This is a genomic window from Zhongshania borealis (assembly GCF_039539625.1).
In the GTDB taxonomy this organism is placed as follows: domain Bacteria; phylum Pseudomonadota; class Gammaproteobacteria; order Pseudomonadales; family Spongiibacteraceae; genus Spongiibacter; species Spongiibacter borealis.
In genome coordinates, this window is the sequence record NZ_BAABDM010000001.1 from 1 (window position 1) to 230,686 (window position 230,686).

217 protein-coding genes, 1 tRNA gene and 3 pseudogenes (1 of these 221 cut by a window edge) are annotated in these 230,686 nt (G+C 50.3%); 169 read left to right on the top strand and 52 right to left on the bottom strand.

All coding sequences use genetic code 11. The annotated features are described in order from the left end of the window. Window positions 1-129: 129 nt before the first annotated feature. Window positions 130-2,118 carry an SDR family oxidoreductase gene (locus tag ABD836_RS00005; RefSeq protein ID WP_344931505.1) on the bottom strand — a complete coding sequence of 663 codons (1,989 nt, stop codon included), beginning with the start codon at window positions 2,116-2,118 and terminating at the stop codon, window positions 130-132. Between the two features lie 45 nt (window positions 2,119-2,163). Continuing rightward, window positions 2,164-3,573 (bottom strand): wax ester/triacylglycerol synthase family O-acyltransferase, encoded by a 1,410-nt coding sequence (locus ABD836_RS00010; protein ID WP_344931507.1) that lies wholly within the window; start codon window positions 3,571-3,573, stop codon window positions 2,164-2,166. Between the two features lie 263 nt (window positions 3,574-3,836). On the opposite strand from ABD836_RS00010, the gene ABD836_RS00015 reads away from it, so the two are divergent. From ABD836_RS00015 to ABD836_RS00045, 7 genes are all read left to right on the top strand, one after another. Then, window positions 3,837-4,682, top strand: coding sequence for a peroxiredoxin family protein (locus tag ABD836_RS00015; protein ID WP_344931509.1), 846 nt, complete (start codon window positions 3,837-3,839; stop codon window positions 4,680-4,682). Between the two features lie 6 nt (window positions 4,683-4,688). After that, window positions 4,689-5,363: an NUDIX hydrolase gene (locus ABD836_RS00020; RefSeq protein ID WP_344931511.1), complete on the top strand. Its 675-nt coding sequence runs from the start codon at window positions 4,689-4,691 to the stop codon at window positions 5,361-5,363. Between the two features lie 269 nt (window positions 5,364-5,632). Then, window positions 5,633-6,058 carry an EF-hand domain-containing protein gene (locus tag ABD836_RS00025; RefSeq protein WP_344931513.1) on the top strand — a complete coding sequence of 142 codons (426 nt, stop codon included), beginning with the start codon at window positions 5,633-5,635 and terminating at the stop codon, window positions 6,056-6,058. Window positions 6,059-6,098: 40 nt separating this feature from the next. Beyond that, window positions 6,099-6,668: an RNA polymerase sigma factor gene (locus ABD836_RS00030; protein WP_344931515.1), complete on the top strand. Its 570-nt coding sequence runs from the start codon at window positions 6,099-6,101 to the stop codon at window positions 6,666-6,668. Beyond that, window positions 6,665-7,138 (top strand): hypothetical protein, encoded by a 474-nt coding sequence (locus ABD836_RS00035; RefSeq protein ID WP_344931518.1) that lies wholly within the window; start codon window positions 6,665-6,667, stop codon window positions 7,136-7,138. The genes ABD836_RS00030 and ABD836_RS00035 overlap by 4 nt, the downstream gene beginning before the upstream one ends. Continuing rightward, entirely contained in the window at window positions 7,135-7,632 is a 498-nt protein-coding gene (locus ABD836_RS00040; RefSeq protein ID WP_344931520.1) for a periplasmic heavy metal sensor, read from the top strand. Before ABD836_RS00035 ends, ABD836_RS00040 begins: the two co-directional genes overlap by 4 nt. Before the next feature lie 97 nt (window positions 7,633-7,729). Further along, a complete protein-coding gene (locus ABD836_RS00045) occupies window positions 7,730-8,146 on the top strand; it encodes a BLUF domain-containing protein (protein ID WP_344931523.1) in 417 nt (138 codons plus the stop codon). Between the two features lie 35 nt (window positions 8,147-8,181). Here ABD836_RS00045 and ABD836_RS00050 read toward each other — a convergent pair whose 3' ends face one another. The 4 genes from ABD836_RS00050 to ABD836_RS00065 form a co-directional block, all read right to left on the bottom strand. Continuing rightward, window positions 8,182-8,520, bottom strand: coding sequence for a YnfA family protein (locus ABD836_RS00050; RefSeq protein ID WP_344931525.1), 339 nt, complete (start codon window positions 8,518-8,520; stop codon window positions 8,182-8,184). Window positions 8,521-8,589: 69 nt separating this feature from the next. Then, window positions 8,590-8,991 carry a GNAT family N-acetyltransferase gene (locus ABD836_RS00055; RefSeq protein ID WP_344931527.1) on the bottom strand — a complete coding sequence of 134 codons (402 nt, stop codon included), beginning with the start codon at window positions 8,989-8,991 and terminating at the stop codon, window positions 8,590-8,592. A gap of 13 nt (window positions 8,992-9,004) precedes the next feature. Next, window positions 9,005-9,601, bottom strand: coding sequence for a transglycosylase SLT domain-containing protein (locus ABD836_RS00060; protein WP_344931529.1), 597 nt, complete (start codon window positions 9,599-9,601; stop codon window positions 9,005-9,007). Window position 9,602: 1 nt separating this feature from the next. Further along, a complete protein-coding gene (locus tag ABD836_RS00065) occupies window positions 9,603-11,327 on the bottom strand; it encodes a proline--tRNA ligase (RefSeq protein WP_344931531.1) in 1,725 nt (574 codons plus the stop codon). An 80-nt stretch (window positions 11,328-11,407) separates the two neighbouring features. On the opposite strand from ABD836_RS00065, the gene ABD836_RS00070 reads away from it, so the two are divergent. The 18 genes from ABD836_RS00070 to ABD836_RS00155 all read left to right on the top strand — a co-directional run bounded on the left by ABD836_RS00070 (window position 11,408) and on the right by ABD836_RS00155 (window position 24,633). Beyond that, on the top strand, window positions 11,408-11,830 hold the full coding sequence (locus tag ABD836_RS00070; RefSeq protein ID WP_344931533.1) for an HIT domain-containing protein: 423 nt from the start codon (window positions 11,408-11,410) through the stop codon (window positions 11,828-11,830). A 239-nt stretch (window positions 11,831-12,069) separates the two neighbouring features. After that, window positions 12,070-12,459 carry an HU family DNA-binding protein gene (locus tag ABD836_RS00075; protein WP_344931535.1) on the top strand — a complete coding sequence of 130 codons (390 nt, stop codon included), beginning with the start codon at window positions 12,070-12,072 and terminating at the stop codon, window positions 12,457-12,459. A 192-nt stretch (window positions 12,460-12,651) separates the two neighbouring features. Next, a complete protein-coding gene (locus ABD836_RS00080) occupies window positions 12,652-12,906 on the top strand; it encodes an FmdB family zinc ribbon protein (protein WP_344931537.1) in 255 nt (84 codons plus the stop codon). 46 nt (window positions 12,907-12,952) lie between these two features. Further along, window positions 12,953-14,728: an aspartate--tRNA ligase gene (aspS, locus tag ABD836_RS00085; protein WP_344931539.1), complete on the top strand. Its 1,776-nt coding sequence runs from the start codon at window positions 12,953-12,955 to the stop codon at window positions 14,726-14,728. A 73-nt stretch (window positions 14,729-14,801) separates the two neighbouring features. Beyond that, entirely contained in the window at window positions 14,802-15,548 is a 747-nt protein-coding gene (locus ABD836_RS00090) for a YebC/PmpR family DNA-binding transcriptional regulator (protein ID WP_344931542.1), read from the top strand. A 155-nt stretch (window positions 15,549-15,703) separates the two neighbouring features. Further along, entirely contained in the window at window positions 15,704-16,231 is a 528-nt protein-coding gene (gene ruvC, locus ABD836_RS00095; protein WP_344931545.1) for a crossover junction endodeoxyribonuclease RuvC, read from the top strand. A 13-nt stretch (window positions 16,232-16,244) separates the two neighbouring features. After that, window positions 16,245-16,844 carry a Holliday junction branch migration protein RuvA gene (ruvA, locus tag ABD836_RS00100; protein WP_344931547.1) on the top strand — a complete coding sequence of 200 codons (600 nt, stop codon included), beginning with the start codon at window positions 16,245-16,247 and terminating at the stop codon, window positions 16,842-16,844. A 13-nt stretch (window positions 16,845-16,857) separates the two neighbouring features. Then, window positions 16,858-17,898 carry a Holliday junction branch migration DNA helicase RuvB gene (ruvB, locus tag ABD836_RS00105; RefSeq protein WP_344931549.1) on the top strand — a complete coding sequence of 347 codons (1,041 nt, stop codon included), beginning with the start codon at window positions 16,858-16,860 and terminating at the stop codon, window positions 17,896-17,898. Then, window positions 17,898-18,290: a tol-pal system-associated acyl-CoA thioesterase gene (ybgC, locus tag ABD836_RS00110; protein WP_344931551.1), complete on the top strand. Its 393-nt coding sequence runs from the start codon at window positions 17,898-17,900 to the stop codon at window positions 18,288-18,290. Before ruvB ends, ybgC begins: the two co-directional genes overlap by 1 nt. Window positions 18,291-18,313: 23 nt before the next feature. Next, entirely contained in the window at window positions 18,314-18,988 is a 675-nt protein-coding gene (gene tolQ / locus ABD836_RS00115; RefSeq protein ID WP_344931553.1) for a protein TolQ, read from the top strand. 11 nt (window positions 18,989-18,999) lie between these two features. Further along, the gene (gene tolR / locus ABD836_RS00120; protein ID WP_344931555.1) at window positions 19,000-19,443 is read left to right on the top strand and encodes a protein TolR; all 444 of its coding nucleotides are present in this window, start codon (window positions 19,000-19,002) and stop codon (window positions 19,441-19,443) included. 5 nt (window positions 19,444-19,448) lie between these two features. Continuing rightward, complete coding sequence (locus ABD836_RS00125; protein WP_344931557.1) at window positions 19,449-20,228, top strand: energy transducer TonB; 780 nt, start codon at window positions 19,449-19,451, stop codon at window positions 20,226-20,228. Then, window positions 20,228-21,520, top strand: a complete 1,293-nt coding sequence (gene tolB / locus ABD836_RS00130; RefSeq protein WP_344931559.1) for a Tol-Pal system beta propeller repeat protein TolB — start codon at window positions 20,228-20,230, stop codon at window positions 21,518-21,520. The genes ABD836_RS00125 and tolB overlap by 1 nt, the downstream gene beginning before the upstream one ends. 85 nt (window positions 21,521-21,605) lie before the next feature. Then, window positions 21,606-22,100, top strand: coding sequence for an OmpA family protein (locus tag ABD836_RS00135; protein ID WP_344931561.1), 495 nt, complete (start codon window positions 21,606-21,608; stop codon window positions 22,098-22,100). Between the two features lie 15 nt (window positions 22,101-22,115). Continuing rightward, complete coding sequence (ybgF, locus tag ABD836_RS00140; RefSeq protein WP_344931563.1) at window positions 22,116-22,946, top strand: tol-pal system protein YbgF; 831 nt, start codon at window positions 22,116-22,118, stop codon at window positions 22,944-22,946. Between the two features lie 68 nt (window positions 22,947-23,014). After that, the gene (queE, locus tag ABD836_RS00145; protein ID WP_344931565.1) at window positions 23,015-23,665 is read left to right on the top strand and encodes a 7-carboxy-7-deazaguanine synthase QueE; all 651 of its coding nucleotides are present in this window, start codon (window positions 23,015-23,017) and stop codon (window positions 23,663-23,665) included. A 15-nt stretch (window positions 23,666-23,680) separates the two neighbouring features. After that, window positions 23,681-24,358 carry a 7-cyano-7-deazaguanine synthase QueC gene (gene queC / locus ABD836_RS00150; RefSeq protein WP_344931567.1) on the top strand — a complete coding sequence of 226 codons (678 nt, stop codon included), beginning with the start codon at window positions 23,681-23,683 and terminating at the stop codon, window positions 24,356-24,358. A 200-nt stretch (window positions 24,359-24,558) separates the two neighbouring features. Further along, window positions 24,559-24,633 (top strand) — tRNA-Lys (locus ABD836_RS00155). A 146-nt stretch (window positions 24,634-24,779) separates the two neighbouring features. Here the strand turns inward: ABD836_RS00155 and ABD836_RS00160 are convergent. Beyond that, window positions 24,780-25,022 carry a helix-turn-helix domain-containing protein gene (locus tag ABD836_RS00160; RefSeq protein ID WP_344931569.1) on the bottom strand — a complete coding sequence of 81 codons (243 nt, stop codon included), beginning with the start codon at window positions 25,020-25,022 and terminating at the stop codon, window positions 24,780-24,782. Between the two features lie 123 nt (window positions 25,023-25,145). Here ABD836_RS00160 and ABD836_RS00165 point away from each other — a divergent pair, with 123 nt between their 5' ends. The 4 genes from ABD836_RS00165 (at window position 25,146) to ABD836_RS00180 (ending at window position 27,645) form a co-directional block, all read left to right on the top strand. Then, entirely contained in the window at window positions 25,146-25,382 is a 237-nt protein-coding gene (locus ABD836_RS00165) for a hypothetical protein (protein WP_344931571.1), read from the top strand. Further along, window positions 25,375-26,607 carry a tyrosine-type recombinase/integrase gene (locus ABD836_RS00170; RefSeq protein WP_344931573.1) on the top strand — a complete coding sequence of 411 codons (1,233 nt, stop codon included), beginning with the start codon at window positions 25,375-25,377 and terminating at the stop codon, window positions 26,605-26,607. The genes ABD836_RS00165 and ABD836_RS00170 overlap by 8 nt, the downstream gene beginning before the upstream one ends. Continuing rightward, window positions 26,604-27,152 carry a hypothetical protein gene (locus ABD836_RS00175; RefSeq protein ID WP_344931575.1) on the top strand — a complete coding sequence of 183 codons (549 nt, stop codon included), beginning with the start codon at window positions 26,604-26,606 and terminating at the stop codon, window positions 27,150-27,152. Before ABD836_RS00170 ends, ABD836_RS00175 begins: the two co-directional genes overlap by 4 nt. Window positions 27,153-27,249: 97 nt before the next feature. Next, window positions 27,250-27,645: a hypothetical protein gene (locus ABD836_RS00180; protein ID WP_344931578.1), complete on the top strand. Its 396-nt coding sequence runs from the start codon at window positions 27,250-27,252 to the stop codon at window positions 27,643-27,645. A gap of 449 nt (window positions 27,646-28,094) precedes the next feature. Here the strand turns inward: ABD836_RS00180 and ABD836_RS00185 are convergent. Continuing rightward, a protein-coding gene (locus ABD836_RS00185) for an IS3 family transposase (protein ID WP_344931580.1) occupies window positions 28,095-29,251 on the bottom strand; the annotation gives its coding sequence in 2 pieces (ribosomal slippage) (window positions 28,095-28,993 and window positions 28,993-29,251; 1,158 coding nt in all). A gap of 567 nt (window positions 29,252-29,818) precedes the next feature. Between ABD836_RS00185 and ABD836_RS00190 the strand changes: the two genes are divergently transcribed. Next, window positions 29,819-34,060, top strand: coding sequence for a tetratricopeptide repeat protein (locus tag ABD836_RS00190; protein WP_344931582.1), 4,242 nt, complete (start codon window positions 29,819-29,821; stop codon window positions 34,058-34,060). Between the two features lie 100 nt (window positions 34,061-34,160). Further along, on the top strand, window positions 34,161-35,915 hold the full coding sequence (locus ABD836_RS00195) for a hypothetical protein (RefSeq protein WP_344931584.1): 1,755 nt from the start codon (window positions 34,161-34,163) through the stop codon (window positions 35,913-35,915). Window positions 35,916-35,989: 74 nt separating this feature from the next. Here ABD836_RS00195 and ABD836_RS00200 read toward each other — a convergent pair whose 3' ends face one another. Further along, window positions 35,990-36,724, bottom strand: coding sequence for an NUDIX hydrolase (locus tag ABD836_RS00200; protein WP_344931586.1), 735 nt, complete (start codon window positions 36,722-36,724; stop codon window positions 35,990-35,992). A 404-nt stretch (window positions 36,725-37,128) separates the two neighbouring features. Between ABD836_RS00200 and ABD836_RS00205 the strand changes: the two genes are divergently transcribed. The 8 genes and pseudogenes from ABD836_RS00205 to ABD836_RS19450 all read left to right on the top strand — a co-directional run. After that, on the top strand, window positions 37,129-38,160 hold the full coding sequence (locus ABD836_RS00205) for an AAA family ATPase (RefSeq protein WP_344931588.1): 1,032 nt from the start codon (window positions 37,129-37,131) through the stop codon (window positions 38,158-38,160). Window positions 38,161-38,395: 235 nt separating this feature from the next. After that, complete coding sequence (locus tag ABD836_RS00210) at window positions 38,396-38,707, top strand: DUF6694 family lipoprotein (RefSeq protein WP_344931590.1); 312 nt, start codon at window positions 38,396-38,398, stop codon at window positions 38,705-38,707. A gap of 566 nt (window positions 38,708-39,273) precedes the next feature. Then, on the top strand, window positions 39,274-40,344 hold the full coding sequence (locus tag ABD836_RS00215) for an AAA family ATPase (protein ID WP_344931592.1): 1,071 nt from the start codon (window positions 39,274-39,276) through the stop codon (window positions 40,342-40,344). After that, window positions 40,337-40,819, top strand: coding sequence for a 3'-5' exonuclease (locus ABD836_RS00220; protein ID WP_344931594.1), 483 nt, complete (start codon window positions 40,337-40,339; stop codon window positions 40,817-40,819). Before ABD836_RS00215 ends, ABD836_RS00220 begins: the two co-directional genes overlap by 8 nt. After that, window positions 40,812-41,594, top strand: coding sequence for an ADP-ribosylglycohydrolase family protein (locus tag ABD836_RS00225; protein WP_344931596.1), 783 nt, complete (start codon window positions 40,812-40,814; stop codon window positions 41,592-41,594). Before ABD836_RS00220 ends, ABD836_RS00225 begins: the two co-directional genes overlap by 8 nt. Then, entirely contained in the window at window positions 41,572-42,159 is a 588-nt protein-coding gene (locus ABD836_RS00230) for a 3'-5' exonuclease (protein WP_344931598.1), read from the top strand. Before ABD836_RS00225 ends, ABD836_RS00230 begins: the two co-directional genes overlap by 23 nt. A gap of 292 nt (window positions 42,160-42,451) precedes the next feature. Continuing rightward, a complete protein-coding gene (locus ABD836_RS00235) occupies window positions 42,452-46,342 on the top strand; it encodes a tetratricopeptide repeat protein (protein ID WP_344931600.1) in 3,891 nt (1,296 codons plus the stop codon). Between the two features lie 476 nt (window positions 46,343-46,818). After that, window positions 46,819-47,067: pseudogene (locus ABD836_RS19450) on the top strand (DUF4345 family protein); the annotation flags it as partial. A 375-nt stretch (window positions 47,068-47,442) separates the two neighbouring features. Here ABD836_RS19450 and ABD836_RS00245 read toward each other — a convergent pair. Genes ABD836_RS00245 through atpD form a run of 9 tightly spaced genes read right to left on the bottom strand, consistent with a single transcriptional unit; the run spans window position 47,443 to window position 54,284 of the window. Further along, the gene (locus ABD836_RS00245; RefSeq protein ID WP_344933544.1) at window positions 47,443-48,333 is read right to left on the bottom strand and encodes a F0F1 ATP synthase subunit gamma; all 891 of its coding nucleotides are present in this window, start codon (window positions 48,331-48,333) and stop codon (window positions 47,443-47,445) included. Window positions 48,334-48,350: 17 nt separating this feature from the next. Next, a complete protein-coding gene (locus ABD836_RS00250) occupies window positions 48,351-49,961 on the bottom strand; it encodes an alternate F1F0 ATPase, F1 subunit alpha (protein WP_344931604.1) in 1,611 nt (536 codons plus the stop codon). Window positions 49,962-49,972: 11 nt separating this feature from the next. Continuing rightward, complete coding sequence (locus ABD836_RS00255) at window positions 49,973-50,836, bottom strand: F0F1 ATP synthase subunit delta (RefSeq protein WP_344931607.1); 864 nt, start codon at window positions 50,834-50,836, stop codon at window positions 49,973-49,975. Between the two features lie 3 nt (window positions 50,837-50,839). Beyond that, on the bottom strand, window positions 50,840-51,103 hold the full coding sequence (locus ABD836_RS00260; RefSeq protein ID WP_344931609.1) for a F0F1 ATP synthase subunit C: 264 nt from the start codon (window positions 51,101-51,103) through the stop codon (window positions 50,840-50,842). A gap of 9 nt (window positions 51,104-51,112) precedes the next feature. After that, complete coding sequence (locus ABD836_RS00265; RefSeq protein ID WP_344931611.1) at window positions 51,113-51,802, bottom strand: F0F1 ATP synthase subunit A; 690 nt, start codon at window positions 51,800-51,802, stop codon at window positions 51,113-51,115. After that, on the bottom strand, window positions 51,792-52,109 hold the full coding sequence (locus ABD836_RS00270; protein WP_344931613.1) for an N-ATPase subunit AtpR: 318 nt from the start codon (window positions 52,107-52,109) through the stop codon (window positions 51,792-51,794). The genes ABD836_RS00265 and ABD836_RS00270 overlap by 11 nt, the downstream gene beginning before the upstream one ends. Further along, window positions 52,102-52,455, bottom strand: coding sequence for an AtpZ/AtpI family protein (locus ABD836_RS00275; RefSeq protein ID WP_344931615.1), 354 nt, complete (start codon window positions 52,453-52,455; stop codon window positions 52,102-52,104). Before ABD836_RS00275 ends, ABD836_RS00270 begins: the two co-directional genes overlap by 8 nt. Next, window positions 52,445-52,840 (bottom strand): F0F1 ATP synthase subunit epsilon, encoded by a 396-nt coding sequence (locus tag ABD836_RS00280; RefSeq protein WP_344931617.1) that lies wholly within the window; start codon window positions 52,838-52,840, stop codon window positions 52,445-52,447. Before ABD836_RS00280 ends, ABD836_RS00275 begins: the two co-directional genes overlap by 11 nt. After that, entirely contained in the window at window positions 52,827-54,284 is a 1,458-nt protein-coding gene (gene atpD, locus ABD836_RS00285; protein ID WP_344931619.1) for a F0F1 ATP synthase subunit beta, read from the bottom strand. Before atpD ends, ABD836_RS00280 begins: the two co-directional genes overlap by 14 nt. 311 nt (window positions 54,285-54,595) lie before the next feature. Between atpD and ABD836_RS00290 the strand changes: the two genes are divergently transcribed. The 7 genes from ABD836_RS00290 to ABD836_RS00320 all read left to right on the top strand — a co-directional run bounded on the left by ABD836_RS00290 (window position 54,596) and on the right by ABD836_RS00320 (window position 60,625). Continuing rightward, the gene (locus ABD836_RS00290) at window positions 54,596-54,799 is read left to right on the top strand and encodes a hypothetical protein (RefSeq protein WP_344931621.1); all 204 of its coding nucleotides are present in this window, start codon (window positions 54,596-54,598) and stop codon (window positions 54,797-54,799) included. A 433-nt stretch (window positions 54,800-55,232) separates the two neighbouring features. After that, entirely contained in the window at window positions 55,233-55,595 is a 363-nt protein-coding gene (locus ABD836_RS00295) for a SpoIIAA family protein (protein ID WP_344931623.1), read from the top strand. A gap of 76 nt (window positions 55,596-55,671) precedes the next feature. After that, the gene (locus ABD836_RS00300) at window positions 55,672-56,454 is read left to right on the top strand and encodes a phosphohexomutase domain-containing protein (protein WP_344931625.1); all 783 of its coding nucleotides are present in this window, start codon (window positions 55,672-55,674) and stop codon (window positions 56,452-56,454) included. 18 nt (window positions 56,455-56,472) lie between these two features. Further along, window positions 56,473-57,630 carry a magnesium/cobalt transporter CorA gene (gene corA / locus ABD836_RS00305; protein WP_344931627.1) on the top strand — a complete coding sequence of 386 codons (1,158 nt, stop codon included), beginning with the start codon at window positions 56,473-56,475 and terminating at the stop codon, window positions 57,628-57,630. 42 nt (window positions 57,631-57,672) lie between these two features. Next, on the top strand, window positions 57,673-58,362 hold the full coding sequence (locus tag ABD836_RS00310) for a VIT1/CCC1 transporter family protein (RefSeq protein WP_344931630.1): 690 nt from the start codon (window positions 57,673-57,675) through the stop codon (window positions 58,360-58,362). A 49-nt stretch (window positions 58,363-58,411) separates the two neighbouring features. After that, complete coding sequence (locus ABD836_RS00315) at window positions 58,412-59,626, top strand: acetate/propionate family kinase (RefSeq protein ID WP_344931633.1); 1,215 nt, start codon at window positions 58,412-58,414, stop codon at window positions 59,624-59,626. Window positions 59,627-59,851: 225 nt separating this feature from the next. Continuing rightward, window positions 59,852-60,625: a Crp/Fnr family transcriptional regulator gene (locus ABD836_RS00320; protein ID WP_344931636.1), complete on the top strand. Its 774-nt coding sequence runs from the start codon at window positions 59,852-59,854 to the stop codon at window positions 60,623-60,625. Window positions 60,626-61,038: 413 nt separating this feature from the next. Here the strand turns inward: ABD836_RS00320 and ABD836_RS00325 are convergent, their stop codons facing one another. Further along, window positions 61,039-61,551 carry a GNAT family N-acetyltransferase gene (locus tag ABD836_RS00325; RefSeq protein WP_344931640.1) on the bottom strand — a complete coding sequence of 171 codons (513 nt, stop codon included), beginning with the start codon at window positions 61,549-61,551 and terminating at the stop codon, window positions 61,039-61,041. Window positions 61,552-61,958: 407 nt separating this feature from the next. On the opposite strand from ABD836_RS00325, the gene ABD836_RS00330 reads away from it, so the two are divergent. The 30 genes from ABD836_RS00330 to ABD836_RS00470 all read left to right on the top strand — a co-directional run bounded on the left by ABD836_RS00330 (window position 61,959) and on the right by ABD836_RS00470 (window position 88,942). Further along, window positions 61,959-62,702 (top strand): TorF family putative porin, encoded by a 744-nt coding sequence (locus tag ABD836_RS00330; protein WP_344931642.1) that lies wholly within the window; start codon window positions 61,959-61,961, stop codon window positions 62,700-62,702. Next, complete coding sequence (locus ABD836_RS00335) at window positions 62,695-62,862, top strand: hypothetical protein (protein ID WP_344931644.1); 168 nt, start codon at window positions 62,695-62,697, stop codon at window positions 62,860-62,862. The genes ABD836_RS00330 and ABD836_RS00335 overlap by 8 nt, the downstream gene beginning before the upstream one ends. Beyond that, a complete protein-coding gene (eutS, locus tag ABD836_RS00340; protein WP_344931646.1) occupies window positions 62,849-63,211 on the top strand; it encodes an ethanolamine utilization microcompartment protein EutS in 363 nt (120 codons plus the stop codon). Before ABD836_RS00335 ends, eutS begins: the two co-directional genes overlap by 14 nt. Further along, window positions 63,208-63,795, top strand: coding sequence for a EutP/PduV family microcompartment system protein (locus tag ABD836_RS00345; RefSeq protein ID WP_344931648.1), 588 nt, complete (start codon window positions 63,208-63,210; stop codon window positions 63,793-63,795). The genes eutS and ABD836_RS00345 overlap by 4 nt, the downstream gene beginning before the upstream one ends. 9 nt (window positions 63,796-63,804) lie before the next feature. Continuing rightward, complete coding sequence (gene eutQ, locus ABD836_RS00350; protein ID WP_344931650.1) at window positions 63,805-64,476, top strand: ethanolamine utilization acetate kinase EutQ; 672 nt, start codon at window positions 63,805-63,807, stop codon at window positions 64,474-64,476. Continuing rightward, complete coding sequence (eutT, locus tag ABD836_RS00355; protein ID WP_344931652.1) at window positions 64,473-65,306, top strand: ethanolamine utilization cob(I)yrinic acid a,c-diamide adenosyltransferase EutT; 834 nt, start codon at window positions 64,473-64,475, stop codon at window positions 65,304-65,306. The genes eutQ and eutT overlap by 4 nt, the downstream gene beginning before the upstream one ends. Next, window positions 65,303-66,280 carry a phosphate acetyltransferase gene (locus tag ABD836_RS00360; RefSeq protein WP_344931655.1) on the top strand — a complete coding sequence of 326 codons (978 nt, stop codon included), beginning with the start codon at window positions 65,303-65,305 and terminating at the stop codon, window positions 66,278-66,280. The genes eutT and ABD836_RS00360 overlap by 4 nt, the downstream gene beginning before the upstream one ends. A gap of 31 nt (window positions 66,281-66,311) precedes the next feature. Further along, window positions 66,312-66,611: an ethanolamine utilization microcompartment protein EutM gene (gene eutM, locus ABD836_RS00365; protein WP_344931657.1), complete on the top strand. Its 300-nt coding sequence runs from the start codon at window positions 66,312-66,314 to the stop codon at window positions 66,609-66,611. Between the two features lie 48 nt (window positions 66,612-66,659). Continuing rightward, window positions 66,660-67,010 (top strand): ethanolamine utilization microcompartment protein EutM, encoded by a 351-nt coding sequence (gene eutM, locus ABD836_RS00370; RefSeq protein ID WP_344931659.1) that lies wholly within the window; start codon window positions 66,660-66,662, stop codon window positions 67,008-67,010. Window positions 67,011-67,047: 37 nt separating this feature from the next. Beyond that, complete coding sequence (locus ABD836_RS00375) at window positions 67,048-67,350, top strand: EutN/CcmL family microcompartment protein (RefSeq protein WP_344931661.1); 303 nt, start codon at window positions 67,048-67,050, stop codon at window positions 67,348-67,350. 13 nt (window positions 67,351-67,363) lie between these two features. Continuing rightward, window positions 67,364-68,770 carry an aldehyde dehydrogenase family protein gene (locus ABD836_RS00380; protein WP_344931663.1) on the top strand — a complete coding sequence of 469 codons (1,407 nt, stop codon included), beginning with the start codon at window positions 67,364-67,366 and terminating at the stop codon, window positions 68,768-68,770. A 10-nt stretch (window positions 68,771-68,780) separates the two neighbouring features. Beyond that, window positions 68,781-69,626, top strand: coding sequence for an ethanolamine utilization protein EutJ (eutJ, locus tag ABD836_RS00385; protein ID WP_344931666.1), 846 nt, complete (start codon window positions 68,781-68,783; stop codon window positions 69,624-69,626). Window position 69,627: 1 nt separating this feature from the next. Then, a complete protein-coding gene (locus tag ABD836_RS00390) occupies window positions 69,628-70,863 on the top strand; it encodes an iron-containing alcohol dehydrogenase (RefSeq protein WP_344931668.1) in 1,236 nt (411 codons plus the stop codon). A gap of 24 nt (window positions 70,864-70,887) precedes the next feature. After that, window positions 70,888-72,195 carry an ethanolamine utilization protein EutH gene (eutH, locus tag ABD836_RS00395; protein ID WP_344931670.1) on the top strand — a complete coding sequence of 436 codons (1,308 nt, stop codon included), beginning with the start codon at window positions 70,888-70,890 and terminating at the stop codon, window positions 72,193-72,195. Further along, a complete protein-coding gene (locus ABD836_RS00400) occupies window positions 72,185-73,615 on the top strand; it encodes an ethanolamine ammonia-lyase reactivating factor EutA (protein ID WP_344931673.1) in 1,431 nt (476 codons plus the stop codon). The genes eutH and ABD836_RS00400 overlap by 11 nt, the downstream gene beginning before the upstream one ends. 38 nt (window positions 73,616-73,653) lie before the next feature. Further along, window positions 73,654-75,015: an ethanolamine ammonia-lyase subunit EutB gene (locus tag ABD836_RS00405; RefSeq protein ID WP_344931677.1), complete on the top strand. Its 1,362-nt coding sequence runs from the start codon at window positions 73,654-73,656 to the stop codon at window positions 75,013-75,015. Window positions 75,016-75,030: 15 nt separating this feature from the next. Next, window positions 75,031-75,957, top strand: a complete 927-nt coding sequence (eutC, locus tag ABD836_RS00410; RefSeq protein ID WP_344931679.1) for an ethanolamine ammonia-lyase subunit EutC — start codon at window positions 75,031-75,033, stop codon at window positions 75,955-75,957. A gap of 32 nt (window positions 75,958-75,989) precedes the next feature. Continuing rightward, complete coding sequence (eutL, locus tag ABD836_RS00415; protein ID WP_344931681.1) at window positions 75,990-76,646, top strand: ethanolamine utilization microcompartment protein EutL; 657 nt, start codon at window positions 75,990-75,992, stop codon at window positions 76,644-76,646. Between the two features lie 14 nt (window positions 76,647-76,660). Continuing rightward, complete coding sequence (locus ABD836_RS00420; RefSeq protein ID WP_344931683.1) at window positions 76,661-78,031, top strand: 4Fe-4S dicluster domain-containing protein; 1,371 nt, start codon at window positions 76,661-76,663, stop codon at window positions 78,029-78,031. Window positions 78,032-78,033: 2 nt separating this feature from the next. Further along, window positions 78,034-78,588, top strand: a complete 555-nt coding sequence (locus ABD836_RS00425; protein ID WP_344931686.1) for a BMC domain-containing protein — start codon at window positions 78,034-78,036, stop codon at window positions 78,586-78,588. 149 nt (window positions 78,589-78,737) lie between these two features. Further along, entirely contained in the window at window positions 78,738-79,793 is a 1,056-nt protein-coding gene (locus tag ABD836_RS00430) for an NAD(P)-dependent alcohol dehydrogenase (protein WP_344931688.1), read from the top strand. Window positions 79,794-79,974: 181 nt separating this feature from the next. Continuing rightward, window positions 79,975-80,226 carry a hypothetical protein gene (locus ABD836_RS00435; protein ID WP_344931690.1) on the top strand — a complete coding sequence of 84 codons (252 nt, stop codon included), beginning with the start codon at window positions 79,975-79,977 and terminating at the stop codon, window positions 80,224-80,226. Further along, window positions 80,202-80,951, top strand: a complete 750-nt coding sequence (locus ABD836_RS00440; RefSeq protein WP_344931692.1) for a permease — start codon at window positions 80,202-80,204, stop codon at window positions 80,949-80,951. The genes ABD836_RS00435 and ABD836_RS00440 overlap by 25 nt, the downstream gene beginning before the upstream one ends. 15 nt (window positions 80,952-80,966) lie before the next feature. Then, window positions 80,967-81,200 carry a thioredoxin family protein gene (locus ABD836_RS00445; protein ID WP_344931694.1) on the top strand — a complete coding sequence of 78 codons (234 nt, stop codon included), beginning with the start codon at window positions 80,967-80,969 and terminating at the stop codon, window positions 81,198-81,200. Between the two features lie 207 nt (window positions 81,201-81,407). After that, window positions 81,408-83,756: a PAS domain S-box protein gene (locus ABD836_RS00450; RefSeq protein ID WP_344931697.1), complete on the top strand. Its 2,349-nt coding sequence runs from the start codon at window positions 81,408-81,410 to the stop codon at window positions 83,754-83,756. Continuing rightward, a complete protein-coding gene (locus ABD836_RS00455; RefSeq protein ID WP_344931700.1) occupies window positions 83,749-84,354 on the top strand; it encodes a response regulator transcription factor in 606 nt (201 codons plus the stop codon). Before ABD836_RS00450 ends, ABD836_RS00455 begins: the two co-directional genes overlap by 8 nt. A 133-nt stretch (window positions 84,355-84,487) precedes the next feature. Next, window positions 84,488-84,868, top strand: a complete 381-nt coding sequence (locus ABD836_RS00460; protein WP_344931702.1) for a response regulator — start codon at window positions 84,488-84,490, stop codon at window positions 84,866-84,868. A gap of 222 nt (window positions 84,869-85,090) precedes the next feature. After that, entirely contained in the window at window positions 85,091-85,234 is a 144-nt protein-coding gene (locus ABD836_RS19455; RefSeq protein ID WP_425583012.1) for an antitoxin Xre/MbcA/ParS toxin-binding domain-containing protein, read from the top strand. Between the two features lie 483 nt (window positions 85,235-85,717). After that, on the top strand, window positions 85,718-86,395 hold the full coding sequence (locus tag ABD836_RS00465) for an IS6 family transposase (protein ID WP_344931704.1): 678 nt from the start codon (window positions 85,718-85,720) through the stop codon (window positions 86,393-86,395). Between the two features lie 171 nt (window positions 86,396-86,566). Next, a complete protein-coding gene (locus ABD836_RS00470; protein WP_344931706.1) occupies window positions 86,567-88,942 on the top strand; it encodes a neutral/alkaline non-lysosomal ceramidase N-terminal domain-containing protein in 2,376 nt (791 codons plus the stop codon). 282 nt (window positions 88,943-89,224) lie between these two features. On the opposite strand, the gene ABD836_RS00475 is transcribed toward ABD836_RS00470, so the two are convergent. After that, window positions 89,225-91,597: a TonB-dependent receptor gene (locus ABD836_RS00475; RefSeq protein WP_344931708.1), complete on the bottom strand. Its 2,373-nt coding sequence runs from the start codon at window positions 91,595-91,597 to the stop codon at window positions 89,225-89,227. A 117-nt stretch (window positions 91,598-91,714) separates the two neighbouring features. Beyond that, window positions 91,715-93,229 carry a cellulase family glycosylhydrolase gene (locus tag ABD836_RS00480; RefSeq protein WP_344931710.1) on the bottom strand — a complete coding sequence of 505 codons (1,515 nt, stop codon included), beginning with the start codon at window positions 93,227-93,229 and terminating at the stop codon, window positions 91,715-91,717. A 356-nt stretch (window positions 93,230-93,585) separates the two neighbouring features. Here ABD836_RS00480 and ABD836_RS00485 point away from each other — a divergent pair, with 356 nt between their 5' ends. Genes ABD836_RS00485 through ABD836_RS00495 form a run of 3 tightly spaced genes read left to right on the top strand, consistent with a single transcriptional unit; the run spans window position 93,586 to window position 97,623 of the window. Beyond that, complete coding sequence (locus ABD836_RS00485; RefSeq protein WP_344931712.1) at window positions 93,586-94,674, top strand: AraC family transcriptional regulator; 1,089 nt, start codon at window positions 93,586-93,588, stop codon at window positions 94,672-94,674. A gap of 52 nt (window positions 94,675-94,726) precedes the next feature. Next, window positions 94,727-96,241 (top strand): glycoside hydrolase family 5 protein, encoded by a 1,515-nt coding sequence (locus ABD836_RS00490; RefSeq protein WP_344931714.1) that lies wholly within the window; start codon window positions 94,727-94,729, stop codon window positions 96,239-96,241. 38 nt (window positions 96,242-96,279) lie between these two features. Continuing rightward, window positions 96,280-97,623, top strand: a complete 1,344-nt coding sequence (locus tag ABD836_RS00495) for a protoporphyrinogen/coproporphyrinogen oxidase (RefSeq protein WP_344931716.1) — start codon at window positions 96,280-96,282, stop codon at window positions 97,621-97,623. Between the two features lie 183 nt (window positions 97,624-97,806). On the opposite strand, the gene ABD836_RS00500 is transcribed toward ABD836_RS00495, so the two are convergent. The 11 genes from ABD836_RS00500 to ABD836_RS00550 all read right to left on the bottom strand — a co-directional run bounded on the left by ABD836_RS00500 (window position 97,807) and on the right by ABD836_RS00550 (window position 110,288). Beyond that, window positions 97,807-99,537: a potassium/proton antiporter gene (locus tag ABD836_RS00500; protein WP_344931718.1), complete on the bottom strand. Its 1,731-nt coding sequence runs from the start codon at window positions 99,535-99,537 to the stop codon at window positions 97,807-97,809. Between the two features lie 180 nt (window positions 99,538-99,717). Next, a complete protein-coding gene (locus ABD836_RS00505) occupies window positions 99,718-99,999 on the bottom strand; it encodes a helix-turn-helix domain-containing protein (RefSeq protein ID WP_344931720.1) in 282 nt (93 codons plus the stop codon). Between the two features lie 82 nt (window positions 100,000-100,081). Then, window positions 100,082-102,415: an ATP-dependent DNA helicase gene (locus tag ABD836_RS00510; protein WP_344931722.1), complete on the bottom strand. Its 2,334-nt coding sequence runs from the start codon at window positions 102,413-102,415 to the stop codon at window positions 100,082-100,084. Then, the gene (locus ABD836_RS00515) at window positions 102,397-104,085 is read right to left on the bottom strand and encodes a VRR-NUC domain-containing protein (protein WP_344931724.1); all 1,689 of its coding nucleotides are present in this window, start codon (window positions 104,083-104,085) and stop codon (window positions 102,397-102,399) included. Before ABD836_RS00515 ends, ABD836_RS00510 begins: the two co-directional genes overlap by 19 nt. A 277-nt stretch (window positions 104,086-104,362) precedes the next feature. After that, a complete protein-coding gene (locus tag ABD836_RS00520) occupies window positions 104,363-105,616 on the bottom strand; it encodes an MSMEG_0569 family flavin-dependent oxidoreductase (RefSeq protein ID WP_344931726.1) in 1,254 nt (417 codons plus the stop codon). Window positions 105,617-105,655: 39 nt separating this feature from the next. Continuing rightward, the gene (locus ABD836_RS00525; protein WP_344931729.1) at window positions 105,656-105,943 is read right to left on the bottom strand and encodes an MSMEG_0570 family nitrogen starvation response protein; all 288 of its coding nucleotides are present in this window, start codon (window positions 105,941-105,943) and stop codon (window positions 105,656-105,658) included. Next, window positions 105,919-106,968 (bottom strand): sll0787 family AIR synthase-like protein, encoded by a 1,050-nt coding sequence (locus ABD836_RS00530; protein WP_344931731.1) that lies wholly within the window; start codon window positions 106,966-106,968, stop codon window positions 105,919-105,921. Before ABD836_RS00530 ends, ABD836_RS00525 begins: the two co-directional genes overlap by 25 nt. Further along, complete coding sequence (locus tag ABD836_RS00535) at window positions 106,965-107,543, bottom strand: MSMEG_0567/Sll0786 family nitrogen starvation N-acetyltransferase (protein ID WP_344931733.1); 579 nt, start codon at window positions 107,541-107,543, stop codon at window positions 106,965-106,967. Before ABD836_RS00535 ends, ABD836_RS00530 begins: the two co-directional genes overlap by 4 nt. After that, on the bottom strand, window positions 107,536-108,705 hold the full coding sequence (locus tag ABD836_RS00540; RefSeq protein WP_344931735.1) for an MSMEG_0568 family radical SAM protein: 1,170 nt from the start codon (window positions 108,703-108,705) through the stop codon (window positions 107,536-107,538). Before ABD836_RS00540 ends, ABD836_RS00535 begins: the two co-directional genes overlap by 8 nt. A 12-nt stretch (window positions 108,706-108,717) precedes the next feature. Further along, on the bottom strand, window positions 108,718-109,719 hold the full coding sequence (locus ABD836_RS00545; RefSeq protein WP_344931737.1) for a Nit6803 family nitrilase: 1,002 nt from the start codon (window positions 109,717-109,719) through the stop codon (window positions 108,718-108,720). Window positions 109,720-109,805: 86 nt separating this feature from the next. Continuing rightward, on the bottom strand, window positions 109,806-110,288 hold the full coding sequence (locus tag ABD836_RS00550; protein ID WP_344931740.1) for an MSMEG_0572/Sll0783 family nitrogen starvation response protein: 483 nt from the start codon (window positions 110,286-110,288) through the stop codon (window positions 109,806-109,808). 318 nt (window positions 110,289-110,606) lie between these two features. On the opposite strand from ABD836_RS00550, the gene ABD836_RS00555 reads away from it, so the two are divergent. From ABD836_RS00555 to ABD836_RS00600, 11 genes are all read left to right on the top strand, one after another. Further along, window positions 110,607-112,517 carry a sigma 54-interacting transcriptional regulator gene (locus ABD836_RS00555; protein WP_344931742.1) on the top strand — a complete coding sequence of 637 codons (1,911 nt, stop codon included), beginning with the start codon at window positions 110,607-110,609 and terminating at the stop codon, window positions 112,515-112,517. A 213-nt stretch (window positions 112,518-112,730) separates the two neighbouring features. Next, on the top strand, window positions 112,731-114,083 hold the full coding sequence (locus ABD836_RS00560) for a wax ester/triacylglycerol synthase family O-acyltransferase (RefSeq protein WP_344931745.1): 1,353 nt from the start codon (window positions 112,731-112,733) through the stop codon (window positions 114,081-114,083). Next, complete coding sequence (locus tag ABD836_RS00565; RefSeq protein WP_344931748.1) at window positions 114,080-115,246, top strand: alpha/beta fold hydrolase; 1,167 nt, start codon at window positions 114,080-114,082, stop codon at window positions 115,244-115,246. Before ABD836_RS00560 ends, ABD836_RS00565 begins: the two co-directional genes overlap by 4 nt. 89 nt (window positions 115,247-115,335) lie before the next feature. Next, entirely contained in the window at window positions 115,336-115,908 is a 573-nt protein-coding gene (locus ABD836_RS00570; protein WP_344931750.1) for a cytochrome c oxidase subunit 3 family protein, read from the top strand. A 1-nt stretch (window position 115,909) separates the two neighbouring features. Next, complete coding sequence (locus tag ABD836_RS00575; protein WP_344931752.1) at window positions 115,910-116,161, top strand: cytochrome C oxidase subunit IV family protein; 252 nt, start codon at window positions 115,910-115,912, stop codon at window positions 116,159-116,161. A 244-nt stretch (window positions 116,162-116,405) separates the two neighbouring features. Further along, entirely contained in the window at window positions 116,406-117,131 is a 726-nt protein-coding gene (locus ABD836_RS00580; RefSeq protein ID WP_344931754.1) for an NAD(P)-dependent oxidoreductase, read from the top strand. A 76-nt stretch (window positions 117,132-117,207) separates the two neighbouring features. Beyond that, a complete protein-coding gene (locus ABD836_RS00585) occupies window positions 117,208-117,783 on the top strand; it encodes a YdeI/OmpD-associated family protein (RefSeq protein WP_344931756.1) in 576 nt (191 codons plus the stop codon). A 221-nt stretch (window positions 117,784-118,004) separates the two neighbouring features. Further along, on the top strand, window positions 118,005-118,196 hold the full coding sequence (locus tag ABD836_RS19460; RefSeq protein ID WP_425582997.1) for a glyoxalase superfamily protein: 192 nt from the start codon (window positions 118,005-118,007) through the stop codon (window positions 118,194-118,196). A gap of 159 nt (window positions 118,197-118,355) precedes the next feature. Further along, entirely contained in the window at window positions 118,356-119,162 is an 807-nt protein-coding gene (locus ABD836_RS00590; protein ID WP_344931758.1) for an enoyl-CoA hydratase-related protein, read from the top strand. A gap of 319 nt (window positions 119,163-119,481) precedes the next feature. Beyond that, entirely contained in the window at window positions 119,482-122,964 is a 3,483-nt protein-coding gene (locus ABD836_RS00595) for an indolepyruvate ferredoxin oxidoreductase family protein (protein WP_344931760.1), read from the top strand. A 51-nt stretch (window positions 122,965-123,015) separates the two neighbouring features. Then, on the top strand, window positions 123,016-124,071 hold the full coding sequence (locus ABD836_RS00600) for a Glu/Leu/Phe/Val family dehydrogenase (protein WP_344931762.1): 1,056 nt from the start codon (window positions 123,016-123,018) through the stop codon (window positions 124,069-124,071). 24 nt (window positions 124,072-124,095) lie between these two features. Here ABD836_RS00600 and ABD836_RS00605 read toward each other — a convergent pair whose 3' ends face one another. After that, a complete protein-coding gene (locus ABD836_RS00605; RefSeq protein WP_344931763.1) occupies window positions 124,096-125,073 on the bottom strand; it encodes an NAD(P)H-dependent flavin oxidoreductase in 978 nt (325 codons plus the stop codon). A gap of 134 nt (window positions 125,074-125,207) precedes the next feature. Between ABD836_RS00605 and ABD836_RS00610 the strand changes: the two genes are divergently transcribed. The 4 genes from ABD836_RS00610 to ABD836_RS00625 all read left to right on the top strand — a co-directional run bounded on the left by ABD836_RS00610 (window position 125,208) and on the right by ABD836_RS00625 (window position 129,295). Then, the gene (locus ABD836_RS00610; protein WP_344931764.1) at window positions 125,208-126,203 is read left to right on the top strand and encodes a GlxA family transcriptional regulator; all 996 of its coding nucleotides are present in this window, start codon (window positions 125,208-125,210) and stop codon (window positions 126,201-126,203) included. Window positions 126,204-126,323: 120 nt separating this feature from the next. Then, window positions 126,324-126,944 (top strand): TetR/AcrR family transcriptional regulator, encoded by a 621-nt coding sequence (locus ABD836_RS00615; RefSeq protein WP_344931765.1) that lies wholly within the window; start codon window positions 126,324-126,326, stop codon window positions 126,942-126,944. Window positions 126,945-126,981: 37 nt separating this feature from the next. Further along, window positions 126,982-128,502, top strand: a complete 1,521-nt coding sequence (locus ABD836_RS00620; protein WP_344931766.1) for a WS/DGAT/MGAT family O-acyltransferase — start codon at window positions 126,982-126,984, stop codon at window positions 128,500-128,502. After that, entirely contained in the window at window positions 128,486-129,295 is an 810-nt protein-coding gene (locus ABD836_RS00625; protein WP_344931767.1) for a lipase family alpha/beta hydrolase, read from the top strand. Before ABD836_RS00620 ends, ABD836_RS00625 begins: the two co-directional genes overlap by 17 nt. Window positions 129,296-129,361: 66 nt before the next feature. Here the strand turns inward: ABD836_RS00625 and ABD836_RS00630 are convergent, their stop codons facing one another. Continuing rightward, on the bottom strand, window positions 129,362-129,952 hold the full coding sequence (locus ABD836_RS00630; RefSeq protein WP_344931768.1) for a tRNA-uridine aminocarboxypropyltransferase: 591 nt from the start codon (window positions 129,950-129,952) through the stop codon (window positions 129,362-129,364). A 9-nt stretch (window positions 129,953-129,961) separates the two neighbouring features. Further along, on the bottom strand, window positions 129,962-130,429 hold the full coding sequence (locus ABD836_RS00635) for an acyl-CoA thioesterase (protein WP_344931769.1): 468 nt from the start codon (window positions 130,427-130,429) through the stop codon (window positions 129,962-129,964). A gap of 211 nt (window positions 130,430-130,640) precedes the next feature. On the opposite strand from ABD836_RS00635, the gene ABD836_RS00640 reads away from it, so the two are divergent. From ABD836_RS00640 to eda, 4 genes are all read left to right on the top strand, one after another. Beyond that, on the top strand, window positions 130,641-131,564 hold the full coding sequence (locus tag ABD836_RS00640; protein WP_344931770.1) for an HlyD family secretion protein: 924 nt from the start codon (window positions 130,641-130,643) through the stop codon (window positions 131,562-131,564). Next, window positions 131,561-132,490 (top strand): ABC transporter ATP-binding protein, encoded by a 930-nt coding sequence (locus ABD836_RS00645; protein WP_344931771.1) that lies wholly within the window; start codon window positions 131,561-131,563, stop codon window positions 132,488-132,490. Before ABD836_RS00640 ends, ABD836_RS00645 begins: the two co-directional genes overlap by 4 nt. Then, a complete protein-coding gene (locus ABD836_RS00650; RefSeq protein WP_344931772.1) occupies window positions 132,487-133,626 on the top strand; it encodes an ABC transporter permease in 1,140 nt (379 codons plus the stop codon). The genes ABD836_RS00645 and ABD836_RS00650 overlap by 4 nt, the downstream gene beginning before the upstream one ends. 79 nt (window positions 133,627-133,705) lie before the next feature. Further along, entirely contained in the window at window positions 133,706-134,332 is a 627-nt protein-coding gene (gene eda, locus ABD836_RS00655; protein ID WP_344931773.1) for a bifunctional 4-hydroxy-2-oxoglutarate aldolase/2-dehydro-3-deoxy-phosphogluconate aldolase, read from the top strand. A 31-nt stretch (window positions 134,333-134,363) separates the two neighbouring features. Here eda and zwf read toward each other — a convergent pair whose 3' ends face one another. After that, a complete protein-coding gene (gene zwf, locus ABD836_RS00660) occupies window positions 134,364-135,824 on the bottom strand; it encodes a glucose-6-phosphate dehydrogenase (protein WP_344931774.1) in 1,461 nt (486 codons plus the stop codon). Between the two features lie 225 nt (window positions 135,825-136,049). Here zwf and ABD836_RS00665 point away from each other — a divergent pair, with 225 nt between their 5' ends. After that, complete coding sequence (locus ABD836_RS00665) at window positions 136,050-136,655, top strand: GNAT family N-acetyltransferase (protein ID WP_344931775.1); 606 nt, start codon at window positions 136,050-136,052, stop codon at window positions 136,653-136,655. 15 nt (window positions 136,656-136,670) lie between these two features. On the opposite strand, the gene ABD836_RS00670 is transcribed toward ABD836_RS00665, so the two are convergent. The 3 genes from ABD836_RS00670 to flgA form a co-directional block, all read right to left on the bottom strand. Continuing rightward, complete coding sequence (locus ABD836_RS00670; protein WP_344931776.1) at window positions 136,671-137,087, bottom strand: flagella synthesis protein FlgN; 417 nt, start codon at window positions 137,085-137,087, stop codon at window positions 136,671-136,673. 1 nt (window position 137,088) lies between these two features. Beyond that, on the bottom strand, window positions 137,089-137,388 hold the full coding sequence (flgM, locus tag ABD836_RS00675; RefSeq protein ID WP_344931777.1) for a flagellar biosynthesis anti-sigma factor FlgM: 300 nt from the start codon (window positions 137,386-137,388) through the stop codon (window positions 137,089-137,091). 104 nt (window positions 137,389-137,492) lie between these two features. After that, a complete protein-coding gene (gene flgA, locus ABD836_RS00680; RefSeq protein WP_344931778.1) occupies window positions 137,493-138,221 on the bottom strand; it encodes a flagellar basal body P-ring formation chaperone FlgA in 729 nt (242 codons plus the stop codon). Window positions 138,222-138,548: 327 nt separating this feature from the next. Between flgA and flgB the strand changes: the two genes are divergently transcribed. The 28 genes and pseudogenes from flgB to ABD836_RS00810 all read left to right on the top strand — a co-directional run bounded on the left by flgB (window position 138,549) and on the right by ABD836_RS00810 (window position 163,858). After that, on the top strand, window positions 138,549-138,965 hold the full coding sequence (gene flgB, locus ABD836_RS00685) for a flagellar basal body rod protein FlgB (RefSeq protein WP_344931779.1): 417 nt from the start codon (window positions 138,549-138,551) through the stop codon (window positions 138,963-138,965). A gap of 3 nt (window positions 138,966-138,968) precedes the next feature. Continuing rightward, complete coding sequence (flgC, locus tag ABD836_RS00690) at window positions 138,969-139,370, top strand: flagellar basal body rod protein FlgC (protein ID WP_344931780.1); 402 nt, start codon at window positions 138,969-138,971, stop codon at window positions 139,368-139,370. Window positions 139,371-139,381: 11 nt separating this feature from the next. Further along, window positions 139,382-140,047: a flagellar hook assembly protein FlgD gene (locus tag ABD836_RS00695; RefSeq protein WP_344931781.1), complete on the top strand. Its 666-nt coding sequence runs from the start codon at window positions 139,382-139,384 to the stop codon at window positions 140,045-140,047. Between the two features lie 57 nt (window positions 140,048-140,104). Next, window positions 140,105-141,322: a flagellar hook protein FlgE gene (gene flgE, locus ABD836_RS00700; protein WP_344931782.1), complete on the top strand. Its 1,218-nt coding sequence runs from the start codon at window positions 140,105-140,107 to the stop codon at window positions 141,320-141,322. A 38-nt stretch (window positions 141,323-141,360) separates the two neighbouring features. Further along, window positions 141,361-142,104, top strand: a complete 744-nt coding sequence (locus tag ABD836_RS00705) for a flagellar basal body rod protein FlgF (RefSeq protein ID WP_344931783.1) — start codon at window positions 141,361-141,363, stop codon at window positions 142,102-142,104. 13 nt (window positions 142,105-142,117) lie between these two features. Further along, window positions 142,118-142,903 (top strand): flagellar basal-body rod protein FlgG, encoded by a 786-nt coding sequence (gene flgG / locus ABD836_RS00710; RefSeq protein ID WP_344931784.1) that lies wholly within the window; start codon window positions 142,118-142,120, stop codon window positions 142,901-142,903. Between the two features lie 26 nt (window positions 142,904-142,929). Beyond that, on the top strand, window positions 142,930-143,634 hold the full coding sequence (flgH, locus tag ABD836_RS00715; RefSeq protein WP_344931785.1) for a flagellar basal body L-ring protein FlgH: 705 nt from the start codon (window positions 142,930-142,932) through the stop codon (window positions 143,632-143,634). An 11-nt stretch (window positions 143,635-143,645) separates the two neighbouring features. After that, the gene (locus ABD836_RS00720; RefSeq protein ID WP_344931786.1) at window positions 143,646-144,773 is read left to right on the top strand and encodes a flagellar basal body P-ring protein FlgI; all 1,128 of its coding nucleotides are present in this window, start codon (window positions 143,646-143,648) and stop codon (window positions 144,771-144,773) included. 12 nt (window positions 144,774-144,785) lie between these two features. Beyond that, on the top strand, window positions 144,786-145,223 hold the full coding sequence (locus tag ABD836_RS00725) for a rod-binding protein (protein WP_344931787.1): 438 nt from the start codon (window positions 144,786-144,788) through the stop codon (window positions 145,221-145,223). An 18-nt stretch (window positions 145,224-145,241) separates the two neighbouring features. Then, entirely contained in the window at window positions 145,242-147,131 is a 1,890-nt protein-coding gene (gene flgK, locus ABD836_RS00730; protein WP_344931788.1) for a flagellar hook-associated protein FlgK, read from the top strand. Between the two features lie 103 nt (window positions 147,132-147,234). After that, the gene (gene flgL / locus ABD836_RS00735; protein ID WP_344931789.1) at window positions 147,235-148,428 is read left to right on the top strand and encodes a flagellar hook-associated protein FlgL; all 1,194 of its coding nucleotides are present in this window, start codon (window positions 147,235-147,237) and stop codon (window positions 148,426-148,428) included. A 578-nt stretch (window positions 148,429-149,006) separates the two neighbouring features. Then, on the top strand, window positions 149,007-150,503 hold the full coding sequence (locus tag ABD836_RS00740; protein WP_344931790.1) for a flagellin: 1,497 nt from the start codon (window positions 149,007-149,009) through the stop codon (window positions 150,501-150,503). Between the two features lie 141 nt (window positions 150,504-150,644). After that, entirely contained in the window at window positions 150,645-151,184 is a 540-nt protein-coding gene (locus tag ABD836_RS00745) for a flagellar protein FlaG (protein ID WP_344931791.1), read from the top strand. Between the two features lie 144 nt (window positions 151,185-151,328). After that, window positions 151,329-152,720 carry a flagellar filament capping protein FliD gene (gene fliD / locus ABD836_RS00750; RefSeq protein ID WP_344931792.1) on the top strand — a complete coding sequence of 464 codons (1,392 nt, stop codon included), beginning with the start codon at window positions 151,329-151,331 and terminating at the stop codon, window positions 152,718-152,720. A gap of 119 nt (window positions 152,721-152,839) precedes the next feature. Further along, window positions 152,840-153,274 (top strand): flagellar export chaperone FliS, encoded by a 435-nt coding sequence (fliS, locus tag ABD836_RS00755; RefSeq protein ID WP_344931793.1) that lies wholly within the window; start codon window positions 152,840-152,842, stop codon window positions 153,272-153,274. 84 nt (window positions 153,275-153,358) lie between these two features. Continuing rightward, window positions 153,359-153,709, top strand: coding sequence for a flagellar protein FliT (locus ABD836_RS00760; RefSeq protein WP_344931794.1), 351 nt, complete (start codon window positions 153,359-153,361; stop codon window positions 153,707-153,709). Between the two features lie 277 nt (window positions 153,710-153,986). Then, a complete protein-coding gene (locus tag ABD836_RS00765) occupies window positions 153,987-155,093 on the top strand; it encodes a sigma-54 interaction domain-containing protein (RefSeq protein ID WP_344931795.1) in 1,107 nt (368 codons plus the stop codon). Window positions 155,094-155,635: 542 nt separating this feature from the next. Continuing rightward, the gene (locus ABD836_RS00770) at window positions 155,636-155,818 is read left to right on the top strand and encodes a hypothetical protein (protein WP_344931796.1); all 183 of its coding nucleotides are present in this window, start codon (window positions 155,636-155,638) and stop codon (window positions 155,816-155,818) included. Between the two features lie 40 nt (window positions 155,819-155,858). Next, window positions 155,859-156,275: pseudogene (locus ABD836_RS19465) on the top strand (sigma-54 factor interaction domain-containing protein); the annotation flags it as partial. Continuing rightward, window positions 156,276-156,528 (top strand): annotated as a pseudogene (locus tag ABD836_RS19545) (AAA-type ATPase lid domain-containing protein); the annotation flags it as partial. Further along, window positions 156,507-156,806, top strand: coding sequence for a helix-turn-helix domain-containing protein (locus ABD836_RS19550; protein WP_486389709.1), 300 nt, complete (start codon window positions 156,507-156,509; stop codon window positions 156,804-156,806). The pseudogene ABD836_RS19545 and the gene ABD836_RS19550, both read left to right, overlap by 22 nt. Before the next feature lie 11 nt (window positions 156,807-156,817). Next, entirely contained in the window at window positions 156,818-157,159 is a 342-nt protein-coding gene (fliE, locus tag ABD836_RS00780; RefSeq protein WP_344931799.1) for a flagellar hook-basal body complex protein FliE, read from the top strand. Between the two features lie 63 nt (window positions 157,160-157,222). Continuing rightward, window positions 157,223-158,881 (top strand): flagellar basal-body MS-ring/collar protein FliF, encoded by a 1,659-nt coding sequence (gene fliF / locus ABD836_RS00785; RefSeq protein WP_344931800.1) that lies wholly within the window; start codon window positions 157,223-157,225, stop codon window positions 158,879-158,881. 1 nt (window position 158,882) lies between these two features. Then, entirely contained in the window at window positions 158,883-159,890 is a 1,008-nt protein-coding gene (fliG, locus tag ABD836_RS00790; protein WP_344931801.1) for a flagellar motor switch protein FliG, read from the top strand. A gap of 46 nt (window positions 159,891-159,936) precedes the next feature. After that, on the top strand, window positions 159,937-160,710 hold the full coding sequence (locus ABD836_RS00795; RefSeq protein WP_344931802.1) for a FliH/SctL family protein: 774 nt from the start codon (window positions 159,937-159,939) through the stop codon (window positions 160,708-160,710). A gap of 2 nt (window positions 160,711-160,712) precedes the next feature. After that, window positions 160,713-162,056, top strand: a complete 1,344-nt coding sequence (fliI, locus tag ABD836_RS00800; protein ID WP_344931803.1) for a flagellar protein export ATPase FliI — start codon at window positions 160,713-160,715, stop codon at window positions 162,054-162,056. A 16-nt stretch (window positions 162,057-162,072) separates the two neighbouring features. Then, entirely contained in the window at window positions 162,073-162,534 is a 462-nt protein-coding gene (fliJ, locus tag ABD836_RS00805) for a flagellar export protein FliJ (protein ID WP_344931804.1), read from the top strand. A 79-nt stretch (window positions 162,535-162,613) separates the two neighbouring features. Next, window positions 162,614-163,858, top strand: coding sequence for a flagellar hook-length control protein FliK (locus ABD836_RS00810; RefSeq protein ID WP_344931805.1), 1,245 nt, complete (start codon window positions 162,614-162,616; stop codon window positions 163,856-163,858). Window positions 163,859-163,929: 71 nt separating this feature from the next. Here the strand turns inward: ABD836_RS00810 and ABD836_RS00815 are convergent, their stop codons facing one another. Then, entirely contained in the window at window positions 163,930-165,072 is a 1,143-nt protein-coding gene (locus ABD836_RS00815; protein WP_344933545.1) for an acyl-CoA dehydrogenase family protein, read from the bottom strand. Between the two features lie 148 nt (window positions 165,073-165,220). On the opposite strand from ABD836_RS00815, the gene ABD836_RS00820 reads away from it, so the two are divergent. From ABD836_RS00820 to ABD836_RS00835, 4 genes are all read left to right on the top strand, one after another. Then, window positions 165,221-165,640: a hotdog fold thioesterase gene (locus tag ABD836_RS00820; protein WP_344931806.1), complete on the top strand. Its 420-nt coding sequence runs from the start codon at window positions 165,221-165,223 to the stop codon at window positions 165,638-165,640. A 136-nt stretch (window positions 165,641-165,776) separates the two neighbouring features. After that, window positions 165,777-166,472: a tRNA (guanosine(18)-2'-O)-methyltransferase TrmH gene (gene trmH / locus ABD836_RS00825; protein WP_344931807.1), complete on the top strand. Its 696-nt coding sequence runs from the start codon at window positions 165,777-165,779 to the stop codon at window positions 166,470-166,472. 316 nt (window positions 166,473-166,788) lie between these two features. Continuing rightward, window positions 166,789-167,913 (top strand): DUF1214 domain-containing protein, encoded by a 1,125-nt coding sequence (locus ABD836_RS00830; protein ID WP_344931808.1) that lies wholly within the window; start codon window positions 166,789-166,791, stop codon window positions 167,911-167,913. Window positions 167,914-167,946: 33 nt separating this feature from the next. Continuing rightward, window positions 167,947-169,140 carry a sulfotransferase family protein gene (locus ABD836_RS00835; RefSeq protein ID WP_344931809.1) on the top strand — a complete coding sequence of 398 codons (1,194 nt, stop codon included), beginning with the start codon at window positions 167,947-167,949 and terminating at the stop codon, window positions 169,138-169,140. A 26-nt stretch (window positions 169,141-169,166) separates the two neighbouring features. Here ABD836_RS00835 and ABD836_RS00840 read toward each other — a convergent pair whose 3' ends face one another. Then, on the bottom strand, window positions 169,167-170,051 hold the full coding sequence (locus tag ABD836_RS00840) for a LysR family transcriptional regulator (protein WP_344931810.1): 885 nt from the start codon (window positions 170,049-170,051) through the stop codon (window positions 169,167-169,169). Window positions 170,052-170,251: 200 nt separating this feature from the next. On the opposite strand from ABD836_RS00840, the gene cysC reads away from it, so the two are divergent. Together cysC and sat are read left to right on the top strand one after the other, a co-directional pair. Continuing rightward, window positions 170,252-170,863, top strand: a complete 612-nt coding sequence (gene cysC / locus ABD836_RS00845; protein WP_344931811.1) for an adenylyl-sulfate kinase — start codon at window positions 170,252-170,254, stop codon at window positions 170,861-170,863. Between the two features lie 100 nt (window positions 170,864-170,963). Next, entirely contained in the window at window positions 170,964-172,160 is a 1,197-nt protein-coding gene (gene sat / locus ABD836_RS00850) for a sulfate adenylyltransferase (RefSeq protein ID WP_344931812.1), read from the top strand. A gap of 66 nt (window positions 172,161-172,226) precedes the next feature. Here the strand turns inward: sat and ABD836_RS00855 are convergent, their stop codons facing one another. Continuing rightward, window positions 172,227-173,204: an AraC family transcriptional regulator ligand-binding domain-containing protein gene (locus ABD836_RS00855; protein ID WP_344931813.1), complete on the bottom strand. Its 978-nt coding sequence runs from the start codon at window positions 173,202-173,204 to the stop codon at window positions 172,227-172,229. Between the two features lie 262 nt (window positions 173,205-173,466). Here ABD836_RS00855 and ABD836_RS00860 point away from each other — a divergent pair, with 262 nt between their 5' ends. After that, window positions 173,467-175,626: a molybdopterin oxidoreductase family protein gene (locus ABD836_RS00860; protein ID WP_344931814.1), complete on the top strand. Its 2,160-nt coding sequence runs from the start codon at window positions 173,467-173,469 to the stop codon at window positions 175,624-175,626. A 136-nt stretch (window positions 175,627-175,762) separates the two neighbouring features. Here ABD836_RS00860 and ABD836_RS00865 read toward each other — a convergent pair whose 3' ends face one another. The 3 genes from ABD836_RS00865 to ABD836_RS00875 all read right to left on the bottom strand — a co-directional run bounded on the left by ABD836_RS00865 (window position 175,763) and on the right by ABD836_RS00875 (window position 177,858). Further along, window positions 175,763-176,032, bottom strand: coding sequence for a VF530 family protein (locus ABD836_RS00865; RefSeq protein ID WP_344931815.1), 270 nt, complete (start codon window positions 176,030-176,032; stop codon window positions 175,763-175,765). Continuing rightward, window positions 176,025-176,330: an RNA recognition motif domain-containing protein gene (locus tag ABD836_RS00870; RefSeq protein WP_344931816.1), complete on the bottom strand. Its 306-nt coding sequence runs from the start codon at window positions 176,328-176,330 to the stop codon at window positions 176,025-176,027. Before ABD836_RS00870 ends, ABD836_RS00865 begins: the two co-directional genes overlap by 8 nt. A gap of 94 nt (window positions 176,331-176,424) precedes the next feature. Beyond that, entirely contained in the window at window positions 176,425-177,858 is a 1,434-nt protein-coding gene (locus tag ABD836_RS00875; RefSeq protein ID WP_344931817.1) for a M48 family metalloprotease, read from the bottom strand. 156 nt (window positions 177,859-178,014) lie between these two features. On the opposite strand from ABD836_RS00875, the gene ABD836_RS00880 reads away from it, so the two are divergent. The 16 genes from ABD836_RS00880 (at window position 178,015) to ABD836_RS00955 (ending at window position 200,314) form a co-directional block, all read left to right on the top strand. Then, window positions 178,015-178,245, top strand: a complete 231-nt coding sequence (locus tag ABD836_RS00880; protein WP_344931818.1) for a sulfurtransferase TusA family protein — start codon at window positions 178,015-178,017, stop codon at window positions 178,243-178,245. A gap of 39 nt (window positions 178,246-178,284) precedes the next feature. Next, window positions 178,285-179,367: an AI-2E family transporter gene (locus ABD836_RS00885; RefSeq protein WP_344931819.1), complete on the top strand. Its 1,083-nt coding sequence runs from the start codon at window positions 178,285-178,287 to the stop codon at window positions 179,365-179,367. Window positions 179,368-179,411: 44 nt separating this feature from the next. After that, window positions 179,412-182,267, top strand: a complete 2,856-nt coding sequence (locus ABD836_RS00890) for an insulinase family protein (RefSeq protein ID WP_344931820.1) — start codon at window positions 179,412-179,414, stop codon at window positions 182,265-182,267. 352 nt (window positions 182,268-182,619) lie between these two features. Beyond that, on the top strand, window positions 182,620-185,265 hold the full coding sequence (gene aceE, locus ABD836_RS00895; RefSeq protein ID WP_344933547.1) for a pyruvate dehydrogenase (acetyl-transferring), homodimeric type: 2,646 nt from the start codon (window positions 182,620-182,622) through the stop codon (window positions 185,263-185,265). A gap of 22 nt (window positions 185,266-185,287) precedes the next feature. Continuing rightward, complete coding sequence (aceF, locus tag ABD836_RS00900; protein ID WP_344931821.1) at window positions 185,288-186,916, top strand: dihydrolipoyllysine-residue acetyltransferase; 1,629 nt, start codon at window positions 185,288-185,290, stop codon at window positions 186,914-186,916. A 312-nt stretch (window positions 186,917-187,228) separates the two neighbouring features. Continuing rightward, on the top strand, window positions 187,229-188,716 hold the full coding sequence (locus ABD836_RS00905) for a circularly permuted type 2 ATP-grasp protein (RefSeq protein WP_344931822.1): 1,488 nt from the start codon (window positions 187,229-187,231) through the stop codon (window positions 188,714-188,716). Then, complete coding sequence (locus ABD836_RS00910) at window positions 188,713-189,645, top strand: alpha-E domain-containing protein (protein ID WP_344931823.1); 933 nt, start codon at window positions 188,713-188,715, stop codon at window positions 189,643-189,645. Before ABD836_RS00905 ends, ABD836_RS00910 begins: the two co-directional genes overlap by 4 nt. A 223-nt stretch (window positions 189,646-189,868) precedes the next feature. Beyond that, window positions 189,869-192,400: a circularly permuted type 2 ATP-grasp protein gene (locus tag ABD836_RS00915; RefSeq protein WP_344931824.1), complete on the top strand. Its 2,532-nt coding sequence runs from the start codon at window positions 189,869-189,871 to the stop codon at window positions 192,398-192,400. Next, window positions 192,397-193,473, top strand: coding sequence for a transglutaminase family protein (locus tag ABD836_RS00920; protein WP_344931825.1), 1,077 nt, complete (start codon window positions 192,397-192,399; stop codon window positions 193,471-193,473). The genes ABD836_RS00915 and ABD836_RS00920 overlap by 4 nt, the downstream gene beginning before the upstream one ends. A 161-nt stretch (window positions 193,474-193,634) precedes the next feature. After that, window positions 193,635-194,498: an SDR family NAD(P)-dependent oxidoreductase gene (locus ABD836_RS00925; RefSeq protein ID WP_344931826.1), complete on the top strand. Its 864-nt coding sequence runs from the start codon at window positions 193,635-193,637 to the stop codon at window positions 194,496-194,498. 127 nt (window positions 194,499-194,625) lie between these two features. Next, entirely contained in the window at window positions 194,626-195,459 is an 834-nt protein-coding gene (locus tag ABD836_RS00930; RefSeq protein WP_344931827.1) for an alpha/beta fold hydrolase, read from the top strand. A 1-nt stretch (window position 195,460) separates the two neighbouring features. After that, window positions 195,461-196,249: a fumarylacetoacetate hydrolase family protein gene (locus ABD836_RS00935; protein ID WP_344931828.1), complete on the top strand. Its 789-nt coding sequence runs from the start codon at window positions 195,461-195,463 to the stop codon at window positions 196,247-196,249. 46 nt (window positions 196,250-196,295) lie between these two features. Next, entirely contained in the window at window positions 196,296-197,210 is a 915-nt protein-coding gene (locus ABD836_RS00940) for an acetaldehyde dehydrogenase (acetylating) (RefSeq protein WP_344931829.1), read from the top strand. A 12-nt stretch (window positions 197,211-197,222) separates the two neighbouring features. Further along, window positions 197,223-198,251: a 4-hydroxy-2-oxovalerate aldolase gene (gene dmpG / locus ABD836_RS00945; protein WP_344931830.1), complete on the top strand. Its 1,029-nt coding sequence runs from the start codon at window positions 197,223-197,225 to the stop codon at window positions 198,249-198,251. Window positions 198,252-198,387: 136 nt separating this feature from the next. Continuing rightward, on the top strand, window positions 198,388-199,509 hold the full coding sequence (locus ABD836_RS00950; RefSeq protein ID WP_344931831.1) for a helix-turn-helix transcriptional regulator: 1,122 nt from the start codon (window positions 198,388-198,390) through the stop codon (window positions 199,507-199,509). Window positions 199,510-199,558: 49 nt separating this feature from the next. Beyond that, complete coding sequence (locus ABD836_RS00955) at window positions 199,559-200,314, top strand: SDR family NAD(P)-dependent oxidoreductase (protein WP_344931832.1); 756 nt, start codon at window positions 199,559-199,561, stop codon at window positions 200,312-200,314. Window positions 200,315-200,317: 3 nt separating this feature from the next. Here the strand turns inward: ABD836_RS00955 and ABD836_RS00960 are convergent, their stop codons facing one another. Further along, a complete protein-coding gene (locus ABD836_RS00960; RefSeq protein WP_344931833.1) occupies window positions 200,318-200,794 on the bottom strand; it encodes an Lrp/AsnC family transcriptional regulator in 477 nt (158 codons plus the stop codon). Window positions 200,795-200,998: 204 nt separating this feature from the next. On the opposite strand from ABD836_RS00960, the gene earP reads away from it, so the two are divergent. Next, window positions 200,999-202,129: an elongation factor P maturation arginine rhamnosyltransferase EarP gene (gene earP, locus ABD836_RS00965; RefSeq protein ID WP_344931834.1), complete on the top strand. Its 1,131-nt coding sequence runs from the start codon at window positions 200,999-201,001 to the stop codon at window positions 202,127-202,129. A 50-nt stretch (window positions 202,130-202,179) separates the two neighbouring features. Further along, window positions 202,180-202,752: an elongation factor P gene (gene efp, locus ABD836_RS00970; RefSeq protein WP_344931835.1), complete on the top strand. Its 573-nt coding sequence runs from the start codon at window positions 202,180-202,182 to the stop codon at window positions 202,750-202,752. Between the two features lie 58 nt (window positions 202,753-202,810). Here efp and ABD836_RS00975 read toward each other — a convergent pair whose 3' ends face one another. Further along, entirely contained in the window at window positions 202,811-203,731 is a 921-nt protein-coding gene (locus tag ABD836_RS00975) for a glutaminase (RefSeq protein ID WP_344931836.1), read from the bottom strand. Window positions 203,732-204,489: 758 nt separating this feature from the next. On the opposite strand from ABD836_RS00975, the gene ABD836_RS00980 reads away from it, so the two are divergent. From ABD836_RS00980 to ABD836_RS00995, 4 genes are all read left to right on the top strand, one after another. Next, the gene (locus ABD836_RS00980) at window positions 204,490-204,909 is read left to right on the top strand and encodes a DUF3010 family protein (protein WP_344931837.1); all 420 of its coding nucleotides are present in this window, start codon (window positions 204,490-204,492) and stop codon (window positions 204,907-204,909) included. A gap of 82 nt (window positions 204,910-204,991) precedes the next feature. After that, complete coding sequence (locus tag ABD836_RS00985; RefSeq protein ID WP_344931838.1) at window positions 204,992-205,705, top strand: YebC/PmpR family DNA-binding transcriptional regulator; 714 nt, start codon at window positions 204,992-204,994, stop codon at window positions 205,703-205,705. Between the two features lie 584 nt (window positions 205,706-206,289). Then, window positions 206,290-207,606: a glycosyltransferase family 2 protein gene (locus ABD836_RS00990; RefSeq protein WP_344931839.1), complete on the top strand. Its 1,317-nt coding sequence runs from the start codon at window positions 206,290-206,292 to the stop codon at window positions 207,604-207,606. A gap of 4 nt (window positions 207,607-207,610) precedes the next feature. Continuing rightward, window positions 207,611-208,543 carry a hypothetical protein gene (locus ABD836_RS00995; protein WP_344931840.1) on the top strand — a complete coding sequence of 311 codons (933 nt, stop codon included), beginning with the start codon at window positions 207,611-207,613 and terminating at the stop codon, window positions 208,541-208,543. 290 nt (window positions 208,544-208,833) lie between these two features. On the opposite strand, the gene recQ is transcribed toward ABD836_RS00995, so the two are convergent. Both recQ and ABD836_RS01005 read right to left on the bottom strand, forming a co-directional pair. Next, entirely contained in the window at window positions 208,834-210,984 is a 2,151-nt protein-coding gene (gene recQ / locus ABD836_RS01000) for a DNA helicase RecQ (protein WP_344931841.1), read from the bottom strand. A gap of 147 nt (window positions 210,985-211,131) precedes the next feature. Then, window positions 211,132-211,674, bottom strand: coding sequence for a DUF2058 domain-containing protein (locus tag ABD836_RS01005; RefSeq protein WP_344931843.1), 543 nt, complete (start codon window positions 211,672-211,674; stop codon window positions 211,132-211,134). A 511-nt stretch (window positions 211,675-212,185) separates the two neighbouring features. On the opposite strand from ABD836_RS01005, the gene ABD836_RS01010 reads away from it, so the two are divergent. Next, entirely contained in the window at window positions 212,186-212,647 is a 462-nt protein-coding gene (locus tag ABD836_RS01010; protein ID WP_344931844.1) for a hypothetical protein, read from the top strand. A gap of 37 nt (window positions 212,648-212,684) precedes the next feature. After that, complete coding sequence (locus ABD836_RS01015) at window positions 212,685-213,605, top strand: alpha/beta hydrolase (RefSeq protein WP_344931845.1); 921 nt, start codon at window positions 212,685-212,687, stop codon at window positions 213,603-213,605. A 37-nt stretch (window positions 213,606-213,642) separates the two neighbouring features. Here the strand turns inward: ABD836_RS01015 and ABD836_RS01020 are convergent, their stop codons facing one another. Beyond that, complete coding sequence (locus ABD836_RS01020; protein WP_344931846.1) at window positions 213,643-215,205, bottom strand: long-chain-fatty-acid--CoA ligase; 1,563 nt, start codon at window positions 215,203-215,205, stop codon at window positions 213,643-213,645. Between the two features lie 346 nt (window positions 215,206-215,551). On the opposite strand from ABD836_RS01020, the gene ABD836_RS01025 reads away from it, so the two are divergent. The 5 genes from ABD836_RS01025 (at window position 215,552) to ABD836_RS01045 (ending at window position 221,446) form a co-directional block, all read left to right on the top strand. Continuing rightward, window positions 215,552-216,760: an acetyl-CoA C-acetyltransferase gene (locus ABD836_RS01025; RefSeq protein ID WP_344931847.1), complete on the top strand. Its 1,209-nt coding sequence runs from the start codon at window positions 215,552-215,554 to the stop codon at window positions 216,758-216,760. A 108-nt stretch (window positions 216,761-216,868) separates the two neighbouring features. Beyond that, window positions 216,869-219,016: a 3-hydroxyacyl-CoA dehydrogenase NAD-binding domain-containing protein gene (locus ABD836_RS01030; protein ID WP_344931848.1), complete on the top strand. Its 2,148-nt coding sequence runs from the start codon at window positions 216,869-216,871 to the stop codon at window positions 219,014-219,016. A 283-nt stretch (window positions 219,017-219,299) separates the two neighbouring features. Next, on the top strand, window positions 219,300-219,713 hold the full coding sequence (locus tag ABD836_RS01035) for an acyl-CoA thioesterase (RefSeq protein WP_344931849.1): 414 nt from the start codon (window positions 219,300-219,302) through the stop codon (window positions 219,711-219,713). Between the two features lie 274 nt (window positions 219,714-219,987). Beyond that, the gene (locus tag ABD836_RS01040; protein WP_344931851.1) at window positions 219,988-221,004 is read left to right on the top strand and encodes an AraC family transcriptional regulator ligand-binding domain-containing protein; all 1,017 of its coding nucleotides are present in this window, start codon (window positions 219,988-219,990) and stop codon (window positions 221,002-221,004) included. A 190-nt stretch (window positions 221,005-221,194) separates the two neighbouring features. Next, entirely contained in the window at window positions 221,195-221,446 is a 252-nt protein-coding gene (locus ABD836_RS01045) for a hypothetical protein (protein ID WP_344931852.1), read from the top strand. Between the two features lies 1 nt (window position 221,447). Here ABD836_RS01045 and ABD836_RS01050 read toward each other — a convergent pair whose 3' ends face one another. After that, window positions 221,448-222,344 (bottom strand): LysR family transcriptional regulator, encoded by an 897-nt coding sequence (locus tag ABD836_RS01050; protein WP_344931853.1) that lies wholly within the window; start codon window positions 222,342-222,344, stop codon window positions 221,448-221,450. 111 nt (window positions 222,345-222,455) lie between these two features. Here ABD836_RS01050 and ABD836_RS01055 point away from each other — a divergent pair, with 111 nt between their 5' ends. The 5 genes from ABD836_RS01055 to ABD836_RS01075 all read left to right on the top strand — a co-directional run bounded on the left by ABD836_RS01055 (window position 222,456) and on the right by ABD836_RS01075 (window position 227,884). After that, window positions 222,456-223,133: a histidine phosphatase family protein gene (locus ABD836_RS01055; RefSeq protein ID WP_344931854.1), complete on the top strand. Its 678-nt coding sequence runs from the start codon at window positions 222,456-222,458 to the stop codon at window positions 223,131-223,133. A gap of 32 nt (window positions 223,134-223,165) precedes the next feature. Beyond that, window positions 223,166-224,389, top strand: a complete 1,224-nt coding sequence (locus ABD836_RS01060) for an acyl-CoA dehydrogenase family protein (protein WP_344931855.1) — start codon at window positions 223,166-223,168, stop codon at window positions 224,387-224,389. 10 nt (window positions 224,390-224,399) lie between these two features. Then, the gene (locus ABD836_RS01065) at window positions 224,400-225,428 is read left to right on the top strand and encodes a phosphotransferase (protein WP_344931856.1); all 1,029 of its coding nucleotides are present in this window, start codon (window positions 224,400-224,402) and stop codon (window positions 225,426-225,428) included. A gap of 12 nt (window positions 225,429-225,440) precedes the next feature. Further along, the gene (locus tag ABD836_RS01070; protein ID WP_344931857.1) at window positions 225,441-226,220 is read left to right on the top strand and encodes an SDR family NAD(P)-dependent oxidoreductase; all 780 of its coding nucleotides are present in this window, start codon (window positions 225,441-225,443) and stop codon (window positions 226,218-226,220) included. Between the two features lie 128 nt (window positions 226,221-226,348). Continuing rightward, window positions 226,349-227,884, top strand: a complete 1,536-nt coding sequence (locus ABD836_RS01075; protein WP_344931858.1) for a hypothetical protein — start codon at window positions 226,349-226,351, stop codon at window positions 227,882-227,884. A 17-nt stretch (window positions 227,885-227,901) separates the two neighbouring features. Here the strand turns inward: ABD836_RS01075 and ABD836_RS01080 are convergent, their stop codons facing one another. Beyond that, window positions 227,902-228,921: an AraC family transcriptional regulator gene (locus tag ABD836_RS01080; RefSeq protein ID WP_344931859.1), complete on the bottom strand. Its 1,020-nt coding sequence runs from the start codon at window positions 228,919-228,921 to the stop codon at window positions 227,902-227,904. Between the two features lie 240 nt (window positions 228,922-229,161). On the opposite strand from ABD836_RS01080, the gene ABD836_RS01085 reads away from it, so the two are divergent. Continuing rightward, on the top strand, window positions 229,162-230,686 hold the 5' portion of the coding sequence (locus ABD836_RS01085) for a TOL_0244 family TonB-dependent receptor (RefSeq protein ID WP_344931860.1). Its footprint extends 440 nt past the window's final position; only the first 1,525 of its 1,965 coding nucleotides appear in the window; it begins with the start codon at window positions 229,162-229,164; its stop codon lies off the right edge, out of view.

Consider the following 230,686-nt stretch of genomic DNA (forward strand, 5'->3'; position numbering starts at 1 on the left):
TATTCTGAAGTTAAAAGCGACGGGGCTCGTCGTTTCTGCTCATGGAGGCCTGCGTAAGACCGGCACAGTGTCGGCAGCGGCCTAAGAAGTGAGAAGCCTCACCCTAGCGAAGCGTAGGGTGGGGAGACGTCACACGTGAACTCCTTTCAATACTGCCGCCAGTGCCATTTGTTCAGTCGATACTTCTGGTGCTGCTGCATCGCCATCACCTTTAGCCGCAGAGGAGTCTGGGAAGGTGCGGAATACCGTATTCATGGTAATTTCTACAGCTTTCGGCATGATCGCGTTGAGCACTTGCGCAGTTATGCCTAAGCCCGTTGCGATACGCTTGGGACGGCGGATAATGGCTGTGCAAATCATGTCTGCCGCTTCCTCTGGAGACAAGGTGGGCACCGAGTTGTAGATCGAAGTCGGCCCGATCATTGGTGTTCTTACCAGTGGCATATTAATTGTGGTAAAGGCAATGTTGCGATCCGAGAATTCGGCCGCTGCAGCGCGGGAGAAGGCATCAAGTGCCGACTTCGATGCCGCGTAGGCTGAGAAGCGCGGTGAGGTACCAACGATTACCGCAATTGATGAGATGTTTATCACATGGCCAGCTTTACGTTCCAGCATTGATGGCGCCAAACCCATGATCAGGCGAATAGCACCGAAATAATTGAGCTGCATGGTACGCTCAAAATCGTGGAATCGGTCAAAGGTCAGTTCAAGAGATCGGCGAATTGAGCGGCCGGCATTGTTCACTAGTACGTCAACTTGGCCGTGATTTTCTATCAGGGTCGCTACCAACTTATCGCAGGATTGAAGATCCGATACGTCACAACTATAGGTAAAGCTCGTCCCACCTTTTTCAGCAATCTCTTTTTGGGTCTCTTCGAGTTTTTCAACCGAACGTGCGACCAAAATAACCTTGGCGCCAGCAGCGGCCAATTTCAGTGATGCGGCTTTACCAATCCCTGATGAGGCACCGGTAATAACAATGATCTTGTCTTTGACATTGCCGCGCAGTGAACGGTCTTTAAATAAATCAGGATCGAGGTTGCGCTCCCAGTAGTCCCAAATTTTAGCTGCGTAATCCTCTAACGCTGGCGGTGTGATGCCGCTGCCCTTGAGTGCCTTTAGGGTGTCGCGGGTTTCAAAGCGCGTGGGCATATTCATGAAGCTGACGGCGTCACGAGGAATGCCATAGTCGGCTAATACGGCGTTGATAATGCGCCGCACCGGCGGCAAGCCTTTTACTAGGTTCAGAATAGAGGCCGGAATAAAGGCAAACATCCGCATATCAATGCGCATGGCAAAGCGCGGTGCGTGGGCGGCCTTAGAGAATATGTTAAGTACTTCGCCGACTTGCTGAGACTCGGGGTTAACCAAATGAAAGCAGCGTCCGTCCATGCCAGCTTTGTGTGACAGAAAGTCCATGGCGTCGGCAACATAGTCAACCGGCACAATGTTCATTTGACCACCTTCAATACCGATCAGAGGTAACCACTGAGGCAGGCGATTTCTGAGTTTTTGCAGGAGCTTGAAAAAGTAGTATGGGCCGTCGATCTTATCGATTTCCCCAGTTTTTGAGTCACCAACCACCATCGCAGGGCGATAGATGCGGTAGGGAATCTTACATTCGCTGCGGACCAATCCTTCTGAAACGTGCTTGGTGCGGAAATAGGCGTGGTCCAAACCTCGCGCTTCTTCAAACATATCTTCGCGGAATACGCCGCGATACATGCCGGCAGCGGCGATTGAACTGGCTAGGTGAAAGCATTTAGCCGACATGGCTTCTGCTGCTGCAATCGCGTTTTTGGTGCCCTGTATATTGGCAACTTCCTGACTTTCGGCGTCAGCCTTCAGGTCGTAGATCGCCGCTAGATGGTAGAACTGTTTTACTGAGCCGGTGAGGGTGGCCATGTCTTTGGCGCTAATACCTAACTTGGGTTTAGATAAATCGCCGTTGATGGCGACTAGGCGGTCGCTACTCAAGCCAGTTTTTTGCAATAGGTCTTTGTACTTTTGCTTTGAGCTCCGGCGCACCAAAATATAAATGGTGCCTTTGCGCTTGGCGAGACGTTCAATAAGAAAGCGGCCAATAAAACCGGTTCCGCCGGTAACGAAATAACTCATAGGTAAATCTCCAGGTCTTTTAAAATCGGTACTGCATAAAAGCTATTATTTTTGCTCTACCTTGCTGCGGTTTGGTGATACCGCGTCTTCGAGATCGTCAAATGCATCGTGAATGTAATCACTGAGAATATCAAGGTTTGGCATAGCTTGGCTGGCTACTAAGCCAAATTGTAGGCGGCCGTCATAACTGTATAGCGTAATATTTAGGTGATTGCTGGGAGTAAGGGCGCTAAGCGGGTACATTTCTTCAAGTTTGGCGCCTTTTAGGTACAAAGGCTTAGCTGGGCCAGGCACGTTCGACACTAAGGTATTACCCAATGGCGGTAGCACGTCGCCTAATTTCAGGGCTTCGCCGACCAGCGACAAGCTTCCCAGTAAAACGGTATAAGCCATTACTGATGCAGGCGGTACGCCGTCAATTTGGTAGCGGACATTACGAAGGGTAAAACCGATTTCACGCAGGCGTTCGTAGGGGTCAGTGGTTTTACTGGCGAGTTCAACAAGAACAATACCTATTTTATTCCCTAGGCTGTCATCGCCGCGCCGGCGCAAATTGACCGGCATTTGGATGGTGATCGGCTCGTCGATGTCGCATTCGCAATCCTGTAAATACCGATGCAGCGCACCGTCGATGCAGGTCAGCGCGATATGATTGAGGGTTGATCTGGTTTGCTTGCGCAGTCGGGTAACCCGGTCCATGTCTACTGCCGCAGTGGCAATTTGGCGGCCTGCGCTGACCTGTCCGGTTAGAGGCGTATTTGGATTGGCCTTAAAGGGCACGGCAACCGCGTTTTTGGTAAGGTGCAGCGACTCTAGTGCCAGTTGGGTGCTGAGCTTTGATAAACCGGCGAATGCGCGAAAATAGTCACCGTAGCGGCCGCCAAGCTGAGTTAGGACCTTCATGATCGAGATGCTGTCGGCAGTATTTTGCAAACGCTTCTGTGGCAAAACTGACCAGATAGGGGTTACTGATTTTGTGCGGGCCGACTTACTTAAACTATTGACCAGCCATGAGGACATGGTAACGCCGTCGGCGTAGGCGTGGTGGAGCTTGGTATAAATCGCAAAGCGTTGGTCGTCGATGCCTTGAAATACATGCATTTCCCACATGGGGCGGGATTTATCGAGGCGAGTGCTGTGTAGCTCGCTGACTTCGGCATATAAGCTTTCACGGAAGTCGTGGCCTGCAAGGGTGTGGAAAAAAACGTGGTTTTCAATATTGAACTGACTATCCACTTGCCATTGTGGCGCGCTAAAGCGGCTGAACTTGATGATCTGGTTAAAGGGTGCGCGCATTTCGTTAATATTGCCTGCATACTCGGCAACAACTTGTTCAACATAGCCAGCGTCAGCTTTAGTCGGCTTGCGAAACATGAGTAGCCCGCCGACATGCTTGGGGCTCGCATCGGTTTCGGTTAGGAAAAAAGCGAGATCCATGATTGAAAGTTTTGCCATAACTATATCCACACCCTGTGTTTGCAAGAAATTGATCGTTTATTGCTTTAAATTGTAGCCTTAACGTATTGCACTAGCTGCTAATTAATTTGAATACGCTACAAGTCTATGTCCTAATGTTTTTCTTAGCTATTGCCGTTTTAATCTAGGTGAAAAATTTTAGGTCAATGCACGTTTGCCATGATTTTCTAAAGCTAACCCACAATTCCTTTATTTAATAGCGTGAGTTGAGGTGTTTGGGTACAAAATGGGAATAATAAAAAATGATCAAGGCCCTGTTCGGCCAATTTAAGCGTTGGTATGCCATTCCATACGTGTTGATGTGCATATTCGTGACACTGCAGAGTGCGTCATATCATTTGAGTAGCAACTCGTTCAGCTTGTCCTGGTTAGGAGTAAGTATTGCGATTGGGCCCTTAGTGGTCTTTATGGCGGTGATCTATTTTTTGCCTTGGTCGGGGATCGCTAATTATATTGCAGTGCCTTTTGTGGCGGCATTTGTCGGCACGGTATTAGCGGTTATTGAGATGCGGCCGCTGCCGACGTTCTATAGCTTGTTTTTGGGCTTGGGCGGGGTGCTAGTTTATATTTTTTGGTATTCGGATCTGGATCGTAGAGATAACCCGTTATTAAAAATCGGGAGCAAGCTGCCTGACTTTACCGTCAAGTCTATCGAAGACAAGGAATTACAGTCCTCAGCTTTTCTTGGGCGAAAAACGCTTTTTATATTTTATCGCGGTAATTGGTGCCCCGTTTGCCAGTCTCAGCTGCAGGAATTGGCTGAGCAATATCAAGAGATTCAGCGCCGCGGGGTTGCGGTGGTCTTGATAAGTCCCCAATCCGCGGACCGCAGCGCTGAATTGGCGCGGCGATTAGATGTTGAGATGCAAATCTGTGTTGACGAGGGCAACCGGGCAGCCAAGCGCTTAGGTATTGTTCATCACTATGGCGTGCCGCTAGGCATTTTGGGCTACGGTAGCGATACGGTGTTGCCGACAGCGTTGATCGTTGATGAAAGCGGCAGCATTGTCTATGCCGATTTAACGGATAATTTTAGAATAATTCCAAGAGTACAAACCTTAATTAGCGCCCTCGATGGTGTTTGGTAGTTAGCTATGAACTCAGAAATAAGCGCGGCGGCGACCGCTGTGATCATTCGTGATGGTGAAAAAGGCATCGAAACTTTACTGCTGCGCCGACATCGCCAGCTGAAGGTGGGCGGTGGTCACTGGGTATTTCCTGGCGGCAGGGTTGATCCTGAAGATTATCAAGCTGCTGACGATGATGAACACGCGGCACGCATTGCGGGGGTTCGTGAAACCCAGGAGGAATCCGGTTTGGTGCTGGACATCGAATCGCTGTTATTTTTGTCGCACTGGACCACACCGCCAAACATGGGCCGACGCTTCGCAACGTGGTTTTATCTTGCTGCGGTGAATAACGACGTGGCTGAGGTGCTAGTTGATGGCGAAGAGATGGACGATTTTTGCTGGGCACGTCCGGTCGAGTTCTTAGAGCAGCATCGGCAGGGCGAGCTCGCTTTATTGCCACCCACCGTTGTGACACTAGATGAATTGCACCGTTGCGGCGATGTTGCGACCGCTCAGCAGTTCTACAGAGAGCGGCCGGTGCCCTTTATAGCGCCATTGATCACCAAGCACAAAGACACGGTGTGTATGCTCTACGCCGGCGATGCTGGCTATGAAAAGAGCGATCCCGATACGCGTGGCGCTAAGAATCGCTGTTATTTAGAGTCGGGTGCATGGCGGTACGAGTTTACCCTCGCGTAGCTTGGTAAGCTGGTGCTGAATATTGAAGGGGTAAGCAATTGCAGGGCTTAACAATTGCATTGTGGCCGAGTGGAATTGAATTTTACCGCTGGCCCTGCACTATCAAACTTCTTTCGATTCATCCTTGAAATTTGGCCCTTCAGCGGCCAGTGGGTGGAGTCATGACGATTTCTGAATATTAGCAGTGTTCCTTGCGAGGGGTTTCTTGGATTGCGGTGTTTAATCAATACGGCCGTAGCAATCCACTTAATTCTTTTGGAGTACCAAATATGAATACTAAAATGATTCTTTCTGCAGTTTTGTTGAGCTCCGTAGCCATGATGGCACACGCTGGTGAAGGCAAAAAACATCGTCACAACCCTGATCTGAATGGCGACGGCGTAGTTACAACTGCCGAAATGCTCGAGCAGCGCCAGACCAAATTCGCGAAAATGGACTTAAATGGTGATGGCTACGTAACGCAAGCTGAAACAGCTGAACTAAAGGCCAAAATGGACGCAAAACGCGAGAAAATGCGTAGTGAAAAAGCCAAGGCGCATTTTGCCAAGGCCGACACCAATGGCGACGGTATGATCTCTGTTGAGGAATTTGCGAGCCAGTCTGAGGCGCGGATAAAAAAGATGGATGCCGATGATAATGGTGAAATCAGTCGTGAAGAAATGCGTGCCGCCATGCATGGTATGCGTAAAGGTTAGTCGGCGATAAGGCGATAAAGTAATGGAAGACACTGCCTGAATGGTAGATGACAGTGAGTTGATGTGCCGTGTTGCTAAGGGAGATCAGCAAGCTTTTACAAGCTTGCTGAACCGACATAGCAAGTTAGTGCTCAATGTGGCCTATCGCATAGTATTATCTCGCGACGATGCTGAAGATCTATGTCAGGAGGTCTTTGAGCGGCTTTGGGTGCATGCGCCTGAGTGGCGCGACGACGCTAAGTTAACGACTTGGCTATATCGGGTAGCAAATAACTTGGCAATAAATTTTCGTCAACGGGTGCAGCAACGTTATGTGCTCGATGAAGTATTGGTAACGACAGAGACTGACGCGAAAATAGCCGGTGAAAATGCCGATTTGGAACTGGCAATGCAGGAACATTCCTACTTGAGCGATATCACGGATCGCGCCTTGATACAGGCTTTAGGCAGCTTGCCAGTAAACTACCGTGCACTTTTGGCGTTTCGGTTTTATCGCGATTTACCCGTAAAAGAAATCGCAGAAATTATGGGCTTATCCGCTAAAGCCGTTGAATCGCAATTGGGGCGAGCCAAAGCCCAATTAAAACAGAATTTGGGAGGTGGCGCGTGAATATAACGCAAAAACTCTTGGCAGAAACCGTACGGCGTTTTGGCAGTAAACGTGGTGAGTGGCCATTGTGGCGGCGGTTTTTTCTAAGTCTATTTATTGCTTTTAATCATTCCTGTAGGCAGGACTGGCTGGCTGTGCAGCGTGAGGTAAATCCGGCAGATACAGAATTTTTGCAACGCTACTCAGGTGGTTTGGAAGAGATTGCTGTTAGCGATGGCCTTCAGCGCCGCCTGCAAGCAATCGCCGCGCGGCCTCAGCAGGGCGTTACACAATCGCGACTACCGTTAGAAGCGACTAAGCATATCCCGTTTTGGCAGCTTAGCTTTGCCTCCGCTATGGCGTCGGCCATATTGGGGGTAGCTATTGGCGCGGGTGGTTATGTAGATGAATTTAGTGATCCCGATGTTAGCTACATGGAAATATCAATGGCATACGATGTAAGTGACTGGTTAGCGGAGGGCAGCCAATGACATCAAGAAAGGGGCTTCTACTCGCCCTGTTAATCTCGTTGATTGTGAATGGCGCAGTGATAGGCCTATTTATTGGGGACCGTATCGAAGGCGAGGATCGACGGGCAATGCACGGTATGACTCGGCAGATGTTACGTGATGAACCGAGTGAGTTCGCCGAACCTATGCGACTTGCGCTGGAGGCGCATCGCGGCGAAATGCGTAGCGCATACCGCGAAATGCGTCGCGCTCGGCATGATATGGTTAAAGTATTGAAAGTCCCAATGACGAGTATTGCGGATATAAATAATAGCTTCGCTCGTATTCGTGATGCTGAAATTGCCTTAAAAAAAGTGAGTCACCAAGTACTCGCAGAGGTATTGGTTCAATTGCCCCTTGAGCAGCGTTTACACTTTGCAAAGTCAGAAATAATACGTCGAAGTGGCGGAAAATCCCACAGCGGTGAAAGACCCGAAAAAGGGAGTGAGCCCTTAATTAAAAATGGTGTGCAGTAAGGTAGGCTAAGCGCGCTGGTAAAATTCCCAACTTCTTTTGTGCGGAGGGTCTATACTATACCAGTGAATAAAGGAAAGTTACCCAAAGGATGGGCCGATGATTTTCTATCTGATTTATATCAGTTCTGCTGTAAAGCTCATGACCGAATATGAGCTGCTTCTGCTTTTACGCCAGTCCCAAAAAAAGAACGCTGAACTCGCGATCACCGGCATGCTGTTATACAAGGGCGGCAACTTTATGCAAATGCTGGAGGGCGATGAAAAATCCGTCCGCGAACTCTACACAGCAATCAGAAAAGATAACCGCCATAAAGGCGTATTAACCATCATTACTGGCAATATTGAGAAACGGAATTTTAACGACTGGTCAATGGGCTTTCACAATATGGATAAGGTCGCTGATCTCCCTCGCTATGAAAACTATATTAAGGAGCATCTGACACTGCATTCTTTTCAGCATGACGTCGAGCAGGCTTTTGAATTCATTACTAGCTTTGAGGTGGGCAATCGCTAGGGTCTATAGTCCCAAGTTCCATTGTCGCTGTTTTTTTAAGTAGAGCGCGGCGCGAACATAATAATAGCCATGCCAAACAATGCTACAGCTGAGCCGATTAGATCCCATGTGCTTGGGCGAATACCTTCAATGGCCCACAGCCACAAAATTGCCATAACAATATATACGCCGCCATAGGCTGCATAGACTCTGCCTGCCGATGCGGCGGATGGGTGTAAAGAAAGCAACCATGCAAATAGCGCCAAACTCAGTGCGGCGGGTAAAAGGAGTAGAATAGATTTCCCTTCGCGCAGCCATAGATAGGGTAGATAGCAGCCAATAATTTCAGCGAGGGCGGTGATAATGAATAGGCCGGTAGTTTTCAATTCGGGCAATGAATTTCACCTTTTAAGTGGTGCGAATAAATTCGCGTAGAATGCTACAAATTTTAAAAGCGCTCGTTTTTAGTCTATATGTTTGAAAAAATATAGCTCGTCTGCACCGCTAAGATTGGCATTCGCTATTTGGCCCGACATTTTATAGCCTTCTTTTTTAAGTAGACTCAACATCGCGGTATTTGTCGCCTCAGTTGAAATAAATAAGTTGTTAGCTGTGTGTTTTGCTTCAACGGCCTTGATGAGCTTTGCGGCGTGCCCTTTTCTTCGGTAATGATGAGATATTGCTAGATACTCGATATAGGGACGCCCAAGTAGTCCCTTGAGTGATTCGACAATGAAGCCGACGACATTGCCGTTTTCCTCCAAGACTGTTAGTCGGCCGTCCTTTATTTCAGTACTGCGGCAGCCAGCAAAGCCATCAAATGCTGTGATTTGATCCAAGTCGTGATGCCCGCCTTGTCTTATCATTCATATGGCCTAATTAGTTAAAGCTCAATTCCCCGTTATACCAGTGCTTACGCCAGCGGGTGAATACGCGCTCGGGGTACCAGCTTTTGCCGAGGCTGCCGTTGTAGCGGGCGAGGGCGCGGTGCAGATTGCCTTTTTCTTTATCTAGGTAGAATTTTAGTATGTGGCAGCCGTAACGCAGATTGGTGTCTGGCTGGGTGAGATTGTCTTCGGGGCGGCCAATTTCCTTTTTCCAGAAGGGCATTACTTGCATTAGGCCTTGGGCGCCAACACGGGAAACCGCGTAGCGGTCAAAATAGCTTTCTACCTCGATTAGCGCAAGGACGAGTTCGGGGCTTAAGTCAGCTGCGCTCGCTTCACGGTGGACGCTGCGCAAAAAGGTCAGCCGCTCCTCTGGGTCTTTTATAAACCTGCTCATGCGACTAGACATGTCAAATAGCCAGACTTCAGCGTCGAAACGGTCTTCAAAACTGTCGGCTTTGGCGATGGCTAATTGCAGATACTGGCGCAGTTCATCTCTGTCTTGCTGATCATCGCCAGTTGCCGCCCACAGGGGAGCAGCAAACAGGCAGATCGCCAATAAGGCGGAAGTTAGCTTGCGCCTCATCATTTTAGCGCGGCAGTTGTTGTTGAATAAAATCGACAATGTCGTCAATGGCAATATCTTCATTGTCACTGGCGCGGCGGTTTTTGTACTCGAGCATGCCGTTGTCTAGACCGCGGTCGCCAATGACGATGCGGTGAGGAATGCCGATTAGCTCCATGTCGGCAAACTTCACGCCGGGGCGCTCGTTGCGGTCATCAAGCAGTACATCGTAGCCCAGGCCGCGAAGGGTGTTGTAGAGGTTTTCTGCCTGCTCGCGAACCCGCTCAGACTTCTGCATGTTCAGCGGCACAATGGCGACTTCAAAGGGCGCGATGCTGGCAGGCCAGAGTATGCCTTTGGCGTCGTTGTTTTGCTCAATGGCTGAGGCAACCACACGGGTCACACCAATACCGTAGCAGCCCATTGTCATGACTTGATCTTTGCCGTTCTCATTGAGCACGCTCGCCTTGAGCGCCTCCGAGTATTTGGTGCCAAGCTGGAAAATGTGTCCCACTTCAATACCGCGTTTAATGAGCAAGCTGCCTTGACCATCTGGGCTTGGGTCGCCTTCAACGACATTGCGAATATCTGCCGTTTCGGTGAATTTTGCGTCGCGATCCCAGTTGCCGCCAGTAAGATGGAAACCATCTTCATTGGCACCGCAAGCAAAGTCGGCGCAGTGAGCGGCGCTGCGGTCGGCAATAACGCGAATGCTTAAATCGGCGGGGCCAATAGAGCCAGGCTTGCAGCCAAGTACTGCGACAATGTCTTCTTCCGATGCAAAGGTGAGCGGTGAGGCAACGCCGGCTATTTTCTCGGCCTTGATTTCGTTGAGTTGGTGATCTCCACGCAGAACCAGTGCGATTAAGTCTTGTTTGCCGTTTTCATCTTCCTCACCGTAAATGATAAGGGTTTTTAATACTTGTTCGGCGTTAAGTTTGAGTAGCGCACTGACGTCGTCGATGGTGTGGGTGTTTGGCGTGGCGACTTTTTCCAGTGTTTGGCTGGACGCTGGACGCTCGCCGGCTGGACTTACGGCTTCAGCCATTTCTACGTTGGCGGCATAGTCTGAGGTGTCAGAGAAGGCAATGTCGTCTTCGCCAGAGGAGGCCAATACATGAAATTCGTGGGAGCCACTGCCGCCAATCGAACCGGTGTCGGCAATGACGGGACGGAAATCCAAGCCTAAACGCGTAAATATGCGTGAGTACGCCGCGTGCATTACGTCGTAAGTGGCCTGCAGTGATTCTTGGCCATTATGAAAGGAATAGGCGTCTTTCATAATAAACTCGCGAGAGCGCATAACGCCAAAGCGGGGACGAATCTCGTCGCGGAATTTAGTTTGCACTTGGTAAAAGGTGGCCGGCAGCTGTTTATAGCTTTTAATCTCATTGCGAATAAGGTCGGTTATGACTTCTTCGTGAGTAGGCCCTAGACAGAAGTCGCGGCCGTGCCGGTCGTTAAAACGCAGTAATTCGGCGCCATATTGTTCCCAACGGCCTGACTCCTGCCATAATTCCGCGGGTTGGGCGACGGGCATGAGCACTTCCATTGCGCCGCTATTGTTCATTTCTTCGCGAATGATGGCTTCAACTTTGCGCAAGACCCGCAAACCCATGGGTAACCATGTGTAGAGGCCAGTGGCGAGCTTGCGTATCATACCGGCTCGCAACATGAGTTGGTGGCTGATGACTTCCGCATCGGCTGGGGTTTCTTTAATGGTTGCAATTAGAAATTGGCTAGCGCGCATGATTTGATTCTGGCCTTGTTTATCAGTGTGTGCGCATTTTACGATTGATCGGCAGCGCGGTACAGCCGCTAGGAGTAGTGATGTTCGAATTACATGAGGCTTTGGCCAGAGATTGTGCATTTGTGGGTGATTTAGCCCTTTGTCGCCTGCTTTTAATGAACGATTGTCAGTATCCTTGGTTGATTTTGGTCCCGCGCCGTCCTGATATGCGCGAGATTAGTGATTTAAATGCAGAAGATCAGCTGCAATATTTACAGGAGTCCAATCTTTGCTGCGCAATTTTACAAAGTGAGTTTGGTGCTGAAAAACTTAATGTTGCGGCTCTGGGCAATATGGTGCCTCAGTTACATATTCACCATATCGCTCGGTTTAGTGCCGATGCGGCATGGCCGAAACCGGTGTGGGGACAATTGCCAGCGCAGCCCTATTCAGATCAAAATCTGCGGGGTCGGGTGCTGCAAATACGGCAATTAATTCAAACAAAAACGGACCTGGCGTACTAGGTTCTGTCTGGCTATTTTGATTTTTTATATGCCTTCGATGGAGTAATGTCTAAGCGAATATTTAAGGTGATTTTTTCGGTAAAACGCCTTTTTTATAGTGTTTTTCGCTAAAAACCACTCGTATTTCTTGTATTGCGTAAAACAATCGACTATAGGTAGTCGCAGGTACTTTTTAGTCGTGGGTGCCAATGATTTAATCAGGCAAGAACAATCCAATTAGTGACACAGGAATAATCATAATGGCGATAAAAAAAGCTGCTCCCAAAAAAGCTGCCGCTAAGGCGAAAGTTAGCGCGGCACCTAAGCGTAAGACCACCGCAATCAGCGAGAAGATGACCAAGACACAAATTCTGACAGAAATTGCTGAAAACACCGGTTTGAACCGTAAACAGGTCGGCGATGTTATGGCTGAACTGGAAATCTTGATTGAGCGTAGCATTAAGAAACGCGCGTTAGGCGAGTTCACCATTCCCGGTTTGATGAAAATCACCACCGTGAAAAAGCCAGCTACCAAAGCACGTAAGGGGATTAATCCGTTTACTGGCGAAGAGACCATGTTCAAAGCCAAGCCAGCCAGTGTGGCGGTGAAGGTTCGTCCACTGAAGAAACTCAAAGATTTCGCTGTATAAGTTGATATCTTGCCCCCCAAAATGGCATTTTGGCCATTTTGGGGTCTAAACCACCCCGCTTTATCGTTTATTTCCCCCTCAAACCGGCTCTTGCATTTATTGCAGTCGATGCTTTGCGTTATAATCCCGCTCCTTTTGAGCCGCTTGGCCCTTAATGATGTCATTTGTGTGTTTTGTTTGGGGAAGATTGATATGCCTATTTACGAATACGCGTGCCGGGCGTGCGAGCATGAGTTTGAAGCCTTGCAGAAAATGAGTGATCCGGCGCTGACCGAATGCCCAGAGTGCAAAGCGAACGAGCTGTTTAAAAAGATCTCTGCGGCGGGATTTCGCCTAAAAGGCGGCGGTTGGTATGAAACCGACTTTAAATCCGGCGGTAAGAAGAAAAATTTGGCGGGCGATGGTGGTGCTTCTGGCACGCCAGCCGCGTCTTCCTCCTCCGATTAAAACTCGGATTGTGACTCAATAAACTCGATATAGCGGGACAGAATACATGCGCAGTCATTATTGCGGCAGTTTAAACAGTGAACATATTGATCAAGAAGTGACCCTGTGCGGATGGGTAGACCGTCGACGAGATCACGGTGGCGTTATTTTCCTCGACATGCGCGACCGCGAAGGTATTGTTCAGGTAGTGTTTGATCCTGATACCGAAGAGCACTTCCGCACTGCTGACCGAGTTCGCGGTGAATATGTATTGCGTATTCGCGGTCGCGTTCGCGCTCGGGCTGGGGCGACGGTTAACGCCAATATGAAAACCGGCGAAATTGAAGTGCTGGGCAAAGAGCTGGAGATTCTGAATGAATCCGAGACGCCGCCGTTCCAGTTGGACGATCACACCAATGTTGGCGAAGACGTTCGTCTGCGCTATCGCTACTTAGATCTGCGCCGTCCGCAAATTGCCGATAAGCTGCGCCTGCGTGCGCAGATCACTTCGGTGTTGCGTCGCTACCTAGACAAGCAAAACTTTCTGGATATCGAGACCCCAATTCTGACTCGTGCTACCCCAGAAGGTGCTCGGGACTACTTGGTGCCTAGTCGTACTCACGCGGGTAAGTTCTTTGCACTGCCGCAGTCACCCCAGCTTTTTAAGCAGTTGCTGATGGTGTCGGGTTTTGACCGCTATTATCAAATTGCAAAATGTTTCCGCGACGAAGATTTGCGCGCAGACCGTCAGCCAGAATTCACCCAGATCGATATTGAAACCTCTTTTATGGACGACAAGCAGATCATGGCTGTCACAGAGGGCATGATTAGTGATCTGTTTAAAGAGGTGATGAATATTGACCTAGGCAGCTTCCCAACGATGAAGTACGCCGAGGCCATGTCACGTTTTGGTAGTGACAAACCCGATTTGCGGATTCCGCTAGAGATGGTGGATGTTGGCGATCTGATGCAAGACGTGGAATTTAAAGTCTTCTCTGGTCCAGCCAAAAGCCCAGAAGGCCGCGTAGCGGCCCTGAAAGTGCCGGGTGGCAATGAGGCGTTGACCCGTAAGCAAATTGACGAATACACCAAATTTGTTGGCATTTACGGCGCCAAAGGCTTGGCGTATATAAAGGTTAACGATAAGTCTGATCTTGAGAATGGCTTGCAGTCGCCGATTGTTAAGTTCTTGCCTGAGCCTGTGCGTGCGGCAATATTGGCGCGCTTGGAGGCCGAAAACGGTGACTTAATTTTCTTTGGTGCAGACAGTGCCAAAATTGTAAACGAAGCCCTCGGCGCGCTGCGCTGCAAATTGGGTGAAGATCTTAAACTCTACACTTGTGAGTGGGCGCCACTGTGGGTTGTCGACTTCCCAATGTTTGAGAAAGACGGTAGTGGTAACTGGACCTCATTGCATCACCCTTTCACGGCACCGTCGTGCAGTCCGGAAGAGCTTGAAAAAGCCCCAGGCGAGGCGTTGTCTATTGCCTACGATATGGTGCTTAACGGTACTGAACTTGGTGGCGGTTCGGTTCGTATCCACCGTTCAGACATGCAGCAGGCGGTATTCCGGGTCTTGGGTATTGGTCCAGAAGAAGCTGACGAAAAGTTTGGTTTCTTGCTAGATGCCTTGAAATACGGTGCGCCACCGCACGGTGGCTTGGCTTTTGGTCTGGATCGCTTGGTCATGTTAATGACCGGTGCTAAGTCGATTCGTGACGTTATTGCCTTCCCTAAAACCCAAAGTGCGGCCTGTGTTATGACCGATGCACCGGGGACAGTTGAGGTTAAGCAATTAACCGAGCTGAATATTCGTTTGCGCAAGTTAGAAGAAAAACAATAGTCGTACATAAAAATACGATTATTTGATCAAAGTGAGCCTCGCTATGCGGGGCTCACTGCTATCAGGAGGCTGTATGGCGGGTCACAGTAAGTGGGCCAATATCAAGCATCGCAAAGCTGGGCAAGATGCCAAGCGCGGCAAAATATTTACCAAGTTTATTCGCGAAATTGTGGTTGCTGCTAAAGCCGGTGGACCTGCGCCCGAAGATAATCCGCGCTTGCGTGCGGTGGTCGATAAGGCGCTAACCGCAAATATGAAGCGCGACACTATCGACAAAGCAATTGCTCGCGGCGCGGGCAATGCCGACAGCGATAATTATGATGAAGTGAGCTACGAAGGCTATGGCGCCGGTGGGGTTGCGATCTTAGTCGAGTGCATGACCGATAATCGCAACCGTACTGTGGCGGACGTGCGGCACGCATTTAATAAGCGCGGTGGCAATCTTGGCACCGACGGTTCAGTGGCTTATTTGTTTAGTCGCAAGGGCCAGCTGGTTTATGCGCCGAGTGTGGATGCCGACGCCGTGTTGGAGGCCGCATTAGAGGCCGGTGCAGAAGATGTTGTAAATCATGACGACGGCTCGGTTGAAGTGCTGACGGAGTTCGGCGATTTCATGGCAGTGAAAGAGGCCATGTCGGCCGCAGGTTTTGTTCATGAAGCAGCGGATACGGTGATGTTGGCGTCATTGAATATTGATCTAGATGCAGCCGGTGCCGATGCGCTACTGGGGCTTGTTGATATGCTTGAAGATCTGGACGATGTTCAGCAGGTTCATACCAATGCTCAAATTTCACAAGCGGTGCTAGACCAGCTGTCTTAATCCGCAGCTAGACTGCAATCTGCAGGCCTAGAGCATGTCAATCTCTAGGCAAACCTGTGCATAATAAACCCTTGATCTGCGCTCCCCGAGCGGGAATTGGCGCGAAACTGAAAATTGCGCTCAGCGCTCATACAAAGAACAACAAAGCGGCTGCAATGACGATTATTTTGGGTGTGGACCCCGGTTCACAAAAAACCGGGTTTGGATTGATAGAAGTCACCGCAAATCGCCACCGCTACATTACTAGCGGCGTGATTCGCTTGCCTACTGGCGCGCTTCCGGCGCGTTTGGATATTATTTTTAAGAGTTTAAGTAGCATTATTGCTGAATATTCCCCAGCAGAGGCCGCTGTGGAAGAAGTCTTCATGGCAAAAAGCGCGGGCTCGGCGCTAAAGCTAGGGCAGGCGCGTGGTGCCGCTGTGGTTGCCTGTGTGAGTAATGGTCTAATTGTGGCTGAATATACCGCGCGGCAGATTAAAAAAGCCGTGGTCGGCACCGGTGCGGCAAATAAAGATCAAGTTCAGCACATGGTTAAAATTCTGCTCAAGTTGCCGGCGGCGCCTCAAGAAGATGCTGCCGATGCATTGGCAGCGGCAATCTGTCACGCCAACTCTCGACAGGGCTTACTCACAATGGCTGCGCCGAGCGGCGCAACGCGGATGCGCCGCGGTCGACTTACTTAGTTTTGGAGCGGTAATGATAGGACGTTTACGTGGCATGCTTATTGAAAAAAACGCCCCTGAAATTGTAATAGATGTACAGGGTGTGGGTTATGAGGTGTTAGTCCCCATGACGACGCTGTATGAATTGCCCGCCCTTGGCCAGGAAGTGGCGCTTTACACGCAGTTTATTGTTCGCGAAGATGCTCAGCAGTTGTATGGTTTTAGTGATGTTCGCGCGCGGCGCTTATTTAGAGATCTCATTAAGGTTAATGGCGTTGGTCCAAAAATGGCGCTGGCCATTATGTCTGGCATCGATAGCGATGAATTTGTGCGTTGTGTGCAAGATGGCAATACTGCCGCGCTTTGTCGCTTGCCGGGGGTGGGTAAAAAGACGGCAGAGAGGCTGGTCATTGAGATGCGTGATCGCCTCAAAGACTGGGCGACAGAATCCGGCGGTATGAGTGCGCCTACCCCGCAAGCGCTAGGTCGGGCGAATATTGCTGAAGCTGAGGCGGCACTGGTGGCTCTTGGTTATAAGCCTCAAGAAGCGAGTAAGGCGATTAGCGCGCTTAAATTGGACGACGCCAGTAGCGAAGAATTGATTCGGGCTGCCTTAAAAAACATGATTAAGTAATGAGTAAAACTCAGTGATTGAAATTGACCGTCTTGTGGCGCCAGAACTTGGTGAGCCTGCCGAAGAGCGCTTTGATCGCGCGATCAGGCCTAAAACCTTAACGGATTATATCGGCCAGCCCGCCGTGCGTGAGCAGATGGAGATTTTTGTCAGTGCGGCGCGAATGCGTAACGAACCGCTGGATCACACCCTGATTTTTGGGCCGCCGGGCTTGGGTAAAACCACCTTGGCGAATATTTTGGCTAATGAAATGGGCGTGTCGCTCAAAACCACCTCAGGGCCAGTTTTAGAAAAAGCCGGGGACCTTGCGGCGTTATTGACTAATCTTGATGCTGGCGACGTATTGTTTATAGATGAAATTCATCGACTCAGTCCCAATATCGAAGAAATTCTTTACCCTGCAATGGAAGATTATCAGCTGGATATTATGATTGGCGAGGGCCCGGCTGCTCGGTCGATTAAGCTTGATTTGCCGCCTTTCACCTTAGTGGGCGCAACCACACGGGCGGGCTTGTTAACCTCGCCGCTGCGAGATCGCTTTGGCATTGTTCAGCGCTTGGAGTTTTACGGGGTGAAGGATCTCACCACAATCGTGAGCCGAAGTGCGGGGATTCTTGGTATGGAGCTCGATGATGCCGGTGCCCATGAAATAGCGCTGCGCTCTAGGGGCACGCCGCGTATTGCAAACCGCTTATTGCGGCGGGTACGGGATTACGCCGAGGTGAAGGCCGACGGATTTGTTACTGCCAAAATAGCAGATCAGGCATTAAATATGCTTAACGTCGATAGCAGCGGGTTTGATCATCAGGATCGGCGGCTGCTTTTGGCGATGATTGAGCGCTTTGATGGCGGTCCCGTAGGGGTCGATAGCCTTGCGGCGGCCATTAGCGAAGAGCGCGGGACCATTGAAGATGTGCTTGAGCCGTATTTAATACAACAAGGCTATATTATGCGAACGCCACGTGGTCGGGTTGTTACCAATCAGGCGTACCGACATTTTGGTTTAGAAATGCCCAAAAGTGGGGATATTACCGAAAGCGGTGGTGCACCCTAATGGAATTCAGATTGCCACTGCGAGTCTACATTGAGGACACGGATGCTGGTGGCATCGTCTACTATGTGAATTATCTAAAATATATGGAGCGGGCGCGCACAGAATACATGCGCGACCAGGGGTTTTCAAAAGCGGCAATCATGAATGATGCGCTAATGTTTGTTGTTAGCGCTCTGCAAACAAAATATTTACGTCCTGCACGATTAGATGAGCAACTTATTGTAACCGCCAGAGTCATAGCGGCGGCTCGGGTAAGCTTGCGCTTTGAACAGCGAGTTTACCGAGGCGAAGAATTGTTGTGCGAGGCCGAAGTGACGGTGGCCTGCGTTGATAGCAGCACACTAAGACCAAAACGAATACCAACGGAGCTGCTCGCAGCGCTGAAGCATTAATACATAAATATCAGGAGTTAACTGTGGGACAAGAGCTTTCCATTTGGCAATTAGTGAGTCAGGCCAGCCTATTTGTGCAGCTGATAATGATGGTTCTGTTGCTCGCATCAGTGGTGTCTTGGTATCAGATCGCCCACCGGGTAATGTATTTCAATCGGGCGCAGATCGAAATGAAGCGCTTTGAATCACGGTTTTGGTCTGGCACCGACCTGCACACCCTTTATAAAGAGGGTGAAGAGAAACGAATGGTGTTCGGTATGGAAAGCGTATTCCGGGCTGGCTACAAAGAGTTTACGCGTCTTGCCAAAAAACGTCTGGACTCTGATGCCATGATGGAAGCCTGTCAGCGTTCGATGCGCGTAGCGCTTTCGCGTGAAGAAGAGGCAATGGAGCACAGTCTGCCATTTTTAGCGACGGTGGGGTCTACCAGTCCTTATGTCGGTCTGCTCGGCACCGTTTGGGGAATCATGGGTTCCTTCCACGGCTTGGGTCAAGTTCAGCAAGCGACGCTAGCAACAGTGGCACCGGGCATTTCTGAGGCGTTGGTGGCTACCGCAATGGGTCTGATCGCTGCAATTCCGGCGGTCGTTTCCTATAACCGCTTTTCTTCTAAGGTTGATTCTTTAGCGGGCAAATACGACACCTTCTCTGAAGAGTTCTCCAGTATTTTACACCGCCAGATTTATGTGCGGGATTAAGGGGAACGGCTATGTCGCGGCGAAATAAGCGTAAGCCAATGTCGGATATCAATGTAGTTCCCTACATTGACGTTATGTTGGTGCTATTAATTGTATTTATGGTGACAGCACCGATGCTGGTGCAAGGGGTGCAAGTCGAGTTGCCTCAGGCTTCAACAGAACCCGTACCGCCCACTGACGATGACCCTATTGTGGTATCGGTTGATAAGCAGGGTAAGTATTACGTGACACTCGGCGATCCAAGTAAGCAGGGTGAGCCAGCGGAATTGGCTGATATTGGTGACAAAATTAGTAAGATTTTGCGTAACAAGCCTCAAACCCCGGTGATGGTGAAGGGGGATGGCGCGGTCGATTACTCGGCAGTCGTTGCTGCAATGGCCGTTCTTCAGGGTGCAGGTGCAACATCAATAGGTTTGATTACCGAAGAACCTCAATCGCGCAGCGGAGCGAAGTAAGCGCGATGGCGAATATTAAACTGCTACCTGCAGCGGTTACTATCAGCTTACACACAGGAATAATTGCCTTGCTGCTGTTTGGTATTCCGACTATGCAGGACGCTAAGCCCTTGGAGGCGCGGCCGTTGGCTATACAGGCAAAACTGGTTATTGAAAAACCAGTAAGTAGACCGGCGCCCGCTAAACCGGTTGCGAAACCAACGCCCAAGCCCGTGGTCAAACCGGCACCTAAGCCAGAGCCGGTAAAAAAGCCGGAGCCAAAGCCGACGCCGCCACCACCAAAACCGAAGCCGGTGCCTCAGGTGAAAAAGCCGGAGCCAAAAGGTCCGACACCGGAAGAAATTCGTAAGCAAAAAGAGCAGGAGAAAGCGCGGGAGGCGGCTAAGCAGCGCGCCTTGGAAGAAGAAATTCGTCGCGAGCAGCAAAAAGAATTGGCTGATGCCTTAGCGTCAGAAGATGATGTAGTGGAAGACGGCGAATTAGCGTCGACTTATGCAGATTTGATTACAACCTTAATTTCAAATAATTGGACGCGGCCGTTGTCTGCCAGAAATGGCATGCAGACTACCATCCAGATAATGACTACACCTACGGGTGAGATTGTTGGCCACACCATTACCAGCGGCAGTGGGGATAGTGCTTTTGATTTATCGGTAACCCGAGCGGTAACCCGCTTGGGAAAAATAGACGAGCTGGCAGAGCTGGCTCGTAAAGATCCGTCGGCATATGAGAAAAACTTCCGGCGATTTACTATTAATTTCTCACCCCAAGATTTGAGGCGATAATGTTTAAACAGATTGTTACAGTGTTAGCCTTGGTACTTGCCTGCAATTTTGCGGCGGCAGATCTCACCATTGAGATTAATAAAGGCAAGGATGACCCGGTTCCTATCGCGATTGTGCCATTTGGTTGGCAGCCCGGTGTGGCAGTGTCTGAGGATATTGCGTCTATTGTAGAGATGGACCTGCACCGCAGTGGTCAATTTGCCCCGCTGAGTCGTGGCGACATGCTTGGGCGACCCCGCAATGCTGGTGAGGTTTACTACCGAGACTGGAAAAGCCTTGGTGTTGACTATGTTGTCGTGGGTTCGCTCAGCCAAGATGGCCCGAACGCATTAACGGCTAGCTTTGAATTATTAGACGTGAATACTCAGCGGGTAATCCTTTCGGGTACCGAATCGGTGAGTGCCGATAAGCCTCGCTACCTCGCGCATACGGTTAGCGACAAAATATATGAAAAACTCACAAATATTCGCGGTGCATTTCGCACGCAACTGCTTTATGTTTCCGCTGTTCGCGAAGGGGGCACTCGTACCCGCTTCCGGTTACTGAAAAGTGACATCGATGGAGCCAATGAATCAGTACTTTTTGACAGTCGAGAGCCAATTATGGCACCGACGTGGTCTCCCGACGGTAAGACGATAGCTTACGTATCCTTTGAAAGTAGCAGGCCTGCCATTTATACGCAGAACCTGCTGACGGGTGTGCGCAAGCAATTAACTGCGTTTAGAGGATTGAATAGTTCGCCAGCGTTTTCGCCAGATGGAACGCAAATGGCAATGGTCTTGTCGAAGGACGGCAGCCCCGATGTGTATGTAATGGATTTGGCTAGCGGCAGTTTGCAGCGGGTAACCAACCATTTTGCCATCGATACTGAACCGGCCTGGATGCCTGACGGAAAATCGTTAATATTCACGTCCGACCGAGGCGGTAAACCGCAGATTTATAAGGTCCAACTGGGCAGTGGAGCGGTAGAAAGAATGACATACATAGGTGACTACAATGCGCGGGCGCGAGTTTTGCCCGACGGTCTGGGCTTGGTGTTAGTGCATAGAAACAGCGGTAACTTTCATATTGCAGTACAGGATTTGAAACGTAACCGTGTTGAAATTCTCACTACGACCAATTTGGATGAGTCACCTAGTGTAGCGCCAAATGCCAGTATGCTATTGTATGCAACGCAGTACGATGGTAAAGGTGTTTTGGCGGCAGTATCGATCGACGGTGGAGTGAAGTATCGCTTGCCGTCGCGATTCGGGGATGTGCGCGAACCGGCTTGGTCGCCTTTTCTTCAATGATGTAGTAGCCGGGAAAGAAAGACCGGGCAGACAATATTCGTTGTGTGTCCGAAAGTGTGTAATCAAAATTTGACGGGAAAATGCCATGAAATACCAAGCAAAAAATATGTTTTTGGGTGTAGCTTTCTTCAGCGTGCTGTTGGCTGGTTGTGCATCAACTGATACCGATAGCAGTGGCCAAGAAGGTGCTGATACTGTTAGCACTTACACTGAGTCTGCTGACGCGAATAGCTCAGCGTACGATGCCCAGGACATGACGAATCTCGAAACGGTTTTCCATTTCGAATTCGACCAAGCCACTTTGACTGCTAAAGCCCGTGCTGCTCTGGACGCGCAAATTGTTCGTCTGAAGAAAACCACTGGTCCTGTGCGTCTGGAAGGCCATGCTGATGAACGCGGCACCCGTGAATACAACATCGCGTTGGGCGAGCGTCGTGCAAATGCAGTTGCTGATTACATGGCAATTAACGGCATTCCGCGCTACCGTATAGAGTCTGTTAGCTATGGCGAAGAGCGTCCTGTTGCATTCGGTCAGTCTGAATCAACTTACTCTCAGAACCGTCGCGTTGAACTGAAGTAATTTAAAGGCGTACTGATGCAGTTTACAAAACCACTGTTCTTGCTGCTGCCGGCAGCGTGTTTGTCGGCACAGCTATGGGCGCAAGCCCCGGTTGTTGATATGAACTCCCCGCGAATGGGTGCTGAATCCAGTCGTAATAGTATGCAGGGTGAGATCTATATGCAGCTGCAGCAACTTCGTCAGGAAATGATGGCGTTGCGCGGAATAGTGGAGGAGCAAGAGCATCAAATAAGTCAGCTAAAACAGCAGGGCCTAGATCGTTATATCGATTTAGACCGCCGTTTGGGCTCGCTAACCACTGGCGCCGCTGGCGCGGTGGTTGGCAGCTCTTCAGCGGCAGCTGGTGTAGCAATTGATGACAATAGCAGTGAATTACCAATCGACGGTACGGCTAGTGCAGCGACTACCGCAAGTGTAGCGAGCCCTGTTGTCGTTCGACCCACTGTTGTGCCAAGTAGTGGTAACGACTCGTCTGATTACACTGACGCATACGCCTTGGTGAAAACAGGCAATTACGATCAAGCCATTACGGCTTTTTTGGCTTATGTTGAACGATACCCCTCAGGCCGTTATACACCTAATGCGTGGTATTGGTTGGGTGAGCTCTATGTCGCCAATAAACCCCAGAATTTAAAAGCAGCTACTGAAGCCTTTCAGTATTTGTTGAGTAAATATCCGGATCACGACAAAGTACCCGCCGCCATGTACAAGCTAGGCACGGTTTACTTCCTGACCGGTAATAAGCAAAAATCTCAAGAATTGCTAACGCATGTTATAGATCGCTATGGCAGTACTGGTAACTCTGCAGTAAACAAATCGCGGGAGTTTCTCCGCAAGAACTTTTAATTGTTCGCGGAGCAAGGCTTGCGCGGCTGGACTCCGGAAACAATCCCCGTATCCGGTAGCCAGTAACAATGAAAGCGAACACCCTTCGTATAACTGAAATATTCTACTCCTTGCAGGGCGAATCACGCACCTTGGGTTTGCCCACTGTGTTTGTGCGTCTTACCGGCTGCCCTCTGCGCTGCGTATATTGCGACACCGAATACGCATTTCACGGCGGCGAGCGCCGAGAGCTTGACGACATACTCGCCGAAGTGGCCAGTTACCAACCTCGTTATGTCTGCGTTACTGGTGGCGAGCCCTTGGCTCAACCGGAATGCCTCAGCTTGTTAACCGCGCTTTGTGATGTTGGCTATGAGGTATCATTAGAGACGAGCGGCGCAATCGCGATAGACAAAGTTGATGCACGTGTATCTCGGGTAATGGACCTAAAAACCCCCGCGTCGGGTGAAATGCATCGTAATCTTATTGATAATATCCCCTTTCTTACCGCCCATGACCAAGTTAAATTTGTGCTCTGTAATCGCGAAGATTATGACTGGGCTAGGTTTCAGCTAGACAGTCAGCAGCTACATAAACGTGCTGGTGAAGTCCTGTTTTCACCTAGCTTTGGTCAGCTTAATGCGAGTGACTTAGCTAACTGGATAGTGGCGGACAACCTCCCTGTGCGTTTTCAAATGCAATTACATAAATTATTGTGGAATGACGCTGCAGGGCATTAGTAACGAGGACGTGTTTTGCAAAAGAAAGCAGTCGTACTGGTTTCCGGTGGCTTAGATAGCGCTACGGTATTGGCCCAAGCAACGGCGGCAGGCTATGAGTGCTATGCCCTGGCATTTGACTACGGCCAGCGTCATCGCGCCGAATTAGTCGCTGCCAAGCGTGTTGCGCAAAGCAATGGTGCTAAAGAGTTTAAAACTATCACGCTGGATTTAAGTAGCATTGGCGGCTCTGCCCTGACGGATATGAACATCGATGTACCGGATGCGGGCGCAATTGGGATTCCAGTTACCTATGTGCCGGCACGCAACACCGTATTTTTGTCGATAGCACTGGGTTGGGCAGAAGTGCTCGATGCCGACGATATCTTCATTGGCGTCAATGCTGTGGATTACTCGGGCTACCCGGATTGTCGTCCAGCGTTTATCGAAGCCTTCGAAACCTTAGCGAACGTCGCCACTAAAGCTGGAGTAGAGGGCCATGGTATGCAGATCCACACCCCTTTAATGAAGCTCAGCAAGGCAGATATCATAAAACTAGGTGTTAGCTTGGGCGTAGATTACGGGCAAACGGTGTCGTGTTACAAGGCGAATAACGATGGTGAAGCCTGCGGGCGCTGCGATAGCTGTCACCTGCGTCGCGAAGGTTTTGAACAAGCAGGCGTTGGCGATCCCACGCGATACCACAAACTGTAATAAAACTGCTTTTTTTAACGCACTGCGGTTGTTTTTTCTTTTAAAATCCGTATTATAGGCGCCTCTTTCGGGGTCACTGAAAAGACGCAATTTTCGCGAATAATCAGTGATTTAGCTCTAGTAAATAATACTGGATTCATTCGGAAGATCGTTTTACAATGCGGCCCCCGGAACCCGCGGGTAGCACAGAAAGAGAATATGGGCCGTTAGCTCAGTGGTAGAGCAGTTGGCTTTTAACCAATTGGTCGATGGTTCGAATCCATCACGGCCCACCATTTTCTCTAAAGAATTCAAAGCGTTGCATACATGCAGCGCTTTTTTTTCGTCTGGACTTTCTCTTGTGACCAATCTGTGACAAATCCGTGCCAAATCTGTGGCAGAACCCAGCTCATTTCATCACTTGAGAAAGTCTATTTTTGACCTATTGGTCGCTACTTGTCACGCTGTTGGCAGAGCGTACTAACAGGTCGCTAATCTCGCAGTCAAAGTACTCGCAAAGACGGTCAATAATGTCGAGTGTTGGATTGTAACCGCGGTTTTTACCAATTTTCGAAAGCGTTGCTCTGTGAATTCCTGTTGCCTCGGATACGTCTACCATGGTGGCAGACTTACCTTCGCGGAATTCTTTGTCCGCAAGCATTTCTTTTAAGCGTACTCTTATCATGTTAATAAATTGGCCTATAAGCTAATTAATCTGTTGACATGCATATTAGTGTGCGTATATCCTGCAAATAAGTTGGCGTATAGGCTAACTTCTAACTGGATAGGCAACTTAGAGGAAATATACATGAGTTATACGTACCTTACTACAGACGCGCTAGCTGCTCGTATTCATTACGAACCCACCACTATCCGATCCTGCCTGAAGGATTCGGTTTTGCTCGAAGGGACACATTATATCCGTCCGTTCGGTGGTCGAAAAATTTTGTACCTTTGGGAGAATATTGAGCGAGATATGCTTAGTGATATGGCTGAAGACCGCATTTCAATTCCCCTTGCTAGCGGGGGTGTTTGTAATGGCTAAGATAAGTGTCAGAAAGGAAACTAGCACTCTATTGTTTGATTTTAACTACCTAGGTAAACGCTGTCGCGAACAAACTACTCTCCGCGACACCACGGCGAATCGTCGCAAGATGGAAAAAGTCCTTGAGCGTATTGAACGGGAAATCGTAGCGGCCACGTTCGATTACGCCAAGTTCTTCCCAGGCAGTAATCGCGCTGCGGAGTTTGGTAGCAAGCCAGCTTTATTGCCGACCCCAGTCCGTCGTAGCGCTGTAGTTGGGTTTGCTGCACAGCCCGCCATTGCAGAGCGCACAACCCCGACATTCGGTGAGTTCACGGCAATCTGGCTTAGTGAAAACACCGCCGTCTGGCGTCGGAACACGCTTAAGGCAACGCTGGTGCAAGTTAATGGCTACCTTCTGCCACGGTTTGCAGAGATGCAAATGCACCAGATACTTAAGGCAGATTGCTTAGCCTTTCGGGCCGATATTGCGAAGCCCGGCGGCAGTATGAAGAAGAGAACCCTGGCTGCGAAAACAGTGAATGAAATCATGCAGATTCTCGGTGCAATCATCGCGGAGGGCGCAGACCGCTATGAATTCCCAAACCCAATGCAAAACGTGAAACGCCTCAAAGCACCTAAGGTGCATATAGAGCCGCTTTCGTTTGATGAAGTGGAAAAATTCATCGCTAAGGTCCGTGAGGATTATAAACAGTATTTCATTGTGCGCTTTTTTACGGGGCTGCGAACAGGGGAGGTTCATGGCCTTCATTGGAAACATATTGATTTTGAACGGCGTGAAATTCTGGTTCGGGAAACCTACGGTGATTTAGGGCGTGAATACACCAAAAATGAGAGCTCTCAACGTGAGGTCCACATGTCGGAGCCTGTCTATCAGGCTTTGAAAGTACAGTACGAAGCGTCTGGTCATCTCAGTGAATACGTGTTCTGTTCGCGGACGGGAACGCCTATCGATCCGCTAAATGTGAACAAACGCGTCTGGAAGCCAACCTTGAAACTGCTTGGCATGAAAGACCGCCGTTTTTACCAAACGCGCCATACCGCGGCAACGCTTTGGTTGGCCTCCGGTGAGGCGCCAGAGTGGATTGCCAAGCAGATGGGCCATACCAGTACCGAGATGCTGTTTAAAGTCTACTCACGCTACGTTCCTAACCTAACCCGACAAGATGGGTCAGCCTTTGAGCGATTGTTATTACAGCGTCTGGGTGGAGGTGAGCAGCAATGAAGGCATTCACAAAAGAAACAGCCCGTTCATTGGCAATGGTACTTAATGGCCGGTTGTCGACATGTTATAGCGATGACTTGGTGGCCATACTTGGTGTTGGGCGTGAGTCAGATAATGAAGGTGCCATCCAGTCTTGGCTGCTGTCTCGTTTTGGAGATACCGACATTGCTTGCGGTGAGGTATTAATGGAGCGTGCATCAGAAAGACTGATTCAGCACCTCAATGATCTGCGTATGGATGTGGCAACTGGGCTCATGACAGACTTTGCTTCACGGCCGATCTTTGTTCAGCAGAAAATACTCACGGATCGAGAGCTTCGTTGCATTGCACGTGCAATTTACCTGCTAGTGTTAGGGGAGGGTACGAGGCTCTATCTCGATTCGTTGATCGAATTGGTGTTCGAGGGCGAAGGCAATGCCATTGATCGAATTGCAGGATGGATCTCCTCGCAAGCAATGGCTTATAACTATTTCCCGAGTGAGCTAACACTCCCACTCGCGCAGCGCTTGATGAAAGTTCTCAAGCGAGTAGGTGAGTTATATTGAACTGGTGCGCTACTAGGCAATTCGGTGGTTAACAGCAGCACTGTTGTGGTTTGAATGCATTAACCCTCGGTTGCCATCTAAATAAGGAGGATGTTGGATGTCAGATGACCTTGTTTTTGTATTGCCCTTGGCGGTACTAAGGATGTTGAATTATCAGTTGCCAAGTACTGAGGCGGCCACTAGCTATGCCGATCATATAGTGTATAGCCGCGAAAACGCTTTGAAGCTATCAAGGTTGCTACTGTCAAAATGGCAGCTTCCGCAAAGTGAGGTAGATGCTTTTTTCAAAGAGCCAGGTCCATCCAATGAAGTCCTTGGACATCTACTTGCCACAAAGCTTTTGCTACGCCCGTTGGTGGGGCTAGAGCAATGTGGCGAATACTTCAATGCACCACATAAGCAATTCGACGGACGTTCACTCTGGCAGCAGATGCAAATGGGGACTGAGGCATCTACGCAGGTGAAGGAGTATCTTATGGAATGTATTGGTTGATAAGGTGTTTGAAGCGGTGGCGCAAAATCGTAAGGTATTCGAAATACGAATTTCAATGCCCATTCGAGTATTCGATTCTATTTTGTGGTATTCGTAGCTGCCTTAAAGTGTTGTTTCAATAACTGAGTTGCTAATTCCGCAATTAGTCCTCAGCGTCACAATAGCAGTCAGTCGCTGAAGCTGCCAAACTCGTATTCAACAGCATTGCGCTCACTAATCCCGATATGGTTCTCTTAAGTAATTGATTTTTATTTAGAAGTGATTATGATCAGAGCCAAGGGATTCCATATCAAATGCAGGATGCACACAAATGAAAAAGCCATCTCAAGATTACTATCGTCCTGATTTAAAAAGAATTTTCCTACTTAATCACCTCGACGCTTAGACTCGCTATGTGCGCGAGTTATAAAGCGGAACGCATGTAGTGGTCAAGTAAAACTGGCCACGGTTTAGTGGCTAATCCAATACTGCCCCTCGGCTGCATTTGGACTTAAACCACGGTTATGTTGATGTGGTCTTGTTTGGCTGTAATAACCAACAAGGTATTCCGTAATCGATTGCTGGGCGTCGGTAAAATTTCGATAGCCCAGCGTTGGAACCCATTCTGTTTTCAAGCTCCTAAAGAATCGCTCCATCGGCGCATTATCCCAGCAGTTACCCCGACGACTCATGCTTTGCTCAATTTGATAGCGCCACAAATGTTGCCGGAATTTCCGGCTGGAATAATGGCTACCTTGATCCGAGTGAAACATAACTCCTTTGGGTCTTCCCCTCGCTTCAAAAGCCATACTCAATGCCTGGCCGGTAAGCACGCTATCGGGTGATAACGACATCGCCCAGCCTATTGGCTTGCGTGCATATAAATCTATCACCACCGCCAGATAAGCCCAGCGCTGTCCCGACCAAATATACGTTACGTCGCCGCACCATACCTGATTCGGCTGGCTAACTGAAAATTCTCGATCAAGCTTGTTAGGTACGGCAATATGCTCCTGATTAGCTTTCCTGTAGCGATGACTCGGTAATTGACAGCTGACTAGCTCCAGCTCTTTCATTAATCGCGTCGCGCGATACCGACTGAGCTGGATCCCCCTGTCGGTTACGATGGTTGCAATCGTTCGTGCACCGGCGGAGCCATTGCTATCTTTGTGCGCAGACCGAACTTCACTGAGCAGCTTGATTCGCTTTAAGCTCGGCATGCTGGGCCGCTTAACCCAGTACTTATAGCTGCTGCGATTAACCCCAAACACATCGCAAATTAACGCCACCGCATGGCTCTCTTTGAGCTTCTCGATTAACGAGAATTGTTCAGGGAGTCTGACATCAAGAGAGCGGTAGCCTTTTTTAGAATTTCCTTTTCTTCCTCAACTCGCCGGAGTCGTTTCTCAAGTTCACGGATTCTTAGCTGATCGGGCGTCATCGGCGTGGCTTGCGGTGAAATACCGTTGCGCTCGGCCCTAAGCTGACGAACCCATTTATCCATGGTGGATTTACCCACCCCCATGGCTTCTGCAGCATCTCGAATAGAGCGCCCCTGATTAACAACCAGCTGGGCTGCTTCCAATCGAAATTCTGGGCTAAAAGTCGGTCTTGTACGGTTGCTCATTGATCACCTGTATCGTTATAGAGGTGATCATATCACCTCTAATCAGGTGGCCAAATTCACTATGCCACTACACCCGTATGTACGCGGATATTAAAGGAAATGATTGTTCAGCACATATATATGTTTCCTGTCGGATATCAAGATAAGCAGAAGCTGTCAAGCATACTTGGAATTTCCGTGAAAGGACAAAGACAAATGGATCTACGAAAGATAGGCAAAGGTTAGAAAATCTATGATTTTTTGAAAGTGTTAACTTATATTGACATAGCTAATTAAAAATCTGGGCGGAGCTAATAAGCTATATAAACACCGGCCGGAAAATCGTGGGCTGGATTCACGTGCGCTCGCCTTATGTTGCAGCGATAAGGTCGCAGATAGATCTACGACTTTCATCGTATTACGTATTTTTGACTGGCTTGGCTTTTAAAGTGTAATTTTTTCTTGCAATCATTCCCGAGGCAACTTAGTATCATATGGGTACTAAGTTGCCTCGGGAATGATTGCATAGCGCTTTAGTAATAAATACTTTGTGTTTAATTGGATATGGAAACAAAAGGAATTGAGTTTGTGAGTGATTTTAAAGGTAACGACACGCAGCGTGAGATACGGGTATTTCTGTCATCGACGTTCAAGGATATGAATAAGGAACGGAATTATCTTGTTCAACATGTGTTTCCGGAAGTTCGGCAGAAGTGCATCGAACGTGGAGTGGGTTTTACTGAAATCGACTTGCGATGGGGCATTACCGAAGAAGCCACAAAAAATGGTGAAACTACCGCAATCTGTTTGCGAGAGATTGATCGGTGCCGCGACTTCCCGCCCTTTTTTATCGGATTTTTGGGTGAGCGCTATGGTTGGATTCCGCACGAAAGCGATCTGGCCAAGTATCTGTTGGCGCGAGAAGATGATGAACACTATCGCGTTATTAAAGATGGTCTCGATCAAGGTATTTCAGTCACGGAGCTCGAGATACAGCATGGTGTGCTCAACAATGATGCCCAGGGGATATTTTATTTCAGGGATCGTGCCTTAACGGAAGCAATATTCCAAGACGCTAAGAAAAAAGCCAAAAAAGAATTCATTGAGGGCCGCTTAGCGATATTAAAGTCAAAGTTTCGACGTCCAGGCTCTGTTAATCTTGGCGACTATACATATTACAAGGACGATAGGGCTAACGTTTTTAAATATTTTTTTGATCCGGCGGCTGATCACTTAGAAGATTTAAAGCAAACGATCCGAGGCTCACGCTCTGGCAAGCTTAAACTAGACGGGTACACATCGGTTGAAGAATTCGGCAATGACGTCAAGCAGGAATTACTGAGCGCACTAGACGAACGGTATCCGAAAGAAAATCTGAGCCCGCTGGAACTTCTTCTTTTGCAACAGCAAAATTTTGCTGCCAGCCGCCTGCAAGCTTATGTCCCTTTACTGCCTGCAAGGCAGGCCATTTTGGATTACTACGACCTTTATCAATCGGGCGAAGAAAAGCGCAATCTGCTCATTACTGGTGAATCAGGACTGGGTAAGTCGGCCTTCATGGCCGACTTCGCTCGTTTTTTTCCCCAAGAGTTGGGTAGTGATAACGTCAGGGTAGTTGACCTTTATGCTGGTATTGAAGGGTGTTCTTCGTTGGCGCAGTGGCGAGACAACGTGCTGAGTGTGTTAGGTTTATCCGACGGTGAGCCGAAAGCCAAGCTGGCAATGGGAGTTGAGAAGTCGGGCGAAGACCAGCGCTGGGATCAGTTTACTGAGCAACTTCAATCGTGGTGTTCAGATCATACCGGGCAGACGTTGGTACTATTGCTGGATGCTGCGAATCAATTGCTTGACAGCAATAGCGCCTTACAACGGCTCCAAGGGCTTCGTTGGCCGCGGGGTTGCGTATGCATTGTTAGTTCAACGCCGCAGGAGTACGCGTCGCCATTGTGGTATGAGCATTCGCTTCAGACGTTGACTGACGAACAACGCGAAACACTAATAAACGATTATTTTAGCAAATACAGTAAAGAGTTGCCGTCAGGTCAGGTACATATGCTGGCAACACATGAGGCCTGCCAAAGCCCCCTGTATCTCAAAGTTGTTCTTGAGCAGATGCGCACCTATTTCACGAGTCACTCGTTAGAGAAGGATATTCCGCGTTGGCTGGGTTGCAGTGATTTAGTTACTTTGTTTACTGAAGTGATAGTGCAGCTCAACGACGCGATGAGCGATGAAGCGCACCCGAATCTTGTTAGTGATCTTTGCGGATATCTTGCCGTCTCGCGCGCAGGGTTTGACGAACATCAGTTGTCAATTTTGCTGGCTGCGGAGAGTGATTCTCGTGACGCCGGCAGGATTGCGCGACTTGCGCCATTAAAGCTTGCACCTGTTTTAGCTGTGTTAAGCCCTTTGATGATGCGCAGTCAGGGGCGTGAGAGCTTGATGCATACAAGTTTTGTTGAAGCCGCGCTTAAAAATACGGATGAAGAGCGAGTGCGCCTAAGAATTATTAACTGTTTTGGCGGTGAGTTCGCACAGGCATTGAGTGAGCGTTGTTACCAATACACTCAGTTGGCCAAGATGAGCCCTACCGCGGATGAGTACAAAAAAGAGCTGGTGCAGCTCTTGGGTTCAATTCGAGATACATCAAAAGTCTTGAGTGTTGATAAAGGCGTACTCGCGGAGTCTCTGTTGCTTTTGGGGGCGCGACAAGAGAGTATCTGGGTGCGTGATCTGTTGACGCTGTGGGATGCTGTTCCGGTGGAAGATGTTGTATCAGAATTAGAGAAACTAATAGATTTTTGTGCCGAGGAATACTTCCCGATGGTGGGGGTATTTCTCCAGGAATCTCTCGTAGCCTTCTTAAGGAAAAATAACGAGCTGGCAGAGATCACAACACTCGCTGTTCATTTGAACAACCTCGCTAGCCTATATTGCCAGCAAAACAAGCCCGACAAGGCGCTGCCTTTGTTCACAGAGGCGCTGACAATCTATCGAGCGAGCCTGTCAGCCGGTCACCCGGCTATTGCGGGCAGTCTCAACAACCTTGCTAACCTTTACCAGCTGCAAAACGAGTCGGACAAGGCGCTGCGGCTGTATACCGAGGCGCTGGAAAGTAATCGAGCGAGCCTACCTGTCGGTCACATGGACATTGCGACGAGCCTGAGTAACCTTGCTAACTTTTATGCGGACAAAAACGAGCCGGGCAAGGCGCTGCGGTTGTATACGGAGGCGCTGGAAATCCGTCAAGCAAGTCTGCCCCTAGGTCACCCTACTATAGCGGACAGCCTGAACAACCTTGCTACTCTTTATCAGCAGCAAGGCCACACGGACAAGGTGCTGTCGTTGTATACAGAGGCACTGTCAATCTATAGAGCGAGCCTGCCTGCCGGTCACCCGGATATTGCGATGAGCCTAGGTAACCTTGCCACCTTTTATGCCGACCAAAACCAGCCGGACAAGGCGCTGCGGCTGTATACGGAGGCGCTGGAAATCCGTCGAGCGAGCCTGCCAGCTGGTCACCCTGATATTGCGCGCAGCCTGAATAATCTTGCTAACCTTTATTATCAGCAAAACGAAGCGGACAAAGCGCTGCAACTGTATAACGAGGCGCTGGAAATCTGTCGAGCAAGCCTGCCTTTCGATCACCCGGATATTGCGGGCAGCCTGAACAATCTTGCTAACATTTATTTTAGTCGAAACCAGCCTGACGAGGCGCTACCGCTGTATACGGAGGCGCTGACAATCTTTCGAACGAACTGGCCGGCCGGTCATCTAGCTATTGCAGGTAGTCTGGGCAACCTTGCTAGCATATATGGCAGTCAAGGGGAGCCAGACAAGGCGCTGCCGCTGTATACGGAAGCGCTCGCAGTTTATCGAGCTAGCCTGCCCGGCGATCACCCGAAGCTTGCGAAGATCTTGAGCAAACTTGCGAGCTTTTATAGTACACAAAACCAGCCGGACAAGGCGTTGCCGCTGTTCAAGGAGGCGCTGGCAATCCGTCGAGCGAGTCTGCCCGCCGGTCACTCGGCTATTGCAGGCAGTCTGGCTAAACTTGCTAGCGTTTATGACAGTCAAAGCCAGCCAGACATGGCGCTGCCGCTGTACGCGGAGGCGCTGCAAATTCGTGTGGAGAGCCTGCCGGCCGGTCACCTAGAAATTGGGAATAGCCTGAACGACCTTGGTCGCTTTTATGCCAACCAAAATCTTCTTGACAAGGCGCTGTTGTTGTATCGGGAGGCGCTTGCTATTCATCGAGCGAGCCTGCCGGCCGGTCACCGGGCTATTGCGGACAGTCTGAACAACCTTGCTAACGTTTATGACGAGCAAGGCCAGCTGGACAAGGCGCTGCCTCTGTTAACGGAGGCGCTGAAAATCCGTGTAGCAAGTCTACCCGCCGGTCACCTAGATATTGCGAGTAGCCTGAATAAACTTGCCTTCCTTTATGACAGGATTAACCAGCCAGATAAAGCACTTCCGCTGTATAGGGAGGGGTTGAAAATCTATCGAGCGAGTTTACCCGTCGGCCACCCGAAAATTGCGATTAACTTAAGCAACCTTGCTGGCATTTATGCCAACCAAAATCAGTTGGACGAGGCGCAGCCACTGTATGCGGAGGCGCTGGAAATCGAGCGAGCGTGTCTGCCCGCAGGTGACCCTGATATGGCGATCAGCCTGTATAATCTCGCTTGCGTGTTTGCCTGCCAAGGCGACCGTGATAAGGCGCTGCCGTTGTTTACGGAGGTGTTAGAAATTTATCGAGTGAGCCTGCCTTCAGGTCATCCGAAAATTTCGATGATCGAGAAAAGTATTGCTAATATTTGTACCTAAGGGGCGATATAAATTACCCAAAATAGAGATATAGCGTGCTGCTAATTGATCAGCAGTTTATGTGATTCAATAAAATTTGTATTTTTGAAAAGGAGTATTTATGGGGACAGGAAAATATACACGCTCCTTTGTAATTGGATTTACCGGTCATCGAGATGCGTCAAATTTTGATGTGGGTGAAGTGGAGCGGATTATTTTAAAGATTAATTTAGAATTATCTGACGCGCATATCTATGTTTTGACAGGTTTGGCTGAAGGCGCCGACAAGGATGTAGCGAGGGTTTGCATGTCGTTAAGGGATCGATCGGTTCCTATTATTCCTGTTGCCGTTCTTCCGATGGGGCGGGCAGAGTATGAAAAGGACTTTACTACGAAAGCAGCCAGTGAGGAGCATGCTGAAATGCTTCGATACTTTGATGATCAGAAGTTGCCAGTTATTTCCCTTGATACCGCGGACATTCGTGATGACTCTTACGGAAATCTCGCGGATTTTATTGTTGAAAAGTCGGATATGCTAGTCGCTGCTTGGGACGGTCTTGATCCAAATAAATCTGGCGGGACTGCAGATGTGATAAAAAGGTTTAGTACGGAAGGCGCTGTCAATTTAAAATCGCTAGACGGGCAAGTGATAGATTTTGCAAACTATCTTCACAATAGTGAAAGTAAGCCTGTGTACGTAATACAAACATTGAGAGATTCCGTTGAGTACGAAGACGAATCCGTTTTAAATAATGGATTTTTTAGTTGGGTGCCGAAGTGGAATTCGTCCCTGAAAATTGGTGATGGGGTGGTTAGCCAGTCTTATCCAAAGCGTCTAATAGAAAAATTTGAATTCATTAATCAGGTAGGTGTAGATTCCGAAACATTTCTTCGTAATGATAGTATTGCGAACTACCCTGGGCCACCTGAGCTAATCGAGAGTTTCCCTGGGGGAGGGGGGCGCGTAAGTTATTTGCTAAAGCAGTACTCTTTGTATGATCGGTTAGCTTCCGCAATACAAAAGCCAGTACATCGGCATCATCGCCATGTAAGTGTATTCACTATTGTTATCGCTCTTTCGTTCCTCGTCTACGCTAAAATTGCTCCACATGTGGGGTTTCTTATCGCTTATGTTGTTTTGTTCGGCGCGGCGTATGCGAGGCATAAGATCCTCGACCCAAATAGGTTAAAAACGCGTTATACATTGTATAGAGCTATCGCCGAAGCATTAAGGGTTGAATATTTTTTGACTGTTTCGGGGGTTGTAGACGACAAAGGTAAGGATTCGTTATCAAAGAGTTTAATGACCAAAGGGAAGGTGGCGGGTAATATAGTGCGCAGTGTGTTGCAGCCCGCATTTTTGTTTCCTGCTGAGGGGAAAACCTTGATGCCCATTGGCTACCTTAATTTGAGGGCTGCTTGGATAGATGATCAACAGCGCTACTATAAGGGAAAAAGTCGTGATTACCATAGCCAGTTGCATAATGCTGAACGATTTATTACAGCCAGTATTTATATTCCAATAGCGCTTGCTGCCGCACTTGCCGTTATGTACGCAATGCATAGTAGTTTGATGTACATAGAAATATTTGCGGTACCTCTAAAAAATTACATGGCCTTCGCTGTAGGGTTTTTGCCAGTTATTGGCGCAGTACTTGAGATCTATACTAATGCTATGGCAAAGAAAGAGTTGGCCAGCCAGTACGGTATACAGTTCTCTTACCTTAAGAGGCTCATAGAGTTTTTGGGTGATAGCCCACCTGAAAAGCAGTGGCATGACGCTGTTAAGTACGTTGGTGAGAGTCTGTCGGCTGAGCACATGCTCTGGTTAAAGACATTGGAAGAAAAGCACATTGAAGTTGCGCATGGCGGTTGAACAGCGTTAGTTGAGCGGCGAACTGATATTAGGCGTAGGCAAGATCGTGCCTACAGTTAGTTAGTTTCGCCGACTCACTCCTCAATGTTACGAATAAAATTAAACTCTTTGGCCCACGGTTTCATCTGATATATGGCGGTGGGGCGTCCGGCATCAAGTTTTTTACTTCCTGTGTGTTCTAAAATATCAACTTGCTCGATGCGCCGTCGGAACGACGCTTTACCCAGTTTTTTGCCAATAATAATTTCATATAACTGCTGCAATTCCGTAAGGCTGAACTCCTTTGGTAGCGCATAGCCCGGCACAACTGAATACAGCGCCTTTTGTCTTATTCTTTCACGAGCAGTTGTAATTATCTCGTAATGGTCAAACGCCAGATCTACTTTGTCGAGATTTTCAACTGGAAACCAGGCTGCGTCGGAAACCGATGTGATCCCGGGCGTGCAGTCTTGGTAAGCAATCAGCGAAAAGTAGCAAATGGAGATGGACCAGTTTCGAGGATCTCTTTTATTATTACCTACACTGTAAAGTTGTTCCATGTAGGGCGGCGTAACATTGGTTTTTTCTTTTAGTTTACGAATTGCACATTGTTCCAATGTGTTGTCGGCAGCGGGATCGATAAATCCCCCTGGAAGGCCCCAGTGGCCACGCTGTACTGGGCTGTCACGTTTCGCTAGGAGTACTTGAAGTGTGTTTTTGTGGCAGGTGAAAAGAACACTGTCCACTGACACGTTTGGCCGTTGGTAGCGGGTTGCATCATAATCTTTTAGGTAGGCCTCTTCCTCACTAATTTGGGTTGTTTTTGTCACATGGACTCTCCCTGCATTGCTCTGCAGTTAATTGAATAGACGCTCGTCAAGGCTTCGGCGATAGCAAAAATGCAACCTTTCTAGCTATATCTTAGTTGAATATTGTGGCTGGTAAAGCTCATTCACTTGTAACCCTAAGGGTAGTCATGCTATCAGTTTAGCATAACTGAGGTTTCTATAAGGAACTAAAGTGTTAGTTAGTCGGTAGGAGGCCATTAGTATCACAGCATTAAGATATTTCACTGTTAGGTTAATATTAGCTTTACTTAGTATTAGTACGGTACTAATATTATATAAAGATTAAGCACTCCTAAAGCATGCGGGGCGTTGATATCTTTTTGAAGGTAAGGCCCCCGCTGGACATTGCTGTTCTGGGTTTAGGTTATGCGTACATGGAGAGTGCAATGGAGCATGTGATTCAGAGAACGATTGATTTTAGGCCGGTACTTGAGGGAAGTTTTTTGAAAATTTCGCCAAGAGATCTGGCTGATGCTGAAGACGAGCAGTGGCCAGATAAAGCATTTGGTATCGATTTTATACAGAAATTGGGTGCGTCTCGACCGCGCTGGTTGCCAACGTCTGAAGCGATTAATAGAGTCGCTTCGCTACTTGAGGATATGCCGCATATGTTCGAGTTTTTCGATGAGGTGCTGACTACTATGCGGTTGTGCGAGCGGTTCGAAGCTAATCGATTCACGATGCCTCCGATGATTATTAATGGTCCGCCAGGCGTGGGTAAGTCACATGCAATATTTGCGCTATCTGAGGCATTAGGGATATCGACGTCCACGATACCGATGGCAACTGTAACGGCGAGGTTCGCATTGACTGGAATGGAGCGTGGATGGAAGGATCCGCAGCCCGGGTTGCTGGCCAAGGCCGCTAAAAATAGCGATCACATAAATCCAATTTTTGTCCTTGATGAGTTTGAAAAAGCGGATTTTAGGTCATTAGGAAATACGGGAGGTTTAGAGACAGTATTTCTTGAAATCCTTGAGAGGGATAGCTCAAGGCGATTCCATGAGGTGTACTTAGAAAAAGAGCTAGATCTTTCAGAAATTAGCTTCATTGGTGCTTCTAATGAGATAGATAGGGTTCCGGCGGCGCTCCGCTCACGCGTAAAGCAAATAAATGTTGGATATCCCGAGCCGGAATCGCTAGTGAAGATGGTAAAGAGCATTCTTTCTAAGGCCCTTAGAGACGACTACGGCATCGATTGTATTACTGTTGACGCATCTGAAGATGTAGTAGAGGTATTTTGCGGAGATTTTAGCCCTAGAACATTAAGAAATAACGCTGGTCGAATTTTGTCTCCTTTCGTAATGAAGGCTGAGGCGGGTGACTGTATACAGGTTTCAAGTAAAGATTTACTAGGGCGCTGCGATTCTACTGACAGTGTCGAAAACCGCGGTATAGGGTTCATGGCAAAGTTTTAGCTACCTGATAAATCCTTATTCGCGAAGTGTTCGGCGGTTAGCAGGTGATGAGTTTTGGTGATGTGTACTTAAAAAGTTCCATTTAGAAACAGATCGAGTGAATTGTAGCGGTGTAATTCAAGGAGTAGAGATCAATGGTAAACAAAATCTGATGTGAGCAAGGAGGTTTAACGGCAATCAACGTAATACACGATTAGATTAAAAATCTTATACTTATTATTAAGGGAATTTGACCATGAAAATCAGAACTAAAATGAAATTGGTAGCTATTGGTGCGGCGTTACTACTTCTTGTTGCTTGTGGTTCACCAACACTTGATACATCGTCAGCCGGAGCATTCGAAAAATCCTCGGCGGCAATAGTTGCTGATCTTAACGAAGAGGAGCAGTCAGTGTTCGCGGCCGCATTCACACGCTACGGCATGAAAGCGATGATGAACCGATCGTCTGCGGATATAATGCGCTTAGGCGCCAACCCCCACGAAGCATACGCAGGGTTGGACGGGTTAACTGCTGATGAGATTATTGAGAAGGCTAACAAGGATTAAGGTAGCGACTGTGAGAGGGCGAAAGGCCCTTTTACTTGATTGCTGCTGCCTGGCCGGATCTCCTAGGGCGGAGCCTAAAAGACCTAGTAGAAGCTGTGTCTGATCTTGGGTCGCGCGATATCCAAGATCAGCCGCTGGCAGAGGCGATTGGTGCTTGGGGTGTAGGTGAAAAGCTCTATTACCAACTAATTTGTTGGCTTTCCAAGCTGTCATAAGCACTTGGCGCGCAGAGTTGTTTGCTTTGCTGGGGGGGTTAAATCGTTGGATGTATTTTTTAATACACAAAATATTGAATATTGCAAGTATTTATTGACATTTTTATCAGGGGTCGTTATAGTATGTAACTCTGGACCCTTAGTCTAACTCTGTAAAAAAAGTGCTTTTCAGAGATTACTTTCACAACTATAAACCGCCGCAAAATAATAGTAAGTGCCTCCGCGCTCGCTAGGGCGTAGCTACTTTTCGATTTGACCTAAAAAATAATTGTCCTCGGGCAAGGGGATTCTGCTGCCCGAATTTTAGGCGGTGCGTGCTTTTTTTGTTTTTCTTTCTACTGAGGGATGTATATGGAAATTAAAAGTTCTGACGGTATCGAGCCTGCAGATACTCGCGATGAATTTGTCGATGAAATTTATATGGACGGATTTGGTAGGACTGTAAAAAATGGAAGCGACATCAGAAAACGAATTCAGGGCGAAAAGGAAGATTCGCATGTCATCCAGTTGCTTCGCGATCTTTACAAGGTCAAACCACGCGATTTGCCAAACAAGTACAAAGACAAATCGTTGGAGGCGATTAAAACTAGGTTTCCGAACTTTTCGGAGCCTATTGTTCGCTTTGAGCTTCAGTTGAGGCTCTGCAGTGTTCGAGGTGCAAAGCGATTTACAGCGCCTAATATGCTCCTTGTTGGCCCGCCTGGTATTGGTAAAACGTATTTCATGAAAGAGTTGTGTGCCGCGCTAGGCGTTTCTTTTCAATCAATCTCTATGAGTCTGGCCAGCGAGGGTTTCTACCTGACAGGATTGCAGCGTGGATACGGAACATCCACACCCGGACAGCTTGCAAAGGCCATGGCCAAGAGCAAGAGTATCAATCCTTTCATCTTGCTGGATGAGATTGAGAAGTCATGCTGGAAGGGGAGTGACGGCCGAAAAGGCGTGGAAAATCCGATACTGCAAATGTTTGAACGCGGTAGTGCGGGTGAGGTACAGGATTTGTGTCTGGAGACATCACTTGATTTAAGCGAGGTGACATATATCTGTACTGCTAACTCCATTGATGGAATCCCAGAGCCAATTCTGTCGCGCATGACAATCTTCAACATTCCTCGTGCAGAAGGAAGCATGCTGCAAAGGATTGCCGAGTCAGTATTGAACGAGGCTGTGGTCGAGGATCTGGGCATTACCGGAGTTAGGGTGTTCGCAACACCTGATGTGGCTGAGGTGTTCAATGACGTTGTGTCCCCTAGGACTATTCGTAATGCCGCGGCATCGATTATGGCACCACAACTGATTGCGTTCCCAGGGAGGGATGAGATTCACATTTGCGCGGACGATATCATTCCGCATATGCCTTCTATGCCTTTGCCCGAAGTCGTTGCCGAGGGTCGGTCAATTGGGTTCCATGCTAATGTCTAGTGTACAGGGGGTGGTGATCGATATTGAGTCCTCGGGCTTGGACGTAGAGAGCTACCCCATCCAGATAGGGTGGGCAGCTCTTGATTTGTCTACCTCAGGCAGTTTCTTAATTCGACCGGCTGATGGCTGGATATATTGGGATGAACGATCTGAGGCAGTTCATGGATTGGACCGCAAGGATCTCGATGCAGGGCTATCAGTTTCACAGGCTTGCCAGAAGCTACTTATTGCTGTTGTCGGTAGTCAGCTTTACTGTGATGCGCCACCGTATGACCAGTTCTGGCTTGATCGGTTGTTCGCTGCCGGTGGGTGGACTGAGCGTCAGCTTCATCTTGCCCATATCAATACCCGCATCCCTGACGAACATAATGACGCGTTTATGGACGAGCTTGAGGCTAGGGCGCGTAGTCATGATGCATTAAATGATGCTCGGTTAATCGCTGCGGTGGCTATGAGGCCGAAATACTATGGATGAGCAGATGATTGAATTGCTGGGGGGGCTGTTAGCAGGGGATTTGATCGGTAGTGCTTATGAGGGGATGGCGGGCGAAGGGGGCAGGCAATTCGTCATATCTGACAGCCGCTTAACCGATGACAGCGTAATGGCCATGGTTACCGCTAGATTAGTGCTAGCAGAGTCCAGCGACCTGACGGCCGCTGACTTTGCCGATGGTTATCGCGAATGCATTACTGCTAGCGCTGATAAGTGCTCCGGATTCAGTCCAGATATGCTTATGTGGGCAACTGGCTCTGTCGAGGGCGGTTGCATGGAAGGTAACGGCGCCGGAGTCAGGGCTGCGGCCATAGCGTTGGTAGCGTCCACCCCTAATGATATCGACCGTCTAGTGGATATGGCTGTTAGACCAACTCATTCAATTGAGACCATGGGAATGGCTTTGATACTGGCAAATGTGATTTCTGAACTGCGATTGGGTGTTCCGGCAATTGAAGTCCGTACTGCTCTGAGCGTGCAATTGCCAATGATTGATCTCTACGAACCAGAATTGTTCCGGTCTCAGTCAATGGATACGACGCTCTGGTGGACGCTACCTGCAGCCCTACATATCGGGCTGACAGCGAGTTCCTACCGCGCGCTTTTTAAAGAGGTATTGTTCATTGGTGGAGATACAGATTCGATAGGGGCCATGGCCGGTGCAGTGGGTCATGCTCGATGGGGTTTGCGGACTATGCCGCGAACCGTGTTTGGTTATTTGAAAGGGGAGTGTAATGGGCCATTTGCTTGTAGTTGATTTGGAGGCCACATGCTGGGGTAAGGCAGGCGGTCCCCAGACGGTAGACCTCATGGAAGTCATCGAGTTTGGTTGTGTGGTTAGTACTTGGGAGGGTGATATTGTCGAGTCATTCTCACAACTTGTACGTCCGTTAGAGAGGCCTTTATTGACTGATTTCTGTATTAAGGAGATTCCTATCACCCAGAGCATGGTAAACGGCGCTCCACTATATGCCGACGCAGTCGCCCGCGTGAATGAAAGGCTCAGGGGCTTTGATTTTGACTGTTGGCTAAGCTGGGGGAAGTATGATCGTCAGCAGTTAGCATCACATCTAGAGCGAAGTAGTATTGCCCCGACATTCCTTTCTCTTCCTCATATTAACTTCCGGGATGTTTATAAGCGGCATAAAGGAAGTGGGCAGGAGGCTCATGCACATGGTGCATTGGCAGCGTGCGGAATGTCGTGGGAAGGTTTGCAGCATAGAGCGGAAGCGGATGCGTTTAACTACGCGCGGTTAATTAAACATATGTCCGGATCAATCAATGAAATCCTCATGAGTGGAGTTACCGCTCCAGATAAATAGTTAAGGGAGTAGTGATTCGGATCCATCCGCCTAGGCAGGCGATAATGTTGTGATTGCTCCGGCAATACTTAGCTGGGGTGGGGCAGATTTGGGCAGCGCTAACTGGCAGTAATCCAGACGGCAGCTACAAACGACTTTAAAATAAATAATCTCGGGGATATCAATGGGAAAAACATTATGGAGTGCCTAGCGAGCTTTGGGGCATATAAAAACATGTCTTGCCTTACATAGTTTCTTTTGGGTACTATTGTGTTGGGTGCATATATTAATAATTAAATAATTAAGGCTATTTATGTCGGCTTGGATCAGTGGTGATGATAGTAAGTATCTGCAACGAGAGATCAGGGTGTTTCTGTCGTCAACTTTCAAGGACATGAACAAAGAGCGGAATTATCTTGTAAAGCATGTTTTTCCAGAGGTTCGGCAGAAGTGTGCAGAGCGGGGTGTGGGTTTTACTGAAATTGATTTGCGCTGGGGCATAACAGAAGAAGCAGCAAAAAGTGGTGAGACCACTGCGATCTGTTTGCGCGAAATTGACCGCTGTCGAGATTTTCCGCCCTTTTTTATCGGGTTTTTGGGTGAGCGTTACGGCTGGATTCCGAAAGAAAAAGATATGATTAAGTATCTAGGGAGTAGACAGGATGATGAGTACTATCGCGCAATAGCTGACGGACTCCATCAGGGGATTTCAGTTACGGAGTTAGAGATTCAGCACGGAGTGCTCAGCAGTGATGCGGAGGGAATATTCTACTTCAGAGATCCTGCCTTAACGGAAGAGATTTACAGTATCTCTGCTGTTAAAGACAAGAAAGATTTCTATGACGCTCCGGGCGAACTTCTAGAAAGATTAAAGGAGGAGATTCGACGGTCTGAATCTGGAAAGCTCAAATTAGACGGATATACATCGGTTGAACAATTTGGGGATGACGTCAAGGCTGAGTTGCTGAGCGCGCTGGATATGCGCTACCCCGAAGGGGACCTGAGTCCCCTTGAACAGCTTCTTCTGCCGCAGAAAATCTTTGCGAGAAGCCGCCTGCAGGCCTATATACCGCTGCATTCTGGACGAAAAGAGCTTCTAGAATACTGCCAGCGACGTCAGTCGGGCGAAGAAAAGCGAAACCTACTCTTAACCGCCGAGTCTGGGCAGGGTAAATCGGCATTCATGGCCGATCTAGCGCGCTTTGTCCCCCAGGAACTCGGTGGCGATAGTGTGAAGGTTGTTGACCTCTATGCGGGAGTTGAAGGCTGCTCTTCTCTAACGCAGTGGCGAGGCACGGTTCAGAGCATATTGGGTTTATCCAGCGATGGACAAAGCGGTGTGCCGACTCTTGATATGGATGCAGTGGATGAGGACCGTCAATGGATTCAGTTTGCTGAGATGCTTCAATCTTGGTGTTCGGATCATCCAGGCCAGACACTGGTGTTATTGCTAGACGCGGTTAACCAGCTGGTCGATGGTGATAGTGCACTGCAGAGGCTTCAGGGTCTCAGTTGGCCGAAGGATTGTCTATGCGTTGCTAGTGCGACACCGCAGAAAAACGTCTCCTCCTTGTGGTGTGCTTATGCACTTCAGTCATTGACTGAAGTGCAACGCGGAATGCTCATCAACGATTACTGTGATGAATACAGCAAAAAATTGCCGCAAGAGAATGTGCAAGCCTTGGCTACGCATGAAGCCTGCCAAAATCCGCTGTATCTCAAAGTGGTACTAGAGCAGTTGCGGACCTACTTCACGAGCCACTCACTGGAAAATGATATTGAGAAATGGCTGAGTTGTGGTGATTTGATCACCTTGTTCACCGAAGTGATCGTGCAACTAAACGACGAGATGAGCGATGACGATCACCCGAATCTCATTAGTGACCTCTGCGGCTATCTTGCGGCCTCTCGCGCCGGGTTCGACGAAAATCAGTTATCAGTCCTGCTGGCGGCAGAGAGTGATTTTTGCGATGAGGATGGCATCGGGAGGCTATCTCGATTAAAGCTTTCTTCCATTCTGGGTGTATTGAACCCACTGATTTTACGAAGCCAGGGACGCGAAAGTTTGATGCACGCAAGTTTTGTTCAAGCTGCGCTTAAAAACAGTGATGAAAAGTGTGTGCGCCAAAAAATTGTTAAATTTTTTGGCGGTGACTTTGCGCAGGCAGTGAGCGAGCGCTGTTATCAGTATACGCAATTGGCCAAGTTGATCCCGGGTGCGGATGAGTACAAAGAAGAGCTGGTGCAGCTTCTGGGGTCAATTCGAGATGCATCTAAAGTATTGGGTGTTGATAAAGGAGTACTTCAGGAGTCTCTGTTGCTATTGGGGGCGCGGCAAGAGGGTCTCTGGACTCGTAATCTTATACAGCGATGGGGGGCTGTTCCGGACGTAGATTTTAAATCGGAGGGAGAAAGGCTAATTGGTTTTTTTCGCGATCAATACTTCCCGATTTTGGCTATCTTTCTTCAGGGCACTCTTGTTGCACTTTTGAGGCAAAATTCCAAGCGGGTGGAGATCACAACTCTCGGGTATCATTTGAACAGCCTTGCTCTTCTTTATCAGCAGCAAAACCAGCCGGACAAGTCGCTGCCGCTGTTAATGGAGGCTCTGGAAATCCATCGAGCGAGCCTGCCTGTCGGTCACTCGAATATTGCGATCGGCCTGAGCAACCTTGCTTCCCTTTATGACGATCAAAACCAGCCGGACAAGTCGCTGCCGCTGTATGTGGAGGCGCTGGAAATCCTTCGAGCAAGCCTGCCTGCCGGTCACCCGACTATTGCGATCGGCCTGAGCAACCTTGCTGTCCTTTATCAGCAGCAAAACCAGCCGGACAAGGCGCTGCCGCTGTTAACGGAGGCGCTGGAAGTCTATAGAGCGAGCCTGCCTGCCGGTCACCCGACTATTGCCAACGGCTTGAGCAACCTTGCTCTTCTTTATGAGCAACAAAACCAGCCGGACAAGGCGCTGCTGCTGTCTACGGAGGCACTGGAAGTCTTTCGAGCGAGCCTGCCTGCCGGTCACCCGACTATTGCGATCGGCCTGAACAACCTTGCTCTTCTTTATCGGCAGCAAAACCAGCCGGACAAGACGCTGCCGCTGTTTACGGAGGCGCTGGAAATCCATCGAGCGAGCCTGCCTGCCGGTCACCCGACTATTGCGATCGGTCTGAACAACCTTGCTATCATTTATAACGATCAAAATCAGCCGGACAAGGCACTGCCGCTGTATACGGAGGCGCTGGAAATCCGTCGTGCTAGCCTGCCTGCCGGTCATCCGGATATTGCGATCAGTCTGAACAACCTTGCTCAGTTTTATCAGCAGCAAAACGAGCCGGACAAGGCGCTGCCGCTGTGTGTGGAGGCACTGGAAATCCGTCGAGCGAGCCTGCCTGCCGGTCACCCGGGTATTGCGGGCAGCTTGAACAGCCTTGCTCTTCTTTATAAGCAGCAAAACCAGCCGGACAAGGCGCTGCCGCTGTTAATGGAGGCGCTAGAAATCTATCGAGCAAGCCTGCCTGCCGGTCACCCGACTATTGCGATCAGTTTGAACAACCTTGCTGTCTTTTATGACGATCAAAATAAGCCGGACAAAGCACTGCCATTGTATGTGGAGGCACTGAAAATCCGTCGAGCGAGCCTGCCTGCCGGTCACCCGAGTATTGCCATCGGCCTGAACAACCTTGCTCTTTTTTATCAGCAGCAAAACCAGCCGGACAAGGCGCTGCCGCTGTGTGTGGAGGCGCTAGAAATCTATCGAGCGAGCCTGCCTGCCGGTCACCCGAGTATTGCCAGCGGCCTGAACAACCTTGCTTTTCTTTATCAGCAGCAAAACCAGCCGGACAAGGCGGTGCCGCTGTTTACGGAGGCGCTGGAAATCCGTCGCGCGAGCCTGCCTGCCGGTCACCCGACTATTGCGATCAGTCTGAACAACCTTGCTGCCCTTTATCAGCAGCAAAACCAGCCGGACAAGGCGGTGCCGCTGTTTGTGGAGGCGCTTGAAATCCGTCGTGCTAGCCTGCCTGCCGGTCACCCGGATATTGCGGCGAGTTTGAACAGCCTTGCTTTTCTTTATCAGCAGCAAAACCAGCCGGACCGGGCGCTGCCGCTGTTTGTGGAGGCGCTGGAAATCTATCGAGCGAGCCTGCCAGCCGATCACCCCGAGATAGCGATGATTGTGAAAAAAATCGCTAATATTCATAGGTAAGAGGCGCTATAAGTCACTCAAAATAGAAATATAGCGTGTTATTCCTAGGTGGGCAGTTTACTGAAATTCAATGACCATTCGTTGGGAGGAACGAGTAGTTATTCTTTTGATGATAAAAATTCGGGGGCGAAAGCTCCTCACTTGTTGTCATGCGGTACTACTCGGTTTTACGGGCCAGACGTTTTGGTTCAGGCATTCCCGCCAGAAAATGCGTCTAAGGCCCTACTTCAATGACAATTAAATATCTACCTGTTGATTTGCACTGAAGTTTGAGCCAAATATCGCAATAATTTGCAGGGTGAGGTAACCCAATTCAAGAGTCAAAAATGGCAGTGCGTTCAATGAGTTATGGTTGTAATGGTGGGGCATCTTTTCGTGCAATTGGTGGGGCAATATAGGATGAAAATCTACAGGTTTCCGCGCTCTTTAGCCCCAAATTCGTCGTTTCCTTCGTAAAATTTACCCCTGAAACTACCGACGCACGAAATGAAGTAAGAGCGGTTTACGGGGGGTTTGGCGTTGCGGTATCTATATTACTGATATACGCCGCATATTCTCCCTCGTTGAAAAATGGAATATTGCTATCGGTTGCTGTGTCGTTACTGGGAATGGCGGCAGGGAGAATAGTTAGTTCGCTAATTGAGCGACCCGGCCACTGGCCAATTATTTTCATTTTTATGGAAAGCGCCCTTGCGACGTTATTGCTGTTCAATATTAAGTGGTAAAAAAGCGCCATATGCAGGTCGATTATTCACAGCTCCCCTTTTTAATTATTGGCGCCATCCACCTTACCCCTATTGTCGGATTTTTTTCGGCCGAATATCTTGAGGCATAAGTAGGCATTCCAAGCTGGAAGGTGTCTGGTCACCTTTGGGAAGTCCGCTTTACATGCGCAGTGTGGCTCTAGGGTCACAATGAATAGCCCCCAAAACTTTAGACCACTCCGTTATTCAATTTGAATCGTACCCAAACGCTGCGCAGTTAAATTATTCGGTGCGACGCCGAACATATATTAAACCTGACAGTATCTATTCTGAATTAAAGAATTTGAGGTGGCAGACCCATTGAATATGTATTTCTAATTAAAATTTCAAACCGTTCTAAACTCCACTCCCTGCAATGACATCAAACATCTCAGCATCAATTCCGGCTTGCCGTAAGCGGTGATAATTTCTTTGGAGTTCGGTCAGCAATTCGCCGATATTTTTATCAGCTCTTTGCATGGCAGCGAGGCGGCTGGCGTTCTCGCTGGACAGGGATTCTGCGCTGGCGCGAAAAAGGGAGACAAATAAATATTCACGGATAAATGCACCTAATGTACGGGTGTTATCGCCTAGCAATTCAGGAACATTGGTGGTGGGCCACGCACGGTTTGCGAGTTCTTCGCACCACTGTTGGTTGAGGGGTAAGAGGCGCTGGGTGACGGGGGCGTAGACGGAGCCACCGGTCGGTCGGTTATAAAATAATTTCACATCACTTTGTGCGCTGAGTGGTTGCTGGGTTTCTATATTTAGTAGAATTTCGCCAATAAGTGGTGTAATCGACTTAACCGAGTTAGGTACATCGAAGTGAGCTTGGCTGCGTATACCAGCGTCCGTCAGGCGTTCGTTTAAGCGTTCTCCTACTACCCAAATCAAGGGAGGTTTTGCGGGCCTTGAGTTGGCGATTGAGACTGTTGATGTCAGCGAGGTTTTGGCAAATTCTGCGATGCGGTCGTTGAATTGCCCTACTAAGCCTTGATCGGTGCCGAATAGAATAATGCAAGGTGCTTGTTGCGTGGTAGACGACGACCTTTTTACCGGATATAAACCCGCTTGGCGGAAGCTGACGCTTAGCCCACGCTCTACGGTTTGGTAGTAATCAGCCAACGCGGCGACCGCGCGTTCGTAGTCGCCAATGCTCGACGCTGCAACCGCTTTCATTGTGCGGACAACAGATTGCAGGCTACCCGCACTGGCAATTTTGTGCTGTAAACTTGCGGTGGTATCGATGAGTTTGGCTCCTGATTTTAGCCTGTTTCTTCGTTGTTTTCTGGTTTAGGACTGGTTTTGGTTTCAGCGCTGATAAAGCGCTCCAGTGCCGCCTTCGCAAGGTTGAGTAGGGTTTGGTTGTCGTCGTCGTCGCTAATACCTTTTACTGACTCTATGTTATCGCGTATTTCTTGGGGAATATCTTTCGCTGTGTTGAGCAAGTAGGTTTCTGCTTTGGGCATTAGGTCTAGCGATATCGCGTCAAAAAGCCCTTCCTTTACCGCTAGGAGGAGCAGAATTTGCTCTTCGACCGAGACCGGTGAGCATTCTGCTTGTTTAAGACTCATTCGCACGCGCTGGCCGTGGTCGATAATTTTTTGGCTGGCGGTGTCTACCCTGGCGCCAAACCGTGAGAAATTTTCCAGTTCTTCAAATTGGGCGTAGGTCAGTTTTAAATTACTGGCTACAGCGCGATAGGCCTTGCGCTGCGCCTTGCCGCCAACCCGCGAGACCGATCTGCCCACATCAACTGCGGGTAAAGTACCCAACTCAAAAAATGAGGGTGAAAGGTAAATTTGGCCGTCGGTGATGGAAATGAGATTAGTTGGAATATAGGCAGAAATATCCTGTGCTTCGGTTTCGATAATCGGTAGCGCGGTTAGCGAACCGCCGCCGTGCTCGTCATTTAAATGGGTGGCACGTTCCAGCAGGCGCGAATGAAGATAGAAAATATCACCGGGGAAGGCTTCGCGGCCAGGCGGACGTTTGAGTAGTAATGATAACTCGCGGTAGGCGCGAGCGTGCTGGGTTAAGTCGTCATATACGATCAGCACATCGCGTCCGGCTTCCATAAATGCTTCCGCGATACTGGTTGCCGCGTAGGGCGCAATATAGCTGAGTCCTGGAGGCGAGCTGCCTTCGGCGACGACCACCACGGTATATTTCATGGCGTCGTGTTGACGCAGAGTGGCAATCACCTTGGCGACCGATGCGCCGCGTTGGCCTATCGCGCAGTACACGCACAGCACGTTTTTGCCGCGCTGATTAACGATGGTATCAATGGCCAGTGCAGTTTTTCCGGTTTGGCGGTCGCCGAGAATAAGTTCACGCTGACCACGGCCGACGGGAATCAGGGCATCGATCACTTTTATGCCGGTTTGTAGCGGTGTCGTTACCGGGGCGCGATCCATAATGGGAGTGGCGGGGCGCTCAATGGCTAAACGGCTTTCGGTGTTGATTGGGCCAGCATTATCTAATGGCTCGCCAAGCGGGTTGATGACTCTCCCCAAGAGGGCGTCGCCGACGGGGACGTCCATTACCCGGCCACTGCGCTGCACTTCGTCACCGGCTTTTAGCTTCCAGTAATCGCCTAGCAAGACGACGCCGACTTCATCTTCATCGATATTAAATGCGATACCTAGCAGACCATCGCGAAACCGAATTAGCTCTTCATAGCCGACCTTGGGTAGGCCAGATACGGTGGCGACACCATTGGCGTTGTGAATGATATTGCCGACTTCCCTCGACCTAAGCGCCATTCGAAAATCCTTACTGAGCTGTCCGAGGCTAGCAAAGGTGTGTTCCAACACATTTGCTAAATCGTCGGGTGTCGCGCTATTTTGCATACTGTCGCGCTTAGCTGAAGTCATACTGGAACACATCACGATGTGCTCTCCGATGTTTTAATGTCAGTCTTTGGCGTCGGCTCGTTGAGTGTGGCCGCGTTGATGTGGGTACTCATCGTTTCTGTTAAGGCGTCTTCTAGAGTGTGGAGATATTCGGCAATGCTCCAGCCAATTTTGAAACCATTCGCTGAAAGCTCGATACCACCAATCAGATCCGGGGATTGTTCAAACTGCAGCTTACTGCTCTCGCCCAAGAATTCATCGAGCGCAGCGGTGATGGCCTTTTCTTGTTCCGGCGACAGGGGGTTACTCGATAGCACGGTGATCTTTGTCGGTGAGCGGGGCGTGTTGTCGCTGTCCGAGTCGCTCGCTATAGGGTTTGCAAAACCTGCCTGCAATGCGGTTTTTTGTTCATCGCTCATGTTCTGCAATTGCTGAGTAAATACCGCTAGCATCTGTGATTCAATATCGACTGCGGCGAGATCACGAAGGGCATTCTTTGCCACGCTAAACAGTTCTTTTTGTGCGGTGGTGCGAATGGAATTTTGCAGCGACTGCATTTTGTCTTGCAGAGCTTGCTGTTGCTTCGCCTCAAAGTCGGCCGTCGTTTGGTGTGCGTCTTCCATAAGCCGTTGACGTTCAGCATTAGCCGCGTCGCTGGCGTCTGTCATTAATTGATTGCGCTGTTGTTCAAACTCGCGATTTTTAGTGTCAAAGCTGGTTTTGGCCGCGCTGGCCTCTTCGCTAAGTTTGTCGGCGCGAGCGAGTTCATCGGCAATGCGTTTTTCGCGTGAATCAATCGCATTGAGTATGGGTTGATAGAGGAAGCGTTTCATCAACCAAATCAAAATAACGAAGTTGAGCACTTGCGCGCCAACAGTGAACCAATCGATCAACATAGTCTATTGTCCTGCGGTCCAAAAAGGATTGGCGAACAGCAAAATCATCGTGACAACAAAGCAATAAATGGCGGTGGATTCGATCATCGCCAAACCTACAAATAAAGTTCGGGTGATGGTGGCAGAGGCATCCGGTTGTTGGGCGAGGGCGGCGAGGGCGCTAGCCACCGCTTTACCTTCACCCAAGGCAGGGCCCATCGTGCCAAACCCCGTGGTTAAGCCTGCCATGATGATTGAAACTACTGCAATAATGGTCATGCTATCCATAGTAAATCCTCAGTTTGAAATTGGGCTTGGGCGTGTTGCCGTGCGCGCAGCAGCGGCGATATAGACCGCAGCCAAAACGCTAAAAATGTAGGCTTGAACCATGCCGGTAAGTAGGCCAAGTAGCGTCATGACAATCGGGAAAATAAAGGGTGTGATGGTCAGTAAAATGGCGAGAATCATGGCGCCACTCATCATGTTGCCGAACAGGCGCACGGCTAGCGCCAGTGTGCGCGACAACTCGCTGATCAGATTAAAGGGCAGCATAATAAAGGTGGGCTTGGTGTAAGACGCTAAATAGCTGCCAAGCCCTTGCTCTTGAATGCCAAAAAATGGCACCACTACAAAGACGCATATCGCCAAGGCCGTGGTAGTGGATAGTGATCCGGTTGGGGGTTCAAAACCGGGGATGATTGTGCACAGGGCCGCCGAGGCGACAAATAAAAACAAGGTGCCTAAAAATCCTAGGTAGTACCTCGGCTTGGGTAGTCCCACCTCTTCAATTTGGGTCACTATATTGCTAACAATAATTTCCAATAGGTTTTGCCAGCGACTGCGTTCGTGATTTGTCGATAAGCGTCTAGTAATCAGCAGCGAGCCAACCGTTAAGGCGAACATCAATATCCAAGTAAATAGGATGGTGGCATTTAGCTTGAACCAGCCGAGCTGCCAAAAGATAATTTCGTCTGGGCTAAGGTGCATGGTGTGTGCTCCCGCTTATATCGGTTTTGTCGGCAGCGGCGGGGACTTTTTTCCACATCGGAAATACCAAGCCTACGATCATAAAACCAGCCAAGCAGCTAACTATGCTCGGCCAACCACCATCATTAATAAAATAGAACCCACTTATTACTACCGCAACGCGCAACACGAAACTTGCGAAAAACCACAGTGCCGGGCGCGCGGAATTAAGTCCGCGGCTAACGGTAAGGTAAAGGCCGCCATAAAAAAATAATCCCAGAACACCGCCCGCCAGCGCTGCAAATACTAATGCTAAGATATTACTCATGTCGCTTGATGTCCTTATCTGCTGCGGTCGAATTTTCTTCGTCATGCATTTCCCGTTGTTCCTTTCCGACCCAGTGCCAAGCGTTAAAACAACCGATGCATAAACCTGCGGTGAGTAGCGCTAAGGTATAGGTGTGCCCGCCGGGGTAGTGTCGGTCTAACCAAGCACCGAGCGTGGCGCCCAACAGCGTGGGAACCGCTACCGACCAACCAATCAAGCCCATCATGCCCAGACCAAACCAAATGCCGGGGGTATCGGCTTTTTGCGCCCGAAGTTTCCGCGCCGCCTTGTTGCCAACGGCGTCGGAGAAGGGTGTTTGTTTATCGTGCTTTTTGTCAGCTGTCATGATTGAAGGCCGATAATCGCCGGATAAAATCACTTTCCATTTTTTGATAGACCGAGTGCACTTTTTTGTCTTGCTCACTTTGCTGACTAAATTCTTGCTCCACGGTTTGATGCAATTGTTCAAGGTCGTTGCCGCTAACCGCATGTCGTACCGAGATGGAAACGTCTGCCCCGGTTTTTACTAGCACACCCTCATCGACGGCAATGTAGATGTCGTCTTCGCCACGACGCTGATAAGTTAAAATGCCGGGGACAATGGCGGCGACGCAATCAAGCCGATGTGGCAATAGGCCGAAGCTTCCTTTATCGGTTTCCACAGTGATACGTTCGACTTCATCGAGTTCTTTAAATATCTCGAAGGGTAGCAGCACCTTAAGATTCATCATGTGCGGCTGTGCCCTTTTCGGTTTTGGCTTCAGGTACTTCTGTTGATTTGCTTTCTTCGGCGTTCAGCTTGGCCTCGTCAATGGTGCCAATCATGTAGAGCGCCTGTTCGGGCGCATCGCTGAATTCATCGCGCAAAATACGCTCACAGCCGGTCAGTGCATCTTCTAGTGCGACTAACTTTCCTGACATACCGGTAAATTGTTCGGTGGTGAAAAAGGGTTGGGTGAAGAAGCGTTCCAGACGTCTGGCGCGGGCAACAACCTTGCGGTCTTCTGTCGATAATTGCTCTAAGCCGAGCATGGCAATGATGTCTTTTAATTCAGCGTACTGCGCCAAGGTGCGCCGAATATCCTGGGCCAAATTGTAGTGCCGTTCTCCCAGAATACCGGGTGTCGCCATTTTGGAATTTGATAGTAGGGGGTCGATAGCCGGGTAGAGGCCCTCGCTGGCGCGTTTGCGCGATAAAACGATGGAGGCGGAAAGGTGAGAAAAGGTATGCACGGCGGCGGGGTCGGTAAAATCGTCGGCGGGTACATACACGGCTTGAATCGAGGTAATGGCGCCAGCCTCAGTATTGGCGATGCGTTCTTCCATACTCGCCAACTCCGTTGCCAAGGTGGGTTGGTAACCAAGGCGAGAGGGCATTTGCCCCATTAAACCGGAGATTTCTGCGCCGGCTTGAATAAAGCGAAATATATTGTCGACCAGCAGTAATACATCGCGGTGCTCTTGGTCGCGAAAGTACTCCGCCATGGTGAGCGCGACATGGCCAACCCGAAAGCGACTACCCGGTGGTTCGTTCATTTGACCGAACACCATCACCATATTCGGCAGCACGCCAGCGTCACTCATTTCTCGGTGAAGTTCCTCACCTTCGCGGGAGCGCTCGCCAATGCCACAGAAGATGCTCACCCCATCATGGTGGCCGACCATATTGTGGATCATTTCCGCCAATAGCACGGTTTTACCCACACCTGCGCCGCCAAATAAACCTGCTTTGCCGCCGCGTTCCAATGGCGCTAGCACGTCGATCACCTTAATACCGGTTAGAAAAATTTCTGCTTGGGTTGATCGGTTTACTAGCTTAGGTGGGGCATTGTGTACTGACTGCCATTTGACGTCCTCCAGCTCCGGACCACTGTCTATTGTGTTGCCGAACACATCAAACATACGGGAGAGAATGGATTTACCGACAGGTGCCAATAGCGGCCCGCCGCTGTCATCGACTGTCATGCCGCGTGCCAAACCTTGGGTCGGAGTTAGGGAAATGCCGCGAATGGTGTGGGCGTTAAGGTGGGTTCGAACTTCAATGCGAATGCGTGCATCGTCGGCGTGTAGTAGAGAAAAAATGGGCGGCAATTGTTGAGTAAAGCGTATGTCCACCACGCTGCCGCGGACTGAAACTACGGTGCCTTGATTTAGCGTGATGACATTTGCATTCATGCGCGAATTCCTTTGCCTGTGTACTTTGCGCCGTATACTCCATACCTAGCGAGTAATAGATTGGCATACTCACGGCGTTCGTTGGCGCTGCGGTATACCCGGCCGTGGTTGAGAGTGCAGCTGCGCGGAGAGCGGAGCACAATAACGGCGGGTTTATAGCCTAGCACTGGCTCTCCTGTAGATATGTACGCTAGCAGACGGACTACGGGGCTTGAGCCAGATAGCCTGTAACTCATGGGACGAGGTGCGCAGGATATCGATCTTTGATGACACTTTATTCTGATCTTTTCCAATTCAGGGTGCCTTGCGGTATGAACAGCATTGCTGATGTGGTGTTTTCGCTCAATGCAGACAATACCTTACTAGATACTGATAGTTTTCTACTTGATCTACATCATGACTTTAGGCGTGAGCGAAGCCTAAACTGTGTGCAGCAGTATTGGGCTATTGTCGACGCCGAGCGCGCAGACCTTGGCTGCGTCGACTATTTGGGCGCCCTGCAGAGACTTCGGTAGGACAACCTTGACGAGTCGCGCTTGCTTCAGATCGCGTTAATTTTTATAGACTATCCCAACGCAGACCGATTTTTCCCAAAAGCACTGGCGGTGTTTGAGCATTTGGGGCTATTGGGGTAAACGGCGATTTTGTCGGATGGCGATGCCGTGTTGCAGCCACGAAAAATTCTACGAGCGGGGTTGTGGAGTGCGGTTGATGGCCGTGTGTTGGTCTATATTCATAAAGAGCAGATTTTAGCGGCGATGAAAGCTATTTGGGGTGATCGCCTAGTACTGTCTTCCCACGTCAGGGGCATTACGCTCATGACTCTAATCACACATTGCCGTATCCACCAGCTGATTTGACGATTGAAAGTATAGCTGGGCTGCTAAATTTAGAGTTTCCGCTCGGAAGCAATGTGATTGCGACGCAAACTAAACTCTAGGAGTTACTATGATTAATCAAATATTTGATCTTCCCCCACAGATTATCGGGTTTGTTGCATCTGGAAAAGTGACCGCAAGTGACTATGAATCCATACTAATCCCCGCCATTGAAGAGAAATTAAAAGGCCACGACAACGTACGTATTCTCTACCACCTCGGGCCTACTTTTACGGGTTTTAGTGCAGGTGCAATGTGGGATGATGCTAAATTAGGCTTCGCGCATTTTAAGGCTTGGGAAAAAATCGCGATTGTAACGGATGTAGAATGGCTAAAATCAACAATTGGCTTTTTAAAATTTGCCATACCCTGTCCCCTAAAAATATTCGCTAACGAGCATTACGAAGAGGCAGAAAAGTGGCTAGTAAGTTAAGCGACGTGAAGGAGATTTTTTCAACGCAAATAGCGACTTTTATTAAGTTGTGCTATCTGCTCAAGACACTAGATCTATGATGATTGATCCCCTTGCTGGCATAATTAGTATTGCCTGTGATGCCGATCACGACCGCCACGGTATTGTTACCCACGGCGCCCCGAATCACTACTTGGCGGTGGCGATAGACTATCTGTTTCGGCATCGCGCTGATTGGCTACACTCGGCGGCGGTTGGCAAAACTCTGGTAAGCAGTCAGCTGATCGATCGGGTAAGCGCTAGCTTAAAGCGTGAAGTGTTTGATGTGCCGATAAGGTTTAAATGGTTTGCCTCGGGTCTGTTCGAGGGAACATTAGGTGTTGCTGATGAAGAAAGTGCCGGCGCGACGTTTTTACGCCGCGATGGCCGCGCCTGGACTACTGATAAAGATGGCTTTGTTCCGTCTTTGCTGTCTGCGGAAATACCGGCTCGCGCAGGGCGTGATCCGGTGGCGCTTTACAGTGATTTGACTCGTGAAATCGCCGAGCCAGTAGCGAAAATCATCCAAGCTTTGGCGCCACCCGCACAAAAGCGACCACTGGCGAAGCTATCGCCCGATTACGTGGAATCCGTTAATTTGGTCGGAGATAAAATTCAAGTGGTGCATAACCGCGCACCGGCTAATGTTGCCGATATTGACGGGATTAAAGTAGAAACGTACAGGGCGTGGTTTGCGGCTCGACCATCCGGCTTCGAAGATATTTATAATATGTATGCGGAGAGTTTTCGTGGCACAGATCACCTCGCACTTGTTTTGGAAGAACCTCAAGTGATTGCCGATAAGGCATTAGCAATGGCGGCAGTGCGTCAAGGTGGTTAATTGCGTGGTTGACAACTCATGAATAAAAAAAATCGTTTTCGAGATTCGGCGCTTAGATTGTCTGGGATTAGCCGCCTTAGCAAGCATGGTCACCGCGTTAAACCGGGTGAATTACCGGGGATAGAACATATTGCCGCGGCGTTGACCGCCCCAGAAGCTGGCAGTGTTGCTATTAGCTATATCGACTACAGTGCAAGCCATATCGAAACCGGTGACATCACTAACCTTGATGCCTTTCTTGATAAACCGTTGCCGAGCTGGGCCGCTGTTCGGTGGATCAATGTCAGTAATATGCACCCCTATGTCATCAATCAATTTCGCCAGCATTTCGAGTTCCACACGCTCACGGCTGAAGATGTCTTGCATGTTACCCAGCGTCCCCGGGTCGAAAACTTTGATGATCATCTTTTTGTGGTGTTGCGAATGCTGAAATTAGTTCAGCATGACGCGGAAGGCGTGGCGACGGATAGCTTGCTTGATACTGAGCAGGTCAGTATTTTTCTGTATGACAAAGTATTAATTACCTTTCAAGAAAAGCCGGGGGATGTCTGGCAACCGATTCGCGAGCGCCTGCAAACTGAAGGCATGCGGATTCGAAAGAATGGTCCGGGCTATTTGTTATACGCCATGCTTGATGCGGTGGTGGATCATTGCTTTCCGGTACTTGAACACTATGGCGACCTGCTTGAAGATCTAGAGATCATCACCTTGGAAAATCCTTCACCAGATGTGTTGCGGCGTATTCACTGCGTTAAACGCGAATTAGCGTTGCTAAGGCGCATTGTGTGGCCCATGCGGGAATTGGTCGACCATGTGTATCGTGAAGAAGAGGGTAGAATTAACGAATCGACCCGACCCTATTTGCGCGATGTGTATGAGCACACGATTCAAATTGTTGAAATTATCGAGTCTTACCGCGAGATAGCCAGTGGTCTTACCGACCTCTATATGTCAGCGGTTTCCAATCGCATGAACGAGATTATGAAAGTGCTTACGATAATGTCTTCAGTGTTTATTCCCTTGACCTTCATTGCCGGGGTTTATGGAATGAACTTTAAATTTATGCCGGAGCTTTCTTTGCGTTGGGGGTATCCGGTGGTGTGGGGAATGTTTGTAGTACTCACTTTAGGTATGGTGTTATTTTTCAAGCGAAAAGGGTGGATTGATAGACGTTAGACGCTAAGCACTCGTAGTTATGTAAGAACGGAAAAATAAGCTATGCCACACCAGGAACGCCATCGACAACACCGAGTTACATGGATACGAGCAGCCGTGCTCGGCGCTAACGACGGAATTGTATCTACAGCGAGTTTAATCATCGGGGTCGCGGCGGCAAATTCGGATCATGGTGCTATTATTGTCGCCGGTACGGCGGGCTTAGTTGCCGGCGCTATTTCAATGGCTGCGGGTGAGTACGTTTCTGTTTCTTCGCAAGCGGATATTGAAAATTCAGATCTACAATTAGAACGAGATGCGCTCTCGAATGATTATGAGGGCGAACTTGTCGAACTGTCTGAAATTTATCAGCAGCGGGGTCTCGACGCCGATCTGTCGTTAGTAGTTGCCAAGCAATTGATGGTACATGACGCATTGGGAGCACACTCTCGTGATGAAATTGGCATTCCTGAGTTTAGCCAAGCCCAACCCATAGTGGCAGCGATTTCTTCTGCGCTCAGTTTTAGTATTGGCGCTGCCTTACCTTTACTGACGGCGTTATTATATCCGGCTTCGAATGTTGCGCTGTTAGTTGCCATACTCTCTTTGTTTTTTCTCGCTAGTTTGGGCGCGGTATCTGCTTATTTGAGTGGCGCAAAAATCACTACTGGCGTAGTGAGAGTGACTTTATGGGGGACATTGGCGATGGTTGTGACTGCGCTTGTTGGTGTTGCTTTTGATGTTGTTGTGTAGGTGATTAATGTAGCGAGTTTGTTAAATTAAAGTGGTGGGTTAAGAATTAATGACAAAACTAACGCTAACAAGCAGGCCAGGTATTCTAATTATAAACGGTGGCTCCTCGAGTATTCGCTTTGCAGCATATTCCTTAGATAAAAGGCCAATCGTGATTTTAACAGGGAAAATAGACCGCATCGGGCTGAGCGATACCCGCTTGAATGCCAAAGAAATATTGAGCGGAAAAAACCATAGCTGTGATATTGATGGTACAGATCACGCTAGGGTAGCTGCGCAGCTATTGAAGTGGCTAAACACTCAGGCGCGCTTTTGCTTAATTCAGGCGGTTGGCCATCGCTTGGTGCACGGGATGAACTTAAGTGATGCGACACTGATAACACCATCGTTGCTTGCTGAATTAAAAGAAGCGGCTCCCTACGACCCGGAACATCTTCCCCTAGAAATTGCGTTAATCGAAGCCTGTATTGAGCACTACCCAAGCTTGCAGCAGGTGGCTTGCTTTGATTCAGTGTTTCATCACGGCATGCCTAGAGTGGCTAGCCAGTTGCCACTACCGCGCCACTATGAAGAGCAAGGTTTGCGGCGCTACGGCTATCACGGTTTGTCCTGTGAATATCTCATGCAGGAATTACATAGACTTGGTGACCCAGCCGCGGTTAGTGGTCGCGTCATACTTGCGCACCTTGGCAATGGCGCAAGTATGACGGCGGTACTCGCGGGCCAGAGTGTTGACACTAGTATGGGGTTTACACCGTCTAGCGGAATGATGATGGGAACGCGAAGCGGAGATATGGACCCCGGTGTGGCGGTATTTTTATCGCGTAGCGGCCAGTTAGATAGTGAACAGTTTTATACCATGGTAAATCACGAATCAGGCCTGCTCGGTGTTTCTGGGCGGAGTTCAGATGTGCGTGAATTGCTAGCTATAGAAGCGGATGACGTGCCTGCCGCGGAAGCTATTGCGCTATTTTGCTATCAAGCAGCAAAATTGATTGGCGCCTACTCTGCCGCGTTAGGAGGATTAGACACGCTGGTATTTGCGGGTGGCATAGGCGAAAACTCACCGCAAATTCGCAAGCGAATTTGCGGAAATCTTGGATTTTTAGGTATCACCCTGAATAGAACGCGCAATCTGGAAGCGACGCCGATCATTTCCGCCGACTGCGCCACTGTTAAAGTTCGCGTTATTGCTACCAACGAAGAGATAATAATGGTGCATTCTGTGAAGCGTGTTCTTAAGCTCGACGTTATTCAGTATTGAACGTATAGGAAATTCAAATTTTACGATTTCACACACTAAAGCATCGAACAAATAGACTTTGTAAAAGCTAACTGAGTGAAATAATACCCCCGTTTTGATTATAGTGTACGATGGCGTGCAGAAGAACGTGCATTCAGAGTAATGACGTTACGCACCTTACGTAGACTTCGGAGCCACCCAAGCGCGGTCTTCTTTTTACCCCCATGCTTTTACTGGTGAGACCGTATGCTAGATTCTATCGGCACGCATCCGCGTATGGGTGCTGTGCCTAGTTCTGAGAAAAATTTTCTAATAACCGGATTGCCGGCAGATGTGCAGCAGCGCTTACTTCCAAACTTAGAGAGGGTACACCTGCCCTTGGGAACGGTTTTATACGAATCTGGTGATACCCTAAGGTATGTCTATTTTCCAACAGATTGCATAATATCTTTGCTATACGTAATGATAGATGGCGCCTCAGCAGAAATCTCCGTTGTCGGTAATGAAGGCATATTGGGGACCTCACTTTTCTTAGGGGGAGAAAGCACCTCAAGTCGTGCCATTGTGCAGAGTGCGGGTTATGCCTATCGCATGGACGCCCATCACTTCAAAACAGAATTTAGTCGCCACTCCGAAATGTTACTTTTGTTACTGCGTTACACTCAGGCGCTAATTACGCAAATGTCGCAAACCGCTGCGTGCAATCGCCACCACAGCATAGATCAGCAGCTTTGTCGCTGGTTGTTATTGTCGCTGGATCGACTGCCTAATAGCAACTTAGTAATGACTCAGGAACTGATTGCGAATATGTTGGGTGTGCGCCGTGAGAGTGTGACGGAGGCAGCGGGAAAATTGCAAAAACTGGGTATCATTTCTTATCATCGCGGGCATATTAATGTGCTGGATCGGGCACGTCTTGAACAGTTGTGTTGTGAATGTTACGCGGTGGTTAAAAAAGAAACAGAACGATTGCTACCCATTGACGACGTGAATGCAATGACAAGCCCCAGTCAATCCTAATAATAGTAATCAATCGTAAAGTATGGGAGAGCGCTGCAGGCCGTGAACATGATATGTTCCAGCGGCGATTACTACTCACCTTGCGCTAGCTGTTCGATTATTCGTATAAAATGCGAAGCACGACACGCGATTATATAGCTAGTAAAAGATCAATTGCGCCACTGATACCAATCGCTTGCCAAGACGTTCCATGAGCGTAATTATTGGAAAATTCAACTGCTTTCTTAGTCTGACTCCTAAGGTCTTCGCTCATATTTATTCATGTCACTGTGGCTGCCTTACAAGCTAAGTACAAATTTTAAGATTTATTATTTGGCGTTATCGATGACTTGATTTCTATAATTATCGAGTTGCTACACCGGCACCAATTACAGCTCGGCGGAATCGGATAATTGAGTTGAGGGCTGCGGGCACTAAAGCGTAAGCGAGTAAATAACTTGCTTCGCATCATCCTTGTCTGTCGTAGCTGTCATGCCTAGCTCTCGCGCCAGGTCGTGCATCGCCTGGTTGTCGGCGAGCTCCACTGAGTAGAGTTTTTTAACACCATGGTCCTTAGCGAATTCGAACAATTTTTCGCACAACAGCTTACCCAAACCCTGTTTCTGCCAACTGTCTGCTATCGTCAGCGCCATTTCACGGACGTCTTCTTTATTGTTAGGTGCGAATCGGCTGACGCCAATTTGGGTTTCTTGTCCTTCTTCTTGAAGGGTCGCGATAAATGCCATGGAATGATTTCCATCCACGTCGCAAAATGACTTAGCGGCTCGTGGTGAAAGCTCCCGGATGCCGCTAAAGAATCGATAGTGCCTGGATAGTGGCGATAGTCGTCGTACGAACTCAGCTTCTATTGCTTGGTCGCTGATACGAATAGGTCGAATTGTTACGCTTCTTCCAGAGATATGCAGTTGCAAATTCGTAGTGTTCATGACTAACGCCTCACTAGAGTTTTAAGGTACATCGATTATGAGCGTCTCTGGGTACAACAGCTATTGTGGGTAGCCACAAATATCTTGGTAGAGCAGCCGAGGAGGTCACCCGCTCATTGGTGTACGGTGATTTTGGTCTGCTGACCATCATTTATGGCAAGTAGATATTGAAGGCCAGACTCAATGTTGAAATTAACCGCTTTATCGTCCCTGGCACCTATAACCCGTCCATAGTCATAAGTCTTACAGACAATTCGCAGAATCTATACCACGCCTAAAGCTGCAAAGTATATTCACACTAAGTACTAGCCCATGTGGTCTACGGGGACTTCCGCGTATCAATAGTGCGAATAAAACCAGAAACTACATTCGCTCTATTATTTACTGTATCGGTGGGAATTATTCTAATGTTTGAAAAAACACTTTTTATGTTCAGCCTATGCACTACGGCTTTGCTGATTCCGCTGACTTCTAGTGCACATGAGGATACTGACACCCAGAAAAGCGTTGAATTTACAGCCACCGCTACTATCGCAACAGATTATATGTTTCGCGGTATTTCCCAAACCTTGAATGATCCCGCTGTACACGCCGCCTTCGACGTTTCACACACTAGCGGGTTATCTGCTGGGGTGTGGAGTTCAAATGTTGATTCGCAGGATCGTGGGCCATTCGACGACCAGTCCGATCAGGAAATCGATATTTATATTGGCTATGGCACTAGCCTCAACGAGTACTGGATGGTTGATGCGACCGCTATTCGCTATATCTTCCCGGGTACTGCCAGCGATACGGATCTCGATTGGAACGAACTATTAATCGGTGTGCATTTTCGTGAGTACGTCAGCCTATTAATAGGCTATTCCAACAAAGTATTTAATCTTGATGATCCGGGTATTTATTACGGCCTGTCCGGTAACTTGCCACTGTCACATAACACCCGCCTAACGGCATCGCTCGGTTACTACGACCTCGACGATGCTTTGAACGACAGCTACATGGATTGGAGTGCAGGCGCCGAGGCTGATATGGGAATGTTCACAGCGCGGCTTGCTTATATCGAGGCTGATAATCATGCCGACACATTATTTGGCCTCGACAAAGCCGATGGTCGTATTTTGTTTAGCTTAATGGCGGCATTCGGTGAATAAACTTTTCGGCGCCCTAGTAGAACGTGGCCAAGATCCGCGTCACCAAGAACAACGAAGCCAAGAATTAGGTGCCGTTTTACACCGTGGTAAGTTGTTGATAACGGTAGCCGAGCATATGAAACAACTACCGGATAGGACATTGTTTAATGAGCGAGTTTAGTCACGGCGACACACCCGAGATCGAACGGATAATTCAGGAATACGTTCCGGGCAAGCAGGTCACGCTGGCTCATTTGTTGGCCAATCCCACAGAGGAGTTGTGCAAGAAAGTTGGCGTAGAGCACGCGGAAGCGATTGGCATATTGACGCTCACCCCAGGAGAGACGGCGATTATTGCCGGCGATGTAGCAACCAAGTTTGCGTCGGTGGAAATTGGTTTTCTCGATCGTTTTTCAGGTGCATTAGTGGTAACCGGCTCTATCGGTGCCGTTGAAGAGGCATTGAACGCCGTGCTGAATACCTTACAAACCATTTTAGGCTACAGCGTATGTCCAGCAACCCGCACATGACAAATACAGCGCAGCCGGCACTAGTAGACTTTGTGTTAGTGGGTGCGGTGCGGTGTGGCAAGACCGCTTTAATGCAGGCATTACTGGGTGATAAGGGCGAGGTACTTAAAACCCAGGCGGCGGTATTTCACGACGGTCATGTGATTGACACACCGGGTGAATTTATTGGCCGGCGTAGTTATTACGGCGCCTTGCTTTCGACCATCGTCGACGTTTCCACCATCGTTTATCTACAACCTGCCAATAGCGTTATTTTCGCTCTGCCCGTTGGTTTATTGCATGTCTACCCTGACAAACGTGTTGTCGGCGTGATCAGCAAAATAGATCTACCCGATGCCGATGTCGCAGCGGTAAGCCGCCTGCTATCAGACAACGCCATTCCCGCGCCGCATTTCGCTACATCGGTAGTGACCGGCAGCGGTGTCGCCGAATTGCGCAACTACCTGATCAGTTTGCAGGGTAAACCCATAGATGCCGCCGCGCCGCCTTCACGAAGCGAAAAAGAACACAAGCACAGCGACAAAGACAAGAAGCGTAGTGGCAACGAAAAAGGAGTGCAGCATGAATCCACTATCAGCCAATAAGGCGAAACTATGAAAAGCTTGGTGACAGCCGAGGATATCAAACAGCTTCACCGAGACGGCAAAGCCTCGCTGGATATAGTGCCAAGTTGCACGATTATCACACCCGAAGCGCGCGACGTTGCTAAAAAGCTTGGGGTAAAAATGCTCGAGGCCGATACCAGTACAAGTAATAAGCCCGCCGTCGAGGCGAACGCAAGACAAGCGATCAAGCAGGCCGTCGAGGCGAAACTGCCAGCGGGTAAACATGCTCCAGCTTTGCTTGAACAGCTGATCGAAAAAGCCATGCGCGAATTGAATGCGCCTGTGCCGTATTGCGATCGTGAAGTGGCTGCTAACGGTGTGATACTGGTGCGTGGTGGTTCGGTTAAATTTGGCCGTTTTGACGGCGTACCTGACCAGGTTGTTGGTTTGACCGATGTGATCACTGCGGCGGATAACAGTTCGATCGCCGCGGGGTTTATGCAATGGGAAAAATGCAATTTCCCCTGGACCCTGACCTATGACGAAATCGATGTTGTACTCGAAGGGGAGTTACACATCACCTGCAACGGAAAGACCCATATCGGCAAACCTGGCGATGTATTTCTTATTCCAAAGGGAGCTGCTATCGAGTTTGGCACACCAACTAAGGTTCGTTTCGTTTACGTGACCTATCCCGCTGATTGGTCGATTAGCAAATGAACATGCCGTCCTTCATTACTGAAACCTGGTTACGGCAAACGTTTGGTCTGGCGCATGGCAGCGAGGTAGCTTTGCCGAATGGTTGCAAGTTCACCCCCTCGGCTAGTCAGCTGCTGTCAGAACGAAAAATTCGCATCCAATACACTACCGACGAAAACCGTGTATTTGCCGAGCAAGAAGCCGCGGAGGAAATAGACGCCGCCGTGCTACGCGTAAATCCGCTTACGGGAGGGAATAGGCGGCCTCTCAACAACTGCGTACTTTGCAACAACCATGTCGAGCAAAAGACTGAATTGCTGACGCTGTTGGACGACAAACAATTGGTGCCCAAAACGCACCCGCGGATCGGTCTGCGTGGCAAGCTCGATACGCTAATTGCCCACACAATCGTGGTGCAAACGCAGTTTGAACCGGAAAAAAAACACCCACTGTTACACCAGTCGCTGGCGGATTTGCGCTCATATATGGGTAAAGTATTGCGTAGTGAGGTGACTGAAGAGCCACTGCTACCAATCAGTATGGGCGAAATGGACGCCGAGACATTACATGCGGTGTCTCATCAGCCGCTTAAATACCTAGGCCACGACCATCTCGTGCCGGAATTAAGCCACGGTAAAAACGTGGCGCTGATAAATCTGCTCAGGGCAGTGGTGCGCGAAGCCGAATTAGACGCTGTCCGCACTTTTGTAAATGACAGTTATCTACTGACCCGCGGCGATATTGTGCAAGGTTTGAATCGCCTGAGTAGTGCTTTGTATGTGCTGATGTTGATGACGTTCGTGAGCGAATCAACGACCAGTAAGTCCAAAGACAAGGTGCGGCTGCTATGAAGTTAATGCAGCAATGGCGCACTCAATGTCTGGCCGCACCCAAGAAAATCGTGTTTGCCGATGCGCTGGACACCCGCGTATTGCATGCGGCCAATGAATTGAAAAAGCAAGGTTTGGCCGACCCCATTCTGCTCGGCAACCCTTTTGAGCTGCGCGATTATGCCTATCGCAGCGGTGTAATAACGCCCTGCCTCGCGATTGTAGACCCGCAACAATCTGGCTATTTCGATGAGTTCTCTAAAGCGTATCAGGAGGGGGGGAAACCATCGCTGTGTGCTGAAGATGCCCAGCAGGCAATGAGAAACCCGCTGTTTTACGCGGCGATGATGGTACAGCGTGGCCAAGCTGATATTTGTATTGCCGGCAATCTGTCCACCACCGGCGATGTATTACGCGCAGCCCTAAAGGTTATCGGCGTGGCCGAGCAGCACCGAACGGTGTCTTCGTTTTTTATGATGTCATCGCCAGATGGCAAAGATCTGCGCTTATTTGCTGATGCAGGGGTGGTACCGGAACCCAGCGTCGAGCAACTGGCCGATATCACCATCGACGCCGCGCAAAATTTTGAAAAGTTGACCGGTGAACCAGCGCGGGTGGCGATGCTGTCCTTCTCCACCAAGGGCAGCTCCGACCATCCTGCGGCGTGCCGGGTACGCGAAGCGTTTGAGTTGGTTCGTCGTAGGGTGCCAGACCTGATAGTTGACGGTGAGTTACAGGTCGATGCAGCGATTGTGCCGGCGGTAGCAGAGAAAAAAGCACCGGCCAGCCCGCTGCACGGCAATGCCAATGTACTGATATTCCCATCGCTAGATGCTGGCAATATTGCTTACAAAATAGCCGAGCGTTTGTGTCACTACCAGGCGCTGGGACCAATATTACAAGGTTTAAACAAACCAATGCATGACTTGTCGAGGGGCTGCAGTGTCGACGATATCGTCAATATCTCAGTGCTCGCGTCATGTCTGGCTCAATGAAAAGTAGTTCTAACCCGTAGGAGTAATAACGATGAATGAAGCACTGGGAATTATTGAAACAAAGGGCCTAACCGCGTTGATCGAAGCGTCGGATGCCATGGTGAAAGCCGCCCGGGTGGAGCTGGTGGGCTATAAGCAGATTGGCAGTGGGCTGGTCACGGCAATGGTTCGTGGTGATGTGGCGGCCTGTAAGGCGGCGACCGATGCAGGGGCTGCCGCCGCGCAACGGCTTGGCGAACTGGTAGCGGTGCATGTCATTCCGCGCCCACATGGCGATCTGGAAGCTATTTTTGGGATCACCGCCACGGGTAAACCAGCTGCTGATGTCTAGCGGGCAGGGCTTGCATGACAAACTGTTATCGATAGCGAGGACCGCAGCATGAAGGAAGCATTAGGCATTATAGAAACGAAAGGGCTGACGGCGCTGATCGAGGCAGCCGATGCCATGGTAAAGGCGGCCCGGGTGGAGCTGGTCGGCTATGAGCAGATTGGCCATGGTTATGTTACTGCACTGGTTAGGGGCGATGTCGCCGCCTGCAAAGCGGCAACTGACGCCGGAGCTGCCGCTGCACAGCGGCTAGGTGAGCTGGTCGCCGTGCATGTGATTCCGCGGCCGCATGAGGATTTGGAGTCCATCTTTCCGATCACCCGGAAAGTAACGGCAGACAACAAAACACCAGCTGAGAAGAAGCCTACTGGAAGGCCAGTTGCAAAGAATGTGGCTGGCTAACGTGAATTAAAGCAAGCAGTAATTAAAAGGCAGGATTATGAGACTCGCAAAAGTGATCGGTCAGGTCGTTGCCACTATTCGCAGCGACCGCTTAGGCGCGGATAAGCTGGCATTGATTGCATTTATTGATCTGTCAGGCCAGGAAGAAACTGCTGTTGCGGTGGCTGTGGATAGGCTCGGCGCAGGCGAAGGTGAATGGGTGTTGGTGGTTGGTGGTAGTTCCGCGCGCATGTCGGTTGACAGTACTGGACAGTCGCCAGTCGATTTGAGCGTGGTGGGTATTGTCGACGCAGTCACTAGCAACAAATCCACTTGGTTTCAGAAAAATCAGCAACGTTAAAAGAGAGTCGGTCATGGTGCAAACACATATCGATCCGCAACAACTTGAAACGATTGTGCGGCGGGTCATAGAGCAAATGCATGCGCCCCAACTCGACGGTGAGCGCTACGGTGTATTCACGTCACTGGACGACGCGGTGGCCGCAGCAGGTCGCGCGCAACCTTATCTTCGTAATTTGGCGCAGCGTAATGCTGTTATTGCTGCCATTCGTGCACTGGCCAGCGAACATCTACAAGAACTGTGTGAGCTCGCTGTGAGCGAGACCGGCTTTGGCCGAGTCGCCGATAAAGTGCGCAAGAACCGCTTGGTGATCGACAAAACACCGGGCTCTGAAGCCCTCATTACAACCGCGATGACTGGCGACCACGGTTTGTCATTGCTAGAAAATGCACCATGGGGAGTGATCGCTTCAATAACCCCTTCTACTAACCCTTCGGCCACCATATTAAACAACGCCATCAGCATGATCGCAGGCGGAAATTCGGTGGTGTTCTCACCGCATCCGGCCGCGAAAGCCGTTTCGCAGCGCACTATTCAATTGATTAATCAGGCGTCGGTCAGTGTTGGTGGCCCTGCCAGTATCGTTAGCTGTGTAGAGTCGCCCACGATTGAATCGGCAAACCAGCTGTTTATTTATCCCGGCATTCATTTATTGACCATTACCGGTGGTGACGCCGTGGTTGCGGCTGCGCGCAAAGTCAGTGACAAACGCCTGATAGCAGCAGGACCTGGTAACCCGCCAGTGGTGGTGGACGAAACCGCCGACATTGAACGCGCCGCCATCAGTATTGTGCAGGGTGCATCATTCGACAACAACATCGTCTGCGTCGACGAAAAAGAGATCATTGCTGTTGATTCGATCGCTGATGCGCTTATGAAAGCTATGTGTCGCCACGGTGCCGTTCAAATAACGGCCGAGCAGGGTGAAGCGGTAGCGCAATTAGTGCTCGCTGATTACCCCGGTGCTAAGGCTCATTCAAAGGTTGAGTGGATAGGTCGCGACGCCGCAAAAATTGCCGCCGCCGCGGGTTTCACCGTGCCCGCCGATACCCGTTTACTGGTGATGGAAGCGCCCCGTGATCATGTTTTCGCCACCACTGAATTGATGCTGCCAGTGATCGCCATGATTCGCGCCAAAGATGCAGACCAGGCGATTGATTGGGCTATCGACTTGGAGCAAGGCAACCTGCACTCCGCCGCCATGCACTCGCGCAATATCGACAATCTGTCGCGTATGGCCGCCGAGATAAACACCAGTTTGTTTGTGAAAAACGGTCCCTGTGTGGCTGGTCTTGGCGCGGGCGGCGAAGGCTGGACGTCGATGACCATCTCGACGCCAACGGGAGAAGGCGTGACTAACGCCGCCACCTTTGTGCGTAAGCGCCGTTGCACATTGGTCGATGCATTTAGGATTGTATAAAGGTGGTTCTATGAACAGCAATATCGCAGCAGTGAACACCTTGTTAATAGCGGCAGCAGCCATGGTTAACGACGATAGTGTCGCGCTATATAGCGGGCCTTTTAAAGTCGGTATCGATCTTGGCACCGCCGATATTCAAACTGTGGTGTTGGATGCTAACAATCAACCGCTGGCCTGCTACTTAGAATGGGCTGATGTTGTGCGCGATGGCGTAGTCGTTGATTACCATGGCGCGTGTCGTATTGTCAGAGAGCAAATCCGTCGTGCCGAGGCGCGGCTTGGTATCAATATCCAACAGGCATGTACATCATTCCCTCCAGGAACCGATCCGCGTATTTCGATTAACGTTATTGAATCTTCAGGCATTGAGGTGAGTAACGTGATTGATGAACCTAGCAGTGTGGCCGCTTTATTGGGCTTGCAGCACGCCGCTGTGGTGGATATTGGCGGCGGCACTACGGGGACAGCGATTATTGAAAAAGGAAAAGTGGTCAAGTCAGTCGATGACCCCACCGGCGGCCATCACATTACTCTGGTATTGGCTGGATATCATGCGTTGCCATACGAAGAAGCTGAGCTGTTAAAGCGAAGGGATAATTCGGGTGAGGTACTAAGCGTGATACAGCCAGTCATAGCAAAAATGGCTGATCTGGTGCGTGGTCACATTGCTGAACATCGTCCACCAGCAATTTATCTCACCGGGGGAAGTTGCAGTCTTCACGGTTTCGCCACAGCCTTTACTGCGGAATTTTCTGATATTGACGTCATCATTCCGTCGCAAGCCTTGTATTTGACACCACTGGCGATTGCGGCGTTTGCGATTGCTGAAAATGCTCGCCAAGCGAGTGTGGGTTGATATGACAATCATACAATCATCAGTCAATGAAGAGGTGATCGCCAGCATAGTCACGCAGACAGTCGACGAATTAACTCCGCACAATTTATTCAACTTTTGCGCTCCCCGGCAAACTCTAGTTGGTGAAGGGGCTATTTTAAAAATAGGTAGCCTGCTAAAGGGATTGAGCGTCCGCCATGTACTAATAGTGGTTGATAACGTGGTTTATCAAAAGGGTTTACTACGTAGCGCTCAGCGTAGTCTAGAGCGTGCGGGCATTGAATTCAGCGTGTTCTCAGGTATTGAGCGCGAGCCGGGAACGGATATTGTGCAGCAAGGTGTCGCACAGCTGAAGCAGACTAACGCTGATTTCGTACTCGGTTTTGGCGGCGGCTCGGCGTTGGATGCGGCTAAGGTCATCGCCATGCTCGGAAGCTGTAATTGCAGTCTTGAGGAGTTTTTCTCACCCAATTTTAACGAACGCAGGTCAGTTGGTCTGGGTGCAGTGCCTACTACCGCAGGCACTGGCTCTGAAGTGACTGACATCAGTGTCATCTTGAAACCTGATCGGCAGAAAAAATTCGTCACCAAGCATGTCGATCTGATGCCCGATCTGGCCGTTGTCGACCCTGGTTTAATGCTGAATTTGCCAGCTTCAGTGACGGCAGCTACCGGAATCGATGCGTTAACCCACGCGATTGAAGCGTTTACGGCGCGGAATGCGAATCCATTATCGAAAGCCTTAGCGATTTCAGCAATTCAGAAACTGGTTCACGCCTTGCCTATTGTGGTGGGCGACGGTGAGAACAAACAAGCCCGCCTTGATATGGCAATTGGAGCCTACGAAGCAGGCTTGGCATTTAGTAACGCGGGGCTGGGTCTAGTGCATGCTATCTCGCATCAGGTGGGCGCGCGCTATGAAATCGCCCACGGGGTCGCCAATGGAATTTTATTACCTTTCGTCATGGTCTTTAACGGCCTGGTGTGCCGCAGTGAATACGCGGCCATCGCGCACGTGTTTGGCATAGCTCGAGAGGCAATGACGGAGCGACAGCGGTGTGACGCTGGCGTTATAGCAGTGCGACAGTTACTTACAGATATTGGTTTACCCGGTGGCCTTGCAGAAGCGGGCGCGCGTCCGGAACATTTTTCTGAAATTGCAGAGGCAGCATTACAAGATATTTGTATTGTCGATAACCCACGTAGTGTCACTAAAGCCGACATTATCACCCTTCTGCGACAAGCGAGTGATACCTGATTTTATTCAAGTGGAGATAATGTGATGGAAATGCTAAACCAAATTATTTTGTACATCATGATGTCTTTTATGGTCATTGGTGCGCTGGATCGAATTTTTCAGCAGTTTGGTGGATCGGAGCCGATACTGGGCAAAATCGGTATGGGTAAACTTGGTAAATCCATCGGAGGCTCTGGAAATCAGTTTGAAGAAGGCTTTAACGCCATGGGCGCCTTGGCGTTGGCGATGGTAGGTATTATCGCCATTGCGCCAGTGCTGGCAAAAGTTTTGTCGCCAATCGTTGTGCCTATTTACACCGCATTAGGCGCTGACCCCGCCATGTTCGCCACCACGTTGCTGGCGAACGATATGGGCGGTTATTTTCTTGCCAAGGAATTGGCAACCGGAGCGGATGGAGTCATCAACTACAGTTCCTGGATGTACGCCGGTCTAATTCTTGGTGCCATGATGGGACCAACCATTGTGTTTTCGATACCGGTGGCGGTTGGCATTATCGATGTGAAGGACCGACCTTATCTTGCTGCTGGTATTATGGCAGGTATCGTCACCATTCCCTTGGGCTGCATTGCTGGCGGCTTTGCTGCGATGGCATCAACTGTGATGGTGCCAGGCTCTGAGCAGTTGATTGAATTTAATCTGCCCTTGATCTTTATGAATCTGATACCCGTCATTATTGTTTCGGCCTTGATTGCTGCCGGCTTGTGGTTGATACCCGATCGTATGATTAACGGCTTCTCCATCTTCGCCAAGTTCTTAGTCGCGTTTATTACGCTCGGGCTTATGTCAGCCGTGCTCGAACGTACCCTTGGTATTACGATTATTCCTGGAATGGACCCTATATTCATGACGGCAGGTGATTCGCCTGGAGTGGATATGCGCGCAGTAGAGGTGATCGGATCTATCGCGATCATCTTACTCGGTGCCTACCCGATGGTGTTGTTGCTCACTCGTTGGTTTGAAAAACCCTTGCTAAAGATGGGCGGCGTACTGAACGTCAATCCAACGGCCGCTACTGGATTAATCGCGACCCTAGCGAATAATATCCCGATGTTTCAAGTTATGAAGGACATGGACAGCCGCGGCAAAATCCTCTGTTCGGCATTTGCTGTGAGTGCGGCATTTACCTTTGGCGATCACCTGGGATTCACCGCAGCGAACAAGCCAGACATGATCATGGCAGTGATTATCGGCAAGCTAGTGGGGGGGATTACTGCCGTGCTGTTTGCGATGTTGCTGGCCGACAAAATGATTGCGTCAATAGAAAAGAATAGTCCGGCTTCCCCCGCAGCGCCGAATCCTAACTCTAACCCAGAGGTGGCGAGTGAATCGTAAAACCGTGCACAGTGTCGGTATCGATATCGGTACCACCACCACGCAGGTGATCTTTTCACGCCTCACTATGGTCAATCGCGCACCGGTGACGCAGGTGCCGCGCTACGAATTTGTAGAACGCGAGATCTGTTTTCAAAGCCCTATCAGTCGCACACCTCTGACGGTTGATGGCTTGGTCGATGTGCCGCGCTTACAAAGCTTTGTTGATCAACAGTTCCTAGCGGCAGACCTCAGCTTAGAAGACATAGAAACCGGTGCCATTATTATTACCGGCGAAACCTCGAAGGCGAAAAACGCGCGTGACTCGGTCTTGGGTTTGGCCGAGCGGCTTGGCGATTTCGTGGTGGCCACAGCCGGGCCCAATCTGGAGTCTGTGATTGCCGGCCGCGGTAGCGGCGCGGGTGATTACGCTAAACTCAATCATGCCAGAGTGCTAAATATCGATATTGGTGGCGGCACCAGTAACTACGCGGTATTCGACGGAGGAAATGTTGTTGCAACCGCCTGCCTGAACGTGGGTGGCCACCTAATTGAAACTAATACCAGCGGCATTGCTACGATCATTCACCCACCTGCGCGCATTGTTATCGAAGAATTGTTTGGCAAGCGGTTGCAAGTCGAGGAGCTGCAAACCGCGCAGCTGGAAAAAATCGCCAATCGTATGGCCGAATTAATTGTGGAATGTATTAGCAGTAGTCACTCAGCACTTTGCAGCCGCTTGTTGATGACACCAGAGCTGCGCTCAGTGCAACCCTTAGATGCGATATTTATCAGCGGCGGGGTGGGTGATTGTTACTACCAGCTCAAGGAAGGCGAACTGGATGCTTTCAAATGGCAAGACATCGGCGTGCTGTTGGCTCGCTGTCTACTGAAAAACCCACAGCTTGCGGCGCTGCCGATCAAAAAACCGGCACAGACAGTACAGGCTACTGTGATTGGCGCGGGGGCCTACACCCTGTCTTTGTCGGGTAGTTCGATTTGGCTTAATACCGACGAGCTGCCGGTGCGCAATATCCCCATTGTACAGCCGAATATTGATTGGCAAGCCAGTGAGCCGGATGTCTGTCAACAAACTATCAACGCCGGCCAGCGCATGGATTTACGGTTGCACGAAGACCGCTATGCGATCGCCTTTGATGCAGCGATGCCAGTGAATTATCGCATGGTCAGCCATACCGCGCGGCAGCTGGCGATGTATTACCAACAGCACGGCAACCAGCATGTGCCGGCCATCGTGGTGACTCAAAACGATCTGGGTAAGGTGCTCGGCATGGAATTACAACCGTTGATCGACCCGCAACAATTGCTAGTGATTGACGAAGTGCGCGCTCGAGAGGGCGATTACATCGATATTGGCCAGAGCTTTTTTGGCGGTGAAGTGGTACCGCTGACGATTAAGTCGCTGGCCTTCCCTGCGTAAGAATAGATGGCATAAGTTGCCGCACAAGGAGACATTTCATGCAACTAAAGACGACATTATTTGGCAAGGTTTATCAGTTTCGTGACGTCAAAGACGTCTTGGGCAAGGCCAACGAGCTGCGCTCGGGCGACGTGCTGGCAGGCGTTGCCGCCGAAACTGCGCAGGAGCGAGTGGCGGCCAAGCAAGTGCTCAGTGAAATGCGCTTGGAGACCCTCTATGAAAACCCAGTAGTACCTTACGAAGAGGATGCAGTAACCCGCGTTATTCAGGACAGCGTAAATTCCGCGATATACGCTGATATCAAACATTGGACGGTCAGCGAATTACGCGAATATATTCTCTGTGATGCCCCCTCGAAGGAAGATTACGAAAGGCTGCGCCGTGGGCTGACCTCAGAAATGGTGGCAGCAGTTTGTAAAATATGCTCCAACGGCGACTTGATGGTGGGCGCGAAAAAGTTGTACGTAATATCAAAAGCTAATTGCACTTTGGGTATACCGGGGCGCTTTTCATCACGGCTTCAACCCAACGATACCCGCGACGATATCGACAGTATCGTCGTGCAAATGTACGAGGGGCTTTCTTACGGGTGTGGTGATGCGGTCATTGGCGTTAACCCCGTTACTGAATCAGTGGAAAATACCCGACGTATACTCGAAGCAATCAAAGAAGTGACCGATAAATGGAATATACCTACCCAGGGTTGCGTGCTGGCGCATGTGACAAACCAGATGGAGGCATTGGAAAAAGGCGCGCCGGGCGGATTGATATTCCAAAGTCTCTCGGGTACTGAAAAAGGCCTGAAAGAATTTGGCGTGACGGTAGGGTTGTTGGACGAAGCCTATGAACTGGGTAAACACCATTGCAAGCTGGCCGGCTCCAACATGATGTATTTCGAAACCGGGCAGGGCACGGCGCTATCGGCCAACGCTCATTACGGCGCGGATCAGGTCACTATCGAGGCGCGTAACTACGGTCTCGCTAAACGCTATAACCCACATTTACTTAACACGGTTGTCGGGTTTATCGGTCCGGAGTATCTGTTTAACCATCAGCAGATTACCCGCGCGGCGCTGGAAGATCACTTTATGGGTAAGCTGACGGGCATCCCCATGGGCTGTGATGCCTGTTACACCAATCATGCCGATACCGATCAAAACTCGAACGAGAACCTGACTGTGTTGTTGGCAGCAGCTGGTTGTAACTACGTGATGTCGTTGCCGATGGGGGACGACATTATGCTGAACTATCAAACCACGGGATTCCATGACGTCGTTACCGCCAGAGAATTACTGAATTACCGGCCGGCGCCGGAATTTGAACGGTGGATGGAGGGCATGGGTTTGATGGAAAACGGCAAGTTGACCGCCCGGGCCGGCGATCCTTCAATCTTTTTTTAATTAAGGGTGATGACAATGGATGAGCAGAAAATTCAAAGCATCGTCAACTCCGTGTTACGCGAGTTGGGCGAGAAAAATATTGACGTGGGCCAGGTTACGTCGCTACCGCAGCCTGCCAAAGCACAGCCACAGGTGGCGACGAGTCAGAGCAGCGCCGCGGTAACCACCGAGGATACCGGTGGGGGCTTAGAAGATCTCAGCCTGGACAAGTTTGTCCACTGGAACGGTATTCGCGATGCCAAAAATGCCGCCATCAACGACGACATGATAGGCCAAACAGCGGCCCGTGTTTGCCAGGGTCGGGCGGGGTCTCGGCCGCGAACTTTATCACTGTTGCGTTTTGTTGCCGACCATTCACGCTCCAAGGACACCGTTGTCAAGGAGGTAAGCCCCGAGTGGTTAACTGAGCATGATATTTGGGAAGTGCAATCCAAAGTGGCTGACAAGGCTGAGTATCTGACTCGCCCTGATCTCGGCCGTTTATTATCGGACGAGGGCAAGAAAATCGTCATGGAGCGTTGTGTGCAATCGCCACAGGTGCAAGTGGTTATTTCCGACGGTTTAAGCACCGATGCGGTGACCAATAACTACGATGAAATTTTGCCACCGTTAGTGAAGGGGCTCGAAAGCGCCGGCTTCAATGTAGGGACGCCATTTTTTCTACGCTACGGGCGGGTCAAAGCGCAAGACGAGATTGGCAAGTTATTACAAGCCGAGGTTAATTTGCTGTTGATTGGAGAGCGACCGGGCTTGGGGCAGTCCGAAAGCCTCAGTTGTTATTGTATTTATAAACCGACTGAAGACACCGTCGAGTCCGACCGTATGGTGATTTCTAATATTCACGACCACGGCACACCACCCGTGGAAGCGGCGGCGGTGATCGTCGACTTGACCCGCAAGATGATTGAGCAGAAAGCCAGTGGACTGAATCTAAAGCGCTAATTGAATTGTGCTACTTAAAAGAGGAAGACGACATGAGTGTATTAGATGAAATTAGAGCCAAGGTACTTGCTACTAGAGTCATCGCCTCGGTAGACCAGGGCATGATGAAACAGTTTAAGCTGTCCGAAAATCAGCGCTGTATTGGCATGATCACCGCTGACAGCGATGACGTGACCTACGTCGCGTTGGACGAAGCGACCAAGGCCGCTGACGTTGAGGTGATTTATGCCCGCTCATTTTATGCCGGTGCGGCACATGCTTCGGGGCCGTTTTCGGGAGAAGTGATTGGCATTATTGCGGGGCCGGGGCCGGCCGATGTCACTGCCGGGTTGGAACGCGCGCGCGAAGTGATTGAACATGAGGCCTGCTTTAAGTCCGCCAACGAAGATGGCAGCCTGGCATTTTTCGCTCATCTGGTGTCGGCCACTGGCGGCTATTTATCGAAAGCCGGTAATGTGCCGCGTGGCCACTCGCTGGCTTATCTTATCGCGCCGCCACTGGAAGCCATGTTTGGCATGGACGCGGCGTTAAAAGCGGCCTCCGTCGAGGTGGCTACGTTCTTTGCACCGCCCTCAGAAACCAACTATGGCGGCGGCTATCTGACAGGTTCTCAAGCGGCCTGTAAAGCCGCCTGTGATGCCTTCCAGCAAGCGGTTCTTGATGTGGCTAACCGCCCCATCGATATTTAGGCGGGGTACTAGCGATGAACACTTCGCGAGACATTTTAGTCGGCACTTTAGATGACACGTTAGTCGACAAAGTACGGCAAGCAGGGATTGTCGGCGCAGGCGGTGCCGGTTTTCCCTGCTACATAAAAATGGATACGCAGGCTGCGGTATTAATCGCAAACGGCGCCGAATGCGAACCGCTACTTTATAAAGACCAGTTCGTGATGCAACACTTCACCGAGAGCATGCTGCAAGGCATGCAATTGTTGATGGCGCATATCGGTGCCAGCCGTGGCGTACTGGCTATCAAGCAAAAGCACCAAGAGTCGATTGCGCATGTGCAGCCCTTGTTGCCGGCAAATATTGAATTAAAGATTATGTCCAACGTGTATCCTGCCGGCGACGAATATGAATTGGTGTATGAAATCACCGGCCAACGTATTCCCGCCGGAGGCTTGCCGAAAGACGTGGGCGTGTTGGTACAAAATGTTGAAACGCTGGTCAATGTGTACGCGGCCTCGCAAGGCAAACCGGTGACCCACACGATGTTAACGGTGCACGGAGAAGTTGAGCGGCCGTTTACTGCCTGGCTACCCATTGGCATGTCGTACGCCGATGTGCTGGACCTAGCAGGCGATATAAGCTGCGAATTGCCGGTGATTATTGAAGGTGGCGCGATGATGGGGACCGTCGAAACTGATTTTTCTACACCCATCACGGCGACCAGTAGTGGCTTACTGGTGTTACCGCACGATGCCGCTGTTGTTGTCAAAAAAACGGAACCGGAGCACAAGTCTAAACGTATTGGCAAGGCCGCCTGTGATCAGTGCACACTGTGTACTGAAATGTGCCCGCGCTACTTACTAGGCTACCCCATTCAACCACATCTAGTGATGCGCTCCTTGCTAACCACAGACGCAATGAGCGAAACCTTGTCGCTACACGCGCAAGCTTGTAGCGAGTGTAATGTGTGTACCTTGTGGGCTTGCCCCGAACAGTTGAATCCACGCGATGTGTGCGTCGCCGTCAAGCGCGACCTTAAAGCGCAAAATTTATGGCAGAGCGCTGAACATTTGCAAGCGCAAACTCGCCCGGTACACAGCATGCGCGAATACCGTGGTGTGCCGACCGCGCGCTTAATTCGGCGCCTAGGCTTGGAACGCTACGACAAACGACCGGCCCCGTGGTTGCCAGTGAAAACTCAGCCTGCGCGTGTGGCGATTTCTTTGCGCGGACATTTTGGCGCTATAGCGGTACCGTTAGTCAAAATAGGCGACAAGGTCTCGGTGGGCGATAGGATCGCAGCGCCACCCGCTGATGCAATGGGCGTACCCGTACACGCAAGTATTAGCGGCACGGTTACCTCGGTGGCTGATCGCATAACAATTCAACGCAATGGTCACTGAATATGGAAAATAAAAGCGCAATTGGCATGATCGAAATGAATTCCATCGCTAAAGGTTATGCGGTGGGCGACGCGATGCTGAAGGCAGCTGATGTCGATATTCTGTTTAACCGCACCATCTGCCCCGGCAAATTTATGGTGATGGTGGCCGGGGATGTAGCGGCGGTGGAAGCAGCAATGTCCGCCGGGTTAGAAATGGGTAGAGAGACTATTGTTGATGAGCTGCTTATTCCTAACGTACACCCTTCGGTATTCGCTGCGATCAGCGGTACCCGCGTGATAGAGGAGACCGCGGCTCTTGGTATTATCGAAACCTTTTCAGTCGCATCGATTATTCAAGCTGCCGACGCCGCGGTGAAAGCAGCTAATGTCGAATTAATCGACGTGCATTTGGCTATGGCTATCGGCGGCAAGGGCTATGCGACCTTGACCGGCGATGTCGCCTCAGTCACCGCAGCGGTTGAGGCGGGTACGGACTACATCAAAGACAAGGGCGTGCTGGTGGAAAAAGTGGTCATCGCACAGCCCAGAGAAGAGATTTTACGCGATAAGGTATAGGGCATTGTTTCACCCAAAGGCCCGAGCCAGTACTACGGCATAGCAACGGTGCCTTGACAAACATTACTAATGTTCCTGAAGACTGACGCGCAGCACTAAGGCGCGTGCAACGGCAACCATTGATAATGGCTAGCCAAGGAGATATAGCGATGAGAACGATGACAGCGGCAGTATTTACTAAACCCGGCAGTATTGTACTTGAACAAAAACCGGTACCCATCGTTGGCCCTGGAGATGCGTTAATTCGCATTACCACAACGACGATTTGCGGTACTGATATCCATATACTCAAAGGCGAGTACCCCGTCAAACCGGGTTTAATTATCGGCCATGAACCGGTTGGAGTGATTGACGAACTCGGTGACGGGGTGACCGGCTACAAAGTCGGACAACGCGTTATCGTCGGCGCTATCACGCCTTGTGGCCAATGTTACCACTGTCTGGATGGCCACAAGGCGCAGTGTGGCGGTAAACCCATGGGTGGCTGGCGATTCGGAAACTCTATTGATGGCTGCCAAGCCGAATACCTATTGGTGCCCAATGCGCAGGCGAATTTGTCGCTCATTCCCGATGGTTTGACCGACGAACAAGTTCTAATGTGTCCGGATATCATGAGCACAGGTTTCGGTGGTGCTGAAGCGGGGCAGATAAACATCGGTGACACCGTGGTCGTTTTCGCCCAGGGTCCAATTGGTCTGTGCGCGACGGCAGGTGCAAAACTTAAGGGGGCGACACGGATTATTGTCGTCGATACCGTACCGGCAAGGATGGAGGTGGCCAAACGCATGGGGGCGGATATCGTCATCGACTATAAGTTAGTTGATCCCGTCGATGAGATCTTGCGAATTACACAGGGGCGCGGCGTTGATGTCGCAATAGAAGCGCTAGGAACACAAGAGACCTTTGAAAGTTGTCTGCGAGTACTGAAACCCGGCGGTGTGTTATCGAGTCTCGGAGTGTATTCAGGAAAGCTGACCATGCCGTTGGACGCCATTGCTTCCGGCCTAGGTGATATCAAAATAATAACGACTCTCTGCCCGGGCGGTAAGGAGCGGATGCGCCGTCTATTAAACGTCGTCGCCTCGGGGCGTGTGGATTTAAATCCCCTGGTTACGCACCGGTTCGGATTGAACCAAATAGAGGAAGCCTATGAACTCTTTGCCAATCAACGCGATGGCGTTCTCAAAATCGCCATCACACCGTGAGGAGAGAAACGCCAGCGAGTTACATTTGCGCACTTTCTTTGTTAATTACGGCATGCTCGCTGACACGCAATCCCGAAAACTTACGTTGGCGTTCAAGACCATTACCGTAGCCTCGTCTATTTTTATCGAAGATAAGCGACACATTTAAAACTCTGAGTGTGACATCGGGTTAAAAAATGACATGCTAAGTATTTTTACAACATTTGCAGATTTTATTGCGTTTAGGCTGTTTGGCTTGCTGCCCAGCTCTAAGCTGGGCGATGCAGTTCACTTTTTTATTGAAGATACCACCAAGATATTTTTTCTTTTGGTGATTTTGATTTATTGCATTGCGCTGATTCGAGCGTCGCTAAATATTGAAAGCGTTCGCGATTATCTAGCACAAAAAATCGTTTTATCGGCTATGTATTGGGATCCGTATTTGGCGCAATAACACCGTTTTGCTCCTGTTCAAGTATTCCGATTTTTATGGGCTTTACCTCGGCCGGTATTCCCATAGGTATTACCATGTCATTTCTGTTGACGTCGCCGTTAATTAATGAAATGGCGGTATTACTTTTACTAAGCCTGGTGGGTTGGCAGATAACCCTCATTTATATATTTGTTGGTATGGCAGTTGGCATTATCGGCGGAATATTTCTGGACCTTATTCATGCCGAAAAACTGTTACAGCCCTTTGCGCTTAAAGCCTATCAATCGGTACAGCCAACGATTCACTCGAGCGATAATAAGCCAACGCTTTCATTATACGAGCGGCACGAATTTGCTAAACATGAATTACTGGATATTTTTCGGCGGGTGTGGAAGTGGGTGTTTATCGGTGTAGGTTTGGGTGCGGCATTACACGGTTTTTTGCCCGTGTCGTGGATAGAAACGAATCTCGGCAGTGGGCAATGGTGGTCTGTGCCTCTAGCTGTTCTCCTCGGTATTCCGCTTTATTCAAACGCTACCGGCGTCATTCCTGTCATGGAAAGCCTGATCACGAAAGGCCTGCCGATTGGAACGACATTGGCATTTTGTATGAGTACCGTAGCGGCAAGTTTTCCGGAATTTATTTTGCTGAAGCAGGTGATGACTTGGAGATTACTGGCCATTATTTTTACCCTACTGCTGGCATCCTTTACCGTAGTAGGGTGGACGCTAAATGCCATTAACTGAATCAGGGAGAGGGCGATGAAAGAAATTAAAGTGTTAGGCAGTGGTTGTAGCAAGTGTATTAAGACGGCTGATTTTATTAAATCAGTAGCTCGCGAATTGGATATTCCAGTCAATGTGGTGAAAGAAACCAGCCTTGAGGTAATGATGAGCTATGGCGTGATGAGTACACCTGCCGTGGTTGTGGATGACGTGTTAATGCATACAGGGTCGATTCCTGACAGAAACACAGTAGCGAGCTGGTTTAGATAGGCATAATAGGTAGGCAATGCGACTTATTGATCTAATCGGCGTACGCTGTAGGTTCAGTTTGTGAGCTTGTGGTGAATCCAGTTGGAATTCGTGCTAACTCTGGTTGCGCTGTGGACAACCACAATGCGGTTAGTTCTTATTGGGTTCAAGAACGAACTGGTGAATGTGGCTAGAATTATCGCCTGAATGGAAACCTCTGAGTAACTCATGGCAACTGCCAACAGCGTGAAGCAAACTACATCCGATTTCTTCTTTTACGAGCAGTTGGCGCACATCACATTATTATTGAGCGCCCGTTACGCCTTGCTTACTGAAATTATTGATGACCAAAAGTTGCGCACGATTGCCACTTGGAAAGACGGTATTCGCGGAGCCAGAGTAGAATATTCACCGGTAGGCACGCCGTGTGATGCGGTGCTTCGCGACGGTGTCCAAGTCATCGACGGCACGCTCTTCGAACGCTACCCCAATGTTGAGACTATTCGAGACTGCGGATTCGAGAGTTACGTCGGCAGCCCAATTGTTGATGCTCAAGGACACTCCGTTGGACATCTTTGTCTTTACATTGAACGTCGACTCGATGATCCAAGTACTGCGGGCACGATAGTCACCTTAGTCGCAGAGCGTATTTCCGCCGAGCTTGAGCATCGTCGCCAATATGAAGTACTTTCGCAGCAGAACCGCCAGTTAGGAACAATGCTTGCCAATCTGCCGGGAATGAACTACCGGCGAGCCGACGACCATGCCTGGACAATGCATTTCGTCAGTGAAGGCTGTACGACATTATCGGGTCACGAATGTAAGAATCTCATTAGTGGTCGCGTCCTTTGGTCTCAACTGATTCACAACAATGATCGGAATCGTGTACGGGCTGACGTGGCGTCAGCGTTTTCAGCGGGCGAGAATTTCGAGATTCAATACCGCATTGTCACCGAGTCGGGACAGACGATATGGGTCCTAGATCGGGGTGGCAGGATCAAAAATAGTAATGGCCAAGTCGAGTTGATTGAAGGTTTTGTTACGGATATTACTGCGCTAAAAAAATCTGAGTCGGCAATCGCACGGCCCGACGCCAACTTCGAGAATTTTGTTGGCACAGCGGCAGATAGTATTATTACGATCGATGCGCTAGGTCAGATTGAGTCGTTCAACAACGCTGCTGTAGACTTTTTTGGTTACGCTGCGATCGACATTATTGGTGAAAATGTAAGCCGGCTGATGCCCGAACCTTTTACGCGTGAGCACGACGGATACATCAGTCGCTATCTGGAAACGGGGGAGGCAAAAATAGCCGGTGTGGGCCGGGAAGTGGTAGCACGGCGAAAAGATGGGTCTAGCGTACCGGTTCATCTTTCTATCAGCGAGATTGTACTGCAGGGTTCTCGATGCTTTGTGGGGGTCCTGCGTGATCTAACCAGGGAAAAGGCAGCAGAAGAAGCACTGAGGTGGGATCACGAACGCCTTAATATTACACTCGAGCATGCGCCCACCGGCATCATGAGCTATCGATTTGGTGAACCATTCATTAGTGCCAATCGTGCCTTTTGCGAACTTACGGGATACGCTGTTGATGAACTCACAGCAATGACCGTCGACGATCTCACACATCCGGATGACCGCGTGAAGAGCGCGGCCGTGGCCGCGGAGGCTCGTGCAGGCATTGTTAATAAATTCTCGGTTCGCAAACGCTATGTGCGCAAAGACGGCACCAACATCGAAGTGAACGTGCTAAACACTACAACTCACGATGTGGATGGCCATCTGGATATCGTTATCGGGCAAGTGGAAAATTTGACGCCTCGGCTACTGGCTCAGGCTGAGTCTAGCGAACAACGTGAACAGTTGGCCCATGCTGATCGACTTAATACATTGGGTGAAATGGTCACCGGACTTGCTCACGAAATTAATCAGCCCCTAACGGCTATATCCTTGTTTGCGCAAGCTGGAAAAAGGTTGTACGAAGCCGGTAACCTGGATCGCTTACCCGAAATTTTCGACAAGCTGAGCGAACACGCACAACGCGCGGGTACCATCATCGAACGCATACAAACGATGGCGCGACGGCAAGAAAGTACAAAGGAAGTCACCGATTGCAATACGCTGGTGTTAGATACCGCCCATCTTGCCGAAGCGGAAGCCGGTATCCGAGACATCACTATCGAGGTGGAGGTTGATGAGAATCTGCTACTGGTTATTGTTGATACAGTACAAATTCAGCAGGTCGCTTTGAATTTGCTGCGCAATGGCATGGAGGCGATGCGGTCAGTCAATTGCCACAGTGGTAATACGATCAAAATTCAGACCAAATCTACTACCGACGGCAATATAGAAGTGGCGGTCAGCGACAGTGGCGGCGGCGTGTCCTCAATGGTTGCAAAGAACCTGTTTACGCCGTTCTCGACGACTAAGGAGTCTGGCATGGGTCTGGGATTGTCGATCAGTCGCGCTATCGTTGTCGCACATGGCGGACAACTGGGGTATTACAACAATGAAATCGGTGGAGCAACATTCTCGTTTACGTTACCGGCGGCTACACAAGGTGATCAAGATGAATAATGAACAAACCGTCTTTGTAGTAGATGACGACGAGGGTGTTCGTGAGGGCCTGAGTCTACTGTTTGAGAGCGTAGGACAACAATGCGAATTGTACAGTTCTGCATTCGAATATTTGGAATCTTTTGATCCGAACAGGGGAGGATGTTTGGTGCTCGATATTCGTATGCCGCGAATGACCGGGCTGGATTTACAGAAAAAACTCAACGAACTAAACGCGTCGCTTCCCATTGTCTTCATCACCGGCCACGGCGACATTCAGATGGCAGTGGAGGCAATGCGCCGTGGGGCACAAGATTTCATTCGCAAACCGTTTCGAGAGCAGGATCTACTGGATACTATCAACGAAGCGCTCGACTTTAATAAGAGTTGTCGCAATAAACTGTTCGACCAGCAAGAGAAAATAGACAGGGTTGCTCTCTTGACCGAACGCGAATATGAGATTTTCAGTCGTATCGCCGATGGTGATATGAACAAAGTCATCGGGATCGATCTTGGAATCAGCGAGAGAACAGTGGAGGTTCATCGCTCGCAGGCGATGAAAAAATTAGGGGTTCGAACGCTGGCCCAACTCGTGCGCATCAAGTTCCAAACCGAATAAATCGTCATTTCTAACGAATTTCACCAGCCACTGCGTTTCAGCCACATCGAATTAGGGGATATACCTAATATCACTACTGGTGTGCGGGGTTCATACTCCTGATTGTTGCCATAGCCAAGATCAGGAATAGTTAGTGTCTAATGAACAAGAGACAGTTTTCATCATCGATCCTGACGAAGGAATCTGTGAGAGTCTTGAGGTATTTCTAGGAACACTGGCAATCCCCACGCTCTGTTACCCTAGCGTAGAGGAATTTCTAGACTCGATTACTGATCAATTCCCTGATCGTGGCTGTCTAATCGTTGAGGCAACGCTGCCCGGCCTTGGCAGCTTGGCACTTCTGAAGCGTTTGCGAAAAGAGGGCAGCAAATTACCTGTATTGGTACTCACGAGTACTTCAAACCGCAATATTGCTGATTTGGTACTACAAGCGGGCGCTACCGCAGTGATCGACAAACCACTGGTCAATGACCAGTTGTTAGATCGATTGCAGCAATTGCTGAGGCGTCTATGATTCTCGGGGGAAGTCCAGAGTTTTCTCGTAAGTGTCCGCAGTGTACGCGGATCATCTCCAGTTGCGTGAAATATGTTGATTGTCTGATAATTGATTAGATGATGCACTTCGGATTTTAATCCGCGTTTTATAACATGTTGATTTTTAGGGTATAGCATGCAAAGAAGTGAGAGTTTTGATTCTAATGCGCGCCTTGCAAAGTTGCGTGACGCGGCTATTGATATGATGGGGGGCAATGAGTCCGCTGCCCTGAGCTGGCTCAGAGTATTTGGAGGTCAATCTCCCCTTGCTCATGCGGCGACGGAATGCGGCGCTAGAGACGTAGAAGATTTGATAGGCAGAATCCAGCGTGGTGTTTTTAGTTAACATTTAAAATTTATCGACCTTAAACTGTCAGATATTTTTGGCAGATTGAGGTGTTGCTGGATCAGAATAGGGAGTTTAGTTTGCAAAGCTCAGATCTGAACTTTGCAAATAAGGAGGCAGTGGTGAAAATTAATTCACTATCGTAAGCGAGTTTTTCTAAAGAAAGTCATCCTTGTTGATTAATCCGCATTCCAATAATATTTGTATGATCTGTATAATGTAGTTTTTTAGGAAATTCTCATCCTCAAATGCGTAGCAGATATTTCCCTTTGACGTCTCTGAAGCTATTATTTTTGTTATAAATGAAGGGCGCCTAGCGTTATGAATTTTCGTAATTTCATTTTCACTAAGATTTATTGTAACTCTACCTGAAAGCGCGGTGGAGTTTACTCTGTCCGTAACTCGCATGGTTCTGTCGCATAAAACAGAAGCCGTATCTTATTTGCTAGAATTGGAATTCTAAATTATCAAAATGAGCTAGGTATGATCACTTTCAAAGGTCGGCACACTCCCAAATCCATTATCCTCCAGTGCGTCCGATGGTACTGCGCCTATTCACTAAGTTACCGGAACATTGAGGAAATGATGGCTGAGCGCGGCATTAAAGTTGACCATAGTACATTGAATCGATGGGTTGTTTACTATGCGTCAAAGTTGGAAAAAGCCTTTCATCAAAAGAAGAAACAACCAGGCAGCCGCTGGCGACTTGACGAAACATACATCAAGGTAAAAGGTGAGTGGAGATATTATTATCGCGCCGTCGATAAACAAGGGAATACGGTTGATTTCCTCCTCACCGCAAAGCGTGATACCAAAGCTGCGGCGCGTTTCCTTAACAAATCCATCAGCCGTAATGGTCAGCCTAGCATGATCAATATAGATAAAAGTGGAGCTAATAAAGCTGGAATCAATAGATTTAATCAAGAAAATCATCGACGAGTAAAAATCCGTCAATGCAAATATCTTAACAATGTTGTAGAGCAGGATCATCGTCGTGTAAAGCGAATAACACGATCGATGCTAGGTTTTAAAAGCTTTCACTGCGCCCAAAGTACTTTGGCTGGAATTGAGCTAGTTGCTATGTTGAAGAAAGGTCAAATGAAGAAAAATTTGGCGGGCGCATTGACACCCACCGCCCAATTTTACGCTTTAGCTGCGTAAGCCGAAAACTGATTGTCGATTTTCTACAAAGAATACTATATTTGCGACAGAACCCGACGTAGATACTTCGGTGTGAATGCTATGCTTGGGTGAAAAGATATGGTGTATTTACGCGCGTAGGGTGGGGCATACTGCTACGTTGTGTATTCCACAAACTTTAGGTGAAGTAGCATGGTACTGATCAGACCCGCATTAGTGATGACCCTCGGCTTAGTGTTAGCCGCCTGTGGCGGTGGATCTAATAAGAATAGCAATGTAGTTGCTGTTGAGCCCCAGAAACCATCACGGTTAGTTGATGAGCCTTCTGCACAATGTGTAGTGAATGACCTGCGTAGGTCTGTAGGTGAGGGATTAGATGCTCCGGGACGATTGGAAGTAGACGTCATTTCAGCACTAGGTAGTCCGGCGCAGTGCTCAAGTAACGTTGAGTATTTGATCGGCACCGGTCTACACGATGTCACTGGCCCAATTGCCGATACCGCCAGCCTCGCTTGGGTGAATCCCCAGCAAGTGTTCAGTGCCTTGCACTCTCGCGTTTATGCCCGAGCGTTTGCCATTGCGTCACCCTGCAATAATAAGCGTGTGATGTTTGTTTCAATTGATACTGGATTGATGAGCGCCAACGTTCGCAGTGTGGTGCTAGCCGAGATTGCTGCCGACGCCGAACTCAGTAGCCTCTATAATGCGAACAACATCATGCTCTCGGTGACGCATACGCATTCTGATCCCGGCACTGGGCTGGCCGGCGTCGGCAATGGCCTGGCGGTTATCGCAGGCGGCATTGTTCAAGCCATCGCTAAAGCGCATGCCAATTTGGCGGCCAATCCGGAGTCTGCCGGTATCACCTTGTCTTCGGGTGAGTTGCTGAATACCAATATAAATCGCTCTAAACCTGCCTACGAGCAAAACAATGAGGCGGAGCGAAACCTGTTTTTAAACGCGCGCGGCGAAGAAACCAAAGTTAATAAGCGTATGGTGCAGTTGGAGCTGAATCGGCAAGACGGCACCGCTGCCGGTTTGATTAATTGGTTCGGTGTGCACCCGACTGTCATTGGTCCAGCCCAGAACTATGTCAGTGGCGATGTAAAAGGCTATGCGTCGCTAGGCTTCGAGCGATTAATGGACACCAACTATCGCGCCGATCCGGCTACAGGTACTTTCGTGGGCGCTTTCGCCCAAGCCGATGAAGGCGATGCTTCACCCAATATTGCCATTGAAGAATTTCCCTATCCTAGTCCCAAGCGTGGTGGCGGTGACAATGATTTAGATGCCAACGCTATTTCCGGCATTAAACAATTGGCGCGCGCGATTGAGCTTTATGGCACTGGCAGCGCCGTTACTGGGCCGGTAGATTATCAGTTTTTGCGGATTCCCATTACAGATATTGCCGTCGACGATCCTGTCGTACTGGCGAGTTTGAAACACCCTACCGAGTTAGATGAGGCGGAAAAGAGAACCTGCGACGGTATTCTTGGCGCATCGTTTGGCGCGGGAGCAGAGGACGGCCCAGGGCCCACGCAGGAAGGCCTAAAATGCAGTGACGATCCAGCCATTCTCGACGCGGCTTTGGTCGATATTGCGACGCTGACCGGATCACGACTTGAAGGCTTTCCCGGTGGCTGGCCGGAGGATTTAATTCCTGGTCAAACCTTGTCAGCCGTCGTTATGTGTAACTCGGCAGAGCTTTTGGCATTTTCAGGGGATTATTCTTGCCACGCCGAAAAACCAGTATTGTTACCGCGCGGTGGTTCGGAATTACCGATTCAATTATTCCGTGTAGGCAACTTCGCGTTGCTAGGTTTACCATGGGAAGTCACCACCATGTCAGCACGCCGTATCCGCTCGCTGTTACTCGAAGAGTTGGCGCCGGTTGGTGTCGATACCGTCGTAATTGCTGGGCTGGTAAACGATTACGTTCACTATCTAACCACACGGGAAGAATATTCATCTCAGCAATACGAAGGTGCATCTACGCTCTATGGTCCATGGACACAAGCCGCCGTCGCGCAAGAATCTTTGAAGCTCGCGCGTGCAATGCGTGAGCAAACCGCTGTCTCTGAGCCACCTTCGCCCGGCGTTCGCGCAGACTTAGCACTCAAACCTGGTCCTCGTGAGGCACCTCATCCCAGCGGGGCTGCGGGCACGGTTGTCACTCAGCCGCCGAATTCCATAATTGCCGGTGAGGTACTTCAAGCTGAGTTTGTGGTGGGCCATCCCGGTAATGACCTGCGCATTCAGCAGAGCTACGTCTATGTCGAAAAGGAATTGGCAAGCGGGGAGTGGCTGGTCGTTGAGGAAGATCGCACACCAGAATTACTCTATGAATGGAAGCCCTTGGTGCAGCCCCCTGTTGCACTAGAGCTACCGCAGACTAGTAGCGGCGGTACCGGACTAGTGACTTGGAAGACGCCAATCAATATCCCAACCGGCACTTATCGATTGCGGGTAGAAGGTGCATCTCTTGGTTTTATGGCTGCGGAGGCGCAGCCCTATCAGGCTATTTCAAACACCTTTACCATTGTGGGTACTGACAGTATTTGTCCTTAAGGTTTTACAGAAGTCGCACCCAAACATTATATGGAATGAGGGCTTGGTTTATCCTCAGGTAATCGCCCAGCAAAGATAGATATAAGGCATTGCTGGGCTTTTTTATAGCTCCTCAGAAATAGATAAACACTGAAGAAAGTTTTCGGAATAGCGCTGAGTTACCTGCGTTACTCGGGGAAATACACTAGTTCTGTGAGAGGTCTTTATGTAGTCCAAACCTCACACAAATGAATTTAGAAGCGAAGCCTAGCATCGATGCCAGGCTAAACTAAAAGCGGATGTTTAAAAACGCACTATGCCTTCAATGGCGACGCTACGGGGTGGCTCTGTGGCGGCCACATGCGCGCCAACGAATAAGGGGATGTCGCTGCCGGTAGAGCGCGTTAACTCGTTAGTTAGGTTTTTAGCGATTAAGCCTAGCTCCCATCCTTGTCCCAGGTGCGATAAGGATATTCGGCCATTGATCTTGTAATACGCTTCTTGCATGTCCGCGTCGTCTCGATCCTGGGCGTAGTAGTATTCATCGCTGTAATTGAGGTCTAGTTGAATACCTAATTCCATCGCGTCGCCGATGGGTTGTAGGTATTGTGCGGTTAAGCTCGCGGTTATTTCTGGTGCATAATCGCCTCCTGCACCACTAAGATCCTGGGTACAGCTGCTGTTACCTGCAGCAAATGCGGCGTCAGTCTGCATGGCAGTACATGGTCCATCGACGAATGAGGTGAAGTAAGAATCCAAAAACGCCATTGATGCGCCGACGGTTAGGTTCTGGCTGAGTGCTAGGCGGAAATCGGTTTCAACGCCCTGAGTAATAGATTCCGCCGCGTTGCCCACCACAAAGCCGGTCAGGGTAAAGTTGCTGACTTGGCGGTTCATGAATTCGGTGTAGAACAATGCCGCATTAAATGTTGCCGCGCCGTCGAGTAAGCTTGATTTTAGGCCTAGTTCAAAGGTGTCGGCTTCTTCATCTTCAAAAGAGAAGGCTTCTAAGCTCGCGGTGGTATCGCTGGCATTGAACCCGCCGTCCTTAAAGCCTTTGGCGTAACGGAAGTAAGTCATCGTATCTTGTGTCGCATACCACTGAATGTTTAATGCTGGCGACACATTGTCGACCTTGCGAGAGCTAGCTATATTGTGGTTTTCTGAATTATTTAAAGATCCAGCGATTATCGCGTGAAGTGGGTTTGCGGTGCGTTCTTTAGTACGAAATTCGGCGACATCCAAAAACTTACCAGCGCGTTTTTCATCCTGGCCCCAGCGAAGGCCAAGGGTTGCACTTAACGATTCAGTGATATTCCAGGTTGCTTGGCCAAACACGGCGGCGCTATCGGCTGTCTGCGTAAACTCCGTGTAGGTCGCCAATTGCGAAGGTAAGGAAATACTTTGTCCCGGCAGGGGTATGGCGCTGGGAATGCCAAGCGCAGCAAAGTCTAAGTTGAGCCAGAGTGTACTTTTTAGATCTTGGGTGTGCAGGTAAACACCCGCGATGTAATCAATTTTTTCGCTCGCGCTGCCGGTTATGCGAAATTCCTGACTGAGCTGTTTAAATTCTTCGCCATTTTGAGTGCCGATAAATTCTAGATCGGTAAAGTCGGCGTCTAAATTAAAATGGAAATCAAACTGAGAGTAGCCGGTAATGCTGGTTATTGTAACGGTGTCGGAGAGTTCATAATCAAGGGTGAATACCGCGGCTTCACTATTATTTTGCGTCATCGCTGGCAGCCACGAAAATTGCTGATCAGACTTGCGACGATCGAGTTTTCCGTCTTCACGTGGGTCAATTTCATCTTCTAAGTTAAACGATAGAAGGGGTATTGGTAGTGATATCGGAAGATCGATTGGCAGCGTAATATTTGATTGGTACAAGTTAAACGTGCCCGTTTTATCCGTTACTTGGAATGTTGATCCCTGTACGCCGAAATCAGATTTTTCAACTTTGAGATTTGCCTCAAGCTTTTCACTTGCGTCCCAGCGTAGCGCTAAACGTATGGATTCATCTGCTTTGGGCGTCTCTTCTTGGTCAGTGACAAAGTTCTCGAGGTAGCCAGATTCTTCCAGACGCTTATATGCGACGCGTGCTGAAAAATATTCGCCTATAGGTGTGTTTAGTATGGCGGTGACCTCGGTTGCACCTAACTCTGGATTGTTCTGATAGCCAAGTTCGCCGCTAAACTCCTCAGACGGGCGGTTGGTGGTGATGTTCACTGCACCGGAAATTGTGTTTTTGCCGAAGAGTGTACCTTGGGGACCTTTTAATACCTCGACCAAAGCAATATCAAGAAATGGAGTTTGAAATTGTTGGCCGCGCCCAGCATAGATGCCGTCAATAAACATTCCAACAGACTGCTCAAACCCGCGGTTGTCCCCAGCGCCAACACCGCGAATATAGATCGCATTTCCCTGTGCAGTTGCAGTCATTTTAAAATTAGGAATATAGGCGGCAAGTTCTTCTATACGTTTTATACCGGCGTCCCGTATTTTTGCACCATCTACTGCAGCAACGGCGATAGGCACATCTTGCAAACTTTGCTTTTGTTTTTGAGCGGTAACGATGACTTCTTCGAGTTTTGCGCGTGGTTCTTCGCTGGCGGCAAGTCCAGTTGCTGGGACGAAGGCTAGCGCCAATGCGCTACCCCATAGGTTGCGGTAAAGCATAGTTATTCCTTGTTGGTATTTTTTTGAAAATCATTAAGCTAATGGCTGCAGAGAATTGCGGTGCAATGTCTCGCGCCGACCGGTCAATATTCACTTTTTATACTTTATCGTTGCTACTCAATGTCCTGGGCTAATGCTTACGGAGACATTCTCCGCACCGTTATTGGCTGCGATCACAAGTTGACGAGCGTTTGCTGGAGATCGCAGGGTGCCGCCGCTTATGTTTACTGTGTAGCCTTGGGGATATTGGATCTCTGGGACGAAAACAATCGATTCAGCGTCACCAGAAAATTGTCCTGTGCCATCTACTCGATTGGGTGAATAGCTCATTTCAAATACTTTGCTGTCTGTGTCAAAGCTCCAATTGAGAGGCGTGCCGGCAACTATTTGTGGATAGGGTCGAGCAAGTGTTTCGAGCAGACTTGTATTGACGTTGTCGCCAATAGGCGGTTGCGTGGGATCGAATACCAAGCTCGGCGTGCCAGGGAAGTTAGTCGTACCTGTGTTGAAATAGGTCCAATGCATCCAGCCTAAGCGATATTCGTCGGCCTGTTGGGCAACACTGTTTACGGCGTCGAGATCGGGTACAGATCCGAATTCGGTTAATACCGCTGGGTGGCCCTGGTTCTGAGCTTGTGTGCTGGCGTTGTCAAAAGTGAGGGTTTCGAACTCTGGGCAAGTTAAGCCAGTTAGTTCTGGTGATGAAGGGAGGCCCGCGATCGCGCCTACCACGGTAAGTATGCAGTAGTTGTGAAATGAAAGGACCGCATTTGTTTCACTTACCGGTATATCAATTGCCATCCCGCCGCCGGCCAATAGACTGCCTTCATAATAGAGGGGTGTGCTCGAATCTTGCTCGCGGATCATTGGAATGACGTGTTCGTAAAATTCGCTGAGTGTGCTGTTATGCGGACAAAAAATGGGGTTTAGGCAAAGTGGCGTTTGGAGGCCGGGCCAGGGCTCGTTCATTAGGTCGTAGCCTAGAATATTAGGATTGTCGCGAAAGCGCTGCGCGACATGCTGCCAAAAAGCCGCAAAATGATCCCACAATGCGGTGTTGTTCACGCCCTGAATATTTCCCCAGAAGTTATCCCAAACGCGTTGGTACTTTAGTTGTGCTTCTTTGGGTATGCCTGGAATCCAAGGAACGCTATCGTCAAATACCATCCAATCCGGAAACCCCTGGCCTTCAACAGCTTCGTTGTAGGCATCTTGATGAAAGTCCAAAAGACTCATGACGCCGTGCTGCCCAATGGCTTGAACAGTGCGCTCAATACTGCTCAGGTAGGCGTCATTAAATTGCCCAGGTTCTGGTTCAGAGGCTTTCCACATGAACCCTAAACGTACGGCGTTGAAGCCATTGCGGGCAAGGAACTCGCCGTCGTCTTCGTCAAAGCCGACAGATTCCAGTGTATAAGGCGGCTCCTTGGCTACCATATTAAAACCATGGAATATAACAACACGACCGTCTGCATCGCTTATCCAGCCGTTATTCTGGCCAAGCGGTAGCGTTGGGGTTTTGGCCGAGCGTGGTGCGGAAGGCGCCGTGTCATCGCTATTTTTATTACTATTGTTGCAGCCTGACGACAAAATTGTCAGGAGCAGGATTGCAATTACACCGGTCTTGGCCATTGTCGCTCCCTCTTGAAGAGATTGAATGGTACGCGGATGTGATTTTCTGTCATTACCGGATTGAGTCAGGCCTATTGTTCAATTCGGACAAGGGTGTTTTTTCTGTCCCTTGCGCGACTGACTCATCCAGCGATATGCGATGTGGTATTTGTGAGACGCCGGTTTCAGTCAACTTGGGGCGAGGCGAGGCGGTGATGGGGCCCCAAGTGCCGGTTGCGGAAGGGATTGCAGAACGATGTCTTGAGTTCACAGATCGCCATATTTACATGCGATTTGGCTGGAAATAATATGGTGCATAGGCAAATGATCGCCCTTAGGTGTAAATTAGGCCTTATATAAAAATTATAGTGACCGTTATGACCCCAGATATGAACCGTGTCGACCGAGATGATACCGGCGTTGAGCGAGAGGCTTCTGTCTCTGCGTTGCTGAGGTATGTGCATGCCGTTCGGCAATATGGTGTAGACACCGAGTCCGCGCTAGCCGCGCTAGGATTGCAGCAGCAAGATATTCAAAATTCGCAACGTCGACTGCCCGCAAAAACACATGAGCGCCTGATGCGGGAACTCGTCAGCTTGTCTGGCGATAGCTTATTTGGCTTGAAGGCGGGGCTTATAGTACAGCCGGATGCATGGACGGTGCTGGGTTACATTCTAATTAATAGCGCCTCTGTCGGCGACGCAATGGCTCGGGTCGTCAGTTATGAAAAATTGATTGGTGAATTGGGTACCAGCCATATCGAACCGCTGGACGGGCAGATATGTATGAGTTGGCAGGCACACCTGAGAGACCCGCTAGCCAAACGTCACATGGTAGAGAACGTACTTGCGTCGTGGTTTTCGTTTGGCCAATGGGTTGCGGACTCGAAGCATCCTCCTTGTAAAGTGCTATTTGAGCATGCATTGCCGGATGGCGTCAGTAATACAGACTATGAGCACGTTTTTGGCTGTCCGGTATACTTCGATCAGCCCAAAAGCGGGATAGTCGTTGACGAGGAAATACTGGCACTGCCGCTTCGTCAGCCCGATGCGGCTTTGTTAACAGCTCTTGAAAATCATGCGCAAAAACAATTGTTAGGGCTTGATGCAAATGCGCAAAGTTGGACCGGCTTGGTACAAGTGGAATTGCGTCGACAATTGCAGATCGGGGTTATTAATAAGTCGGAGGTGGCTGCTCGCCTCGATATGAGCGAGAGAACGTTGCAACGTTATCTTCGTCGTGAGGGCACCCATTATCAGCAAATACTCGACGAGCTTAGGCAGAAACAAGCTATGCAATATTTGGCGGATCCGGAGCAGTCACTTACCGATATTGCGCAGGCGCTGGGCTATATCGAAACCGCGTCGTTTTTCCGTAAATTCAAAACGTGGACCGGTATGACTCCGGGTGAATACCGGGATTCCATGCTGTCCGAATTGAACAATGGTCATGACTTTATTGGGTAATGACTGCCAGTCTTAGATCTTTATGATTGCAGCTCGTGTTTAGAGTTGCGCCATGATGAGAATCACCAAATTGGCGAGCTTGTTTACGGCCTTGTTATTGGTGGCCTGCAATGAGCCGTCGTCAGACAAGCAAAATAATATTAGTGAAACACTGCCTCGGCTGCACGCGGAAACGGGCGAGCGAGCGGGAATCTATGACGAGTTTAACCGCGAGGTCTTACTACGCGGGGTTAACTACACGTCATTAGGCGACTATTATCAGGCGCACCCTGATTTGCCTGCGGCAGTTGAACCCAGACCGGATGACTTCGCGAGGATGGCGAGCTTGGGATTTAACGTGGTGCGGATGATTGTGCACTGGTCCCTTCTCGAGCCGACGCGCGGCGAATTGAATCAAGCGTATATTGAGAAAATTCGTGAGCAAGTGAATGCGGCAGCGCAACAGGGCTTATATGTTGTGCTAGATATGCATCAAGACGCCTGGGGCAAGTACATCGCGACCGGCGACGATGAGGTGTGTCTGCCGCCGTTTCAGCCCGCAATAGGTTGGGATGGTGCGCCAGCTTGGGCGACGATTACTGACGGTCTCTCGACCTGCCGAGTGGCACTACGGGAATTGTCTCCTGCGGTTACGCAAGCTTTTACAAATTTTTGGTTAGACCGCGACGGTATTCAAAGCGCCTTAGTGGAGACTTGGGCTAGATTTGCCGCAGAGTTTGCGGCCAATCCGGCAGTGGCTGGTTACGACCTTTTGAATGAACCGCACCCCGGATTTTTATTGGGCGTGTCAGAGTTGTTCTTATCCGGTAGCTTTTATGATCGCGCCATAGAGGCGATTCGGGCTGCGGAGGCTGGGGTTGTTGGCGGTTTTTCGCACATCGTTTTTTTCGAACCCACGGTAGATTGGTCGGCGTTCGGTGCCACACTGCCACCGCGTAATGGCTTTACGGCAGACAGCAATATTGTGTTTGCTCCCCACCTTTATGCTGATTCCATTTCGGTTTTTCCACTGAGTATTGAGCAAGGCTATCAGCTTGCGGATACGGCGGCGCGTTCACTGGGTACGGCGTTTTGGTCAGGTGAATGGGGCTGGTTTGGCGATCCAGAAAACAACGACGCTAAGCTCAGAGAATATGCGCGCTTTGAAGACGAGTATCTTATCGGTGGCGCATGGTGGGTATGGCGTCAGGCCTGCGGTGATCCGCATTCACTTAATGAATCCGGCGGTGATATTCCGGGTGACCAGTTGGCATTGCTAATCAACGGTTGTCCCGGTGACATTGAATTGGGAATGGTGCCGGAGTACGCGCGAACGCTTTCACGAGCTTATCCGCGTGCTGCGCCGGGACGCTTAGTGTCGCTTGTGGCAGACATCGATTCCGGCGCGGTTGAGGTAAGTGGCACAACAGAGGCCCCTGGCACACTTGAACTTTGGCTGCCCGAACGTATTGGCAAGCCTCAGATAAAGGGCGGCACAACGCCCGTTGTTAAAAATATTCCCGGTGGATATTTAGTACAAGTGACAGTGACCGGTGATTACGCGGTGAGTGTCACCGCAACGCCTTAAATATATGCACCACGGCGGGTGCTTAGACGAGATGTATTATGAATAAAGGTAAAATTGCAATAATTGGCGCGGGTGTGTCTGGAGCAATGTCAGCGCGCTTATTACAGCAGGCGGGCTATAGCGTGCAAGTCTTTGAGAAAGCGGCCGAGCCTGGGGGGCGTGCGAGTAGTTGGCGAGATCCAGAGCGCGGTTTGGTGCTGGATAGCGGGGCCGCTTTCTTTACCAGTTTCTACGCGCGACTCTTAAAATTACTACCTGAATTGGGGTTAGAGGGCGGGGTGCACCGTTTAAGCCGTCAGATCGATTTCGTCTCGCCTGAGCGGATCGCGCGGTTTAATGCCACGAGTCTTTGGTCGTCGGCATGGTCGTCCATGCGATTGCCGACCCTCGGTTGGCGTGACAAATTGCGCTTGGCTATTTATCTGGCGAAAATAAATGCGCAACGCAAGCATCTGGACTGGGTGTCGCCAGAGTCATTGCGCCCGCTAGACGATCGCAGCGTGGCTGACGATGCATGTCAGCAAGTAGGCGAGCGGGCCTACCACAGCTTTATACGGCAGACTATTGAGCCCTTTTGGTTTCTACCATCAGAGCAGGTGTCGCGGGCAATGTTTATCGGCATGATGTCTAACTCCGCTGGTGCGGGCTTCTATAGCTTTCCTGAGGGTATTGATCAATTATCACGTACCTTGCTGTCTGGTGTGCCTTCATATTTTGGTGCAGAAGTACAAACCTTGCAGGACAACGGCGGAAGTACAACGGTGGCGTGGCGTGATGCTGGCGGCGATCATGAAGAAATTTTTGATGCGGTAATATGTGCGACCACGGCGAGCGTTGCCGCGGCGCTGTGCAAGGATTTACCTGCGTCGCGCTTTTGTCAGGGGCAGCGCGAATTTCTTGAGAGCCAGCGCTATTGTGCCAATTTGCATGTGGCCTACTTAATCGATAGGGACGAGCCTCATCCCGTCAGCATGGCGGTACCGGCGGGGCCCGGAAAACGCGATATCGTCGCCGTTGGCTTGTGTGGCGAGCGCTACCCCGCGCTTCGTGCAGAAGGAAAGGAAATTATTAGTTTGTATTTCTCGTCGGAAGCGTCGCAGGAATACGCTGGCCAGCCAGAAGCTACTATTTATACAGATGCCTGGGCTCGCGCCGTCAAATTTTATCCAAGCCTTCCGGTGCATGCCACACCACTGCATTTGGCCATGCGGGAAGAAGCGATTCCCGAGTTTGGGGTAGGCCGGTATGGCGAAATCGTCGAGTTCCGCAAACTGCAAAAGCCAGGCTTGGCCTTTGCCGGAGATTATCTCAACGGTGCGTGCATTGAAGGGGCGCTAGCATCTGCTGAGCAGGCAGTTGCTTCTGTACGGGCGTCGCTTTAGGTCTGTGGTTTGTCCATAGTGAGCTGCACGCGCTCATTTGTTGAGTCGACATTTACTGGTATTTTGCAGTAGACGAAAAGGCTTTTCTGACGTTTGCGACGGGCCGTCGCAAACGAGTGCTACTGGCTGGGCTAAGGCTCCGATCTAGTCTTAAATCTACGTTCTCGGTGATGCCAATGTTGTCTAAGAATCTAGATTCAGCTTAAGACCTATCAAAGAAATCTCGCCATTTTTCATTTCCTTAACAGTCAGTTTAAGCTGTGGGAACGTCAGTGCGTCACCAACCACGGGGCGACCGCCAAATTTACGCTTTATGTGCTCACCCACCGTAAGGTGTTTTAATTCGTCGGGTATTTCAAAGTTATAAAGCAGTGCTAGGTCGCCTAATGCGCTGTTTGGCCGAATTGAAAAATCCCCGAAATAGTTGGACGATAGTTTTGACGACATGCGTGAAATCGCCGGCGAGAATAAGTCCGCTAATTTCTCCGCCATGCCAGTTGTGGCAACGATGACAACTTGATCGCTCTCTTGAAGCTTATTTTCTTCGTTTGAGTTAAGCGGAATTTCATTGCGGATGAGCGCCACTACCTGGGCACTGTCGGGTAAAACCAGTTGATAGATTGATTTACCAATGACGCTGCTACCGGTAACGACTTGATACACTACAAGGTCTTTGTGGGGGTTGCTGGGTAAATGGGTACTTTTAAAACTGGGTAGTTTCAGTGCCACGGGCAAGTCGACTTTTAACCAGCGGGCCATTGGTGCAATTGTCCAGCCTTGGATGACCAGTGAGGTAAGTACGACAAAGAAGACCAGCTCAAAGTAGGTGCGTGCGTTCTCTAAACCAGCGAGGGAGGGGAATAGCGCGAGGATGATCGGTACTGCGCCACGTAGTCCGCACCAACTCACAAACACCTGATCTCGCCACGGAAATCGGAAAGGTAGTAGTGATACCGCAACCGCCAGCGGTCGAGCGACGAAAATGAGAATGCCTGCAATAATAAGTGCCGGAATGATGATGGGGGGGAGCAGACTTGGCGTTACCAAGAGCCCTAGCATAAGGAACATGCCAATTTGACTTAACCAGGCGATGCCATCGTGAAAACGTCGTATGTCATTCATATACAAAAATGAGGTGGTGCCGGTCATGACACCAGCGATGTAAATGGCAAGAAAACCACTGCCCCCGCTAAAACTGGTGCCGCCAAACAAGGTGAGCGCGGCGGCAAAAACCATTAAGGGGTACAGTGACACCGGCAGTGTTACTTTTCGCAGCGCGGCAGGGATGACGTAGCCGCCAATTACACCAAAGAGTAGGCCGAGCCCCATTTGTTTTACGAGCTCGGCTACCAGCAGCCAGCCACTTAAACCGGCAGGACTGCTTAGCGCTTCAACGAGGGTGATGGTAAGGAAGATAGCCATAGGGTCATTTGACCCGGATTCAATCTCTAAGGTGGCACCGGTTCGATCTTTTAGATTTAGCCCAGCATTTTTGATAAGCCCGAATACTGCAGCGGCATCGGTTGAGCCAACAATTGCACCAATCAGCAAGCCCTCTTGCCAAGGCAGGTCAAGGATATAGCATGCGGCTGCGCCGGTTATTCCTGCCGTGAGAAATACGCCCACCGTGGCTAAGGAGAGCGCTGGCCGTAAGCTGCTGCGAAAGGTGTCCATGCGCGTGCCGAGCCCCCCATCGAAGATGATAATGGCGAGCGCGAGGTTACCAATTAAGAACGCGGTGTCGATGTCATCAAAGCGAATGCCGCCGATGCCATCTTCGCCTGCCAACATACCGAGCAGCAGGAATATAAGCAGTAGTGGAGCCCCTAGCCGGCGGGAGATGATGCTGGCAAACACCGCAAACAGGAATAGCGCGGCGCCGATAAAAACAAGTTGGTAAGTGTGCTCAATCATATGTCGGCTGGATGCTCATCGCTTGCGGTGGCTTGGGAAATTTCGTAGAACTATGACCATGTAATGGCAATTATATCCTATTAGGACCTTCGTTTAGGCGTTTATAGACAGCCTATGTAGATTAGTGCGTGTAATGGCGAGGGCAAAGTCGGCTGTGGTGCTAAGCGGCTACTGGTTTGTTTAAGTCGACTGTCGCAGCTGGCGAATGCCTAAGCCGGTGCGTCGTTTAAGCATTTTACCAAGGGATTTTGCATCGGAGTAGCCCAGCTTTTCTGCAATCGACTCCATTGCTTCACCCCGCTGTAACCGGCGGAGTGTGAGCTTTTCAAAGACTTGTTCCTGGACCTCTTTATACGTGAGGTTCTCATCTTTCAGTCGACGCAGCAGTGTGCGTTCACCGATCTCGAGCTTAGCGGATACGGTATGACGCGATGGTGCGGAGTACGGTACACGCTGGGGCATTTGATCTTGTTATAAAATGGATCAATGAAGTAGTTGATGACAGCTGGCCTATTTGGCCCCCACATTCCCGTCATTATTTTCCTCAATGCAGCCACCATTTGGGCAGCATCGCTTTGATATCCTCACGTAGAAAACGGTCGTCGATGAGTTCAATCACGCCGCGATCTTCGGGGGTGCGTATTAAGCGACCAGCCGCTTGTATGACTTTTTGCATGCCGGGGTAGAGGTAGGTGTAACGGTAGCCGTCGCCATAGCGCGCTTCCAATCGGGTACGCAAAACCTCGTGCAATTCGTCGTGGGGTGGTAGGCCTAAGGTGGCGACAAAAACCCCAATCAGTTTGTCACCAGGTAGATCGATACCTTCCGAAAATACGCCGCCCAATACTGCAAAGCCAACGCTGGGTGTGGTGTCGCTGGCATCCAAAATAAACTGTTCCCGCGCGGAAGGCGCCATTCCCGCACTTTGGCGAATTGTAGGGATATCTTGCTGCAGTTTGTTTAAACACGCGCACAGCGCATTGAGGTATTCAAAGCTGCTGAGGTAAACAAGGTAGTTGCCGGGTTGCGCCTTAAACTGCGTGGCGATGCGCGCGCTGATGGGTTCTAATGAGGCAAAGCGGTCGTCGCGGCGAGTGCTGATGTCAGTCACAAAGCGCAGCTCAATTTGCTCGCGCTGAAAGGGGCTTTCGATGTCTTTGAAGACGCTGGTTGCTGGCATGCCCAAGAGGTCTTGGTGGTAGCGGTTTGGCGACAGTGTTGCCGAAAATAACACGCAGCTATTGGCATCAAGAAAGCGCTGTTTTAAGTGGTCTGCGGGAATTAGGTTGTCGATTTTGAGTTTGGCACTGCCGCGTAAAATGGTGCCCGCTAGGGGCGACACGGTAAACTCTAAGGTGCAAAGTGAATGATCGGCAAAGGCGTCGGCGAGGCGCAGAAAGCCGAGCGCGGTAAACAGCACATACTGAATGTCGGCAGCAGTGTGGTGGTCGCTTAGGTAGTCGGTTATTGCTGCAATTAAACTGTATAAAGCGCTATTTAACTCTTCGGGTACGTCTGCTAAGAAGTAACGGTGTTCTACATCTGCTGCAGGGGTGTCGCTTAAAAAAGGCTTTATTAGCGTTTGCCATGCTTCTTCGAGATCCGCCAGCGGCTTTTGCAGTGGCGTTGGTGCCTTGCTGATGGTGTAAAGCATTTCCGCTTCGCTGAGCACAATGCTGTACATACCACGGGCGCGGTCGATAAGGTTGTGGGCTTCGTCAACTAGCGGTGCAACCTTCCATTCATTTTGCTTGGTCAGGCTGTGGAGTAGTGCGAATTGATCAAAGTAGTGGTTCACATCGCCGACGACAATATCACTCCAACGCGCCATTTCTTGGGCGAGAAAGTAGCGGCAAATAGAATGGTTACGGGCAATAGCGCGGAGCGCGGACTGATCTAAAAAACGTTGCTGAATGGCTTCTTCGCGGGCGTCGCTTAAACGGTCAAAAAAGTTTTTAGCCAGCGGGCAGGAGTCACCATGGCAGGCTTTGTCTGGGTGGTCGCAGGCGGCTTCGCGAGAGGAAAGCTCAAGTACGCGAATAGGGGGTGCTTCGAGTCCGCGTGGGGCTTCTCCGTCGACAGGGGCTTGCGCTTTGATAATGGTGCTCAGGCCGTCGAGCCCAAGTTTGCGCCCGGTATTGCGGCAGGTTAAAAAGAACAGGCGGTCTAAGCCAGTTTTTGGCATGGCCATCATTGCGGGGTATAAAACCCCAACGGTTTTACCTATGCCGGTAGGGGCTTGTAAGAGCAGCGGCACTGACGATGCAACCGCCATATATACATTGCGCGATAGATCGTGCTGGCCTGTGCGGAAATTCGCGTGAGGGAAGTTCAGCGCGGCGAGGGCGAGATCGCGCCGCTCGCGATGACGCTGTTCTTTTGTCGCCCACTGGGCATAGTCTCGGCATAAAACGCTGAGGTAGTTCCATAGCTCGTCGGCGCTAAATTCCAGCGTTTCGTGGGTTTCTTCCTCTTTGCGCACTTCAAAATAGGTCAAGCGAAGATTAATCGACTCGCGATTGTCGCGTCGGCAAAACAGCGCGCCATACACTTTTAACTGTGCCCAGTGCAGTGCGCGGCGGCCAGGGCCAATTCTGGCGACATTGCCGCGATGGGTTTTTATTTCTTCCAGAAAGCAATCTTGTTGCAGTGCGTAGTAACCGTCGACACGTCCGCTCGCAAACACGTCTTCGCATTCGCCTTTAAGTAGATACTCGGCTACGTAGGGATCGGGGCGTCGTTGCTGAACAGTAATATGGCCGACAATACCTTCTTCGGCGCTTGGTGCCGGGGTGTATTTAAACTCCAAGCTGCCGGTGCGGGCGGCAAATTCGCACAGTGATCTCACCGACACATTCATCATGGTGGGGTTATCCATTGCACTTGCGCGACCTCAATGGGAATGCCTGCAGCTAACATCGATTCTATCCATAGGGTTTGGTGGTCTTGCAGTCTATCGCCGGGGCCTTTGACTTCAACGAGTTTGTAGCTTTGCAGGCGACGGTCAAACACGCACAAGTCTGGCATGCCGCGGCGGTGATTGCGTAAATCCGCTAATAAGTGCGTTAAAATTGTTTTTAAGTGTGCTGCGGGGATCGTGGCGAGTGCGAGATCCAGCAGGGTTTCAGTTATCACCGGCCAGTGAACTAAGGAACAGGCAATACCGAATTTTTCTTGCCAGCAGTTTTTAATTAAAACCCGATACTCTCCAGAATCTAAGGTGGCGAGACGTGCCTCAATTTGAAGTTGTCGGCGTGCGCCAAAATCAGGCCGATAAAGATCGGCTGGACCGGCTTGGAAGGGGTGAAAGAAGGCGCCAGGTAAAGGCTCAAACAGCACCGGCCAAAACAGCAAGCCAAGGAGTCCGGTGAAGAGCCAGTTTTCGGTATAAAAGCCTTGCAGATAGTCCTCTTTGGTGAGGGCTTCTAGCGTGGCGAATTCGACGCGTTGGTCGGTCTCACAAAGCGAAAGTTCAATAAGAGGGAGAGTTTGCCTTTTGGGCTGTGAACGTGGCTTGCCCACTTTACGGCTCAGACGCCGCAAAATTCGCTGAAGATGAATACGTGTTTCTAGCCTGAAAGTTATTTGTAAATCCTGTTCTATGTCGTGAATGACGGCAGCAATATCGTCACTGTTCTTTTCGAGTACGCGATATAAGCGTACCTTGGCCTCATCTAAGACATTGCCGGTATAGAGTTCGATGGCCAGTGGAATATCACCTGCACGTTCGGCTTGTTGAGCTATCTGAAATTCCAGTCGCTGCCGTCGATATTCAAGCCAGGGGTTGCTTAATTGGCTTGGTAACAGGGGCAAGATGGTGCTGATATCAATTGCTTCCTGCAATGCTGTTTGGCAGTAATGCAATGCCAGGTAGCTATCGACATCCTCGCGACTGGCGAAGGCGCGAAATTGGGGCTCAAAGGCGACGGTTTCATAGCTTTGATGGCCAAGTTCGGTTAACACAAACTCTGACCAGTCTTGATGAAGATTACCGAAAAACATCAGGCGCATGCGATCGAATACGGCCATGCATTGCAGTGACACCAAGTTAAAGGGCGCCGCTGGCCACCAAAGGTCTAGAGAATTGGCGCCAGCAGCTAGCTCAAGGGCCTCAAGCGCCGACAGCAATTCCGATTTTTTAGCCGACTTCGGTAATGTACTACCCGTAGCGTGCAGTAGATTGAGGAGTTCATCGCGCCGGCAATGTTTATACAATTGTTCAATACTTATCTGAGCCTTGGTATCAATAAAACCCTGCTGACCGAGCTCATCTAAGGCGCTCTGGCTTGACGGAATCTCTTGGTATTCAAGTTTGTCACTGCGAAATATTTCACCCTTGCGAATAATCATTCTGGCCAACAGGGCTTGTGCTGGCATAGCGAGCTGCAGGAGTCGGTGGAGAACTTCTAGCTCCTCGGCTTTCAGCAAATCATGATGGTGAGCAGTGACCCAGCGCACTACGGCCTGGAGGTTTTTCAGGTAGTAGAGGGGATCGTCGAGCGAGGCCGGCGCAAGCGAATTGGCTGAGGGTGTGGCTTGCTCTAGCATCTGATGTGGTCGAGGGTGTTAGTCAGCTTCATGACCATATTGTTGTTTGAATAGGCGGTCGCGTCTATGTATTTTTCGATAACTGTGATTTAGAAAAGTATTGCGGATATGCCGTGATCACGTGTTCGAGCGAATGTAAATCTGTGCGGAATGCAAACCGGTAATCTCTGTCCGTGTTCTTGCTGGCATCGGGGCTTTTTTTCTGGGGACAAGGAGCATGGCATTGACAGCAAAAGCGAAGTCCATACTCCTTGAATGATAATAAAGCGGCTGACCGCTAGGCTGTAATGGCCTGATGTTGATTTAGGGTAATGGCATTGGCAATGTACTCGGCGTCGCGGCCAACGTGGTAAAACCGTCCTGAGCCCCAAGTGTTCATCCAGTTGAGGCCGAGGAAATACAGCCCGCGCTCAGGGCTAATGCCACGGTTTTGCAGGGGATTACCTTTTTCATTAAAAACTCCCAGCTTTAGCCAGCTGTAATCGGTGGTAAAACCTGTTGCCCATACCACAGCGCTTATCTTGCCGTGATTCATGTCGATTTGAGCGCAGTGGGCTGGTAGGTAGTTGCTGTGAATATTTTCATCAGCGGGAGCGTCAATTTTATTTTCTTGAATATATCGCTCTATGCTATCGCGAATACGGGCAGCGACCTTATCAGCGTAGGCAAGGTTGTTGGCGAGATCATCATTGAATTCAATAATACCATCGCGACAATGTTTTAAGCGTCCATACAGATGCATTCCCTGCTCGGCAAAAACCCGTAAATTGATGTCGCGGCCACCATCGCGGCCAGTGACATAGTGGTTGGTCGCGTGAGGTGCGTTGGCGCCTTCAGGGTGTTTGTCAATGGTAGTTTCGTAGTAGTGCATTTCATCTAACCAGTTGACCACATCTTTGCCGCGGTAGCGTCGATTGACACGAGGTGCGGTGCCAACACACAGGTGTACGGTGCGGCCTTTTAAATGCAGGTCTTCAGCAATTTGGCTGCCTGATTGCCCGGTGCCAACGACCATTACCTCACCTTCAGGCAGCTGCTCTGCATTGCGGTAGTTACTGGAGTGGATGTGCTGTATGTGATCTGGCATAGCCGCAGCTTGGGGCAGTATGTGGGGTTTGTGGTAGCTGCCGCAGGCCACGATGACATGATCGGCACTGTAGTTTTGTTTTGGCGTAGTGATATAAAAGCGGTTGCCACGTTTTTCTACTGAGGTAGCCGGACTGTTGAAACGCACTGGCGCCTTGCTGTGCTCATAGTACATGTCGAGATATTCAATAATTTCATCTTTGACCATAAAACCGTTGGGGTCGTCACCTTGGTAGTGCATGCCCGGTAACTGACACTGCCAGTTAGGCGTAACCAAGCAGAAACTGTCCCAACGCTGGCGTCGCCAATTAGGTGCAATACAGTCGGATTTTTCCAATACAAGGTGATCGATCTGTTGCTGACTTAAGCAGTAGCTCATAGCGAGTCCAGCTTGGCCCGCACCGATGATAATGCTGCTGTAATGGAGAGTGTCTGGGTTTGTCATGATGTCATCCGGTATACAATTAAGAGTGAAAAAAATGCTTTAGCGCAGTTCAATAACGGCAACGGTGCCTTCAATATTGCGTTCGCGCAGTGTCTTGAGTTTGCGCTGAAGTTTTTCCAATTCGGCGCTAGATGCACTGCAGGCAAAGCCATAGCGCTGGCGAACACGCTCTGAGGCTTGAGTCATGGTGTGTTGGCAAAGCTCGGCAAACTCTGCTTGGCTATAGCTGACGCCAGCTTTTAGGTATTGGTGGACAATGGTCGATGGCGAATAATATTCGCGGGTTTCGCCATCTGGCCAGCTCACGGTGAAATTGACGGCGGGCATAATGCGCCTCCCATATTGGTTAATTGTTCTGATTTAAGATCCCAGAAAACGCCACGACTGCCACCGTAGTCCAGCTCAATACAAGCGCTGTCATTGATGCTGCCAACAGGTGTGCAGCTGAGGTGGCTGTGTTGGAAAAATTGGATTAGCGGAGTGACTTGCTCGGCCTCCACTGCAAGCAGAAAGCCAAAGCTTTGAAAGGCCTGCAACCATCGTGATAAATCACCCTGTGGGCGCGGGATCGCGTTGAGGTCCAAGGTGGCACCACAAGCGGTAAGTTCTAACATCATAATCAAGGTGCCGAGAATGCCACCATTGCTAATGTCCTTGGCAGCCACCGCTAATCCGCGCTCAGCCAGTTCGGCGGGTATTTGCCACTGATTGCGAATCTGTTCAGGGCTTTTACCACCGACACAGCCCCAGTAGGGGAGGTCGCCGTGCCACCTGCCATTCAGATCACTGAGAATGAACAACCGTTGCCCAGGGCGCAGGTGATGGCATGATAGTAACTTGCTGGCGTAGCCCGTTATGGCCACCGCAAGGCTCGGTGTGTGCGCGGGGCTGATACTGCTGTGGCCCCCGGCAAAGTGCAGGCCAAACACGTCGCAAGCGCGCTTAATATGATGCATTAAAATTTGGCTGGACTCGTCGTCATGGTGCCAGAAGGCATTGACGATGGCCGTGGCGCGACCACCCATGGCGGCAATATCACTGACGTTTACCATGACCGAGGACCAGCCTGCGGCCTTTGGGTCTTTAGCAACAAAATCAGGCAGCATGCCTTCCATGGCAAGTAATTGGTAACCGCCCGGGCAGGGGAGTGCCGCGCAGTCGTCGCCGGGTTGGGCGTAACGTGCCTTAAGGTCAGTGGCTGAGGTGCTGGGCAGCATTGCCGCAGCGTGACGAATTGCGCGCTTGGCCTTTATTTCTGGCAGCTCGCGATGTTTGCTAATTAATGTCGCAAGCTTGGCATCCGTCACTGTGCGGTCAATTGTAAACGAGGGGCGGCGGTTTAGTGGTCTCATGCCCAAGTCCTCTCAGCATGGGGCAGTGCTGGTGCTGGCATAGTGGCAAGTGGGTAGGCTGACAAGTCGGCGCGCATGCGTTTATGGGGGTGGCCGGCGATGCTGATATCACCCATTTCAGCCCAGTGCAGACCACTGAAATAGCGTACGTTTTGGCGTTGAACAAAGGCGTGGAAGTGCTGGCAGCCAAGTTGTTTGGCGCGGCTCACCGCCGTGTTAATTAATGCTTTACCGATCTGGCTATGGCCGCGATACTCCTTGGCAACACAGAGTCGGCCACCAAACCACAGCTCTGGGTAGTTTGGATCGTCGCGCTGAAAAATCCGCACCGCGCCCACGACGTCGTCAGTCATGCCGCAGTTGCTGGCCAGCGCGACGATAGCCGTGGCGCGAAAATCTTCGGCGTCCTGCTCGTGACTGAGTAGTTGTTGCTCGTCGCTAAATACGCGTTGGCGAAGGGCAAAATAACGCTGTCGCTCCCAGTTGCTGGAGGTGAGTTTGACCTGAACCTGTGTTGCTCGAAAGCCCCGAAAAGCTTGGTCGTCAAAGGCGTAGCGCAGAACGTGCTTAGGCATGTGCGGTTTCCTCAGCGTGGTTTGCCAAGGGCATTGGCGCGGGCGTTTGTTCATACTGTTTTAAGCTGGAGCAGGCCCCGCATTTGGCGCAGCCCGCCTTGAGCTGACTTGACGTCATGCCGCTCGCAGCGAGCGCAGGGCCTAGCACCGAAAAAATGCGATCAAGCATCGCGCCATCAGGTGTCGGGTGGTTTTGAAGCGGCGTTCCGGCTACTGGTACAAAGGGCACCACAAAGGGGTATACGCCCATGTCGATCAATTTCAGCCCCATGGCAAGGATTTCGTCTTCAGTGTCACCGAGCCCTGCCAGTATGTAGGTGCTTACATTGCCGCGCCCAAATAGTGCTACTGCCGTTTTAAAAGCGGACATATACCGGCTCAAGGGGACACTGGCTTTGCCCGGCATAATGGCTTTGCGCACGCGGTCGCTGACAGCCTCAAGATGCATGCCGAGTGCATCTGCCCCCGCCGCTTTGAGGCGATGGAGCCAAATGTCGTCAGCAGGGGGTTCGCACTGAACTTGAATTGGAATGCCAACCGCCGCCTTAACTGCAATAACAGATGCCACTAATACTGCCGCGCCACGATCATTGCTCTGGGGCGTGCCGGTGGTCATGATCATCTGACTGATACCGTCGAGTTCAACGGCGGCTTTGGCCACTTCAGCCAATTGGGCTGGTGATTTGTGGGCAATGGTTTTACCCGCGGCGAGGGACTCTTCAATCGCGCAGAACTGGCAAGAGGTGTCGCGGTTGCGATAGCGCACACAGGTTTGCATAACGGTGGTGGCGAGCACGTCTTTACTGTGGAGGGTCGCGATTTTGGAATAGGGCACACCCTCCGCTGTGCTGAGCGCATAGAAACGAGGTGTGCCCGGCGCGGTGGCTTTTGCGATTAAGTTTCCTTGATCAAAAATCATGACCTCGCCACTGTGCTGATCGAGTTTGGCACTGAACGGAGAGGATCGTTGTTGACCTGAGTCTTGGTGCTTGGCGATCGGAATCATCGTGGTGTCGCCGTCAAAACTTAGCGCCTTGTGGTCAGTTGGGCCGGCGCCACCATTGCGCGCGAGACCTAGTGCATCGCTATTCAGCCAGTGCATACCGCGACTCTGTAATTGGCTGAGTTGCGCGCCACTTAATTGTCCGGTTTTTTGCGTCATGATGAGCCTCCTTTAGACCGTTGTTGGCACTGTATCTTGGTGAGACGTGTCACTAGCGGTGGCCGTGACTAGGCGCTGATCGCTCATGGCGTGGGTGTGCGGGCGCGGGGTTTTATCGATGAGCAAGCTGAGAAGCTCGGGGCGACTGTAATGCCCAACGGAATCCATCATGCGTTTGCGCTTGGCAATAAGGCTTTTGTCTAAGCTTGCAATACAGGCGCCTTCGCCGCTTTCGCTGCGCAGGGTTTCGCCAAGTAGTCTGCCCTCGGGTGAGACTATGGCAGTAAAACAACCGCCGCTAATGGCAGACAGTGGACCGCCAGTGTCGTCAACTATCTGTTGCTGCTGTTCAGGGCTTAGCCAGCTGGTTGCATTTATCACAAAGCAACCGGACTCCAAGGCATGATGACGAATGGTGACCTCGATTTGCTCCGCGAAAATTTCGCCAACCAATGAGCCGGGAAACATCGCAACATGGAATTCTTCGTGATCGGCCATTAAGGCATAGCGCGCCAGCGGGTTGTAGTGCTCCCAGCATGCCAGTGAACCAACGCGACCAATCGCGGTATCCACGGCAGCAAGACCGGAGCCATCTCCTTGCCCCCATACCATGCGCTCGTGATAAGTCGGCGTAATTTTGCGTCGGTGTTGTACCAAACTACCGTCGCTATCAAACAGAAGCTGTGCGTTGTAGAGGGTTTGGCCGTCGAGTTCATTGACGCCGATTGATACCACCATGCCAGCTTTGGCAGCGGCTGCGCCAATACGCTCGGTGTGGATGGACGGAACCACCACGGCTTCGCGCATTAACATAAGGTGTTGTTTGCCCATGGCAACGGGTGCCTGAACAAAGGAGAAATAGGGGTAGTAAGGCACTACTGTTTCAGGGAAAACTGCGAGTTGCACGCCCTGCTTGCCAAGATCGGCAATCCAATTGCAAATTTTGTTAACCGTGCCTTCGCAGGAGTAAAGTACGGGGCTGCATTGCACTGCTGCGGCGAGTATTTCGCTCATAGTGATCCCTATTTATTGAGTCTGCGTGTAAAGCGCGAGGTTTGTCAGCCCCTCGCCAGCGCAGTGCGCTGCGAGGGGCTGGGCACTTAGGCTGTCCAAGTGTGAACGGTAAACGCCTTTTCTCTGGCCATAAGCAATTGCAGGTCCATGACATCCAGGGGGTTGATGGGACGAATGCCTTCTATCAATGCTTTTTCGGTTTGCCCGTAAAGCGCTTGCAGGGCAAAGCGACAGGCGTAAACTTCACCGCCTTCTTCCATAAAGGCTTTGAGCTGGTTGTTGCACGCTAAGTGGCCTGGGAATGCTTCTGCGCCAAGGGTGGGGAAACCACGCTGTACGCCCAATTGCACACCGGGGCCGTAAAGTAGAATTTTGGTTTCAAAGCCTTTGCGCAATAAGCGCTTGGCCTGCAGTAGGTTAACAAGGCCGATAGAGCCCTCAAAGGCAATCGTGTGAAACGTGAGTAGGGCTTTTGCACCCGGTTCTGCCTGTACGTCTTCAAACACTTTCTCTTCGTAATCGACCAAAAAGTCGCCGTCTTTGTAATGGGGCGTTTCCACTGTAGGCATTGTAGATTCCTCGTAAATAATTGTGAGCTTGCGGTGGACAGCGTAGGGGCTTGGTTAATACCAGCTTCCTATCGCTACCTGATGTGACTAGAGCGAAAGCTGTACCAATACCGTCGTAAAAAGTTGAGTAAATGCTGACTTTATTATTTTGTTCATTTAAAACAATGTCTTAACTATTCAATTTATAACGAAATTACTTATTTTGGCATCGCCAAGTCGCAAGCTTTTAACAACGCATTTGCAGATATATACGCAAAAGAGTAGTCAAAAAATACGCAATTGCGTAGAGTGGTGTTTGCATAATGACTGAGGCAGATCATGTTTGATCTTATGGATTCCAATGACGAGTGGGGAAAGCTGGCGTACTGGATGCGCAATGCCGCATTTGAGCAATGCCCAGAACCGCTGATGGTCTTAGACCCCGTTAATAACCGCTATGTCGATTGCAATATTGCTGCCACCAACTTACTTGGTTATAGCCGCCAAGAAATTTTGCGCATGCCAATATCGGCCATTCACGGTCAGGAACTTGGTCAATTGATTGTGTTTACTGAGCAGGTGCTTGCTCAGGGGCAGGCGTGGAGTAACCGTATTTCCTGCCGCTTAAAAAATGAACTGCGCATACCGGTAGAGCTCTCGGGTGCCCGGGCCATTATTAAACGACAGGAATACCTCGTGGTCGCGATGCACGATGTGTCATCGACCGAGCGCAGCCGTGATCAAGCTGAAGCGGATAGGTTGGTTCGTGGCGGCTTGCTAGAGTGGAAGCATCTACAAAGTGTTTTTCAGCAGGGTGAGCGTGAAAATTTCTTGATGCTGACCTCCGTCGGGGATGGGATTTACTGTGTTGATACCGATGGTCTTTGCACTTTTATGAACCCCGCAGGTATGCGCTTATTTGGCCGCAGCGACAGCGATGTACTCGGTCACAATGTCCATTATGTTCATCATCATACCCATGGCGATGGCAGTCACTACCCAGTAGAAGAGTGCCCGATTTACGCGGCAATTCGCGACGGCGTTGTTCATGAGGGTTGCCAAGAAGTGTTCTGGAAGCATGATGGCACGCCATTTCCGGTCGAATTCACCAGTACTCCAATTATTCAAGACAGTAAAATCATTGGCGCAGTGGTGGTGTTTCGCGATATCAGTGGGCGACTGCGCACTGAGCAACAATTGCACGAAGCGCTAGAGGAGCTTGAAGAGCTTAAGTCGCGACTCGAAGACGAGAACGCCTACTTGCAGCAGGAGTTTCTGATCGAGCAACGCTATAGCGGAATTATTGGTGAAAGTGCCGTGGTTCGCCGTTTGCTGGAACAGATTGATATGGTCGCGCAAACCGACGCCAATGTGCTGATTACTGGAGAGTCCGGTACCGGCAAAGAGCTAATCGCGCGAGCGATCCATGAGGCAAGTGCGCGCCGCGACAAACCCATGATTCGGGTGAATTGCGCAGCGATACCCGCTGAGTTATTTGAGAGCGAGTTTTTTGGTCATATTCGCGGCGCATTTACCGGCGCGGTGCGGGACCGAATTGGGCGATTTGAATTGGCCAATGGCGGCACCTTATTCCTAGACGAGGTTGGCGAGATACCTCTTGAGCTGCAAAGTAAGTTGCTGCGGGTGCTGCAAGAAGGCCAGCTTGAGCGAGTGGGCGAGGAACGTACCCGCGACGTCAATGTGCGGGTGATCGCCGCAACCAATAAAGATCTCCAGCTAGAGGCAAAGCGTCAGCGTTTCCGTGAAGATCTGTATTTCCGCCTTAATGTTTTTCCAATTCACTCGCCGCCGTTGCGTGAGCGCGGCAGTGATATTGTGGTGTTGGCGAGTCATTTTTTAGAGCAGGCCTGTCAAAAGTTTGGCCAAGAAAATACCCGCTTACGCCAAGCAGATCTGCGTCAATTGCAGCAATATCCCTGGCCGGGGAATATACGTGAATTGCAAAATGTTATGGAGCGGGCGGCCATCACGTCTCGCAATGGGCGCGCGCTTATCGATTTACCGGTTAACGAAAACGCGCCGAATTTAACCGCCGAAAGTGGTGGCAATAGCGTAGTGATTTTGTCTGATGATGAAATGCAGGCAAAGCTGCGCAGCAATATGCTGGCGGCGCTTGAGCAGACAGATTGGAAACTGTTTGGGGAGGATGGTGCCGCCGCTTTATTAGGCATGAAACCGACAACCTTGGCATCACGTATCAAACGGATGGGTTTAAACGGCCGTAAATAGCGCTTGGCTACTGCTCTGTTGACCGGGCTGGGCTTGGCCTGTGTGCTATATAATGATCTAATTGAGGGGTGATTTATGCCGATGTTTGCAGTTGATTATGTCGTTGCTTAACGGCAAAGTGCCGATTTCGGTAGTGAGTACAGCAACTTACTAAGATAAGAAAACGCTAATTTTTAAAGCGTAGGCAATACCGTGGTTTTCTAAAGGATTTTCATGACACATTTTCTCAAGCCCTATGAGCGCAGTTGGTTGATGTTGGGCTCAAAGTCGACGCCAATGCACTTGGGCGCACTGTTGATATTTAAACTCCCAGCGCGAGGCGCCAAAAGCTATATTAGTAATTTGATTACTATGTTGCGGGCGCAGAATACCGTTGTGGCGCCGTGGAATTACACCTTGGTAAAAGGGCTGCGACCCAGTTGGTCAGAAACTGCTGAGGTCGACCTCGACTACCATGTTAGGCATATTGCCTTGCCGGAACCGGGTGGTGAGCGGGAGTTGGGAGGCTTGGTGTCGCGTTTACATAGCCACACCTTAGACATGCAGCGGCCACTGTGGGAGTGTCACCTTATTGAAGGGTTGAGTGACGGCCGTTTCGCGCTGTTTATAAAAATGCACCACTCGCTTACAGATACCAGTGGGTTTATCAGGCTATTAACCTCTTGGTTAAGTCCCTCTAAATCGGCTCAGCTCAGCGCGGCGCCGTGGGCGACGCCCTCCGCGGCAGACATCAACCATGACAGCTGGACGCAACCCTTAATCGAAAATGCTCTGAATCCTAAGCAGGCATTGCAGTCTGGGCTTGCCATGGGCGGGGCTTTCACCCGTTTGTTGCGCAGCAGTGCAAGACCAGGGCTTAAGCGTCCGTATCAAGCGCCACGTTCGCCGCTCAATGTTAAAATTGGGCCGTCACGACGCTTGGCAACACAGCAATACTCCCTCGCGCGCTTGTCGACCTTGGCAGAGGCGAGTTCCAGTTCCCTTGAAAGCCTCATTTTATACCTCTGCGCCACAGCGCTGCGGCGATTTTTTAAAGAGTATAACGCGCTACCTGATGCGCCATTGATCGCGGCTGTTCCCCGTCGTCCGGGCAGTGATAACGGTGCGACAATCGAATTGGTAAGCTTGGCGAGTGATATTGCTGATCCGGTAAGACGGCTGGCAGCAATCAATCAATCTTATCTCGCCGCTAAGTCGCACATTGCGGAAGTGCCCGACGGACTTCAGTGGCTTTATACCGGCATCACCGCCATGCCGTATTTGTTGGGGCAGTTAAGTGGCGCCAGCGCATTTGTGCCGGCAATGTTTAATATCAGTATTCACAGTGAGCAAGGACCGGAAGCGGCTCAGTACTGTAACGGCGCTGAGCTTTTGGATTTGTATCCTATGTTTCCCCTTGCGCAAGACGGGGCCTTAAGTATTACCTGTTTGTATTATGCCGGTGACGCGCATATTGGTATTTGCGGTGCGCGAGAAACCTTGCCGAGTTTGCAACGTTTGGCATTGTATATGGAGCAAGCATTAATAGGTCTAGAGTCAATACTTATCGACGGGGAAACCGCATGAGCGAACGCAAATTAAGTCGCAGGCTTCGCGAACAAAGCTTGGTAGTTAATCAGCGTTTAACCAGCGCGATAGACAATGGTTTTGACTGGCTGTTTCGGCGTGATCGTTTAATTAAATCGGGGCGCACTTGGTTTGAGCTTGTGCACGACGGCGACCCAATGGCGGTGCGCTACTACGAATTGCCTGATGAAAAAGACATCCAGTTGGTTGACGGCAGTCGCATGGAAATTGAACGGCGCCAATTTGCAGTGCCGCTTGTACTGGTGCCACCACTTGGGGTGACCACCGAGACCTTTGATTTAATGCCCCAGCGCAGTCTGGTGCGCTATATGGTGGCTCGTGGCTTTAAAGTTTATTTGATCGATTGGGGGCGTCCAAATAAAGCGCATGCGCACTTGGGTTTAAGTGATTACGCCGATGAAATGTTTGGCACCGCCTTGGCTAAAATTCGCGCGCACTCGGGCAGTAAAGATGTTTCCTTGATGGGCTGGTGTATGGGCGGTTTGCTAAGTTTGCTGCACCAGGGCCTGGCGCAAGACCCGCATATTCGCAACATTGTCACCATCGCCAGCCCAATAGACTTGCGGGGCGGCGGTATTATCGCCGGCGTTGCGCAAACCCTGAACGGCCCCGCTCAGCTGGTGCGTAAATACAGTGATTTCCGTTTAAATTTGCTCAAGCCTGCACTAACCCACTCGCCGGGTTGGCTAACTACAGTCACCTTTAAGTTAACGGACCCAATAGGCAGTGTAACCACCTACTGGGATTTGTTAACGGGGATAGCCGATCGTGCCTTTGTTGAGTCGCACTCTACAACGTCGGACTACCTGAATAATATGTTGATGTATCCGGGTGGCGTGGTGCGCGAAATGGCGATATCGGTGGGTGTCGACAATAAGCTAGCGGCAGGGAAAATTGAGATTGGCGATAAGCTGGCCGAGCTCGATAAAATTACTTCGTCGCTATTGTCCTTCGCCGGTGAAACCGACGTCTTGGTGCCGCCTAAAATCGCTGAGAAAATTATCGACGTTGTCGCCTCCAAGGAAAAAATATTCCGCACGGCGCCCGGTGGGCATATGGGGGTAATTCTTGGCAGCAATGCGCAAAGAGCCGTGTGGGCGCAAAGTGCCGACTGGCTGAGTTTGCGTTCATCTGCGGTGTAAATACCGCACGCGGGTTAAATTTTTCCGAATAGGATATTTAATTTCGCTGTGCTACTTTAGCGGCTCAAAAATAATAATTAGAGGCCGCTGTGGACGTTGCAGTCAAGGAAAAACACATACCGGGCGAGGCGGGGATCTGGATCTTTGTGCTGGGTGATATGTTTGTCTTTGGTCTGTTCTTTGTGACCTTCGCTTATTATCGCAGTTTAGATATTGCTTTATTTCAACAGTCGCAAGTCAAACTGAATCTAAACTGGGGTGCATTAAACACGGTTTTGTTGCTAACCAGTTCGTGGTTTGTGGTGGTTGGCATGAGTGCGATTCGGCAGGGTATTAGGCGCATGGCGCGTGTATGTCTGGCGCTGGCGTGGCTATGCGGGCTCGGTTTTGGCGTGGTTAAATTTTTTGAGTACGGCGAAAAAATCAGTCACGGCATTACCCTGACCACCAATGATTTTTTCATGTATTACTACATTCTCACCGGTATTCATTTTCTGCATTTGCTTATTGGTATGGGCGTGTTGAGCTATATGATTTTGCGTCTAGGTCGAAATAACACCCTCGCAAAAGATTTACCGGTGCTAGAAAGCGGCGCGACCTACTGGCATATGGTTGACCTGCTATGGATTATTCTTTTTTCCATCCTCTATTTGATTCATTAATATGAAATCAATCTTGCTGCAGACTAATACCGCCATTTGGGCCTTGCTGGCTCTGGCGACCGCATTGACCTGGTATATGGGCAGCGACGCCACACTGAATATGCCTGCGATCATGTTGCTGATCGCATTTTTTAAAACACGCTTGGTCATTATGCATTTTATGGAAGTGAATCAGGCGCCCATTGCACTTCGCCTTGCTGGCGAGACTTGGGGAATCGTGTGCTGTGCGGCGCTGATTTTTTTGTATTCATAAACTTGGCTTTTTATATTGTAGATAGTATTGATTTACATCCCGTCATTTAGCCCCGCAATAAAATTTAACGCTTTGCAGACGGTTACCTTTCGGCTTTGCCTATGGCGCAATAAACGCTATATTTCTGCAACGCTAGGGATTATGTTCAGATTTAAACTGGCGGTATACAAGTTTATTCAAGGGATGAATTACGTGAGTGATGAGTGTTGGTTTCTGCATGTCCCAAGGGTGAGGGGCTGAAAATATGAACGTCTTGGTTGTTGGCGGCAGTGGTGCAACTGGCCGCTTGCTCGTGCGACAGTTATTGAACGGTGGGCTATCCGTTACAGCGATCGTGAGGTCTCCTGAGAAATTTATCGAGATCCTGGGGCCACAGGAGCACTTGTCAGTAGTGAGCGCTGCAGTGTTGGATTTGAGCGATGAGGAACTTGTTCAGTATGTGGGCGAATGCGAAGCGGTTGCCTCGTGTTTGGGGCACACCTTGAGCCTCAAAGGGGTTTATGGCCATCCTCGGCGTCTGGTGAGTGATGCTACTCGGCGTCTGTGCAAGGCGATAACAGCGAGCAAGCCTAAGAAGCCAGTGAAATTTGTGCTCATGAATTCGACCGGCTGCCGCAATCATGATTTGGCAGAAGTGGTATCGTTGGCAGAAAGCGGGGTTGTCGGCTTGCTCCGGTGGCTTGTTCCGCCGCATGCAGATAATGAACAAGCGGCAGCATACCTGCGCAGCCACATCGGCCTAAATGACGCATGCATTGAATGGTGTGTTGTCCGTCCCGACAGTCTGGTCGATATCGACGACGTTTCGAAATATGAAATACATCCATCACCGATCAGAAGTGCGATATTTAATTCGGGCAAGACGAGTCGAATCAACGTTGCTCACTTTATGGCTGAGCTGATCACTAATGACGCGGTGTGGAAAGCATGGAAGGGAGCAACACCGGTTATTTATAATGTTGAAGAATAAATTACTGAAATGCAGATAATCCACAAGGTGTAGCATTGCTCCTATCTGTTCGTAGCATCAAAGAGAATCTCGTTTTATGCCAGAACCCGATCTAGATAAAATTAAAGCCTTTGCATCGCCAAACGATTTTGGTCAATGGCTTGAAGAAAATCATGCCACTGCAAGTGAATTGTGGGTGAAGATATTTAAAATAAAATCAGGTATGCCCAGTGTGACTTGGGACCAAGTTGTCATTGAAGCCTTATGCTGGGGCTGGATTGATGGTGTTAAAAAGTCATTGGATGAGGAAACCTATCTACAGCGGGTAACGCCAAGGAAAGCGCGTAGCAAATGGTCGAAAAGGAATACTGAGCATGTCGAGCGCTTAATCAGCGAAGGCCGGATGACGGAAGCGGGGCTTGTACATGTTCGTGCTGCCAAATTAGATGGCCGATGGGCGGCGGCCTATACCGTGAGTGAAATGGAAGTACCTACAGATTTTCTTGATGCGCTAAGCTTAAAGCCAAAAGCAAAGCAATTTTATGACACGCTCACTAAATCGAGCCGTTCTGTCATTGCGCGCGGATTATTAGATGCAAAGAGGCCTGAAACGAGGCTGAGACGATTTCAGAATTTTTTAGACATGCTCGGCCGAAATGAAAAGCCGGGCTGAGGTGCTCAGGCCTTAGCGACAACAAATAACAATACAAAGGCACACAAATAGTCCTAGTGTCACAACAAGTGGCAGCTTCTCACGTCGTCATTCTGAACACGCTTCAGAAGCCAAAACCCCTGAAGTAATTCACGACAGCCCAATAAGATGGCAGATCTATAAACAAGGGCGTTCAATGCAATACGCTACGTTTTGACTGAATAACTCCGCAGCCCTGCCAAGTGAGAAAGACCTCCTTCAATGTCTTGCAATTTCAAGCGATCCCCATTATTCGAATTTTCGATGAGGCAAAGGCGAGGGCGTTTTACCTGAAATTCCTCGGTATGGCGTTGGATTACCATGCACCTCGTCGCCTTTCGAGATCGACATTAAGTGGCGTCCGTCTTTTACTAGGTCAGCAAATTCGGACTTAGTTTAATACACCAAGTCAATGTTGCCTCTGTGGGTAATGGCTTAACTAGTCTATAAATTTAACGCTCTGACTACTGATCTATCAGCTCGCCGTTGCAGCACAGCGTAAAAAAGCCGATAGTAATAGTATTCCATCATCGCTTTGCTACAGGATAACAATAATGAGTAATGAGAGTGCTTCAGTCGGTGTTCGTCGTCTAGGCCGGGTTTTGTATATCACCCTGAGTCGACCCGCGCTGAAAAACGCGATAAACGAGGACATGATCACCACCTTGTATCGCAATCTGCGTGACGCAGCGCAAGATGACAGCGTAGGTGCTGTTGTGCTGGAAGGTGCTGGCGACGCGTTCTGCGCCGGGGCAGATATTAAAAATCTAGCATTGGGTGCCGAGCATACCCGCAAATACTCTACTGAGGTGTTGTTGCGTGTGGGCGCCGAGGCGGCGATGTTATTGCACGAAATGCCCAAACCGACCATTGCCATGATCCGTGGCCCAGCTATGGGGGGCGGTTTGTCGCTGGCGCTGGCCTGCGACTTCAGGGTCGCAGACAGCACGGCCAGTCTGGGCTATGCCCACACAAAAATTGCGTTGTCTGGCGACTTTGCTGCCGCCTATTTTTTGAGTAAGTGGATGGGCGCGGGTAAAGCGCGGGAATTTTGTTTGTTAAATCCGGTCTATGGCGCGCAGGAAGCTTTTACTAGTGGCTTGTTGAGCAAGGTCTGCGATGACGCTGAGCTAGAAGCCGATGTGGCGTGCTTGGCCAAGCGCTTGGCGGAGGGGCCGACCAATGCACTGGCCTGCATTAAAGCCAATCTTAAAAACGCGGAAGAAATGAGCTGCGAAAGCTATATTGCCGAGGAGATTAAAAACTTCCAGCGTTGCCGTAATAGCGGTGAACACAAAGAGGCACTCTCTGCATTTTTAGAGAAGCGCGAGCCTAATTTTCCGCGCCAAGCGCAGGCTTAAGCCGCTAGGGAATCATTTTTTCTCAAGTAATACCCGCGTCTGATCGTAAGTCGCGGGTATTTTTTGTCCGTTACAGGTTTGTCATTAGTGAAAACTACGATTAGTCGGCTATCTATTTAATCTAATTTGATGGAAAACTTCAGCCTATTTTGGTGGGGTAGGTTCATATAAGGGATAAAAATAGCAAATTACCCCGTTTTTTAGAATAGCCAAGTCAGCACCTTGTGCGATTTGGGGCTGATTAAAATAATTTCTTCTCTGACCTAGGTCTAGACTCCTATTAAAGACACTGCGTTGTTAATAATAGGAAGGTTCCCACATGGCCCTGTCTAAATCTGCGTTAGCCATTTCCCTAGATGATAAGTATCGCTTAGATAGCACTCGAGCCTATATGACCGGTATCGAGGCTTTGGTTCGGCTGCCTATGCTTCAGCATCAGCGTGACTTGGAGCGCGGTTTAAATACGGCAGGTTTTATATCGGGTTATCGCGGTTCACCGTTGGGAAATTTGGATCAGGCGCTGTGGCAGGCTAGGCCCTATCTCGATAAACACCAAATTCAGTTTGTCCCCGGCATAAATGAAGATATGGCGGCGACAGCGGTGCGTGGCAGCCAAGAAGTGGGCTTGTTTCCCGGTGCTAAGTACGACGGTGTATTTGGTATGTGGTACGGCAAAGGTCCGGGGGTTGATCGCAGCATGGATGTGATCAAACACGCTAACGCGGTGGGTACATCGCGCTTCGGGGGCGTGTTAGCGGTAGCGGGAGATGATCACGCCGCCAAGTCCTCGACTTTACCCCATCAGTCAGAGCATATGTTTATGGGGGCCTCAATCCCGGTTTTGGCGCCCGCCAATGTGCAGGAGGTTTTGGATCTCGGTATTTTTGGCTGGGAGCTATCGCGCTACGCGGGGTGCTGGGTTGGCTTTAAGGCGATAACCGAGAATATGGACTCGGCCATATCGGCGGTGATTGATGCGCACCGGGTTAATATTGTTTTGCCTGATGATTTTGCGATGCCGGAAGACGGCGTTCACGCGCGCTGGCCAGATTCACCACTGGCACAGGAGCGACGTTTAAATAAGTACAAAATTTACGCGGCGCGGGCGTTTGCGCGAGCGAATAATCTTAATCGCATTGTTATCGACAGCCCCAAGGCTCGGCTTGGTATTGTGACCAGTGGCAAGGCCTATCTGGATGTACTGCAGGCGCTAGAGGATCTGGGTATTGATCAGCAGCAGGCCGCCGCTATTGGCTTGCGCGTCTACAAGGTTGCAATGCCTTGGCCCTTGGAGCCAGAGGCCACCCATGAATTTGCTCGGGGCTTGGAAGAAATACTGGTTGTTGAAGAAAAACGATCCATTATTGAAGACCAGATTACTGGGCAATTGTACAACTGGCCGGTAGAAGACCGCCCTCGTGTAATAGGTGAATTTGATGAGCAAGGGGCAGATTTATTACCCAATCTCAGTGAGCTGACGCCGGCGATGGTCGCCAGAGCGATCGCCTCGCGAATCCGCCGTTTTTATAAAAGTGCGGAAATTGAAAAGCGCCTTAATTTCTACAGGCAAAAAGAGCAATCGATTGCGAATAAACAGGGCGTGATTAATCGCACCCCGCATTATTGTTCGGGCTGCCCTCATAACACCTCTACGCAAGTGCCAGAAGGCAGTATCGCCTTAGGCGGTATTGGTTGTCACTATATGAGTACGTGGATGCCGTCGCGTCCCGCTATCACTTTTACGCAAATGGGCGGCGAAGGCGTAACCTGGGTAGGGCAGGCTGCGTTTACTGAGAACAAGCACGTATTTCAAAACCTTGGCGATGGCACTTATTTTCATTCGGGCAGTTTGGCTATTCGTCAATCGGTGGCGGCAAAGGTCAACATCACCTACAAAATTCTCTATAACGATGCAGTTGCGATGACGGGTGGCCAGCCTATTGACGGCACGCTGTCAGTGGATCAATTAATTTTACAGCTGCGTGGCGAGGGCATTAAGCGCATTGCGCTGGTGTCTGATCATCCCGAGTATTACGACGCCCCGAGCGACAATGGACTAACGATAAATCATCGCGATGATTTGCTCAGCATTGAAGAAGAGTTGCGTGAGGTCGAGGGTGTGTCGGTGCTGATCTATGAACAAACCTGTGCAGCTGAAAAACGTCGTCGCCGCAAAAAAGGCACGATGATCGACCCCAATCGTCGTATTTTTATAAACGACGCCGTGTGTGAAGGTTGCGGTGACTGTGGGCAAAAATCCAATTGCCTGTCGGTTTTGCCAAAAGAAACGGAGCTGGGCCGTAAACGCCAAATCGACCAAAGTGCATGTAATAAAGACTATTCTTGCGTCAACGGTTTTTGTCCGAGTTTTGTGTCGGTGATTGGCGGCGGACTTAAAAAACGCAGTGTTAATAGCGCCAGTAGCGACGGATTTGCCGACCTCGCTGATCCGGAGTTAGCTGCATTGAACACCCCATGGAATTTAGTCGTCACCGGAGTTGGCGGTACTGGGGTACTGACCATAACCGCAGTTTTGGCGATGGCGGCACACATCGAGGGCAAAGGCTGCGCGACCATGAATCAAACTGGTTTGGCGCAAAAATTTGGACCGGTGGTCAGTCATTTGCGGGTCGCAAAAAAACAGGAAGAGATTAATGCGGTGCGGATTCCTGCCGGTGATGCGGATCTACTATTAGGTTGTGATTTAGTGGTGTCGACTTCTGACGAGGCGATCGCCAAAGTTAACGTAGAGCGCAGCGTTGCGGTAATCAATGATACCGAGATGACTACCGCTGATTTTGTTTACCACCGCGATGCACAATTCCCCGCCGAGGCGATGAAAAAATTAATTGTTACTGAAGTGGGTAAAGGCAAAGTCGACTTTATTCAGGCTTCGGAAATTGCCAGTAATTTACTTGGCGATAGCTTGGCAAGCAATTTCTTTATGCTGGGTTACGCTTTTCAAAAAGGCTATATCCCAATCAGCTCAGAAGCTATTGTGCATGCAATACAGCTCAATGGTGTCGCTGTTGAATTTAATCAGCAAGCCTTTTTATGGGGGCGTCGCGCGGTCGACAATATGGCTGCCGTGATGTCTGCTGCGGGTGTGGCGGTAGAGCACTGGGCGCCGCTTGAAAGTCTAGATGACATAATTGAATTTCGTTCTCAACATCTCAGTAAATACCAAGATATTACTTACGCTCAAGCCTACCGTGAACGCGTCGAAAAAGTGCGCAGTGCGGAAATCAAAATTCGTGGGGAGGCCAATGAGTTAACACCGGCGGTCGCTCGCGCACTGCATAAGTTGATGAGTTATAAAGACGAGTATGAAGTGGCGCGTTTGTATAGTGACGGCGAGTTTATGAAAAAAATAAAATCCAGTTTTGATGGTAACTTTAAGTTGCAGTTTCATTTGGCGCCGCCAATTTTCGCAAAGCACGGTCGCGATGGTCTACCGAAGAAACGTGTTTTTTCAGCGTGGATGTTTAAGGCGTTTGGCGTTTTGGCGAAGTTCAAAGGCTTGCGGGGTAGTGTTTGGGATGTTTTTTCATACAGTGCTGAACGTAAAACTGAGCTGGCATTACTTGCTCAGTTTAATGAAGACCTAGATGATTTTTTACGTGTGCTGGACGCCGATAATATTGCATTGATTACGGAGATAATTGCACTGGTTGAAGAAGTACGCGGTTTTGGTCACGTTAAAGAACAAGCCATCGCACAGTATCGTGTACGCCGGCAGCAATTGCTTGGCCGTTTGCGGGGCGATGTTGTGCAATTGGTCGACATTGGCGATGCCGCCTGAGGAGAAGCAGGAGCTGGGTGCAGTTCATTGTGGTAAAACGAGGTCAACGACATGAGTGTATTTAATTCTCCCTCTTTTGATAGTCATGAACTTGTGGCGTTCAAAAATGACCCTCGCAGCGGGCTGCGCGCCATTGTTGCAATACACAATACCGCGCTGGGGCCAGCATTAGGCGGCTGCCGAATGTTTCCTTATGCGAGCCCTGAACTGGCGGTAGAAGATGTGCTGCGGCTATCGCGTGGTATGAGCTATAAATCCGCGTTGGCGGGGCTGCCTCTGGGGGGCGGCAAGGCGGTGATTATCGGCGATCCAGCGACGATGAAGAGTCGATCTTTACTGCTGGCCATGGGCGACTTTATTGAGGGATTGAACGGCCAGTATATTACGGCAGAGGATTCTGGCACTAGCGTTGCCGATTTAAAAATCATTGGCGAACGCACGGCCTATGTTTCCGGCATTATGGATGGTAGCCAGTTTGGTGGCGATCCATCGCCCTATACCGCACAGGGGGTGTTTTACGGCATAAAAGCGGCGATGGCTTTTCGTCATAATGAGAACTCCTTGCAGGGCGTGCGAGTTGCTGTTCAGGGCGCTGGCTCGGTCGGACGGTATTTGACCAAGTTGCTGATTGCAGCCGGGGCCGAAGTATTTATAGCCGATGTGAATGCCGCCAATTTAAGTTTAGCTCAAACGATGGGAGCAATACCTGTGCCGGTTGCCGATGTGTTAGGTTTGGCCGTCGATGTGCTAGCACCCTGCGCAATGGGCGCGGTGATAGACGAACAGACCGTAGGGCTTATTAATGCGGGAATCGTAGCCGGGGCCGCGAATAATCAATTAGCCATGCCGATACAGGGTGAACAACTTCGACAGCGTGGGATCTTGTATGCGCCGGATTTTGTGATTAACGCGGGCGGCATAATCGATGTCTACTATCAGCGCGCAGAGGATTCCTCGAACAGTAGCGCAGCACATGTTGAAAGAATTGGGGATACTTTGCAGGAGATTTTTGCGAGGGCCGAAAAAACCGGCGTGGCGACCGCGCAGATTGCGGAGCAACTGGCAGAAGAAATATTTCTGCCACCCGTTAAAACCGCTGCGGCCTAAGCCAGCTCGCAGCGGCGTTAATACTTAGCGGAATTGCGCAGTGGCTGCGCGGTATTCCTGTTCTAGCGTTTGAATCAGATCCTTAGTGAAAGGCACATCTTTTATTGCGCCAACACCCTGACCTGCAGACCAAATGGTTTTCCACGCATGGCCAGATTTTTCGCCATCTTTATGGTCGGCATCGACGGTGAGCTCTTCACCAAAATCGATCGACTTTGGCGCCTCAAGTTCATTTGGGTTAAGACCGGCATTTTCGATACTGGGCTTTAAGAAATTCGCAAAAACACCCGATATATTTGGTGTGTAAAAAATGTCGCTAGATTGACTGTCGACAATCATCTGCTTGTACTCAGGCTGCACCAAGCTTTCTTTAGTGTTAATAAAACGTGTGCCCATATAGGCCAGGTCTGCGCCCATGGCTTTCGCCGCAGCGATATCGTTACCCCGAGAAATGGCGCCGGCCAGCAACAGGGTTTTATCGAAAAATTCGCGTATTTCTGCAACCAGTGCAAAGGGGTTGGTCGTGCCAGCATGGCCGCCAGCGCCAGCGCAGACTGCGATCAGGCCATCGACGCCTGCACCGGCAGCTTTACGTGCGTGACGAGCGTTGATGACGTCATGGAATACCAAACCACCGTAGCTGTGAATAGCTTCGATTACTTCTTTCACGGCGCCCAGCGAGGTGATCACAATTGGGACCTGGTGCTTAACACACAGGGCTAAGTCGGCGTGAAGGCGCGGATTTGATTTGTGAACAATTAAGTTTACGGCAAAGGGCGCGGGTTTTTCGCCGGTTTCCTGCTCATGTGCTTGCAGGGCGGCATTGATACTAATGAGCCACTCTTCAAACCCTTCGCTGCTGCGCTGGTTTAATGCGGGAAACGAGCCAACCATGCCTGCTTTACAGGTTTCGATAACAAGGTCAGGGCCGGAGGCCAAGAACATGGGGGCGACCACGGCGGGTAGACGGAGGCGGTTTTCCAGTAATGTGGGAAGGCTCATATAGCGTAATACTCTTATCGGTAAAGTCGAGTGACTACTTTAGGGCTTATGATGGCCTTGGTACAGTGTCAGTATTGACATTAAAAGTGTTGATAGTGACACTGCAAGTTTGGAGCTACTAAAGAGGACGCACCGTGACCAAGGTCTATGTTGTCGCCTACCCAGGTTGTTATGCCGGTAGTCTGTCCAATCCCCAGGACTTGTATATGGTCGCCAATGCCCATTGGCGCGATCAGTACAGAGGTGAGGAAGGTGTTTTTGAATGGCAAACCTTGTCCTTAGATGGCGGGCCGGTTACCACGGCGTCTCATCTACGAGTAGTGGTTGACGGCCCGCTAGTTGATCTAGAACCAGAGAGCATTGTTGTGGTGCCGGCAATGGCCTACCCGGGCGGTCGCGAATTTAATAAAACACTGGAATCCTTGCGCCCACTTGTCGCTTGGCTGGTACGACAATACGCCAATAATTGCACGATTTGCAGCCACTGTACTGGCAGCTTTATTGTGGCGGAGACCGGTTTGCTGGATGGCCTTAATGCAACGACCAGTTGGTGGTTGGCGGAGCAGTTTCAGCAGCGTTATCCAAATATAACGCTGCACGCGGATCAATTGGTGGTGGATGAAGGGCGTTTACTAACCGGCGGCGCCAATGGCGCAGAAATGGTCGCAGCCCTGACCATGGTTGAGCGCTATATGGGCACGGCTGTGGCGTCGCAATGTGCCAGAACACTCTTGGTGGATACCAATCTTACTCAGCAAGCACCATACCTCACCTTGCCACGCCAGAAAGAGCACAACGACGCGCTCATGCTGGAAGTCCAAGATTACTTAGGGAAAAACCTGAAAGCGGCAATTTCTTTAGAAAACTTGGCCGAACAATTTTGCATTAGCTCACGAACCTTAATGCGCCGCTTCAAAGCTGCGGTTGGCGATACCCCCAACAGCTATTTACAGAACTTACGCATTGAGGCGGCAAAAAAATTATTTGAAGCCACCAGCCTGTCTACCGATGCGGTCATGGTGCGGATTGGCTATGCGGACCCTAGCTCGTTCAATCGGCTATTCCAGCGTAAAACCGGCTTAAGCCCTAGGGCATATCGATTGAAGTTTGGTGCTGCAGCGAATCGCTAATAGCTGCGTGGCGGGGCAGCAAGTCAGAATTATACTTCCACGATCTAAGTGTTACTCTTGAGTAGCTCTTTATAGGCTGAGTGGGTACAATTTGTTCTTTATAGCGATTGGCTTGTGACTGTGACGAAAGTAGCGGGATTGGGTAAGCGGGCCGAGCATCGCCTTGCACGTAGGGCAGAATTTATCGCAGTAGCGGCAAAAGTGTTTCTGGAGTTTGGTTTACGTGATGCAACAATGGATGATGTTGCCGCTAAGCTCGGTGTGTCTAAAGTGGTGGTGTATCGTTATTTTAGCTCTAAAGAAGATTTAGTCGATTCCATCTTGGTTAATATGACTAACAAGCTACTTGAGCAAGATCGACTGCCATTTGCAGGCTATAAAACTTCGCTCAATCGTTCTATTAAGGTGGCGCGCGAAGACCCCGCCGCATTTCTGCTGTTAGCCCGCGACGCTAAGTCAGACCCTATTTTCTCCTGTCACCATCAAGCGGTTTGGCAGGGGGTTACCGACCGCTTAGTGAGCACGTATTTAGATTTCGGTATGGATGATTTTTATGCTCGCATGAGCGGCGAAGCGTTAATGAGCTATAGTCTTAATGTTCAGGTCTACTGGATTGAGCACGGCTGCGTGGAACGGGACGAGGAGTTTGAAGCCTGGGCCGCCGCAGGGCTTAAAGCATTGGACCAGCAGTGGCGGGTAAATTATGCGGCATCCGTAACCGAGCAACGCAATTTGAATTAGAAAAATAAAATAACTTAAACGTGCCAAGGAGATAGCTGTGCGACAACTAACTGGGCTGGATGCCTCTTTTCTTTATCTTGAAACTGCCAACTCGCCAATGCATATCGGCGGCTTTTCAATCTATGATCCCAGCACAGCACCGGGCGGCAAGGTGCGTTTTAAGCAAATAGTCGAGCATATTCATCAGCGGGCACGACGGGTACCGGCGATGACTAGCCGTTTAATGACGGTGCCATTTAGCTTGGATCATCCTTATTGGGTGGCCGATGGTGATTTTGATCCTGAATTCCATGTTCGCCATATTGCGCTACCGAAACCCGGTGATTGGCGGCAGCTTTGTATTTTAGTATCCCGTATTCATGCCCGGCCATTAGATCGCAATCGGCCACTGTGGGAGGCCTATGTCATCGAAGGTTTAGATGATGTTGAGGGCTTTCCTAAAGGTTGCTTTGCGCTCTTTACTAAAATGCACCACGCGGCGATAGACGGCGCGTCTGGGGTAGAAATAAACAGTGTGCTCCATGACCTTTCGCCAGATACGGCTACCGATATGGATAAGGTGACAGAGTTCCTTGTCGAGCAGCCGCCGAAGAAAAGTGAAATGCTGTGGCAGGCGCAAAAGAACACGCTACGGCTACCGTTTCGCTTTATTGGTATTACCAAAGACGCGGCGCCAAGTTTATATAATGCCGCCAAAGGGGTGATTTCTGGCAAGCTTAAGCGCGTCGGCAATATTCCGCGTACGCGATTTAATCGCAACGTGTCACCACACCGAGTTGTCGATGCCTTGCGGGTGAGCTTTGAAGATGTTCGCAGTATAAAAAATGCGTTTCCGCCGGTGACAGTCAATGATGTGGCGCTAACCATTGTTGGCGGCGCACTGCGTCAGTATCTGCTGGCAAAGGACGAACTACCGGAACCGAGTTTGGCGGCACTCGCGCCGATCAATATTCGCACCGAAGATAAAAAAGGTGCAGCCGGTAATGAAGTTTCGCAAATGACGGTGCTATTACGCACGGATATTGCCGATCCTAAAGAGCGCTTATTGGCGGTGAATGAAAGCACGCGCAATGCCAAAGAGTTAACCAATGCCATTGGCGCCAAAACCATGACCGATTATCTGCAGTTTACGCCGTCTACCCTAACGGCCGCTGCTGCGCGTTTATCGAGCTCTTTAAGTCTGATGAATCGCGTCACGCCTTTTTACAACTGTGTGGTGACGAATGTGCCGGGGCCGCGCATACCATTGTATTTTTGCGGCGCGAAAATGCAGGTTAGCTTCCCGACCGGACCTGCCATTGATAGCGTGGGCTTGTTTCAGGCGATATCCACCTATTGCGACGAATTTACAATAACGTTTTCTGCCTGCCGCGAGATGTTGCCTGACCCTGAGGTCTACGCCCAGTGCCTACGCGATTCTTTAGCTGCCTTGCTTGAAGCGTCTAAGCACGTGTCTGTAGCAAGCCCTGCAGTAAGCAAACCCCGAGCGCCTAGAAAAGCGAAAAGTGCGTCGTCTGCTAGCGCAAAAAAGGCGGTTTCAAATGAAAGTTCGCAGTAGTAAATCCACTGAGAAACGGCCCGCTGCACATCCAGTGCTGGCCTTGCTCGAATTGCCCCGGATGGCGGTAGATGTAGTCGCGCTTCGCACCGCTAGGCCGATATTGAAGCGAGCGCCACGGGGCGATCAGCATAGTGTCATGCTTATTCCCGGTTTCCTTGGCAGTGACCGTTACAATCAAACCCTGTGTAAATTTTTGATGCGACTTGGCTATGATGCCAGCGGCTGGACCCTGGGCAGAAATCTTGGCCCTCAGGAGGGTGTTCTCAGTGCGCTTGAAGCCCGTCTATTAGCTCAGTACACCGCTAGCGGTGGCAAAGTCAGCTTGATTGGCCACAGCCTCGGCGGTTTGTATGTGCGCGTGTTAGCGCAAAAATACCCAGACATGGTTCGGCAAGTGATTAGTCTGGGTAGCCCGATTTCGGAAAGTCTCGACTCCGGAAAAGCGGTAGCTAAGTTGTTTAAACTGCTTAATGGGCCGGCCGATCCAGTACAGCGGGCCGCGCTGCAAATAGCGCCGCCGGTGCCAACGACGGCGGTCTATTCTCGCAGCGATGGTATTGTTCACTGGCGCAATGCCATGCAGCGCGACGGTCATGCCCAGTGTCAAAATATTGCGGTCTACGGTAGTCACTCAGGACTTACCTTGAATGCGAGCGTTTGGTGGTTACTAGCGGATCGACTCGCGCAAGCTGAAGACCAATGGCAAGCCTTCGCTCCTCGCGGCTTGGCGCGGGGCATGTATCCGCTTTACCAGGGTGGCCAAGCGGCATCTGCGGTGGCCATAGCCTAATGGCTGCTCAAACTGATGCGCGCTTTACTTCTGGTAAGGCGTGCTCTTCACTAGTTTACATAGAGTTTATGGGTAGTTTTTCTTAAACGTCGCTTCGCCCATCGCGGCAATTTGTAGATCAATCATTTTATTGAACGCCAATAAAATATTGGAAAAGTCCTGCTGTGCATGCAGTTCATTTAGTGCACAGACACCCGCCTCAATTGTTGATAAGCCGTCGGCCCGTGGTGATCGGCGAATTTTGTATTGGCTACTATTGTCAGCGTTGATCGCGTAGCAGGGTAGGGTGCTCAGCCAGGGATTAAGATGAAGCAAGCGCGCGACTTTGCGCCAGGTGCCGTCGAGTAGAATCAAGGTCGTTATTTGGTTTTTACTCAGTAGTTCACTGCTTACTGGCTTGTCGCCGGGGAATATTAATAAACTCGTCGATTGCCAATCTTCGCCAAGTATTTGCTCGGGCGCAAAAACTTCGCCGACAATAAGCTGCGCACCGGCAATGGACTTGGCTAATAGCGGTGCCGATGATAAGGCGTGCTTAGCCTCTTTGGGGTCTTGCAAAATAACAAGCCGGTAATCGGAGTGCCTTAGCACCATTACATCGCAAAGGCAGGTGCGCTGTGGTCGTTGGCAATGTGGGCAACTGGCACGTTTACTCATTGTGAATGCTCAGCTCGGCACATTTTCGCTGAAGTGGGCTAAACGTTGTTGTTTGAATTGCTCGCGAAGCACTGTTGGGATGTGACAGGGTTTGCCATCAAGCGCATAAACCATAACGACGTCGCAGAGCCCAATACAAATTCCGTCTTGAAAAAGCGCTTGGTGCATCTGTAGCGAGCTATTGCCAATATGGCCAATACCGGTGGCGACGTCTACTGGCGCGGGATATTGGCCTTCAGCCAGATAGCGCAAACGCGTTTCAATCAGCAGTATTTTATCTGGGGTTTCGGGTTTGTAAAAATCATCCCGACCGGTGATTTGTAATATTAAGCGGGCACGCGCGCTTTCGTAAAAGCGGGCAATGGCCAAGTTGTTGAGGTGGGCGTAAGCGTCCATGTCGCTAAACTGCGTATCAAGGCGCAATATATACGGGTAGTTTGTCGCTTCAAGTAGCTGTGGATCTGGTTTGTTCGCCATATGGCTTGGTATCTCTTTTTTCATATTGAGGGGGGATTTTACCCGCCTAGTGACAATTAGCTATATTGATTTTAATACGCGCTTAGGTTTGCGTACTCGCAATGACGACAAGCGCAGCCTGATATACTCGGGTACAAAACAATAAGAACAAGCATGATAATCGATTCACATAACAAGAGGTGGCTGGGTGGCTGGGTTCAAGCTTCTATCATTGTTGCTCACGTTAGTATTGGTCGGCTGTAGTGGCGGCGGTTCGCCGGAAGCGCTGACTGGCTATATTGAGGCCGAGTATGTCTATATCAGCGCCCTTGAGACGGGCTGGATTACGGCGAGTGCGGTTAGGGAGGGGGATCGCGTTAGTCCGGGACAAGTGTTGTTGACCTTAGACAGCGAGCGCCAAACCCTAGAATTAAATGAAGCAACCCAGCGTGCGGTTCAGGCGCAGGCCCAGAACCGCGATTTGCGCAGCGGTGCTCGTCCGGAGGAGCTTACGCGGCTCGATGCTCAGCTGGCTGAGGCCAAATCTGCATTGCGATTGGCAGCGATTGAATTGCGGCGTCTGCGCGGTTTGCGGAGCAAAGGCGCAGTATCTGAAGCGGCGTTAGACAAAGCTGACGCGGAGTACCGTGCCAGCAAAGCGCGGGTCGAAAGCGCCACGGCTGCGATAAGTGTGGCTAAATTACCCGCTCGCCAAGAGGCTGTGTTGGCCGCGAAAGCGGCAGCAGAAGCCGCTTCGGCAGTGCAAGCCAAGGCCCAGTGGCGATTAGATCAGCGCCAGCTCACTGCGCGCCAAGCAGGCTTAGTCACTGCCGTGTATTACCGCCAGGGCGAGCAATTGCCCGCGGGCTCCCCAGCCTTAGCCCTATTGCCGGACGACGGTTTAAAAGTACGGTTTTTTGTCCCGCAATCTCGCGCTGTAGAATTTAGCCCCGGTACGGCAGTGGGTATTCGCCAAGACGGTAGTGCCGACACAATTCGCGCGACAGTCTCTTATTTGGCGGAACAAGTAGAGTTTACCCCACCGGTGATTTACAGCGTCGCAAACCGTGAAAAGCTGGTGTTCATGGTGGAGGCGCGCTTACCCGCACATAGTCAGCTCCACGCCGGTCAGCCGGTTGACGTGGAATTATTATGAGTGAAATGGCGATTGATGTGCGTGGCCTAAGTAAGTCCTTTGCCGACAAGGCCGCCGTCAGTGACGTTGATTTGCAAATGCCCCGAGGCCAAGTTTGGGGCTTTTTAGGTCCGAATGGCTCGGGTAAAACAACGACAATTCGTATGCTATGCGGTTTGCTTAAGCCCAGTGCTGGCGAGGGCACTTGCCTAGGCTTTGACTTGCGTAAAGAAGCTGAGGCCATCCGCCGACAAACCGGCTATATGACCCAAAAGTTCTCGTTTTGGGCTGATCTTAGCGTGCGTGAAAATTTGGATTTTGTCGCGCGCATATACCAGCTAGAGCATCGCCGGCAAAGTGTAGACGAAACCTTAGAGGTGCTGGGCTTGGCGCATCGCCAGCACCAATTGGCGGGAGCCTTGTCGGGTGGCTGGAAGCAGCGCTTGGCCTTGGCGGCGGTAACCATGCACAAGCCAAAATTATTACTGCTAGACGAGCCTACCGCCGGGGTAGATCCCCAAGCACGACGGGATTTTTGGGATCAAATTCATCGCCTGTCTAACGAGGGTATGACCGTGCTCGTGTCCACCCATTATATGGATGAGGCCGAACGCTGTGACCATATTGTTTATCTCGCCCACGGCAGACTGATTACCGAAGGCAGTGTTCCGGATATTATTGATCAGTCAGGTTTGGTGAGTTTTCGGGCCGAGGGCAAAGGTGTGCGCGCCATAGAGCCACTCATGGCTGGTCAGCCAGGCATTGAGCACGCCGCGTATTATGGCGCGGCACTGCATATTAGCGGCCACGACCGTGCGGCACTGGAAGCCGCCGTAGCCAATGTTGCCGACCAAGCTTATGTCTGGCAAGAAGTGAAACCCAGCCTAGAGGATGTGTTTATCGCCTTAATGGAACAGAGTGGTGGCGATCAGAGGGCCCACGGATGAACAGATTGAGCCGCAGACTGGCGCGGATAAATGCGGTGTTTATAAAAGAGCTAATTCAAATGCGTCGAGACCGCCTGACTTTTGCGGTGATGCTTGCTATTCCTATTTTAGAGCTGGTGCTATTTGGCTATGCGATTAACACCGATCCCAAGCATTTGCCCGCGGCGGTTCATGCCGAAGAGTTCACCCCGGTGGTGCGGAGCATACTCACGGGTTTAGAAAACTCAGAATATTTTGACCTAGTGTTTAATGACGATGATCCGCGTGCCAGCGATCATTTACTGGCCAGCGGTGAGGTGGTTTTTGTTGTTGAAATTCCCGCCGGGTTTACTCGGCAGTTAATTCGTGGGGAACGGCCGCAGCTGCTGGTGTCGGCAGATGCGACTGACCCCGTCGCGGCGTCCAATGCGCTGGGGCGTTTAAGTACCATTGTTAATAGCGCCTTGGCAAAAGATTTGACCGGCCCACTGGCCCATCTGCGCGGGGCGACGAGCACCATCGACTTAGTGGTTCATCCACGCTACAACCCAGAGGGTATCACCCAATACAATATTGTGCCGGGCTTGCTGGGCGTGATTCTTACCATGACCTTGGTGATGATCACCGGTATGGCCATGACCCGCGAAACAGAGCGGGGCACCATGGAAAATTTGTTGGCCATGCCGGGTTCACCCTTTGAGGTCATGATTGGCAAAATTCTTCCCTATGTCGGCGTGGGTTCGGTGCAAACCGTGATTGTTTTGCTGGTAGCGCACTGGCTATTTTCTGTGCCCTTTGTCGGCAGTATCGCCTTGTTAGTCTTGAGTGTGGCGATTTTTATTGTTGCCAATCTGGCATTGGGTTTTACGTTTTCGACCATAGCGCAGTCGCAAATTCAATCAATGCAATTAACCTTCTTTTTCTTTCTGCCCTCCATTCTCTTATCGGGGTTTATGTTCCCATTTCGCGGCATGCCGTATTGGGCGCAAATGATTGGTGAGGTTTTACCGCTGACGCATTTTTTACGGGTGGTCAGAGGCATCATGCTCAAAGGCGCCGAGTTTGCTGAATTGCGCTACGACCTCGCAGCCATCTTGCTGTTTATGGTTGTGGCGAGCGGTGTTGCTATGCTTCGCTATAAGCGCACACTGGATTAAATGCTGACCTTGGTGCCTGTCGACCCTGTTGGGCTTGGCGTGTAGAGTAGGTCTTCGTTTGTAGTATAGGAGGCGAGCAATGCACGACGCACTAACGGTCGTTAAGAAAACCGCGCCGGTGATGGCGGTTGCGCAATTTACATCTTTAGATCACGCCAAAGCTTGCGCTGAGCTTTTTGCCGAGGCCGCGGTGCCGGCAGTGGAGATTACCCTGCGTCACCCCGATGCTTGGCAAATGGTGAAACTTTGTAAAGACCTCATGCCCAATGCCTTAATCGGCGTGGGCACGGTACTGAATCGGCGGCAAATGTTACGTGCAGTCGATGAAGCCGATTTTGTTATTAGCCCTGGCTTTTCGCGGGAGCTGTCGATGCTGGCGCACAAAACCCTAACCACTTATATTCCCGGCGTTGCCACCGCGACAGAAATCATGGCAGCAATGGCCGAAGAGCACCGGGTATTTAAAATGTACCCCGCGGCGGCGATTGGCGGCGTTGCGTTATTAAAATCACTGTCTGGGCCATTTCCAGACGCGGTGTTTTGTCCAACCGGCGGTATATCTGAGGCTAACTACCAAGAGTATTTAGCGTTGCCTTGTGTGAGCTGCGTTGGCGGTAGTTGGATTGTGCCGAGCGAAGCGGCCTTGCAAAAAGACCGCGCCGGCTATTTGAGTATGCTGAAGCGTCTTTATCAGCGCGGCACATAATGAACTGCGCTATCTTTGAGAGGCACTGCGTTTATTCATGCCAGCTGCGGCCGTTCTTTTCCGGTAGGGCGAGGGCGGCATTCGGCCCCATAGAGCCTGCTGCATAAGTTTTAGGCTTGATACCCGCTTCTTGCCAGGCGCTAATAATACCGTCTACCCAGGCCCAGCAGGCTTCAACTTCATCGCGGCGCATAAATAGGGTTTGGTCACCTTCTAATACATCCAGTAGCAGGCGTTCATAGGCTTCATGGGCCTGCAATTCATCGTGCAAATCGGCATCCATATTGAGACCGACCTGTTCGAGCTTCAGTTGCCTACTCAGTCCTGGTTTTTTATTGACCTTGTATAAGGTGATGTTTTCTTCGGGTTGCAGGCGAATCACCAGTTTGTTGGGCAAGTCATTGGGGTCGCCTTCAAAAAGACTGAAGGGGTGTTTTTTTAATTCAACCACAATCTCGGAAAAGCGCCGGCTCAGGCGTTTACCGGTACGCAAATAAAAGGGTGTGCCTTCCCAACGCCAGTTGTGCACGTCGGCTTGCAAGGCGACAAAGGTCTCGGTGCTTTCGCTGTCTTCAAAGCCGGTTTCATCAAGGAAGGCGGCAACCGGCGCCGAGTTCACCGCACCTGCGCCATACTGGCCGCGCACGGTTTTGGCTTTCACATTGCTGGCTGTTATTGGCCGCAGAGCTTGCAGCACTTTAACTTTTTCGTCGCGAATGGTGTCGGCGCGAAGATTGGCGGGAGGCTCCATAGCAACTAAGCACAGCAGTTGTAACAGGTGGTTTTGTACCATGTCGCGCAGGGCGCCGGTTTTGGCGTAAAAATCACCGCGTCCCTCAACGCCAATATCTTCGGCCACGGTGATTTGAATATTATCAATATACTGACTGTTCCACAGCGGTCCGAAAAGTGCGTTACCAAAGCGGAGCACCAATAAATTTTGCACAGTTTCTTTACCGAGGTAATGATCTATGCGGAAAATGTTTTTTTCAGGAAAGACCTGCAGTACTTCGTGATTGATGTCCGTGCAGCTCTTTAAATCGTGACCGAGGGGCTTTTCTAAAACGACCCGCGAGTGCTCATTCACAATGCCGATACTGTGTAAATTGCGGCAAATACTATTGTATAGAGTTGACGCGGTGGCTAAATAAAAAACAGTGGTCGCGTCGGCGTGGTCGTGAATCGCCTCGCTCAACTGGTGATAGTCTTTGAGAGTATTTACGTCTAAGCTGACGTAGCTGAGTTTGGCGGCAAACTTATGCCAGTGTTGATCGTCCCAAAAATGCGCGGGCAGAAATTCGCGCATTTTGGTTTTTACCAGCTCGCGGTAGTCTTCGCTACTGCGGTCAGCGCGACCCAATGCAATAATAGAACAGACATTATTTAAAAAGCCTTCGCGCTGTAATTTATACAGTGCGGGCTGCAGTTTACGCAGGGCGAGGTCGCCGGTGCCGCCGAAAATAACAAGTTGTGCAGATTGGCTATTGGTCATTGCTACACTCTTTAATTGTTTATAGCTTAAGTTACGCTGTTTAATAAGTGGCAGGTTGAATACGGCTGGGCTAAAAACTATTGTGCAGAATATCTCGAATTTCAGCATAGTGCTTTTTCATGGTCATGCATACCGCCGATAAGCCGAATCACCCGAGTGCACATATGAAGTATGGTATATAAAGCCAAATTGGCTATGGTGAAATAAAAATTCGAGGGTGAATACATGAGCATAAGAGCGGCGCAGAGTGCTGACAGTGCAGCGGCCACTGCATTGGTGTTTTTGTCTGGACCGGTGGCCTTTGAACATATATTTAATCAGGCGCATGGTCCCCATATTAGCGACTTCTTAGCCACTGAATTTGCCAAAACAGCCACTATGTTCAGCCATCGCCACCACTTTGTATATGAAGATGGCGGGAGGGTGATCGCGACCATCGGCGGATTCGACAAACCAAGTCACGATGCGACCTTTATAGGGAATGCCAAGGCGATATTTAGCCAGTATGGCTGGCGGGGAATTTTAAAAGGCCTGTTATTTGAGCTGCGCTTGGTTAAACCACCTCGCAAAGGTTGTTATTACTTATGTCATATCGTCGTAGACCCAGATTGGCGAGGCAAAGGCATTGCCGCAAAGCTTATTAACTTCATGGCTGCGCGAGCCCAAACATTGGGATATTCGGTACTGAGTTTAGATGTTGCAGAATTGAATGTTGGCGCTTTGCGCTTGTATCAACAGATGGGCTTTAACATTGTGAAGCGTAATAAAACCTATAACGGTGTATTGGATAACCACCTTTATATGGAAAAGTCTTTATTAGCTGAGGGTTAGGGAATGGCTTGGCGTTTACGCTTTGCCAAGGCGTTGGCCGCCAAGAGTGCTATTGGTCTCGCCGCCGGGACTGTAGAGCGGGACCTCATTGTTCGTTGCGCCAAGGATATCTAGTGCGCGTTTGCCGTAGCGGGCTTGGGTGCTAATGCTGGCTCCAGACTGATTGTTCATGTCTTGGCAGCGACTAAGTACGCCTAAGGCTTCTTGCCAAAGCGCTTCGTCTTGAATATTGCCACTGCTGAGCAGCTGACTGCGGCGCAATTCTAGCAATTCAAGGTTTTGCACTAAATCCATTTTTTGCTGCGCGAGTGCTTCCAGGCGCTCTGGCTCTCTGGCCTCTTTTAAAATAAGCGCTTCGTCGGCCAGCAGCGTTTCTAAGCGCAGGGCTTCGCTGTGAATACTTTGTAGTACTTCGCTCAGCTCATCGTTCATATTAGCTGCCTGTTAGGGCTTCCATATTGACTAGCGCGGCCGCCACTTTATTGGCGTCGATATTAAATTCGCCATTGCGAATAGCGGTTTTAATCGCTTCAACCTTTTGGCGGTCTATGCCGTCGCTGCTATTTACCTGATCGCGGGTGCGCTCAAGCAGTGGGGTATCCACTGTTGACGCTTTCGCGGTGCTGGCAGCTGCGGTACTGGCTTCGGCGCCTTCTGATTTGCTGGCACCGGTACGCCCACTGTCTAGCTTGCGGGCCTGACTCAGCGATGAGCCATCGATACGGTCAACCATTGTTACATCCTCTTTAAATAGCGTTCGCCTGTTATATCGGCACTATCTTCTAAAACTTTAGCACGAATTGTCATTTATCCTAAGTAGCATAGAGCACAGTGGTGCTAATTTAGGAGCACTTGGTTATCTGAAGCAACCACGCCCTCTAAACGCTTGCCAGAATTCAGGTTTTTAACCAAAATTCGCTTGCCTAATGCTCCGTCTTGCAGGGCAATTCCCATCATACTGACACTGACCGGGCCGTCGTTGCTGGTCAGCTGAACCCGTTGCCCCTTATTAATAATGCTACTCGCGGAGACCATATTCGGGGTGAGGACTGCGCCTTGGGCAATGCTGCGTCGGCTTTGGTAGCCGCCTTGATCCCCTAATGATTGTAAATAACCGTAACCGAGGGTGGTGATATCACGTTTTCCCCAACTGACATCCCTAGCGGTAATTGTGCTGCCGGGGGCAATCGGATGCTTGGTAACCATGACTTTAGCGAAGGCTTCTACGGTGACCGGTAAATAAATCTTCCAGGGCTTAGCGCCGGCAGTGCAGCGCACGCCGACGGTAGTGCGGCGTTTGATTCGCGCGCCGTTGGACAAAAAGGCCTCGAGCTTTGCTGGGCATCGACTGAGCTGTGTACGGGGGTCAAGATTTTGAACAGTAATCTTGGTGCTCAGCTGCTGCCAAGGGTGGCGAGAAGCAATATAGGCTTCGGCGGTAGCCGCAATTCGACTGTGACTCTCTGATGACGCGGCGCTTGCGCAGCTAAACAGGCAAAGCGCGGCGCCGAGCACAAGGGTGTGGCTCAGAGCGGCTTTTTTGTTTGCGGCGGAAAGTCGACTCATAACAATTGCTCACGTCAAAGATTTGTCGGTAAGCCAATCTCTGCAATGCCTGTGCCAGCCTATAAGTAAATGCGCCGAGGCTAAAACTACATGCTTATGATGGAAAAGCGGATAAGGCCTGCCGGAATTTTGCCGATTAGCGGCAAGGTCTTGCCGTTATTTTGGCGGCTGGGCTGGGATGGGTTGTTAAGGTATTGAAAAACAACAATAAAATTATGTGGCACGGCCTTTGCGTTGATCCATTGCAAACGCGGTGAAAAGCAGAGATTCCTTGCTTAATCCGTTTAACGGCAGCGAAGCGCATAACTTTAGCAACACGGAAAGAAAATGGCGATTAATTTTGATAAAGCCCTAGGCATACACGAGCAAGCACTGTTTTTGCGGCAGAAGCGCAATGAAGTCTTGGCCGCGAATATTGCTAACGCCGATACCCCTGGCTACAAGGCTCAAGATATTGATTTCCGCACGGCCTTATCCAATTCGGCCGCTGCCGGTGACCAGCCGATGCTGTCGCTTAAGGTGACCAACGCCGGCCATCAACGCCGCGCCGATGGCGCCGCCGATGCCTTATCAGCGTCGCTAAAGTTTCGCCAGCCTTACCAGCCATCGCTGGATGGCAACACAGTAGAAACGCATATTGAACAAGCCGAATTTGCCGATAACGCAATGCGTTATCAAGCCACATTACAGTTTTTAGGTAACCGCCTAAGCGGACTTAAATCGATTCTGCAGGGAGGTCGATAAATCATGGCTAATCCATTGGATATTGCCGCGTCAGCGATGAACGCGCAAATGATGCGGCTCAATACCGTGGCTAGCAATATGGCCAACTCTGAATCGGTGGCGGGCAGCGAGGCGGAGGCCTACCGTTCGCGGCAAACTGTGTTCTCGACTGTTTTAGATCAACAGCGCGAAGTGGCGGGGGTGGCGGTATCTGGCGTAGTAGAAAGTAATGCGCCAATTATGAAACGTTATGAGCCTGGTCATCCGCAGGCAGACATCGACGGATATATCTACGGCTCAAACGTAAACACCATGGAAGAGATGGCCAATATGATGTCGGCGTCGCGCTCTTTTCAGAATAACGCCGAAGTTTTCTCAACCACCAAAACCCTGATGCTGCGCACTCTGCAGCTTGGCCAGCAGTAGGAGTCTGAGTAATGGAAATTCGCACACTTGAACAATTGCAGTTACAAAACGCTGCTAGCACCGCAAAAAAAGATGCCTCGTCATTAGATCAAGACGATTTTATGACCTTAATGCTGCAACAGCTTAAATCTCAGGACCCGTTTAAACCAACGGACAACACCGAATTTATTAGCCAAATGGCGCAGCTAACCTCGGTTAGTGGCATCAGCGAGATGAATGAAAATCTCAGTACCCTGACTGGCTCCTTGTATTCCGCTCAGCTTTTGGACTCTTCTGCGTTGATTGGTAAAGACGTTTTGGTGGAGTCGAGCGTTGCATCCCTGCAGAGCAGTGGCAGCGTGCAAGGCCAAGTTAATCTGGCCACCAGTACCACCGCCTTAGATATTGAAATTATGGCGCCCACTGGCGAGGTAATTGCCAAAGTGCCAATGGGTCCGCAAGCGGCAGGCACCACTAATTTTGAATGGAATGGTATCGGTTTGAACGGCGAGCGTTTACCACCAGGCAATTACGAAATCCGAGCGAATTATTTAAATGGCAATAACGTAGAAGCCTTAAGCACCGAAATGCGCAGCCAAGTACTTAGCGTGAGTGTACCGGTAAGCGGCGGTAGTCCGCAGGTTCAGGTGCAGGGCATGGGTAGCGTGAGTCTGTCAGACATTAAAGAGATTAGCTGAGTTGCGATTGCGCTATTCAGACAATGACAAAACTATTTCCTTTGCAGGAGTTATATTATGAGCTTTAGTACCGCACTTAGTGGCTTAAACGCAGCGCAATCGCATTTGGATGTGACTGCTCACAATATTGCCAACGTCAACACCACTGGCTTTAAGGGCTCTAGAACTGCCTTTGCCGATGTTTATGCAACGTCGAATAATGATGTTGCGAAAACAACGCCGGGTTCAGGGGTGCGCGTGAATGCGATTACCCAGCAGTTCTCCCAGGGCAATGTCGACTTTACCGGTAATAATCTTGATTTGGCCGTGAGCGGCGAGGGCTTTTTTACCCTGCAGGGCTCAAGCGGTGTGACCTATACCCGCTCGGGTGCATTTAGCGTCGATGCAGACGGCTATGTAGTGAACAACAGTTTAGAGCGTTTGCAAGTTTTTGAACCAACTGGTAACGGTGATTTCTCGACCGGTTCACTCACTGATCTTCAGCTTGAAGTGAATGAGAATGCTCCTCAGGAAACCTCTCTTGCCGAAATTGGTGTTAATTTGCCCGCGAACGCCACGGCGCCCACTATTACACCGCTCGATCCCAGCATCCCGAGCAGTTATAACCACGCCACCTCGTTAACAGTGTATGACTCATTAGGTACCCAGCATACCGCCACCATGTATTTTGCCAAGGACGCGGTAGCTAACACCTGGAATCAGTCGCTTTATGTTGACGATGTTGCCGTGGGCACAGCCAACACCTTGAGCTTTACCAGTGCCGGTGTCTTGCAAACGCCGGCGAGTGGTCAAATTACGTACCCGGCTTTTGATCCCGGTACTGGCTCTGCCGACATGAACTTGTCATTCGACTTTACCTCTAGCACGCAGTATGGCGCTGACTTCGGTGTGAACAGTCTTCAGCAAGACGGTTTTACCACCGGCCGTTTAACCGGCATTGAGGTCGATTCATCTGGCGTGGTTTCCGCCCGCTATACCAACGGTCAGGCGACGCAGTTGGGTAAAGTCGCTATGGCGATTTTCACTAACCCCAATGGTTTGCAGCAGCAGGGCGATACATCTTGGGCCGAGACGTTTGCCTCTGGTAGCCCACGTATTGGCGAAGGGGGCACATCTAACTTTGGTTTGCTGCAGTCTGGCGCGCTAGAAAGTTCGAACGTTGATCTCACCGAACAATTGGTCGAGATGATAACCGCCCAGCGGAATTTCCAGGCCAACGCCCAGATGATTTCGACCGCTGACCAAGTTACCCAAGCAATTATCAATATCCGTTAATTGAGGGCGGCCTCGGTCGCCATTAATCGGGAGTTTTTATGGACAGATTACTGTATCTCGGCATGACAGCGGCAAAGAATACGCAGCTGGCCCAAACCACCAACGCCAACAATTTGGCGAACGTGAGCACGGCGGGTTTTCGTGGCGATTTTCAGAATGTCTTGTCTCAGCAGGTTGAAGGTCCAGGCATGGCCACGCGTTATAACTCGGTCTATCAGGGCGAAACCTCTGACTTTTCAGTGGGCTCGATTATGGCCACTGGCCGTCAGCTAGACGTTGCCATTCGCGGTGACAAAGGCTGGTTTGTGGTCACCGCCCCAGACGGTAGCGAAGCGTATAGCCGCCGTGGTGATTTTCATATTACCAGCGACGGCATGCTGCTCAATGGCGCCGGTCAGCCGGTAATGGGTGACGGTGGCCCAGTGGCAATACCCGAACACGAAAGCTTGATGATTGGTGAAGACGGAACAGTCTCCATTGTGCCGCTAGGTCAGGGCGCTGAATCGCTGGCAACAGTTGACCGAATTCGCTTGGTCGATGCCGCGCCAAATCAGTTGCAAAAGGGCGAAGACGGTTTGATGCGCATGCGCGACGGTGGCGTTGCGCCAACGTCTGCAGATATACGCATTAGCTCTGGCAATCTAGAAGCATCAAACGTGAATAGCGTCGACGCCATGGTCACTATGATTTCACTGGCGCGACAATTTGAAATGCAAGTCAAGACAATGAGCACTGCCGAAACGGTTGCAGAAACCGGCAGCCGCTTAATGCGCATGGAATAATGAGGAGTTATTTATGAATTCATCACTTTGGGTCGCTAAAACCGGTCTCGATGCCCAACAAACCCGGATGCAAGTCGTAAGTAACAACCTTGCAAACGCAAACACCACTGGTTTTAAACGCGACCGAGCGTCTTTTGAAGACTTGCTCTATCAAAACATGCGTCAAGTCGGCGGCCAAACGTCGCAGCAAACGCGTTCACCCAGCGGTATGCATGTGGGTACCGGTGTGCGGGTTGTGTCTACAGAAAAAATTCATCAGCAAGGTACCTTGAATCAGACCAGTAACTCCTTGGATGTGGCCATTGAAGGCAAGGGTTTCTTTCAGGTGCAAATGCCTGATGGCAGCATTGCCTACACCCGCGACGGCTCATTTCAGCTCGACGATCAGGGCCAGATCGTCACCAATACCGGCAACGTTGTTGACCCCGGAATGACAATTCCTGAGGGCACCTTGAGTGTGACTATTGGCTCAGACGGTGTGGTTAGCGCGGTATTGTCTGGTAGTGCTTCGCCAGTGCAAGTTGGCAGTTTTCAATTGGCCGATTTTATCAATCCATCGGGCTTGCAAGCCCGCGGTGAAAATCTCTATGTGGAGTCTGCCTCTAGTGGCTCGCCACAAACCGGTACGCCAGGCCTGAGTGGACTCGGCAGTATTCAACAGGGCGCCCTTGAAGGTTCAAACGTCAACGTAGTGGAAGAGCTGGTGAATATGATCGAAACCCAGCGCGCCTACGAGATGAACTCTAAGGCCATCGCCACCAGCGACCAAATGATGCAGTACGTGAATAATAATCTGTAATTCGCGATTTTAGCAGGGTAAAGCATATGAACATTCAGCATACATTGAACAGCACCCAGCTTCGCGCCACATTGGCGATGTTAGTGCTCGCGCTAATGTCGGCGTGTTCATCGGCTCCGGCTAAAGATGCGTCCGCTGATTATGAATCTGCTGCGCCACCAGTGGCCGCGGATGACGATAAAAATATGGGCTCTATTTACCGCTCGGGTTACGGCATGACCTTATTTGTTGACCGCCGGGCTCGTCAGGTTGGTGATATTGTCACCGTGACCTTAGAAGAAAAAACCGACGCCAGTAAATCCTCAAGCACCGCGACCGGCAAAGAGAGCAATATCTCTGTGCCCACCGTGACCTTGTTAGGCCGTGGCGTGACCAGTGGCGGCACGCCAATTCTCACTACCGGCGTCTCTTCAGACCAGGATTTTTCTGGGCAGGGCAGTAGTACCCAGAGCAATAGCTTAACCGGTAGCATTACCGTGACCGTGTCTGAAGTGCTGCGCAATGGCAGCTTGCGGGTGCGGGGCGAGAAGTGGGTCACCATCAATCAAGGCGAAGAGTTTATTCGTATCAAGGGCATTATCCGCCCCGAAGACATTGGCGCAGACAATGCCATACCGTCTTATAAAGTGGCCGATGCGCGTATTACCTATAGCGGTAAAGGTGCGCTAGCCGACGCTAATTCCATGGGTTGGTTGGGACGTTTGTTCCAGTCTGTATTGTCACCCTTTTGAGGACGGCTGCAATGTCTTATAAAACAAATTTAGTGTTGCGCAAAATTGCTGCTTTTTGCAGCGTTGCGCTATTGGTCTGGGCGCCATTGGCGCAGGCCGAACGTGTTAAAGATCTGGTGAATGTTGCCGGCGTACGCGAAAACCAATTAGTGGGTTACGGCTTGGTGGTCGGTCTTAGCGGCACCGGCGATCAGACCAGCCAGGCGCAGTTCACTATTCAAAGTATTCGCAATATGCTCACCGGTTTTGGTGTGCGTATTCCCGACAACGTCAGCCCCCAGTTGAAAAACGTTGCGGCAGTTACTGTGCACGCCAGTTTGCCAGCCTTTGCCAAGCCCGGCCAAACCTTAGACGTCACCGTATCGTCTATAGGTAATGCCGCCAGCTTGCGTGGTGGGAGCTTGCTAATGGCGCCGATGATGGGTGCCGACGGCCAAGTCTACGCCGTGGCGCAGGGCAGTTTGTTAGTGGGTGGTTTAGGGGCGGCGGGTGCCGACGGCTCTAAAGTCACCGTCAATATTCCCAGTGCGGGTCGTATTCCCAACGGGGCGATTATTGAGCGTGCGGCGCCTAGCACCATGGCCTCGAATGGCGAAATTATGCTCAATTTGAAAAAAGCCGATTTCACCACCGCGCATCGCCTAGTTGAAGAAATTAACAGCAAATTCGGTGCTGGCACGGCTAGTGCGCTGGACTCGGCTACCGTCAAGGTACTCGGCCCCAGCAATGCTGATCGCAGCGTTACGTTTATTTCGATGTTAGAGACCTTAGAAATAACCCCAGCCGAGGCCATTGCGCGGGTGGTGGTTAACTCGCGTACCGGCACCATTGTGATCGGCGGCAATGTTCGTGTTATGCCCGCAGCAGTGACCCACGGTTCCCTAACCGTCTCAATCACTGAGCGGGTCGATATTAGTCAGCCCGGCGCCTTCGCTGGCGGCCAAACAGTGGCCGCGCAGGAATCTAGCATCGAAGTGCAAGAAACCGGCTCGCGAATGTTCTTACTCGACTCTGGCGTAACCCTAGAAGAAATCGTGAAAGCCATTAATAAGGTTGGCGCAGCGCCCAGCGACTTGGTCGCCATTCTTGAAGCCCTCGACCAAGCCGGTGCCCTGCGTGCCGAGCTACTTGTGATCTAAGGGGCGGTAGTTATGGATATCAATACCAGTAGCAATTATCACGACTTCACCGGTCTGGCCGCGCTGCGCAAAGAGGCGACTGAGAATTCGGCCGATGCCATTGATCCAGTAGCCAAACAATTTGAAGCGCTGTTCTTGCAAATGATGCTGAAAAGCATGCGCGCTGGTGTACCCGAGGGTGGTTTGTTCTCTGACGAAAGCACCAAAATGTACGAAGAAATGCTCGACAGCCAGCTCTCGGTCACGCTCTCAAATCAGGGTGGTATCGGCATGGCAGAATCGATTTCAGCGCAGTTGCAGGGCCCAACATCGCAGCAGCCGCAAACACAGCAACAGGGTAGTGGTATGACCGGCGAGGGGGCTGCACTGCAAAGCAAGCTCCAGCAGCTCAGTAACCAAAGCCACACTAGCCGTATTCAAGATTTCAGTTTATCTGCCGATAAGCTGTAAATGATTAAGGGGTAAAACATGGGTGACATGCTAGGTAATGCCCTGTCGGCGCTGGTCGCCAATCAGCGCGCGCTGGCCACCACCAGTCACAATATCGCCAACGCCGACACTGAAGGCTACAGCCGCCAAAAGGTGGACTTTGCCACGCGTATACCCCAGCAGCTCGGTGGCATTACCCTTGGTTCCGGGGTCAGTATTTCCTCGGTGAGTCGGGTGTACGACAATTTTACCGCCGGTCAATTGCGCAGCGCACAAGCGGCTTACTCTGCGGTTGAAACCAGTTACCAAATGGCGGCGCAGCTAGACAATGGCCTTGCCGATCCCGACTTGGGGCTAGGGGCGGCGTTGTCGCGTTTTTACAATAGTGTTCAAGATGTGGCCGACGATCCCTCGTCTATTACCTCGCGGCAGTTGCTGCTCGCCGAGGCGCAGGGCTTGGGCGACCGCTTTGCGGATATGTCTGCCCAGCTAGATGCCCTCAGCCGGGAAGTGAATGTGCGCATCAGCACCTCGGTTAGTGATATTAACGACCTAGCGACCCAGATTGCCGATATTAACCGGCTGATCACGACCGCCGACGGGGCGTCTGGCAATACCGCAAATGATCTACTGGATCAGCGCGATCAGGCCCTGCTGTCATTAAATGAACTCATTGGCGTAACCTCGGTTGAGCAAAAAGACGGCAGTGTCAGTGTATTTGTCGGCAATGGCGAAGCCCTAGTCTTGGGCGATAGCACTGTCAAAATGAGCGCGATCAGCAACGCCTTCGAACCAGATCGGCTTGAAATTGCCATGACCACGGGCAGCCGTCAGGCCATTGTTAGCGACAGCATTAGCGGTGGTAGCTTGGGCGGCAGTTTGGATTTCCGCGACGGTGTGCTCAATGAAACGCGCAATGAATTAGGGCGTATCAGCCTCGCTGTGGCCAGCTCTATGAATAGCCAGAACCGCGCCGGTGTCGATTTGCGCGGCGATCAGGGCGGTGATATTTTTTCGGTGCCGGACCCGGTGGCCTACCGCAGCAGCAACAATGTTAGTGCCGCGCAGCTCAGCGTTGAAATAAGTGATCTGTCGCAAGTCACTGGCGACAATATTCTAATGCGCTTTGATGGCAGCAACTGGTCATTTTTTAATGAAGCTACCGGCGCAGCCGTTACTGGGGTCAGTGGCAGCGGCAGCGTCGCTGACCCGTTTCAGCTCAATGGCATGGAATTTAGCCTAGACAGCGCAGCGGCAACCGGTGACCAATTTGTGCTGCGACCCACCGAGGGCGCCTCTGCGGGTATTAAGGTGATCCTCACTGATCCCGCTGGGATTGCGGCCGCCGCCGCGACCCGCAGCATTAGCAGTGGCAGTAATATCGGCACCGCTAAAATTAGCGAGACCGATGTTGTCGACAGCAGCGACCCGAATTTGCTAGATGATGTCGATATTGAATTTTTGACCGCCACCACCTACCAAATTAATGGCAGCGGCAGCTTCACCTATACCTCGGGTGAAGAACTCAGCATTAACGGCAATAGCGTTGTTATTACTGGCACGCCAGTGGCCGGCGACCACTTTTTAATTGGTGCGAATACCAATGCGGTTGGCGATAACCGCAATGCCTTAAAACTGGCAGGCACGGAAAGTAGCAAGCTATTAAATAATGGCGCCACCAGCGTCTTAGATGCAGTAAACGGTTTGGTGGGCGACATTGCCGTGGCGACCCGAAGCGCACAAATTAATCTGCAGTCCCAAGAAAATTTGCTCAGCCAAACCCAGGCTCGGCAAGAGAATTATTCCGGGGTGAACCTAGACGAGGAGGCCGCCAATCTCCTTAAATTTCAGCAGGCTTACCAAGCCGCGGCGCAGGCAACGAGCATCGCAAATGAATTGTTTCAGACCTTAATTGGCGCCTTTAGATAATGACACCTCGGCAATGGCAAGTTAACACGCGGAATCTACTTGTGCGGGCCAGTACCGGCTCATACGCACTGGACAATGCAAAACCCAAAGAGAGAGTAGCGCCATGAGAATCTCAAGCAGCCAGATCTACGCCACTGGGGTCAGTAATATGCTGACCCAGCAGGCAAAACTGGTTGAAACTCAGTCGCAGCTCGCCACGGGCCAAAACCGGCTGAGCCCCTCAGACGACCCAGTAGGTGCGGTACGCAGTTTAGAGCTGACCCGCGCACAGGAAAAAACCGAGCAATACGACCGCAACGGCACCATCCTCAACAGCCGTTTGGGCCTAGAAGAGAGCGTGGTTAGCGGCAGCATTGATCTCTTACAGCGGGTGCGTGAATTATCGATTCAGGCCAATAACGCTACCCAGAGCAATGAGTCGCGGCAATCGATTGCCGCAGAATTGCGCCAACAGCTCGACAATTTGGTCAGCTACGCCAATACCACCGACAGCAGTGGCAATTATATTTTCTCTGGTTACCAAGAGGGCAGTGCGCCAATCTCCAAAACCGCCAGCGGCTATGTTTACAACGGCGACGATGGTCAGCGCCAAATTCAAGTTGGCCCGGCGCGCAGCCTGCCAGACGGCGATCCCGGTTCTGAAGTGTTTATGAACATCCTCAACGGCAACGGCCAGTTTCAAACCGCCGCTAACGCCGCCAATACCGGGGGTGGGGTTATTGATGCAGGCAGCGTTACCGACCCAAGCCAATTTAATCGCGAATCCTTCACCATTCGCTTTACCAGCGAAAGCCAATACGACGTCCTCGACGCCGGTGGCGCGGTAGTGAGTAGCGCGGCCTACCAAGACGGCGGTGACATCCTCGCCGGTGGCATGGCCGTTTCCATTCAAGGGCCGGTTGCCGCCGGTGACGAATTCACCATCGCCCCCGCCCAGCGCCAAGACATATTCTCCATGGTCGAGGCACTGGCTGTTTCCCTAGAAACGCCGCGCAATAGCGCAGGTGACCGGGCGCTGCAAACCAGTGAAATCAACACCGCCATTAGCAACCTCGACCAGGCCATGGATCACCTAATCAACACCCAAGCCACCATTGGGGCACGGATGCAATCCCTAGAGCGCCAAACCGACCTGAATGCCGGTGCCAGCTTACAAATAGCCACCAGCCTGAGCTTGGTCAACGACCTAGACTACGCCGAAGCCATCTCGCGCTTTACACAGCAGCAGGCCTCGCTACAAGCCGCGCAACAAGCCTTTAGCAAGGTGCAGGGCTTGTCGCTATTTAATTATATTTAAGTGAGAGTTGGACTTTAGATGTCGGATGTTGGGCGTCGGGCGCAAGACGCTTGACGGGAGACGGAAGACGCAAAGGCAGCGTTAGTGGGTTTCCGTCATGCTTGCGAAAGCGAGCATCTAGTGAGCGCAGCGAATGCCTTTAAGCGTCTCCCGGCTCCCGTTCAGCACTCAGCGAGCCGTTAGTGTCAGACACCAGACATCCGACATCCGACTTAATACTTCAGGCATCCCAAAACAGGCCCTCGCTTTCGCAAGGGCGACAATGGTGACGCGCCGTGCTAAATTTTCTGTCATGCTTGCGAAAGCGAGCATCTAATGAGCGCAGCGAATGCCTTTAAGCGTCTCCCGTCTCCCGTTAAGCATTCAGCGAGCAGTTAATGTCCGACCCGACACCAGACGCCAGACATCCGACTTCATCCCCCCCCCTTTATACGTATTTACCACAAATAGTAAAAAAAACTTAAAGTTCTCCCAAAAGCGGCCGTTAATTGGTTTGAAAGCAAACTACAGTCACTTTGACTGGTGCTTAATCAAAGACTTACGTCTTTATACCGCATAGAGTGGAAAGGAGAATTACCATGGCACTTAGCATCAACACCAACGTTGCCTCTTTGAATGCCCAGCGCAATTTGTCAAAGTCGCAAGAAACATTGAATACTTCGCTGCAGCGCCTTTCTACTGGTCTGCGAATCAATAGCGCGAAAGACGATGCAGCCGGTCTGGCCATCTCTACTCGCTTCACCACCCAAATCAACGGCTTGAATCAAGCGGTTCGTAATGCCAACGACGGTATTTCACTGGCGCAAACCGGTGAAGCGGCGCTTGACGAAATGACCAATAACCTGCAGCGTATTCGCGAACTGTCAGTGCAGTCTGCTAACGCCACAAACTCTGACTCTGACCGCGCCGCATTGGATGCCGAAGTACAGCAGCGTTTGGCCGAAATCGACCGCATCGGTTCACAGACCTCCTTTAACGGCCGCAAGATTCTCGATGGCTCATTTGGCAGTGCGACCTTCCAAGTGGGGTCAAATGTAGGCGAAACCATTAGTCTTGATCTGAGTGCAAGTACGCGCCTGAACTCATTGGGCGCGACTGCGAGCGATGCTTCTAATGACCTGAGTGCAGTGATGACGGCCACTCCTGCAGTAGATGCAGCAGCAGCTACATTTACCTTCGCAGCAGCAGATTTGCTTGATGATTACACTGGTGAAGCTGTTAGCTTTGATGTAACTGACGGCACTGCGAGTGTAATAGGTGTTACTCTAGATACTGATTTATCGACTATTGGCGCGTTACAGACGGCTCTCGAATCAGAGTTAACTGGTTTCACGGTTGAAATCTCCGGCACGGATATTGTTTTAACTGCTCCGACTGTAGGCGCAGGAGATATAGTGTTTAGTAATTTTAATGGAGATGCTGATAACGGTACTTTTGCTGGGGCTAACGCGGATATTACTGCCGTACCTACCTCGACCAGCACTACAACTGGCGTTGATGCTGAAGCTGAAATCCCCCCAGTTGGTATAACGGTCGCTGGTGACTTCAGTATCGCAATCGGCGACGGTGCCGCGGTTGCGGTTGCTGATGACACCTACACTACTACCGAAGATTTGGTGGCAGCGATCAATACCGCGCTGGGTAGTAACGGCCTTGCTGAAGATAATGGAGATGGTACTTTCTCTATCTATGCATCTGAAACGATCACCTTCTCTGGCGGATTAGAATCTAGCTTAGGCCTAGCTAACACGACTGCAACAGGTAGCCTGGCTGATGTAAGTGTGACAACAGTCGCCGCTTCAAACGACATGATCCGTCGTATTGACTCTGCCCTTACGGCAATCAGTGATCGTCGCAGCGACTTTGGTGCGATCCAGAACCGCTTTGAGTCTACTATCACTAACTTGCAGACCATCTCTGAGAACTTGTCTGCATCACGTGGTCGGATCTTGGACGCTGACTTTGCGGCTGAAACGGCCAACCTGACTAAGGCGCAGATTCTGCAACAGGCAGGCACCGCGATCTTAGCCCAGGCCAATGCATTGCCACAGGCCGCTCTGAGTCTGCTGCAGTAAGTCGCAGCCCGCTAGGCCCCGCGCTCCTAAGAGCGCGGGAATTATCGGCCCAGACAGGGAGTTAACGGAAAAGACGACGGGGCCTCAAGGCTCTGTTCGTGTTTCTGCTATAACTGTTTGATAGGGTGAGTAGGTTACATTATGGATACGAGCTTATCATTACCATCAGTAGCATCGAGCTACGCCAAGCCCACAGCGAAAAGTGCGGCGGCGGGCGCGGTTGCCCAAAATTTAAGCCCCGCTGTAAGCACTAATACTGCGGCGTCGGGGCAGGCTGGCGGTCGGTTTGTGCCGGTGCCAGGCGGCAAGACTTTGCCGAATACCTCGAATTCTTCGCAAGCGGCACCTAGCCGTACTGCGCAAGATGCGGCAGCTGTTCGTGGTGAGGCGGCTAAGCCGAACTCGGAATTGAGCCGCATAGCCGTGGCCTTGGTGGCAGAGTTTGACTCTACCAATAATATTGAGAAAACCTCCCAAGCGGTGGCCAAACTCAATGAAGTCCTTAAGGATCGGGAGCGCGATCTTGAATTCTCGGTTGACGATACTACTGGCCGGACCATACTGAAGGTGATTCATGCGGAGTCTGGTGAGGTTATTCGGCAGATACCACCAGAAGAATTATTGAATATTGCCCGCACCTTTATTGAAGGTACCGGCAGCTTAATTGAAGATCAGGCTTAATTGGCGCATTACGTGCATTATTGAGTTTGAATGGCTAAATCGTTCACGCTGTTGCGTGGCAAAGTAACAAGCGGCCATGTGGTTTGTTTAGGTTATTTAGCCTAGATAAAAAATTGGCCAAGCACCGCAGGTGCAGGAGACAGTATGGCAACGGTAACAGCATCAGGCATTGGTTCAGGGCTGGATATCAATAGTATTGTCTCGCAATTGGTGAGCGCTGAGCGCGCGCCACAAGCAACCCGTCTTGATTCTAAAGAAGCCCTTATTCAGGCGCGCCTATCTGCGTTCGGCTCACTCAAATCGTCATTGACGACTTTTCAAAATAGCCTAAGTTCATTGAAAAGCGCTGATACCTTCAGCAAGCGCTCGGCGACCTCTTCAGATACGGCGGCTTTTACCGCGACCACTACCTCTGCCGCCGCCGCTGGCACTTACACCGTTAAAGTTGAGCAGCTAGCCGCTAAGGAGACTATTGCCTCTAAGGCTTATGCTGACAACGACGCTGTTGTCGGCAGTGGTGTGCTTAATTTTAGCCAGAATGGCGAGACTTTTTCGGTGGCTATTGCCGATGGCGAAGACTCTCTGACCGCAATTCGCGATGCGGTGAATAGTGCTGAGGACAATACCGGCGTAACAGCGAGTATTGTGACCGATCAAGACGGCGCCCATTTGGTTTTCTCGTCAACTGAGACGGGATTGGACAACGCGATAGAAGTTGATGTTACGCCCAGTGGCACAGACACCGGCAATTTGAACGACTTAGCCTATACAACGGGCAACTTCGCAATGACCGAGAAGGCCGAGGCTAAAGACTCTATTGTGGTGGTAGATGGTTTTACCTTAAACAGCGCCAGTCTGAAGTTTGAGGGCATGATCGAGGGGATTACCATTGATGTTAAAACCGCTAAACCCGGTGAAAGCCTAAGTTTAACGGTGAAACACGACACTGCCTCAGTCAAAAAAAGCATTGAAGGTTTTGTTGCCAGCTATAATAGCTTAATGGCGACGCTTAATGATTTAACCGCTTATGATCCAGAGGCGGATACCGCCGGTTTATTGCAGGGCGATTCCACTACCCGCAGCGTTGCCAACCGGATACGCCAAGAAATGGGTACGCTTGTTAGCGGCTTGGATGTAGAGTTAGACTCTTTGGCCGAGTTGGGAATCACCACCGGCGACAAAGGTATTTTGGAAATTGATGCAACTAAGCTAAGCTCAGTGTTAGACACTGATTTTGCCAATGTGGCAGGGGTGTTTGCCGGTGAAAATGGCTATGCAACGCGCCTAGATTCGGTTATTGGCGATATCACCGCCGGTGGTGGCATTTTAGAAAATCGCACCGATGGCCTAAAAGCGCAGGTGGAGCGAATAGACGATCAGCGCGAGGCGCTGGACCTACGAATTGCGGCTATTGAGGCAAGATATCAGGCGCAGTTTTCGGCGCTGGATACGCTGCTGGGTCAGTTAAACAACACCGGCGATTTTTTAACCGAGCAGTTAGCGAACTTACCTGGTTCGGTTTATAAAAGTAGTTAAGAATGGTATAGGTATTTTCCACCGTAAATACCTGTAAATAAACGCAAAAAGAGCTAAAGAAAAGCCGTGTAAAGCCGTCAATTAAGGTAAGCATTTAGAGCTTACCAAGAGGAAAAACAATGAGCTATTCAGCAGGTAGAGCGACCCAGGCATACGCATCCGTTGGCGCCCAATCTTCAGTGGCTGCAGCGAGTCCGCACCGCTTAATTCAATTGTTAATGGATGGCGCTTTAGATCGTTTGTCTGTTGCCAAGGGCTATATGCAGCGCAAAGAAGTGCAGCGTAAGGTTGTTGCTATCGACCGTATTATGTCGATTGTAGACGGTTTGCGAATGAGCTTAGATCACAGCGTTAACGCTGAAATGAGCGAAAACCTAGAAAGCCTTTATGATTATATGAACCGTCGTTTGTTGATAGCTAACATCAATAATGACGAAGCGGCGCTAGATGAAGTGGCGTCGTTGTTAAAAGAGTTGAAAGAAGCGTGGGATGCCATTCCCGCTGCAGTAAGTGGAAGTGAATCTACTGCGCGCTACCAAACAGAAGCGGTATAGGCTTTGGCGTTTAGCGCTCACGGCGGGCGATTTATGCCCGGCGGACATACGTCGAGACTCCTTGGCTAAGTACTTAGGTGACTAATGAATATTGAAATGCTGCAAATGTCAGAGGTGCTGGGAACTCGCCATCGGGAGCTGCGTGAGCTTTTGACGATTAGTGAACATATCCAAGAATTAGCCGACAGCAGTGATTGGGTCGAAGCTGTTGCCCAGCAAAGCCGTCGCCGCGCGTTAATGGATTTGTTTTTTGCGGAAGAGTGCGCGCCATCTGAGAGCGAGTTGGTTGGTGAGGTGATCTCAGCGATATTAGCGATTGACCAGAAAGTTGCCGATGTATTGTATGAACAGCGCAGCGCGATGTTAACTGATGCGAATCAGACCCGCCAGAATGCGCGCAATCTTGGCTCTTACTTGAGTCATAGCATGTCATAGTGAGGCGGGGTAATCATTTATCCACCTCCGCGTAGTTTTACTGCCTGCTTCAATTTAAAAAAATCTTGCACTGTCAACGCCTTATAAATAATATCCTAACTAATAGAATTAGTTGATATGTTGTTTTTATGACCCTAGGGCTTTCCCCTATACCATTTTAAACGCTGAATTGGGCATTATAGTGACCTAATTAGGTGGTTATATTGGTCGCTGTCTTTGAATTTGTCATATTCCACTGCTATACAAATGCTATGCATGTGAAAAGGTTCACAATGGAATGACTGTTTCAAATCAAAAAAACAACACATTGATTCCAAGTAGGTGTGATATCGCTGTTCCTAGGATTATAGAGTCTGACGCTATGCAAGCCCTTGATTCGCTTATAAATCAGGTTGCAGGCTTCGACACGCTAGTGCTTATTCGCGGTGAGTCTGGTAGCGGCAAGGAAGTCGTTGCTCGTCGCATTCATACGGCGTCGTCTCGCAGTGAAAAGCCCTTTGTTCCAGTTAATTGTGGCGCGATCCCCGCTGATTTACTTGAAAGCGAGTTGTTTGGTCATGAGAAGGGCGCCTTTACTGGTGCGGTAGCAACGCGCAAGGGCCGTTTTGAAATGGCTGAAGGCGGCACCCTATTTTTGGATGAGATCGGTGATATGAGCCTGTCAATGCAGGTTAAATTGCTCAGGGTCTTGCAGGAACGCAGCTTTGAACGTGTCGGCAGTAATCACACCCAACATTGCAATGTACGCATATTGGCGGCAACCCATCGCGACTTAGAGGCTATGGTCCGCGACGGTAGTTTTCGCGAAGATCTTTTCTATCGCCTTGACGTATTTCCTATTGAAGTGCCGGCACTCAGAGAACACAGCCAAGATATATCGGCATTGATGGCCGTGTTTATGACGAATTTAGAAACCAAGGGCATGGTGCCGCCAAAATTCTCTAGCAGTGCAATGCGAACTCTGCAGCAATACCCCTGGCCTGGTAATGTTCGAGAGTTAGAAAACTTAATGGAACGCCTGGCCATTACCCATGGGTCGAAGTTGCTACGCTCGCAAGACCTTCCGCCAAAATATCAGACCGTTGGGATTGTAGAGCGAAATGATGAGCCGACCCGGGATGATCAAGATGCCTTGTTGTCATCGCTAGCGGTCTACCACGCCGATGATGACGATGAAGTTGCCCTTGAAGTGGCGGTGAATCCAAGCCGACCACCCTTGCCTGAGAGTGGGATTGACCTTAAAAGTTATCTGCTTGAAATAGAGCAATGGTTTATTAGCGAAGCTCTGCGTAAAGAAGACGGCGTAATAACCCGAGCAGCGCAGCTGTTGGGATTACAACGAACCACGCTAGCCGAAAAAATGAAAAAGCTCGACCTCTCCTAAGTTCTCCTTCCCTGTTTAAAACTCCACGATCACTCAACCATACCCGCTTAAAATGCCTAGCTCCGACGTTAGACGCTTAAAGGCATGCGCTTCGCTTATCAATGGGTACCTGCCTTCGCAGGTACGACGACAAACTGGCGCAAACCGTATATACCACCCGCACTCCTGCCTGTGTGTATTGACCGGAGCTTATTTAGCCCACCTCGTCTTACTAAGTTAAAACGCGATGCATTGACCGATGCGATTAATATAGTGTCGTCACTCCTGCGAAGGCAGGAGTCCATTTATCGGCTATGTCGCAGCTAGTGGGGCTGAGTTCGCCTAGATTGGCTTTTGCATTTCCCATCGTCCATGAAGTATTCCCTGTATTCGGCACCTGCCTAAGCTTACCCGTCTATCATTTGGCCAATCGCCAAGATTCCATCGCCAAAAAAATGGCAATTAACCTTGGAATTTTCCTAACTTATTGTATTTTATAGGAATTATTTGGTGGCATGTTGTTTGCTATCTCTTTGTCAAAGATTGCATAAGAGGGTTGGCGAATGGTTAAGCGTATTGATACTGAGCAGGTGCTTGAGCAGAGCAGGTCTATAACGGCTGAATACTATCGCGAACTTTTTCACCGTGAGTTGTTGAGTAGCGGCGAGCAGCTACGCGCAGTGCTGGCGGGGCTAAACAAGAATAATACTAGTAGCGCTCGTGTAGGAGAAGCCCTCCATGTCTGAGTTAATTGTTGCTGATAGCGCGTCTATCTCTGTTAAGTCGATGGCAAGCCGGGTTGCCTTAACTGACGCCACGGTTTTGGTTAGTGGCCAGAGCGGTGTGGGTAAAGAGGTTTACGCTCGTTATATCCACAATAGTTCAAAACGCAGCAGTGGCCCTTTTGTGGCGTTGAACTGCGCGGCGATTCCAGAAAATATGCTCGAAGCGATGTTGTTTGGTTATGAGAAGGGCGCTTTTACCGGCGCGATTAATAGCCATGCGGGTAAGTTTGAGCAGGCTCAGGGCGGCACATTGCTCCTTGACGAGATTTCAGAGATGGAGCTTGGTCTTCAGGCGAAGTTGTTGCGGGTGCTGCAGGAGCGTGAGCTAGAGCGCTTAGGGAGCCGTAAAACCTTAAAGCTTGATGTTCGCGTTATTGCTACGAGCAACCGCGACTTACGCGAAGTGGTTCGGGCGGGTATGTTCCGTGAAGATTTGTTCTATCGCTTGAACGTTTTCCCCTTGCACATTCCGGCACTTTCGGCGCGACGTGACGATATTTTGCCACTGGCACTGAGCTTTTTGGCTCGCGACAGCAGTGTTCGCTACGCTGATCAAATGCTGGACGAGGATGCAAAGGAAAAGTTGTTGCACTACCGCTGGCCGGGCAATGTTCGTGAACTCGATAATGTTATTCAGCGTGCATTGATTTTGCGGCAGGGTGATCACATAACTGAGCGTGATATTCAGTTTGAGACCGGTATGAGTTTTGTTGTTGATCAGCGTCAGGATGTTGCGTCTGGGGTTATGGCCTTGAGCGAACAAGAGCGTGACGTCGACGGCAGCAAAGTCCTTGACGGCTTTATGCGAGATCAAGAGCGCCGCGTTATTAGTGATGCTCTGCGCCTTGGTCGCTCTAAGAAAGAGACCGCTGAAATTTTAGGCATTAGCCCTCGCACCTTGCGTTATAAATTAGCGCGCCTGCGTGAACAAAGCTACTTGATGGGTTAAGGAGATAGACCATGTCAGATATGAAGGTTGATAATATACTTACGCAGATTCGCGCCCTAAGAGAGCAAACGGGTGTTGCGAAACCTGGCATGGTAGAAGCAGATAGCTTCTCGGTAAATGCGCCCTCTAATGTTAATTTTGGGGCTATGCTTAAAGACTCTATAAACGCAGTGAACACAGTCCAGCAAAATTCTAGCGCGCTGGCTTCTGCGTTTGAACGCGGCGCCAAGGACGTGAGTTTGACTGAAGTTATGGTTAACGCCGAGAAATCGAGTGTTGCCTTTAAAGCGGTAGTTGAAGTACGCAATAAGTTTGTTGATGCTTACCAAGAAGTCATGCGGATGTCGATGTAATGTTAATTCTTGTTGAGCTGTTGGCTGTGGTATTTAGCGTTGTTCTGACGGTGGGCTATTAAAATGGCTGAAGTAAAAAGCAATCCGCTGACGAGTTTACTCGCTGACTTGGCGAAAAATGATGTATTGCGCCAATTGCTTATTTTGGTGGGGATTGCCGCCAGTGTCGCCGTTGGCTTTGCCGCTGTAATGTGGTCGCAAGGCACGGATTACCGCACTTTATACGCCAATGTTGCGCCAGAGCGTGCGGCAGGGGTGATTGATGCGCTCAATGCTGCGGGTATTCCTTATAAGATTCAGGAGCCAACAGGCTCTATTATGGTTCCCTCGGAAAAAATTCATGACGCGCGAATCAAACTCGCCGGTCAAGGTGTTATGCGTGACGGTAGCGGCATGGCAATTCTTGAGCAGGAGCAAGGTTTCGGCGTTAGTGAGTTTATGCAGTCTAAGAAATACCACTACGCGCTAGAGCAAGAATTGGCGAGTACAATTGAGAGCATGCATCAAGTTCGCAAGGCGCGGGTACATTTGGCGATTCCTAAACAGTCGGTATTTGTTCGTGATCGCAAACCCGCCAGTGCCTCGATTATGTTGGATGTTTTTCCGGGCAGCACGGTAGACAAGCAGAACGTCAATGCCATCATGAATTTGGTGGCGTCGAGTATTACCGGCTTAGCACCAGAGCAAGTAACGGTGGTAGATCAGCAGGGCAATCAGCTGTCTGAGCTCGGCGATAAAGATGATTTGGGTTTGAGTTCGCGCCAGTTTAGTTACCGTCAGCGTATTGAAAGCGCTTACGAAGACAGTATTGAAGATTTACTCAGACCCTTAGCCGATGCAGGCCAGGTACGCGTTAAAGTGTCGGCCGATGTGGATTTTTCTACCGGCGAAGAAAGTCGCGAGAGCTGGAATCCTGATCGTCAGGTAGTGCGTAGCGAACAAATTAATGAGCAGGGCCGCAGCCCTGCAGGTAATGGCGGCGCAACCGGTATTCCCGGCGCGTTGACCAATGAGCCTCCGAGCATTGGCGGTCAAGCGCTGGGTGAAGGCACTGGTGGCGGAGCCGGAAGTAGTCGCTCGATTGTTCGTAATTATGAGATTGAGCGGGTGCTGAATCATACCTCTACGCCAACAGGGCTGATTAAAAAGCTGTCGGTTGCTGTTGTTGTTGCGAATCGTGCAACCACGGGCGAAGACGGTGAGCTAACGACAACAGAAATTAGCGCACCGGAACTAGAGAAGTTAAATCTTCTCGTGAGAGACGCGATTGGCTATGACTTAGATCGCGGCGACCGTGTTACGGTGGTGTCGGCCGATTTTCAGCCTCAGAACGCGTTTGATGAAGAGGTGAGTGGCCCCGGTTTTTGGGAGCAGCCTTGGTTTGCTAATTTGGTGCGCCAGTCTTTTGCTGGATTGGCAGTATTGTTAATTGTATTCGCGGTACTTCGCCCGGGTATGCGAACCTTAATGCAGAGCAGCGCTTCGGCGAGTGGCGCGACCGCAGCGCTGCCAGATGGCACAGCAGTCGACAGCGTGACTGGCGAAGTGTTACACCCCGCCGTTGCGGCTTTGGGTGGTCCACAAATGACCGCACCGCAGCTGGCAGGACGTATGGGTTTTGAAGAAAAGATGACGGAAGTGCGTTCAGTAGTGAATGAAAACCCTGAGCGCGTTGCGCAGGTCATGAAAAAATGGGTGTCGGAAGAAAATGGTAAATCCTAATATGGCAGCAAGTTCAGGTGGTAGCGGCAGCGAAAAAGCGGCTTTGTTCTTATTGATGCTGGGTGAAGAGCAGGCGTCAAAAGTGCTGCAATTTGTTGACCCCCATGAGGTTGAATTGATTGGCACGGCGATGGCGGCAATTCGCAGTGTGGATAATCAGCGCGCCGAGGCGGTGGTTGATGATTTTAGGCAGTCAATGCAATCAGAGACTTCGCTAGGGGTTGGTGTGCACGGCTATGTTCGCAAGTTATTTACCGCAACCTTGGGCGAGCAGAAGGGCGCTACCTTAGCAGAGCGCGTTTTGGGTGATGAAGAATCCCAAGAGATGAACTCGCTGCGCTGGTTGGAACCCGATGCCCTTTTGCATATGTTGAAAGACGAGCATCCCCAGTTGATCGCGATCACGATGGCGCATATGGATCAAGACCAAGCCGGTGCAGTGCTGAAGCAAATGGCACCTGACTTACAAGACGATATTGTGATGCGTATTGCCAATATGCAGACTATTCCCCAAGCGGCGATGCGCCAGTTGCAGGCCGTTTTAAAGAAAAAGCTTTCTGTTACAGCGACCTTTAAAAACCGCAAAATAGACGGTGCATTGACGGCGGCGGGTATTATGAATGGCCTAGACCCCGAGGCCGAAACACGCATCTTGGAGTCGGTGGCCAAGAAGAATGAAGCGCTGTCTGAGAAGATTCAAGACCTGATGTTCTTGTTCAGCAACCTGATCAATATCCCCGACAAAGGCATTCAGTTGCTGTTGCGCGAAGTGAGTTCCGATATTCTGCCAATGGCATTAAAAGGCGCCGACCAAGCTGTGCGGGATAAGATTATGGGGAATATGTCTAAACGCGCGCGGGAGATGTTGATTGAAGATATGGAGTCTCGTGGCCCCATGAAGTTGAGTGATGTGGAAGCGGCGCAAAAAGATATTCTCGCGGTCGCCAGAAAATTGGCGGAAAACGGCCAGATTGATTTGGGCAAAGGCGGCAGTGACGATTATGTGTAAAAAAGCAACTGTGTTTAGCCGCAAATTACTCAACTAAGAGGCTGTTATGGCAGATGTGTTTCAGGCATTTGTACCCCGCGTTGTTGATGCCGGTGAGGCAGCACAAAGCGCTGCAATTGCCGAGCAAACTAAAACGCCGGCCGAACATCAGCCCTGGCAGTTGCCTGAAATGTCATCACTGGCTGCGCCGGTGCGGCCAGCCGCCCCTCGCCCCAATCAGGTAGAGCAAGCCGACCCCGTTGAGGCCGAAGCCGTTATTTCCCCTGATGTTGCAGAAGAGCAGCGCAAGCTAGCCTACGATCAGGGATTTAAACAGGGTCTTGACGACGCGAAGAAGGAATCTGCGCGCTTGCTAGCCGAACAAAGCCAGCAGTTACAACTTGCCTTGGCTGCTTTGCGCGAACCGCTTAAGTGGGTTGATAGCGAATTAGAGCGAGAGTTATTTCAAATGACTTTGGCGATCTCTAAACAGTTATTACGCCATGAATTGAGTGTGCGCCCCGAACTCATCGAAAACCTTATTCATAAAGCCGTGTCGGCGCTGCCCTTGAGCAACAGTGGTTTTGAAATTTTTGTTAATCCCGACGATGCCGAGGTGTTGCGCGGTTTACATGAAGACCGCGGTGAACCCTTAGATCCCGTGTGGCGCTTGGTTGAAGACCCAGCGGTTAGCCGTGGTGGTTGCCGTATAAACAGCGATCATTCGCGAATTGACGACCAGCTGGAAACCCGCATTCAGCACGTGGTTGCAGAGATGCTTGGCGAGACCATGGTGCCATCACAGTTGACTGCTGGTGATCGCGATGAGCACGAGGTCTAGCGGTGATTAATGATCCTAGCGAACAGTTACGGCAACGATTTGCCTTGTACCGACAGCGCCTCAGTGGCGCCGAAAAGCCCATTGTAGAAGGCCAGCTCAAGCGGGTAGTTGGCACGATGCTCGAAGCGGTTGGCTGCAAAGCGCCGGTGGGAGGTTATTGCTTGGTTGAGGCTGCTGACGGCGATTGGCTGGAAACCGAAGTGGTGGGGTTTGCGGGAGACAAAATACTGTTAATGCCCACCGGCGAGCTGCGCGGTGTCATGCCCAATGCCCGCGTGATTCCCATTGCCAAGGGTTCGGACTTTCCTGTTGGTGACGAACTATTGGGGCGGGTACTCGACGGTGCAGCTAAGCCATTAGATGGCAAGGGGCCGCTCCACTGTAAGCAGACTCGCTCAATTAATGGCACTCCAATTAATCCGTTATTGCGTCAGCCAATACGCGAACCCCTTGATGTGGGCGTACGTTCAATTAACGCCTTGCTCACCATTGGCCAAGGTCAACGTCTAGGCCTCTTTGCGGGCAGTGGTGTGGGTAAAAGTGTCTTGCTTGGCATGATGACTCGCTTCACTAAAGCCGACGTTGTGGTTGTTGCTTTGATTGGTGAGCGGGGCCGTGAAGTAAAAGAGTTTATCGACAGTATTCTTGGCACCGAAGATATGAAACGCGCGGTGGTGATTGCCACCCCGGCAGATCATCCGCCGCTGATGCGTATGCGCGGTGCTTGGCTGGCAACCTCGATTGCGGAGCACTTTCGCGATCAGGGTAAGCAAGTGTTATTACTTATGGATTCATTGACCCGTTTCGCTCAAGCTCAACGTGAAGTTGCCTTGGCGACCGGAGAGCCGCCTGCAACAAAAGGCTATCCGCCATCGGTTTTTGCGAGATTGCCTGCCTTGGTCGAACGCGCGGGTAATGGTGCGGTTGGCGGTGGTTCAATTACTGCGTTTTATACGGTTTTGGCCGAGGGCGATGACCAGAACGACCCAATTGTGGATTCGGCGCGCGCGATACTTGATGGTCACATTGTGCTGTCGAGGGCGTTGGCCGACGCGGGGCATTTCCCGGCGATTGACGTTGAGCGCTCAGTGAGCCGTGCAATGAATGACGTTACCGCTAAGAGTCATCAAGATCAGGTGCGCTATTTCCGGCAAATGTACTCCTTGTATCAGCAGAATCGGGATTTAATCACCATTGGTGCCTATCAGCGTGGCAGCGATGCTCGCTTAGATCATGCGGTTGCCTTGTGGCCTAGCATGGTCAAATTCTTACAACAGGCCTATGATGAAGCAGAGCCCTTTGATAGTTCGCTTGATCAGCTCGATGTACTTTTAGAAGACGCATAAGCTTACAGGTACCGAAATGAAGAAATCCCAGCGTATGCATACCGTGAATACCTTGGCGGAGCGCAAGGAGCAAGAGCAGGCTAAGCGTTTTGCAAAAAGCCAAAAGCACTTTGATCACCAACAAAAAAAATACACTGAATTAAAGCAGTATTACCGTGAATACGCGGATGCTAGCCAAAATCAAACCTCGCAAAATCTGGATATTCACCGTTTACAAGAAACTCGCCAGTTTATGAGTAAGCTGGCTAAAGCGGTTGCGCAGCAAGCCGAAGCCGTAGAGCGCGCCGAGGCCAATGTGGTGACTGAACGCCAGCATTGGTTAGACAGTCGCTGCCGGGCCATGAGCTTGGAAAAACTGACTGATCGTTACCGCGAGCAGGAAGCAAAACAACTTAATACTGAAGAACAACGTCAAGCAGACGACCTTTCGAGCCAGCGATTTGTCTGGTCGGCTCGCCAGTCCACCGATATGGCATAAGCCTTGCTCTAATTATAGTATTGCCGGGCTTTTGCCATATTGGCGGCCGGATATAATTAAAATGTACAGGTGACATACTATGCCGTCGAGTTCACTTTCCGCGCTGAGTAGCAGCGATTCGAATCAAAGTAGCCGCAGTGCTGGCAATGCCGGTAAAGCGAGTGATTCGTCGTCAAAATTGCCGTTTAATCAATTGCTTGCAAGTAATTTGAGCGAGCCGCGAGCGAGTAAATCGGGTGCGAGTGAGTCTGCAGATACCACCAGTGCCAGCGTATCTGGTGCGGAGTTGGAGGGCGCAGAAAACACACATTTGGCGAATCCCGAGGGCGGCAAAAAATTGCCGCTGAGCGGTAAGGATTTGCCGTCGTCGCCATTGTCGGATGCAAACGCGGAATTGGCGGCAGAAGAAGCCTTAGGTGCTGATGATGCGCTAGTGAATTGGCAGCAAGTGCAAATTGACTGGTCGCGAACGCAGCTTAATTCTGCAGGCAGTGCTGTTGGTGATGTGATGGCTGACGCCAGTAAAGCCCAATTAACGGCAGATGAGCTGTTGTTGCAGCAAGAAAAATTACTGCAAAGCGGCAATCAAGCAAAGGCTAATGTTTTGGCGGCGACCGCCAGTGCGCAGAATTCTGGAAGTACTGGATTTGCCGCAGCGATGCAAGGCGCTATGGCGCCGGGTGAAGGTGTTGCTATTGCGCCAGGGCAGCAGATGCTAGCGCAGCAGCTGAAAGGTGAGCAAAGCGAAAGCGTTAGCAATGACGCTGACTTTACTGAGTTGGCGTCTCTGTCGCAGCTTAAAAATACCTTGAGTGCTGGTGCAGCGAATTCCGCGCGGGCGCCGCTAACACTGACGATGAATCAGAGCTTGGTCGACAACCCCGCCTGGGGGCAGGCCATGGCAGCGCGTATTGGCATGATGGTTAACAATGGTGTGCATACCGCGACCATGCAGTTACACCCAGCGGAATTGGGCGGTATTCACATACAGTTGTCTATTCAGGGCGACAATACTTCGGTGCAATTCCAAACCCAAAATGGCGAGACGAGCGACCTAATTGAAAAAATGCTGCCGCGTTTGAATAGCAGCTTGGAGCAGCAGGGTTTACGTTTAGATGAAGTGAAAGTGACCCACAATCCAAACCTGGGCAATGGTGCTGCAGCGAATGGTAATCAACAATTTGCTGGGCAGTCGGCAGGACAAGGTGATGCGGCAGGCCGGGGTGGGAATGGCGATGCCTTAGGTCGTGACGACGAACTGCTCATAAATACAGAGGTGCAGATTGACCCTGGGAGTAAGCTTGCAGTTGATTACTACGCCTGATTTAGTCAGCATTTAGGCACAAAAAAAAGGGACTGCATGCAGTCCCTTTTTTACCTTATACAGCAGCGAATTTATTTCAATAAATCGCGGCCGATAATCAGCTTCATTACCTCGTTAGTACCCGCATAGATACGCTGAACACGTGAGTCAGCAAAGGCGCGAGCCACTGGGTATTCCCACATAAAGCCGTAACCACCGTGCAACTGTAAGCACTCATCAATGACCTTGCATTGCAGGTCAGTGGTAAGTAGCTTGGCTTTGGCAGCCATTACCGAATCGAATTTATGCTCTATGTGCAGCTCTAAACAACGATCCAAGAAGACTCTTGCCGCGCAGACTTGGGTCTCCAGCTCTGCCAGTTTGAACTGGGTGTTTTGGAAGGTGGCAACAGTTTTGCCGAAGGCGTTGCGCTCTTTAACATAGTCGATTGTTTGCTCAAGAATCGATTCAGCATTGGCTACGGCAATAATGGCGACGTTCAAGCGCTCTTGGGGAAGGTCTTGCATCATGTAGATGAAGCCCATACCTTCTTCGCCAAGCAGCTGATCTTTAGATAAACGTACGTCTTGGAAGAACAGCTCTGAGGTGTCCTGCGCTTTAAGGCCGATTTTTTCTAGGTTTTGGCCCTTGCTGAAACCGGGGGTGCCCGCTTCCATCAAAAATAGGCTAATACCCTTGGCGCCAGCACTCGGGTCAGTTTTGGCGACGACAATGACGAGGTCGGCAAGTTGGCCGTTGGTGATGAAGGTTTTAGAGCCATTGATAATGTAGTCGTCACCGTCTTTGATTGCGGTGGTTTTAATGCCCTGTAAATCTGAGCCCGCAGCGGGTTCGGTCATGGCAATAGCCATAATGGTTTCGCCGGTTACGCATTTTGGCAGGTACTTTTGCTTTTGCGCTTCGGTGCCGTAACGTTCGATATACGGAACAGCGATATCTGAGTGCAAGCCCCAACCGATACCGGTTAATCCTGAGCGACCGCATTCTTCGTCAATAATCGCGTTGTAGCGGAAATCGACGCCAACACCGCCGTATTCTTCAGTAACACTGGGAGAGAGGAAACCCTGTTCACCTGCCTTGATCCACAATTCGCGATCAACCTGACCGTCTTTTTCCCATTGAGCGTGGAAAGGTGCTGCTTCAGTTTCTAGGAACTTGCGGACAGAGCCGCGGAACAATTCATGCTCTTCTTCGTAAACGGTTCTTGGGATCATCGACATTGGGGTATCCTCCTGGGAATAAGATAGCTATTATCCTGCCTATGTTAGCAGAGTAAACTTGTAAAGCCAGCGGTGTTTTTCGCTCTGACATGAAAGCCGAGGGCTGCGGTATTTCGCCGTTAAATGATGATGAGAGTTTGATATGACAATTTGGACGAATCCCCTAAGTATAGACCAGGCAAATGCCATGTTGGCAAACACCATTTGCGAGGTCTTGGCGATTGAAATTACCGATATTGGCGAGGATTATGTCGCGGGAACCATGCCGGTTGATAAACGGACCCACCAACCTTTTGGGATACTTCACGGCGGCGCCTCTGTTGTGCTGGCCGAATCATTAGGTAGTATTGCTGCCAATTTAGCCTGCGAGTCAGGTTTTGTGTGCGTGGGCCTAGACATAAATGCCAATCACATTCGCTCGGTGCGCAGTGGCTTGGTGACCGGCGTTGCTAAGGCCGTACATATTGGTCGCAGTACGCAAGTTTGGGAAATCCGAATTGCAGATGACGATGATAAGACGGTGTGCGTGTCGCGGCTGACAATGGCTGTTATTGCTAAATAGGCGGAGGTCGGGTGTCTGGCGTTGGATGTGATAATCGTGTGTCTAGGTATGTAGTGAGCGGGTCCTTAGGTCTCAGTATTTCACCGATTCCCGCGCTACTGTAAACTGGCGGGCCATTTATTTTGAGGCCCTAGCAATGACAGCAGCTCGCTTTCAACGCCTGCATCAGGTTTTAGCGTTCCGCCAGCCGGATCTCACCATTGTTACTGACAATGTTCACAAAAGCCGTAACCTCTCGGCGATTGTGCGCACGGCGGATGCCGCCGGTATTGGCCGCATGCACTGCGTTATTCCCGATAAAGACTATAAGGCGTTTCGCGGTACGGCAATGGGTTCGCACAGCTGGGTAAATGTTGTGCGCGAGCAAGATGCGAGCTCTGCATTAACGCCCTTAAAAGCGCAAGGCTATCAAGTATTGGCTGCCCACCTCGGCGAAGGCGCCGTTGATTTTCGCGAGCCGGACTACAGCAAGCCGACAGTCATTTTGCTGGGTGCAGAGAAGCTGGGCGTTAGTCCTGCGGCTTGTGCCCTAGCCGATGCCTTTATCACCATACCGATGATGGGCATGGTGCAATCATTCAACGTCTCTGTTGCCGCGGGCATCATCTTGGCGGAGGTTCAGCGCCAGCGCCAATTGGCGGGGCTTTATGATCAGCGTCGCCTAGCCGACGAAACCTATCAACGCACTTTGTTTGAATGGGCGCAGCCGAAAATGGCTGACTACTGTCGCGCGAATGGCTTGGCGTATCCGCCTTTGGACGATGACGGCGAGCTGGTGGACGGCTTGGCCTGGCAGGTGGCGGTGCGGGAAGGGCGGGCGTTGAAAGCATAGTCGGAGGTCGGGTGTCTGGCGTCGGACGCTGTAGGCTTACCCCTGCCTTCGCAGGGGTGACAGGGAGACGGGAGACGCTAAGTCAAAATCAGGTCCCCGCGGTTGTGGTCGTTAATAAGCGCAGCGCATGCTTGTAAGCGTTTTCCGTCTCCCGTCCAGCATTTAGCTTTCCCAGTCAGCGATTAATTCTAACAGGGCGCTCTTTTCACGTCCGACCTCTGACTTCAGACTCCTCCACACCAGCGTCATCTAATTGGGTGATATTGCCTCTGCATTAAAACTGCCACACTGCCACAATAATAATAGGAGGCAGGCAATGGCAGATCATTCAGCCAACGAGGTCGTTAGTGGCCAAGTGTGGGAACAATTCTGTGATGAGTTAAAGGCGGCAGGCCAGCAAATTTTACGCGCAGAGGCACCAAATGATGCCTTTAACCGTGCGGAGGGTTGGCGATATTTGACCCGTTTGACGCGTATTGGCCTCGATATGTTTATGGAGTGCAGCGATCGCGAGTTTCCGACGTTTTATCGGCCCTCCCATGAAACCGCTAAAATTGGCGCTGACAATCCTGACAATATTTACCTTCGTGCAGAAATTAACGGTATGCACGACTACCGAATCAGTGGCAGTCGCGGCACAGTGGCGTATTTGGGCTTTATTGCCATCGCAGGCGGTTATGAAGAGGCTGATAGCAATATGCGCTCAGTGGCGTCTCTCGATACGCACAGTGGTCTAGAAGTGAATGATGATGGCACGGTAGAGGTGATTTTGTCGCGGCATCCTCAGCCCGGAAATTGGTTGAAAATCACTGAAGACACTGTGGCGATATTGGCGCGGGAAACGTTTTTAGATCGCAATACTGAGGTGTTTGCCGATCTTAAAATTGAGCGCTTGGCGACCGGCGGGGTAAAGCCGGCGCCATTGCAAGCGGAGCAACTTGCCGCAAATCTGCGTAATACGGCGGCCTTTGTTAAAGGCACTGCCACCTTGTTTGCCGATTGGGCGCAGGGCTTTAAGGCGCAGCCAAATACCTTGCCAGCAGCCGATCAAGCCTATTGTCAAAAGCTGGGTGGCGACCCCAATATTTTCTATTACCACGGCTATTTTAATCTGGCAGATGACGAGGCTTTGTTGATTGAAGTGGATGAAATCCCCGTCTGTGATAATTGGAATTTTCAGTTAAATAATTACTGGATGGAGTCTTTGGAATACCGCTATGTGCAAATCCACATTAATAAGCATACTGCGCAATATCGAAAAGATGGCGGCGTGAGCATTGTGGTGGCAGCTCAAGATCCGGCTTGTGTTAATTGGTTGGATACTACTGGCCACCGTGAAGGCACCATGGCGTTTCGTTGGATCGGCGCAGCAGAGCACCCTCAGCCACAGTGTCGGGTCGTAAAAACGCATGAGTTGTCGCAGTTATTACAGGCATCGTGATTGGTCGCATAATAATTAAAAAGGAGATTTCCTGTGGGTACAGAGCAAGGTAATACAGTAATGGCAATACCAGCGGTGGATTTGAGTGTTGCCGCGCTATTACATGAAGCCAGTGAGGTTACTGGCCTAAGCGACTTTGGCGATGAGTCTTTTCGGGAGCCCTTGACGGTATTGCTTAAGTCCTTAAATGACGAGGCGAACCTCAATGCGGGTGGGCGTTTTGGTCAATATCAGCGGATTTTGAATATCCTCATTAATCGCCTGCGCGTGGAGGCCTGGATTGCTAAGCACCCCGAAATATTGAACGAAGATATTACCGCGCCAGTGGTGATTATTGGTTTGCAGCGTACGGGATCAACATTTTTTCATCGCATTCTCGCTGCCGATAAACGGTTCTATGCGCCACTGTGGTATGAGGTGCGTAATCCTGCGCCGGCCTTAGATTGGGATTTTAAAACCAAGGATGCGCGCATAAGTACTGCGGAGGCAGAGGTTGCCGCGATGCTTGCTGCGAACCCAGAAATAGCCGCGATCCATCCTATGGACCCGGTTGCCGCTGATGAAGATATTTTGTTGCTTGAGCACAGCTTTTATAGCACCGTGCCAGATGCATTTTGCAATGTGCCGAGTTATGGCAAGTGGAATGATGAGAACGACAACACGCCAGCCTACCAATACCTAAAGCGGCTTTTGCAATTTTTACAGTGGCAGAAAAATCGCAGCGGCCAAGTCGCTGAGCGCTGGTTGCTGAAAACTCCGCACCATATTCACCATGTAGCGACTTTGCTGAAGGTTTTTCCCGACGCGAAAATCGTCCAAACCCATCGTGACCCTTTGCAAACCATCCCCTCAGCGGCAAGTATGAATTACAACCTGTGGATTTTGGGGAGCGACGATGTTGACGCTAAAGTGGTGGGTGAACAGTGGGCAGCGAAATACGCGCGCGGGACTTTACACACGCTAAAAACCCGTGACAGCCAACCCAATGCGTTTTTGGATGTATGGTATAAAGACACCGTTGCCAACCCCTTAAGCTCGGTAGAAAATGTCTACGACTTTATCGGAATGGAACTCACGGCTGAGGCGCAAGTAGCGATGGCCGAACATCAGGAAGCGAATCGTCGCGACAGCCGTCCAGCACATGAATACACCTTGGAACAATTTGGCTTAAGCGAGGAGGGCTTAAAAGCGCAATTTGCGGAGTATCGTCAGCGCTTTGTTGATTAAGTAGGGTGCCAGTAAAATGAGCGTGCTTACTCGCTCATTTTACTGCATAAGGCTATCCAGAATTCCACTGCGGCTTTGTTGTGGCGGTGTTTGGGTAGCGCAAAATAGAACATTCTTGTCATGTCGCGGTTAGCGAGTTTTAGAGGGACTAAATCACCGTTGCGGAAGTCGTTTTGCAAGACCACCTTAGACAAGCAACCGATTCCCAATCCAGATTCCACTGCGCTTTTAATCGCTTCGTTGTGTTTGAATTCCCGGTAAATTTCTATGTCGGGCAGTAGCCCAGAGAGGGCGCGGTCAAATGTGTGGCGCGCGCCGGAGTCGGGTTCTCGCAAAATCCAGCGGGCTGCTTTTATATCATCATCATTCAGCACGCCTTTTTTGGCCAAGGGGTGGTTGGCGCTGCAAAATGCCACGAGCTCGTCTTCTTTCCAGGGTATGAGTTCCAGTTCGCGGTGCTGAACCTCCCGTTCAATCATGCCTACATCAACTTCGTAATTTAGTACCTTGGCAACGACCTCGGGTGTATTGGCGGTATCTAATTGCACGTCGGCTTCGGGGTATTTGTTCAAGTATTCGGCGAGGTAACGCACTACCAAATGATTGCCGATGGTGAAGCTAGCGCCAACCCGCAGATGACCGATATCGCTGTGCAGCTGCAGGGCGTCGTCAAATTGCTGGCAGTGGGCGAAGAGGGTTTCGGCCTCTTTGCGCAGGGTGTGGCCAATGGCGTTGAGTTTGATCTTATTGCCTTGGCGATCGAAGAGGGTGACACCGTAGGCTTTTTCTAAGCTTTGCAGTGCCGCACTGGCCGCCGATTGGGACAGGCAAAGTTGTTCTGCGGCCTTCGACACGCTTTGGAATTTGGCAACACAGAGGAAGATCTCTAATTGCCGAATAGTGAATTTCATGGTGTTGACTCACCGTGGTTGGGGGGACGTCAGTATCTATAAAATCGATACTAACTATAATAATAGCCTGTTTTACTTGTGATAAAAATGCTTTTACTATGGGCGCCCTCAGAGTAAGCGATGCCGGAATGTGCGGTTCCTCGCCCTGACTAGCGTTTAAAGTGTAATTTGAAAATCAGCAGCCCAGCGGAGTTGAATAGATGACTGAAGTTAAAGCAACCAATGTACATTGGCATGACGGCGAAGTGAGCCGTGAAGACCGCAATGCATTGTTAAAGCAAAAAGGCGCTACCTTGTGGTTTACCGGCCTGTCTGGCAGCGGTAAGAGCACAGTTGCGGTTGCGCTGGAAAAAGCGCTGATGGAAAAAGGACATCTCTGCTACCGTTTAGACGGTGACAATATTCGTTTGGGTATCAATAAAAACTTGGGTTTCAGTGCAGAAGACCGCACTGAGAACATTCGCCGCATTGGTGAAATCTCTAAGCTATTTGTCGACACTGGCGTTATTGTTTTGTCGAGTTTTGTTAGCCCATACCGCGCCGACCGCGATATCGTTCGCGAGCTGCACGTCGCAGGCGACATGGACTTCATTGAAGTACACGTTGACGTGCCACTGGCGGTAGCCGAAGAGCGCGACCCTAAAGGCTTGTACAAAAAGGCTCGCGCTGGCGAAATCAAAAACTTTACTGGCATCGATGATCCCTACGAAGCGCCACTAAAGCCCGAGCTGGTATTAAACAGTCACGAGCAGAGTTTGGAAGAAGAAGTTGCCGTGCTGCTGGAAATGATGACTGCGCGCGGACTTATTTAAAGCCGGTCTGGCGTCAGAAGTCTGACGTTCACGCCGTACTTATATTTTCGTCCGACGTCAGACACCCGACGTCGGACTAATTAATTAATGGAGTTCCAAAATGATCAAACCCCATGGCGCCGAAGAACTTAGCCCTTTATTTGTCTACGACACTGAAAAACACCACGCATTGAATGCTGAAGCAGAAACCCTGCCTTCACTGCTCGTGAGCTCTGCTGCTGCGGCGAATGCCGTTATGTTGGGCGCCGGTTACTTTACGCCGCTGAAAGGTTATATGAACCTTGCCGATTCTTTGGCGGTAGCAAAAGACCTGTGCACCACCGACGGCCTGTTCTGGCCCGTGCCAATTGTAAACCTGACCAAAGATGCCCAGGGTATTACTGCTGGTCAGCGTATTGCGCTGCGCGACCCGAATGTTGAAGGCAATCCTGTACTCGCGATTATGGACGTTGAAGCTGTTGAGGCTGTGAGCGCTGAGCAAATCGATTTTATGGCCGAGAATATCTTCGGTACATTAGATGCTAAGCACCCCGGTGTGCAGACCTTTAAAGCGCAGGGCAACACCATGTTGTCTGGCCCAATTCAGGTATTGAACTTCTCTTACTTTCAGGCTGATTTCCCGGATACTTTCCGTACTGCGGTAGAGATTCGCAATGAAATTGCTGAGCGTGGCTGGGAAAAAGTGGTTGCCTTCCAAACCCGTAACCCAATGCACCGCGCCCACGAAGAGCTGTGCCGTATGGCGATGGAAGATCTGGGTACTGACGGTATCTTGATTCACATGCTGTTGGGTCAACTTAAGCCCGGCGATATTCCAGCGCACGTGCGTGACGCGTCTATTCGTAAGATGGTTGAAGTTTACTTCCCTAAAAACACCGTAATGATCACTGGTTACGGCTTTGATATGTTATACGCTGGCCCCCGTGAGGCTGTGCTGCACGCCTTGTTCCGCCAGAACTGTGGCTGTACTCACCTGATCGTTGGTCGTGATCACGCTGGTGTGGGCGACTACTACGGTGGTTTCGACGCGCAAACTATTTTCGACGAGAAAGTGCCTGCCGGCGCAATGGACATTGAAATCTACCGCGCTGATCACACTGCGTATTCTAAGAAATTAGATAAAGTGGTCATGATGCGCGACGCACCAGATCATGAAAAAGACGATTTCGTATTGCTGTCCGGCACCAAGGTACGTGAAATGCTGGGTAATGGCATTGCGCCACCACCTGAGTTTTCACGTCCTGAAGTGGCTAAGATTTTGATGGATTACTATCAGATCGAAGACGCTAAAGCCTAAATGTTGAGCGCCGCCGAGTGTTGGCGGCAGTCACGCAAAAGCCGGAGTTTTTATACTCCGGCTTTTTTATGTGTTCATCATAAGGTGACTCAAGCGATCTTCGTTTTCTGGCATTAGTGCCGAGGTAATTAGCTTGATGGGCGCGTGGTATTTCTTTACGTATTCCTTTGCGCGTTTACAAATCTGTTGTTCAAGAATTTCTGTAAAACTAATGTTCGCACGGTTGAGTTCGTCGCGTAATTGCTCGCTAGATATTTCCATGAAGTGGGCCAGCTCGGCCTCGGTGCAATGTGCAAAGCGCAGCCGCTCGTTGATCAGTAAGCGGGCTTGGTCAACAAGATTACGGTCTTGTAGCAGTAGCCGTTTCATAACCGCCGTTTGATTTTCTATTCCTCGCAGTAAATTGATATCGCTGCCGCTCACGTGAAATTCCAAATAATCTGCCGCGAAGGAGATGCTGTCTTCTGCTTGGTCGAATAGCAGGTCACAGGCAAAAAATGTGTGGAAGGTTTTAGAGAAGTGCACGCCAGGGTCGGGAAAACTGAAACCTACTTTATTGGGTCGCCATAGGTGGGGGGACAGGCTGTTGAGCAATAAAAACATTTGCGCTGTGCCCAATAGGTTGCGCTGGCGGTAGTGCTCACTGCTGAAGGGACTGGCGGCTTTGAATAAGCTTACCTCTGTATCGCTAATACGGTGCTGCCAATAACTGGTGTCGTGGTAAAACGCACTGTATTTGCTGGCGTTGTTCAAGGCGGTGCCAACGGTGTTACTCAATGCCATGACCGTTGTTGGCAAACCCAGCTGAGGGGACTGGAGTTCGCTGGCAATATGTAGTGCCAGGTCTCGGCAGTGGTAGTTTGCGGCGATGGTTTCTAGAACACAGTTAAATAAATGACTGGGGATAAATTGCTGGGCCGCGGTCAAAATTTTTGCCGGTAGGCCCATGTCAGCAATAACACGTTTGAGGTCTATGCCGAGGTCATCGCAGGTAGCGATAAGTGCATTGAGAACATCGTCGTCTTCCGTGAGTGATTGTGTCATAACACCTACATTCAATATTTTTAGGATGCTAAATACTAGCAATTTTTACGCCTAGTTTGAGGGACTTCTGAGTGCATAGTCGTATTTGAGCTTGCTAGGGATTCAGCAGGGGCGGCAATGGTGTAATGGCTGCAGGGTTCTTTGCTGGCGTCGTGATTGTGGTAATAGCATGAAAAGAGGCATTTATGTGTAATCGCTGCTAACATCCAGTGAATAAACTTTCCCCCAAATTAATAATGCGCGTAAAAACGAGGGTATGAGTATGTCCGCCAGTAAAACCCATTTCCGCACCTGTAATTTATGTGAGGCCATGTGCGGGATTGCCATCAAGGTAGACGACGGTGTTATCACTTCAATTAAAGGTGATAACGATGACAGCTTTAGCCGCGGGCATATCTGTCCTAAGGCGATTGCCTTAAAGGATCTCTACGAAGATCCCGATCGGATTCGACGACCTTTGCAAAAAGTCGATGGCGAGTGGCAGGAACTGAGCTGGGACGACGCCCTAGACAAGGTCGCTGCACGTATTTCTAGCCTGCAGGCCGAGCATGGTAATGATGCGCTGGGTGTTTATTTGGGCAATCCTAATGTTCACAATACCGGCGCGACGCTGATGAGTGGTGGCGTACTGCGAGCTTTAAAGACCAAGAATAAATTCTCCGCGACCTCGGTAGACCAGCTGCCTCACCATATAGTGTCGTGGAAATTGTTTGGTCATCAGCTGCGAATTCCGGTACCGGATATTGATAATACCGACCACTTTTTGATGTTTGGCGCGAATCCGCTGGCCTCGAACGGCAGCATTATGAGCGTTGCCGATGTTAAGCAACGCCTCAAAGATGTGCGTAAACGCGGAAAACTGGTGGTCGTTGATCCGCGGCGTACCGCGACAGCAGAGCTTGCCGACGCTCACCACTTTGTGCGGCCGGGCAGTGATGTGCTGGTACTGCTGGCAATGCTCAACGTCTTGTTTAGCGATAAATTAGTGAAGCTGGGCACCATCGCTGAGCATCTCGACCAAGATCCAATGGATCTCGAATCGACATTTGCTGCATACAATCCGGAGAAGGTCGCAGCGCTAACGGGGATGTCTGCGGAAGTAATTCGCGGCATGGTGCATGATTTTTGCGCGGCGTCGCAACCAGTGATGTACGGTCGTTTGGGTGTGTCAGTTCAGGAGTTTGGCACCTTAACCCAGTACCTGATTATGCTCTTTAATATTTTAACTGGGCGGCTAAACAGCGTTGGTGGGCTGATGTTCACTAAGCCGGCTGTTGATATTCTGGCGCAGAGTGGGCGCGGCAATATGGGCCGTTTTCACAGCCGCGTGCGCGGCTTGCCTGAATTCAATGGCGAATTGCCGGTGGCGACCCTGGCTGAAGAAATTACCACACCGGGTGCTGGCCAGATAAAAGGTATGATGCTGATCGCCGGTAACCCCGTAATATCGACGCCTAACGGTGAGCAGCTCGATCGCGCATTCGAGAAATTAGATTTATTGGTTGCTGTCGACTTTTACATTAATGAGAGTAGTCGCCACGCCGATTTCATTTTGCCGCCAGTAAGCCCCTTGGAGCGCGAGCATTACGATGTCATCTTTAATGTGCTGGCGGTTCGAAATAACGCGCGCTATGCCGAGGCGCTGTTTCCACGGCCCGCCGATGGCCGTCATGACTGGGAAATATTGTTAGGTTTACAGGATCGCCTACAGCCAGCGCACAATATGAAAGAAAAGCTTGCCCGTAAAGCCATGCAGCGCATGGGGCCATCGGGTTTGCTTGCAGTGTTGTTGCGCAAGGGCCCATATGGTGGCGGTGCCAATCCCTTCAGTGGTCTGAGTTTAAGTAAATTGAAGAAGTCGCCTCACGGTGTCGATTTAGGGCCATTGCAGCCCGCTGCGGCAGGTGGCAGTTATCACCGTGACCAAAAGTTGCACCTAGAAACTGATTTTTTCCTGAAAGACCTTGCGCGGGTAAATACCCGTTTCTTTAACCGCAACAGCGGGGCGGATACGTTTTTACTTATTGGTCGCCGCGATGTGCGCAGCAATAATTCTTGGCTCCACAACAGTCATCGCTTGGTAAAAGGTAAGGATCGCTGTACAGCCTTAATAAACCCAGAAGACGCCAGTCATCTCAATATTGAAGACGGTCAGTGGCTGCGGGTGAGTTCGCGGGTGGGCAGTATTGATCTGGCGGCGGCGGTAAGCGACGAAATGATGCCCGGCGTGATCAGTATTCCCCACGGTTGGGGGCATCACCGTAGCGGCACTCAGTGGCAGCAAGCCGAGGCCCATGCGGGGGTTAGCGTGAATGACTTAACCGATGAAATGCACATTGATGAGTTGTCGGGTAATGCCGTTTTGAATGGCGTGCCTGTAACTGTGCAAGCGTTGGCACATACTCCAGCGGAGGCGGTGTAGATGCTAAGTCTGATGTCGGGCGCCTGAGCTAGGGTGCTCAAGGGCATACGCTGCGCTTATGTGGGTAGGTATGCCACTAGTCATTCCAACAACTAATGCCAGCAGTGCCGCAACGTCTGGCATCAGACGTCCGACTTCAAACTTTCTTGTTAGGCCGCTGGCTGCGAATATACAGGGCTTCGACTTTTTGCCGTGCCCAAGGGGTGCGGCGCAAAAATTTGAGGCTAGAGGACACACTGGGATCGTCGGTAAAGCACTTGATTTTTATCCGGCGTCCCATTTCTTCCCAGCCGAATTGCTGTTCAAGCTGAATGATGATCATCTCTAAGGTCATGCCGTGCATGGGGTCTTTTGAGGTTGATGCTGGGCCTTTGGGGACGGCGGTTTTTTGGGGCTTTTCAGTCATTGCTGTCGGCATCAAGCGCTGATGTATCGTCGAGCTCATCGCTAGCAGTTTGTTCAGCACGTTCTTCTGCCTTTTTAACGCGGATCTTAAAGCCTCCGATTATTTTGCCATTGAGGTTTTGCATGGCGACCTTAGCCTCGCCGGCTTTGGGCATGTTTACAAAGCCAAAGCCTTTGGACAGGTTCGCGTCTTCGTCTCTAACTAACTGCAGTGATTGTACTGCGCCGTAGGCTTCAAACAGGTCGAGCAGTTCGGCTTCGGTGGTGGTGCGGTTGAGGTTGCGGATTAATAATTTCATTGTACGGCCGTTTTAGTGATATGCCGCGGAGTATAGCGCTTATGGGCTTTAACTGCGCGTTAAAGCCCGATAGATTGCCTCAGATGGTGTTAATTCACAGGTTTTTAAATTTCTCTTCATAGTCGGCAATATCGCGCAATCGCTGTTTGATCCGGGCTTGCTGAATTTTATCGATCGCGGTTAATTTATAGGCGTAGCGTAATTGCATTTTGGCGCGTTCAAATTGTGCCTGTAATATAAAGTATTCTGCCCGCGCAATATGCACACCCAGAATATTACCGGCTAAGCCGCGCACCTCGGCAAGCTGATACCAGATATTTGGGTCTTCTGGGCGTTGCCGAGATTGCACGCTTAGGATCTGATCGGCCTCTTCAAAGCGATTGTCCAGCTGTAAAATCTCCGCCAATTTCATTGTGTAGGGGTAGTTGTTAGGTGCTACGGCTAGGCGGCTCTGTAGCAACTCAATGGCGTCGGAGTAGCGTTTTTGGCCCTGTAATATCTCCGCTTTCGCCAATTGGTAAGCGATGCGTTGGCCGTCATCTTTAAGTAAGGGCGCGAGTTGTTCGTCGGCTTCCTGCCAGCGATTCAAGGCAGTTAACGCAAGAACGACACCGTAGCGACGTGCTTCGCCATTTATGCCGCTGCCGTTTTGCCATGTGGTTAGCAGACCTTCTACGTTTTTGCTGTGTTGCAGTGTGGCGCGCATCCGCATTAACTGAAAATTTTGGTTGTCGGTATACACCTGTCGAGGGTATTGGCGGGCGCGATTGGCGCTGTCGCTGATTCGGCTGTCGGTCAGCGGGTGAGTGAGCAAAAATTCGGGCGGTTTGGAGCGCGCGTAGCGCATATTGGCATTCATATTTACAAACATGGACGGAATCCCGCCGGGATCCATGCCAGCTTTAGAGAGGGTTTCCATGCCGAGTCGATCGGCTTCCTGCTCGTGCTGGCGGCTAAATCGAAGCTGGCTATCGAGCGCGGCCGCTTGGGTTGCTGTTATGGCGGCAATACCGGCATCGGCGCCAGCGGTGGCAGCCAATACCACTCCGGCAAGCAAGCCCGCAAGGGTGGGGATGGTGCTCTGTTTGGCATTGTCCATTGAACGAGTAAAGTGGCGCTGGCTAAGATGGGCAATTTCGTGGGCAAGTACCCCAGCTAACTGGGCTTCGTTGTCGGTGTAGAGAAAAATGCCGTTATGCACTCCCACGACGCCGCCGGGAACGGCAAAGGCGTTGATGGTTGAATTGTCGACGATGACGGCTTCGAGGCGACGGTCTTTTAGTTCGCTATGGGCAACAAGGCGATACAGTAGGCCTTCGGTGTAGTCCTGCATTAAGGGGTCGCTAACTGTTTTTACACTGTTGCGGAACATTTTGAGCCACATCCTGCCCAAGTCATGTTCTTGCTGGGCTGAGTAGCGTGAGGCCGTGACATCGCCTAAATCTGGCAGGTTGTCGCTGGGACTGTTGTCGGCAAATACAAGGCTGCCGAAAGCAATAAGGCTGATACCGAAGGCACGTTTTAACACAGAAAATCCTTAGCCACTCTAACGGAGAAACACGACATGGCACTTGATGATACAAGAGCGTTGTCTCTATGACCTCATTATTCACCAAAAGTGCTGGCTTGGGCCATGTTGCTGAGCAAGCTATACTAGCGTGAATCAAATATAGTTAATGAGTTTATGACGCATATAGATATCTATTTAGACGCTAGCGGCTTAGATTGCCCGCTGCCTTTGCTTAAGGCAAAGCAGGCATTAAATCGCATGGCATCGGGGCAAGTTTTACAAGTGTTGGCGACGGATGTCGGCTCCTGGCGAGATTTTGAAGTGTTTGCAACGCAAAGTGGCCACGCTTTGTTACTTAGCGAAGAGCAGGATGCTAGTTATCGTTACCTTTTTCAAAAGAAATAGGCTCCCCATTCCCCGTTATTACTGTTAAAGGATTGCTTCATGCTGGGTATTGTTCGCTCGTGGTTTGATCGGCTGTTTGCTGAAGAAGAGACGGTGGTTCTGCTGCTGTTGATTGCCGCTGTGCTTGTGCTGATGCTGACCCTGGGGAATGTCTTGGTGCCCATTGTGGCGAGTATCGTTCTCGCGTTCATGATGCAGGGCATTATTGCGCGCTTAAGCCGTGTTGGCGCGCCGCAGTGGCTGTCTATCACGGTGGCGTATATTGTGTTTGTCAGCGTGTTTTTTGGGGTCTTGGTGGTGCTGCTGCCATTAGTTTGGCAGCAGCTAATCAATCTATTTCAAGAATTACCCACCATGCTACGCAAGCTGCAGCACGCACTGCTGGTATTGCCAGAGCGCTCTGAGCTATTTACCGAACAACAAATTCGGGAGTGGATGGCCATTGCCAGCAAGGAGTTGGGTTCAGTAGGTCAGTACTTATTGAGTTTTTCACTTGCCCAACTCCCTAATCTACTCGGTTTGATGATCAATATCGTCTTGATTCCGATTTTGGTGTTTTTCTTTTTAAAGGATAAGGCGGCCATATTGGGCTGGCTGGCGAGTTTTTTACCTACTCATCGTCCTTTGCTGAGCGCCGTCTGGTCTGAGATGAATGTTCAGGTGGCGAACTACGTGCGCGGCAAAGCCGTCGAAATAGTGATTGTCGGCGTGGTCTCTTACATTAGTTTTGAGGTTATTGGCCTTAATTACCCGGCTTTGCTCGCTTTATTAGTGGGCTTGTCGGTAGTCATTCCCTATATCGGCGCGGCTGTAGTGACGCTGCCTGTGTTGCTCGTGGGCTACATTCAGTGGGGCTGGGGCGGGGAGTTCTTCACACTGTTTATGGTTTATAGCGTAATTCAGGGCTTAGACGGCAATGTCTTGGTGCCACTGCTGTTTTCTGAGGCGGTCAATATGCACCCGGTGGCGATCATCTTGGCGGTGTTGGTGTTTGGCGGCTTGTGGGGACTCTGGGGTGTATTCTTTGCAATCCCTTTGGCGACCTTGGTAAAAGCTATTATCTACGCTTGGCCGCGGCCGGTACGAAAGCCCAGAGTAGACACTGACGTGTTGGCAGATTAATTCTGCGTGCAGTGTGTTAATTTATTTTTATAAAAGGATGCTTTGTGAAATATTTGAAATCGGCGTTTTTGCTCGTTTTAGTACTTCAGTTTTCAGCCTGTGCAAACCTAGATGATATTTGGCCAGGCAGTGCAAAGGCGTCTTCGTCGGTTATCAAACCTCTCAGTGACCAGCGTGAGTACCGTTATATACGTTTAGAGAACGGCCTCAAGGTTTTATTAGTATCAGATGCCGCGGCTGATAAAGCGGCTGCTTCGTTAGATGTTAATGTTGGTAGTCGCCAAGATCCCGAGGACTATCAAGGGTTGGCGCATTTCTTAGAACACATGCTTTTTCTTGGTACCGAGAAATACCCAGAGGCGGGTGCATACCAAGCGTTTATCACTGCTCACGGTGGTAGTCATAATGCGTTTACCAGCTTTGAAGACACTAATTATTTTTTTGATATTAGCGCCGATTCGCTTGAACCGGCACTGGATCAATTTGCCCAGTTTTTTGTGGCACCGCTATTTAATGCTGAGTACGTGGGCCGGGAAGTAAATGCGGTGAACTCCGAGTACCGTGCGCGGATTAAAGATGATCGCCGTCGTGAATTAGCGGTTTTTAAATCTCAGCTTAATCCTGCGCATCCATTTTCCAAGTTTTCTGTCGGTAATTTAAATACCCTGCAAAGTGCCAATGAAGACGCCTTACGCGAACAGTTATTGGCATTTTATGAGCGTAATTACTCCGCCAATATTATGAGTCTCACGGTAATTGGTCGGGAATCTTTGGATGAGCTCGAGGCGATGGTACTACCTAAGTTTAGCGCCGTAGAGAATAGGCAGCGTCAGCTGGAGGTGATTGCTGAGCCTTTGTTTAAGGCGGGTGATTTACCGAGGTGGATCAATATTCAGCCGGTGCAAAATCGCCGTTCACTGTCTGTGAATTTCCCCGTGCCCGATGCCGAGCCACATTGGCGTAGTAAACCGCTTAATTATATTGGCAATATTCTGGGTCACGAGGGTGAGGGCAGTATGCTCTCGGTGCTAAAGGCCAAGGGTTGGGCGGATAGTTTAAGTGCAGGGGAGAGTCTGAATTTCCAAGGCGGCGCGATGTTTGGCGTTGAGGTTGCGCTGACCGAAGTCGGCTTGGCACATGTCGATGAGATAGTCGCGTTGATTTATCAAAATATCGAGCAATTGCGTGCGCAGGGAATTGAGCATTGGCGCTTTACCGAGCAGGCCGGTCTGGCCATGCAAGGGTTTATGTTTAGGGCGCAACCGGCGGCCATTAATGATGTGGTGCAATTATCCATGGCCCTACAGAGATACCCTGCAGCAGAAGTGATGCGCGCTCCGTATTTAATGAATGATTACCGGCCGAAATTGCTAAGTGAATTTCTCGCGGCAATGCGGCCGGAAAACAGCTTTATTACCTTGGTTGCTCCTGGGGTAAAAACAACCACAGAAGTCTCTCGCTATCAGGTTGACTACAGTGTTCGTCCCTTGACGGCAGCAGAACTGACCGGGTTTTTACCTCCAGAATCAGCGTCTTTAACGTTGCCGGCTAAAAACAATTTTGTTGCCAGTGACTTTGGCCTTAAGAGTGGTGCTGGTGGGGGCAAGCCAGTGCGTGTCGCAAGCGCCGCGCCGATTGAGTTGTGGTTGAATACCGATGATGTGTTTGAGCTGCCTAAGGCGAAATTGAATTTATTACTGGCATCTGGGCAGGCCAGTGGCGATGTGGACGCACTCGCGAAAACGGAGATGTGGCTGCGTATGGTTAAAGATCAGCTTAATGAGTTGACCTACCCAGCGCAGTTGGCGGGCTTAGATTTTGATCTGGATGTTGGCTGGCGTGGCATCGAAATAAGTATTGGCGGCTTCAACGAGAAGCAGGGCGAGTTACTGGCAGAATTGCTTACGGCCTTGACGTCACCTGATTGGCAAGAGAGTCGCTTTGCCAGACTGCAAGCACAGCGCTTGCGTCAGTTTGAAAATGCCGTAAAGCAATCGCCCTATCAGCAATTGATTGCTGAGTTACCGCGTATGTTGAATCACGAAAATCCCGGCTTGGCTGCGCACGAAGCTGCCACCCGTAAACTGACAATGGCGGCCGTCGCCGAGCACGCGGCTGTTGTGCTCAATTCACTGCAGCCGCGTATGTTGCTCGATGGAAATTTTGATCAGGCGGACGCTAAGAAGATGGCTAAGCTTGTTGCTAAAGCGCTATCGGTCAAATATGCTCAAACTGCGCCATTGCAGCATATTAGCCATCTGGCTGTGGCCAATACAGTACGTGAAATTGCCGCTGAGCACGACGATAGCGCCGCGTTACTGTATCTGCAAAGCGGCGAGACAGGGATGTCTGCGCGTGTGGCGATGGGCCTAACAGCGCAAATATTGAGTGCCGATTTTTATCACCAATTGCGAACGCGCAAGCAGCTTGGGTATGTGGTTAGCGCAAGCGTTTATCCCCAACGCGATATTGGCGGCCTGATTTTCTTAGTGCAATCTTCGGTTGTCGATTCAGCGAGTCTTCAGACTGAGATTAAGCAGTATCTCAGTGACTGGCTTGAAACGGGTGTTGACGAGGCCACGTTTGCGCAGCACAAGGCGAGCCTTCTTAAACGTTTGGCCGAGCAGCCAGAGAATCTTTGGGAGGCGGCCGGCCGGCATTGGCGCGACTTGTTGGAAAATTACCAGGCGTTCGATAGTCGTGAGCAGCTGGTGCAGGCTTTGACAGATTTGAGCTACGCAGACTGGGTGGCGGCGGTGAATCGCGATCTAGCGAATGGCTCGCAACGTGGGCTATTTCTCTATGCCGCCGGTAAGTGGCCGAAAAATATGCCCGTGGGTCCTCGGGTTGAAAGTCCAGAAGCGTTTAAGCGGGAATTACCGGCATACCCCTTTAATTAGCAGGGTATGTCATTGTTTTTTATCGTTTCGTCATATTTTATTCATATAATAAATACAAGTATTTTATTGATTTATGGCGATTAAGCTGTAAAAATCTCTTGCCTTCAAGCACTGTAAACCAGCGCTTGAAGGTTAATAAATCCAATTATTCGGGTGTTCACTGGCTCAAAAGGCCGGCGTTTAGCCCAGCCGGACCAGGTGATAACCGTCACTAACAGGCAGATGTTTTACGCCGAGAGCTGATCGCTCTGTGGTGAGCCAGTTGTAAACGGAACACTCCCAAGCCTATCGCTTGTTGGTCTGGACAGCCCACTGTTACTGCTAAGGACTGTGTATGTATCAAGACCACGATTTGCGCGAAGACCTAGATCCCCAAGAAACCCAAGAGTGGCTTGAAGCCCTCGATGGCGTACTTAAAAATGGCGGCCGTGGCCGCACCGCATTTTTGATGAAACGCTTAGCCAAACACGCGGCGCGTGCCGGCACCCAGCTGCCCTCGGCGATTACCACCTCATTTCGAAATACCATTGAGCCAAGCGATGAGCGTCGTATGCCCGGCGATTTATTTATGGAGCGTAAAATCCGCTCAATAATTCGCTGGAATGCCCTGGCCATGGTTATGCGGGCCAACGATAACAATGAGGGTTTGGGTGGGCACATCTCCAGTTTCTCTTCATCGGCGACACTCTATGATGTTGGCTTTAACTACTTCTTCCGTGGCGGCGAAAAAGCCGACCTGATTTACTATCAAGGTCATAGTTCGCCGGGTATGTACGCACGCTCCTATCTTGAAGGGCGTATTGACGAAGACCAACTGGATAATTTCCGTCGCGAAGTCGACGGTAACGGTTTGTCTTCCTATCCACATCCCTGGCTGATGCCAGACTATTGGCAATTTCCCACGGTGAGCATGGGGCTTGGGCCAATACAGGCTATTTACCAAGCTCACGTGATGAAATACCAACACAGCCGCGGCCTAGTTGACCATGGCGACCGCAAAGTTTGGTGCTTTATGGGTGACGGCGAGAGCGATGAGCCGGAGTCATTGGGCTCAATTGCCTTGGCTGGTCGCGAAGGCTTGGATAACTTGGTTTTTGTCGTTAACTGTAATTTGCAGCGCCTTGATGGTCCTGTGCGTGGTAATGGCAAAATAATTCAGGAATTGGAAGGTGTGTTCCGCGGTGCGGGCTGGAATGTCGTCAAAGTTATTTGGGGTCGCCACTGGGACCAGCTACTTGAAAAAGACAAAACTGGTTTATTGCGCTTGCGCATGAACGAAGTCGTCGACGGTGAATTGCAAAACTACAAGGCGAACGGTGGCGCATACACCCGTAAGCATTTTTTTGGGAAATACCCAGAGTTGCTTGAGCTGGTTAAAGACCTGTCCGACGACGATATTATGTATTTGAATCGCGGTGGCCACGATCCTTATAAGGTTTATGCCGCCTACGCAAAAGCCAAGGAAACCAAAGGTCAGCCCACCGTAATATTGGCAATGACCGTGAAAGGCTACGGTTTGGGCGAGGGTGGTGAAGCGCAGAACGAAACCCACTCGGTTAAAAAACTGGGCGTTGAAGAACTGAAGAAATTCCGTGATCGCTTTGGTGTGCCGATTAGTGATGAAGAATTGAAATCGGTTCCCTATTACCGGCCCGCGGCAGATAGCCCAGAAATGGTCTATATGCGCAAAAACCGCGAAAAGCTAGGCGGTTATTTACCAGCACGGCAGGCGGATTTTGAAGCCCTTAAGATTCCTGGAATCGACAATTTTAGTGCGCAGCTAAAGGCAACAGGTAAGCGGGAAATATCCTCGACCATGGCCTTTGTACGAATGTTGTCGACCTTGGTGAAAGACAAGGAAATTGGTCCGCGGATTGTGCCGATTGTGCCTGATGAGGCGCGTACCTTTGGTATGGAGGGAATGTTCCGGCAACTGGGTATCTATTCATCACAAGGCCAACGTTATACTCCTCATGATTCTGATCAAATCATGTATTACAAAGAAGACAAGCAAGGTCAAATTCTTGAAGAGGGCATTACCGAGGCCGGTGCGTTTTCTGCTTGGTTAGCTGCAGCAACGTCCTACAGCAACCATCACTACCCAATGATTCCGTTTTACATTTTCTATTCTATGTTTGGTTTTCAGCGGATTATGGATTTGGCTTGGGCGGCGGGTGACTCACAGGCGCGCGGTTTCTTATTGGGCGCCACTGCTGGTCGCACCACGCTCAATGGTGAAGGTCTGCAGCACCAAGACGGCCACAGCCACTTAATGGCTAATATGATTCCGAATTGTGTGTCGTACGACCCAACTTATTCCCATGAGCTGGCTGTTATTATTCAAGACGGTATGCGCCGGATGTACCAAGACAAGGAAAACGTCTTTTACTACGTCACGGTGATGAATGAGAATTACGCCCACCCCGATATGCCAGAGGGCAGCGCCGAGGGCATCATTAAAGGTTTGTATTGCCTTGCACCGAGTGCAGCGAAAAAGCCGAAGTTGAAAGTCCAGTTGATGGGTAGCGGTACGATCTTGCGCGAGGTAGAGGCTGCGGCGGAAATCTTGAAAGCAGATTACAAAGTTGAAGCCGATGTATGGAGTGCGACCAGTATCAACTTGCTGCGCCGCGACGGTTTAGATTGTGAGCGCTGGAATATGCTGCATCCAGAAAGTGAGGCAAAAGTGCCCTATGTGACTGAGCAATTCCGCAGTCGGCAAGGGCCGGTCATTTGCGCCACTGACTATATAAAATCCTATGGCGAGCAGCTACGTCCGTATATTGAATCACCTTATGTGGTTTTGGGTACCGATGGCTATGGTCGCTCAGATACCCGCGCTAAACTCCGCGCCCACTTTGAGGTAGATCGCTACTATATTGTTGTGGCCGCCCTTAAGGCTTTGGCTGATGATGGACAGGTGGCATTGAGTGACGTTAGCAAGGCGATTAAGGCCTTTGGTATCGACACTGAAAAAGTAAACCCACTGTATCGCTAATTTATTGAGAAGGATTTTTTTTGTGGCTAAAGAAACGGTAAAAATTCCTGACCTCGGTGGCGGTAGTGTAGATGTCATCGAGGTGTGTGTGGCAGTGGGTGATGTGGTCGCTAAAGACGATTCGCTGCTGGTCTTAGAGTCAGATAAAGCGTCAATGGAAATCCCTTCGCCATTGGCTGGAAAAGTTTTGAGTATCAGTCTGAAAGAAGGCGAGACAGTAGAAGCTGGTGACCTAATTCTTGAATTAGAAGTCGATGGTGCTGAGGTTGAGGCGGATGATAGTCCAGCACCTGCAGTAGAAGCGCCGCAGGCAGAGTCTGAATCAGAGCCGGCTCCTGCTCCTGCTCCCGCTCCCGCCGCGCCAGTGAGCTCGGCCCGAGAAATGATCTTGGTGCCGGACGTTGGCAGCAGCGATGGCATTGATGTTATTGAAGTCTGTGTCGCGGTTGGTGATGTGGTCAGTGAAGGTGACTCATTAGTTGTCTTGGAATCAGATAAAGCCTCAATGGAAGTGCCGTCACCCTTTAGCGGCACAATTACTAAGATAGTAATGAAGGTTGGCGATAGCGCTAAATTGGGTGCCGAGATCGCTGAAATTGAACGGGAAGTTGCGGCGGCTGCAGTGAGCGAAGTGAAACCTGCCGTCGAGGCGCCTGCCCCAGCGAAAGCTACAACTGCGCCAGCACCGGCAACCCCAACTGCTGCACCTGCGGCTAAACCTGCAGCAACAGTGACCAGTCACGCCGATGTTTATGCCGGACCGGCAGTGCGTAAATTGGCGCGGGAATTTGGCTTGGAGCTGGAGCAGCTTACGGGGACTGGGCCTCGCAGTCGTATTCTCAAAGAAGATGTGCAGCAATATGTTAAAGACTTGGCTAAAGGAAATGTAAAAGGCGCTGCTACTGGCGGTGGTTCAGCATTGCCGTCAATTCCAGATGTCGACTTTAGTCAGTTTGGTGAAATTGACACCCAGCCGCTAACTAAATTGCATAAGCTGACCGCTGCTAATATGCATCGCAGCTGGGTTAATCTGCCTCATGTAACGCAGTTTGATGATGTAGATATCAGCGAGTTGGAAGATTTCCGAGCGGGTTTGAAGCGCGAGGCAGAGCAGCGCGGTGTTAAATTAACGCCACTGCCGTTCTTGTTGAAAGCGGCTGCCGTGGCGCTGCAAGCGCACCCTAAATTTAATGCCTCCTTGAGCGCCGATGGCGAAAATATGGTGTATAAGAAATACATTCATATTGGTATTGCGGTAGATACGCCGGCGGGTTTGGTTGTGCCAGTGATTCGTGATGTAGACAAAAAATCCCTTTGGGATCTTGCTGCTGAATCAGCGGAGCTGGCGAATAAGGCCAAGAACCGTAAATTGAAACCGGCTGAGATGCAGGGTGGGTGTTTTACCATTTCGAGTCTTGGTAGCATTGGTGGCACGGGTTTTACGCCCATTATCAATGCGCCTGAAGTGGCGATTATGGGTGTGTCTAAATTGGCAATTAAACCATATTGGAATGGCACTGAATTCGTTCCGCGGAAAATGTTGCCGGTGTCCTTGTCCTACGATCATCGCGCTATTAACGGGGTTGATGCGGGGCAGTTTTTCACCTTTATGGGGATGGCGCTTGCCGATATTCGACGTTTATTACTGTGAACATCGTTAAAAATGTTCGCTAATTAATGGCGAAACTCAGAAAACCTTCTTCACTATTGTGAGGAAGGTTTTTTTTGGTCATTTGATTTGTTTGGATGGAATTGGCAGCTGTGCTGGTGGCGGGGCGTAAACCTCCCTATTATTGTGCTACTTGGCTTAGCTATTGCTAGTTAATATGTAAGTAATTGGGGCAAGCCTATGACTTAGCTTAGGTTTTGCTCCGTGGTGTGGCCTTGCAGGAACTGGGATTGCACCATAATGGCGCGATATTGGTGATGGCTACGTGTGTAACATGTTTTGGATACGATACGCATGAGTGAAAAGAAACAGGAAGGTTCTGACGGGATTGATTGGAGCCGCTATCCTTCGGCAGATTTTTTTGACGAAATGATTACGGCCAAGGGTAATGCACGTGCCGCTAGCCGGAAGATAGTGAAACTATTAGCTGACCTCAGTCGTGAAGAGTTAGAGAGTCGCCGCGTGGCAGCTGAACGCACTGTGCGTGATATGGGTGTGAGTTTTACGGTTTATTCCGACGGTGAAAATATCGATCGCACCTGGCCTTTTGATTTAATCCCTCGGGTGATTAGTGCTGCGGAATGGGAGAATACCGCTAACGGGCTGAAGCAGCGGGTGAAAGCCCTCAATATGTTTATCAACGATGTTTACCATAAACAGCAGATTTTTAAAGACGGCGTGCTTCCGGTCTACTTAATTAAAGACTCCAAGAACTTCCGGCCGGAATGCGTTGGCATTAATCCGCCTAAAGGCGTTTGGGCGCATATCTGTGGCTGTGATCTGGTGCGCGACGCTGACGGTAAATTCTATGTGTTGGAAGATAATCTTCGGGTACCTTCCGGCGTGGCCTATATGTTGGAAAATCGCGAGGTTAGCAAGCGGGTATTGCCAGAGTTTTTTGAGTCTAACGATATTCTACCGGTCGACGATTATTCGACTAAACTCTTTAATATGTTGGCGTCGGTGTCGCCGCGCCGGGTGCGTCAGCCCGAAATTGTCATACTGACTCCCGGTATATATAACTCGGCTTATTTTGAACACGCTTACTTAGCCCAACAGCTGGGTGTTGAGTTAGTTGAGGGCAGCGACTTATTTGTCGATAACGACGATTGCGTGTACAGAAAGTCGATATCTGGCCTAGAGCGTGTCGACGTTATCTATCGTCGTATTGATGATCTATTTTTGGACCCTGAGGCTTTTCATCCGGACTCAATACTCGGTGTAGCGGGGCTGATGCGGGCGTGGCGGGCGGGCAATGTGGCATTGGTCAATGCGCCGGGTGCTGGTGTTGCCGATGATAAGGTCGTTTATGCCTATGTGCCGAAAATGATTGAATACTACTTGGGTGAAGAGGCGATATTACCCAATGTTGAGACCTATCTTTGTGACGACCCCGAACAATTGAAATATGTCTTGGCCAATATTGAAAAGCTAGTGGTTAAACCCGCTAACGAATCTGGTGGCTACGGCATGATGGTCGGCCCACACGCCAGTAAAAAAGATCACGAGGAGTTTCGAAAGTTGGTTGCCGAAAATCCGCGCAATTATATAGCGCAACCGACTTTAAAATTATCAACGGCGCCGGTGCTTACCGCGCCAGGCGAGGCTGAGCCCCGCCATCTGGATTTACGGCCGTTTGTTCTGCAGGGCAAGGACCTCGATGTAACCACTGGTGGACTTACCCGCGTAGCACTCGTTAAAGGCTCGCTGGTTGTTAACTCCTCGCAGGGCGGTGGCAGTAAAGATACTTGGATTGTGGCTGAGCGGGGGAAAAAATCATGATGCTGTCGCGCGTTGCAGAGAGAGTATATTGGTTTGGCCGCTACCTAGAGCGTGTTGAGAGTATGGCACGTCTCATTCAGGTTTATACCGGCTTGCTTTTTGATCTACCGAGAGATACCGGCATTAGCTGGCATAATCTGGTCATTGCCAGTGGCAGCCACGCCGAATATAACCGGCGTTTCACTGTGCAGGACGAGAAACGGGTCGTTAAATTTTTGCTGGAAGATCTCAGCAACCCAAGTTCGCTGGCTTCGTCGCTGCGTATGGTGCGGGAAAACATTCGTACAACACGGGATATTTTGCCGCCAGAGAGCTGGGAACTCGTTAATGAATTTCAAATTTTTGTTAACGAAAATATGGCGCAGGGCTTGAGTCGACGTTACCGACATGAGTTCCTCGGACAAATTGTTAAAACCTGTCAGCAAATCAATGGTTTAATTGCTGACACCATGCGCCGCGATGCCGCTTGGCATTTTTTGAATCTCGGCCGCAGTTTAGAGCGTGCGGATATGACGATTCGTATATTAGAGGCAGGCGCGAGCATGTCTAGCGATTTTATCGAAAGCGACACTAATCATGTGCTTGATGTGGTGTGGGGCAGTGTATTAGGCACCTTAAATGCCACTATGCCTTATCGGCGCACCATGAAAGTGGCGGTGAACGGGGATGATGCCGCGCGTTTCCTCCTTGAGGATCCGCTGTTTCCGCGCTCGGTTGCCTGCGGACTGTCACGGATGCAGGATTCTGCTGCCTTGCTGCCGAGCAATGAAGCAGTTATTGCCGCCTTGACGAAATTAGTTGATACGGTGACGAAGGGGAGTGACTATACTGACGTGACTGAGGGTTTCCCTGCTTATTTGACGGCATTGGAACAGAGTTCGATTACTGTCCACTCAGCAATTCAGGAAAGTTGGTTTCAACCGGCTTAACTTTGTTTGCTGTAGGTATGAGTCGCAGTGCCGGGTATTTGATCAGCTCGGGTACTTGCGGTAGTCTTCCCATCCTCGTGAAGTGCTGATAGTGGCAAAACGGGCTTTATTTCGTGGGTGATTGCTGTTGCTAAGTGAAAGATAGTCTCTAAACAGAGCGGTAGCGGTGTTCCCAGCATTCGGGAAATTCCTTTTATTGACCTAGTACTTTGGCATCGCATACATGTTAACTGAACGCTTTGTATACACTCCTCACCACGAGCAGTACGACGAGGTCATAGACCGCGACGGCCAAATTCGTGAACACTGGCATTACCCGATGCGGGTGATGAATGCCATGGGTATGGACGCGCTCCTCGAACGACAGCGCACAGCCAAGCGTATTCTGCGGGATGACGGTGCCAGCTACAGTCCAGGCGGCCAGCTCAATGTTAGCCACACGTGGAATTTGGATTTACTGCCCTTAATACTATCGAGCCAAGAGTGGGAGGGCATTGAAAATGCCCTTCGCGAGCGCGCTGAGTTACTGAATTTAATACTAAATGACCTCTATGGTGAGCGTAGCCTGATCTTAAACAAGGTCATTCCCCCCGCCGTACTGTATAGCCACCCCGGATTTTTGCGCGCCTGTGACGGTATTCGTCTGCCCGGGGAACATCAGCTTATATTTCACGCCTCAGATTTAGTGCGCTCTGCAAGTGGTGAGTGGTTGGTTATTGGCGATAGGACCCAGGCGCCGTCCGGTACTGGTTATGCGCTGGAAAATCGCACCGTTTTGCGACGGGTGATGCCCAGCCTGTTTCGGGACGCGCATGTGCACCGTTTGTCTAATTTTTTCCTGCAGTGGCGGCGTAAACTGGCGGAGTTGAGTCAGACTAAGGATGCGCCGTTAGTGGTGTACCTAACCCAGGGGGCGTTTAAAGAAAACTCTTTTGAAGATGCTTATTTAGCTAATTATCTGGGCTACCCGTTGGTTCAGAGTCGTGATTTGACCGTGCGTAAAGGCGCGCTTTGGTTAAAGTCCCTCGACGGTTTGCGGCGTGTTGACGTTGTTCTACGTCGAATTGATGACAGTGTGGCCGACCCCGTGGTATCGCGGCAAAGTTTTGGCCAAGGTATTCCTGGCTTAACCGAGGTAGTGCGCGCTGGTGGGGTAGTTATTGCCAATCCACTCGGTAGCGGCATTTTAGAAAACCCGGTATTAGCCAAATACATGCCGGCCATCGCTAGGCACTTTTTGGGTCGCGATCTGCGTTTGAATTCAGTGCCTACTTGGTGGTGCGGCGATCCCACGGATTTGGCTTATGTTAAAGCGCACTTTGACGATTTATTAATTCGTCATACCTGCCGTGTGCCTGGTCGCCACAGTGTATTTGTCGCCGAACTTAATGCCGAGGAGCGGGTAAGCCTACTGGCCAAAGTATTGGCAAACCCGGTTGATTATGTGGCGCAGAGTGCGGTGCGGCCTTCGCAGACGCCAGCGCTTGATGGCAAGGTATTTAGTAGTCGACCACTGGTGCTGCGCGGTTTCACTATAGCCAGCGGCAGCTCGTACTCGGTTATGCCTGGTGGCCTTACTCAGATTGGCAGCCACACTGACACCCAGCATATTGTTAGTCAGTATGGCGGCGGCAGTAAAGATACTTGGATTTTGGCTTCCGAACCGGAAGTTGAAGACAGTGTTTTTGAACCAGAAAAGCTGGCCCGGCAGGCCCAGGCGCTCGATCGCAACTTCAGTTTGCCAAGTCGGGTAATTGATAATTTGTTTTGGTTTGGCCGTTATGCAGAACGTGCGGAGTCTGGTCTGCGTTTGGTGCGTACGGTTTTTGAAGAACTCAATAGTATCGAGCCACTGTCGCCAGAAAGTCGTCGGATTTTATTGTGCTCGGTTACCCACGTGACCGGGACCTACCCTGGTTTTACCGGCAAGACCGCAGATTTTAGCGCGCCGGAACAAGAGTTGCTGGATATTGTGTCTAATCGTTCTCGGCCGGGCAGTATTGCACACTGCTTGGAAGCGATTCTGCACTCTGCCGACGGTGTAAAGGAATTGCTGTCGAATGACATGCTGCGCTTGGTCAATGATATTCGCGATGGCATGGAGTTCTTAAATAAGAATTTAAAAAGCAGCTTGCAAGCGGCGCCAGATGAATTGCTCGATCCACTTATTACCAGTCTGTTGGCACTGTCGGGGCTCAGTCAGGAGAGTATGGTTCGGGGGCGTGCATGGCGCTTTATGGAGATGGGGCGGCGCTTGGAACGGGCGCAAAAAACAGTAGAGCTTCTTAGTCGTTTGTTGGTGGTGAATATTGGCGATGCTCAGAACGTGCCGCTGTTGAAGCCTGTGCTTGCGAGTTTGGAGTCGCGGATTGTTTACAAGCGCTATTACCGCAGCGGCTACCGTTTAGATAAGGGTATGGAATTGCTCTTATTTGACCGTGAAAATCCACGCTCACTTATTTTTCAGCTCGAAAGTTTACGTAATCACTTAGACGAGGTGTTGGGTCAGAATCGGGGTATTCAGTTAACCGAGGATATGCGCTGTATAGTGCGGGCCACTAATACCCTGCTAATGTCGCGCCTGGAGGAGCTTGCCGCACGCGACGAGGCCACTGGTAAACACCTTAAATTGGGTGAGTTGCTCGCTCAGTTAGACAGTGATTTAAAAGCTGCATCGCAAGCGCTGGCAGACCGTTACTTCGATCATGCTGCTGGGCCACAACCCGTTGAAATGAGTGGCAGGGACGAATCATGAGATACCGAATCAAGCATTCAACGCGTTATGAGTATGCCGATCAAGTAAATCAGGGCTATAACGTCGCTTACCTTATTCCCCGTGAGTGCAATGGTCAGCGCGTCAATTTTAGTGATATTCGGATCATCCCGACCCCCGCAAGTAAAATTAAGCGGGTTGATTATTTTGGTAATGTCGTTTGCCATTTTACCGTAGAAAAGCCCCATCGTTCTTTAGAGGTTATTGTTGAAAGCGAGGTGGAAATTGCGCCGTCTGAACCGCGTTTACTCAGTGGCGGAATTACTTGCGCAGAAGTACGTGAGATACTGTTAAATGGCAGCAGTGACGAGGATGTAAAAGCCTCCGAATTTTGCTTTGACTCGCCAATGATCGCGGTAACAAGCGAGCTTGTCGAATTCGCCCGAGATATTTTTACTCCGGATCGCCCGTTTTTAGAGGCGGTCAGCGCGCTGAATTCGCGTATTTTTAATGATTTTAAATACGACCCTGGCTTTTCTACCGTGGCAACACCACTGAAAGACGTGATGGCAAGCCGTCGCGGAGTCTGCCAAGACTTTGCGCATTTGGCGATTGGTGCATTGCGGGGATTGGGTTTCGCAGCGCGCTACGTTAGCGGGTATTTGGAAACTTTGCCGCCGCCGGGGCAAGTGAAATTGGAAGGGGCCGACGCTTCTCACGCCTGGTTTTCGGTTTATATTCCAGGGGATGAGTGGCAGGACTTTGATCCCACAAATGATGTAATGCCTGCGGACCAACATATCACCACTGCCTGGGGTCGTGATTACTCCGATGTAACACCGTTAAAAGGTGTGGTGTTCGGTGGTGGTGGCAAGCAGATTTTATCGGTCGCCGTCGATGTATCACGGCTTGAAACGCCAGACCGGCCGTTATTGCCGCCAACGGCAGTACCTACCCGACGTGAAGGTGATTTGCCCGTTCAAGATCCGCTGACCAGCCCGCTGAGTCCTGCTCAGCAGAGTCAAAGCCAGCAAAATCAAAGCCAGGCGTCGCCGAGTACCACGCAGCTGCTGCAGACGCAGACGCAATCTCAATTACCACCACGTAACTTTTAGATACTACCTACGTTTTTCTGAGTGGCGGCCCGTTCGTCATTCACGCCAGCTGCTTGACCGTTTCGGTCACTCTTCTTGCCGATTGCCTGTGCTAATGTGAGCGTTCTCATGCGGGCCTACTCGCCTAGCATTTTCATAAAATAATAATTAGCGAGGCGGCTATGTCTAGTCAAGATAGCGTAATTGCAATAGTCACTGGTGCCAGTCGTGGTGCCGGCAAGGGTATTGCCCTCGCGCTCGGTGACACGGGTGCAACGGTGTATGTCACCGGTCGCAGCGTGAATGAGGGTGATAGCCCCTTACCCGGTACCGTCTTTGAAACGGCGGTTGAAATTACGCGACGCGGCGGTAAAGGCATTGCGGTGGTTTGTGATCATGCCGACGACACACAAGTAGACGCCTTATTCACACAAATAGCCAAGGAGCATGGTCGCCTCGATATCTTAGTGAATAACGCCTTGTGCGTTCCTGAGGGGCTCACGGCGGAGGGACCATTCTGGGAGAAGCCATTAGGATTACAGGCACTTTTAGATGTTGGTCTGCGCTCAAGCTATGTTGCCAGTTTTTATGCCGCGCCGTTGCTAATAAAAAGTTCTACTGGCTTGGTGATTAATACCTCATCGCCGGGCGGCCGCTGCTATATGCATGGCCCAGCATACGGTGCTGGCAAAGCGGCAATCGATAAAATGGCACACGATATGGCCGTGGATTTTCGCGACTATGGTGTTGCCGTTGTGGCGTTGTGGATGGGGATTTTGAAAACCGAAAGAACCATGGCGGCAATTACGGCTCAGCCAGAATTGTATGGGCATATGCTCGAGGTGGCCGAATCGCCAGAATACACTGGCAGAGTCATTGCCGCCTTGGCCGCTGATCCGCAGCGAATGAGTTACAGCGGAAAGGTCTGCATGGCGGCAGAACTTGGTGAGCATTATGGATTAGTAGATATTGATGGTCGCCAGCCTCCGTCGCCAAGAGTCATGTTTGGTGCGGTTACTGAATACAGTGACGTGGTAATTCAGTAGGGCGAATACAGCTGTCGTCCGTATGAGGTATTAGGGAGTGATAGGCAATTCGTTAAAATCCTCCCCCTAAGGGTCAAGAGGGCGCCACGGGCTCAACGTCGTTCATTACAAGTGGGGAGATTGAATTATGGCAATACAGATCGCGGGTTTACCAGAGGGTCAGTATGCCAACTTGCCTAATGGGCAATGTCTCCATTATCTGGATCAAGGTGCTGGGCCAGTAGTAGTGTTTTTACATGGCAGCGGCAGCGGTGCCAGTGGACACAGCAACTTCAAGTACAACTATCCCTATTTGGTTGATCAAGGTTTTCGCGTCATTGTGCCGGACCTTATCGGTTACGGTTATTCAGACAAGCCAGAGGACGTCCAGTATCACCTAGACTTCTTTGTAGAGTGCATTAAGCAGTTGCTTGTACATATCGGTATTGAGCATTGCGCCATAGTCGGCAATTCCCTTGGCGGCGCTATAGCCATTAAATTCACCTTAGATAATCCGGCCGTGGTCGATAAGCTGATATTGATGGCACCCGGCGGTATCGAGGAGCAGGCTGATTATTTCCATATGCCGGGCATGCAAGTCATGAAAGAGGTGTTCACCTCTGGGCCGATGGCGCCCGAGCGCTTAGAAGACTTTATTCGCCGTGGCTTGGTGTATGACGACAGCGTGATTGACGAGCAGTTAATTAATGAGCGTTGGGGTATTTTCCAACAGCAAAACAGTCAGGTTATTACCTCGATGGTTGTGCCTAATATGGCATCGCGACTTGGCGAAATAAGTTGTCCGATTTTGGCGTTTTGGGGCGTAAATGAAATGATGATGCCGGAAACCGGCATTCAAACACTGGCTAAAAATTGTCGTCATATTCGTCTTACCTTGGTGTCGGAATGTGGTCACTGGGTCATGGTCGAACACCGCGATATGTTTAATCGCAGCAGCGTTGATTTTTTGAGAAATAATTAATATGCAGCAACAAGAAATTGAAAAACTCGGCGACGCCCTTTACGAGGCAATGCGCAGCTTTCAACCGATAGCGCCGCTGACAGAACAAGTACCGAGCATTAGCTTAGATGACGCCTATCACATTTCCCTGCAGATGCTAAAACGCCGGGTAGAGGATGATGGCGAAGTCGTGGTGGGCAAAAAAATAGGGGTGACCAGTAAAGTTGTTCAAGACATGCTGGGTGTGCATCAGCCTGACTTTGGCTTTTTAACTGATGCCATGGCGTACGCCAACGGTGCCGATGTGCCGGTGGCTGGCAACATGATTCAACCTCGCGCTGAGGCAGAAATTGGCTTTAAATTGAAGGCTGATTTACAAGGCCCTGGTGTCACCGAAGCTGATGTTTTGGCGGCAACCGAATGTATTATGCCGTGTTTTGAAATCGTCGATTCACGGATTCGTAATTGGCAAATCAAGATTCAAGATACCGTGGCTGATAATGCCTCTTGCGGGGTTTATGTGCTTGGCGATAGCAGTGCTGACCCTAAGGAATTGGATCTGCCGAATCTTAAAATTACGGTGTGGAAAAATGGTGAGTTGCTTAGTCAAGGACTTGGCAGCGCGGTGCAGGGTAATCCACTGACTGCTGTTGCATGGCTAGCCAATACTTTGGGGCGTTTTGGTATTCCATTTAAAGCGGGTGAGGTCATTTTATCTGGCTCGCTGGTGCCACTGGAATCAGTGCAAGCTGGCGACAAAATGACCATGGAGTTACACGGAATCGGCCACGCAGCCGTGCAGTTTGTGTAAATAAAAATTGGCGGCAAGCCCAAATTTACTATGAGAGTTAGCAATAATGGCTGAAAAAATAAAGGCAGCAATTATCGGTCCCGGCAATATCGGCACTGATTTATTGATGAAAGCACTTCGTTCTGAATTCATTGAGCCCGTGTGGATGGTTGGCGTTGACCCAGATTCACCGGGTTTGAGTCGTGCCGCGGAAATGGGCTTGAAGGTGACCGCGGATGGCGTAGACGGTATGTTGCCGACCATGCGCGCCGACGGTGTACAAATTTGCTTTGACGCGACCTCGGCTTATGTCCATGCCGAAAATTCTCGCAAGGTGAATGAGCAGGGCGCTCTAATGATCGATCTCACCCCAGCGGCAATTGGTCCCTACTGTGTGCCCCCAGTTAATTTGCAGGACGCGCTTGCCGAAGGCTGTATGAACGTAAATATGGTGACCTGTGGCGGTCAAGCGACCATACCGATGGTTGCCGCCGTGTCGCGTGTGCAAGCAGTAAGCTACGGCGAAATAGTCGCGACGGTAAGCTCGCGTTCGGTTGGACCCGGTACACGTAAAAATATTGATGAATTTACTCGCACTACCGCTGGCGCCGTTGAGCGCGTGGGCGGTGCGGCGAAAGGCAAGGCAATCATAGTGATTAACCCCGCTGAGCCGCCACTGATGATGCGCGACACTATTCACTGCTTAACAGTAGATACGCCAGATCAGGCGGCGATCACGGCCTCGGTGCACGAGATGATCGCCGAAGTACAGAAATACGTTCCGGGTTACCGCCTTAAAAATGGCCCGGTGTTTGATGGCAATCGCGTGTCAATTTTCATGGAAGTGGAGGGCCTTGGCGATTTCCTCCCTAAGTATGCGGGTAATCTCGATATTATGACTGCAGCGGGTTTGCGCACTGCAGAAATGTTTGCCGAAGAAATGTTGGCTGGTCGTTTAACGTTAAAGCCGACGGCTGCTTAAGGGGATATGAGAATGGATTTACGCGGTAAAAAAGTCGTTTTACACGATATGTGCTTGCGCGATGGTATGCACGCCAAGCAGCACCAGATCTCCTTGGACGAAATGAAAGCCATTGCCAAAGGTCTGGATGAAGCCGGTATGCCCTTGATTGAAGTGACCCACGGCGATGGCCTTGGTGGCGCGTCTGTTAACTACGGTTTTCCGGCGCATAGCGATGAGGAATACCTTAAAGCGGTTGTTGGCGTTGTGAAAAACGCGAAGATATCGGCGCTTTTGTTGCCAGGGATCGGGACGGTTGATCACTTGAAAATGGCTGCGGATTTAGGTGTTACCACGATTCGAGTAGCCACTCACTGCACCGAAGCCGATGTGTCTGAGCAACATATCGGCATGGCCGCGCAGATGGGTTTGGACACGGTCGGTTTTTTGATGATGACCCACATGATCGAGGCAGAGCAGATTGTTGAGCAAGCCAAGCTTATGGAATCCTATGGTGCAAATTGTATTTACTGTACCGATTCTGCAGGTTATTTGCTGCCAGATCAGGTAAAAGAGCGCATTGCCTTATTGCGTCGTGAGCTAAAACCGCAAACGGAGCTTGGCTTCCACGCCCACCACAACTTGAGCTTAGGTGTGACGAACTCACTTGTGGCGGTAGAGGCGGGTGCCAATCGTATCGATGGTTCTGTGGCTGGCCTAGGCGCTGGCGCCGGAAATACGCCGTTAGAAGTGCTCGTGGCGGTGATGGATCGCATGGGCGTTGATCATGGTATCGACCTCTATAAAATCATGGACGTTGCCGAAGATTTGGTAACGCCGATCATGGACAGCCCTATTCGAATCGATCGAGATTCACTGACGCTGGGCTATGCCGGTGTTTACTCATCTTTCCTGCTGTTCGCGAAACGTGCAGCGGCAAAATACGGCGTGTCGTCGCGGGATATTCTGGTGGAACTCGGGCATCGTCGCACCGTCGGTGGTCAGGAAGACATGATTGAAGATTTGGCCCTGGATATGGCTAAAGCGCGGGGCTTGATTTGATTTAGCGCTCCGCACATTCCTGACGCCAACCCCAAGACGGCAATACGGCTCTTGGGGTTGGCGTTCTCTCTGTTCTGTAAACCATTCTCAGTTATACTAGCGGCCATAATAGTGAATAAAGGTCGTTTAACCTCGTATGCTTATTGATCCCGGATTTGATGAAGTTATAGCCACAATCTATCAGGGGCCACTTGAAGAAGAGCCATGGCAAAATTTTCTGTCGGTGTTGTGTAAGCTGATGGGAGCGGTGTCGGTAACCCTTGTGCTCAACCCGCCTTCGGAAAAGGGCTTGGGCGTGCTGCGGGTGGTAGGTGGAAATCTAGAAGGTATCGCCCGCTATCAAGAGCGGCTTTTTGCCATGGACCCATTTCAATCACTGCGTCCCGGCGAAGTAAAAAGCTTAATGGAATTGGTGCCCGGCGAAAATTGGCTGGAAAGTGAACTCTATAACCTGTGCATGAAGCCAGCTGGTCTGTACGACTCCCTCGGTGTTGATATTCATGTGCCCGGTGAAATGGACGCGGGATTGCGCGTGGCTCGTGGCGAACAATCACCTAGTTTTAATAAGGCTGACCGCGATCTTATTTACACCCTGCTTCCTCATTTAGAACGGGCGCTGCGATTGCACGTGCGTATGAATAAAATGGAGTCTGAGCGGGCACTTTACGCTGGAGCAGTGGAAAGTTTGTCTCTGGCGACTATTATTCTAGATGAAAATGGCCGCGTGCTTAGTTGTAATCGTATGGCTGAGTATTTGATCATTCGCGAGCCTGACGTGCGTATTGAAGATGGACGTTTACTGCTAGGTGATCAAGCAACCACCAAAAAACTACAGCGTCTTATAGACCGCATACTTGGTCATAAGCTGGGTGATGAGCCTACCGTTGTTGAAGCCATGCGGGTAAGTCGAGACGGTGATTTCTCCGATCTTGGTGTCATTGCCAGGCCAGTACCCATGACAGAATGGTCTGAGGGCAAATCGGTGCCCACCGTGGCGATATTTATTAGCGACCCGGAATACGGCGCCGAAGCGCCGGTAGCCGTAATAATTCAGCTCTTTGGTTTTACGCCGACCGAAGCGCAGTTGTCGCTATTGTTGGCTGATGGCCTCTCACTTGACGAGGCGTCAGCGGCACTGGGTATGAGCCGGAATACCGCGCGTACCCATTTGCGGTCGATTTTTTCGAAAACAGGTGTTAGTCGGCAAACCCTGTTGGTGCGCCTAATTCTCAAAAGTGTTGCACAGCTGGCCGACTAACGATTGACCGAAATGCGGTGCTTCTTCATTGCAGCTAGGGGTGGGCGGTATGGCTATTTTAGAAAATAAAGTCGCGGTGGTAACCGGTGGTGGTCAAGGCGTTGGTGCTGGTATTGCGCTGGCACTTGCTGCCGAAGGTGCTGTTGTTGCAGTTTTGGGGCGAACACTGGCGACCTTGGAAGCGACTTGCGCCGAAATTCACCATCGCGGTGGTGAGGCCCAAGCGTTTGTTTGCGATGTCACCCAAGCTGATGATATTGATGCCGCTGTAATGGAGATTGTCGACGAGTTCGGCAGTATCGATATTCTTGTAAACAATGCCCAGATCGTTCCCCTTGGCCGCCTGCTAGAAATTAATGATGAAGAATACCAAGAGGGAATGGATTCCGGGCCCTTGGCCACGCTGCGCTTTATGAAAGCCTGTTACCCCTTTCTGCGCGGTGATGGCAGTATTGTTAATCTGGCAAGTTCTGCAGCAATACGATCTGACTCAGCTGGTTTTGGTGCCTATGCGGCAGCCAAAGAAGCGATACGGGCGCTAAGCCGCGCGGCGGCCTGTGAATGGGGCGAAGACAATGTCCGGGTCAACTGCATTATGCCCCTGGCGATGTCACCGGCTATGAACCGCTGGGTTGAGAGTGGCAGTGATGATGTCGAAGCGTTTCTCAGTACAGTGCCACTCGGCCGTGTTGGCGACTGCGAAGAAGATGTGGGTCGCGTAGTGGTGTTTTTGTGCGGCCCTGACGCCAGTTATATTACCGGACATACTCTGCCAATTGATGGTGGTCAGGCGTTCTTACGCTAAGCGTTAAAGCTGAGTTTTAAGCGGCAATTCGGTCGTGTTTTTAATCTCGGTAACCGCGATATGGGAGTGTAATTCTCGAATCATCGGTAGCGCCAAGAGGCGATCTCGGACGAAACTCTCGTAATTTCGAATGTCTTTAACAATAATCTTTAGCATATAGTCCCATATCCCAGTCATGGTGTAGCACTCGACTACCTCGTCGAAATTGCGAACGGACGATTCGAATTCCACCAGATTCTGTCGCCCTGAGGTGGTGAGATTAACCGTGGCAAACACCACTAGATCCATGCCTAGAGCTTGTCTATTGAGTAGAGCGACTTTTTTCTGAACGAGACCATCCTGCTCTATGCGATTTATTCGGCGCCAACAAGGGGATTGGGACATTCCGACAATATCCGCCACCTCTGTCGAAGTTTTGCTGGCATCAGATTGCAGAATACTAAGAATATTTATGTCCTGACGACTCAAATCGACGCTCATTGGCACTCCTTATAATTCTTCTGATAAATGTCGGTCTATTTTATGTGGTTTCTAGCATGCGAAGAGTATGCCTCGTTTACTACGTGGTGGGAATCGCCAGGTTTCACTGCTTTTAGCCTAGTGCTATTTTTCATTGTCCAACTGTTAGGCATAATGGCCGGGCGATCGCCAACGGGGCGTTCCGCCTAGATATGGCAGCTTGTTATGTCCTTGCGCTGGGATATTTTTTGTAAAGTTATCGATAATTACGGCGATATCGGTGTTAGTTGGCGCCTGGCCCGGCAATTGGCGGCCGAGCATGATTTGGATGTTAGGCTGTGGCTGGATGATGTCACGGCCTTTTGCCGGATTTACCCCGAGGGGGATCCCACGCTGAGCGTTCAGCGTCATTGTGGCGTCGCAATTCACCATTGGTCAATCCACTGGCGGGCGACGGACACTGCCGATGTGGTTATTGAAGCCTTTGCCTGTGAGTTGCCCACGCAATACATTGCCACCATGGCGGCGCGGGAACGCGTTCCGCTGTGGCTCAATCTAGAGTATTTGAGTGCAGAGGGCTGGGTTGAGGGTTGTCATGGTCTTCCATCTTTGCAGGGCAATAACCTCAAAAAGTACTTTTTCTTTCCGGGGTTTAGTCCCCAAACTGGCGGATTGCTGCGTGAATCTGGGCTAATTCTACGCCGCCAAGAATTTCAGGGTAACGCGCAGGCAAGGACTGATTTTTTGTTGCGCATTGGCGTGGAAGCGCATGAAGACTGTCGGTTAATTTCTCTTTTTTGCTATGAGAATAGCGCGTTGCCGACTTGGCTAGATGGCTTGGTGGCGGAGGGCGCGAGCCATATTCTCGTGCCTGAGGGGCGTATTATTCCCGCACTCACCAGTTACATTGGGGAGGAAGTACTTCAGGCTGGCCGTATTTATCGGCGGGGAGCGTTGACCATTCAGGTGCTGCCATTCCTGAGCCAGGATGATTACGACCTATTACTTTGGGCCTGCGACTTTAATATTGTGCGCGGCGAAGATTCCTTTGTTCGAGCTCAATGGGCCGGGAGGCCTTTTATTTGGCATATTTACCCCCAGGAAGAGGATGCTCATCTGATTAAATTAGACGCCTTTTTAGCGCGCTACTGTGAGGGCTTATCTGAAGAATCGGGCGCTGAGTTCAGGGCTTGTTGGAGGGCTTGGAATCAATGCGAAAATAGCCCTATTGATTGGTCGCGGATAATGGGCGCAAGGCCAGAGCTGGCGGGCCACGCAGAGCATTGGTGTGGGCAACAATCGGCACTTGAAAATCTTGCATATTCGCTAGTGCAATTTCATCAAAACTGGTTATGATACGCAGCCGAAATTGATGGCATCCCATTAATCCTTTTTTGGATGCAAGTATGAAAACCGCACAAGAAATGAAGCCCAATAGCGTGATGCTAATCGAGGGCCAGCCCTGGCTAGTTCAAAAAGCCGAATTTACTAAATCTGGTCGCAATAGCGCCATCGTTAAAATGAAGCTCAAAAACTTGTTGAGTGGTTCTTCTACCGAGACAGTATTCAAGTCAGAAGACAAGGTCGAACCGGTTATTCTTGATCGTATAACGGTAAGCTACTCCTACGTAGCGGATGACGTTTACGTTTTTATGGACGAAGATTTCAACCAATACGAATTGAGCGCAGACGATATTGAAAGCGTGTTGCCCTATATCGTTGATGGTATGACGGATGAATGCGAAGCGGTATTCTTTGAGGGCAAGGTGATCTCGGTTGACCTGCCCACCACCATCGTTCGCCAAATTGTGTACACCGAAGGTTCTGCCCGTGGTGATACATCAGGCAAGGTGATGAAGGCAGCGCAATTGAGTAACGGTACGGTGGTCAAAGTGGCCGATTTCTGTGAAATCGACGATTGGATCGAGATCGATACCCGCAATGGCGAGTACAAGTGCCGCGCCAAAGCGCCGGCCTAAGCTAAATATAGATGACGAAAACCGGCGCTCGCCGGTTTTTTTCCCGTTGGTAGCTGGCTCAGTGGCCGAAAACAGACCAGCCAGTGTGCTGCACTAACAGTTCTAAGGCTTCTGTACCGAGTTTGCTATTGCCAATGCTATCCAGCCCCGGCGACCAAACTGCGATGGATGCTTTACCCGGCGCAACTGCCAGAATTCCTCCGCCCACGCCACTTTTGCCTGGCAGACCGACGCGGTACGCAAATTCACCGGAACCGTCGTAGTGACCGCACATCAGCATTAGAGAGTTTATGCGCCGCGCCCGCTGGGCGGATACAACGCGTATTCCTGTGCTGGAATTTACCCCGTCAGACACCAAAAATAAGCCCGCCTGTGCCAGCTGTTGGCAGCTCATGCTAATTGAGCAGTGGTGGAAATAGGTGCCCAAAACACAATCAACCGGGTTTTTGAAGCGGCCAAAAGACGCCATGAAATGCGCCAGTGAAGCATTTCTGTCGCCGGTTAAAAGTTCGGACTGCGCTACTTTCTCATCTATACCAATACTATTGTCATTGGCGATAAAGCGCACAAATTGCAGTATTTCGGCTAGGGTCTCTTTGGGCTGGTGACCCATCATAATCGAGTCAACTATGGCGATGGCGCCGGCGTTAATAAACGGGTTGCGGGGTTTGCCACTCTCGTGCTCTAACTGCACAATTGAGTTGAAGGGGTCGCCGGACGGCTCTCGGCCAACCCGAGACCAAACTGCGTCGCCCAGTTTCCCCAGCGCGATAGTGAGCGTAAACAGCTTTGAAATGCTCTGAATAGAAAATAAGGTGTTGGCGTCACCGGCACTGAATACTTGGCCGTCGGGCAGTGCAACACTAATACCAAACTGATTTGGATCGACACAAGCGAGCTGGGGAATATAATTTGCGACCTGACCGCGCTCGCTGCGGTCGTTCATCGTGGCGCAGATTTCATCGAGTATGTCTTGCATCGGCCTAGGCTATTTAATTGGAATCGGGTTAGCTATGACGCCGCATTTATAACGCAAGTGGCGCGCGCGGGAGCATGTTTGCACCATTATATTCATTGTCTATGCAGTATGGCAGCGTTTAATGTGCGCGGCTTTAGATTCCGCTATTTGTGAAAATAACGACAATACTTAGCTTTGCTAATGAAAAGCTGTGATTCAGCCCACAAAAGGCAGCATCCCCTATACCTAAAGGCGGGAGAAGTCGGCAAACTCCCTTCTGAGTCACGCGGGCCAAGGCCTAGCCGTGCAGTTTTCTGGACGAGTTGCTCGTTTACTTAGTGGGAGATATAACGTGGTAAGTTTGTTTAGTCGTTACATTGACAATGTTGGGCGTGAAAAAATTACTAAGCCGAACCTCTTGTTACAGTCATGGCACCCGGTAGCCATACTTATGGTCATCCCGTTTATACATCTGCTTTTCTCAAGTGTAAGCTCTTAAACCTCTACTGCCCGCCGAGTTTACTGCTTAGAAACTCGAGAAGCCGCGTACGTCGCTTAAACTACTTGCTAATATTCTCGCCGCTGAAGGGTGTCCCGCGTATCATGGTGGCACTTTTAGCGTGTCTCGCTAGACCTATTTGACGCTAATGAACCCTATTGCCTGCTATCGTCCGGCAACTATTGTGCGTTGTTTAATGTAGGGTCTTAATTGCTGGATATGAAATTACTGGGATTTTGGGTTTTGACCCCATGCTCAATTTTGAAACAAAGGAATATCGATGAAGATTTGTGGTGTTGAATTGACGGCGAATGACGCTGTTGTCTGTTTGCTAAATTATGACAAACAACAGTTTAATTTGCCCGAGTGCCGCGTGCGAAAGCTGAGTTTACCTAAAGACCACAGCCGTCAGGACTTGCTGCAATTTCAGCAGGCATTCGCCCAGCTGATGGGAGACTATAAAGTGGATTCAGTGGCGATTAGAGGCCGCATGCCCAAGGGCAAGTTTGCCGGTGGCGCTATTAGCTTCAAATTAGAAGCTGCGCTGCAGCTAATTGCCAACCTCGAAGTACGCGTATTGACGCCTACTGAGGTAAAGGCGGCGTTGGCTGAGAACCCCTTGACCATTCCTTTTGCAGACACTGGCTTAAAGGCTTTCCAGGAAGCGGCGTTTACAGTTGCCTATGCGGCGCATATGTAAGGCTTTAATTTGACTAAAAGATTCCCTATCTAAACGCTGGTCTGTAAAATCAGCCTCTTTGTTAATAAAGCGGAGCAGCGCAATGGGCAGAGCCTACCAAAACCGCAAAGATTCCATGGCTAAGACCTCAGATGCCAAGGCCAAGGTCTATAGTAAGTACGGACGCGAAATTTATGTATGTGCCAAGGCAGGCGGGGTAGACCCAACCGGTAATTTGGCGCTGCGCGGGATGATTGAGCGAGCTAAAAAAGACCAAGTCCCTACCCATGTTATTGAAAAAGCCATCGATAAGGCCAAGGGCGGCGGCGGTGAAGATTTCGCGCTGTCTCGCTACGAGGGCTATGGCCCCGGCAATTGCATGGTGATTATTGACTGCTTAACCGATAACGCCAATCGGACGTTTGGCGATGTGCGGCTGTGCTTTACCAAAACCAAGAGTAAAATTGGTACTCAGGGCAGTGTTAGTCACATGTTTGATCACTCAGCGATCTTCGTGTTCGATGGCGAGGACGAAGAGGGCGTGCTTGAGGCCTTGATGGAAGCCGACGTGGACGTCAGCGATATCGAGAATGAAGATGGTAAAATTTCGGTATTTGCACCTAATACCGACTACTTCAAAGCCAAACAAGCCTTGATCGAATTTGGCGTCAATGACTTCGATGTGGACGAAATTCAGTTTTTGCCTCAGAACACCACCACCATCGAAGGTGATGATGTGCCGATGTTTGAGAAGTTTATGGACATGCTCAATGATTTGGATGATGTGCAAAACATCTATCATAACGTCGAGTTATAAACTGGCCAATTTGAGTTTGTTGGTTTCCAATAAAAAGCCCCGGCGCCAGTCATTGGTGTTCGGGGCTTTTGTGTTTTTAGGTAAAGCAAACCTGCACTCGAGGTCGCTCAGCCTTTATAGAGGGTATGCTTGATAAGCTTGTTGTGTGCTGACTCAAGACGATTGCAAAAAAACAGTCCGCGGCAGGTACCAAAAGAATTCCACAAAAAACAAGATTTTCCCGTAGATGGAAGCCTAGGCGAAAGCAAAAAGTGCAAGCGAAAGAATCCCGATGCCTTCTAACTCACTACCAATTTCACCAACATCCGTTAGGCGCCTGAAGTTCAGAGACTTAATTTTCATTGGGAAATCACGCTTAAATAATGATTCTCATAGCGCCTGGGTTCAGTTGCTTCTGAGGCGTCACCTGTTTTTTTTGACAGGAAAATGGGCGGCGAGTCAGATATCTAACTCCACTGTCGTAAATTTATTGCCTCGAATTAGGTATACACTCTTTTGTACTAAACCGTGGCATTAACTTGGTTAGGGTGATCGTAGGCTAAGAATAGCACTACGCTATCGGAATTCAGACGCAAGGCCAGACAATGCGGATTTACGTACCTGTGGCTTACAAGTTGCTATTTGCAATGGCGCTGGCCTTTGGCTGGTTAGGGTTCAGTGTGTGGTTAGCCTGGCCGTGGATTCAGGATTTAAGCCGTGTTTTCACCCCTTTCGGGGCCTGGTTCATGATTCTTGGCGTTGCCTTATTGCCGGGAATGGCCAGTGCATTCGTAGTTGTGAGCCTGATCCTGGATCGTAGGCCCATCTATAAGCCACATCACGTGTTGCCGGGCGTAAGCATCCTTATCGCGGCATACAATGAAGCGCTGGATATTGAAAAAACAATTGAATCTATCTTGGTGCAAGTCTATCCCGGAGAAGTAGAGGTCTTGGTAATAGACGATGCTTCCACAGATAATACTGCGGCCTTAGTTGATCATTTAGCTGCAAGTGGAAATTACTCCGGCAACTTCAAAATAAAACTGATATCTGCGTCCAACAACGGTGGGAAGTCAGCTGCACTGAATTTGGGCCTAGCGCAAGCCAGCCACGACTACATTATTACGGTGGATGGAGATACCTATCTTTTTAAAGACGCACTGGCGAATTTGGTGATCAATCTTGTGGACGGCCCACCCAAAACTGGTGCGGTGGCCGGTACTGTTTTGGTTCGAAACTCCCGCAAAAGTTTGATTACCAGATTGCAAGAGTGGGATTACTTTCTGGGAATTGCAGTGGTCAAGCGGACTCAGTCGTTATATCAGGGAACATTGGTTGCGCAGGGGGCTTTCTCAATTTATAGGCGTGAAGTTCTTGAAGAACTGGGCGGCTGGCCTAATACGATGGGCGAAGATATTGTGCTGACCTGGGGTATAGCCAGGAATGGATGGCGAGTGTCATACGCCGAAAATGCCTTTGTATTTACCAATGTGCCTGAAAATTATAGTGCTTATTTCCGACAGAGGCGGCGATGGGCGCGTGGGCTAATTGAAGCGTTTAAAATGTATCCAGACGCTATCTATGTGCCGAGGCTGAATACGCCTTTCGTCTATTTCAACCTGATGTTCCCCTATATTGACTTCAGCTATTTATTCATTTTTTTTCCCGGAATCATTTGTGCGTTGTTCTTTCAGTGGTATGCATTGGTCGGTGTGATGACTTTATTGCTGCTTCCTCTTGCGACACTCTGTAACGCTCTGATGTATTACCACCAGCGCTCAATCTTCAAGCTTTACGGATTGAAAATCAGGAAAAACATCCTGGGTATGTTGATCTATTCGCTTTTTTATCAACTGTATCTTACTCCAGCCAGCCTAGCGGGCTATCTGAGTGAACTTCTGCGTCAAAAAAGATCCTGGTGAACCTATGAAACAGTTTCTAATGATCATGATGTTATCTGTGGCGGGAGCAGCTTATGCAGAAACCTGGAGACTGGAGAGTGAGAACCTGCTCATTTCAGATTCAGACGATGCGAGTCAAAGGCTACATTTGCTGGGGGTTATTGCGGACCTGCCCTCCGCTGGTAGTAAGGCTGGCCTGTCGCTGGGAAGTTGGCGGTTTGATGAGGCCGCAGGCACCGAAAATTTTGACGTGCTGCGTCTGAGTTACGATTGGGCTATTACGGAAAAGGCCGCTGTATTCGCCAGTCTACATGCTCTAGATGGCGATGACTGGTCGCCGATGCTGGCCTCAATCAGAGGCGTCCATAGTTTTAGTGAGCAATGGCGCATTGAAGCATCAGCGGAAAAAGGAATCATTGATAGCGTTGCCGGCATTAGGCAGAAACTGGGTAATGAAACGTATAACGCATCGGTAGATTGGCATTTTTCAGAGCAATGGACAGTGGTTGCAGCGTTGATGAGCATGCCCATAGATGATGGGAATGAGCGGAACGGTGGTGTTCTGCGGTTTATCTACGAGCTGCCTCAAATAACCGGGTTCAACCTGCAGACACGATCAAAAATGCTTAAAAGTGATTTTAACGGTATGGGCTACTTTAGTCCGCCAGTGTTACAGGAACATTTGCTATTGGTGGGTTATAGGGGGGCGGCATTTAATGCTAGTTGGGTTTTTTCACTGTTGGCGGGTGCCGGCAATCAAAATATAGAAACCGAATTTGACGAGAGCATCCGTAATGAACTTTATTACCTCGAGCTGAATGCACGAGGATGGTTTAACGATAATGTCGGCCTTGAATCCAAGGGGTATTGCTCTAATACTGGAGGGCCAAATTTGGGAGCGCCGGACGATAGTTATCGTTATTGCAGCCTTCTATTTTCTATTATAGGCTCTTTTTGAATTCCATACATCTCGGCATAAATAATTCATTTTCGGAAAATGGGTCTCCGCGAATGTTCGCGTTACTAGAGTTTGTGTTTGGCTTGCTCAGGGGGGGTGATGCCTTGAACGGATTCGCTGGAAAGGGCTATAACAGAGGTTTTGTGCCAAGCTGTGACGGCGTGCAGTACTGGTGATGTGGGTGTTTGCCTAAGTCGTAGAAAAGCCGCAACTGTTCAAATGACCTGAACATGTTAAAGCAATGACTGACCACATGGCATACCCGTCATTGCTAGTGCTTGATTGCTGAATCAGCCACCACTGTGCAAGGTCGCCTTAACACACTTCAATACATTGTAGTCGTACTCGCCGTCGAGCAGTTCGTATACGGGTTTGATTTTGCCGTCTTCACTGTGTTCAAAGGCGAATTGAATTTCTTTGAGTTCGGTATCGCTTAAGTTCACCACGTCGCTAATATTGAGTTCGCCGGTAGCGATACCTTGGCAGAGGTGACCGTAAATCGTGGTGAGGGCGAGGTTGCGCTCGCTAGCAATCATGTCGGGGGTTTTGCCTTGTTTTAGCAGGGCAATGCTAGTGGCGGCGGTGTCATTAATGTCCTCGGCGGGCTGAGCGTTGAGGTTGGCGAGAATCACCTCAAGAAAGCCTTCGCCATATTTAGCGAGTTTGCTCTCGCCAACGCCAGACACGCGGCTGAGTTGTTCTAGGGTTTGTGGCTGGCGTTCGGCCATCTCGGCGAGGGTGGCGTCATGGAAGATCATATACGCCGGAATCTCTTGCTCGGTGGCGAGTACTTTGCGGTGATCCCGTAAAGCTTCCCACAATAGGGCGTTGCCGGTGCCGCCGTAGGTCTTGGCTTTGCGGCGCTCGCTCTTGTTGGCTTTCACCATTTTGCGCAGGGTTAATTGGCTTTCGCCTTTTAGAATGGGGCGCGCGGTGTCGGTAAGCTGAACACTGCCATGACCCTCTACGTCGACCCGCAGTAATCCCCTGGCGATAATCTGCCGGTACAAGGTGCGCCACTCGGTGTTATTGAGTTCGTTGCCAATGCCGTAGGTTGAAATTTTATCGTGACCAAATTGGCTAATGCGCTCGTTCTCTTTACCCAGTAATACATCGACTAAATAGCTCACGCCAAAGCGCTGGCCAGTGCGGTAAACACAAGACAGGGCTTTTTGCGCGGCCACGGTTGCATCCCAAGTTTCGGGCGGCGTTAAACAGTTGTCGCAATTGCCGCAGGCGTGGTCGTAGTCGTCGTCAAAATAGCGGAGTAGGGCTTGGCGACGGCAGGTGGTGAGTTCACACAAGCCGAGCATGGCATCGAGCTTGTGCTGCTCTAGTCGCTTGCGGCTTTCTTCGGCCCCGGAATTGCCCTGCATTTGCCGCAGGGTGATTACATCTTGCAGGCCGTAAGCCATCCATGCGTCAGCGGGTTGGCCGTCGCGGCCGGCGCGGCCGGTTTCCTGGTAATAGGCTTCGATGCTTTTGGGCAGATTTAAATGGGCAACGAAGCGCACATCGGGTTTGTCTATGCCCATGCCAAAGGCGATGGTCGCAACAATAATAACGCCGTCTTCGCGGAGAAAACGCTCCTGATGTTGTTGGCGTTGCTCATTGCTCATGCCGGCATGGTAGGGCAGGGCGGTCATGCCCTTGCCACTTAGCCAGAGTGCGATTTCGTCGACTTTTTTGCGTGATAGGCAGTAGACAATACCGGCTTCACCCTCGTGTTCATTGAGAATAAAGCGCAGTAAGTTTTCCCGCGCGGTGCCTTGGTTTTCAGTTATGCGGTAACGAATATTAGGTCGGTCAAAGCCGTCATTAAATACCCGCGCATTGTGCAGCGACAACCGCTCGATAATCTCCCGCTGAGTTGGTCCGTCGGCGGTGGCGGTGAGGGCGACGCGCGGGGTGTCAGGGAATCGCTCGTGGAGCACCGTGAGCTTGATGTATTCAGGCCGAAAGTCGTGGCCCCACTGGGATACACAGTGGGCTTCGTCTATCGCAAATAAGGACAGCGGCGCATTGTCGAGTAGCTGTAGCATACGCGGCATCATTAGCCGTTCCGGTGCAATATACAGTAGCTCCAGTTCGCCGTTCATCAGCTGGTTTTCGACTTCATTGACTTCCATGCCATTGAGGCTGGAATTTAAAAAAGCCGCCTTGATGCCGTTTTGGCGCAGGGCCATGACTTGGTCTTGCATTAGTGCGATCAAGGGTGAAATAACAATCGCGGTGCCTTCGCGGACTAACGCCGGCACCTGAAAACACAGGGATTTACCGCCGCCGGTGGGCATTAGCACCAGTGCATCGCCGCCCAGAATGACATGATCGACAATGTCGGCCTGCTGATTACGGAAGGACTCGTAGCCGTAAACGCTTTGCAGGACATGTAGCGCGCTGCTTTGACTAGCGTTGGTATCGGCGTGATTTGCTGTGTTCATGTCAATGTTTTGAATGTCGACCTCTGAGATACACCACGGGGAGTGGCAGTCGCGCAGCGTGTGGCGCAAAATTTTGGGGTTTATTGCTCGGGTTTGCGGCGCATGAAATAGGAGTATATATCCCTATTTCATGCGCTATTTTTTTGTTTACCACATCAAATCGTCTGGAATCTGGTAGGCCGCATAGGGGTCGTCTTCTTCGACCGCGGCAACAGTGCTGGCGGCCATGGTGTTGTGTACCAAGATCATTGAAGGATCGCGCTGGGCGATTTTGTCTGCAATGGCCGCCGGTACTAGTTCGTAGCCATCTTTGAGCTTAACCAGCGCAATAATGCCCTTGACCAGTTGATTCTGCAGTAGGCTGTCGACAAATACTTTTTTGATTTTTTTGCCGTCGGTGAACTGGTAGGCGATTTCACCCTTTTTACGGTCTATGCGGTTCAGCGTAATTAGCTGAACGATCTGGGCTTGAATAGCTTTTTTGTCGGCTTCAAACTGACGTAAACGGTTGAGTTCGCGGTCACGCTCAGCTTTTTCTGCCAGAGCCCGTTGTGCAGCCTCCTTGGTTTCGTTAACAACTACGGTGCCTTTGGGTTGCTTGGCTTGTTTGCGTTTTTCTTGCTTGAGTTTCTTGGCCTTTTTCTCGTCGACCATACCCGCTTTGAGTAGCTGTTCTTGTAAGGATGCCATGCTAGGCCTCTTGTCTGATGAGGATGCCGCTATTCTAAGTGATTATTGCGGTTAGAGCTTGGAAAAACTTCCCAATAGTACTTGCTCCGCGACAGTGCTTGTTGATAAAAACTGCGCGCCGGCACTATAAAAGTCTGCCCAGCAAGGTAAAGGTTGAGTTGGCATAGGAATGATCGGGCAGGGGGCTAATGATAAAAGTGAGCGTGATGTACCTCAATGCCCCTGGCACGGTTTGATCATGCTTACTACCGGGATCAGTACTTTCCACTGCTTAATGCGTTGACGGGCGATTATCAAATTTTGCGCGAAAACCCCTTTGCCATGCAGCGGCGAGTTTGTAGCGAATAGTCATACGTTGATTGTGCGATGAGTGGCCTTGCTGATCTGCACATTACGTGCAATATGATGCCTTAAGTTCGCGAACCATTTTGTTGTTCGAGGGGGGATGTTTTTAAGTCGTGCTCTTGGAATGATACTATGCGCGCAGTTCACTGAGTTGAGACAGAGTTATATGCACGTACCGGCTTTTTTACTTTCTCGCCTACAGGCAAAGGCAGCGCAAATTACGCGTCGAGTGCCAACCAAGGTGATTGGCACAGACTATTTGCGCCGCTGGCATGTAATACCGCGCAATCGCCTGTTTAATGTCTATCTTCATCACGTCACTGGTAATGACCCCGACGTAAATCTACATGATCACCCTTGGCTGTTTAATTATTCGATGGTCTTGCGCGGTGAAATTTTGGAAGAGATGCCCAATGGCGAGCGAGTCTTGCCAACGGGTACCCTAACTGCGCGCTTGGGGCGCGCACCGCACCGCTTATTGCTGTTGTCAGAAGATAGCTTGACCTTATTTATTACCGGCCCCAAAATTCGGAAATGGGGTTTTTATACCCCCAGTGGCTGGGTTAACAGCAAAAATTATCTCCGCGAGGGTGGTAACGGTCGCGACCTAAGTACTGGTGCCTCCTAGGCGCCGGAATATCATATCAGCGAGCCATGGTGGGCCGATGAAAAACAAAATAAAAACGTTAGTAATCCGCAAGTTTATTAAGAGTTCAGCACGCTTTGCGTGGTTGGGTAAAACGGCAAAGCACATTGCAACGCTGGATCTCGCTGTTGAATCAACACAACAGCCCATTCCGCTGCGGCTGTATTTGCCACCGGGTGATGGCCCATATCCCGTTGTTGTGTATTTCCATGGTGGTGGTTGGGTGGTTGGTGATATTGCGACCTACGACCCAATGTGCAGAGATTTATGCGACCGCAGCGATACGATTGTGGTGGCCGTAGACTACCGGCTTGCACCCGAATACCCGTTTCCGGCCGCACCAGAAGACTGTCTTGCCGCGCTAGCTTGGGTCGCGGAGCATATCGAACTTTATGGTGGTCGACCCGACTCTATTGTTGTTGCGGGTGATAGCGCCGGCGGAAACCTTGCCGCTGTAACGAGTATTCAGGCCGCGACTGCATTGCCAGGTTTGGTAAAAGGGCAAGTTTTGATCTACCCGGTAACAGACCACTATTCAGCTGGTTTCGAGTCGTATAACGAAAATGCTAAAGGCCCTGTGCTGACGAAACCGTTAATGCAGTGGTTTTGGGACAGCTATTTGGCGAATAGCTCCGTGCTTGCAGCAGGAGAGGTGCGTCACCGGCTCGCAACACCGTTGACTGAGGGTGACCTCAGTCAGCAACCACCTGCACTGGTGATTACCGCCGAGCACGATCCGCTGCGTGACGAGGGTATCGCGTATGCTGAGCGATTAACTGAACAGGGTGTGACTGTAAGCCATAGTCTTTATCCGGGCGCTGCTCATGGCTTTATTGGTTTGCAGGGGCCAACACGTCGTCATAAAGAAGGCATGATGGAAATTTGCGCTTGGTTAGCGGCGCTGTTTGGCCGGGAAGCCGGGTCGCCCATCGAGGATTGAGATGGGCGGGGTTTGGGCTTGTTGGCGGGCTTAGCGCTTAATTTATTCCTCGTGCATGTCCTTCCCAAAAGGGCATGCGTAAGTCTTTCTTAAGTAATTTCCCCGACGGATTGCGCGGTAGCACATCAAATATTTTCAATTGCCGGGGTATTTTGTAGCCCGCCAATTGCCCCCTGCAAAACTCAATCATTTCGGCCTCGTCTAAACTTTGCTCTGGCTTCAGAACGACGCAAGCGAGCGGCGTTTCGCCGAATTTGGTGCAGGGCACGCCAATCACGGCAACATCACCAATCGCAGGATGTTGGCTTAGAATGTTTTCGATTTCGATGGGGTAAATATTCTCGCCGCCACTGACAATCATATCTTTGATGCGGTCGCGCAGGAAAATGTAACCGTGTTCGTCGATAAGCGCGGAGTCGCCGGTGTGTATCCAGCCGTCTTGCAGGGTTTCCGCCGTGGCTTGTTCGCGATTGTAATAGCACAGCATATTGGCTTCAGAATGAATCAAAAGCTCGCCGGTTTCGCCTATTCCTAAAGTGTTGCCTTGGGCGTCGACTACTTTTACTTCAACCCCCGCTTGGGGGCGTCCACAGGATTGCAGAAGTTCGGGTTGGTCGCGCAGAGCGCGGATATGATCTTCGGGTGATAAGGACACAATAGTCCCGGTGGTTTCGGTCATGCCGTAGCATTGATAAAAGTCGCATTTAAAAATCTTGAGCGCTCGCTCTAACAGGCCGGTACTAATGGGGGACGCGCCGTAAAGTAGTTGGCGCAGCGAACTAAAGTCGCGCTGTTCAATATTCGGCACATAGTCGAGTATGGCCATAATCATGGCAGGGACAATGAACATATTGTCGATTTTATGTTTCTCTAAATCGTCGACCACGGCCATGGGGTTAAAGCTGCTATGCAATACCACGCTGGCACCCGCAAGAACCGGGAGCAGCAGGGTGCCGACACCACCGATGTGGAAGTTTGGTGCGCAAACTAGGTCTCGTGTTCCCGGTCCAGCCTTCACCGACACTGAGGTAGAGCTCGATATGTACAGCGCGATAATATTGCGTTGGCTGGAGACTACGCCCTTCGGTCTACCCGTTGTACCACTGGTGTACAGCTGCAGGATGCCGGCATTCGCGTCAATTTCATCTGTAAATTGAGCGGTGTCTTGATATTGGCTAAGCCAGTGCTGCCAATTCTCTGCGCCTTGGGCGCTGGCGGCGATAATCGGTAGCGCCGGGTCAGCAAGGGGGCGAATACTTGTCAATAAATCAACTAAGGCCATGTCAGGGGCGATTAGAATTTTTGCTTGTGCGTCATTCAGGATATAAGCTACTTCAGGGGCAGCAAGTCGGTAATTGAGTGGTACTGCAACTGCGCCGATGCGGCTGCACGCTAAGATAATTGTTAGCACTTCAGGGCAGTTTTCGCAGAGTGTGGCAACCCGGTCATTGCGGTCAATGCCCTGATCGCGAAGACCGTTGGCAATCCGGATAGATTCCGCCGCAATGGCTGCGTAGTTAAAGGATTTACCTTGGAATAATAGGCATTGGTGTTCTGGATTTCGTCGCGTGTGGTAGTCAAAAAACTGATGTATCAGCATGCCGTGCTCCATTTAGCTGTTTTGCTTTTATTACGCCCTACTTTAAATTGCCAGGGCGGTTATGCCTAGTATTAGCGCCACGAAATAAATAGGTGGGCTGCCTTTGGTGGCGTCTAAAGACAATCACGTGATGCGCATCTCTGTGTTTACTTGCCGCTAAAACTCTGTAGCACTGTCTATAGTTGAGATGTTTTTCACTCTTATCTGGCTCTTCTTGGTATCTTAACTTTGTAATAAAATGTCTATCATGTGTCACTACATATCATTGTGATTCATTTGCTGGGGGTGCAATCTATGGCCCACATACACCACGCCACATGCGAATAAAATAACTTGGGACGCTAACATGAGTAACACAGCTTATATTTACGATGCCGTTCGTACGCCAAGAGCGAAGGGAAAAATGGGTTCGCCGTTAAGCCAAGTAAAGCCGGTAGATTTATTGGCTGGTTTGCTTAACGGTCTGCGCGATCGCCACGATATTGATACGCAATTGGTTGATGATGTGGTCATGGGCTGCGTTACGCCAGTCGGAGAGCAAGGCGCTTGTATTGCGAAAACTGCAGTTTTAAAAGCGGGCTGGGCTGAGTCAGTCGCTGGTGTGCAGCTAGACCGGTTTTGCGCTTCTGGCCTTGAAGCTGTGAATTTGGCAGCAATGAAAATTGCGTCAGGCTGGGAAGATCTGGTCGTTGCTGGTGGTATTGAATGTATGTCGCGAGTGGCGATGGGTAGCAGTGGTGGCGCGTGGGCAGAAGATCCGCAAATAGCCACTGATACCGTCTTTGTTCCTCAGGGTATTGGCGCGGATTTAATTGCTACCCTCGCTGGTTTTAGTCGCACTATGCTCGATGAGTTTGCGGTAGGTTCTCAGGCTAAGGCTACAGCCGCGCGCGAAGCGGGCTTCTTTGATCGTTCAGTAATGCCGGTTAAAGACGTAAATGGAATGACGATTTTACAGCGCGACGACTTCATTAAGCCGGGAACAACAATTGAAAGTTTAGCGGGTTTGCGTCCGTCCTTTGAAATGATGGGTAGCATCGGTTTTGACGATATTGCTATAAGCAAATACCCGCAAGTTGCCAAAATAAATCACGTTCACCACGCCGGTAATTCGTCAGGCATCGTTGATGGTGCGTCAGCCGTGTTGATCGGTAGCGCAGCTGCCGGCGAAAAAATGGGCCTTAAAGCCCGGGGCCGCGTAGTTGCAACGGCAGTAATCGGCACCGAGCCCACTATCATGTTAACCGGTCCGGCACCCGCTACCTGGAAAGTTTTGCAAAAGGCGGGTATGAAGATCGAAGACATCGATCTGGTCGAAATTAACGAGGCTTTTGCATCTGTTGCTATGCGTTTCCAGCAGGACACCAATATTCCTTGGGATAAGATCAATGTAAACGGTGGCGCCATTGCCATGGGACATCCGCTGGGCGCAACGGGCGGTATGTTGGTGGGTACGGTTCTCGATGAATTAGAACGTCGCGACAAACGCTTTGGCCTTATCACCCTTTGTGTTGGTGGTGGCATGGGTATCGCAACCATTATTGAACGGCTTTAATCGGATCGCGTAAATAATGAAGCCAAGGCCCGCAAACAATAGGGCCTTGGGGCAGGGTTTTGTATTTGCCGCTACGCGTTCAGCAAAATTAGACAGGATGAAATAACAATGACTGGCACATTTAATTACCAAAAAGACAGCGACAATATCGTTACCGTAACCATGGATATGAATGGTCCGGTAAATGCGATGAATGATGAATACTTTACGTTAATGGCTGAGACAGTAGATCGCCTTGAGGCCGAGCGCGATAGTATTGCTGGCGTGATTATTACCTCCGCAAAAAGCACGTTTTTTGCGGGTGGTGATATTAAAGGAATGTTGACCATCCAGCCGGGTGACGATGAAGTCGCCATGTTTGAGACCAACTTAAAGATTAAGGATCAGCTGCGTCGTATAGAAAAACTGGGCAAGCCAGTGGTCGCGGCAATAAATGGCGCCGCACTCGGCGGTGGTTATGAAATCTGTTTAGCCTGCCATTATCGCGTGGCCTTAGACAGCAAGGCGGTGCAGGTCGGGTTGCCTGAGGTGAGTTTAGGTCTGCTACCTGGCGGCGGTGGTGTCGTTCGTTTAGTAAGTAAATTTGGTGTTGAGCGGGCGATTATGCCGCTGCTAGAAGGAACGCGATTTAACGCGCAAAAAGCGTTGGCGAATGGTTTTGTCGACGAATTGGCGAGTGATGTTGACGACATGATGGCCAAGGCCAAGGTCTGGATTAGCGCGAATCCAACCGCGCAAAATCCTTGGGATGTAAAAGGCTTTAAGATTCCAGGTGGCGATCTACGTAAGCCGGCTATCGCGCAAATGATTCAGGGTGCAAACCCGATGATTTTCCAGAAGAGTAAAGGTCTTGTGCCTGCGCCGATTAAAATTTTGGACGTGATTGCTGGCACGCTGAAAATGGATTTCGATACCGCTCAGCTGGTCGAAACACGCACGTTTATCAGTTTGCTCACCGAGCCAAGCGCAAAGAACTTGATGACCTTCTTTTTGCAGATGAATCAGGTGAATGGCGGCGGCAGTCGACCGAAGTCAGTGCCTAAGACCAAGGTCAAAAAAGTCGGCATTTTAGGCGCGGGCATGATGGGGCAGGGTATTGCCTATGTTTCTGCCATGGCCGGTATTGAGGTGGTATTAAAAGATATTAGCCAAGACGCTGCCGACAAAGGTAAGACTTATACCGATAAATTGCTTAGCAAACGCGTTGCCAAAGGACGGATGACCGAAGAGCAAAAGCTAAGCACGCTCAATTTAATCACGCCCTCTGCAGAGGCTGATGCTTTACGTGGCTGCGACTTGATCATTGAGGCGGTATTTGAGAATGTCGAGCTCAAGCACAAGATCACCAAGGAGCTCGAGCCAATGTTGGCTGAGGACGGCGTCTGGGGGTCTAACACCTCAACATTGCCGATTACTTTACTTGCTGAGCCATCGCTGAAGCCAGAGAATTTTATTGGTATTCACTTCTTTTCACCGGTCGACAGAATGCCCCTGGTCGAAATCATTGTTGGTGACAAAACCTCCGATGAAACCTTGGCGCGGGCTTTCGATTACAGTCAGCAGATTAAGAAAACGCCGATTGTTGTTAATGACTCGCGTGGTTTCTTTACCTCTCGCGTGTTCGCTACCTATATCGATGAAGGCGCCTTATTGCTCGAAGAGGGGGTTGATCCGGTAGTAATTGAAAACATTGGCAAAGCGATTGGTATGCCAGTAGGGCCATTAGCGGTGCAAGATGAAGTAAGTCAGCAGCTTGCCGTTAAGGCCACCGACACCAACCGCGAATTAGATAAGCGTAATGGCGATAACTACGCAGCGGATACTGCAGCATATCGTCTGGCCAGCAAAATGCTCAACGAGTTTGGGCGTGGCGGTCGTGCTCATGGTGGTGGTTACTACGAGTATCCTGCTGACGGGGAAAAATTCCTGTGGCCAGAGATCTACAATTGGCACTATAACAAAGCCGTTAGCCTGCCAAATGATGACATTAAAGATCGTCTGCTATTTAGACAGATTGTTGAGTCTCTGCGTTGTTATCAAGAAGGGGTCATGAATAACGTGGCCGACGCCAATATTGGTTCGATCATGGGGATTGGCTTTCCGCCCTATACCGGTGGTGTCTTGCAATATGTTAATACCTACGGCCTGAAGAAATTCGCGACCCGCCTCGCGGTGTTGGCCGAAAAGTATGGCGAACGATTTGAGCCACCTCAAGTCTTGCTAGATAAAGCTGAGAAGGGCGAGTTGTTCGCCTAAGATTGGCTAATAAAGGGAGGCCAAGCCCATGCTTGGTCTCTTTGTTTGCGTTTTTCCTCGCTTTGCTTCCCCGTAATAAATTATCTCTCAAGCACGCTCTGCGCCTTTTTTGCGGCTATACAGTGGTTTTGCGCCTGCCCTGTACAGTGACGTAAATAGACAAGCGGTGACGTCTACCGACCTGTGCCTTTGCTTACGGAGTGTTTACAGTTCTGCCTCATAGGTCGTGATGTGTGCGGCTAAAGAAAATGGCCGGCTGTATGATCGGCTGTAAGTGAGGAACATGCGAAATAAGCAGTTTACCGCCGGTATTGATGAATGCGATGAGCGCGGGCGGGTAAAGAACGCGGTAATAAACGACTGGTTTGAAGAGGCGGCTAAGGCCTATTTAGACGAATGCTTTTTTGAGTTTCCTAATGTGAATCAGACGCCGATGTGGCAGCAGCAATCACTGCAGTTTGATTACTTAAATGCTTGCCTAGCGAATAGTTGTGTTGAATTAGAATTGTCGGTGACCGAGCTCGCCAAGCGCAGCTGCACATTGGGTTGTCGCTTCTATCAGGCAGGGCGCTTGCTCGCGGTTGGCAGTTGCGTCATGGTTTTTCTAGTCGACGGAGTTGTCGCGGCAATGCCAACAATATCTCCCGATGCCTTAAAAAGTGAAATGCTTGGCTTTTTGCGCATCGATCGGCGCTAATCGCGCTTTAACGAGTTCTCATTTGTGCTGTATCGTGCGCAGCGATCTGGTCTTTGTTTTCGTCTCCACAGGAGTTGTCTCATCGCTAACTTGATGGGAGTTAGTACCCCGTATGGACGGAAATGATAATAAAAAATGGCCTAAAATGATATTACTTTCGCTCTCGCCCCCCGTAATTCTTGTTATTCTGCTTGTGCGGTATTTGCTCTAGTACTGAAGCTTTCCGCGGTTTTTCTGCCTTGCGCTAAAAATTAAAAATAATGAGGGTACCGTCTTGCGATTACCTACAGTTTGCGTCGAATATTTAGACAGTTTATTGGCCTACCTCAATAGTCAGGGAGTTCGGCCGAGTCAATTGCACGCCATTATGCGGCTTAAGCCGGAAGAGCATATTACCGAGCATGGCCGCTTTCCTCTGCGACTGTTTGAGATGATGCTTGATGCTGGTAGTCAATTGCTCGCAGATCCCTACTTAGGCGCACACGCTGGCGCGCATAGCTCTAAGCAAGCCTGGGGTATGGTGAGTTATCTTGGTATGAGTGCGCCTAGTACCCGCGAGGCGGTGAATGCGGTGGTGGATTTTTCCAGACTGTTAATTGACCATGGTGATGTTGAATTCGCAGAACTTGATGATAATCTCTCGTGCCTGAGTTGGGTCGTGCCACCGCGCCAGCAGCCATCTAGGCAATTGGTGGAGTTCTTTTTTACCAGCTGGTATCAAGTAAATAAGCCTGTTCTTGACCGCTGGTGTAGCAAGCGCGAAATTCATTTTAGCCACAGCGGTCCCAGTGACTGTATGGAAATTGAAAATATTATCGACGCCCCAGTGCATTATAACAGCACAGCCAATTGCGTTATCATCGACAGTCACTTCCTTGATCGGCCAAGTCGTTTCCCTCACAGCGCGATCCACAGTTCACTGGTGCAAGCTGCTCGCGCGGAATTAGCCAATTTACAGATGGTCGACCGTATTGTTAAAGATGTTCTAGAGTGCATTGTTAGGCAATTGCCTGAGGGCATGCCGAAACTGGAAGATGTTGCTGCTGAGCTTGGTTTGGCCTCACGGACACTGCAGCGCCGCTTGAACAATACTGAAACCAATTTTAAAGGTTTGGTTGATGATGCCCGCAAACAGCGTTCTAAAAAACTGATTAGCGACGGTAATATGGGTTTGTTAGATATCTCGGCTGAACTGGGCTTTAGCGATCAAAGTGCATTTCAAAAAGCCTTTAAGCGCTGGTTTGGTCAGGCGCCGGGACGCTATCGAATGAGTCAACATATTTTAAACTGAGCGCGACACTGTACATCCGTTTTACCTTGTTCATTTAGCGGCGGCATTTTGCGCCGCCCACACCGATTTATTTTTACCTGCCGCTTGCTTGCTTGTGCGGCGTCCAAATTCCAACTACTTTGTAATTCAGTCTTAAATTGCCGTGTTCTGTGAGCTCGGCGCGGATAACTGAATTTCAATGGGGTAGCGTATGGCGGCAGGCAGTGATGTTAAAGCCTATGAAAAACTAGGTGCATTTTATCTTGGTCGACGAATTGCCGCTTCCGGAAAGCGCAATAGCGAGTCGCTGCTCTACCACTCCAAAGACCTAACGACACACGCCGTTATTATTGGTATGACCTGCAGCGGTAAAACCGGTCTGGGCTTGGGGCTGATTGAAGAGGCTGCCATCGATACTGACAGGCGCCGGACGGCTTTACTGAACCTGCGTTCCAGGCGCTAGGCTAGCGCAGATTAGCGCTACCTTGGCTAAACAAGTCTCGCAGCCACAGTAGGGCCGGGTCGTGGCTGGCGCTTTTATGGTGGAATAAACGCAGTTCTAATTTTGGCGCGGCAAAGGGCAGTGCTCTGCTGTGAACTTGCCAGTGCTTGGCAATACTGGCGGGTATTGCGGCGATAAAATCAGATTGCTGCAAAAGTGCGGGTAGGGCTGCGTAGTGTTGCAAGCGCAGCGCGATACGCCGTTGCTCGCCGATTGAGCGCAAGGCTAAATCGATATGACCAGAACCGCTTAGTCGACTCGAGACATGGATATGACGACTGTCGACGAATTTGCTTAAGTTTAATTCACTTTTACTCAAGGCATGGCCATTACGCATTACACAGCTGTAGTCGTCGGCGTAAAGCGGCTGACTGATTAGCTCAGGGTGGCTGAGCAATGGCGCATCAATGGCGAGATCGATATTACCACTGGCGAGCGCAAAGGCGACCTCGCGGCGGTCCATAAAAATCACTTCGAGATTGGTTTCCGGTGCTTGTATGGCAAGTAGGCTGAGTAATTCTGGCAATAAAATGAGTTCAGCATTTTCGGTGGCGTGAATACGGAAGGTTCGCGTGCTGCTTGCTGGATCAAAACCGATCCGGGCGGCCACACAGATATCAAGATTTTTGAGGGAATCGCGCACGGTGCCAATTAATTGCCGCGCCAATGGCGTTGGGTTCATGCCGCTAGGGCTACGAACAAAGAGTGGGTCGTCAAAGATGCTGCGTAATTTTGCAAGGGAGCTGCTCACCGCAGGTTGAGTTACATGCAGTACCCCCGCGGCGCGGGTCAGGCTTTGCTGAGCGTAAATGGCTTCGAAGACGACAAATAAATTCAAATCAATCTTGCTCGTGATCATGCTGCCAACCATTAAATAAACGCTGCTTATTATGATCTATAAAGACAATCAATTTCAATAATAATGATGTCTTGCGTATAATTTGCCCAATAAGGGATTCTGGGGCAGAAAATGGCAGAAATAGTGATGGTTCGGCATGGTCAGGCGGCTTTTGCTAGCGACGACTACGACCGCTTAACCGATATTGGCTGGGAGCAAGCTCGGCTATTGGGCGAGTATTTTCGTGTGCTGGATCAGAATTTTGATGCAGTGTTTACCGGCACCATGCGTCGCCATCGAGAGACCTTGGCGGGTGTGCGCGATGTATATGCTGGCGCTGTCCCAGCACGTGAGATGCCCGACGCGCAGGCTTTGCCGGGGCTAAATGAGTATGACTTTCACAGTTTAATCGAAGCGTATTTGACGGGCGTGAAACAACAAATTGATATGCGTGATGCCCGCAGTTTTTACCGTACTCTGCGGTTGGCTTTGTTGGCGTGGAGCCGTGATGAATTGGTGGGTGTTGCAGAAACCTGGGCCGAGTTTGAGGCTAGGGTACATAGCACTATAGCGACGCTGGCCGCTGTGCCGGGCCGGGTTTTGGTGATTAGCTCTGGTGGACCGCTGAGTGCGCTGCTGCGAGTGGTACTCAAACTCGATGTAGAAACCATGGTGAATTTAAATTTACAGGCTAAAAATTCAGGTATCACCCGTTATTTCACCAAGGGTGAACAATTTAATTTGAATATGTTTAACGCGGTGCCGCATTTAGAGTCAGCGGCCCATCAGCAGTTAATCACTTATACATAAAATGCCTATTGCGGCAGGACGAGGGTAATACGATGGATTTAGGTCAAAGTACTAAAGGCCAGCAGTTGTTGGCAAAACTGAATGACTTTATGGCTGAGCATATTTATCCGAACGAGAAAGCCTATGCTGAGCAATTACATGCATTGGACAATCGCTTCGCCATCGTCCCATTGATGGATGAGTTAAAGGCCAAGGCTAAAGCGGCGGGCTTGTGGAATTTGTTCTGTCCTCATGAATTTCCCCAATACAGTGAGCATGGCGGCTTGAGTTTTACCGATTACGCCCCGCTTGCTGAAGTAATGGGGCGGGTGATTTGGTCGCCTGAAGTATTTAACTGTAACGCCCCCGACACCGGGAATATGGAAGTGTTTATGAAATACGCCACCGACGCGCAACGCGAAAAGTGGTTAACGCCTTTGTTAAATGGAGACATTCGATCGTCTTACGCAATGACTGAACCCCAGGTAGCCTCCAGTGACGCAACCAATATTGAACTGAGCATTGTTAAAGACGGCAATGAGTGGGTGTTAAACGGCCGCAAGTGGTTTATTACTGGCGCGATGAATGAGCGAACAAAAATATTTATCGTGATGGGCAAATCAGACCCTGACAATAGCAGTCGCCACAAACAACAGAGCCAAGTGTTGGTACCAAAGGATACGCCGGGAGTCACGATTATTCGTCCTCTAACCACCTTGGGCTACGATGACGCGCCGATTGGTCATGCTGAAATCGTATTTGGTAATGTTCGGGTACCCTTGGAGAATATTCTTCTTGGTGAAGGTCGCGGCTTTGAAATCGCACAGGGCCGTTTGGCGCCGGGCCGTATGCATCACTGTATGCGACTGGTTGGCGCAGCGCAGCGCGCTTTGGAACTGGCATGCAAACGCGCGGTATCGCGTACCACTTTTGGTAAACCGCTGAGCAAGCATCAGTCTGTGCGCGAAGAAATTTCCAAAAGCTTTTCAGAAATTGAAATGGCGCGGCTACTGGTATTAAAAACCTGCAAACAGATAGACGACCAAGGACCGATGCAAACGACTGATATGATTGCCGCGACGAAAACAACCGTGCCACTGTTGGTGCAGAATGTCATTGATCGTTGTATGCAGCTGCACGGTGCAGGTGGCCTAACAGAAGATTATTTTATGGCTGAAGCGTTTAATTATGCGCGCTGGTGTCGCCAAGCTGACGGTCCTGATCAGGTGCATCAGATGGCCTTGGGTAAGCAAATTATTGATCGCTACGCAGTGTAAAGGAGGACGTATGGAGAATACCTTCGAGCTAGATGTGGCTGTGTTGTGCGACTATCTAGAAAGTAGTATTGACGGCTTTCGCGGGCCGTTAACCGCCGAGAAATTCGCCGGTGGCCAATCAAACCCTACCTACCTAATTGATGCTGCAAGTGGCAAGTATGTGCTGCGCCGCAAGCCCCCTGGTGAGTTGCTGAAGTCAGCTCATGCCGTTGACCGGGAATACCGAGTAATGAAGGCGCTGGCGCAAAGTGACGTGCCAGTACCCACAATGCGCATACTCTGTGACGACGACAGCGTGATCGGGTCTATGTTTTATGTCATGGATTATATTGATGGCAGAATATTCTGGGACGCGGCATTGCCAACGCAAAGCCCTCAGCAGCGCGGGGCTATTTATGACGCCATGAACCAAGTTTTAGCAAATCTACACAACGCAGATGTCGAAAAGCTGGGTTTAAGCGATTACGGGCGTCCCGGTAATTATTTTGAACGGCAGATCAGTCGTTGGACCACCCAGTACCGCGCCAGCGAGACTGAGACTCTGCCAGCCATGGAAGCCCTGATTCAGTGGCTTAATGATAACTTGCCCGCTGATGATGGTCTGGTCTGTATTAATCACGGCGATTTTCGTCTCGATAATATGATGTTCGACAACGAACAGCCAAAGGTCTTGGCCTTGTTAGACTGGGAATTGTCGACCTTGGGCCACCCCTACGCAGATTTGGCTTACCAGTGTATGCAGTTACGTATACCGAGTGACGCCGCCATTCCTGGGCTTGGTGGTATTGACCGCGAGGCCTTAGGCATACCTTCTGAACAAGAGTATGTGCGCCAGTATTGTCAGCGACGTGGCATTGACGGTATCGATAACTGGGTATTCTATTTAGCTTTTGCGTTTTTCCGTCTGAGTGCAATTTTACAAGGCGTATATAAGCGGGCGCTAGATGGCAATGCCTCTAGCCAAAAGGCAAAAGACTACGGTGCATTGGCTGCACCGTTAGCTGAATTAGGCGTGGCACTTATTGAAAGTGGCGAGTAAAAGGGTTTGGTAATGAACAGTGCAGTGATAAATAGTTTGGATTTGTCTGGCCGGGTAGCCTTGGTTACCGGCGCTTCGAGCGGTTTGGGCGCGCATTTCGCCAAGGTCTTAGCGCAGGCTGGGGCCTCGGTGGTCCTGGCCGCACGTCGGGTAGACAGATTGCAAGCATTGATGGCAGAAATCGAAAGCGAGGGCGGCAAGGCCATCGCGGTCGCAATGGATGTGAACGATAAGGCGTCTGTGGTGGCCGCGTTTGATCAAGCGGAAGCCGCGTTAGGTGTGGTTGCCATTGTTGTGAATAACGCAGGGGTGGCGGAGCCCAGCCGTTTTGTCGACAGTACTGAGGAGCAGTGGGATTTTGTTGTGGACACCAATCTTCGTGCCGTGTGGCGGGTGTCGCGAGAGGCATCAGCGCGGATGATTAAGGCCGGTGTTAGCGGCAGTATTGTTAATATTGCTTCGATCCTCGGGCTGCAGCCAAGCGCCAATAATAGTTTGTATGCAACCGCGAAGGCGGGGGTGGTGCAGCTAACTAAAAATACCGCCCAGGAATTGTGGCGCAGTAATATTCGGGTTAATGCCTTGTGTCCGGGGTATTTTGAAACCGAGATTAATAGCGACTTTTTCCAAACGGAGAAAGGGCGTCAGTATTTAGGTAAGATACCACCGCGTCGTCTCGGTCAGATGAATGAACTGAGTATGCCGTTATTATTATTGGCCAGCGACGCCGGTTCTTTTCTTAATGGTGTGGCGTTACCGGTGGATGGCGGGCACTTGGTGCAATCACTCTAAAATGGCAGCATAAAGCGCCCGTTTGCTTTGACCGATTTGCCAGTGGCGGTGGCCGCTAGTGTCAATACAATCTAACAAGTAGCACGATACACTTCGTGCTTAATAAATAATGAAATAGAGGGATTTCCGTGGCGAACACAACACCCATTTTAGTCGCATCCGGTCAGTATGTGTTTCGTGATGTGCTTACCGCCGAAAACGCAATGGCGCCGGTCGATATAGCCGCTGAGGCGGCAAAGGTAGCGTTGGCCTCGGCACAGGCTAGCACGCCGCTCGCGGCACATATTGATACCATCGCCTATATTCGCGGATTTATTGATTCGATACCCGGCGGCGCTTGTCCCCTTGGCGCGAGTAATAATGTTCCGCGATCATTGGCTAAGCGCATTGGCGCAGATCCACAAAACGCCATTTACGGCCGCGAAGGAGGGCATTCGCCGCAGCGCTTTGTGAATGAGTTTGCTGAGAAAATTGCCGCCGGTGAAATGACCATGGGCTTGATAGCGGGTGCAGAAGCCACCGGTATTATGAAGCAAGCGATGAAGAGTGGCTTGCCCTTGGATTGGAATGAACAAATTGACGGGCAGCTCGACGACCGCGGCTGCCATCTTCTGTTTACCGACCACGAAATTCACCACGGTATTACCTTTCCAACCCAAGTTTATCCGCTGTTTGAAAATGCGTGGCGCGCCCGCCACGGTTTATCTGAATCCGCTCACCGCCAGTTGGCGTCGCGCTTGTTTTCTAAGTTCTCCGAGGTGGCGGCAAGCAATCCCTATTCGCAATTTCCGGTGGTGCGTAGTGCCGAGTTCCTCAATGAGGTGTCTGCAGAAAATTACTGGGTGGCGCGCCCCTATACCAAGTGGATGGTGGCGCAAGACGCGGTGAATCAAGGCGCAGCTTTGCTAATGTGTTCGGTGGATAAGGCGGTTGAACTGGGGATCCCAGAGTCGCAGTGGGTTTACTTACACAGCTACGCCGACGTTGATGACCGCTGGGTTTCCGAGCGCGCGGACTTGGCTGTGTCAGAAACCATGCGCTTGAGTCTCAATGCCGTTTTAGACAGTGTCGGCAAATCGATTGAGCAAATCGATATTATGGATATCTACAGCTGCTTCCCAATTGCGGTGTTAGCCGCTTGTGAGGCCATGGGCTTGGATTGGAATACTGACAAAACACTCACTGTTACCGGGGGGCTGCCGTTCTTTGGTGGGCCAGGAAACAGTTACAGCACTCATGGTATTGCCAGCCTAACTGATGCGCTACGCAGCAAGCCGCAAGATTTCGGTTTAATTACCGCCAACGGCGGGTTTTTATCGAAACAATCTGTGGGTATTTACTCCGCACAGGCGCCGACTAAACCTTGCCACAATGCTGATCCAGATTTACAGGCTAAGTTTGATGCTATTCCGCCGGTGAATGTGGTGGAGCAAGCAGAGGGAGTCGGAAGCATAGAAACCTATACGCTGGTGTATAGCCGCGGCGTGCCAACCCTAGGTATGGTCGTTGGCCGGTTTGAAGATGGTCGACGGTTTTTAGCCAATACCGGGGCGGATGACGACGCGAGTTTGGCAATAATGGCGGGTGACGAAGAGATGATAGGTCGTCGCATACGGGTGCAGCACGAGGCGAATAAAAATATGTTTAGTTTTGATTTAGGTTGATCAAGGCCATTGCGGGACTAGAGGTATTGCCGGTATTTTTGTGGTGACATCCCTGTCCAGTTTTTAAATGCCCGGGTAAACGCACTGGCCTCTGAGAAGCCAGTGCGCTGGGCTATTTGCTCAACCGAGAGATTGGACTTACCAAGATAATACAATGCGGTGTCCTGCCGGCATTGGGTTTTGACTTCATTAAAACTTGTTCCCTCATGCGCTAAACGCCGACGCAGCGTTTGTGGGTGTAAATGCAGTTGGGCGGCGATCTCGTCGATGCCGGGGGTGTTAATAAGGTTTTTGTTAAGAATGACCCGCACCTGTGCTGTCCAGCTCTTCTCGTCGTACTGCTGAATCAAAAAAACCAGATTGGGGTGCTGTAAAAAGCGCTGTAGCGACTGTTCATTTTGCTTGCTGGGTATTTCGGCCAAGCTGCTATGGAAAATCATCTCTGTACGGGGCTGGTTAAAGTACACTGGCTGGCCTAAAAAGAGGTGGCGGTACTCTGCTGCGTGGGCAGGGGCAGGGTATTCTAGATTGACTGCAATCAGCGGCAAGTGCTGCTGTGTGATCCAGCTACTAAAGCGATGAAGATTAAACAATACTAATTCAAAGGCGTAGTTTTGGTAGGCAAAGCTCGCGTCACCACGTTTAATTGTTAAACGTGCTTCATCACCGGTAATCTCAAAGTGGGGTTGTAGCCCCCATTCAAACATTTGGTAAAACCGACAATAGCGGGCAAGGGCGTGGCCTAAGGTGGCACAGTTGATCACCGAATAGCACATGTTATTCCAGGTGCCGGGGGTGTAGCGTCCCGGTCCATAGCCCAGAAACTCATCTTTTAAAGCGCGAATGGTGATGGTTTGCAGCTTGCCGAGTTTTACTGCGGGTACTCGGGCATGTTGTTGATTGAGTAACTCACTGGAGATACCCGCTTCGTTTAGCAGCTGTTTTGGATCTAGGCCTTTCTCAACGGCGTTATGCAGAACCGCATGCAGGAAGTAATTGGCAACGGATATGTTGCGCATTGAGGTTATGCTACTCATTATTTCAGCTTATGGCATTCACAAAGGATTTCACGGCGTTGATGATTACCGCAGAGCTGGCAATCATAACAGGCGTTTCTTTGCTAGGATAAGTATCTCAGGTTCATATAGGTAAAATAGACTATATTCCACAGAAGCTTTGTGTATTACCGTGGATGCTAGGGCCATTTTATACCTCAAGGTCGGTGAACTATAAGAGCTGGGACCACTCAGTACGTGAAAATGGGAAGAGCGTGAGATATGCCGAAATGTAAACTACAGGCCATACCCTTATTTTTAAGGTCTTCTACCCGCCGTGCAATATCGCCGATATCTGTGTTTTTGCTGCTCGCTGCGCCAAGTGTATTTGCCGCGACTGCGGAGCCAATGTTACTTGCAAGAGTTGATGATTTAGCCAGCCTTAGCCTCGAATCTTTGATGAATATCGACGTGGTTTCAGTCTCCAAACGCAGCGAACCCTTACAACAATCCCCTGCTGCGGTCTTTGTTTTGGACGGTAGCAGTATCATTCGCTCGGGTGTTAAAAGTATTCCTGAAGCACTTAGATTGATCCCTGGTTTGCAGGTTGCGCGGCTGGATTCCCATACCTACGCAATCACAGCGCGCGGCTTTAACTCAACGGTTGCTGACAAATTAGAAGTCCTCATGGATGGGCGTAGTTTGTACACACCGATGTATTCTGGCGTATTTTGGGACGCGCAAGATACCTTGATGGAAGATATTGAGCGTATTGAGGTTATTCGTGGTCCTGGCGCTGCCTTATGGGGGGCTAATGCCGTAAATGGCGTTGTGAATATTGTTACCAAATCGGCGGCAAATACGCAGGGTGGCCTCGAACAAATGGGCGGTGGCGGTGAATTTGAAGGTTTCGCAGCCTGGCGCTACGGCGGTAAAGCGGGCGAGAAAGGCCACTACCGCGTTTACGCGAAAACCACGCATTATACTGCCCAAGAAGCGGCCGGCGCCGGCGATGCAGGGGATGCCTGGAATCATGATCAGCTCGGGTTTCGAACGGATCTGGTACTGGGAGACCGCGATACCCTGACCTTGCAAGGCGATATGTATAAGGAAAGGATTGCGAATTCGCTGAGTAGTAGAGACGAGGCAATTAGTGGCCACAATCTAATCGCGCGGTGGAAACATCGCTATGACGATGGCGCGGATACGGAAGTGCAATTCTTTTACGATCAAACCAGTCGCGACGAAACAAGAACCTTTACAGAAGATCGCAATATTTATGACTTAGAAGTAAAACATCGTTTTTCAATTGGTGAGCGCCAGAATTTTGTAGTAGGCGGCGGCTACCACACGACGAACGATAAGATTGACAGTCTTAATCCTGGCTTGCTTCAGTTTTTACCACCCACGCGAAAAGATGAAACAGTGGATGTGTTTGCGCAGGATCAAATTGATCTGATTGAAGATAAGCTTCATCTTACTTTAGGGGCCAAATACGAAAATAATGATTATACAGGCGATGAATTTCAGCCGAGTGCACGCTTTAGTTATATTGTTAATGAGCAAAATACGGTATGGGGCGCGATATCGCGTGCGGTTCGAATTCCAAATCGGCTTGACCATACTTTAGAAATATTCGGCGGTGTTCTGATCGGTGATGAGAATTTTACTTCAGAAGAAGTGATTGCCTATGAGCTGGGGTATCGCACGATATTAAGTTCGGTGCTTTCCGCGGACACGGCAATTTTTTATAATGAATATGATTCCCTGCGCTCTTTTACTGATGACTTTCTGAACCCGCAAACTT

Bases quoted from the DNA above. Each gene is read 5' to 3' on its own strand.
- ABD836_RS00005 (WP_344931505.1), bottom strand. From the start codon at position 2,118: ATGAGTTATTTCGTTACCGGCGGAACCGGTTTTATTGGCCGCTTTCTT.
- ABD836_RS00010 (WP_344931507.1), bottom strand. From the start codon at position 3,573: ATGGCAAAACTTTCAATCATGGATCTCGCTTTTTTCCTAACCGAAACC.
- ABD836_RS00015 (WP_344931509.1), top strand. From the start codon at position 3,837: ATGATCAAGGCCCTGTTCGGCCAATTTAAGCGTTGGTATGCCATTCCA.
- ABD836_RS00020 (WP_344931511.1), top strand. From the start codon at position 4,689: ATGAACTCAGAAATAAGCGCGGCGGCGACCGCTGTGATCATTCGTGAT.
- ABD836_RS00025 (WP_344931513.1), top strand. From the start codon at position 5,633: ATGAATACTAAAATGATTCTTTCTGCAGTTTTGTTGAGCTCCGTAGCC.
- ABD836_RS00030 (WP_344931515.1), top strand. From the start codon at position 6,099: ATGGTAGATGACAGTGAGTTGATGTGCCGTGTTGCTAAGGGAGATCAG.
- ABD836_RS00040 (WP_344931520.1), top strand. From the start codon at position 7,135: ATGACATCAAGAAAGGGGCTTCTACTCGCCCTGTTAATCTCGTTGATT.
- ABD836_RS00045 (WP_344931523.1), top strand. From the start codon at position 7,730: ATGATTTTCTATCTGATTTATATCAGTTCTGCTGTAAAGCTCATGACC.
- ABD836_RS00055 (WP_344931527.1), bottom strand. From the start codon at position 8,991: ATGATAAGACAAGGCGGGCATCACGACTTGGATCAAATCACAGCATTT.
- ABD836_RS00060 (WP_344931529.1), bottom strand. From the start codon at position 9,601: ATGATGAGGCGCAAGCTAACTTCCGCCTTATTGGCGATCTGCCTGTTT.
- ABD836_RS00065 (WP_344931531.1), bottom strand. From the start codon at position 11,327: ATGCGCGCTAGCCAATTTCTAATTGCAACCATTAAAGAAACCCCAGCC.
- ABD836_RS00070 (WP_344931533.1), top strand. From the start codon at position 11,408: ATGTTCGAATTACATGAGGCTTTGGCCAGAGATTGTGCATTTGTGGGT.
- ABD836_RS00075 (WP_344931535.1), top strand. From the start codon at position 12,070: ATGGCGATAAAAAAAGCTGCTCCCAAAAAAGCTGCCGCTAAGGCGAAA.
- ABD836_RS00080 (WP_344931537.1), top strand. From the start codon at position 12,652: ATGCCTATTTACGAATACGCGTGCCGGGCGTGCGAGCATGAGTTTGAA.
- aspS (WP_344931539.1), top strand. From the start codon at position 12,953: ATGCGCAGTCATTATTGCGGCAGTTTAAACAGTGAACATATTGATCAA.
- ABD836_RS00090 (WP_344931542.1), top strand. From the start codon at position 14,802: ATGGCGGGTCACAGTAAGTGGGCCAATATCAAGCATCGCAAAGCTGGG.
- ruvC (WP_344931545.1), top strand. From the start codon at position 15,704: ATGACGATTATTTTGGGTGTGGACCCCGGTTCACAAAAAACCGGGTTT.
- ruvA (WP_344931547.1), top strand. From the start codon at position 16,245: ATGATAGGACGTTTACGTGGCATGCTTATTGAAAAAAACGCCCCTGAA.
- ybgC (WP_344931551.1), top strand. From the start codon at position 17,898: ATGGAATTCAGATTGCCACTGCGAGTCTACATTGAGGACACGGATGCT.
- tolR (WP_344931555.1), top strand. From the start codon at position 19,000: ATGTCGCGGCGAAATAAGCGTAAGCCAATGTCGGATATCAATGTAGTT.
- ABD836_RS00125 (WP_344931557.1), top strand. From the start codon at position 19,449: ATGGCGAATATTAAACTGCTACCTGCAGCGGTTACTATCAGCTTACAC.
- tolB (WP_344931559.1), top strand. From the start codon at position 20,228: ATGTTTAAACAGATTGTTACAGTGTTAGCCTTGGTACTTGCCTGCAAT.
- ABD836_RS00135 (WP_344931561.1), top strand. From the start codon at position 21,606: ATGAAATACCAAGCAAAAAATATGTTTTTGGGTGTAGCTTTCTTCAGC.
- ybgF (WP_344931563.1), top strand. From the start codon at position 22,116: ATGCAGTTTACAAAACCACTGTTCTTGCTGCTGCCGGCAGCGTGTTTG.
- queE (WP_344931565.1), top strand. From the start codon at position 23,015: ATGAAAGCGAACACCCTTCGTATAACTGAAATATTCTACTCCTTGCAG.
- ABD836_RS00160 (WP_344931569.1), bottom strand. From the start codon at position 25,022: ATGATAAGAGTACGCTTAAAAGAAATGCTTGCGGACAAAGAATTCCGC.
- ABD836_RS00165 (WP_344931571.1), top strand. From the start codon at position 25,146: ATGAGTTATACGTACCTTACTACAGACGCGCTAGCTGCTCGTATTCAT.
- ABD836_RS00170 (WP_344931573.1), top strand. From the start codon at position 25,375: ATGGCTAAGATAAGTGTCAGAAAGGAAACTAGCACTCTATTGTTTGAT.
- ABD836_RS00175 (WP_344931575.1), top strand. From the start codon at position 26,604: ATGAAGGCATTCACAAAAGAAACAGCCCGTTCATTGGCAATGGTACTT.
- ABD836_RS00180 (WP_344931578.1), top strand. From the start codon at position 27,250: ATGTCAGATGACCTTGTTTTTGTATTGCCCTTGGCGGTACTAAGGATG.
- ABD836_RS00195 (WP_344931584.1), top strand. From the start codon at position 34,161: ATGGGGACAGGAAAATATACACGCTCCTTTGTAATTGGATTTACCGGT.
- ABD836_RS00205 (WP_344931588.1), top strand. From the start codon at position 37,129: ATGGAGCATGTGATTCAGAGAACGATTGATTTTAGGCCGGTACTTGAG.
- ABD836_RS00210 (WP_344931590.1), top strand. From the start codon at position 38,396: ATGAAAATCAGAACTAAAATGAAATTGGTAGCTATTGGTGCGGCGTTA.
- ABD836_RS00215 (WP_344931592.1), top strand. From the start codon at position 39,274: ATGGAAATTAAAAGTTCTGACGGTATCGAGCCTGCAGATACTCGCGAT.
- ABD836_RS00220 (WP_344931594.1), top strand. From the start codon at position 40,337: ATGTCTAGTGTACAGGGGGTGGTGATCGATATTGAGTCCTCGGGCTTG.
- ABD836_RS00225 (WP_344931596.1), top strand. From the start codon at position 40,812: ATGGATGAGCAGATGATTGAATTGCTGGGGGGGCTGTTAGCAGGGGAT.
- ABD836_RS00230 (WP_344931598.1), top strand. From the start codon at position 41,572: ATGGGCCATTTGCTTGTAGTTGATTTGGAGGCCACATGCTGGGGTAAG.
- ABD836_RS00235 (WP_344931600.1), top strand. From the start codon at position 42,452: ATGTCGGCTTGGATCAGTGGTGATGATAGTAAGTATCTGCAACGAGAG.
- ABD836_RS00250 (WP_344931604.1), bottom strand. From the start codon at position 49,961: ATGACTTCAGCTAAGCGCGACAGTATGCAAAATAGCGCGACACCCGAC.
- ABD836_RS00255 (WP_344931607.1), bottom strand. From the start codon at position 50,836: ATGTTGATCGATTGGTTCACTGTTGGCGCGCAAGTGCTCAACTTCGTT.
- ABD836_RS00260 (WP_344931609.1), bottom strand. From the start codon at position 51,103: ATGGATAGCATGACCATTATTGCAGTAGTTTCAATCATCATGGCAGGC.
- ABD836_RS00265 (WP_344931611.1), bottom strand. From the start codon at position 51,802: ATGCACCTTAGCCCAGACGAAATTATCTTTTGGCAGCTCGGCTGGTTC.
- ABD836_RS00270 (WP_344931613.1), bottom strand. From the start codon at position 52,109: ATGAGTAATATCTTAGCATTAGTATTTGCAGCGCTGGCGGGCGGTGTT.
- ABD836_RS00275 (WP_344931615.1), bottom strand. From the start codon at position 52,455: ATGACAGCTGACAAAAAGCACGATAAACAAACACCCTTCTCCGACGCC.
- ABD836_RS00280 (WP_344931617.1), bottom strand. From the start codon at position 52,840: ATGATGAATCTTAAGGTGCTGCTACCCTTCGAGATATTTAAAGAACTC.
- atpD (WP_344931619.1), bottom strand. From the start codon at position 54,284: ATGAATGCAAATGTCATCACGCTAAATCAAGGCACCGTAGTTTCAGTC.
- ABD836_RS00290 (WP_344931621.1), top strand. From the start codon at position 54,596: ATGAACAGCATTGCTGATGTGGTGTTTTCGCTCAATGCAGACAATACC.
- ABD836_RS00295 (WP_344931623.1), top strand. From the start codon at position 55,233: ATGATTAATCAAATATTTGATCTTCCCCCACAGATTATCGGGTTTGTT.
- ABD836_RS00300 (WP_344931625.1), top strand. From the start codon at position 55,672: ATGATGATTGATCCCCTTGCTGGCATAATTAGTATTGCCTGTGATGCC.
- corA (WP_344931627.1), top strand. From the start codon at position 56,473: ATGAATAAAAAAAATCGTTTTCGAGATTCGGCGCTTAGATTGTCTGGG.
- ABD836_RS00310 (WP_344931630.1), top strand. From the start codon at position 57,673: ATGCCACACCAGGAACGCCATCGACAACACCGAGTTACATGGATACGA.
- ABD836_RS00315 (WP_344931633.1), top strand. From the start codon at position 58,412: ATGACAAAACTAACGCTAACAAGCAGGCCAGGTATTCTAATTATAAAC.
- ABD836_RS00320 (WP_344931636.1), top strand. From the start codon at position 59,852: ATGCTAGATTCTATCGGCACGCATCCGCGTATGGGTGCTGTGCCTAGT.
- ABD836_RS00325 (WP_344931640.1), bottom strand. From the start codon at position 61,551: ATGAACACTACGAATTTGCAACTGCATATCTCTGGAAGAAGCGTAACA.
- ABD836_RS00330 (WP_344931642.1), top strand. From the start codon at position 61,959: ATGTTTGAAAAAACACTTTTTATGTTCAGCCTATGCACTACGGCTTTG.
- eutS (WP_344931646.1), top strand. From the start codon at position 62,849: ATGAGCGAGTTTAGTCACGGCGACACACCCGAGATCGAACGGATAATT.
- ABD836_RS00345 (WP_344931648.1), top strand. From the start codon at position 63,208: ATGACAAATACAGCGCAGCCGGCACTAGTAGACTTTGTGTTAGTGGGT.
- eutQ (WP_344931650.1), top strand. From the start codon at position 63,805: ATGAAAAGCTTGGTGACAGCCGAGGATATCAAACAGCTTCACCGAGAC.
- eutT (WP_344931652.1), top strand. From the start codon at position 64,473: ATGAACATGCCGTCCTTCATTACTGAAACCTGGTTACGGCAAACGTTT.
- ABD836_RS00360 (WP_344931655.1), top strand. From the start codon at position 65,303: ATGAAGTTAATGCAGCAATGGCGCACTCAATGTCTGGCCGCACCCAAG.
- eutM (WP_344931657.1), top strand. From the start codon at position 66,312: ATGAATGAAGCACTGGGAATTATTGAAACAAAGGGCCTAACCGCGTTG.
- eutM (WP_344931659.1), top strand. From the start codon at position 66,660: ATGAAGGAAGCATTAGGCATTATAGAAACGAAAGGGCTGACGGCGCTG.
- ABD836_RS00375 (WP_344931661.1), top strand. From the start codon at position 67,048: ATGAGACTCGCAAAAGTGATCGGTCAGGTCGTTGCCACTATTCGCAGC.
- ABD836_RS00380 (WP_344931663.1), top strand. From the start codon at position 67,364: ATGGTGCAAACACATATCGATCCGCAACAACTTGAAACGATTGTGCGG.
- eutJ (WP_344931666.1), top strand. From the start codon at position 68,781: ATGAACAGCAATATCGCAGCAGTGAACACCTTGTTAATAGCGGCAGCA.
- ABD836_RS00390 (WP_344931668.1), top strand. From the start codon at position 69,628: ATGACAATCATACAATCATCAGTCAATGAAGAGGTGATCGCCAGCATA.
- eutH (WP_344931670.1), top strand. From the start codon at position 70,888: ATGGAAATGCTAAACCAAATTATTTTGTACATCATGATGTCTTTTATG.
- ABD836_RS00405 (WP_344931677.1), top strand. From the start codon at position 73,654: ATGCAACTAAAGACGACATTATTTGGCAAGGTTTATCAGTTTCGTGAC.
- eutC (WP_344931679.1), top strand. From the start codon at position 75,031: ATGGATGAGCAGAAAATTCAAAGCATCGTCAACTCCGTGTTACGCGAG.
- eutL (WP_344931681.1), top strand. From the start codon at position 75,990: ATGAGTGTATTAGATGAAATTAGAGCCAAGGTACTTGCTACTAGAGTC.
- ABD836_RS00420 (WP_344931683.1), top strand. From the start codon at position 76,661: ATGAACACTTCGCGAGACATTTTAGTCGGCACTTTAGATGACACGTTA.
- ABD836_RS00425 (WP_344931686.1), top strand. From the start codon at position 78,034: ATGGAAAATAAAAGCGCAATTGGCATGATCGAAATGAATTCCATCGCT.
- ABD836_RS00430 (WP_344931688.1), top strand. From the start codon at position 78,738: ATGAGAACGATGACAGCGGCAGTATTTACTAAACCCGGCAGTATTGTA.
- ABD836_RS00435 (WP_344931690.1), top strand. From the start codon at position 79,975: ATGCTAAGTATTTTTACAACATTTGCAGATTTTATTGCGTTTAGGCTG.
- ABD836_RS00445 (WP_344931694.1), top strand. From the start codon at position 80,967: ATGAAAGAAATTAAAGTGTTAGGCAGTGGTTGTAGCAAGTGTATTAAG.
- ABD836_RS00450 (WP_344931697.1), top strand. From the start codon at position 81,408: ATGGCAACTGCCAACAGCGTGAAGCAAACTACATCCGATTTCTTCTTT.
- ABD836_RS00455 (WP_344931700.1), top strand. From the start codon at position 83,749: ATGAATAATGAACAAACCGTCTTTGTAGTAGATGACGACGAGGGTGTT.
- ABD836_RS19455 (WP_425583012.1), top strand. From the start codon at position 85,091: ATGATGGGGGGCAATGAGTCCGCTGCCCTGAGCTGGCTCAGAGTATTT.
- ABD836_RS00465 (WP_344931704.1), top strand. From the start codon at position 85,718: ATGATCACTTTCAAAGGTCGGCACACTCCCAAATCCATTATCCTCCAG.
- ABD836_RS00470 (WP_344931706.1), top strand. From the start codon at position 86,567: ATGGTACTGATCAGACCCGCATTAGTGATGACCCTCGGCTTAGTGTTA.
- ABD836_RS00475 (WP_344931708.1), bottom strand. From the start codon at position 91,597: ATGCTTTACCGCAACCTATGGGGTAGCGCATTGGCGCTAGCCTTCGTC.
- ABD836_RS00480 (WP_344931710.1), bottom strand. From the start codon at position 93,229: ATGGCCAAGACCGGTGTAATTGCAATCCTGCTCCTGACAATTTTGTCG.
- ABD836_RS00485 (WP_344931712.1), top strand. From the start codon at position 93,586: ATGACCCCAGATATGAACCGTGTCGACCGAGATGATACCGGCGTTGAG.
- ABD836_RS00490 (WP_344931714.1), top strand. From the start codon at position 94,727: ATGATGAGAATCACCAAATTGGCGAGCTTGTTTACGGCCTTGTTATTG.
- ABD836_RS00495 (WP_344931716.1), top strand. From the start codon at position 96,280: ATGAATAAAGGTAAAATTGCAATAATTGGCGCGGGTGTGTCTGGAGCA.
- ABD836_RS00500 (WP_344931718.1), bottom strand. From the start codon at position 99,537: ATGATTGAGCACACTTACCAACTTGTTTTTATCGGCGCCGCGCTATTC.
- ABD836_RS00505 (WP_344931720.1), bottom strand. From the start codon at position 99,999: ATGCCCCAGCGTGTACCGTACTCCGCACCATCGCGTCATACCGTATCC.
- ABD836_RS00510 (WP_344931722.1), bottom strand. From the start codon at position 102,415: ATGGATAACCCCACCATGATGAATGTGTCGGTGAGATCACTGTGCGAA.
- ABD836_RS00515 (WP_344931724.1), bottom strand. From the start codon at position 104,085: ATGCTAGAGCAAGCCACACCCTCAGCCAATTCGCTTGCGCCGGCCTCG.
- ABD836_RS00520 (WP_344931726.1), bottom strand. From the start codon at position 105,616: ATGACAAACCCAGACACTCTCCATTACAGCAGCATTATCATCGGTGCG.
- ABD836_RS00525 (WP_344931729.1), bottom strand. From the start codon at position 105,943: ATGCCCGCCGTCAATTTCACCGTGAGCTGGCCAGATGGCGAAACCCGC.
- ABD836_RS00530 (WP_344931731.1), bottom strand. From the start codon at position 106,968: ATGAGACCACTAAACCGCCGCCCCTCGTTTACAATTGACCGCACAGTG.
- ABD836_RS00535 (WP_344931733.1), bottom strand. From the start codon at position 107,543: ATGCCTAAGCACGTTCTGCGCTACGCCTTTGACGACCAAGCTTTTCGG.
- ABD836_RS00540 (WP_344931735.1), bottom strand. From the start codon at position 108,705: ATGACGCAAAAAACCGGACAATTAAGTGGCGCGCAACTCAGCCAATTA.
- ABD836_RS00545 (WP_344931737.1), bottom strand. From the start codon at position 109,719: ATGAGCGAAATACTCGCCGCAGCAGTGCAATGCAGCCCCGTACTTTAC.
- ABD836_RS00550 (WP_344931740.1), bottom strand. From the start codon at position 110,288: ATGCCTACAGTGGAAACGCCCCATTACAAAGACGGCGACTTTTTGGTC.
- ABD836_RS00555 (WP_344931742.1), top strand. From the start codon at position 110,607: ATGTTTGATCTTATGGATTCCAATGACGAGTGGGGAAAGCTGGCGTAC.
- ABD836_RS00560 (WP_344931745.1), top strand. From the start codon at position 112,731: ATGACACATTTTCTCAAGCCCTATGAGCGCAGTTGGTTGATGTTGGGC.
- ABD836_RS00565 (WP_344931748.1), top strand. From the start codon at position 114,080: ATGAGCGAACGCAAATTAAGTCGCAGGCTTCGCGAACAAAGCTTGGTA.
- ABD836_RS00575 (WP_344931752.1), top strand. From the start codon at position 115,910: ATGAAATCAATCTTGCTGCAGACTAATACCGCCATTTGGGCCTTGCTG.
- ABD836_RS00580 (WP_344931754.1), top strand. From the start codon at position 116,406: ATGAACGTCTTGGTTGTTGGCGGCAGTGGTGCAACTGGCCGCTTGCTC.
- ABD836_RS00585 (WP_344931756.1), top strand. From the start codon at position 117,208: ATGCCAGAACCCGATCTAGATAAAATTAAAGCCTTTGCATCGCCAAAC.
- ABD836_RS00590 (WP_344931758.1), top strand. From the start codon at position 118,356: ATGAGTAATGAGAGTGCTTCAGTCGGTGTTCGTCGTCTAGGCCGGGTT.
- ABD836_RS00595 (WP_344931760.1), top strand. From the start codon at position 119,482: ATGGCCCTGTCTAAATCTGCGTTAGCCATTTCCCTAGATGATAAGTAT.
- ABD836_RS00600 (WP_344931762.1), top strand. From the start codon at position 123,016: ATGAGTGTATTTAATTCTCCCTCTTTTGATAGTCATGAACTTGTGGCG.
- ABD836_RS00605 (WP_344931763.1), bottom strand. From the start codon at position 125,073: ATGAGCCTTCCCACATTACTGGAAAACCGCCTCCGTCTACCCGCCGTG.
- ABD836_RS00625 (WP_344931767.1), top strand. From the start codon at position 128,486: ATGAAAGTTCGCAGTAGTAAATCCACTGAGAAACGGCCCGCTGCACAT.
- ABD836_RS00630 (WP_344931768.1), bottom strand. From the start codon at position 129,952: ATGAGTAAACGTGCCAGTTGCCCACATTGCCAACGACCACAGCGCACC.
- ABD836_RS00635 (WP_344931769.1), bottom strand. From the start codon at position 130,429: ATGGCGAACAAACCAGATCCACAGCTACTTGAAGCGACAAACTACCCG.
- ABD836_RS00645 (WP_344931771.1), top strand. From the start codon at position 131,561: ATGAGTGAAATGGCGATTGATGTGCGTGGCCTAAGTAAGTCCTTTGCC.
- ABD836_RS00650 (WP_344931772.1), top strand. From the start codon at position 132,487: ATGAACAGATTGAGCCGCAGACTGGCGCGGATAAATGCGGTGTTTATA.
- eda (WP_344931773.1), top strand. From the start codon at position 133,706: ATGCACGACGCACTAACGGTCGTTAAGAAAACCGCGCCGGTGATGGCG.
- zwf (WP_344931774.1), bottom strand. From the start codon at position 135,824: ATGACCAATAGCCAATCTGCACAACTTGTTATTTTCGGCGGCACCGGC.
- ABD836_RS00665 (WP_344931775.1), top strand. From the start codon at position 136,050: ATGAGCATAAGAGCGGCGCAGAGTGCTGACAGTGCAGCGGCCACTGCA.
- ABD836_RS00670 (WP_344931776.1), bottom strand. From the start codon at position 137,087: ATGAACGATGAGCTGAGCGAAGTACTACAAAGTATTCACAGCGAAGCC.
- flgM (WP_344931777.1), bottom strand. From the start codon at position 137,388: ATGGTTGACCGTATCGATGGCTCATCGCTGAGTCAGGCCCGCAAGCTA.
- flgA (WP_344931778.1), bottom strand. From the start codon at position 138,221: ATGAGTCGACTTTCCGCCGCAAACAAAAAAGCCGCTCTGAGCCACACC.
- flgB (WP_344931779.1), top strand. From the start codon at position 138,549: ATGGCGATTAATTTTGATAAAGCCCTAGGCATACACGAGCAAGCACTG.
- flgC (WP_344931780.1), top strand. From the start codon at position 138,969: ATGGCTAATCCATTGGATATTGCCGCGTCAGCGATGAACGCGCAAATG.
- ABD836_RS00695 (WP_344931781.1), top strand. From the start codon at position 139,382: ATGGAAATTCGCACACTTGAACAATTGCAGTTACAAAACGCTGCTAGC.
- flgE (WP_344931782.1), top strand. From the start codon at position 140,105: ATGAGCTTTAGTACCGCACTTAGTGGCTTAAACGCAGCGCAATCGCAT.
- ABD836_RS00705 (WP_344931783.1), top strand. From the start codon at position 141,361: ATGGACAGATTACTGTATCTCGGCATGACAGCGGCAAAGAATACGCAG.
- flgG (WP_344931784.1), top strand. From the start codon at position 142,118: ATGAATTCATCACTTTGGGTCGCTAAAACCGGTCTCGATGCCCAACAA.
- flgH (WP_344931785.1), top strand. From the start codon at position 142,930: ATGAACATTCAGCATACATTGAACAGCACCCAGCTTCGCGCCACATTG.
- ABD836_RS00720 (WP_344931786.1), top strand. From the start codon at position 143,646: ATGTCTTATAAAACAAATTTAGTGTTGCGCAAAATTGCTGCTTTTTGC.
- ABD836_RS00725 (WP_344931787.1), top strand. From the start codon at position 144,786: ATGGATATCAATACCAGTAGCAATTATCACGACTTCACCGGTCTGGCC.
- flgK (WP_344931788.1), top strand. From the start codon at position 145,242: ATGGGTGACATGCTAGGTAATGCCCTGTCGGCGCTGGTCGCCAATCAG.
- flgL (WP_344931789.1), top strand. From the start codon at position 147,235: ATGAGAATCTCAAGCAGCCAGATCTACGCCACTGGGGTCAGTAATATG.
- ABD836_RS00740 (WP_344931790.1), top strand. From the start codon at position 149,007: ATGGCACTTAGCATCAACACCAACGTTGCCTCTTTGAATGCCCAGCGC.
- ABD836_RS00745 (WP_344931791.1), top strand. From the start codon at position 150,645: ATGGATACGAGCTTATCATTACCATCAGTAGCATCGAGCTACGCCAAG.
- fliD (WP_344931792.1), top strand. From the start codon at position 151,329: ATGGCAACGGTAACAGCATCAGGCATTGGTTCAGGGCTGGATATCAAT.
- fliS (WP_344931793.1), top strand. From the start codon at position 152,840: ATGAGCTATTCAGCAGGTAGAGCGACCCAGGCATACGCATCCGTTGGC.
- ABD836_RS00760 (WP_344931794.1), top strand. From the start codon at position 153,359: ATGAATATTGAAATGCTGCAAATGTCAGAGGTGCTGGGAACTCGCCAT.
- ABD836_RS00765 (WP_344931795.1), top strand. From the start codon at position 153,987: ATGACTGTTTCAAATCAAAAAAACAACACATTGATTCCAAGTAGGTGT.
- ABD836_RS00770 (WP_344931796.1), top strand. From the start codon at position 155,636: ATGGTTAAGCGTATTGATACTGAGCAGGTGCTTGAGCAGAGCAGGTCT.
- fliE (WP_344931799.1), top strand. From the start codon at position 156,818: ATGTCAGATATGAAGGTTGATAATATACTTACGCAGATTCGCGCCCTA.
- fliF (WP_344931800.1), top strand. From the start codon at position 157,223: ATGGCTGAAGTAAAAAGCAATCCGCTGACGAGTTTACTCGCTGACTTG.
- fliG (WP_344931801.1), top strand. From the start codon at position 158,883: ATGGCAGCAAGTTCAGGTGGTAGCGGCAGCGAAAAAGCGGCTTTGTTC.
- ABD836_RS00795 (WP_344931802.1), top strand. From the start codon at position 159,937: ATGGCAGATGTGTTTCAGGCATTTGTACCCCGCGTTGTTGATGCCGGT.
- fliJ (WP_344931804.1), top strand. From the start codon at position 162,073: ATGAAGAAATCCCAGCGTATGCATACCGTGAATACCTTGGCGGAGCGC.
- ABD836_RS00810 (WP_344931805.1), top strand. From the start codon at position 162,614: ATGCCGTCGAGTTCACTTTCCGCGCTGAGTAGCAGCGATTCGAATCAA.
- ABD836_RS00815 (WP_344933545.1), bottom strand. From the start codon at position 165,072: ATGATCCCAAGAACCGTTTACGAAGAAGAGCATGAATTGTTCCGCGGC.
- ABD836_RS00820 (WP_344931806.1), top strand. From the start codon at position 165,221: ATGACAATTTGGACGAATCCCCTAAGTATAGACCAGGCAAATGCCATG.
- trmH (WP_344931807.1), top strand. From the start codon at position 165,777: ATGACAGCAGCTCGCTTTCAACGCCTGCATCAGGTTTTAGCGTTCCGC.
- ABD836_RS00830 (WP_344931808.1), top strand. From the start codon at position 166,789: ATGGCAGATCATTCAGCCAACGAGGTCGTTAGTGGCCAAGTGTGGGAA.
- ABD836_RS00840 (WP_344931810.1), bottom strand. From the start codon at position 170,051: ATGAAATTCACTATTCGGCAATTAGAGATCTTCCTCTGTGTTGCCAAA.
- cysC (WP_344931811.1), top strand. From the start codon at position 170,252: ATGACTGAAGTTAAAGCAACCAATGTACATTGGCATGACGGCGAAGTG.
- sat (WP_344931812.1), top strand. From the start codon at position 170,964: ATGATCAAACCCCATGGCGCCGAAGAACTTAGCCCTTTATTTGTCTAC.
- ABD836_RS00855 (WP_344931813.1), bottom strand. From the start codon at position 173,204: ATGACACAATCACTCACGGAAGACGACGATGTTCTCAATGCACTTATC.
- ABD836_RS00860 (WP_344931814.1), top strand. From the start codon at position 173,467: ATGTCCGCCAGTAAAACCCATTTCCGCACCTGTAATTTATGTGAGGCC.
- ABD836_RS00865 (WP_344931815.1), bottom strand. From the start codon at position 176,032: ATGACTGAAAAGCCCCAAAAAACCGCCGTCCCCAAAGGCCCAGCATCA.
- ABD836_RS00870 (WP_344931816.1), bottom strand. From the start codon at position 176,330: ATGAAATTATTAATCCGCAACCTCAACCGCACCACCACCGAAGCCGAA.
- ABD836_RS00880 (WP_344931818.1), top strand. From the start codon at position 178,015: ATGACGCATATAGATATCTATTTAGACGCTAGCGGCTTAGATTGCCCG.
- ABD836_RS00885 (WP_344931819.1), top strand. From the start codon at position 178,285: ATGCTGGGTATTGTTCGCTCGTGGTTTGATCGGCTGTTTGCTGAAGAA.
- ABD836_RS00905 (WP_344931822.1), top strand. From the start codon at position 187,229: ATGAGTGAAAAGAAACAGGAAGGTTCTGACGGGATTGATTGGAGCCGC.
- ABD836_RS00910 (WP_344931823.1), top strand. From the start codon at position 188,713: ATGATGCTGTCGCGCGTTGCAGAGAGAGTATATTGGTTTGGCCGCTAC.
- ABD836_RS00915 (WP_344931824.1), top strand. From the start codon at position 189,869: ATGTTAACTGAACGCTTTGTATACACTCCTCACCACGAGCAGTACGAC.
- ABD836_RS00920 (WP_344931825.1), top strand. From the start codon at position 192,397: ATGAGATACCGAATCAAGCATTCAACGCGTTATGAGTATGCCGATCAA.
- ABD836_RS00925 (WP_344931826.1), top strand. From the start codon at position 193,635: ATGTCTAGTCAAGATAGCGTAATTGCAATAGTCACTGGTGCCAGTCGT.
- ABD836_RS00930 (WP_344931827.1), top strand. From the start codon at position 194,626: ATGGCAATACAGATCGCGGGTTTACCAGAGGGTCAGTATGCCAACTTG.
- ABD836_RS00935 (WP_344931828.1), top strand. From the start codon at position 195,461: ATGCAGCAACAAGAAATTGAAAAACTCGGCGACGCCCTTTACGAGGCA.
- ABD836_RS00940 (WP_344931829.1), top strand. From the start codon at position 196,296: ATGGCTGAAAAAATAAAGGCAGCAATTATCGGTCCCGGCAATATCGGC.
- dmpG (WP_344931830.1), top strand. From the start codon at position 197,223: ATGGATTTACGCGGTAAAAAAGTCGTTTTACACGATATGTGCTTGCGC.
- ABD836_RS00950 (WP_344931831.1), top strand. From the start codon at position 198,388: ATGCTTATTGATCCCGGATTTGATGAAGTTATAGCCACAATCTATCAG.
- ABD836_RS00955 (WP_344931832.1), top strand. From the start codon at position 199,559: ATGGCTATTTTAGAAAATAAAGTCGCGGTGGTAACCGGTGGTGGTCAA.
- ABD836_RS00960 (WP_344931833.1), bottom strand. From the start codon at position 200,794: ATGAGCGTCGATTTGAGTCGTCAGGACATAAATATTCTTAGTATTCTG.
- earP (WP_344931834.1), top strand. From the start codon at position 200,999: ATGTCCTTGCGCTGGGATATTTTTTGTAAAGTTATCGATAATTACGGC.
- efp (WP_344931835.1), top strand. From the start codon at position 202,180: ATGAAAACCGCACAAGAAATGAAGCCCAATAGCGTGATGCTAATCGAG.
- ABD836_RS00975 (WP_344931836.1), bottom strand. From the start codon at position 203,731: ATGCAAGACATACTCGATGAAATCTGCGCCACGATGAACGACCGCAGC.
- ABD836_RS00980 (WP_344931837.1), top strand. From the start codon at position 204,490: ATGAAGATTTGTGGTGTTGAATTGACGGCGAATGACGCTGTTGTCTGT.
- ABD836_RS00985 (WP_344931838.1), top strand. From the start codon at position 204,992: ATGGGCAGAGCCTACCAAAACCGCAAAGATTCCATGGCTAAGACCTCA.
- ABD836_RS00990 (WP_344931839.1), top strand. From the start codon at position 206,290: ATGCGGATTTACGTACCTGTGGCTTACAAGTTGCTATTTGCAATGGCG.
- ABD836_RS00995 (WP_344931840.1), top strand. From the start codon at position 207,611: ATGAAACAGTTTCTAATGATCATGATGTTATCTGTGGCGGGAGCAGCT.
- recQ (WP_344931841.1), bottom strand. From the start codon at position 210,984: ATGAACACAGCAAATCACGCCGATACCAACGCTAGTCAAAGCAGCGCG.
- ABD836_RS01005 (WP_344931843.1), bottom strand. From the start codon at position 211,674: ATGGCATCCTTACAAGAACAGCTACTCAAAGCGGGTATGGTCGACGAG.
- ABD836_RS01010 (WP_344931844.1), top strand. From the start codon at position 212,186: ATGCACGTACCGGCTTTTTTACTTTCTCGCCTACAGGCAAAGGCAGCG.
- ABD836_RS01015 (WP_344931845.1), top strand. From the start codon at position 212,685: ATGAAAAACAAAATAAAAACGTTAGTAATCCGCAAGTTTATTAAGAGT.
- ABD836_RS01020 (WP_344931846.1), bottom strand. From the start codon at position 215,205: ATGCTGATACATCAGTTTTTTGACTACCACACGCGACGAAATCCAGAA.
- ABD836_RS01025 (WP_344931847.1), top strand. From the start codon at position 215,552: ATGAGTAACACAGCTTATATTTACGATGCCGTTCGTACGCCAAGAGCG.
- ABD836_RS01030 (WP_344931848.1), top strand. From the start codon at position 216,869: ATGACTGGCACATTTAATTACCAAAAAGACAGCGACAATATCGTTACC.
- ABD836_RS01035 (WP_344931849.1), top strand. From the start codon at position 219,300: ATGCGAAATAAGCAGTTTACCGCCGGTATTGATGAATGCGATGAGCGC.
- ABD836_RS01045 (WP_344931852.1), top strand. From the start codon at position 221,195: ATGGCGGCAGGCAGTGATGTTAAAGCCTATGAAAAACTAGGTGCATTT.
- ABD836_RS01050 (WP_344931853.1), bottom strand. From the start codon at position 222,344: ATGATCACGAGCAAGATTGATTTGAATTTATTTGTCGTCTTCGAAGCC.
- ABD836_RS01055 (WP_344931854.1), top strand. From the start codon at position 222,456: ATGGCAGAAATAGTGATGGTTCGGCATGGTCAGGCGGCTTTTGCTAGC.
- ABD836_RS01060 (WP_344931855.1), top strand. From the start codon at position 223,166: ATGGATTTAGGTCAAAGTACTAAAGGCCAGCAGTTGTTGGCAAAACTG.
- ABD836_RS01065 (WP_344931856.1), top strand. From the start codon at position 224,400: ATGGAGAATACCTTCGAGCTAGATGTGGCTGTGTTGTGCGACTATCTA.
- ABD836_RS01070 (WP_344931857.1), top strand. From the start codon at position 225,441: ATGAACAGTGCAGTGATAAATAGTTTGGATTTGTCTGGCCGGGTAGCC.
- ABD836_RS01080 (WP_344931859.1), bottom strand. From the start codon at position 228,921: ATGAGTAGCATAACCTCAATGCGCAACATATCCGTTGCCAATTACTTC.